The organism is Agromyces cucurbitae (assembly GCF_058349945.1).
The window spans coordinates 281,413-507,380 of record NZ_JBYRES010000002.1; the positions used below are offsets into that span (position 1 = coordinate 281,413).

The 225,968-nt window shown below is 71.6% G+C and carries 202 protein-coding genes and 2 riboswitches (2 of these 204 only partly in view); of the genes, 111 read left to right on the top strand and 91 right to left on the bottom strand.

The annotated features are described in order from the left end of the window. Together AC3RJ6_RS08170 and fdhD are read right to left on the bottom strand one after the other, a co-directional pair. On the bottom strand, positions 1-1,054 hold the 5' portion of the coding sequence (locus AC3RJ6_RS08170; protein ID WP_491426492.1) for an FdhF/YdeP family oxidoreductase. Its footprint begins 1,331 nt before the window's first position; the window shows 1,054 of its 2,385 coding nt (coding positions 1-1,054); its start codon is at positions 1,052-1,054; its stop codon lies beyond the left edge, outside the window. Positions 1,055-1,056: 2 nt separating this feature from the next. Then, entirely contained in the window at positions 1,057-2,001 is a 945-nt protein-coding gene (gene fdhD, locus AC3RJ6_RS08175) for a formate dehydrogenase accessory sulfurtransferase FdhD (protein WP_491426493.1), read from the bottom strand. A 138-nt stretch (positions 2,002-2,139) separates the two neighbouring features. Between fdhD and mobA the strand changes: the two genes are divergently transcribed. The 3 genes from mobA to AC3RJ6_RS08190 are packed head-to-tail and all read left to right on the top strand — an operon-like array spanning position 2,140 to position 4,324. Beyond that, positions 2,140-2,775 carry a molybdenum cofactor guanylyltransferase gene (gene mobA / locus AC3RJ6_RS08180; RefSeq protein ID WP_491426494.1) on the top strand — a complete coding sequence of 212 codons (636 nt, stop codon included), beginning with the start codon at positions 2,140-2,142 and terminating at the stop codon, positions 2,773-2,775. Continuing rightward, positions 2,772-3,041, top strand: coding sequence for a DUF6457 domain-containing protein (locus tag AC3RJ6_RS08185; RefSeq protein ID WP_491426496.1), 270 nt, complete (start codon positions 2,772-2,774; stop codon positions 3,039-3,041). The genes mobA and AC3RJ6_RS08185 overlap by 4 nt, the downstream gene beginning before the upstream one ends. Further along, positions 3,041-4,324 (top strand): molybdopterin molybdotransferase MoeA, encoded by a 1,284-nt coding sequence (locus tag AC3RJ6_RS08190; protein ID WP_491426497.1) that lies wholly within the window; start codon positions 3,041-3,043, stop codon positions 4,322-4,324. The genes AC3RJ6_RS08185 and AC3RJ6_RS08190 overlap by 1 nt, the downstream gene beginning before the upstream one ends. 207 nt (positions 4,325-4,531) lie before the next feature. Here the strand turns inward: AC3RJ6_RS08190 and AC3RJ6_RS08195 are convergent, their stop codons facing one another. After that, positions 4,532-6,670 carry a heavy metal translocating P-type ATPase gene (locus AC3RJ6_RS08195; protein ID WP_491427148.1) on the bottom strand — a complete coding sequence of 713 codons (2,139 nt, stop codon included), beginning with the start codon at positions 6,668-6,670 and terminating at the stop codon, positions 4,532-4,534. 334 nt (positions 6,671-7,004) lie between these two features. Here AC3RJ6_RS08195 and AC3RJ6_RS08200 point away from each other — a divergent pair, with 334 nt between their 5' ends. The 6 genes from AC3RJ6_RS08200 (at position 7,005) to AC3RJ6_RS08225 (ending at position 11,352) form a co-directional block, all read left to right on the top strand. Next, complete coding sequence (locus tag AC3RJ6_RS08200) at positions 7,005-7,997, top strand: NAD-dependent epimerase/dehydratase family protein (RefSeq protein ID WP_491426498.1); 993 nt, start codon at positions 7,005-7,007, stop codon at positions 7,995-7,997. A gap of 102 nt (positions 7,998-8,099) precedes the next feature. After that, positions 8,100-9,032: an arginase family protein gene (locus tag AC3RJ6_RS08205; RefSeq protein ID WP_491426500.1), complete on the top strand. Its 933-nt coding sequence runs from the start codon at positions 8,100-8,102 to the stop codon at positions 9,030-9,032. Positions 9,033-9,234: 202 nt separating this feature from the next. Then, on the top strand, positions 9,235-9,825 hold the full coding sequence (locus AC3RJ6_RS08210) for a molybdopterin-dependent oxidoreductase (RefSeq protein ID WP_491426501.1): 591 nt from the start codon (positions 9,235-9,237) through the stop codon (positions 9,823-9,825). Positions 9,826-9,830: 5 nt separating this feature from the next. Continuing rightward, positions 9,831-10,589, top strand: a complete 759-nt coding sequence (locus AC3RJ6_RS08215) for a ferredoxin reductase (RefSeq protein ID WP_491427149.1) — start codon at positions 9,831-9,833, stop codon at positions 10,587-10,589. Beyond that, positions 10,589-10,861: a DUF6510 family protein gene (locus AC3RJ6_RS08220; protein WP_491426503.1), complete on the top strand. Its 273-nt coding sequence runs from the start codon at positions 10,589-10,591 to the stop codon at positions 10,859-10,861. Before AC3RJ6_RS08215 ends, AC3RJ6_RS08220 begins: the two co-directional genes overlap by 1 nt. Then, the gene (locus AC3RJ6_RS08225; RefSeq protein WP_491426504.1) at positions 10,858-11,352 is read left to right on the top strand and encodes a SixA phosphatase family protein; all 495 of its coding nucleotides are present in this window, start codon (positions 10,858-10,860) and stop codon (positions 11,350-11,352) included. The genes AC3RJ6_RS08220 and AC3RJ6_RS08225 overlap by 4 nt, the downstream gene beginning before the upstream one ends. A gap of 27 nt (positions 11,353-11,379) precedes the next feature. On the opposite strand, the gene hutI is transcribed toward AC3RJ6_RS08225, so the two are convergent. The 4 genes from hutI to AC3RJ6_RS08245 form a co-directional block, all read right to left on the bottom strand. Next, entirely contained in the window at positions 11,380-12,603 is a 1,224-nt protein-coding gene (hutI, locus tag AC3RJ6_RS08230; protein WP_491426506.1) for an imidazolonepropionase, read from the bottom strand. Positions 12,604-12,735: 132 nt separating this feature from the next. After that, the gene (hutU, locus tag AC3RJ6_RS08235; protein ID WP_491426508.1) at positions 12,736-14,457 is read right to left on the bottom strand and encodes a urocanate hydratase; all 1,722 of its coding nucleotides are present in this window, start codon (positions 14,455-14,457) and stop codon (positions 12,736-12,738) included. Between the two features lie 70 nt (positions 14,458-14,527). Further along, a complete protein-coding gene (locus AC3RJ6_RS08240; RefSeq protein ID WP_491426509.1) occupies positions 14,528-15,799 on the bottom strand; it encodes a sensor histidine kinase in 1,272 nt (423 codons plus the stop codon). Continuing rightward, the gene (locus AC3RJ6_RS08245; protein WP_491426510.1) at positions 15,796-16,452 is read right to left on the bottom strand and encodes a response regulator transcription factor; all 657 of its coding nucleotides are present in this window, start codon (positions 16,450-16,452) and stop codon (positions 15,796-15,798) included. The genes AC3RJ6_RS08240 and AC3RJ6_RS08245 overlap by 4 nt, the downstream gene beginning before the upstream one ends. A gap of 125 nt (positions 16,453-16,577) precedes the next feature. On the opposite strand from AC3RJ6_RS08245, the gene AC3RJ6_RS08250 reads away from it, so the two are divergent. Genes AC3RJ6_RS08250 through AC3RJ6_RS08270 form a run of 5 tightly spaced genes read left to right on the top strand, consistent with a single transcriptional unit; the run spans position 16,578 to position 20,753 of the window. After that, the gene (locus AC3RJ6_RS08250; RefSeq protein ID WP_491426511.1) at positions 16,578-17,111 is read left to right on the top strand and encodes a hypothetical protein; all 534 of its coding nucleotides are present in this window, start codon (positions 16,578-16,580) and stop codon (positions 17,109-17,111) included. Positions 17,112-17,135: 24 nt separating this feature from the next. Continuing rightward, a complete protein-coding gene (locus AC3RJ6_RS08255; protein ID WP_491426512.1) occupies positions 17,136-17,735 on the top strand; it encodes a hypothetical protein in 600 nt (199 codons plus the stop codon). After that, positions 17,732-18,793, top strand: coding sequence for a peptidoglycan-binding protein (locus tag AC3RJ6_RS08260; RefSeq protein ID WP_491426513.1), 1,062 nt, complete (start codon positions 17,732-17,734; stop codon positions 18,791-18,793). Before AC3RJ6_RS08255 ends, AC3RJ6_RS08260 begins: the two co-directional genes overlap by 4 nt. Next, a complete protein-coding gene (locus AC3RJ6_RS08265; RefSeq protein ID WP_491426514.1) occupies positions 18,790-19,449 on the top strand; it encodes an ABC transporter ATP-binding protein in 660 nt (219 codons plus the stop codon). Before AC3RJ6_RS08260 ends, AC3RJ6_RS08265 begins: the two co-directional genes overlap by 4 nt. Further along, positions 19,446-20,753 carry an ABC transporter permease gene (locus tag AC3RJ6_RS08270; protein ID WP_491426516.1) on the top strand — a complete coding sequence of 436 codons (1,308 nt, stop codon included), beginning with the start codon at positions 19,446-19,448 and terminating at the stop codon, positions 20,751-20,753. The genes AC3RJ6_RS08265 and AC3RJ6_RS08270 overlap by 4 nt, the downstream gene beginning before the upstream one ends. 119 nt (positions 20,754-20,872) lie before the next feature. On the opposite strand, the gene AC3RJ6_RS08275 is transcribed toward AC3RJ6_RS08270, so the two are convergent. Both AC3RJ6_RS08275 and AC3RJ6_RS08280 read right to left on the bottom strand, forming a co-directional pair. Further along, positions 20,873-21,712: a CPBP family intramembrane glutamic endopeptidase gene (locus AC3RJ6_RS08275; RefSeq protein ID WP_491426517.1), complete on the bottom strand. Its 840-nt coding sequence runs from the start codon at positions 21,710-21,712 to the stop codon at positions 20,873-20,875. Next, positions 21,709-22,518: a CPBP family intramembrane glutamic endopeptidase gene (locus AC3RJ6_RS08280; RefSeq protein WP_491426518.1), complete on the bottom strand. Its 810-nt coding sequence runs from the start codon at positions 22,516-22,518 to the stop codon at positions 21,709-21,711. The genes AC3RJ6_RS08275 and AC3RJ6_RS08280 overlap by 4 nt, the downstream gene beginning before the upstream one ends. Before the next feature lie 98 nt (positions 22,519-22,616). Between AC3RJ6_RS08280 and AC3RJ6_RS08285 the strand changes: the two genes are divergently transcribed. Beyond that, positions 22,617-24,827 (top strand): winged helix-turn-helix domain-containing protein, encoded by a 2,211-nt coding sequence (locus AC3RJ6_RS08285; protein WP_491426519.1) that lies wholly within the window; start codon positions 22,617-22,619, stop codon positions 24,825-24,827. Between the two features lie 34 nt (positions 24,828-24,861). Here AC3RJ6_RS08285 and AC3RJ6_RS08290 read toward each other — a convergent pair whose 3' ends face one another. Next, on the bottom strand, positions 24,862-26,388 hold the full coding sequence (locus AC3RJ6_RS08290; RefSeq protein ID WP_491426520.1) for a M23 family metallopeptidase: 1,527 nt from the start codon (positions 26,386-26,388) through the stop codon (positions 24,862-24,864). Positions 26,389-26,748: 360 nt separating this feature from the next. After that, positions 26,749-28,311 (bottom strand): histidine ammonia-lyase, encoded by a 1,563-nt coding sequence (gene hutH / locus AC3RJ6_RS08295; protein WP_491426521.1) that lies wholly within the window; start codon positions 28,309-28,311, stop codon positions 26,749-26,751. Positions 28,312-28,395: 84 nt separating this feature from the next. On the opposite strand from hutH, the gene AC3RJ6_RS08300 reads away from it, so the two are divergent. Both AC3RJ6_RS08300 and AC3RJ6_RS08305 read left to right on the top strand, forming a co-directional pair. After that, positions 28,396-29,172, top strand: a complete 777-nt coding sequence (locus tag AC3RJ6_RS08300; protein ID WP_491426522.1) for an IclR family transcriptional regulator — start codon at positions 28,396-28,398, stop codon at positions 29,170-29,172. Between the two features lie 273 nt (positions 29,173-29,445). Beyond that, complete coding sequence (locus AC3RJ6_RS08305; RefSeq protein WP_491426523.1) at positions 29,446-29,874, top strand: cupin domain-containing protein; 429 nt, start codon at positions 29,446-29,448, stop codon at positions 29,872-29,874. 104 nt (positions 29,875-29,978) lie between these two features. On the opposite strand, the gene AC3RJ6_RS08310 is transcribed toward AC3RJ6_RS08305, so the two are convergent. Next, a complete protein-coding gene (locus tag AC3RJ6_RS08310) occupies positions 29,979-31,874 on the bottom strand; it encodes an amidohydrolase (RefSeq protein WP_491426524.1) in 1,896 nt (631 codons plus the stop codon). 149 nt (positions 31,875-32,023) lie between these two features. Between AC3RJ6_RS08310 and AC3RJ6_RS08315 the strand changes: the two genes are divergently transcribed. Together AC3RJ6_RS08315 and AC3RJ6_RS08320 are read left to right on the top strand one after the other, a co-directional pair. Further along, positions 32,024-32,626 (top strand): TetR family transcriptional regulator, encoded by a 603-nt coding sequence (locus AC3RJ6_RS08315; RefSeq protein ID WP_491426525.1) that lies wholly within the window; start codon positions 32,024-32,026, stop codon positions 32,624-32,626. After that, a complete protein-coding gene (locus AC3RJ6_RS08320; RefSeq protein WP_491426526.1) occupies positions 32,619-33,209 on the top strand; it encodes a TetR/AcrR family transcriptional regulator in 591 nt (196 codons plus the stop codon). The genes AC3RJ6_RS08315 and AC3RJ6_RS08320 overlap by 8 nt, the downstream gene beginning before the upstream one ends. A gap of 27 nt (positions 33,210-33,236) precedes the next feature. Here the strand turns inward: AC3RJ6_RS08320 and AC3RJ6_RS08325 are convergent, their stop codons facing one another. Beyond that, the gene (locus tag AC3RJ6_RS08325; RefSeq protein WP_491426527.1) at positions 33,237-33,845 is read right to left on the bottom strand and encodes an antibiotic biosynthesis monooxygenase; all 609 of its coding nucleotides are present in this window, start codon (positions 33,843-33,845) and stop codon (positions 33,237-33,239) included. 20 nt (positions 33,846-33,865) lie between these two features. Continuing rightward, a complete protein-coding gene (locus AC3RJ6_RS08330) occupies positions 33,866-36,103 on the bottom strand; it encodes a winged helix-turn-helix domain-containing protein (RefSeq protein WP_491426529.1) in 2,238 nt (745 codons plus the stop codon). Between the two features lie 170 nt (positions 36,104-36,273). Between AC3RJ6_RS08330 and AC3RJ6_RS08335 the strand changes: the two genes are divergently transcribed. After that, complete coding sequence (locus AC3RJ6_RS08335) at positions 36,274-37,092, top strand: hypothetical protein (RefSeq protein ID WP_491426530.1); 819 nt, start codon at positions 36,274-36,276, stop codon at positions 37,090-37,092. Here AC3RJ6_RS08335 and AC3RJ6_RS08340 read toward each other — a convergent pair. Then, positions 37,065-37,637 carry a helix-turn-helix domain-containing protein gene (locus tag AC3RJ6_RS08340; protein ID WP_491426531.1) on the bottom strand — a complete coding sequence of 191 codons (573 nt, stop codon included), beginning with the start codon at positions 37,635-37,637 and terminating at the stop codon, positions 37,065-37,067. The two genes, AC3RJ6_RS08335 and AC3RJ6_RS08340, sit on opposite strands and share 28 nt — an antisense overlap. A 91-nt stretch (positions 37,638-37,728) precedes the next feature. Between AC3RJ6_RS08340 and AC3RJ6_RS08345 the strand changes: the two genes are divergently transcribed. Next, complete coding sequence (locus AC3RJ6_RS08345; RefSeq protein WP_491426532.1) at positions 37,729-38,445, top strand: ABC transporter ATP-binding protein; 717 nt, start codon at positions 37,729-37,731, stop codon at positions 38,443-38,445. Further along, positions 38,442-39,239 carry an ABC transporter permease gene (locus AC3RJ6_RS08350; protein ID WP_491426533.1) on the top strand — a complete coding sequence of 266 codons (798 nt, stop codon included), beginning with the start codon at positions 38,442-38,444 and terminating at the stop codon, positions 39,237-39,239. Before AC3RJ6_RS08345 ends, AC3RJ6_RS08350 begins: the two co-directional genes overlap by 4 nt. 70 nt (positions 39,240-39,309) lie before the next feature. Here the strand turns inward: AC3RJ6_RS08350 and AC3RJ6_RS08355 are convergent, their stop codons facing one another. Further along, complete coding sequence (locus AC3RJ6_RS08355) at positions 39,310-40,251, bottom strand: LysR family transcriptional regulator (RefSeq protein WP_491426535.1); 942 nt, start codon at positions 40,249-40,251, stop codon at positions 39,310-39,312. A 71-nt stretch (positions 40,252-40,322) separates the two neighbouring features. Here AC3RJ6_RS08355 and AC3RJ6_RS08360 point away from each other — a divergent pair, with 71 nt between their 5' ends. Next, positions 40,323-41,399 (top strand): YeiH family protein, encoded by a 1,077-nt coding sequence (locus AC3RJ6_RS08360; protein ID WP_491426536.1) that lies wholly within the window; start codon positions 40,323-40,325, stop codon positions 41,397-41,399. Between the two features lie 113 nt (positions 41,400-41,512). On the opposite strand, the gene AC3RJ6_RS08365 is transcribed toward AC3RJ6_RS08360, so the two are convergent. The 8 genes from AC3RJ6_RS08365 to AC3RJ6_RS08400 form a co-directional block, all read right to left on the bottom strand. Next, positions 41,513-42,874 (bottom strand): acyltransferase family protein, encoded by a 1,362-nt coding sequence (locus AC3RJ6_RS08365; protein WP_491426537.1) that lies wholly within the window; start codon positions 42,872-42,874, stop codon positions 41,513-41,515. 246 nt (positions 42,875-43,120) lie between these two features. After that, positions 43,121-43,795 carry a response regulator gene (locus AC3RJ6_RS08370; protein WP_491426539.1) on the bottom strand — a complete coding sequence of 225 codons (675 nt, stop codon included), beginning with the start codon at positions 43,793-43,795 and terminating at the stop codon, positions 43,121-43,123. After that, positions 43,792-45,030, bottom strand: coding sequence for a sensor histidine kinase (locus tag AC3RJ6_RS08375; RefSeq protein WP_491426540.1), 1,239 nt, complete (start codon positions 45,028-45,030; stop codon positions 43,792-43,794). The genes AC3RJ6_RS08370 and AC3RJ6_RS08375 overlap by 4 nt, the downstream gene beginning before the upstream one ends. 100 nt (positions 45,031-45,130) lie before the next feature. Further along, entirely contained in the window at positions 45,131-46,111 is a 981-nt protein-coding gene (locus AC3RJ6_RS08380; protein ID WP_491426541.1) for a YihY/virulence factor BrkB family protein, read from the bottom strand. Positions 46,112-46,179: 68 nt separating this feature from the next. Then, a complete protein-coding gene (locus AC3RJ6_RS08385) occupies positions 46,180-47,214 on the bottom strand; it encodes an alpha/beta hydrolase (protein ID WP_491426542.1) in 1,035 nt (344 codons plus the stop codon). Positions 47,215-47,279: 65 nt separating this feature from the next. Next, on the bottom strand, positions 47,280-48,413 hold the full coding sequence (locus AC3RJ6_RS08390; protein WP_491426543.1) for a hypothetical protein: 1,134 nt from the start codon (positions 48,411-48,413) through the stop codon (positions 47,280-47,282). A gap of 94 nt (positions 48,414-48,507) precedes the next feature. Beyond that, positions 48,508-49,107: a GNAT family N-acetyltransferase gene (locus AC3RJ6_RS08395; RefSeq protein WP_491426544.1), complete on the bottom strand. Its 600-nt coding sequence runs from the start codon at positions 49,105-49,107 to the stop codon at positions 48,508-48,510. A gap of 104 nt (positions 49,108-49,211) precedes the next feature. Further along, positions 49,212-52,031: a M14 family zinc carboxypeptidase gene (locus AC3RJ6_RS08400; RefSeq protein ID WP_491426545.1), complete on the bottom strand. Its 2,820-nt coding sequence runs from the start codon at positions 52,029-52,031 to the stop codon at positions 49,212-49,214. Positions 52,032-52,384: 353 nt separating this feature from the next. Here AC3RJ6_RS08400 and AC3RJ6_RS08405 point away from each other — a divergent pair, with 353 nt between their 5' ends. Next, a complete protein-coding gene (locus tag AC3RJ6_RS08405; RefSeq protein WP_491426546.1) occupies positions 52,385-54,439 on the top strand; it encodes a DEAD/DEAH box helicase in 2,055 nt (684 codons plus the stop codon). A gap of 95 nt (positions 54,440-54,534) precedes the next feature. Then, on the top strand, positions 54,535-55,296 hold the full coding sequence (locus tag AC3RJ6_RS08410; protein ID WP_491426547.1) for a hypothetical protein: 762 nt from the start codon (positions 54,535-54,537) through the stop codon (positions 55,294-55,296). 9 nt (positions 55,297-55,305) lie between these two features. Here AC3RJ6_RS08410 and AC3RJ6_RS08415 read toward each other — a convergent pair whose 3' ends face one another. After that, a complete protein-coding gene (locus tag AC3RJ6_RS08415; RefSeq protein WP_491426548.1) occupies positions 55,306-57,441 on the bottom strand; it encodes a RecQ family ATP-dependent DNA helicase in 2,136 nt (711 codons plus the stop codon). 175 nt (positions 57,442-57,616) lie between these two features. Here AC3RJ6_RS08415 and AC3RJ6_RS08420 point away from each other — a divergent pair, with 175 nt between their 5' ends. The 7 genes from AC3RJ6_RS08420 to AC3RJ6_RS08450 all read left to right on the top strand — a co-directional run bounded on the left by AC3RJ6_RS08420 (position 57,617) and on the right by AC3RJ6_RS08450 (position 64,988). After that, complete coding sequence (locus tag AC3RJ6_RS08420) at positions 57,617-58,936, top strand: MFS transporter (RefSeq protein ID WP_491426549.1); 1,320 nt, start codon at positions 57,617-57,619, stop codon at positions 58,934-58,936. 198 nt (positions 58,937-59,134) lie between these two features. Next, entirely contained in the window at positions 59,135-60,328 is a 1,194-nt protein-coding gene (locus AC3RJ6_RS08425) for a thiolase family protein (RefSeq protein ID WP_491426550.1), read from the top strand. Beyond that, on the top strand, positions 60,328-61,065 hold the full coding sequence (locus AC3RJ6_RS08430; RefSeq protein WP_491426551.1) for an enoyl-CoA hydratase/isomerase family protein: 738 nt from the start codon (positions 60,328-60,330) through the stop codon (positions 61,063-61,065). The genes AC3RJ6_RS08425 and AC3RJ6_RS08430 overlap by 1 nt, the downstream gene beginning before the upstream one ends. Then, a complete protein-coding gene (locus AC3RJ6_RS08435; RefSeq protein WP_491426552.1) occupies positions 61,062-61,937 on the top strand; it encodes a 3-hydroxyacyl-CoA dehydrogenase family protein in 876 nt (291 codons plus the stop codon). The genes AC3RJ6_RS08430 and AC3RJ6_RS08435 overlap by 4 nt, the downstream gene beginning before the upstream one ends. A 17-nt stretch (positions 61,938-61,954) precedes the next feature. After that, complete coding sequence (gene paaZ / locus AC3RJ6_RS08440) at positions 61,955-64,066, top strand: phenylacetic acid degradation bifunctional protein PaaZ (RefSeq protein ID WP_491426553.1); 2,112 nt, start codon at positions 61,955-61,957, stop codon at positions 64,064-64,066. A gap of 152 nt (positions 64,067-64,218) precedes the next feature. Beyond that, on the top strand, positions 64,219-64,668 hold the full coding sequence (locus AC3RJ6_RS08445; protein WP_491426554.1) for a DUF2871 domain-containing protein: 450 nt from the start codon (positions 64,219-64,221) through the stop codon (positions 64,666-64,668). Between the two features lie 116 nt (positions 64,669-64,784). Then, positions 64,785-64,988: a hypothetical protein gene (locus AC3RJ6_RS08450; RefSeq protein WP_491426555.1), complete on the top strand. Its 204-nt coding sequence runs from the start codon at positions 64,785-64,787 to the stop codon at positions 64,986-64,988. A gap of 52 nt (positions 64,989-65,040) precedes the next feature. On the opposite strand, the gene AC3RJ6_RS08455 is transcribed toward AC3RJ6_RS08450, so the two are convergent. From AC3RJ6_RS08455 to paaI, 4 genes are all read right to left on the bottom strand, one after another. Next, positions 65,041-65,433 (bottom strand): SpoIIAA family protein, encoded by a 393-nt coding sequence (locus AC3RJ6_RS08455; RefSeq protein ID WP_491426556.1) that lies wholly within the window; start codon positions 65,431-65,433, stop codon positions 65,041-65,043. Between the two features lie 57 nt (positions 65,434-65,490). Continuing rightward, positions 65,491-66,120 (bottom strand): TetR/AcrR family transcriptional regulator, encoded by a 630-nt coding sequence (locus tag AC3RJ6_RS08460; RefSeq protein ID WP_491426557.1) that lies wholly within the window; start codon positions 66,118-66,120, stop codon positions 65,491-65,493. A gap of 134 nt (positions 66,121-66,254) precedes the next feature. Continuing rightward, the gene (gene paaK, locus AC3RJ6_RS08465; protein ID WP_491427150.1) at positions 66,255-67,556 is read right to left on the bottom strand and encodes a phenylacetate--CoA ligase PaaK; all 1,302 of its coding nucleotides are present in this window, start codon (positions 67,554-67,556) and stop codon (positions 66,255-66,257) included. Between the two features lie 101 nt (positions 67,557-67,657). Then, positions 67,658-68,089, bottom strand: a complete 432-nt coding sequence (gene paaI, locus AC3RJ6_RS08470; RefSeq protein ID WP_491426558.1) for a hydroxyphenylacetyl-CoA thioesterase PaaI — start codon at positions 68,087-68,089, stop codon at positions 67,658-67,660. A 142-nt stretch (positions 68,090-68,231) separates the two neighbouring features. Between paaI and paaA the strand changes: the two genes are divergently transcribed. The 6 genes from paaA to AC3RJ6_RS08500 all read left to right on the top strand — a co-directional run bounded on the left by paaA (position 68,232) and on the right by AC3RJ6_RS08500 (position 73,045). Beyond that, positions 68,232-69,215, top strand: a complete 984-nt coding sequence (gene paaA, locus AC3RJ6_RS08475) for a 1,2-phenylacetyl-CoA epoxidase subunit PaaA (RefSeq protein WP_491426560.1) — start codon at positions 68,232-68,234, stop codon at positions 69,213-69,215. Further along, complete coding sequence (gene paaB / locus AC3RJ6_RS08480) at positions 69,215-69,520, top strand: 1,2-phenylacetyl-CoA epoxidase subunit PaaB (RefSeq protein ID WP_231429794.1); 306 nt, start codon at positions 69,215-69,217, stop codon at positions 69,518-69,520. The genes paaA and paaB overlap by 1 nt, the downstream gene beginning before the upstream one ends. Next, positions 69,517-70,365, top strand: a complete 849-nt coding sequence (gene paaC / locus AC3RJ6_RS08485; protein ID WP_491426561.1) for a 1,2-phenylacetyl-CoA epoxidase subunit PaaC — start codon at positions 69,517-69,519, stop codon at positions 70,363-70,365. The genes paaB and paaC overlap by 4 nt, the downstream gene beginning before the upstream one ends. 5 nt (positions 70,366-70,370) lie before the next feature. Then, a complete protein-coding gene (gene paaD, locus AC3RJ6_RS08490) occupies positions 70,371-70,901 on the top strand; it encodes a 1,2-phenylacetyl-CoA epoxidase subunit PaaD (RefSeq protein ID WP_491426562.1) in 531 nt (176 codons plus the stop codon). Further along, the gene (gene paaE, locus AC3RJ6_RS08495; RefSeq protein WP_491426563.1) at positions 70,901-72,070 is read left to right on the top strand and encodes a 1,2-phenylacetyl-CoA epoxidase subunit PaaE; all 1,170 of its coding nucleotides are present in this window, start codon (positions 70,901-70,903) and stop codon (positions 72,068-72,070) included. The genes paaD and paaE overlap by 1 nt, the downstream gene beginning before the upstream one ends. A gap of 183 nt (positions 72,071-72,253) precedes the next feature. Next, entirely contained in the window at positions 72,254-73,045 is a 792-nt protein-coding gene (locus AC3RJ6_RS08500) for an enoyl-CoA hydratase/isomerase family protein (RefSeq protein ID WP_491426564.1), read from the top strand. Positions 73,046-73,055: 10 nt separating this feature from the next. On the opposite strand, the gene mnhG is transcribed toward AC3RJ6_RS08500, so the two are convergent. The 8 genes from mnhG to AC3RJ6_RS08540 all read right to left on the bottom strand — a co-directional run bounded on the left by mnhG (position 73,056) and on the right by AC3RJ6_RS08540 (position 81,502). Beyond that, positions 73,056-73,412, bottom strand: a complete 357-nt coding sequence (gene mnhG / locus AC3RJ6_RS08505; protein ID WP_491426565.1) for a monovalent cation/H(+) antiporter subunit G — start codon at positions 73,410-73,412, stop codon at positions 73,056-73,058. Between the two features lie 52 nt (positions 73,413-73,464). Then, positions 73,465-73,737, bottom strand: a complete 273-nt coding sequence (locus AC3RJ6_RS08510; protein WP_231429800.1) for an MrpF/PhaF family protein — start codon at positions 73,735-73,737, stop codon at positions 73,465-73,467. Next, positions 73,734-74,357, bottom strand: coding sequence for a Na+/H+ antiporter subunit E (locus tag AC3RJ6_RS08515; RefSeq protein ID WP_491426566.1), 624 nt, complete (start codon positions 74,355-74,357; stop codon positions 73,734-73,736). The genes AC3RJ6_RS08510 and AC3RJ6_RS08515 overlap by 4 nt, the downstream gene beginning before the upstream one ends. After that, positions 74,354-75,949, bottom strand: coding sequence for a Na+/H+ antiporter subunit D (locus AC3RJ6_RS08520; RefSeq protein WP_491426567.1), 1,596 nt, complete (start codon positions 75,947-75,949; stop codon positions 74,354-74,356). The genes AC3RJ6_RS08515 and AC3RJ6_RS08520 overlap by 4 nt, the downstream gene beginning before the upstream one ends. Continuing rightward, positions 75,946-76,476: a sodium:proton antiporter gene (locus AC3RJ6_RS08525; RefSeq protein WP_491426568.1), complete on the bottom strand. Its 531-nt coding sequence runs from the start codon at positions 76,474-76,476 to the stop codon at positions 75,946-75,948. The genes AC3RJ6_RS08520 and AC3RJ6_RS08525 overlap by 4 nt, the downstream gene beginning before the upstream one ends. Beyond that, on the bottom strand, positions 76,473-79,490 hold the full coding sequence (locus AC3RJ6_RS08530) for a Na+/H+ antiporter subunit A (protein ID WP_491426569.1): 3,018 nt from the start codon (positions 79,488-79,490) through the stop codon (positions 76,473-76,475). The genes AC3RJ6_RS08525 and AC3RJ6_RS08530 overlap by 4 nt, the downstream gene beginning before the upstream one ends. Positions 79,491-79,586: 96 nt before the next feature. Then, the gene (locus tag AC3RJ6_RS08535) at positions 79,587-80,243 is read right to left on the bottom strand and encodes a response regulator (protein ID WP_491426570.1); all 657 of its coding nucleotides are present in this window, start codon (positions 80,241-80,243) and stop codon (positions 79,587-79,589) included. Further along, positions 80,240-81,502: a sensor histidine kinase gene (locus AC3RJ6_RS08540; protein WP_491426571.1), complete on the bottom strand. Its 1,263-nt coding sequence runs from the start codon at positions 81,500-81,502 to the stop codon at positions 80,240-80,242. Before AC3RJ6_RS08540 ends, AC3RJ6_RS08535 begins: the two co-directional genes overlap by 4 nt. Positions 81,503-81,669: 167 nt before the next feature. Between AC3RJ6_RS08540 and AC3RJ6_RS08545 the strand changes: the two genes are divergently transcribed. Together AC3RJ6_RS08545 and AC3RJ6_RS08550 are read left to right on the top strand one after the other, a co-directional pair. Continuing rightward, positions 81,670-82,644 (top strand): SMP-30/gluconolactonase/LRE family protein, encoded by a 975-nt coding sequence (locus tag AC3RJ6_RS08545; RefSeq protein ID WP_491426572.1) that lies wholly within the window; start codon positions 81,670-81,672, stop codon positions 82,642-82,644. Between the two features lie 91 nt (positions 82,645-82,735). After that, positions 82,736-83,611, top strand: coding sequence for a sulfurtransferase (locus tag AC3RJ6_RS08550; protein ID WP_491426573.1), 876 nt, complete (start codon positions 82,736-82,738; stop codon positions 83,609-83,611). Between the two features lie 5 nt (positions 83,612-83,616). On the opposite strand, the gene AC3RJ6_RS08555 is transcribed toward AC3RJ6_RS08550, so the two are convergent. After that, entirely contained in the window at positions 83,617-84,432 is an 816-nt protein-coding gene (locus AC3RJ6_RS08555) for a class I SAM-dependent methyltransferase (protein ID WP_491426575.1), read from the bottom strand. Between the two features lie 115 nt (positions 84,433-84,547). Here AC3RJ6_RS08555 and AC3RJ6_RS08560 point away from each other — a divergent pair, with 115 nt between their 5' ends. Beyond that, positions 84,548-85,519: an FKBP-type peptidyl-prolyl cis-trans isomerase gene (locus tag AC3RJ6_RS08560; protein ID WP_491426576.1), complete on the top strand. Its 972-nt coding sequence runs from the start codon at positions 84,548-84,550 to the stop codon at positions 85,517-85,519. A gap of 78 nt (positions 85,520-85,597) precedes the next feature. On the opposite strand, the gene AC3RJ6_RS08565 is transcribed toward AC3RJ6_RS08560, so the two are convergent. Both AC3RJ6_RS08565 and AC3RJ6_RS08570 read right to left on the bottom strand, forming a co-directional pair. Next, entirely contained in the window at positions 85,598-86,452 is an 855-nt protein-coding gene (locus AC3RJ6_RS08565) for an energy-coupling factor transporter transmembrane component T (RefSeq protein WP_491426578.1), read from the bottom strand. Continuing rightward, positions 86,449-88,311 carry an ABC transporter ATP-binding protein gene (locus AC3RJ6_RS08570; RefSeq protein WP_491426580.1) on the bottom strand — a complete coding sequence of 621 codons (1,863 nt, stop codon included), beginning with the start codon at positions 88,309-88,311 and terminating at the stop codon, positions 86,449-86,451. The genes AC3RJ6_RS08565 and AC3RJ6_RS08570 overlap by 4 nt, the downstream gene beginning before the upstream one ends. A 132-nt stretch (positions 88,312-88,443) precedes the next feature. Between AC3RJ6_RS08570 and AC3RJ6_RS08575 the strand changes: the two genes are divergently transcribed. Further along, the gene (locus tag AC3RJ6_RS08575; protein ID WP_491426582.1) at positions 88,444-88,860 is read left to right on the top strand and encodes a transferase; all 417 of its coding nucleotides are present in this window, start codon (positions 88,444-88,446) and stop codon (positions 88,858-88,860) included. 107 nt (positions 88,861-88,967) lie between these two features. On the opposite strand, the gene AC3RJ6_RS08580 is transcribed toward AC3RJ6_RS08575, so the two are convergent. Next, positions 88,968-90,017 carry an LLM class flavin-dependent oxidoreductase gene (locus AC3RJ6_RS08580; protein ID WP_491426583.1) on the bottom strand — a complete coding sequence of 350 codons (1,050 nt, stop codon included), beginning with the start codon at positions 90,015-90,017 and terminating at the stop codon, positions 88,968-88,970. Between the two features lie 256 nt (positions 90,018-90,273). Here AC3RJ6_RS08580 and AC3RJ6_RS08585 point away from each other — a divergent pair, with 256 nt between their 5' ends. Further along, positions 90,274-91,743: an FAD-binding oxidoreductase gene (locus AC3RJ6_RS08585; RefSeq protein WP_491426585.1), complete on the top strand. Its 1,470-nt coding sequence runs from the start codon at positions 90,274-90,276 to the stop codon at positions 91,741-91,743. A gap of 174 nt (positions 91,744-91,917) precedes the next feature. Further along, positions 91,918-93,117, top strand: a complete 1,200-nt coding sequence (locus AC3RJ6_RS08590; RefSeq protein ID WP_491426586.1) for a baeRF11 domain-containing protein — start codon at positions 91,918-91,920, stop codon at positions 93,115-93,117. An 81-nt stretch (positions 93,118-93,198) separates the two neighbouring features. Here AC3RJ6_RS08590 and AC3RJ6_RS08595 read toward each other — a convergent pair whose 3' ends face one another. Next, positions 93,199-93,543: a hypothetical protein gene (locus tag AC3RJ6_RS08595; RefSeq protein WP_491426588.1), complete on the bottom strand. Its 345-nt coding sequence runs from the start codon at positions 93,541-93,543 to the stop codon at positions 93,199-93,201. 93 nt (positions 93,544-93,636) lie between these two features. On the opposite strand from AC3RJ6_RS08595, the gene AC3RJ6_RS08600 reads away from it, so the two are divergent. After that, entirely contained in the window at positions 93,637-94,641 is a 1,005-nt protein-coding gene (locus tag AC3RJ6_RS08600; protein WP_491426590.1) for an LLM class F420-dependent oxidoreductase, read from the top strand. Here the strand turns inward: AC3RJ6_RS08600 and AC3RJ6_RS08605 are convergent. The 6 genes from AC3RJ6_RS08605 to AC3RJ6_RS08630 all read right to left on the bottom strand — a co-directional run bounded on the left by AC3RJ6_RS08605 (position 94,566) and on the right by AC3RJ6_RS08630 (position 99,429). Then, positions 94,566-95,159, bottom strand: coding sequence for a hypothetical protein (locus tag AC3RJ6_RS08605; protein ID WP_491426592.1), 594 nt, complete (start codon positions 95,157-95,159; stop codon positions 94,566-94,568). The genes AC3RJ6_RS08600 and AC3RJ6_RS08605 overlap by 76 nt on opposite strands. Positions 95,160-95,257: 98 nt before the next feature. Further along, positions 95,258-95,680, bottom strand: a complete 423-nt coding sequence (locus AC3RJ6_RS08610; protein ID WP_491426593.1) for a PIN domain-containing protein — start codon at positions 95,678-95,680, stop codon at positions 95,258-95,260. Continuing rightward, positions 95,664-95,816, bottom strand: a complete 153-nt coding sequence (locus AC3RJ6_RS08615) for a hypothetical protein (protein ID WP_491426595.1) — start codon at positions 95,814-95,816, stop codon at positions 95,664-95,666. The genes AC3RJ6_RS08610 and AC3RJ6_RS08615 overlap by 17 nt, the downstream gene beginning before the upstream one ends. After that, positions 95,813-96,136, bottom strand: coding sequence for a hypothetical protein (locus tag AC3RJ6_RS08620; RefSeq protein ID WP_491426596.1), 324 nt, complete (start codon positions 96,134-96,136; stop codon positions 95,813-95,815). The genes AC3RJ6_RS08615 and AC3RJ6_RS08620 overlap by 4 nt, the downstream gene beginning before the upstream one ends. Before the next feature lie 96 nt (positions 96,137-96,232). Next, positions 96,233-99,088, bottom strand: coding sequence for a helix-turn-helix transcriptional regulator (locus tag AC3RJ6_RS08625; RefSeq protein ID WP_491426598.1), 2,856 nt, complete (start codon positions 99,086-99,088; stop codon positions 96,233-96,235). Positions 99,089-99,195: 107 nt separating this feature from the next. Beyond that, complete coding sequence (locus tag AC3RJ6_RS08630; protein ID WP_491427151.1) at positions 99,196-99,429, bottom strand: glutaredoxin family protein; 234 nt, start codon at positions 99,427-99,429, stop codon at positions 99,196-99,198. Between the two features lie 165 nt (positions 99,430-99,594). Between AC3RJ6_RS08630 and AC3RJ6_RS08635 the strand changes: the two genes are divergently transcribed. Next, positions 99,595-100,053 (top strand): PPOX class F420-dependent oxidoreductase, encoded by a 459-nt coding sequence (locus tag AC3RJ6_RS08635; protein WP_491426599.1) that lies wholly within the window; start codon positions 99,595-99,597, stop codon positions 100,051-100,053. A gap of 32 nt (positions 100,054-100,085) precedes the next feature. Here the strand turns inward: AC3RJ6_RS08635 and AC3RJ6_RS08640 are convergent, their stop codons facing one another. Continuing rightward, complete coding sequence (locus AC3RJ6_RS08640; RefSeq protein WP_491426601.1) at positions 100,086-103,751, bottom strand: TM0106 family RecB-like putative nuclease; 3,666 nt, start codon at positions 103,749-103,751, stop codon at positions 100,086-100,088. Positions 103,752-103,898: 147 nt separating this feature from the next. Between AC3RJ6_RS08640 and AC3RJ6_RS08645 the strand changes: the two genes are divergently transcribed. After that, complete coding sequence (locus AC3RJ6_RS08645; protein ID WP_491426602.1) at positions 103,899-104,288, top strand: MmcQ/YjbR family DNA-binding protein; 390 nt, start codon at positions 103,899-103,901, stop codon at positions 104,286-104,288. Between the two features lie 148 nt (positions 104,289-104,436). On the opposite strand, the gene AC3RJ6_RS08650 is transcribed toward AC3RJ6_RS08645, so the two are convergent. After that, positions 104,437-105,069 (bottom strand): TetR/AcrR family transcriptional regulator, encoded by a 633-nt coding sequence (locus AC3RJ6_RS08650; RefSeq protein ID WP_491426603.1) that lies wholly within the window; start codon positions 105,067-105,069, stop codon positions 104,437-104,439. A gap of 86 nt (positions 105,070-105,155) precedes the next feature. On the opposite strand from AC3RJ6_RS08650, the gene AC3RJ6_RS08655 reads away from it, so the two are divergent. Further along, positions 105,156-106,190, top strand: a complete 1,035-nt coding sequence (locus AC3RJ6_RS08655) for an agmatine deiminase family protein (RefSeq protein ID WP_491426604.1) — start codon at positions 105,156-105,158, stop codon at positions 106,188-106,190. Further along, a complete protein-coding gene (locus AC3RJ6_RS08660) occupies positions 106,187-107,911 on the top strand; it encodes an amidase (RefSeq protein WP_491426605.1) in 1,725 nt (574 codons plus the stop codon). The genes AC3RJ6_RS08655 and AC3RJ6_RS08660 overlap by 4 nt, the downstream gene beginning before the upstream one ends. A 77-nt stretch (positions 107,912-107,988) precedes the next feature. Here the strand turns inward: AC3RJ6_RS08660 and AC3RJ6_RS08665 are convergent, their stop codons facing one another. The 3 genes from AC3RJ6_RS08665 to AC3RJ6_RS08675 all read right to left on the bottom strand — a co-directional run bounded on the left by AC3RJ6_RS08665 (position 107,989) and on the right by AC3RJ6_RS08675 (position 111,612). Next, the gene (locus AC3RJ6_RS08665) at positions 107,989-109,587 is read right to left on the bottom strand and encodes a molybdopterin-dependent oxidoreductase (RefSeq protein ID WP_491426606.1); all 1,599 of its coding nucleotides are present in this window, start codon (positions 109,585-109,587) and stop codon (positions 107,989-107,991) included. 112 nt (positions 109,588-109,699) lie between these two features. Continuing rightward, complete coding sequence (locus AC3RJ6_RS08670) at positions 109,700-110,410, bottom strand: alpha/beta hydrolase family protein (protein WP_491426607.1); 711 nt, start codon at positions 110,408-110,410, stop codon at positions 109,700-109,702. Next, a complete protein-coding gene (locus AC3RJ6_RS08675; RefSeq protein WP_491426608.1) occupies positions 110,407-111,612 on the bottom strand; it encodes a DUF2207 domain-containing protein in 1,206 nt (401 codons plus the stop codon). Before AC3RJ6_RS08675 ends, AC3RJ6_RS08670 begins: the two co-directional genes overlap by 4 nt. A gap of 103 nt (positions 111,613-111,715) precedes the next feature. Here AC3RJ6_RS08675 and AC3RJ6_RS08680 point away from each other — a divergent pair, with 103 nt between their 5' ends. Continuing rightward, positions 111,716-111,934: a hypothetical protein gene (locus tag AC3RJ6_RS08680; protein ID WP_491426609.1), complete on the top strand. Its 219-nt coding sequence runs from the start codon at positions 111,716-111,718 to the stop codon at positions 111,932-111,934. Positions 111,935-111,941: 7 nt separating this feature from the next. Here AC3RJ6_RS08680 and AC3RJ6_RS08685 read toward each other — a convergent pair whose 3' ends face one another. The 3 genes from AC3RJ6_RS08685 to AC3RJ6_RS08695 form a co-directional block, all read right to left on the bottom strand. Continuing rightward, entirely contained in the window at positions 111,942-114,998 is a 3,057-nt protein-coding gene (locus tag AC3RJ6_RS08685; RefSeq protein WP_491426610.1) for an aminotransferase class III-fold pyridoxal phosphate-dependent enzyme, read from the bottom strand. 134 nt (positions 114,999-115,132) lie between these two features. Then, positions 115,133-115,411 (bottom strand): LuxR C-terminal-related transcriptional regulator, encoded by a 279-nt coding sequence (locus tag AC3RJ6_RS08690; RefSeq protein WP_491426611.1) that lies wholly within the window; start codon positions 115,409-115,411, stop codon positions 115,133-115,135. A 228-nt stretch (positions 115,412-115,639) separates the two neighbouring features. Continuing rightward, entirely contained in the window at positions 115,640-118,312 is a 2,673-nt protein-coding gene (locus AC3RJ6_RS08695) for a helix-turn-helix transcriptional regulator (protein ID WP_491426612.1), read from the bottom strand. 85 nt (positions 118,313-118,397) lie between these two features. On the opposite strand from AC3RJ6_RS08695, the gene AC3RJ6_RS08700 reads away from it, so the two are divergent. Continuing rightward, positions 118,398-118,733 carry a DMT family transporter gene (locus AC3RJ6_RS08700; protein ID WP_491426614.1) on the top strand — a complete coding sequence of 112 codons (336 nt, stop codon included), beginning with the start codon at positions 118,398-118,400 and terminating at the stop codon, positions 118,731-118,733. A gap of 42 nt (positions 118,734-118,775) precedes the next feature. Here AC3RJ6_RS08700 and AC3RJ6_RS08705 read toward each other — a convergent pair whose 3' ends face one another. Continuing rightward, positions 118,776-119,813, bottom strand: coding sequence for an FUSC family protein (locus AC3RJ6_RS08705; RefSeq protein ID WP_491426615.1), 1,038 nt, complete (start codon positions 119,811-119,813; stop codon positions 118,776-118,778). Between the two features lie 59 nt (positions 119,814-119,872). Between AC3RJ6_RS08705 and AC3RJ6_RS08710 the strand changes: the two genes are divergently transcribed. Next, entirely contained in the window at positions 119,873-120,808 is a 936-nt protein-coding gene (locus tag AC3RJ6_RS08710; RefSeq protein WP_491426616.1) for a 5'-3' exonuclease, read from the top strand. A 211-nt stretch (positions 120,809-121,019) separates the two neighbouring features. On the opposite strand, the gene AC3RJ6_RS08715 is transcribed toward AC3RJ6_RS08710, so the two are convergent. Beyond that, positions 121,020-121,430 carry a hypothetical protein gene (locus AC3RJ6_RS08715; protein WP_491426617.1) on the bottom strand — a complete coding sequence of 137 codons (411 nt, stop codon included), beginning with the start codon at positions 121,428-121,430 and terminating at the stop codon, positions 121,020-121,022. Positions 121,431-121,500: 70 nt separating this feature from the next. Here AC3RJ6_RS08715 and AC3RJ6_RS08720 point away from each other — a divergent pair, with 70 nt between their 5' ends. Then, positions 121,501-122,694, top strand: a complete 1,194-nt coding sequence (locus AC3RJ6_RS08720; protein ID WP_491426618.1) for a fumarylacetoacetate hydrolase family protein — start codon at positions 121,501-121,503, stop codon at positions 122,692-122,694. Positions 122,695-122,741: 47 nt separating this feature from the next. On the opposite strand, the gene AC3RJ6_RS08725 is transcribed toward AC3RJ6_RS08720, so the two are convergent. Further along, positions 122,742-123,200 carry a hypothetical protein gene (locus tag AC3RJ6_RS08725; RefSeq protein ID WP_491426619.1) on the bottom strand — a complete coding sequence of 153 codons (459 nt, stop codon included), beginning with the start codon at positions 123,198-123,200 and terminating at the stop codon, positions 122,742-122,744. Positions 123,201-123,438: 238 nt separating this feature from the next. Here AC3RJ6_RS08725 and AC3RJ6_RS08730 point away from each other — a divergent pair, with 238 nt between their 5' ends. From AC3RJ6_RS08730 to AC3RJ6_RS08740, 3 genes are all read left to right on the top strand, one after another. Beyond that, complete coding sequence (locus tag AC3RJ6_RS08730; protein ID WP_491426620.1) at positions 123,439-124,119, top strand: response regulator transcription factor; 681 nt, start codon at positions 123,439-123,441, stop codon at positions 124,117-124,119. Beyond that, on the top strand, positions 124,116-125,171 hold the full coding sequence (locus AC3RJ6_RS08735) for a sensor histidine kinase (protein WP_491426621.1): 1,056 nt from the start codon (positions 124,116-124,118) through the stop codon (positions 125,169-125,171). Before AC3RJ6_RS08730 ends, AC3RJ6_RS08735 begins: the two co-directional genes overlap by 4 nt. Positions 125,172-125,234: 63 nt before the next feature. Further along, a complete protein-coding gene (locus AC3RJ6_RS08740; RefSeq protein ID WP_491426623.1) occupies positions 125,235-126,197 on the top strand; it encodes a GlxA family transcriptional regulator in 963 nt (320 codons plus the stop codon). 31 nt (positions 126,198-126,228) lie between these two features. On the opposite strand, the gene AC3RJ6_RS08745 is transcribed toward AC3RJ6_RS08740, so the two are convergent. Continuing rightward, the gene (locus AC3RJ6_RS08745; RefSeq protein ID WP_491426624.1) at positions 126,229-126,765 is read right to left on the bottom strand and encodes a GNAT family N-acetyltransferase; all 537 of its coding nucleotides are present in this window, start codon (positions 126,763-126,765) and stop codon (positions 126,229-126,231) included. A 130-nt stretch (positions 126,766-126,895) separates the two neighbouring features. Between AC3RJ6_RS08745 and gap the strand changes: the two genes are divergently transcribed. The 3 genes from gap to AC3RJ6_RS08760 all read left to right on the top strand — a co-directional run bounded on the left by gap (position 126,896) and on the right by AC3RJ6_RS08760 (position 129,207). After that, on the top strand, positions 126,896-127,894 hold the full coding sequence (gene gap / locus AC3RJ6_RS08750) for a type I glyceraldehyde-3-phosphate dehydrogenase (protein WP_491426626.1): 999 nt from the start codon (positions 126,896-126,898) through the stop codon (positions 127,892-127,894). A gap of 222 nt (positions 127,895-128,116) precedes the next feature. Continuing rightward, positions 128,117-128,287 carry a hypothetical protein gene (locus AC3RJ6_RS08755; protein WP_491426628.1) on the top strand — a complete coding sequence of 57 codons (171 nt, stop codon included), beginning with the start codon at positions 128,117-128,119 and terminating at the stop codon, positions 128,285-128,287. Between the two features lie 89 nt (positions 128,288-128,376). Then, complete coding sequence (locus tag AC3RJ6_RS08760) at positions 128,377-129,207, top strand: alpha/beta fold hydrolase (RefSeq protein WP_491426629.1); 831 nt, start codon at positions 128,377-128,379, stop codon at positions 129,205-129,207. Between the two features lie 36 nt (positions 129,208-129,243). On the opposite strand, the gene AC3RJ6_RS08765 is transcribed toward AC3RJ6_RS08760, so the two are convergent. Then, on the bottom strand, positions 129,244-130,290 hold the full coding sequence (locus tag AC3RJ6_RS08765; RefSeq protein WP_491426630.1) for a DUF389 domain-containing protein: 1,047 nt from the start codon (positions 130,288-130,290) through the stop codon (positions 129,244-129,246). 174 nt (positions 130,291-130,464) lie between these two features. Beyond that, positions 130,465-132,765, bottom strand: coding sequence for an immune inhibitor A domain-containing protein (locus tag AC3RJ6_RS08770; RefSeq protein WP_491426631.1), 2,301 nt, complete (start codon positions 132,763-132,765; stop codon positions 130,465-130,467). 346 nt (positions 132,766-133,111) lie between these two features. On the opposite strand from AC3RJ6_RS08770, the gene AC3RJ6_RS08775 reads away from it, so the two are divergent. Both AC3RJ6_RS08775 and metH read left to right on the top strand, forming a co-directional pair. After that, a complete protein-coding gene (locus AC3RJ6_RS08775; protein WP_491426632.1) occupies positions 133,112-134,569 on the top strand; it encodes a cellulase family glycosylhydrolase in 1,458 nt (485 codons plus the stop codon). Between the two features lie 74 nt (positions 134,570-134,643). After that, positions 134,644-138,291 carry a methionine synthase gene (gene metH, locus AC3RJ6_RS08780; protein WP_491426633.1) on the top strand — a complete coding sequence of 1,216 codons (3,648 nt, stop codon included), beginning with the start codon at positions 134,644-134,646 and terminating at the stop codon, positions 138,289-138,291. Positions 138,292-138,411: 120 nt separating this feature from the next. Here metH and AC3RJ6_RS08785 read toward each other — a convergent pair whose 3' ends face one another. The 3 genes from AC3RJ6_RS08785 to AC3RJ6_RS08795 are packed head-to-tail and all read right to left on the bottom strand — an operon-like array spanning position 138,412 to position 142,060. After that, complete coding sequence (locus AC3RJ6_RS08785; RefSeq protein ID WP_491426634.1) at positions 138,412-139,206, bottom strand: ECF transporter S component; 795 nt, start codon at positions 139,204-139,206, stop codon at positions 138,412-138,414. Then, positions 139,203-141,440: an ATP-binding cassette domain-containing protein gene (locus AC3RJ6_RS08790; protein ID WP_491426636.1), complete on the bottom strand. Its 2,238-nt coding sequence runs from the start codon at positions 141,438-141,440 to the stop codon at positions 139,203-139,205. Before AC3RJ6_RS08790 ends, AC3RJ6_RS08785 begins: the two co-directional genes overlap by 4 nt. A 56-nt stretch (positions 141,441-141,496) precedes the next feature. Then, complete coding sequence (locus tag AC3RJ6_RS08795) at positions 141,497-142,060, bottom strand: hypothetical protein (RefSeq protein WP_491426638.1); 564 nt, start codon at positions 142,058-142,060, stop codon at positions 141,497-141,499. Between the two features lie 206 nt (positions 142,061-142,266). On the opposite strand from AC3RJ6_RS08795, the gene AC3RJ6_RS08800 reads away from it, so the two are divergent. After that, entirely contained in the window at positions 142,267-142,839 is a 573-nt protein-coding gene (locus AC3RJ6_RS08800; protein WP_491426639.1) for a dihydrofolate reductase family protein, read from the top strand. A gap of 51 nt (positions 142,840-142,890) precedes the next feature. On the opposite strand, the gene AC3RJ6_RS08805 is transcribed toward AC3RJ6_RS08800, so the two are convergent. Beyond that, positions 142,891-143,751 carry an SDR family oxidoreductase gene (locus AC3RJ6_RS08805; RefSeq protein WP_491426640.1) on the bottom strand — a complete coding sequence of 287 codons (861 nt, stop codon included), beginning with the start codon at positions 143,749-143,751 and terminating at the stop codon, positions 142,891-142,893. 99 nt (positions 143,752-143,850) lie between these two features. Here AC3RJ6_RS08805 and AC3RJ6_RS08810 point away from each other — a divergent pair, with 99 nt between their 5' ends. Continuing rightward, positions 143,851-144,225: a winged helix-turn-helix transcriptional regulator gene (locus tag AC3RJ6_RS08810; protein WP_491426641.1), complete on the top strand. Its 375-nt coding sequence runs from the start codon at positions 143,851-143,853 to the stop codon at positions 144,223-144,225. A gap of 4 nt (positions 144,226-144,229) precedes the next feature. Here the strand turns inward: AC3RJ6_RS08810 and AC3RJ6_RS08815 are convergent, their stop codons facing one another. The 3 genes from AC3RJ6_RS08815 to thiM all read right to left on the bottom strand — a co-directional run bounded on the left by AC3RJ6_RS08815 (position 144,230) and on the right by thiM (position 147,299). Next, a complete protein-coding gene (locus AC3RJ6_RS08815) occupies positions 144,230-145,735 on the bottom strand; it encodes a bifunctional hydroxymethylpyrimidine kinase/phosphomethylpyrimidine kinase (protein ID WP_491426643.1) in 1,506 nt (501 codons plus the stop codon). Further along, on the bottom strand, positions 145,732-146,394 hold the full coding sequence (gene thiE / locus AC3RJ6_RS08820; RefSeq protein WP_491426644.1) for a thiamine phosphate synthase: 663 nt from the start codon (positions 146,392-146,394) through the stop codon (positions 145,732-145,734). Before thiE ends, AC3RJ6_RS08815 begins: the two co-directional genes overlap by 4 nt. Beyond that, the gene (gene thiM / locus AC3RJ6_RS08825) at positions 146,391-147,299 is read right to left on the bottom strand and encodes a hydroxyethylthiazole kinase (RefSeq protein ID WP_491426646.1); all 909 of its coding nucleotides are present in this window, start codon (positions 147,297-147,299) and stop codon (positions 146,391-146,393) included. Before thiM ends, thiE begins: the two co-directional genes overlap by 4 nt. Further along, a riboswitch (TPP riboswitch) is annotated at positions 147,291-147,408 on the bottom strand. (Overlaps the previous gene by 9 nt.) A gap of 237 nt (positions 147,409-147,645) precedes the next feature. Here thiM and AC3RJ6_RS08830 point away from each other — a divergent pair. The 3 genes from AC3RJ6_RS08830 to AC3RJ6_RS08840 all read left to right on the top strand — a co-directional run bounded on the left by AC3RJ6_RS08830 (position 147,646) and on the right by AC3RJ6_RS08840 (position 148,815). Beyond that, a complete protein-coding gene (locus tag AC3RJ6_RS08830; RefSeq protein WP_491427152.1) occupies positions 147,646-148,074 on the top strand; it encodes an Hsp20/alpha crystallin family protein in 429 nt (142 codons plus the stop codon). A 160-nt stretch (positions 148,075-148,234) separates the two neighbouring features. Further along, positions 148,235-148,387 (top strand): hypothetical protein, encoded by a 153-nt coding sequence (locus AC3RJ6_RS08835; protein ID WP_491426647.1) that lies wholly within the window; start codon positions 148,235-148,237, stop codon positions 148,385-148,387. A gap of 14 nt (positions 148,388-148,401) precedes the next feature. After that, positions 148,402-148,815, top strand: a complete 414-nt coding sequence (locus AC3RJ6_RS08840) for a hypothetical protein (RefSeq protein ID WP_491426649.1) — start codon at positions 148,402-148,404, stop codon at positions 148,813-148,815. Positions 148,816-148,833: 18 nt separating this feature from the next. Here AC3RJ6_RS08840 and AC3RJ6_RS08845 read toward each other — a convergent pair whose 3' ends face one another. Next, complete coding sequence (locus tag AC3RJ6_RS08845) at positions 148,834-149,946, bottom strand: epoxide hydrolase family protein (protein WP_491426650.1); 1,113 nt, start codon at positions 149,944-149,946, stop codon at positions 148,834-148,836. A gap of 30 nt (positions 149,947-149,976) precedes the next feature. Further along, positions 149,977-151,044: a LacI family DNA-binding transcriptional regulator gene (locus tag AC3RJ6_RS08850; RefSeq protein ID WP_491426652.1), complete on the bottom strand. Its 1,068-nt coding sequence runs from the start codon at positions 151,042-151,044 to the stop codon at positions 149,977-149,979. A 216-nt stretch (positions 151,045-151,260) separates the two neighbouring features. Between AC3RJ6_RS08850 and AC3RJ6_RS08855 the strand changes: the two genes are divergently transcribed. From AC3RJ6_RS08855 to AC3RJ6_RS08875, 5 genes are all read left to right on the top strand, one after another. After that, a complete protein-coding gene (locus tag AC3RJ6_RS08855; protein ID WP_491426653.1) occupies positions 151,261-152,121 on the top strand; it encodes an ABC transporter substrate-binding protein in 861 nt (286 codons plus the stop codon). 84 nt (positions 152,122-152,205) lie between these two features. Then, a complete protein-coding gene (locus AC3RJ6_RS08860) occupies positions 152,206-152,994 on the top strand; it encodes an amino acid ABC transporter permease (protein WP_491426655.1) in 789 nt (262 codons plus the stop codon). After that, on the top strand, positions 152,991-153,761 hold the full coding sequence (locus AC3RJ6_RS08865) for an amino acid ABC transporter ATP-binding protein (protein WP_491426656.1): 771 nt from the start codon (positions 152,991-152,993) through the stop codon (positions 153,759-153,761). Before AC3RJ6_RS08860 ends, AC3RJ6_RS08865 begins: the two co-directional genes overlap by 4 nt. Continuing rightward, the gene (locus tag AC3RJ6_RS08870) at positions 153,761-154,861 is read left to right on the top strand and encodes a Gfo/Idh/MocA family protein (protein WP_491426658.1); all 1,101 of its coding nucleotides are present in this window, start codon (positions 153,761-153,763) and stop codon (positions 154,859-154,861) included. The genes AC3RJ6_RS08865 and AC3RJ6_RS08870 overlap by 1 nt, the downstream gene beginning before the upstream one ends. Then, entirely contained in the window at positions 154,858-156,033 is a 1,176-nt protein-coding gene (locus tag AC3RJ6_RS08875) for an NAD(P)/FAD-dependent oxidoreductase (protein WP_491426659.1), read from the top strand. The genes AC3RJ6_RS08870 and AC3RJ6_RS08875 overlap by 4 nt, the downstream gene beginning before the upstream one ends. A 131-nt stretch (positions 156,034-156,164) precedes the next feature. Here AC3RJ6_RS08875 and AC3RJ6_RS08880 read toward each other — a convergent pair whose 3' ends face one another. The 4 genes from AC3RJ6_RS08880 to AC3RJ6_RS08895 are packed head-to-tail and all read right to left on the bottom strand — an operon-like array spanning position 156,165 to position 160,177. Continuing rightward, the gene (locus tag AC3RJ6_RS08880; RefSeq protein WP_491426660.1) at positions 156,165-157,052 is read right to left on the bottom strand and encodes a TIM barrel protein; all 888 of its coding nucleotides are present in this window, start codon (positions 157,050-157,052) and stop codon (positions 156,165-156,167) included. Next, a complete protein-coding gene (locus AC3RJ6_RS08885) occupies positions 157,049-157,882 on the bottom strand; it encodes a carbohydrate ABC transporter permease (protein WP_491426661.1) in 834 nt (277 codons plus the stop codon). The genes AC3RJ6_RS08880 and AC3RJ6_RS08885 overlap by 4 nt, the downstream gene beginning before the upstream one ends. Then, positions 157,882-158,889, bottom strand: a complete 1,008-nt coding sequence (locus tag AC3RJ6_RS08890) for a carbohydrate ABC transporter permease (RefSeq protein ID WP_491426662.1) — start codon at positions 158,887-158,889, stop codon at positions 157,882-157,884. Before AC3RJ6_RS08890 ends, AC3RJ6_RS08885 begins: the two co-directional genes overlap by 1 nt. Then, positions 158,858-160,177, bottom strand: coding sequence for an ABC transporter substrate-binding protein (locus AC3RJ6_RS08895; RefSeq protein ID WP_491426663.1), 1,320 nt, complete (start codon positions 160,175-160,177; stop codon positions 158,858-158,860). The genes AC3RJ6_RS08890 and AC3RJ6_RS08895 overlap by 32 nt, the downstream gene beginning before the upstream one ends. A 287-nt stretch (positions 160,178-160,464) precedes the next feature. On the opposite strand from AC3RJ6_RS08895, the gene AC3RJ6_RS08900 reads away from it, so the two are divergent. From AC3RJ6_RS08900 to AC3RJ6_RS08915, 4 genes are all read left to right on the top strand, one after another. Then, the gene (locus AC3RJ6_RS08900; RefSeq protein ID WP_491426664.1) at positions 160,465-161,466 is read left to right on the top strand and encodes an SIS domain-containing protein; all 1,002 of its coding nucleotides are present in this window, start codon (positions 160,465-160,467) and stop codon (positions 161,464-161,466) included. A 21-nt stretch (positions 161,467-161,487) separates the two neighbouring features. Continuing rightward, complete coding sequence (locus AC3RJ6_RS08905; protein WP_491426665.1) at positions 161,488-162,372, top strand: PfkB family carbohydrate kinase; 885 nt, start codon at positions 161,488-161,490, stop codon at positions 162,370-162,372. A gap of 28 nt (positions 162,373-162,400) precedes the next feature. Then, positions 162,401-163,498, top strand: a complete 1,098-nt coding sequence (locus AC3RJ6_RS08910; protein ID WP_491426666.1) for a LacI family DNA-binding transcriptional regulator — start codon at positions 162,401-162,403, stop codon at positions 163,496-163,498. A 219-nt stretch (positions 163,499-163,717) separates the two neighbouring features. Beyond that, complete coding sequence (locus AC3RJ6_RS08915; RefSeq protein WP_491426667.1) at positions 163,718-165,538, top strand: LVIVD repeat-containing protein; 1,821 nt, start codon at positions 163,718-163,720, stop codon at positions 165,536-165,538. A 149-nt stretch (positions 165,539-165,687) separates the two neighbouring features. On the opposite strand, the gene AC3RJ6_RS08920 is transcribed toward AC3RJ6_RS08915, so the two are convergent. Continuing rightward, complete coding sequence (locus AC3RJ6_RS08920) at positions 165,688-166,368, bottom strand: DUF305 domain-containing protein (protein ID WP_491426668.1); 681 nt, start codon at positions 166,366-166,368, stop codon at positions 165,688-165,690. 81 nt (positions 166,369-166,449) lie between these two features. Next, positions 166,450-166,911 (bottom strand): DUF4442 domain-containing protein, encoded by a 462-nt coding sequence (locus AC3RJ6_RS08925; RefSeq protein ID WP_491426669.1) that lies wholly within the window; start codon positions 166,909-166,911, stop codon positions 166,450-166,452. A 160-nt stretch (positions 166,912-167,071) separates the two neighbouring features. On the opposite strand from AC3RJ6_RS08925, the gene AC3RJ6_RS08930 reads away from it, so the two are divergent. From AC3RJ6_RS08930 to AC3RJ6_RS08940, 3 genes are all read left to right on the top strand, one after another. Next, positions 167,072-167,491, top strand: coding sequence for a VOC family protein (locus AC3RJ6_RS08930; RefSeq protein ID WP_491426670.1), 420 nt, complete (start codon positions 167,072-167,074; stop codon positions 167,489-167,491). Positions 167,492-167,664: 173 nt separating this feature from the next. Then, a complete protein-coding gene (locus tag AC3RJ6_RS08935; RefSeq protein WP_491426671.1) occupies positions 167,665-169,509 on the top strand; it encodes a hypothetical protein in 1,845 nt (614 codons plus the stop codon). Positions 169,510-169,629: 120 nt separating this feature from the next. Next, on the top strand, positions 169,630-171,456 hold the full coding sequence (locus tag AC3RJ6_RS08940; RefSeq protein ID WP_491426672.1) for a cell wall-binding repeat-containing protein: 1,827 nt from the start codon (positions 169,630-169,632) through the stop codon (positions 171,454-171,456). Between the two features lie 8 nt (positions 171,457-171,464). Here AC3RJ6_RS08940 and AC3RJ6_RS08945 read toward each other — a convergent pair whose 3' ends face one another. Continuing rightward, positions 171,465-171,953 carry a GNAT family N-acetyltransferase gene (locus AC3RJ6_RS08945; protein WP_491426673.1) on the bottom strand — a complete coding sequence of 163 codons (489 nt, stop codon included), beginning with the start codon at positions 171,951-171,953 and terminating at the stop codon, positions 171,465-171,467. Positions 171,954-172,080: 127 nt separating this feature from the next. After that, the gene (locus tag AC3RJ6_RS08950; RefSeq protein ID WP_491426674.1) at positions 172,081-174,567 is read right to left on the bottom strand and encodes a glycoside hydrolase family 5 protein; all 2,487 of its coding nucleotides are present in this window, start codon (positions 174,565-174,567) and stop codon (positions 172,081-172,083) included. A 241-nt stretch (positions 174,568-174,808) separates the two neighbouring features. On the opposite strand from AC3RJ6_RS08950, the gene AC3RJ6_RS08955 reads away from it, so the two are divergent. From AC3RJ6_RS08955 to AC3RJ6_RS08985, 7 genes are all read left to right on the top strand, one after another. Further along, positions 174,809-175,411: a helix-turn-helix domain-containing protein gene (locus AC3RJ6_RS08955; RefSeq protein WP_491426675.1), complete on the top strand. Its 603-nt coding sequence runs from the start codon at positions 174,809-174,811 to the stop codon at positions 175,409-175,411. After that, positions 175,392-175,979: a DUF6036 family nucleotidyltransferase gene (locus AC3RJ6_RS08960; RefSeq protein ID WP_491426677.1), complete on the top strand. Its 588-nt coding sequence runs from the start codon at positions 175,392-175,394 to the stop codon at positions 175,977-175,979. Before AC3RJ6_RS08955 ends, AC3RJ6_RS08960 begins: the two co-directional genes overlap by 20 nt. Before the next feature lie 342 nt (positions 175,980-176,321). Beyond that, on the top strand, positions 176,322-177,488 hold the full coding sequence (locus AC3RJ6_RS08965; protein ID WP_491426678.1) for an RtcB family protein: 1,167 nt from the start codon (positions 176,322-176,324) through the stop codon (positions 177,486-177,488). A 393-nt stretch (positions 177,489-177,881) separates the two neighbouring features. Next, positions 177,882-179,228, top strand: coding sequence for an MFS transporter (locus AC3RJ6_RS08970; RefSeq protein ID WP_491427153.1), 1,347 nt, complete (start codon positions 177,882-177,884; stop codon positions 179,226-179,228). 107 nt (positions 179,229-179,335) lie between these two features. Beyond that, positions 179,336-179,809: a pyridoxamine 5'-phosphate oxidase family protein gene (locus AC3RJ6_RS08975; protein ID WP_491426679.1), complete on the top strand. Its 474-nt coding sequence runs from the start codon at positions 179,336-179,338 to the stop codon at positions 179,807-179,809. 98 nt (positions 179,810-179,907) lie between these two features. Next, entirely contained in the window at positions 179,908-181,260 is a 1,353-nt protein-coding gene (locus AC3RJ6_RS08980) for a hypothetical protein (protein WP_491426680.1), read from the top strand. Positions 181,261-181,327: 67 nt separating this feature from the next. Further along, positions 181,328-182,584, top strand: coding sequence for a hypothetical protein (locus AC3RJ6_RS08985; RefSeq protein WP_491426681.1), 1,257 nt, complete (start codon positions 181,328-181,330; stop codon positions 182,582-182,584). Between the two features lie 126 nt (positions 182,585-182,710). Here the strand turns inward: AC3RJ6_RS08985 and AC3RJ6_RS08990 are convergent, their stop codons facing one another. After that, a complete protein-coding gene (locus AC3RJ6_RS08990; protein ID WP_491426682.1) occupies positions 182,711-182,863 on the bottom strand; it encodes a hypothetical protein in 153 nt (50 codons plus the stop codon). 170 nt (positions 182,864-183,033) lie between these two features. Continuing rightward, complete coding sequence (locus AC3RJ6_RS08995) at positions 183,034-183,291, bottom strand: hypothetical protein (protein ID WP_491426684.1); 258 nt, start codon at positions 183,289-183,291, stop codon at positions 183,034-183,036. A 149-nt stretch (positions 183,292-183,440) separates the two neighbouring features. Here AC3RJ6_RS08995 and AC3RJ6_RS09000 point away from each other — a divergent pair, with 149 nt between their 5' ends. Beyond that, positions 183,441-184,361: a DMT family transporter gene (locus AC3RJ6_RS09000; protein WP_491426685.1), complete on the top strand. Its 921-nt coding sequence runs from the start codon at positions 183,441-183,443 to the stop codon at positions 184,359-184,361. A gap of 53 nt (positions 184,362-184,414) precedes the next feature. Here AC3RJ6_RS09000 and AC3RJ6_RS09005 read toward each other — a convergent pair whose 3' ends face one another. Then, positions 184,415-184,597, bottom strand: coding sequence for a hypothetical protein (locus tag AC3RJ6_RS09005; protein WP_491426687.1), 183 nt, complete (start codon positions 184,595-184,597; stop codon positions 184,415-184,417). Positions 184,598-184,725: 128 nt separating this feature from the next. On the opposite strand from AC3RJ6_RS09005, the gene AC3RJ6_RS09010 reads away from it, so the two are divergent. The 4 genes from AC3RJ6_RS09010 to AC3RJ6_RS09025 all read left to right on the top strand — a co-directional run bounded on the left by AC3RJ6_RS09010 (position 184,726) and on the right by AC3RJ6_RS09025 (position 187,395). Next, positions 184,726-186,033 (top strand): FAD-binding oxidoreductase, encoded by a 1,308-nt coding sequence (locus AC3RJ6_RS09010; RefSeq protein WP_491426689.1) that lies wholly within the window; start codon positions 184,726-184,728, stop codon positions 186,031-186,033. A gap of 119 nt (positions 186,034-186,152) precedes the next feature. Beyond that, positions 186,153-186,425: a DUF8462 domain-containing protein gene (locus AC3RJ6_RS09015; protein ID WP_491427154.1), complete on the top strand. Its 273-nt coding sequence runs from the start codon at positions 186,153-186,155 to the stop codon at positions 186,423-186,425. A 77-nt stretch (positions 186,426-186,502) separates the two neighbouring features. Continuing rightward, a complete protein-coding gene (locus AC3RJ6_RS09020) occupies positions 186,503-186,877 on the top strand; it encodes a PH domain-containing protein (RefSeq protein WP_491426690.1) in 375 nt (124 codons plus the stop codon). Beyond that, positions 186,856-187,395 (top strand): hypothetical protein, encoded by a 540-nt coding sequence (locus tag AC3RJ6_RS09025; protein ID WP_491426691.1) that lies wholly within the window; start codon positions 186,856-186,858, stop codon positions 187,393-187,395. The genes AC3RJ6_RS09020 and AC3RJ6_RS09025 overlap by 22 nt, the downstream gene beginning before the upstream one ends. A gap of 26 nt (positions 187,396-187,421) precedes the next feature. On the opposite strand, the gene AC3RJ6_RS09030 is transcribed toward AC3RJ6_RS09025, so the two are convergent. From AC3RJ6_RS09030 to AC3RJ6_RS09040, 3 genes are all read right to left on the bottom strand, one after another. Beyond that, positions 187,422-188,057 (bottom strand): ScoMcrA-related endonuclease, encoded by a 636-nt coding sequence (locus tag AC3RJ6_RS09030; protein ID WP_491426693.1) that lies wholly within the window; start codon positions 188,055-188,057, stop codon positions 187,422-187,424. A gap of 37 nt (positions 188,058-188,094) precedes the next feature. After that, positions 188,095-189,354: a hypothetical protein gene (locus tag AC3RJ6_RS09035; RefSeq protein WP_491426694.1), complete on the bottom strand. Its 1,260-nt coding sequence runs from the start codon at positions 189,352-189,354 to the stop codon at positions 188,095-188,097. 237 nt (positions 189,355-189,591) lie between these two features. Continuing rightward, the gene (locus tag AC3RJ6_RS09040; protein ID WP_491426695.1) at positions 189,592-190,656 is read right to left on the bottom strand and encodes an Ltp family lipoprotein; all 1,065 of its coding nucleotides are present in this window, start codon (positions 190,654-190,656) and stop codon (positions 189,592-189,594) included. A 265-nt stretch (positions 190,657-190,921) separates the two neighbouring features. Next, positions 190,922-191,037, top strand: a riboswitch (SAM riboswitch). Positions 191,038-191,068: 31 nt separating this feature from the next. Between AC3RJ6_RS09040 and AC3RJ6_RS09045 the strand changes: the two genes are divergently transcribed. Further along, the gene (locus tag AC3RJ6_RS09045) at positions 191,069-191,416 is read left to right on the top strand and encodes a hypothetical protein (RefSeq protein ID WP_491426696.1); all 348 of its coding nucleotides are present in this window, start codon (positions 191,069-191,071) and stop codon (positions 191,414-191,416) included. 327 nt (positions 191,417-191,743) lie between these two features. On the opposite strand, the gene AC3RJ6_RS09050 is transcribed toward AC3RJ6_RS09045, so the two are convergent. Next, entirely contained in the window at positions 191,744-193,258 is a 1,515-nt protein-coding gene (locus tag AC3RJ6_RS09050) for a P-loop ATPase, Sll1717 family (protein WP_491426697.1), read from the bottom strand. 199 nt (positions 193,259-193,457) lie between these two features. Between AC3RJ6_RS09050 and AC3RJ6_RS09055 the strand changes: the two genes are divergently transcribed. From AC3RJ6_RS09055 to AC3RJ6_RS09080, 6 genes are all read left to right on the top strand, one after another. Then, positions 193,458-194,597, top strand: a complete 1,140-nt coding sequence (locus tag AC3RJ6_RS09055) for a DUF3320 domain-containing protein (protein ID WP_491427155.1) — start codon at positions 193,458-193,460, stop codon at positions 194,595-194,597. Positions 194,598-194,790: 193 nt separating this feature from the next. Continuing rightward, positions 194,791-197,958: a helicase-related protein gene (locus tag AC3RJ6_RS09060; protein ID WP_491426698.1), complete on the top strand. Its 3,168-nt coding sequence runs from the start codon at positions 194,791-194,793 to the stop codon at positions 197,956-197,958. After that, entirely contained in the window at positions 197,955-198,728 is a 774-nt protein-coding gene (locus tag AC3RJ6_RS09065; RefSeq protein ID WP_491426700.1) for a DUF4391 domain-containing protein, read from the top strand. The genes AC3RJ6_RS09060 and AC3RJ6_RS09065 overlap by 4 nt, the downstream gene beginning before the upstream one ends. Then, positions 198,725-200,740 carry a site-specific DNA-methyltransferase gene (locus tag AC3RJ6_RS09070; protein WP_491426701.1) on the top strand — a complete coding sequence of 672 codons (2,016 nt, stop codon included), beginning with the start codon at positions 198,725-198,727 and terminating at the stop codon, positions 200,738-200,740. Before AC3RJ6_RS09065 ends, AC3RJ6_RS09070 begins: the two co-directional genes overlap by 4 nt. 4 nt (positions 200,741-200,744) lie before the next feature. Further along, entirely contained in the window at positions 200,745-203,843 is a 3,099-nt protein-coding gene (locus AC3RJ6_RS09075) for a restriction endonuclease (protein ID WP_491426702.1), read from the top strand. Positions 203,844-203,943: 100 nt separating this feature from the next. Continuing rightward, on the top strand, positions 203,944-204,834 hold the full coding sequence (locus AC3RJ6_RS09080; protein ID WP_491426703.1) for a restriction endonuclease: 891 nt from the start codon (positions 203,944-203,946) through the stop codon (positions 204,832-204,834). 87 nt (positions 204,835-204,921) lie between these two features. Here AC3RJ6_RS09080 and AC3RJ6_RS09085 read toward each other — a convergent pair whose 3' ends face one another. Next, the gene (locus tag AC3RJ6_RS09085; protein ID WP_491426704.1) at positions 204,922-205,443 is read right to left on the bottom strand and encodes a hypothetical protein; all 522 of its coding nucleotides are present in this window, start codon (positions 205,441-205,443) and stop codon (positions 204,922-204,924) included. A 182-nt stretch (positions 205,444-205,625) separates the two neighbouring features. Between AC3RJ6_RS09085 and AC3RJ6_RS09090 the strand changes: the two genes are divergently transcribed. Together AC3RJ6_RS09090 and AC3RJ6_RS09095 are read left to right on the top strand one after the other, a co-directional pair. Next, a complete protein-coding gene (locus AC3RJ6_RS09090) occupies positions 205,626-206,915 on the top strand; it encodes a sensor histidine kinase (protein ID WP_491426705.1) in 1,290 nt (429 codons plus the stop codon). Positions 206,916-206,950: 35 nt separating this feature from the next. Next, the gene (locus tag AC3RJ6_RS09095) at positions 206,951-207,577 is read left to right on the top strand and encodes a response regulator transcription factor (protein WP_491427156.1); all 627 of its coding nucleotides are present in this window, start codon (positions 206,951-206,953) and stop codon (positions 207,575-207,577) included. Between the two features lie 207 nt (positions 207,578-207,784). Here AC3RJ6_RS09095 and AC3RJ6_RS09100 read toward each other — a convergent pair whose 3' ends face one another. Both AC3RJ6_RS09100 and AC3RJ6_RS09105 read right to left on the bottom strand, forming a co-directional pair. Then, a complete protein-coding gene (locus AC3RJ6_RS09100) occupies positions 207,785-208,603 on the bottom strand; it encodes an alpha/beta fold hydrolase (RefSeq protein ID WP_491426706.1) in 819 nt (272 codons plus the stop codon). Positions 208,604-208,681: 78 nt separating this feature from the next. Further along, positions 208,682-208,951 carry a DUF1876 domain-containing protein gene (locus AC3RJ6_RS09105; RefSeq protein ID WP_491426707.1) on the bottom strand — a complete coding sequence of 90 codons (270 nt, stop codon included), beginning with the start codon at positions 208,949-208,951 and terminating at the stop codon, positions 208,682-208,684. A 256-nt stretch (positions 208,952-209,207) separates the two neighbouring features. Here AC3RJ6_RS09105 and AC3RJ6_RS09110 point away from each other — a divergent pair, with 256 nt between their 5' ends. Then, positions 209,208-209,393 (top strand): hypothetical protein, encoded by a 186-nt coding sequence (locus AC3RJ6_RS09110; RefSeq protein WP_491426708.1) that lies wholly within the window; start codon positions 209,208-209,210, stop codon positions 209,391-209,393. A 49-nt stretch (positions 209,394-209,442) separates the two neighbouring features. Here the strand turns inward: AC3RJ6_RS09110 and AC3RJ6_RS09115 are convergent, their stop codons facing one another. Further along, a complete protein-coding gene (locus AC3RJ6_RS09115) occupies positions 209,443-209,886 on the bottom strand; it encodes a nitroreductase/quinone reductase family protein (RefSeq protein WP_491426709.1) in 444 nt (147 codons plus the stop codon). Positions 209,887-210,074: 188 nt separating this feature from the next. On the opposite strand from AC3RJ6_RS09115, the gene AC3RJ6_RS09120 reads away from it, so the two are divergent. Continuing rightward, positions 210,075-210,515, top strand: coding sequence for a hypothetical protein (locus AC3RJ6_RS09120; RefSeq protein WP_491426710.1), 441 nt, complete (start codon positions 210,075-210,077; stop codon positions 210,513-210,515). A gap of 101 nt (positions 210,516-210,616) precedes the next feature. Here the strand turns inward: AC3RJ6_RS09120 and glsA are convergent, their stop codons facing one another. Beyond that, the gene (gene glsA, locus AC3RJ6_RS09125) at positions 210,617-211,876 is read right to left on the bottom strand and encodes a glutaminase A (RefSeq protein WP_491426711.1); all 1,260 of its coding nucleotides are present in this window, start codon (positions 211,874-211,876) and stop codon (positions 210,617-210,619) included. A gap of 130 nt (positions 211,877-212,006) precedes the next feature. Between glsA and AC3RJ6_RS09130 the strand changes: the two genes are divergently transcribed. The 10 genes from AC3RJ6_RS09130 to AC3RJ6_RS09175 form a co-directional block, all read left to right on the top strand. Then, a complete protein-coding gene (locus tag AC3RJ6_RS09130) occupies positions 212,007-212,732 on the top strand; it encodes an NADPH-dependent F420 reductase (protein ID WP_491426713.1) in 726 nt (241 codons plus the stop codon). Positions 212,733-213,023: 291 nt separating this feature from the next. Beyond that, positions 213,024-216,677 (top strand): alpha-L-fucosidase, encoded by a 3,654-nt coding sequence (locus AC3RJ6_RS09135; protein ID WP_491426714.1) that lies wholly within the window; start codon positions 213,024-213,026, stop codon positions 216,675-216,677. Between the two features lie 281 nt (positions 216,678-216,958). After that, on the top strand, positions 216,959-217,822 hold the full coding sequence (locus AC3RJ6_RS09140; protein WP_491426715.1) for a hypothetical protein: 864 nt from the start codon (positions 216,959-216,961) through the stop codon (positions 217,820-217,822). A 5-nt stretch (positions 217,823-217,827) separates the two neighbouring features. Further along, positions 217,828-218,316 carry a DUF5684 domain-containing protein gene (locus AC3RJ6_RS09145; RefSeq protein ID WP_491427157.1) on the top strand — a complete coding sequence of 163 codons (489 nt, stop codon included), beginning with the start codon at positions 217,828-217,830 and terminating at the stop codon, positions 218,314-218,316. Positions 218,317-218,319: 3 nt separating this feature from the next. Beyond that, positions 218,320-218,685: a hypothetical protein gene (locus AC3RJ6_RS09150; protein WP_491426716.1), complete on the top strand. Its 366-nt coding sequence runs from the start codon at positions 218,320-218,322 to the stop codon at positions 218,683-218,685. Between the two features lie 327 nt (positions 218,686-219,012). Continuing rightward, entirely contained in the window at positions 219,013-220,212 is a 1,200-nt protein-coding gene (locus AC3RJ6_RS09155) for an ROK family transcriptional regulator (protein WP_491427158.1), read from the top strand. A gap of 393 nt (positions 220,213-220,605) precedes the next feature. Then, a complete protein-coding gene (locus AC3RJ6_RS09160) occupies positions 220,606-221,958 on the top strand; it encodes an extracellular solute-binding protein (protein ID WP_491426718.1) in 1,353 nt (450 codons plus the stop codon). 4 nt (positions 221,959-221,962) lie between these two features. Next, entirely contained in the window at positions 221,963-222,922 is a 960-nt protein-coding gene (locus AC3RJ6_RS09165) for a carbohydrate ABC transporter permease (RefSeq protein WP_491426719.1), read from the top strand. After that, positions 222,919-223,755 carry a carbohydrate ABC transporter permease gene (locus AC3RJ6_RS09170; RefSeq protein ID WP_491426720.1) on the top strand — a complete coding sequence of 279 codons (837 nt, stop codon included), beginning with the start codon at positions 222,919-222,921 and terminating at the stop codon, positions 223,753-223,755. The genes AC3RJ6_RS09165 and AC3RJ6_RS09170 overlap by 4 nt, the downstream gene beginning before the upstream one ends. A 10-nt stretch (positions 223,756-223,765) precedes the next feature. Beyond that, positions 223,766-225,968, top strand: partial view of an alpha-mannosidase gene (locus tag AC3RJ6_RS09175; RefSeq protein WP_491426721.1) — the 5' portion only. 1,034 nt of this gene lie beyond the right edge of the window; 2,203 of the gene's 3,237 nt are visible here — the first part of the coding sequence; the start codon lies at positions 223,766-223,768; the stop codon falls past the right edge of the window.

A 225,968-nucleotide genomic window follows, 5' to 3' on the forward strand; every position in this document is an offset into this window, starting at 1 on the left:
GCGAGGTGATGCCCGTCGCGAGAAGCACCTCGGCCTCGTCGAGCTCGGCGAGGTGCGCGCGGAACGCGTCGAGCCCCTCGGTGTGCGCCGCGAGGAACTCGTGGTCGAGCACGGTGCCGGGCGCGGCGTCCTCGGCGTCGAGCACGCGCTTCGAGACCGCCTGCAGCAGTGCCATGTCGCCGCCCGACCGGATCTGGATGAACTGGTCGGCGATCTTCGTGCCGCGGCCGACGACGCCGCGCGGGCGCTGCGGGTTCTTGTAACGGATGAGCCCCGCCTCGGGCAGCACGTTGACCGCGACGATGCGCCCGCCGCGCCGCTTCTGGTCTTCGAGGGCGCCGAGCATGCGCGGGTGGTTGGTGCCCGGGTTCTGCCCCATCACGATGATGAGGTCGGCCTGCTCGAAGTCGTCGTAGACGACGGTCGCCTTGCCGACGCCGATCGAGGCGGTGAGGGCGGTGCCGGATGACTCGTGGCACATGTTCGAGCAGTCGGGCAGGTTGTTCGTGCCGAGTGCGCGCACGAACAGCTGGTAGAGGAACGCGGCCTCGTTCGACACCCGCCCGCTCGTGTAGAAGGCGGCCCGGTCGGGGCTCGGCAGGGCGCGCAGGCGCTCGCCGATGAGCGCGAACGCCGCGTCCCACGAGACCGGCTCGTAGTGGTCGGAGCCGGCGGGCTTGTAGACCGGCTCGACGAGCCGACCCTGCTGCCCGAGCCAGTACTCGCTCTTGTCGAGCAGCGACGTGAGCGAGTGCTCGGCCCAGAACTCGGTCGGCACGGTGACGGGCGTCGCCTCCCACGTGACGGCCTTCATGCCGTTCTCGCAGAACTCGAGCGTGTGCCGGTGCTTCGACGGGTCGGCCCACGCGCAGCTCATGCAGTCGAAGCCGCCGTCCTGGTTGATGGCGAGCGACAGCTTCGCGGTGCGGCCGACGCCCATGTCGCCGAGCGCGGGAACCATGGCGTGCACGATCGCGGGCACGCCGACGGCCCAGTCCTCCTTGTGCTCGATCTCGAGGTCGGGGTAGGGGTCGGTCGTCGGCTGGTCGTCCATGGTCACCTCGGGTGGGCGGTCGCGGGTCGGCGGGTGGGATGCGCGTCGGCCGCGTGGCGGGCGGGCGATGCGGGGCGGGATGCCTCGGCCGCGGCATCCCGGTCTGACGAGTCGGATGCCGCGACCAGCCGGTCGGCGCGCGAGTAGGCGACGAGCGACGGGTCGCGCACGAAGCCGAGCAGGGTGAGGCCGGCCTCGTTCGCGAGCTCGACCGCGAGCGACGACGGTGCCGACACCGCCGAGAGCACCGGGATGCCGGCCATCGACGCCTTCTGCACGAGCTCGAAGCTCGCCCGGCCCGACACCTGCAGCACCGTGCCGCGCAGCGGCAGCAGGCCCTCGCGGGCGGCCCAGCCGACGACCTTGTCGACGGCGTTGTGCCGGCCGACGTCTTCGCGCACGACGAGCAGTTCGCCCGTGCGCCCGTCGAACAGGGCGGCGGCGTGCAGGCCGCCCGTCTTGTCGAAGACGTCCTGCGCGGCGCGCAGCCGGCCGGGCAGGGCGACGAGCAGGGCGGGGTCGAGGCGCACGGGGTCGTCGTCGACCGTGAACGCCGACCGGGTGCGCACGGCGTCGATGCTCGCCTTGCCGCACACGCCGCACGCGCTCGTCATGAGCAGGTCGCGGTGCACCGAGGCCCGCGGCGGGGCGACGCCCGCGGCGAGGGTCACGTCGAGCACGTTGTAGGTGTTGGCGCCGTCGGCGCCCGCGCAGTGGATGGCGCCCGAGACGTCGTCGCCGCGAACGACGACGCCCTCGGAGACGAGGTAGCCGATCGCGAGGTCGACGTCGTGGCCGGGCGTGCGCATCGTGACGGCGAGCGGCGCGCCGCCGACGCGGATCTCGAGCGGCTCCTCGACGGCGAGCAGGTCGTCGCGGCGACTGGCCCGCGTCGGCTCGCCGACGGTGACGCGTACGATCCGCTTCCTCGTGGTGATCCTGCCCATCCCTCCTTGGTAGCAGCATCGGTCGCGTGCGCAAAGCGCCGTGCGTCCGCCGATTCAGATGCCCGGCATCGCCGATCGAGATGCCGTCGTCGTCCGGATGCCTCGTCGCGCGCCCGCCCGGCTGCCTAGCATGAACGCATGGTCGAGTTCGGCGCCGTGGTGCTCATGGGCGGCCGCGCCTCGAGGCTCGGCGGCATCGTCAAGGGCGACCTCGTGGTCGACGGGCGCACGCTGCTCGAACGGGCGGTCGACGCGGCGGTCGGGCCCCGCTCGTCTCCGCCCGCGCGCGAGGTCGTCGTCGTCGGCGAGCCCGGGCGATCGCGCCTGCCCGACATGGTGCGGGTCGTGCGCGAGGATCCGCCGTTCGGCGGTCCGGCCGCGGCTGTCGCGGCGGGCGTCGCCGCCCTGACCGCGGATGCCGCTGCGGTGCTGCTGCTCGCGGGCGACCTGCCGTTCGCGGCCGATGCGGTGGCGGGGCTCGTCGCGGCGTTCGAGGCGAGCGACGCCGACTCGCCTTCGAGCGCCGTCGACGGCGTGCGTGCGGTCGATGCGGCCGGCCGTGCCCAGCACCTGCTCTGCATCGTGCGGCGCGACGCGCTCGAACGGGCGATCGCCGAGCTCGCGGTGCGCGGGCCGCTCGACGGCGCATCGATGCGGGCGCTCCTCGCGCCGCTGCGATTCACCGATCTCCCGGTGCCGAACGCTGCCACGATGGACGTGGACACCTGGGCCGACGCGCACGCCGTCGGCGCGACCCGAGGGGAGACCCCATGACCGCGAACGACGACGACCTCGACCGTACGCTCGAGGAGTGGGCCGATCGGGTGCGCGCCGAGCTCGGCATGCCCGACGCGCCGCTCGACGTGAACGCCGTGCTCGGCGTCGCCGGGGTCGCGGCGCATGCGATCGTGCGGCCGGCCGCCCCGGTCACGACGTATCTCGCGGGCTACGCCGCGGGCCTCGCGGCCGCGAGGGGCGACGACCCCGAGGCTGCGGCGCGCGACGCGCTCGAACGCGTGCGCCGGCTCGCCTCCTCGTGATGGTGGGGGAGCGGAGCGGGCAGGCGGGCAGCCCCGCCGGGGTGGCCGGCGCGAACCACGCGCGCAGCGAGCGCGAGGTACCGGGTGCCGCGGGCTCGGCACGGTCGAGCCGGCTCGACCTTGAGACCGCGCGATCGCGCGCCGCGGATGCGGCTTCGGCCGCGGCTCCACTCGTCGACGAGGTCCCGCTGCACGCTGCGCTCGGGCGCGTGCTCGTGGGCGACCTCGTCTCGCCGATCCCGTTGCCGCACTACACGTCGTCGGCGATGGACGGCTGGGCCGTGCGCGGTGCGGAGCCGTGGCGGCTCGTCGAGCGCGATGCCCACGGTTCCTCCGGCGCGGCCCGCACGAAACTCGAGGACGGCGAGGCCGTCGTCATCGTGACCGGCGGACTCGTACCCGACGGCGCCGACGCCGTGCTGCGATCGGAGGCCGGTCGCGTCGCCGGGGGCCTGCTCGAGGCGGTCGGCGACGTCGGGCGCGAGGATGTCGCGGGCCGACGCCACCTCCGGCTCGCCGGCGCCGAAGCGGGCGAAGGCGAGATCGTGCTGGCCGACGGCGTCGTGCTGACGCCCCCGCGCATCGCGCTCGCGGCGGCGACCGGCGCCGACCGGCTGTGCGTGCGACGACGGCCGAGGGCGTCGCTCGTGCTGACGGGCGACGAGGTCGTCGAATCGGGGGTCCCCGCGCCCGGTCGCGTACGCGACAGCTTCAGCGCGACGCTGCCGGCGATCCTCGCCGCGCTCGGCGCCCAGGTGGTCGGCGTGCACCGCGTGAGCGACGACGTCGAGGCGACCGAGGCGGCGCTCAGGGCCGACTCCGCCGATCTCGTCGTCACGACCGGCGGCACGGGCGGATCGGGCGTCGACTTCGTGCGAGCCGCCGTCGACCGGCGCGGCGCCGAGTGGCTCGTGTCGTCGGTCGCGATCCGGCCCGGCGGGCCCACGTTCCTCGCGCGCTCCGTCGACCGCCTGATTCTGGGCCTGCCCGGAAATCCACTCGCGGCGATGCTCGGGCTTCTCGCCGTCGGCGGGCCTCTCCTCGCCGGAATGAGCGGACGCGCAGAGGCGCTCGCCGAGGTCGTCGCCGGCGCCTCGATCGACGGCGTCGCAGGGGCGACCCGTCTCGTGCCCGTCGTGATCCGCGACGGCCGGGCCGAGCCGGCCGTCCACCTCGGCACGGGCATGATGCGCGGGCTCGCCGACGCCGACGCGATCGCCGTCGTGCCGTCGGGCGGCGTCGCCGCCGAGGCATCCGCCCTCGCTCTTCGCCTGCCCTGGTGACGGCGGTCTGCCGCCGGAGCGGCGACTCGCGCGTGCACTCCGTCGGCAGAAGCGGCCGGCATGCCGTGGGGACGGGCCGACACGCCGGGCTCGTACGATGCGGCGCCGACGGAAGGTACGGCCGAGCACCCGCCGGGACGCGACCGACCCGCCGCCCGAGGAGTCGGACGGCGGGTCGGAGTCGGACGCGCGGCGGGGCGCGGCCGCTCAGCGCGTGCGCTCGAGCACCGCTCGCGTGGAGGCCTCGGGCCGCAGGTCGAGGCGGCGCAGCAGCTGCGCGTTCGCCGCGACGATGACCGTCGAGAGGCTCATCAGGATCGCGCCGACCGACATCGGCATGACGAACCCGATCGGGGCCAGGATGCCCGCCGCGAGCGGCACCGACACGAGGTTGTAGCCGGCGGCCCACCAGAGGTTCTGGCTCATCTTGCGGTAGCTCGCCCGCGACAGCTCGATGACCGAGAGCACCGAACGCGGGTCGCTCGACGCGAGGATCACCCCGGCCGACGCGATCGCGACGTCGGTGCCGGCGCCGATCGCGATGCCGACGTCGGCCTGGGCGAGCGCCGGCGCGTCGTTCACGCCGTCGCCGACCATCGCGACGCTGAGGCCCTCGCGCTGGAGCTCCTGCACCTTGGCGGCCTTGTCCTCGGGGCGCACCCCCGCGTAGACCCGGTCGATGCCGAGCGAGGCTGCGACCGTGCGGGCGACGGGCTCGGCGTCGCCCGTGATCATCACGACCTGCACGCCGAGCGCGTGCAGCGCCTCGACCGCCTCGCGCGACTCGGGCCGGATCTCGTCGGCCAGCGCGATGGCTCCGGCCACTCGCCCGTCGACGAGCACGTGCAGCACGGTCGCGCCCGCCTCGGCCCACGGCACGGATGCCTCGAGCACGTCGTGGCCCTCCTGCCGCAGCATCCCGGGGCCGCCGACCTGCACCGTGCGCCCGCCGACGTTCGCGCGGACGCCGATCGCGGCCGACGCCTCGAACCCGGTCGCCGTGCGGACGTGGAGGCCGCGGCGCGAGGCCTCGGCGACGATCGCCTTCGCGAGGGGGTGCTCGGAGTCGGACTCGGCGGAGGCCGCGTCGGCGAGCACGGCGTCGAGGTCGAAGCCGGGTGCCGCCGCGGCATCGGTGACGGCGGGCTCGCCCTTCGTGAGGGTGCCCGTCTTGTCGAAGAGCACCGCGCCGACCGTGCGCATCGTCTCGAGGGCGAGGCGGTCGGTCACGAGCACGCCGCCGCGGGCCGCGCGCTCGGTCGCGATCTGCACGACGAGCGGGATCGCGAGGCCGAGGGCGTGCGGGCAGGCGATCACGAGCACCGTGATGGTGCGCACGACGGCGTCGTCGGGGTCGCCGAGCAGTGTCCAGGCGATCGCGGTGATCACGGCGGCGCCGAGCGCGAACCAGAACAGCCAGCCCGCGGCCCGGTCCGCGAGTCGCTGCGCGTGCGAGGTCGAGGCCTGGGCCTGTGCGACGAGCCGCTGGATGCCCGCGAGGGCGGTGTCGTCGCCGACCGCGCCGACCCGCACGCGGATCGCGGTGTCGGTCGCGACCGTGCCCGCGACGACGTGATCGCCCGGGCCGCGGCTCACGGTGGCCGACTCGCCCGTGATCATCGACTCGTCGATCGCGGCGGTGCCGTCGACGACCTCGCCGTCGGCCGGCACGCGGCCGCCGGGGCGCACGATCACGAGGTCGCCGACCTGCAGCTCACTCGGGGCGACCCGCTCGATCTCGCCGGATGCCTCGCCGTCCTCGATCACGCGCTCGGCCTCGTCGGGCAGCAGGGCGGCCAGGGCGTCGAGCGCGCTCGAGGCCTGCATGATCGAGCGCATCTCGATCCAGTGGCCGAGCAACATGATCACGATGAGGAGCGCGAGCTCCCACCAGAAGTCGAGGTGGTGGCTCACGAGGCCGAACGTCGCCGCGAGGCTCGCGAAGTACGCGACCGTGATCGCGAGGCCGATCAGCAGCATCATGCCGGGCTTGCGGGCCTTCAGCTCGGACCAGGCGCCGGTGAGGAACGGCTTGCCGCCCCAGAAGTAGAGAACCGTGCCGAGGATCGGGGAGATCCAGGGGATGATCGGGTTGTCGGGCAGCGAGTAGCCGAGGATCGACGCGAACATCGGGCTGAACGCGATCGTCGGGATCGCGATGACGAGCATGATCCAGAACAGGCGGCGGAACTGGCCGACGTGGTCGCCGTGGCCCCCGCCGTGGCCCGCGTGGCCCGACAGGTCGTGGCCGGCGTGCAGGTCGTGACCGGCGTGGTCGGCGTGCGCGTCGTGCGTCGCCTCGGTGTTCGCGCCGTGACCGGCGTGCAGGTCGTGACCGGCGTGCATCTCGTGGTCCGCCGTGGTGGCATGACCGGCGTGCGCGGCGTGCTGCGAGTGGTCGTGGCCCGCGTGCAGGTCGTGGCCGGCGTGCGGGTCGTGACCGGCGTGCGGGTCGTGACCGGCGTGCGGGTCGTGACCGGCGTGCGGGTCGTGTTCGGTGTGCGTCTCGTTCTGGCCGGCGCCCATCGCGTCCTCCTGTGATCGTCCCCTCAGATTAATACCCCTAGGGGGTATCTGCAAGAGGGAACCGCGACTCCATCCCCACTATTCCGCATCGACGCGCATCAGCGCTCGGCGAACACGATGGACCAGGCGGCCGCACCTCTGCTCGAATGACGGCATGCAGATCCTGATCCTCGGTGGAACCCAGTGGCTCGGTCGTGAACTCGCGCGCGAGGCGCTCAGGCGCGGACACGAGGTGACCTGCCTCGCGCGCGGCGAGGCCGGTGAGGTGGCACCCGGCGCGCGGCTCGTCGTCGGCGACCGCTCGCGACCCGACGCCTACGACGGCCTCGGCGAGGCCGAGTGGGACGCCGTGATCGACGTCACCCGCCAGCCCGGCTTCGCCCGCCGAGCCGCTGCCGCCCTCGCTCCGCGAGCCCGTCACTGGACGTTCATCTCGTCGGGCAACGTCTACGCGAACCACGACGAGCCCGGTGCCGACGAGTCGGCCGAGCTCATGCCGCCGCTCGAGGCCGACGAGTCGACGCCCGAGACCTACGGCGAAGCGAAGTCCGCGATCGAGCAGGCGTACCGCGAGGCGCTCGGCGATCGCCTGCTCGTGATCCGGCCGGGGCTCATCGGCGGCCCCGGCGACGCGTCGGGGCGCACCGGCTACTGGGTGGCGCGTGCGGCTCGCGACGACGAACCGATGCTCGTGCCCGACATCGGGGATGCCGCGGCGCAGTTCATCGACGTGCGCGACCTCGTCGGCTGGACCATCGACTCGGTCGAGCGCGGACTGACCGGGGCGTTCAACGCCGTCGGCGACCGCTCGACGTTCAGCGCGTTCCTCGACGCGTCGATCGCGGTCGGCGGGTACCGCGGCGAGGTGCTGCCAGCCTCGGGCGCGTGGCTCGAGGAGCAGGGCGTGGCCGAGTGGGCGGGCGAGGAGTCGCTGCCCCTCTGGATCATCGACCCGACGTGGGCGGCGTTCCAGGACCGCTCGAACGCCGCGGCCCGTGCCGAGGGCCTGACGCCGCGCCCGATCGCGGAGACCATCGCCGACCTGCTCGCCTGGGAGCGGGAGCAGGGCCTCGACCGTCCCCGCGGTGCGGGGCTCAGCGCGGCCCGTGAGCGCGAGCTCGTCGCGGCACTCCGCGCGGCCGGCTGACGCTTCCAGCGGATGGGGCAGCGGTCGCGGAGTCTGGGATCGCAGACGACGAGCATCGGTGAGGGCTGGGCGAGCGCGCGCCCGACTCGTAGCGTGGGGGGCATGGCCGACGTCGCACTCTCGAACGATCCCCTCTGGCCCCGCGCGGGCGACTGGCCCGCGCCCGAGTCGCTCGCGCCCGAGGCATCCGCCCGCCTGGCCCTGCTCGGAGTGCCCGCCTGGCGCACGTCGCTCTCGCCGACGAACGCGCACACGACGCCCGCGGCCGTGCGGCAGGCGCTGCGGCGCTACAGCCCCGCACTCGTGCCGGCCCGCGAGGAGGGCCGCGACGCGGTCGACCTCGGCGAGCAGGTCGTCGTCGACGCCGGCGACATCGTCGAGCCCGACGGCCCCGAGGGCGAGGCGCGCACGCGCGCCCGCGTCGCCGAACTGCTCGAGCGCGCCGAGACCGTCATGGCGCTCGGCGGCGACAACTCGGTGACCGTCGCGACCGCGCTCGGCGCGTACGGCGACCGGCTCGACACCGCGGGCCTCATCACGATCGACGCGCACTACGACCTGCGCGAGGGCGTCTCGAACGGGTCGCCCGTGCGTCGCCTCATCGAGGCCGGCCTCGACCCGCGCCGCATCGTGCAGATCGGCATCGCCGACTTCGCGAACTCCGCCGTCTACGCGCGCCGCGCGGCCGAGCTCGGCATCACCGTCGTGCACCGCGACGAGCTGCACGGCCGCCGCCCCGCCGACGTCATGGCCGAGGCGCTCGAGGTCGCGGGAGCCGCGGGCGGCCCCGTGCACTTCGACATCGACGTCGACGCGTGCGACCGCGCGGTCGTTCCCGGATGCCCCGCCTCGATGCCCGGCGGCCTCGCCGCGTGGGAGATCCGCGCGCTCGTGCGCGCCGCGGGCCGCGACCCGCGCGTCGTGAGCGCCGACCTCGCCGAGGTCGACGCGACCGCCGATGCGCCCGACGGTCGCACCGTGCGACTCACGGCGCTCTGCGTGCTCGAGTTCCTCGCAGGCGTCGCCTCGCGCTGAGCCGGGCGGCGAGCGAGCGCCGCGCGATGTCCGTCGCGGGGGTGCTTTTCCGCAACCGGGGCGCGTTGCGGCATCCGATTCTTGCGGAAACGCACCCCCGAAACGAGATCGCATCCGGCCGTAGCGCGGCGCGCGGCGGCGTGACAGGCTGAGCCTGTACGCGGCCGTCGCGTCGGCGGCCGCTCCCGCGAAGGGGGTCGCCATGTCGTTCGTCACCAGGGGCTTCACCGGTCGCGGGCGCGCTCGCGACGACCGGCTGCCGCCCGGGCAGACGCTCGTGCACGACTTCCCGGTGCTGTCGGCGGGGCCGACGCCCGAGGTCGACACGGCCGACTGGGAGTTCGCGATCCGCACCGAGCACGGCGGCCGGCGCTGGAACTGGGACGAGTTCATGCAGCTCGAGATCGACGACGTCACGACCGACATCCACTGCGTCACGCACTGGTCGAAGCTCGGCACGAGCTGGCGCGGCGTCTCGCTCGACACCCTCTTCGCCGAGGTCGAGACCGAGTACGACTACGTGATGGCGCACAGCTACGGCGGCTACACGACGAACGTGCCGCTCGACGAACTGCTCGACGGCAAGGCCTGGATCGCGTTCGAGTTCGACGGCGAGCCGCTCGACCCCGAGCACGGCGGGCCCGCACGGCTGCTCGTGCCGCACCTCTACTTCTGGAAGAGCGCGAAGTGGGTGCGCGGACTCGAGATGATGCCGAGCGACGACCCCGGCTTCTGGGAGCAGAACGGCTACCACCTCCACGGCGACCCGTGGAAGGAAGAACGGTACTGGTGAGCGGGATGCCGCTGCTCGCCGCCGCGCCGCGCACCGGGTGGCACGTGGCCGAGGTCGTCGAGACGCGGCGCGAGACCCCGTCGGCGGCCCGGATCTCGCTCGACGTCGCCGGCTGGCCCGGCAACCTCGCGGGTCAGCATCTCGACGTCAGGCTCACCGCGCCCGACGGCTACACCGCGACCCGCTCGTACTCGATCGCGTCGTCGGGCGACGGCGATCGGGTCGTGCTCGCGGTCGACCGGCTGCCCGACGGCGAGGTGTCGCCGTTCCTCGTCGAGGAGCTGCGGGTGGGCGACCGGCTCGAGGTGCACGGCCCGCTCGGGGCCTTCTTCGTGTGGCGCCCGCCGGCCGACGGCGGAGCGGGGCGACCCGTGCAGCTCATCGCCGGCGGTTCGGGTGTCGTGCCCCTCGTCGCGATCGCCCGGGCGCACGCCGACGCGGGCGATGCCACGCCGTTCCGCCTGCTCTATTCGGTGCGCACGCCCGACGACGTCTTCTTCGCGGACGAGCTCGCGGCGGCGGCGCGGGGGCCCGCGCCGCTCGAGGTCGAGTTCGTCTACACCCGGAGCGCCCCCGCCGGCACGGGCGCGCCCGTCGGCCGGATCACCCGTGAGCGGCTCGCGGCGGCCGTGATCGGCGCCGACGCCGCACCGGTCGTGTACGTGTGCGGGTCGACCGGCTTCGTCGAACGCGTCGCAGGCTGGCTGATCGAGCTCGGACACCATCAGACGGCCATCCGCACCGAGCGCTACGGAGGCACCTGATGCAGCACTTCGACGGCAACCTGCTCGCGGGACCTCTCGCCGAGGTGTTCGCCTTCGACCCCACCGCGACACGGGCGCGCTGCAACGGCTGCGGTGCCGTCGCCGAGCTCGCGACGATGATCGTCTACCGCAGCGGCGCGGGCAGCGTCGCTCGCTGTCGCGACTGCGGCGCCGTGCTGCTCAGCCTCGTCGAGGGCGACGGACGGATGTTCGTGAACTTCATCGGCACAGGAGCGATCGAGATCGCGACGACAGGGAGGGACGACGCATGAAGACGCTCTACCTCGTGCGGCACGCCAAGTCGGACTGGGGCGACCCGCTGCTCGACGACCACGACCGCCCGCTCAACGAACGCGGCCTGCGCGACGCCCCGGCGATGGGGCACCGGCTCGCCGAGCGGGGTGTGCGCCCCGACCGCATCGTGACGAGCACCGCGGTGCGGGCGCGCAGCACGGCGCGACTCCTGGCGCGTACGCTCGGCATCGGCGACGATCACGTCGTCGAGGACGATCGGCTCTACGGTGCGACGGCGTCGCGCATCCTGAACGTCGCGTCGGGGCTCGACGACGGGCTCGGCTCGGCGATGCTGGTCGGGCACAATCCGGGCATGAGCGACGCCGTCGGCGAGCTCACCGGCGAGTGGGTCGAGCTGCCGACGTGCGCGGTCGTCGCGTGCCGGGTCGACATCGGCTCGTGGGCCGAGCTCATCGAGGGGTCGGGCGAGCTGGCCGAGGTCGACACGCCCAAGGGCAAGATCCGCTGACGCGGCGCCCGTCGCACGGGCCGTACGTCAGGCGACCAGCGCGCCGGCCGACCAGACGCGGCGCACGAGCGGCACACCGGGGCGGTAGGCGAGGTGCAGGTGGCTCGGCGCGTCGAGCTCGACGAGGTCGGCGCGCATGCCGGGGCGGAGCGCGCCGACGTCGGTGCGGCGCAGCGCCTTCGCGCCCGCGGCGGTCGACGCCCAGAGCGCCTCGGCCGGGGTCATGTTCATGTCGCGCACCGCGACCGCGATGCAGAACGGCAGCGAGCTCGTGAAGCACGATCCGGGGTTGCAGTCGCTCGCGAGGGCGACCGTCACGCCGGCCTCGATGAGCCGGCGGGCGTCGGGGTAGGGCTGCCGGGTCGAGAACTCGACGCCCGGAAGGAGGGTCGCGACCGTGTCGGAGCCGGCCAGCGCCGCGACATCCTCGTCGCTCAGGAACGTGCAGTGGTCGACCGAGGCGGCCCCGAGCTCGACCGCGAGGCGGACGCCGCCGCCCTCGCCGAGCTGGTTGCCGTGCACGCGGATGCCGAGTCCGGCGTCGCGCCCGGCCTCGAGCACGCGACGCGACTGCTCGGGCGAGAACGCACCGCGCTCGCAGAACGCGTCGACCCAGCGGGAGTGCGGGGCGCACGCCTCGAGCATCTCGCCGATGACGACGTCGACGTACGCGTCGCCCGCCGCGACGGGGTCGCCCTCGAACCGCGGGTCCTCGCGGAACTCGAACGGCACGACGTGCGCACCCAGGAACGTCACCTCGTCGGTGACCTCGCGTGCGAGGCGCACGAGGCGCTCCTCGTCGGCGACGCTCAGGCCGTAGCCCGACTTGATCTCGAAGGTCGTCGTGCCCTGCGCGTGCAGCTCGGCGACGAAGCCCGCGAGGCGGGCCCGCAGCTCGTCGTCGGTCGCGGCCCGGGTGGCGGCGACGGTCGAGCGGATGCCGCCCGCCTCGTAGCGGCGGCCCGCCATGCGCGCGGCGAACTCCTCGGCGCGGTCGCCGCCGAACACGAGGTGCGTGTGGCTGTCGACGAAGCCGGGGATCACCGCGCGGTGGCCGGCGTCGACGATCTCGGCGCCCGTGGCGGGCGTGTGCGCGGAGGCCTCGGCGGCGGTGCCGACCCACTTCACGACGCCGTCCTCGACGAGCACGGCCGCGTCGCGCACGATGCCGATCGGGCCGCCCTCGCGGCCGGGCTGCTCGTCGTTCGTGACGAGCTCGCCGATGTTCGTGATGAGGGTGGCGCGAGGCATCCTGTTCGCCTTTCGGTCGTCGTATTCGGTCTCATGATGCATCGAGTGGGCGGCCATCGCCCCTGAATCGCGTCAGGACGGGCGATTTCCGCCCACTCGATGTGGAGCGGGGAGGGAGGAGGACCCGCCCGCTCAGTCGTCGAGCATCGGCACGTCGACGCCGCGCTCGCGCGCGACCTCGACCGCCCGCTCGTAGCCCGCGTCGACGTGACGGATCACGCCCATGCCCGGGTCATTCGTGAGCAGCGCCGTGAGCTTCGCCGCGGCGAGCTCGGTGCCGTCGGCCACCGAGACCTGGCCCGCGTGGATCGAGCGGCCGATGCCGACGCCGCCGCCGTGATGGATCGACACCCAGGTCGCGCCCGACGACGCCGCGGTGAGGGCGTTGAGCAGGGGCCAGTCGGCGATCGCGTCGGAGCCGTCCTTCATGGCCTCGGTCTCGCGGTACGGCGAGGCGACCGAGCCCGAGTCGAGGTGGTCGCGGCCGATCACGATCGGCGCCTTCACCTTGCCCTCGGCGACGAGCCGGTTGAAGAGCAGGCCGGCCTTGTGGCGCTCGCCGTAGCCGAGCCAGCAGATGCGGGCGGGCAGGCCCTCGAACTCCACGCGCTCCTGCGCGGCGTCGAGCCACTTGTGCAGGTGGGCGTTCTCGGGGAAGAGCTCCTTGATCGCCTCGTCGGTGACGCGGATGTCTTCGGGGTCGCCCGAGAGCGCCACCCAGCGGAACGGCCCGAGACCCTCGCAGAACAGCGGGCGGATGTACGCCGGCACGAAGCCCGGGAACTCGAACGCGCGGTCGTAGCCGCCCTTGCGCGCCTCGTCGCGGATCGAGTTGCCGTAGTCGAACACCTCGGCGCCCTCGTCCTGGAACTCGACCATGGCCTGCACGTGGTGCGCCATCGACTTCTGGGCCTTCTTCGTGAAGCCCTCGGGGTCGTCGGCCGCGGCCTGCTTCCACTCGTCGACCGAGATGCCCTCGGGCAGGTAGGCGAGCGGGTCGTGCGCGCTCGTCTGGTCGGTCACGACGTCGACGGTCAGCTCGCCGGCGCGGTGGCGGCGGAGGATCTCGGGGAACACCTCGGCGGCGTTGCCCACGTAGCCGACCGACCAGCCGCGACGCTCCTCCTTGGCCGCGAGCACCTTGGCGATCGCGGTGTCGAGATCGGTCTCGACCTCGTCGAGGTAGCGCTTGCCGGCGCGGCGGCGCAGGCGGGTCTCGTCGACGTCGACGATGAGGCAGGCGCCGTCGTTGAGCGTGACGGCGAGGGGCTGGGCGCCGCCCATGCCGCCGCAGCCGCCCGTGAGGGTGAGCGTGCCGGCCAGGGGGCCCTCGCCCTCGCGCTGCGTGCCGAGCGCGCTGCCGCGGCCCTCGCGCTTGAGCTTCTCGCCCACGGCGGCGAAGGTCTCGTAGGTGCCCTGCAGGATGCCCTGCGAGCCGATGTAGATCCACGAGCCGGCGGTCATCTGGCCGTACATCGTGAGGCCCTCGGCCTCGAGGCGGCGGAACTCGGGCCAGGTCGCCCAGTCGCCGACGAGGTTCGAGTTGGCGATGAGCACGCGGGGCGCCCACACGTTGGTGCGGAAGACGCCGACGGGCTTGCCCGACTGCACGAGCAGGGTCTCGTCGGCCTCGAGGCGCTCGAGGGTCTTCGTGATGGCGTCGAACGCCTCCCAGTTGCGGGCGGCCTTGCCCGTGCCGCCGTAGACGACGAGGTCTTCGGGGTGTTCGGCGACCTCGGGGTCGAGGTTGTTCATGAGCATGCGCAGCGGCGCCTCGGTCTGCCAGCTCTTCGCGGAGAGCTCGGTGCCGCGAGGCGCGCGGACGGTGCGCGTGGTGGTCGTTGCGTCGGTCATGATTCGATGGTCGCGCACGGTCGGCACCGCGACAACGGATGCCGCGTGGCGGGCGTCTGGGATCCCAGAACTAGCCCGTCGTGGCGTAGGTCTCGCCGGGCAGCAGCACCGTCACGACGAGCCCGCCCTCGGGCCGGGCCGCGAGCGAGACCTCGCCGTCGTGCGCCTCGACGATCGCACGCACGATCGAGAGGCCGAGGCCGGCACCGGTGGCGGGCCCGCTGCCGGTGCGCTCGCCGTCGAGACGGCGGAACGGCTCGAACAGTGCGTCGAGCTCGTAGGGGGCGATCACCCGACCCGAGTTGGCGACCTCGAGCAGTGCCCGGCCCGAGGCGTCCGTTCGCGTGGCCACTCGCACCCAGCCGCCGCTCGCGAGGTTGTGCCGCACGGCGTTGTCGACGAGGTTGCGCACGAGCTGCTCGAGCAGCACGGGGTCGCCCGCGGTCGGCGCCTCGTCGGCGACGACCGCGATCGTCGGAGACGCGGGAGCGGTGCCGCCGCCGGTCGTGGCGCCGTTCCCGGTGCCGGTCGCGGTCGCCGCACGCGCCCGCGTCTCGTCGACCACGTGCTCGGCGACGTCGGCGAGGTCGACGAAGCGGCGTTCGCCGAGCTCGCGCTCGGAGCGGGCGAGCAGCAGCAGCCCGTCGATGAGCCGCTCGTGCCGGGCGTTCACCTCGAGCAGGGTCTCGCCGAGCAGCCTCAGGTCGGGCGACGCGTCGGGGCGTTCGGCGGCGACCTCGATGAGGGCGCGATTGAGCGTGAGCGGCGTGCGCAGCTCGTGCGAGGCGTTCGCGATGAACCGGCGCTGCGCGTCGAACGACGTGTCGAGGCGGGCGAGCATGCCGTCGAACGTGTCGGCGAGCTCAGTGACCTCGTCGCGCGGGCCGGTGAGGTGGATGCGCTCGTGCATGCGGCGGTCGGCGTCGGGTGCGTCGGCGATGCGCTTCGCCGTCGCGGTGATGGTCGACAGCGGGCGCAGCATGCGCCCCGCGAGGAGCCAGCCCATCCAGGCGGCGATCGCGCCGACCACGACGACGGCGATCGCGCCCTGCGTGATGAGCGCGCCGAGCGCCTCGTCGCGGGCGGCGCTCACGAGCTTCACCGTGTACTGGTAGCCGTCTTCGGCAGCGCCGGGCGGCAACGGCGCGGCGGGGTCGAACGAGGGCACGGCCTCGCCGGGCGCGGTGCAGCAGATCGACGTGCTCACGATCGACGTGTCGCCCACGATGCGCTGCTGCACGAGCGCCCACGTGAGCACGAGCATGACCATGCCGGCCACGAGGAACAGCGCCCCGTACACGACCGTCAGCCGCGCGCGCAGGGTGAGCCGGAACCGCCTCATCGGATGCGGTACCCCACGCCGGCCTCGGTCTCGATGATCGAGGGGTCGTCGAGCTTGCGGCGCAGCTTCAGGATCGTGATGCGCACGACGCCCGTGAACGGGTCGATGTTCTCGTCCCACGCCTTCTCGAGCAGCTGCTCGGCCGAGACGAACGCACCGTCGGCGCGCAGCAGCTCGACGAGCACCGCGAACTCCTTCTTCGACAGCGGCACGTATCGGCCGTGGCACACGACCTCGCGGTGGTGCGTGTCGACCCGCACGCCGGCGCGCTCGAGCACGGGCGGCGTCGCCGGGCGCGAGCGACGGCCGAGCGCCTCGACCCGGGCGCCGAGCTCCGCGAACGCGAACGGCTTCGGCAGGTAGTCGTCGGCCCCCATCGCGAGGCCCGCCACCCGGTCGTCGACGGTGCCGGCCGCCGTGAGCATGAGCACGCGCGTCGGCATCTCGGCCGCTGCGATGTGCCGGCACACCTCGTCGCCGTGCACGACCGGCAGGTCGCGGTCGAGCACGACGAGGTCGTAGTCGTTGACGTCGACGCGCTCGAGCGCGCTGCCGCCGTCGCCGACCACGTCGACGGCGTGCGCGGCGTTCCGCAGCCACTCGGCGACGGCGTCGGCGAGCAGCGGCTCGTCCTCCGCGACCAGGATGCGCATCTGCCCATTGTCGCCGTTCGGCGCGTTACCGGGGCGTTAGCGAGCACGATCACGACCACGAAACGGCGCCTGCGATGTGCTGGGACGACTCGGGCCGATCGGCCCCGTCGACGGAAGGACCCAGGATGCCCCGCCCCAGCCGCCGCACGACGTCGGGCTCCTCCGTACTCGGCGTGCTCGCCGTGACCGCCCTGCTCCTGACGGGGTGCGCGGCTGACGCGCCGCCCTCGGTCGCGTCGGTCACCGACGGGGATGCTCCGACCGCGGCATCCTCGACCGCCGAGCCGGCCGTCGACCTCGACGGCGACCCGCGCGGCCTCCGCGACTGCATGGCCGAACAGGGCGTGCCGATCGCCATGCCGACGCAGGAGGGGAACTCGTTCACGTACCAGTACCCCGAGGGCGTGCCGATGGACGAGGTCGACGAGGCGCTCGGCGCGTGCGCCCGGTTCCTGCCCGGCGGCGGTGCTCCGCCCGACACGGATCCCGAGCGGCTCGCCCGTCTCCGCGAGATCGCCGAGTGCATGCGCGCCGAGGGCATCGAGGAGTACCCCGACCCGAACCCCGAGGGCGTCATCGACATCCCGCCGGGCGGACTCGACCCGACCGCCCCCGACTTCGTCGCCGCCCAGGCGGCCTGCGTGCGCAGCGACCGCTGACGCGCCTCAACGGAAGGACACGACATGTTCCGAACGCATCGGCGGGAGGCATCCCTCTCGGCCGTCATCGCCCTGCTCACGGCCCTCGCCCTCGCGGGCTGCACGCCCGCGGCGGGCGACGGCGTCGCCTCGCTCGACGGCGACCCGCAGGCCCGGCAGTCGTCGCCGCCGGGCGGGGGCGACGGGGGTGACGGCACCGGCGAGGGCGGCGACGGCGACCCGGTCGCGTTCGCCGAGTGCATGCGCGAGCACGGCATCGATATGCCCGACCCCGACCAGGACGACGGCGGGTTCGCCATCGCGATCCCCGACGGCACCGACCCCGACGAGGTCGACGCGGCGATGGACGCCTGCAAGGAGTTCATGCCGAACGGCGGCGAGATGCCGAAGCCGAGCGCCGAGCAGCTCGCCCAGATGCGCGAGTTCTCCGAGTGCATGCGCGACGAGGGCATCGAGGGCTTCCCCGACCCCAGCGCAGACGGCGGCATCCGGATCGACTCGGACATGGGATTCGACCCCGAGAGCGACGAGTTCCGCGAGGCGCAGGAGACGTGCAGCGACCTCATGCCGAAGCCGAAGGGCGAAGACGGCGGGCCGAGCACCTCCGAGGGAGGCGACGCATGAGCGCGCGCGCACGCCTCGGCTGGATCGGACTCGGCGTGCTCGCCGTCGCCGGCATCGGGGTGACCGCCGCGGCCGCGAACGGATTCGGCTTCGCGCCGGCCGCCGGCACGCCGGCACCGTCCGCACCCGAGACCGCCGAGGTCGAGCGGGGCGACCTCGTCGCGACGACGACCGAGTCGGGCGAGCTCGCGAACGCCGACGAGACGACGCTGCGCGCCGACGGCGGCACGCTCACCTGGCTCCCCGCGGCCGGTGCGGTCATCGACCGCGGCGCGCAGCTCTACCGGATCGACGATGCGCCCGTCGTGCTGCTCGTCGGCACGATGCCCGCCTATCGCGTGCTCGCCCCCGGTACCACGGGCGCCGACGTGCGCCAGTTCGAGGAGAACCTCGCCGCGCTCGGCTACACGGGGTTCGACGTCGACGACGACTACACGTGGGCGACCGCCTCGGCCGTCGAGCACTGGCAGGAGGCGCTCGGCGTCGACGAGACGGGCACGGTCGACCCCGCACGGGTCCACTTCGCGGGCGGACCGGTGCAGGTCACGTCGGTCGCCGCCGCGGTCGGCGACCGTGCCGGCGGCGAGGTGCTCACGACCGCGAGCACCGAACGGGTCGTGCAGGTCGACCTCGATGAGACGGATGCCTCGTATGCCGTCGTCGGCGCGGCCGTCGAGGTCGCCCTCCCCGACGGCACGACCTTCCCGGCTACGGTGACGGCGGTCGAGACCGTCGTGATCCCCGGCGAGGACCCGCCGATGGGCAACGGCGACACGACGGTGCTGCGGGTGACCGCGACCCCCGACGACCCCGGCGCCGTGAGCGCCGCCGGCGGCTCGACCGCAGAGGTGTCGTTCACGGCCGAGACCCGCGAGGGCGTGCTGAGCGTGCCCGTGACGGCGTTGCTCGCGCTCGCCGAGGGCGGCTACGCGGTCGAGGTCGTGCGCGGCGACGACTCCGAGCTCGTCGGCGTCGAGACCGGGCTCTTCGCCGACGGCCGGGTCGAGGTCTCGGGCGAGGAGCTCGCCGAGGGCGACGTGGTGGTGGTCGCGTCGTGACCGCGATCGTCGAGCTCGAGGGCGTCGGCAAGTCGTACGACGGCGTGACGGCCCTGCATGACGCGAGCCTCTCGATCGACGAGGGTGAGTTCGCCGCCATCGTCGGCCCCTCGGGGTCGGGCAAGTCGACCCTGCTGCAGCTCATCGGCACGCTCGACCGCCCGTCGATCGGGGTCGTGCGGGTCGACGGACACGACACCGCGGGGCTCTCCGACCGGCAGTTGTCGGGTCTGCGGGCCAAGCGCATCGGCTTCGTGTTCCAGCAGTTCCACCTCGCGGCCGGCGTGCCGGCGATCGACAACGTCGCCGAGGGCCTGCTCTACCAGGGTGTCGCGGGCGCGCGGCGACGGCAGCTCGCCGGCGAGGCACTCGAACGGGTCGGCCTCGGGCACCGGCTGCGGCACCGCCCGCACGAGCTGTCGGGCGGCGAGCGTCAGCGCGTGGCCGTCGCCCGTGCGATCGCCGGGCGGCCCGGCCTCGTGCTCGCCGACGAGCCGACCGGCAACCTCGACTCGGTCTCCGGCGGCGAGGTGATGGGCCTGCTCGAGGGACTCCATCGCGACGGCACGACCGTCGTCGTGATCACGCACGACCACGACATCGCCGCGCGGGCGCGGCGCCGTATCGCCCTGCGCGACGGGGAGGTGCGGTCGTGAGCGGGCGGCGTGCCGGCGAGGCATCCGGGTCGGTCGAGACGCCCCCGTCGACGGCGGAACCCGACCTGCCCGAGGCATCCGCGTCACCCGAGTCGGCGGCGCGGCTCGAGACCCTGCCCGCACCCGCGCGCCTGCGGGCGACCGACGTGCTGCGCGTCGGCGGGGCCGGCCTTCGCGCCCGCCCCCTGCGCGTCGTGCTCTCGGCGCTCGGCATCGCGATGGGCATCGCCGCGATGATCGCCGTCGTCGGCATCTCGAGTTCGAGCCGGGCCGAGCTCGAACGACAGCTCGACCGGCTCGGCACGAACCTGCTCGCCGTCGCACCAGGCAACGACCTCTTCGGCGAGCAGGCGACCCTGCCCGACGAGGCGCCGGCGATGATCGAGCGCATCGGGCCGGTCACCGACGTCTCGGCGCTCGGCGCCGTCGACGCCAAGGTCTACCGCAACGAGTTCATCGACCCGAACGAGTCGGGCGGCATCGCGACCTACGCGGTCGACCTCGACATGCCCGAGACCGTCGGCGCCGCGCTCGCCGACGGCAGCTGGCTCAACGCGGCGACCGAGCGGTATCCCGTCGTCGTGCTGGGCGCGACCGCGGCCGAGCTGCTCGGCATCGACCGCGCCGGACCCGACGTGCGGGTGCGCATCGGCGGCGAGTGGTTCACGGTCGCGGGCATCCTCGCGCCGGTGCCGCTCGCCACCGAGCTCGACACCGCCGCGCTCATCGGCTGGCCGGTCGCCGAGTCGCTGCTCGGTTTCGACGGACACCCGACGGCCGTCACGGTGCGCACCGACGAGGACGCCGTCGACGCCGTGCGGGGCGTGCTCGCCGCGACCGCGAACCCGACGAGCCCGAACGAGGTGCAGGTGTCGCGCCCGTCGGACGCGCTCGCCGCACGCGCCGCGGCCGACCAGGCGTTCACGGGTCTGCTGGTCGGGCTCGGCGCGGTGGCGCTGCTCGTCGGCGGGGTCGGCGTCGCGAACACGATGGTGATCTCGGTGCTCGAGCGTCGCGGCGAGATCGGCCTGCGCCGGTCGCTCGGCGCGACCCGTGGGCACATCCGCGCCCAGTTCCTCACCGAGTCGCTGCTGCTCGCGCTCGTCGGGGGAGCCGTCGGGGTGATCGCGGGCGTGGTCGCGACGACCGTGTACTCGCTCGTGCAGGGGTGGCCGACGCTCGTGCCGATCCAGGCCACCGCGGGTGGACTGCTCGCGACGGTCGTCGTCGGCGTGGTCGCGGGGCTCTACCCGGCGATCCGCGCCTCGCGCCTCTCACCGACCGAGGCGCTCGCGACGGCGTGAAGGCCTCGCCGTCGGCGGGGGCCGGCGTGCGGGATGAGAACAGCCCCCGGGCCGCATCGGCTTCGGGGGCTGTTCGGGTGCTCTGGATGCCGCGACCGCGGTCGCGGCATCCCCGGTGCCTATCGCCCGGGGAGGGCGGTGCCCGGCTCGACGAGGCCCGTGCCGGCCGCGTTCTCGCCGACCTTGCCGCGGATGAAGATCAGCAGCACGAGGCCCGTGAGGATGACGGCGATGTTGCCCTGCGCCGCGAACACGGTGAGCGCGCCGTCGGCCGGGTACAGCGTCTGCAGGAAGATCGACGGGTCGGTCGTCGCGTGCAGCAGGATCGGCCAGATCAGGTTGCCCGTGACGCGCAGGGCGAGGTACATGCAGATGCCGAAGGCGAAGGTGTAGACCAACTGCAGCAGGGTCGGGACGAGCGCCTGGCCCGTGAGCAGGTTGCCCGAGTGCAGCAGGGCGAACAGTGCCGCGGAGACGAGCGCCACCGAGATCTCGCGGTAGCCGCCCTTGCGCATGAGGTCGACCACGAAGCCGCGCGTGAGGGTCTCCTCGGCGAATCCGACGAACAGGCCGGCGACGAGCCAGGCCATCACCATGCCGGCGCCCGCCTCCGCGTAGTCGACGGACGTGAAGCGCAGCACGTTGAAGAGCAGCACGACCACGACCGCGATCCACATCCAGCCGCGCCCGCGGATCGGCTGCGGGCCGAACAGCTCGCGCAACCAGCCGAGCGACAGCGCGAACACGACGAGGATCACGCCGCCGAGCGCGATCGGCAGCGCGGTGCCGACGAAGACCCTCATCGCGGGATCGTCGATGCCGACGAGCAGCGGGCCGAACAGCAACGAACCGCCCTGGTAGAGCGCGTAGTAGACGACGACGGCGAGCAGCGATCGCCACCAGCCTCCGCGCTCCCAGAACCGCCGCCACGGCGACCGGGTCGTGTCGGCGGCGCTCATGCGAGGCTCGCAGCGTTCGGCGCGAGCCGCGGCACGTCGGTGCGCTCGTCGGCGCCGCGGATCACGAACGCGACGACGATGAGGCCGAGCACGCCGGCGATCAGGTTGACGGTGCCGCCGAGGGCTGCGAGCGGGCCCGGGGTGCCGTGCCCGACGGCGAAGGTCGAGAAGTCCCAGAGACCGTGCAGCACCATCGCCCAGATCAGGGTGCCGGTCGTGCGGCGCAGGATGTAGAACACCGTGCCGCCGAGGAAGGCCATGCCCACCTGCGTCGTGGTGAGTCCGAGGTCCTGGCCCGAGAGCGCATTCGTGAAATGCATCAGCGCGAACGCGGCCGAGCTGATGAACCACACCCAGCCCTCGGCGAGACGACTCCGCAGGCCCACGAGCAGCAGGCCGCGGGTCGCCATCTCCTCGGTGAAGCCGACGAGCATGAGCACGATCGACGCGGCGAAGAAGCCGACGTCGTACGAGCCCCAGTCGGTGCTCGCGAGGTTGATGACGAGCGCGACCGCCATGATCGCCGGCACGAAGATCGGCCAGCGGGCGCTGTGCTTGCGGTCGAACAGCGCGGGCCGCCACCATCCGAGCAGGCTCGCCGTGATCGCGAGCAGGATCGCGCCGATGATGAGCGAGAGCCCGGCACCGAGGAAGAGCGTGCCGCCGTCGCGGCCGAAGTCGGTGTACGGAATTCCGCTCAACTGCTGCACGACGAAGACGAGGATGGCGTAGCCGAGCCAGATCGCGAGGCCGATCCAGACTCGAGGACGAACGCGGAGGGCCGGTGCCGGCTCGGTGGAAGTCATGAACAGAAGGTATTGGATCGAGAGGGCCCGGCGGCGAACGGCGTGAGGCGGTGTCCCAGAATTCACCTGGGTGAATCTGTGCGTCAGAATGTGAGGCGATGTTCCCGGCCACGAAGTTCCGCCCGCCGACCCCCGGGACGCAGGCGATCGTGAGGACCGACCTGTTCGACGGGCGCGGCGATGAGCGCCCCGCGGCAGTGGTGGTGCGCGCGCCCGCCGGGTACGGCAAGACGACCGCTGCGGCTCAGTGGATCGACGCGACCGGCCGCCGCGACGCCCGTGCGGGTGCTCAACCGGCGCGGCACATCTGGGTGAGCCTCGACGAGGACGACGATGATCCCGCCGGGCTCTGGACGGCCATCGCGGCCTCGGCCGCTGAGGCCGGGCTCCGCGATGGACCCCTCCCCGAGGCATCCGGGGCCGGCGGAGCGCGGGCGCGCGCGATCGTGCCCCTACTGGACGCCTTCGCCGCGTCGGATGACGACTGGGTTCTCGTGCTCGACGACGCCCATCTGCTCACGCGAGAGGACGCGGTCGCGAGCCTGGACTGGTTCCTCGCCCGCGCTCCCGAGAACCTCACGACGGTCGTGACGACGCGCATCCCGCTCGCACTGCCCGCCTTCGATCGATTCCGTGCTCGAGGCCGAGCGGTCGAGCTGGGTGTCGATGACCTGCGCCTCGACGAGCAGAACATCGCGGGGGTGCTGCGCGACTCGTACGGGCTCGAACTCTCCGCGGTCGAGTTGGCAGGCGTCGAGGAGGCGACTGCCGGCTGGCCCGCGGCCGTCTCGCTCGTGGGCTCGGCCCTCGCGAGAGGTGTGCCGCTCGCCGCCATCGGGGCGCAGCGCCCCGGAGCCGGGGGACTCGACGCCCTCGTGCGCGAGGGACTCTCAGGGGGCTCGCCCGACGATCACGCCCTGTTGCGCTGCCTCGCGGTCTTCGAACGCTTCGACGCCGCGACCGTGCGCGAGGTCGTCCGCGACGAACGAGCCTGGCCGCTCGCCATGGAGGTCGCCGCCCGCACCGGACTCGTCGCGACGCTCGACGACGAGGGCCGCTGGTGGCGCCTGCACCATCTCGTGCGCGAGCGCCTCGCCGCCGAGCTCGAGCGCGAGGATCCGGCCCTGCGCCGAGAGCTGCATCGCCGGGCGTTCGCCGTCTTCGAGCGCGAGCACGACCTCGCCGCGACCATCCACCATCTGCTCGGCGCCGACGACTACGACACCATCGCCGACATTCTCGCGAACGTGCGCAGCACCACGATCGTGCCACGGCAGTCGCTCGGGCTCAGCTGGCTCGACCGCATCCCCGACTCGGCGCTCGACCGCGACCCCCGTCTCGCCTTCTACGAGGCTTGGGCGACGTCGACCGCCGGCGATGCCGCTCGGCGGGACCGCGCGCTCGCGCGCGGCCGGCTCGCTGCCGTCGGCAGGCCGGTCGAGGGCTTCCGCAACTGGGACGACGTCGAGGACTTCGTGCACTCGATGGCGTGCTTCGGCGACGTCGGTGCGGCCCGGCGCGCGGGCGAGCGATTCCTCGCCGCGTACGACGCCTCGAGCCCGCTCATGCCGCTGGTCGCGATGCGGACGGCGTCGATGCGCTATCTCGACGGGCGGTGCGTCGAGGCGCTCGAGTTGCTCGACGACGTCGAACGCGTCGGGCCGCTCGCTCGCCCGCTGCGGCTGTTCGTCCCCGCCTACCGCGCGCTCTGCCTTCTCGAGCTCGGCGATCGCGCAGGGGCCGCGGCGCAGGTGGAGCGGGTCGTGCAGGCCAGGGTCGCGTTCAAGATCGGCCCCGACCCCGTCTACCTGCCGGCCGAGCAGGCGCTCGCCAGGCATCGCACCGAATCGGGCGACGCGATCGGCGGGCGGGCGATCGCCGTCGACGCACTCGAGACCGCACGCCAGCAGGGCGACTCGGTGCTCGTCGTGCCGCACCTGCTCCTCGAGCTCGCGCGCGCGGAGCTCGCGCTCGGCCGCAGCGCCGAGGCGGCGGTGTCGCTCAACCGGGCGGAAGAGCTGTGCGTCGGACTCGCCGACCCCGGCGCCCTGCCGGCACGCATCGCGCAATTGCGAGAGCGCTCGAGCGCCCGCCGCGGCGCCGCGCGCGAGCGCGAAGCCCTGAGCCGTCGGGAGCTCGAGGTGCTGACCCTGCTTCCGAGCCCACTGAGCGCGGCCGAGATCGGATCGGAGCTGTTCGTGTCGACCAACACCGTGCGCAGCCATGTGAAGTCGATCCACCGGAAGCTCGGCGTCACCACTCGGGCCGAGGCCGTGGCCGCGGCGCGTCGCGCGGGGCTCATCACCTGAGGGAGACCCGTCGACCGCGCGACGGGCACCGGGCTCAGCGCAGGTCGATGCCGCGTGCGGCCATGAACGGCACGGCGTCGACCGCGCTGCCGTCGATGCGCACCTCGTAGTGCAGGTGGCATCCGGTCGACGCGCCGGTCGAGCCGACTGCGCCGATGAGCTCGCCCGCCTCGACCTTCTCGCCGGGCTTCACGAGGATGCCGCCGTCGATCAGGTGCGCGTAGCCGGTCGAGATGCCCGAACCGTGGTCGATGAGGATCCAGTTGCCGTAGGAGCCGTTGCGGCGGGCGTCGACGACGGTGCCGCCCGTCGCCGCGTACACGGGTGTGCGGCAACCGGTGGCCAGGTCGGTGCCGCGGTGGAAGTCGTTGACCCCCGGCAGCGGCTTGTCGGGGCGCGGGCCGAAGCCGTCGGTGATGCGACCCGTGACCGGCATCGACCAGCCCTGGTCGCTCAGCTGGCCCGAGTCGGTCGGCAGCGTCTCGATGAAGGCCACGCTCGCCGAGGCGACGCGCGTCTTCAGGCCCGAGAGTGCGGCCCGCGCGGCGGTGACGGCGCCCTCGGCCTTGTCGACCTTGCGCTCCGCTGCTTCGACGTCGATCGCCTCGACGTCGGCCCACGCGTCGTCGGCCCGCTGCTGTGCGGCCTCGGCCTCGGCGTCGAGCTCGGCGGTGATCTTCAGCAGCTGGTCGGTGTCGCCGGCGATCTCGGTGACGCGGGCGACACCGCCGAGTCCGGCGAGCAGGTCACGGCCCGAGCCGAACGCGGCGACCATGGAGTTCAGGGAGGCGTCGCCGCCCTTCGCCGCGGCGACGTACGAGGCCGCAGCGGAGTCGGCCTTCGTGCGCGCCTGCTCGGCGAGCGTCTGCATGCGCTCGGCGATGCCGCGCGCCACCTCGCGGGTCGAGCGGGCGGCGTCGAGCTCGGCCTGGGCGTCGCGCAGCGCCGCGATCGCGCGGTCGAGCTTCGCGCGGGCCTGGAGCAGCGGGCCGACGTTGGAGTCGACGCTGCCGGTGCTCGCGATGCGGGCGAACGGCCCGTCGCCGATGAGCACGACGGGAGCGCGCGGCGCGGTCGCCGGCGTGGTCGGCGATGACGTGGCCGTCGGCGTCTCGGTGGGCGTCGGGTCGTCGGTCGGCGTGGGCTTCGGCGTCTCGGTGGGCGTCGGCGTCGGGTCGTCGGTCGGCGTGGGAGTCGTGGTCGGGGTCGGGGTCGGCGTCGGAGTCGGCGTGGGAGTGGGGGTCGGCGTCGGCGTCTCGGTGGGTGTCGGCGTCTCGGTGGGCGTCGGCTCTTCGGTCGGCGTCGGCGTCGGGTCGGTCGTGCCGTCGCCCTCGGTGGTCGTGCCCGTTCCGCTCGTCGCGCCGGTGTCGCCGGTCGTGCCGCCGTCGACCGGCTCTTCGCCCGCGGTCGCGTCGGTGGACGTCGCATCGGTGGACGTGGCGTCGGTCGAGGTCGCGTCGGGCGCATCGTCGGTCGTCGTCGTCTCGGACGTCGTGCTCGTCGCCTCGGCCGTCGTGGTCGCATCGAGCGGTGCGGCCTCTTCGGCGACTGCCGGTGTCATGCCCCCGACGCCGATCAGCACAGCCACTGCGGCGGCCGCGATCGCCGTACCGCTCGGGCGCGTTCGTCGCGGGCGGAGCGGGTCGTGCTGGTTCAAGGCGAAGCGGTGGGGCATAGGGTTCCGTTCGGTTTGCCGGTTCCGGGCCGACGAATCCCAGTCTCGCATCGACCCGGTGAGGGCACAACAGGCTGGTTCACAGGCTTCGTGCCCTCTTCGGGGGAGACTTGGTACCCGATTCCGGACGCCGTGGGGCTGCCCTGGCGGTGCGAGGGCGGGCCCGGAGCACGAACAAGGGCCGCCGCGATCGCATCCGGAACTGATGCGACCACGACGGCCCTTCGGCGTCGGCGGGGACTCCGGTCAGTCGAGCCGGCCGGCGACCGACGCCGCCTCGGCCGCGACGCGGCCGCTCGCAACCGCGGCGGCGACGGCCTCGATCTCGGGCGACAGGAAGCGGTCGGGGCCGGGGCCCGCGCCGAGCGACTCGGTGAGCGCGACGACGGCACCGGTGGGGGCGCCGGGCTCGAGCGGGGCGCGCAGCGCGAGGCCGCGGGCGGCGGTCAGCACCTCGATCGCGAGCACGCGCGAGAGCCCGTCGACGGCGCGACGAAGCTTGCGGGCGGCGGCCCACCCCATCGAGACGTGGTCCTCCTGCATCGCCGACGACGGGATCGAGTCGACCGACGAGGGCACCGCGAGGCGCTTCATCTCGGAGACGATGCCGGCGGCGGTGTACTGGGCGATCATGAGGCCCGAGTCGACGCCGACCTCGTGCGCGAGGAAGGGCGGCAGGCCCTGGTTGCGGGCACGGTCGAGGAAGCGGTCGGTGCGACGCTCGCTCATCGACGCGACGTCGGCCGCCGCGATCGCGAGGAAGTCGAGCACGTACGCGACGGGGGCGCCGTGGAAGTTGCCGTTGGACTCGACGCGGCCGTCCTTCGTGAGCACGGGGTTGTCGACGGCGCTCGCGAGCTCGGCCTCGGCGACCGAGATCGCGTGGGCGACCGTGTCGCGCGCGGCGCCGTGCACGATCGGGGCGCAGCGCAGCGAATAGGCGTCCTGCACGCGGCCGTCTTCTGGGCCCTTGTGCGAGTGGATGATGGGCGAGTCCGCGAGGAGCTTGCGGAAGTTGCCGGCCGAGATCGCCTGGCCGCGCTGCGGGCGGAGCGCCTGCAGGTCGGCCGCGAACACGGCGTCGGTGCCCATGAGGCCCTCGACGCTCATCGAGGCCGAGATGTCGGCCGTCGTGAGCAGCATCTGCAGGTCGGTGATGGCGAGCGCGAGCATGCCGAGCATGCCGTCGGTGCCGTTGATGAGGGCGAGGCCCTCCTTCTCGCCGAGGCGCACCGGTGTGATGCCCGCCGCCGAGAGCGCGGTCGCGGCATCCGTGAGCTCGCCCGAGGCGTCGCGCACGTCGCCCTCGCCCATGGCGACGAGCGCGCAGTGGGCGAGCGGGGCGAGGTCGCCCGAGCAGCCGAGCGAGCCGTACTCGCGCACGACGGGCGTGATGCCGGCGTTGAGGATCGCCGCGTACGTCTCGGCGGTCTCGCGACGCACGCCGGTGCGGCCGGTCATGAGCGTCGAGAGACGCAGGAGCATGAGGGCGCGCACGACCTCGCGCTCGACCTCGGCACCCGAGCCGGCGGCGTGCGAGCGCACGAGGCTCGCCTGCAGCTGGGCGCGGCGGTCTTCGGCGATGAAGGTCGTGGCGAGGGCGCCGAAGCCCGTCGAGATGCCGTAGTGCGGGTTCGGGTCGGCGGCGAGGCCGTCGATGATCTCGCGGCTCGCGGCGACCTCGGCGAGGGCGGCGGGGTCGAGCACGACGGGGGCGTCGTGGCGAGCGACCGCGACGACGTCGTCGATGCTCAGGCCGGCGATGCCCACGGTGACGGCGGTGGGGGTCGAAGTCGCGTTGCTGGTCATGCTGCTATTCCACAACGGGGATGCCGCCTGCGGGAGGCCCGTTCGATGGTGGCTGTCTGGCATCCCGGACGCTACGCTTGCCGCATGGCGACTTCGAAGGTGCCGGCCGCCGACCAGACGCTCGCGATTCTCGCGCACCTCGCCGCACAGCGCGGTCCGGTGCCCGCCGCGACGATCGCCCAGGCGCTCGAGCTGCCGCGCTCGACCGTCTACCACCTGCTCGCCGTCATGCAGGAGCGCGGCTTCGTCGTGCACCTGCCCGAGGGCCGGCGATACGGGCTCGGCATCGCCGCGTTCGAGCTGTCGAGCGGCTTCAGCCGGCAGCAGCCGCTCGCGCGGCTCGGCGGACCGCTCGTCGCGTCGCTCGTCGACCGCATCGGCGAGAGCGGCCACCTCGCCGTGCTGCACGGCCGCGACGTGCTCTACCTCGTGGAGGAGCGCGCGCCTCGCCGCCCGTCGCTCGTGACCGACGTCGGGGTGCGCCTGCCCGCGCACCTCACGGCGACCGGCCGTGCGATGCTCGCGGCCCTGCCACCGGCGCAGCTGCGCGCGCTCTACCCCGACCGCGCCGCGTTCGCCTGGCGCGGCGACCCCGAGGCATCCGGCAAATGGCGCTACTCGCTGCTCAAGCAGGTGCTGCACGGCGTGCGCGAGGCGGGCTTCGCGGGCGAGAACGGCGAGGTCACCGAGGGCCTCGCCTCGGTCGGCGTCGCGGTGCTCGATCACGTCGGCTGGCCGGCGGCCGCGATCGCGGTCACCTATAGGGCCGACTCGGATGCCGCGGAGCGCGCCGACGAGATCACCGCCGCTGTCCGTGCCGCCGCCGGCGAGCTGTCGCGGCGCATCGGCGCCTCGCGCTGATCGTCGTCGCGCCCCCACCGTCCCGGGCCCCACCGTCCCCGCCCCATCATCCCGGGCCCGCCCCGTCACTCTCCGACCCTTCCTCGGTTCCGCGAGTCGCCAGAAAACGTCCTGAACGCCGCCGCGAACAGCATTTTCCGGCGACTCGCGTTGGTGCCGCGCGGTCGTCCGCGGCCGCACGGCCGTGAGTCGCCGGAATGTGTCGGGAAATCGACGAGGAGGGACGCTTTTCGGCGAGTCGGCACATGCGACCCGGCCGGTAGCGTGGCCGGTATGACGGCATACGAGGTTCTGGAGATCGGCGCGCTCGACGATTGGCGCTCGCACTACGGCGGCTTCCGCCCCGACAGCTCGCGCGACGGGCGGCGCGTGGTCGACCACGACCTCGAGATGCAGTACATCGGACTCACCGCCAACGCGCTCGAGCCCGGCGAGGAGGCCGGCTACTGGCACACGCACGCGCGCATCGAGGAGCTCTACGTCTTCCTCTCGGGTCGCGGGCAGATGGGCCTCGACGACGAGGTCCTCGAGGTCGGACCCGGCACGGTCGTGCGCGTCGGCCAGGACGTCGCGCGCACCTGGCGCTGCGCTCCCGACGGCACCGAGCAGCTGCGCTGGCTGTGCATCCGCGCGGGCGGCGCCGAGCTGCCCCACCTGCCCGACGACTCGCAGCGCCTGCCCGAGAAGCCGATGCCGTGGTGACCCCGGTCGAGTAGCGGAGAGTGTCGAGACGGCGTCGGCCCGACACGCGAGCGGGCGGCCGCAGCGACGCTCGTCGCCACGGCCGCCCGTGATCGGTCGGTACGTCACATCACCGGGCGCTCCGCGTCGGAGTACACCGGCTCGCCGCGCAGCATCGTGAGCAGCACCTTCGTGTCGGAGATCTGCTCGGTCGGCACCTCGAAGATGTTCTGGTCGACCACGATCAGGTCGGCGAGCTTGCCCGCCTCGATCGACCCCGTGACGTCCTCTTCGTGCAACTGGTACGCGACGCCCCAGGTGGCCGCCTTGACCGACTCGATGAGCGTGATCGCCTCGGCCGGGGTGAGCGCGCCGGGGTAGATCGCCTTGGCCGGGTCGACCTCGCCCGTGCGGTCGACGGCCGTCTCGATCGCCGTCCACGGAACGAGGTCGGTCACGGGCCAGTCGGAGCCCGAGGCGACGACCGCACCGCCGTCGAGCAGGCGCCGCGCCGGGTACATGCTGTCGATCACGTCGTCGTCGATGTACCCCTCGATGCCCTGCGTCGACCAGGCGTCGCGCTGCGCCCATTGGAGCGACATGCTCGCGATCACGCCGAGCTCGCCGAAGCGGGGGATGTCGGCGTCGTTGACGAACTCGAGGTGCGTGATCGTGTGGCGGCGGTCCCAGGCCGGGTTCTCGTCGGCCGCGCGCTCGAAGTTGTCGAGCGAGACGCGGGTCGACCGGTTGCCGAGCGAGTGCACGTGGACGTTCCATTCGTCGGCGTCGAGCTTCGAGAACCCGAGCGCGCCGTCTTCGCACGACGGCTCCTCGCCGCGCTTGTCGCCCGGCTCCCAGTGCGGGTGCTCCGCGCTGCCGGTGTTGACGTTGTACGGGTCCTCCATCGCCGCGGTCTGGCCCGGGAACTCGGGCACGCCGTCGCAGAAGATCTTGACCGTGTCGATGGCGAGCTCACCGGGGCTCGCCGGGTTCGCGTAGCCGTCGAACTCGGCGCGAACCGCGTCGAGGCCGGCGATGAACTCGTCGATCTGCTCGTCGGTGGCGCCGCGCACGGCCGACGCCGAGAGCGCCTGGTTCAGGTGCACCGTCAGCTTGCCCTCGTCGGCCAGGCGCTTCGCGCGCAGCGCGTCGTTGCGGCTGCCGCCGGGCCGGAGGATCTGCGTGATGCCGAGGCTGTTCGCCTTCTGGATGTTGCGGACGAACTGCTGGTACGACTCCTCGGGGGTCTGCGGCAGCGCCGGTCCGAAGTTCGCGGAGAAGTCGGCGAACTGGCCGTTCGGCGTGCCGTCGGCCTCTCGGCCGATGAAGCCGTCGGTCGGGTCGGGGGTCTCGGCCGTGATGCCGGCGTTCTCGATGGCCTTCGTGCTGGCGTACGCCTTGTGGCCGTCCATGTGACGCACGACGATCGGTCGGGTGGTGCCCGTGCCGAACTCGTCGGTTCCGGGGGCAGCGGTCAGCCGATCGAGGACGTGCCGGTCGAGCCGGGTGCCGTCGGGCAGCATGCCCTCGCCCATGAAGTTGCTCACCTCGAGCACGTAGTCGGTCATGAGATGGGCCGACTGGTCGGCCGACGTGAGGCAGGCCTTGATCTTGCCGAGCACGGTCTCGATCGTGCCGCCCTCGTAGCCGAGGTCGCACTGCAGCTTGCGCGCACCGTGCAGGTGCCCGTCGCCGAGGCCGGGCATGAGCAGCTTCCCGTCGAGGTCGACGACCTTCGTGCCCGAGCCGATCCACTGCTTCGCCTGGCCCTGGTTGCCGACGTACCGGATGACGCCGTCGTCGACGACCACGGCATCGGCGAAGCGATAGCCCCTGCCCTGCTCCGTGTACTGGAGCACGGTGCCGTCGAGGAACACCGTGTCGGCGGCGGGCCGCTGCTTGCCGGCGCTCGCCGGCGTGGCTGCGGCGGACATCAGCCCGCCGGTGAGGGTGAGCGCCGCGACCGCTGCCGCAGCGCCGACGACGTGCGACCGACGCGGCCGCCATCTGTTGGTTCCCACGCGTTCCTCCTTGAACTCGTTGCCGCCGCGAGCCGGCGGACGACCCCGCACGACGACGTTGACGACGGGTTAAACGCACCCTAGAGGTGTTTTCAAAAAATGGTCAATACCCGGCGGACGACCGGTCACCCGTTGCCTAGAATTCAGTGGTGTCTCGACGCGGAGGAAGCCCGAAGTCGGAGGCGACGCGGGCGGCCATCCTCGCGGCCGCCGACGCCGTGCTGTGCCGCGAGGGAACCGAGGGGTTCCGGGTCGAGGCCGTCGCCGAGGCGGCCGCCGTCTCGACGTCGCTCATCTACTACCACTTCCGGGATCGCGACTCGCTGCTGCGAGCCGGCCTCGCACAGGCGCTCGGCGCGTGCGGGCCCTACGTGCCGCCCGACGCCGTCGGCGGCCCCATCGAGCGGCTCGTCGAGGCGCTCGCGTGCTACCTCGGCGTCACCGGCGAGCTCGCACCCGGCGATCGCATGTACGCCGAGGGCATGCGCGCGGCCGTCTTCCACGAGTCGCTCAGGCCGACGCTGGCCGCGACGCTCGGTCGCTGGGAGACCCTGGTCGCCTCGCTCATCGACGAGGCCGCACCCGCGACCGACCCGGCGTCGCGCGACCGGCTCGCCGCGTCGCTCACCGCGCTCGTCGACGGCCTGCAGCAGCGCGTGCGCTCGGGCGTCATGACGACGCAGGCCGCCCGCGCGCTCGTCGAGCGCGCGACCCGCGTCGCGATCGCCCCGACCGGAGCCGGCCGTGGCTGAGGCACGACCGGGCGGCCGCGAGCGCATCCTCCGCGCGGCCGCAGAACGCATCTCCGAGGTCGGCCTGCAGGCGCTGTCGCTGAAGGACGTCGCCGAGGCCGCCGACGTCACGATCCAGCTCATCTACTACCACTTCCCGAACCGCGAGGCGCTCGTGCGCGCGTGCCTGCGGTACGCCGCCGACGAGGCGCCGTCGGTCAACCTGCTGCGCGACGCCGGCGACGTCACGGGGCTCCAGGCGATCCGCCGCGCCCTGCACGCCGAGTTCGACGAGACGCCCGTCGTGCGCGACGAGAACCTCATCTGGAACGAGATCACCGCATTGCCGATCGTCGATGCCGGACTGCGCGACGAGCTCGACCGGGTGACCACGAACTGGAACGAGCAGCTGACGATCGGCGTGCTCCGCGGAATCGCCGACGGCTCGATCGACAGCCCGCTCGCGCCGGCCGAGCTCGCCGCCGTGCTCACCGCGACGGTCGAGGGGCTCAGCCAGCGCTGGCTCGCGGGGCTCGCCTCACCCGACGAGGCGCGTCGGGCGCTCGACGAACTGCTCTTCGCGCTCGCCGCGGCCGGGCGCTGAGGCCCGGTCCGAGACCATCCTGCGTCACTACTCGGCCGACGGCTTCGGCTGCTTGTGCAGCCAGCGGTGCAGCATGCGCGTGACCCAGGGCAGCACCCAGTAGGTCATGATCGGCGTGAGCACGAGCGTGGTCGCGAGCACGCGCAGCCAGATCGGCAGGTCGCCGAAGCCCGGCACCGGTGCGACGAGGTACGAGAACACGAGGTTCACGGGGAAGAACCCGAGCCAGATCGCGACGGCCTGCTTCCAGCGCGGAGGTGCGAACGGCACCGCGGCGTCGAGATCGATCGCGCCCGAGGCATCCGTCGCCGGAATCGACCCGGTGGCCGGGTCGTCGAACCAGCCCTCGATGCCGGTGCGGCGCTTCGAGCGCTCGCTGCGCACGAAGCCCTCGCCCATCGAGAGCCACCACTCGCGCTCGGCCGAGCGCTCCCACGCATCGAGCGTCTCCTCGCTCGCGAACCGGTAGAGCATGTGCCACACCTGCGACGACTCGCCCGCGCGCACCCACCCCGAGCCGAGGAAGCCGGGGTACTTGTTCGCGAGGTTCACCCCGGTCTGCACCCAGGCGGTCGCCTCGGAGATGCGCGCCGGGTCGACCTCGCGCCGGATCGAGACGGTGATGGGTTCGGACATGCTGGGTTCCTCGGGAGTCGCTACTGGTCTGCAGCCGGGGCCGACGCGCTACCGAGCAGCTCGAGCTCGAAGGCGCGCCGCACGACCTCCGAGCGGGTCGTGGCGCCGAGCTTGCGGAAGATCGCAGCCATCTGGGTGCTGATGGTGTTCGGCGACACGTAGAGCCGCTGGGCGATCTCGGCCCGGGTCAGGTGGGTCTGGAGGTAGGGCAGCAGCCGCTGCTCGGCAGCGGTGAGCGCGACCGACTTCGACCGCAGCTCGGCGGTGCGGGCCTGCTTGTCGAGCAGGTCGCGCACGGCGGCGACCCGCGCGTCCAGGGCACCGCGCTGGAGGCCGGGCGGGAGCAGTTCGGGGATCTCGTCGAGGACCATCCGGGCGGCCTCGCCGTCGCCGGCCCGGAGCTGTGCGCGCACGAGCAGGAGACGGGTCGGGATGCTGAGGAGGGGCACCGCGCTGCCGCAGCGCTGCCGCTCGGACATCGCCATCGCGAGGTACTGCGCCGCCGACGTCCTGCGCCCGGCGTTGAGCTCGACGCAGGCGGCCGCGGCGTGCGCGTAGGCGGCCATGACGTACCCGTCGATGCCGCCCGTGCGGATCGCCTGCAGCGCCCGCTCGACGTGCGCCTCCGCGGCCGCCCAGTCGCCGCGCTCGATCGCGACCAGGGCGAACTCGGACTCGCAGATGACGACGGTCGCGGGGTTGCCGCGCGCGTCGGCGAGGTGGATGGCCTCCGTCAGCACCTTCGCCGCGCGCGCCTCGTGGCCGGCATGCAGGAGCGTGCTGCCGAGGATCTGGATAGCCGGGTCGCGCCAGGGACTGTCGAGGGGCTCGACCTCGGCGGCGAACTCGGCGTCGGCGAGGGCGCGCTCGACGCCGTCGACCATCATGATGGCCCGGATCATCGCCTTCGCCGAGCCGACGTGCACGCCCGGGGCCTCGGCGTCGTCGGGCACGCTGCCGAGGAGGGTGCTCCACTTGCGGGCGTCGTCGTCGGTGCCCGCGAGCACGGCGAACCAGCTGATGACCACGACGGCCGAGGGGTTCATGAGCAGGTTGGCGTCGCCGATCTCGCGGATCCACCGGCCGAGCGTCGCGCTCTGGCCGGCCTCGTAGGTGCCGAGCGCCGCGGCCGTCACGAGCGCCGTGGCGACGGCGAAGTCGCCGGCCGAGATCGAGTGGTCGATCGCGGCCGGAAGCTGGCCCCGCTCGGCGAACCACTGCGACGCCTTGCGGTGCAGCGCCGGAACGGACGAGGCCGACTCGAGGTGGAGCTCGCCCTGCAGGTACTCGCGGAACAGCGGGTGCAGGCGGTACGCGCGCTGCTCGCGGTCGGCGGTGACGAAGAGCTGGCGGGCCTCGAGGTCGCGCAGCAGGCGCGCCGAGTCGGAGCGCTCGAGCACGGCGTCGCAGAGGTCGGGGATGTGCGCTCCGAGGATCGAGCTCTGCAGGAGGAACGCGCGGGTGTCGTCGGGCAGCTCGCGCACGCACTCCTGGTACAGGTAGTCGGCGAGGGCGGTCTCGTCGCCGAACGACGACATCGGCCCGCCCTTCGACAGCAGGGCGCACATGTGCAGCCCGGCCGCCCAGCCGTCGCAGCGGTCGACCCAGTCGCTCAGCGTGTCGGGCGTGACCTCGGCGCCGGCCTGCTCGGCGATCTTCGCCGCGCCGACGAGATCGATGCGCAGGTCTTCGGCGCCGATCTGCGCGGCCGACGTCGCCACTCGCCCGCGGGCGAGCCCCGTGAGCTGGTGGCGGCTGGCGAGCACGACCTGCGATCCCTCGGGCACCCCGGTCAGCGCCACTTCGAGCACGTCGATGCAGCCGAGGTCGCCGAGCACGTGCACGTCGTCGATGAAGAGCACGAACGGGCGTTCGCATCGGGAGAGCGCGAGCGCGAGCGCGGGCGCCATGCGGCCCAGCACGCCGTCCTGCGTGGTCGCGATCTGGCTGAACACCGAGTTCGCCTCGGAGGCGAACGGTGCGCACGCATGGGCGAGCAGGCGCACGACCGCGGCGGGGTCGTCGTCCTCCTCGCGGAGCGTGAGCCAGCCGGTGGCACGGTCCTCGACCTGCCGCCATTCGGCGAGGAACGACGACTTGCCGTAGCCCGCGGGCGCCGTCACCGTCACGAGCCGCGACGGCTCCGCGCGCAGGGCGCCCACCAGCTCGGGCCGGCTCACGAACGCCGGGTTGAACATCGGCGCGGTCGTCTTGCTCTCCAGGAGCAGCGTCCCGAGATCCTCGTCCGCAAGCAGCATCCGACCCCCACAGTCATTCGTCCACGACGAGCCCACCACGGTGATGCGCGATCGGCGGTGCATCCGCCGGATGACCGCGATCGTGGGCCGGGGTCATCGTACCCGCATCGGACCCGTGCGATCGCGTCGGATCCGAGGTGTGCGGGTCGCCGGGCGGTAGCGTTCGTCGTGTGATCCGACTGCTCTGCTTCGCCCTGCTCGGGGCCGTGATCGCGAGCGCGACCGCCTGGGCCGTCTCGGGAGACGACGCATGGGTCGGCATGTTCGTGCCGTGCGTCATCGCGCTGAGCGTGCTCACGCCGATCGTGCTCGCCGTGCGGAGCATGGCGGGTGCGGGGCTCGGCGGCGCGATCGCGCCGCCGCCGACGGCCGAGGAACTGGCCCGGGCCGAATCGGAGGGGCGGCTCGCCCTCGCCCGCGTGCGCACGATCTCGCGCACGGGCATGTCGATCAACGACCAGCCGGTGTGCGATCTCGACCTGGTCGTGGTGCCGCGCTTCGGCGGCCCGTTCGAGGTGCGCACGCGCCGGCTCGTCGACCTCGTCGAGATCCCGCGGCTGCAGCCCGAGTGCGTGGTGGTCGTGATGATGCAGGATGCCGCGCCGGCACCGGTCTCGATCGTCATGGATCCGCCCGACGAGTGGGTGCAGCTCGCGCAGGCCGACGAGCGGGTGCGGTCGACCCGCTCGGCGCCGCCGTTCACGGGGGAGGCCGTCGCCGCGGGGAAGACGGGGACGCCCGCGAAGTCTGCCGGCGGACTGCGGCGCATCCATCCCGCGCTGTACGTCGTCGCGGCGATCGCGGGCGCCGGCCTCGCGCTCATCCCCGCCTACTCGACGATCGCCGAGACCATCGCGGGGGAGGCCGCGATCGGCGACGTGCGCGTCGCGAACTCGTGGGAGGGGCGGATGGCCGCCGACGAGCAGGCGCGCGCCGGGTCGGCGAGCGCCGGGTCGGCGAGCTACGAGGTGGAGAGCGGCGACGGCTGATCGGCCGCATCCGGCATGAGCACCGTCGAGAGCAGCACGGTGCGACGGGCGCCCGCCTCGTGGGTGTCGTCGGTGGGCGGCGTCAGATAGGGCGCGAGCAGCTCGCCGAGACCCGCCTGGATGCGGGCGAGGTCGTCGGTGCCGACGTGCAGGCGCACCTGTCCGAATCCGAGGAACTCGCGGAAGCCCTCGCCGCCTGACGCGCGGTCGAAGTCCTCGCCGAGGTGGGCGAGGAAGGTGAGGAACGACTGCTGCAGCTCGCGGTCGCCCATCTCGCGCAACTCGTCGTGGTCGACGTGCGCCATGCGCTCGCCGAGGGCGAAGGTGCGCTCCACCGCACCGCGGATGCGTCGCTCGTCGACGACGGCGACGATGCCCGCGTCGACGAGCGCGGCCACGTGGCGGTACAGCGTCGCCTGGGCGATGTCGGGAAGCGCGTTGCGCAGGTCGGAGGTCGTCACCCGTCGGTCGTCGCCGAGTTGCTGGATGATCCGCAGCCGCACCGGGTGCATGACGACGTCGGCGATCGGCGAGCCCTTGCGCACGGGTGCCCCTCTCCATTATTCTCACGCTGAGAACATTCGCATGTTGTGAACATTCTCGCCTCAGAACGAAGTATCCCACCGAAGGAATCCCATGAACCCCATCGTGATCGAGGTCGCAGGGCTCTCGAAGCGCTTCGGCGACGTCGCGGCCGTGCGCGAGGCGACGTTCACGGCCGAGCCCGGTCGTGTCACCGGCTTCCTCGGCCCGAACGGCGCGGGCAAGTCGACGACGCTCGCCATGCTGCTCGGGCTCACCCGCCCCGATTCGGGCACGGCGCGCTTCGGCGGGTCCGCCTACCGCGATCTCGACGACCCGAGCGGCACGGTGGGCGCGGTCCTCGATGCGGCCGGCGCCCACCCCGCCATGACCGGTCGCGGCCACCTCCGGGCGTACGCCGCGCTGGGTGGGCACGACGTCCGCCGCGTCGACGAGGTCGCGGCGACGACGGGCATCGTCGAGTACCTCGACCGGCGCATCCGCGGGTACTCGACCGGCATGCGCCGCCGGCTCGCGCTCGCGACGGCCCTGCTCGGGGACCCGTCGGTGCTCGTGCTCGACGAGCCCTCGAACGGCCTCGACCCCGCCGGGATCGTCTGGCTCCGCGAGTTCCTCCGCGACTTCGCCGGTCGCGGTGGCACCGTGCTGCTCTCGAGCCACGTGCTCACCGAGCTGCAGCACGGCATCGACGACCTCGTGCTCATCGACCGCGGTCGAGTCGCCTGGTCGGGGCCGCTCGACGACTTCACCCGCTCCGCCCCGAGCCTCGAGGCGGCCTTCCTCGCCCACACCATGGAGGTGCACGCGTGATCGCACTCGTTCGCGGCGAACTCGCCAAGCTGCTCGCCACCCGCCTGCCCGTCGCGGCATTGCTCACCGCGCTCGGCTGCGGCTTCGGATTCACCGCGCTGCTCGCCGTGGCCGGCCCCGGCGACTCGACGCCGCCCCTGCCCGGCATCGAGACGGCCGAGGGCGTGGGGCTCGTCGTCGGCATGGGGGGCCTGCTGCTGTTCGTGCCGGCGCTCATCGGCACGATCGCGGTCACCGGCGAGTACCGGCACCGGACCATCGGCACGACGTTCCTGACGGTTCCCCGGCGTGGTCGGGTGCTCGTCGCGAAGCTCGTCGTCTTCGGCGGGCTGGGCCTCGCCTACGGCGTCATCGCCGGGCTCGGCACCGGTGCGGCGCTCGTCGTCGCGGCCGTCGCGCGCGGGGTCGACCTCGGCGTTCCCGCCGGCGCCCTCGCCGTGATGCTCGCACAGCTCGCGCTCGCCGCCGCGGTCTACGCGGTGCTCGGCGTGGCCATCGGCGCGCTGGCGCGCAACCAGCTGCTCGCCGTCGGCGTCGTGCTCGGCTACTTCTACTTCCTCGAGCACGTGCTGCTGCTCATCCCGGGCGTCAACCTCATCCACCCGTACCTGCCCGGTGGTGCGACGGCGGCGCTGACCGACTTCACCTTCTTGAGCGACGCGATCGGCGGGCAGCTCGCGGTCGCGATGCCCGCCGCAACCTCGCCCGCGATCGGTGCGCTCGTGCTGCTCGGCTACGCGGCGGTCGCCGCGGCGGTCGCGGTCGCCGTGCCGCTGCGTCGCGACGTGCGGTAGCGCCGACGGAGCGGCGCCGGGCGCACGCGCGTGCGGCGCCCCGCACCTCCGTGCGACGGGTCGGGGCGGCCTAGCCCCCCAGCTCCCCGAGCAGTGCCGCGGTGGGTGCGGAGACCGGCTCACCGCTGCGCCACACTGCCCGCAGCCGCCGGCTGAGGTCGAGCCCCTCGACGGGTACCTCGACGAGTTCGCCGCGGGCGACCCACGGCCGCACCGCGAGCTCGGAGAGCACGGCCGGTCCGGCGCCCGACGCCGCGGAGATGAGGACGGCCGCGTTGCTCGAGAGCACCATCGCCGGGGCGGCGAGCTCGGGGGCTCCACGGCGGCCGGTGTCGGCGCCGGCGTCGGCGGAGGCGGCCGGGGCCCCGGCCGCGAGCGCCTCGGCGAGCGTCGAGCGGGTGCCCGAGCCCGGCTCGCGGCTGACGAGCGGGGTCGCCGCGAGCTCGTCGGAGGTGACGTGGGTGCGCCTCGTCCACGGATGCGACGGCGCGACGACCACGACGAGCCGGTCGCGGGCGACGGTGCGGCTGTGCAGGCCGCGCGGCACCGTCGGCGACTCGACGAAGCCGAGGTCGATGGCGCGATCGGCGAGCAGGTCGAACACCTGGGTCGAGTTCTCGACCCGCACGCGCACGTCGAGGTCGGGGTGCGCATGACGGAGCCCGGCGATCCAGGCCGGCAGCAGGTACTCGGCGACCGTGAGGCTCGCCGCGATGTCGAGGCGCGCCTCGTGGCGCTCGCGCAGCGCGCGGCTCGTCGCGAGCAGTTCGCCCGCGCCGTCGACGAGGCGGGCGGCCTGCTCGGCGACGACGACGCCGTCGGCGGTCAGCCGGGATCCGCGCGGGTGGCGGTCGACGAGCGAGAGCCCGAGGTTGCGTTCGAGGGTCGCGATCGCACGGCTCGCGTTGGGCTGAGCCATGCCCACCACGCGAGCGGCGGCGCCGAGGCTGCCGTGCTCGCCGATCGCCGCGAGCAGTTCGAGCACGGCGAGGTCGGGCCAGCGGGTCGGCATATCGGAATGATATGCCTCGATGCCGCATTCGCGGCTACTGCGCCGCCGGGCCGGCTGCGACCGTTGAGGTGATGTATCGCCCCACCCCACCTGCGCGCACCGCCCCCGCTCCAGCCGGACTCCGCGGCGCAGGCCGCCGATTCGGCGCACGCGTCGCGACCCTCGCCCCCGGGCTCGCGCTCTGCGCGGTCGTCGCGGGCCTCGCGCTCGCCGTGACCCTCGTGCTGCCGACGCTCAGCGCGCTGCTCACGGCGATCGTCGTCGGCGTCGTGGTGCGCAACACGGTCCGCCTGCCCGCGGCGTTCGAGCCCGGCATCGCGTTCGCGGCGAAGCCGCTGCTGCGGCTCGGCATCGTGCTGCTCGGGCTGCAGCTCGTCGTCGGCGACATCCTCGCGCTCGGGCCCGGCGTGGTCGTCGTGGTCGTCGCGATCGTCGTCGGCGGCATCACCGCGACTCTGCTCATCGGCAAGTGGCTCGGCATCGGGGCGACGCAGCGCCTGCTCATCGCCTGCGGGTTCTCGATCTGCGGCGCCGCCGCGGTCGCCGCGGTCGACGGCGTCGTCGACGCCGAGGAGGAGGAGGTCGTGACCGCCGTCGCCCTCGTCGTCATCTTCGGCACCCTCATGATTCCGCTCGTGCCGTTCGTCGCCGGGCTCATCGGCCTGACGCCCGACGAAGCGGGCATGTGGGCGGGCGGCTCGGTGCACGAGGTCGCCCAAGTCGTCGCGATCGGCGGCGCGCTCGGCGGCACGGCCCTCGGCGTCGCGGTCGTCGTGAAGCTCGCCCGGGTGCTCATGCTCGCCCCGGTCATGGCCGTGATCGGCCTGCAGCGCCGGCGCGCGCTCGCGAAGGCCGGCGAGGATGCTGCGGGCGAGAGCGCCGGCAAGCTGCCGCCGCTCGTTCCCCTCTTCGTCGTCGGGTTCGTCGTGATGGTCGCGATCCGTTCGCTGGGCCTCGTTCCGCCCGAGGTCGTCGCCGGTGCCGGCATCGCCCAGACCGTGCTGCTCGCGGCCGCCATGTTCGCGCTCGGCACCGGAGTTCGGTTCAGCATGTTCCGGCGGGTCGGCGCGAAGCCCTTCGTGCTCGCCGCCGCCTCGACCCTCGTCGTCGCGGGCATCGCGCTCGGCGGGGTCATGCTCGTCGGCTGAGCGACTCTCGATCCGGCGACCACTTGCCCACATGACCACGCCGTGGGCGGCCACCTGACCACTTGACCATGCCCTTCGCGGAGACACGGCCGCCTCGCGCGCTGCGTCACCGCTCACGGAGTCGCCCGCATCGTCCGGCGGGCAGCGCGGTGCGCGCGCCGGGCCGGCACCCATCGGGCGAATCCGAGCAGCGCGAGCGCGAGCGCGGCCGGCAGAGGTCCGAATCCCGCGACGAGCAGCAGCGCCACGCCCGCCACGGCGCTGACCGCTGCGACTCCCGTCACCCACGCCGGCGGCACGGCCGGGACGGGCAGCGCGGTCCGGGCGGTCGTGCGCCCGCCGGCCGGCCGTTCGAACCGCGCGAGCACGAGCACCACGGGCATGACGACGGCGGCCGCGACGAGGAGCCAGACCGGCCTGGTCAGCCACCACTCGGGAGAGAGCGGCTCGGGCAGCGGCATCCCGACCGTGCCGTTCGCGATGAGGGCGACGCCCGCGAGCGCGACGAGCACCGGCATGTGCCACAGGTACACCGTCATGGCGCGCTCGCCGGCGAACGAGATCGCGCGCGAGGCATCCCGGCGCTCGACCCACGCCCGGATGCGCGGGCGCGCGAGCTGGAACAGCGCGAGCTGCGCGACTCCCAGCACCACGAGGCAGACGGTCGGCGGGTTGAGGTTCACGAGCATGTCGACCGGATACGGGCCGACGACGGTGAGCACCGCGAGCAGCGCGAGCGCCCCGACGGCGACACCCACGAGCGTGGGGCGGGCGAGCCGGTCGAGCGCGCCGTCGGCGAGGTGGAATCCGAGCTGCTGCACGAGCAGCCACACGAGCAGCAGGTTGAGGTAGCCGATCGCATCGACGCCCGTCGAGAACCGCAGCACGTCGACCGCGACGACGCCCGCGAGCAGTCCGAGCGGCGCGAGCACGGGTGCGCGCTCGTGCGCCAGCACCATCGCCGGCACGAGGGCCGAGATCGCGAGGTACACGCCGAGGAACCACAGCGGCTGCCCGATGCGGAAGCCCGCGATGCCGACGATCTCGGCGGGGACGCCCGCGAGCGAGAGGGCGACGAGCGAGCCCGCCACGACCGCGACGAGCACGAGCGCCGGACGCACGAGCCGTTCGATGCGCGCGACCACGTACTCGGGGGCCGTCGCGCCGCGGGCGCGCATCGACCGCCAGTGCGTGACGCTCGAGAAGCCGCCGACGATGAAGAAGAGCGGCATGATCTGCACCACCCAGCTGACCGGCCCGAACCACGCCTGGTGCTCGAGCGCGTTCTCGAGCACGGGGCCGTCGGGGCCGACGCCGACGCCGACCATCATCGCGTGCAGCAGGAACACCGCCCCGAGCAGCACCACCCGGATCGCGTCGACGCTCGCGTCGCGTCGAACCCCGGTTCGAGGGCGGGCGGATGCCTCGGGGCGGGCGGATCTGGCGGGCGGTCGTCGTTCGAGGGTGTCGGTCATGGGCCGCAGGCTATGAACGCGGTTCGCGCCCGGACATCACCCGCGGGAGCGGTTCGCGGCCCCTACCCGGGTACCGCGGCAGGGCCCGACCGCACCGCTGGTCGAGGAGCGCCGACGCGGAGCGGCGACGCGTCTCGAAACTTGGTGAGCCGCTCTCGAGACCGGGTCACCGGGTTTCGAGACGCGTGCTGGTTTCGAGACGGCGCTGGCGCGCCTCCTCAACCCACGGCCTTCGTCGCGCGCCCCTCAGCCCGCGGAGGGGGTCACGAGGCCGGTGTCGTAGGCGAGCACGACGGCGTGCACGCGGTCTCGGAGGCCGAGCTTCTGCAGGATCTTCGAGACGTGCGTCTTGACGGTCTGTTCGGCGATGAAGAGCGCCGTCGCGATCTCGGAGTTCGACATGCCGCGCCCGACGAGCGTGAGCACCTCGAGCTCGCGCTCGGTGAGGGCCGCGAGCCGGTTGCCCGTCGGCTTCGGCGGCGGCCCCGAGCGGGCGAAGTCCTCGATGAGCCGCCGGGTGACGCTCGGCGCGAGCAGCGCGTCGCCGCCCGCGACGACGCGCACCGCCTGGACGAGCTCCTCGGGCGTGGCGTCCTTCAGCAGGAATCCGCTCGCCCCCGCCCGCAGGGCGTCGTAGACGTACTCGTCGATGTCGAAGGTCGTCAGCATGAGCACCTTCGGCACGTAGTCGGAGCTGCGCGGCGGGGTCTGGAGGGCGCGCGTCGCCTCGATGCCGTTCTGCCGCGGCATCCGCACGTCCATGACGACGACGTCGGGACGCAGCTCGTGGGCGAGCGCGACCGCCTCGTCGCCGTCGGCGGCCTGGCCGACGACGTCGATGCCGGGCTGGGCGCCGAGCACGGCGGCGAACCCGGCGCGCACCATCGCCTGGTCGTCGGCGATGAGCACCGAGATCGTCACCACGGGCCTCCGTCCGACCCGAGCGGAAGGGTCGCGAGTACACGGTAGCCGCCGCCCGGGCGGGGACCGTGCTCGGCGCGCCCGCCGAGCAGTGCCGCGCGCTCGTCGATGCCGACGAGGCCGTGTCCGCCGCCCGCCGTGCCGGGGGCGTCGGCGGCGCCGCCCGGGCCGGCCGCCGGGCCGGGTGCCGCCTCGTTCTCGACGCCGACCACGAGCTCATCGGCGAGCACCTCGATCGACACGTGGGTCGACGCGCCCGGCGCATGGCGCACGACGTTGCTCAGCGCCTCCTGCACGATGCGGAACGCGGCGGTCGCGGCGAGCCCGCCCGAGGGCAGCCGGTCGCCGAGCTCGAGGGTGACCGGCACGCCCGCGCGCTCGACCGAGGCGACGAGCGACGGCAGCTCGTCGAGCCCCGGCTGCGGCGCGGTCTCGGCGATCGCGTCGGAGCTGCGCAGCACGCCGAGCAGCTGGCGCATCTCGGTCATCGCGGTGCGCGCCGACTCGGCGATCTCGGCGAACTCGGTGCGGGCGTCGTCGTTCAGCCCCTCGACGCGGTACGGCGCGCTCGTCGCCTGCACGTGGATGATCGAGAGCCCGTGCGCGACGACGTCGTGGAGCTCGCGGGCGATGCGGTTGCGCTCCTCGACGAGCACCCGGCGCTCCTGCTCGGTGGCGGAGACCTCGCGCTCGCGGAAGAGCTCGCGCATGATGACGCGTCGCTGCGACACGAGGAGCGCGACCGGCAGCGCGACCGCGGTGATGCTCGCTGCGACGATGGCGTTCGCGAGCGCGCCGGCGTCGACGAACGCGAACGGTGCGGTCACGACGACTCCGGCGAGCCAGACGGCGAACATGCCGCGCCAGCTCATGCCGTTCATGCCGAGCAGGAAGAGCAGCGCGGTCTGGCCCACGATCGTGGTCGCGGCCCACGGCCACGGCGCCCCGTCCGAACCGGCCGAGAGCAGCGCGAACGAGAAGATGCCCGCGACCGCGACGATCGCGGCCGCCTTCGGGAAGCGCATCGCGAGCGGCAGCGACCCCGCGAGGGCGAGGCTCGTCGCGAAGGCTCCGAGCACGTGCACGCCGTAGATCGTCGCGGCGAGCGGCACCGAGATCGCGAACAGCACGACGGCGAGCGCGGATGCCGCGACCCACGCCCACGCGCGGAGGCGTCGTTCGGCATCGGGGGTCGCGGCCGCGGTGCGCGACAGGACGGGCAGGGAGGCGTTCATGATGCCAGTCAGCCTGTCACGGCCGGTCGACGTGCACATCCCTCCGCGGAGCGGTCTCGACCCGGTACCCGGGTAGGGCCGCCGACGCGGCCGGTCGCGATCAGTCGAGTCGGAGATGGCGCGAGGCGCGGACGTCGTCGAGCCGCTGCTCGCGGTTCTTCGCGATGAGCCGGTCGTCGCGGAGCGGCAGCTGCACCTGCTCCTCGGCGATGATGCCCGCGCGCAGCTGGCGCGCCCGCTCGACCTCGGTGTCGAGCACCGCGCCGAACAGCAGCGCGAGATTCGACAGCCACACCCAGAGCAGGAACGCGATCGCACCGCCGAGCACGCCGTAGGTGCGAGAGTAGGTGCCGAAGCCGAACACGTAGAGCGCGAACAGGGCGCTCACGCCGACCCAGGCGAGCAGGGCGCCGGTCGCGCCGACGCTGAACCAGCGGAGGTGCCGGCGCCGCACGTTGGGGGCCGCCCAGCACAGCAGCGCGATCGCGACGACGCCGATCGCGGCGAGCAGCGGCACCTTGCCGAGATCCCACCAGAAGGCGACGCCCTCGTCGAGCCCGAGGGCCCGGGCGGTCGCCGCCGCGATCGGCCCGGTGATGACGAGCCCGACCACCGCGATCGCCCCGAGCAGCAGCACGACGGCCGACACGGCGAGCATCGCCGGGCGCATCGCCCAGAACGGCCGGCCCTCGTCGACCCGGTAGATGCGATTGAGCCCCCGCCCGAGCGAGCCGACGTATCCCGAGGTCGCCCACAGCGCCGCGAGCAGGCCCGTCGCGAATGCGAGACCCGCGTGCGAGGCATCCAGGAGCTGTTCGAGCGGTTCGCGCGCGGCGTCGACGGTCGCCGCGCTCGCCGACTCCTCGACGACGCGGAGCGCGAGCGCGACGACCGTCTCGGCGCTGCCGAACACCCCGATCGCGGCGAGCGCCGCGAGGAGGGCGGGCAGGCTCGCGAGCACCGCGTAGAACGTGAGCGCGGCGGCGATGTCCTGCACCTGGTTGATGCGGTACTCGTGCACGGTGCGCCTGAGGATGACGCGCCAGTCGTCACGGCTGAATCGCACGGGGGAGTCGGGCATGCGGCCTCCGATCGGCCCGAGCCTACGGCCGGACGGGCTCGCGGGGCAGGGGGTTGCGCGCGCGGGCGTCAGCCCAACTGCGCGTGCAGGAACGTCGCGACCCGCGCGCGCAGCGGCTCGTCGAGGATGCCGATCGAATGCTCGCCGCCGGGCACCACCGCGAGCTCGACGGGCACGCCGGCCGCCTCGAGCACCGCGGCGAGGCGGGTCGACTGCCCGAGCGGCACGATCTCGTGCTCGGCGTGGCCGATGAACACGGGCGGGTCGCTCGGGTCGACGTGCGTCGCGGCCGACGCCTCCATCGCCTGGGGGCAGCGCGCGTCGGGGGTGTTCGACGCGCATCCGAGGTAGTCGGCGATGATGCCGCGCAACCACACGGATGCCTCGTCGGCATCGAGCGCGGCCGAGCCGAGCCCGACCGGGCCCGACAGCTCGACGACCGCCGCGACGCGCGAGCCCGCGTCGAGCGCGCCATCGCCGCGCGTGCCGAGCAGGGCCGCGAGGTTGCCGCCCGCCGAGCCGCCGAAGGCGCCGATGCGCGCCGGGTCGATGCCGAACCGCTCGGACTGCTCGGGATCGCGCAGCCATTCGACGGCGAGTGCGACGTCGTCGATCGCCGCCGGGAAGACCGCGCCGGGCACGAGCCGGTAATTCACCGAGACGCCGACGAAGCCCTCGCTCGCGAGCCACAGGCAGACGTTGCGCCAGTCGGGGTTCGCCTTGTCGCCGCGGGTCCAGCTGCCGCCGTGGATCGAGACGACGGCGGGCAGCGGCGACTCGGCCTGATCGGCGCCGTCGGCGGGGGTCGTCGCCGCCGGTCGGCACACGTCGAGCGTGAGCAGCGTGCCGTCCTCGCGGACGCCGTACTCGAGGTCGGACTCCACCCGCAGCCCGTCGGGCGGGGTGAACGTGCGGATGCCCACGATCTCGTCGCCGACGACCTCGCTCGCCGCATCGGGGCCGGGCGGTTCGATCTCGCGCACCTGCTGGTGGAAGCCCGAGAGCGCGACGACACCGGCGATGGCGGCCGCTACGGCCGCGGCGGCCAGGGCCACCCGATTGCGGCGGGTGCCGGAGCCGCCTGTGCGTCGGGTCGAGTTCACACCGGGCTCCGGGTTCAGGGGTGGAGCGATGCTAACCCACGATCGGTCGATCTGGAAACGCTTGCTCACGACTGCGAGACGAGCGCCCCCGTCTCCGCGTCGAACGTCACCGTCGCGTCGTCGTAGGCGGAGTCGAGCAGGACCATCGCCTGCACGGGCCGGGCGCCCGAGGCGTCGGCCACGCCCGCCCGCTGGAACCGCACGATCACCGACGACGGGTCCGAGATGCCGCTCTCGTCCTCCGCAGCGGCGATGTAATCCCGCACCCGGCCGAAGTCGACGACGCTGACGTCGAACAGCTCGGCCTCGGGGTCGTCGGGCTGGATCAGCTCGGGGCCCTGGTGCTCGGTGCGGTCGTAGCGGTACTGGTAGTCGTCGATCGTGAGGGCGCCGGGCGACGACGGTGCCGTGGCGAGCGCGTAGCCGTCGTAGAAGCCGACGCTCGTGAACTGCGCACCGCCGACCTCGCGTACGAGCGCGTCGACGATCTCCTCGTGCCGGTCGCCCTCGACGACGCCGGCGGCGGCGGGGTCGCCCGACGCGATCGCCGAGATCGACCGGCTGATGGTGCCGTAGGCGGGCACGAGGGTCGCGGCGGCCGCGATGGCGAGCACGATCGCGAACACCACGGTGTGCACCGGGTTCGATCGCAGCTTCGGAATGCCGAGCAGCGTCTCGGGCTCGCTCGGCCACGCCTGCGCTGCCGCGGCGAGCGGGATGGTGCGGTCGGCGCCCGCGCGCAGGCGCTCGGCCTCGCGCATTCGCTCCCAGTCGTCGGGCGGATCCATGACGAGCAGCACGTTCGCCTTCGTCTCGACGGGGCGGCGCACGACGACGACGCAGCCGGGCTGCAGGCGCGGCAGCGCGACGAGGTCGACGATCTCGCGATGCACGGTCGTGTACGCCGCACGGTGGCGGGGCGCCACCGTGAGCACGAGCTCGCACTGCGGCTGGTCGTTCACGGTCATGCCCGTGCGGCGGATGCGCTCGATGCGCGCGAGGGCGAGCTCGCCGGTCGGATCGGCGGCGACCGCGACCGCGCGGCGGCTCGTCGTGAAGACCGAGGCGGTGCCGGCGAGCAGGCCGATCGTGAGCGCGATGCCCCACACCATCGAGTAGCGGGGGTCGCCGGTGACGATCGCGCCGATCAGGCCGCCGGCGGCGACGCCGAGGCCGACCGCGGAGAGGATGCGGAGCATGGTGCGGGTCCTTTCGGGAGGTCGGGTCCCACGATGGCCCGACCCGCTGCCCGCCCGGATGGGTAGCGATTGCTCATTCGCCGCCCGTCGATGCTCAGGCGGACGCGCGTCCGCCCGTGAGCGCCTCCGCGCCGCCGCCCGCGAGCGCCTCCGCGCCCCCGCCCGCGAGCGACTTCGCCATGCACACGCTGAACTCCTCGCCGACGTACTGGCCGAACTGCTCGATGCGCCGGTAGCCGTGCTTCTCGTAGAGCGCGAGGGCGGGCAGGTGCCGGGGCCCCGTCTCGAGCACGATCTCGTCGATGCCGCGCGCGGCCGCGTCGGCCTCGATGCGCGCGAGCAGGGACCCGGCGACGCCGAGCCCGCGCCCGGCCGGGTCGACGAACATGCGCTTCAGCTCGCCCCGCACCGCGCTCGCGGACGGGGCCGGGCCCGAGGCATCCGCCCCGCCGCCCGCCGCCTCGTCGACGAGCGCCGCGATGCCGACGGCCGCCCCGGCGGCGTCGCGCGCAACGTACAGCCGCACCTCGGGCCGCTCGAGCTGGGCGACGTCGAGCAGGAAGCACGCCTCGGGCGGGTACAGGCCGCGCGAGTACTCGGTGCTGCCCTCGAGCAGGCGCTCGACCTCGGGCTGGCGGGGCGGTTCGACCGCGATCGAGACGGATGCTGCGGAGCGGGGTCGTACGGCCGGCATGCGACGAGCGTAGGCGGCGCGCGTTTCGCGCAGGTTTCACGGCGACGGCCCCGCGGCTCCGAGTGGAGTCGCGGGGCCGTCATGCGTCGAACGGCTGCTCGGCGTCAGCCGACGATCGCCTCGGGCGTGACGCCCCGTTCGTGGATGCGCTGCACGAGCTCGCGCAGGAACGGGTGCTCGTCGGCGCTCAACCCGTCGGGGTTCGCGATCGTGAAGACCGTGCTGCCCCCGGCGGTCGCCTTCGTCGCGTCGTCGGTGTACTCCGCGACGAGCGCGGCCACCTGCTTCGCGTCCTTCGGCGCCACCGTGATCGAGATCGGCCGCCACTCGCCGCCGAGGTCGGCCGCGACGGGCGCCGCCTGCGCCGCCTCCCGGGCCGCGACGGCCCTGCTCGAGTCGGCCTGCGTCCCGCCCGCCGGCATGAGCAGCGCGTTCGCCACGAGCTGCATGCCCGAGTCGTTGTACGCGCGGAACAGCGGGTTGAACGCGTAGAGCACCGCGTGGCCCGACCCGACCGGCTCGTCGACGACCGCCGCCGAACCGCGGAGGGCGTCGGCGCCGACGGAGTAGCCGTTCGTCCAGAACGTGTCGCCCGTCGGGTAGGTCACGACGTTCTCGCCCGTCGTCGACGGCTCGAGGATCGGGTCGCCGTTGTTGAAGGCGAAGTCCTCGCCGGGGCGTCCGAGACCCACCGGGCTCGAGGCATCCGTGTCGACGCGGAAGTGCGAGCCGACGACCTGGTAGCCGGCCGGCTTCGCCCGCTCGGTCGTGCTCGTGAGCCCCGCCGAACGCGCGACGCGCGTGCCCTCGTTGCGGAAGCCGAGGTAGACGCCGCCGTCCTCGACCCAGGCCTTGAGGTTCGCCTGGCCCGTCGCCGTGAGTCCGCCCGTCGCGTTCGAGCCGTCGGGCACGACGAGCACGTCGCGGTCGGTGAACGCGGCCGTGTTGTCGTTGATGTCGGCGGTCGTGACGGGTGCGAGGTCGAGGCCCCAGCGCTCGCCGAGCACGAACCTCGTCTCGCCGTGCGAACCCGCCGTGAGCGAGATGCCGGTGCCGCCGAACAGGCCCACGTCGGGCAGGGTCAGCGCCGAGGCGTCCGTCGGCGTCTCGGCGTTGACGAGGCTGATGCCCGACGCCCGCGCCAGCCGGTCGAGGTCGACCGAGCGCATCGCCGAGGTCGGCACGACGACCGTGCCGTCGGCGGTGCGCGTCAGCTCGACGCCCTGGCCGAGCAGGGCGAACGTCAGGTCGGCCGCCTTCGACGAGTCGAGCGGGTACGTGTACGACTCGCCCTTCTTCGCCGTGTTCGCGAGGCCGCCCGCCGTGTCGGTGACGCGCTTCGCCTTGGGCTGCACGTCGTCGCCGGTCGAGAGGGCGTTCATGCCCGCCAGCAGCGGGTTGCTCCACGACGAGACGTCGTAGAAGTACGGGAACGGCACGTACGGGTCCTCGCCGAGCGTCGCCTGGATCCAGTGCTTCTGCGGCTGCGCCATCGGGATCCAGTAGGAGCCCGCGGGCACGGTCACGTCGGTCGCGTCGCGGCCGCCGAAGAGGCGCGCCGAGTCGAGCTCGAGCGGCTTCTGCACCTCGTAGACCTCGACGTCCATGCGGCGCAGGCGGTCGACGAGCTCTCGCACGTCGCCGAGCTGGCGGTCGGGCAGCAGGAAGTAGCTGCGCACCGTCAGGTCGGGCACCGGGAACTGCACGGTGTTGGTGGGCTGCACGACCTCGTTGGGCTCGAGCGTGCCGGCCTCGCCCTCGGTGAGCGCGGTCTTCCAGATGTCGTACCAGCTCGTGAGGATCTCATGCTTGTTCTCGGCGGCCCAGCCGGTCGTCGCCCACTGGGTGAGGAACTGCTGCTGCACCCGGTCCTCCGTCGCCGAGGCCGACCCCTTCTCGTAGGTCATGCCGGCCGCGCCGAACCCGGTCGCGGGCACCGTGTCGCCGTAGCCCATGTAGAACATGTCGTACGAGCGGTAGTTGAAGTAGCACTCCGTCGTGACGGTGTCGGTGCAGATGCCGTTGTAGTTCTCGGTGAACGTCGCGGCGTTCGCGTCGCCGATGCGGTTGATCCAGTCGACCGGCTGGTCGGCGATCTCGTGGTGGATCGGGTCGGCGTTCGGCGGGAAGAAGTACTGCCGGCCGCCCATCTCGTGCGCGTCGATGAACACCTGCGGCGGGAACTGGCGCAGCAGCTCGAGCTTCGCGTCGGTCTCGACCTGGGTGCGCGCGAACCAGTCGCGGTTGAGGTCGAAGCCGAAGTCGTTCTGGCGCCGGTTCGCGTTGCGGCCGTCGGGGTTCTGTGTCGGCATGATCACGGTGATCAGGTTGTCGAGCCGGTTCTCGACGTCGCACGAGAGGCCCGACGACAGCTCGTACAGCGTCTTCAGCGCTGCGTCGGCGCCCGACTTCTCGCCGCCGTGCACGTTGCCGGCGATCCACGCGATCGCGGGCAGGTCGTCGGCGTAGACGGCGGCCTTCTTGTCGTTCAGGGCGCGCGGGTCTCGCAGCTCGCGGATCTGCCGGGCGATCTTGTCGAGCGCCGGCTTCGTGACGTTCGACGACTTCGACACGATCGCGTACGGCATCTCCTCGCCGCCGTTGCTCGTCGCCACGGTGCCGGAGACGACGCGGTCGCTCGCGGCGTCGATCGCGGCGACGTACTCCTGGATCTGGTCGACGGTGACCGGATCGGCCTGGCCGAGACCGAGCGGCGTGCCCAGCGCGTCCTCGGGCGACGGCACGGACGCGATGCGCGCGTCCGGGTCGGCCGAGCAGTCGGCGGTGGTGGATGCCGCGGCGAATGCCGAGGCCTGCGGTTGCGCCGTCGCGGCGACGGCCGGAACCACGGCCGCGGCCGGGATCAGGAGCGCGCTCGCGAGGAGTGCGCTCGTGCGGGTGAGACGGAGTTCTCTGTGCTTCATCGGACGGTTTCCTCCAGAACCGGCCGCGGGGGGCGGCCTGCGGCCGAGTCTGCCAGCGCCCCCGTTCGGGGGATAGTCCTCCTTTCGGCCCACCCGCACCGCCCGGTTCCGCACCGGATTCACGCGCTGCACGGGGGTTTCCCAGACGATTTCCGGTACCATCGACAGGTCGGTTCTAGGCACCGCGTTCGCGCGGATGGGTTTGTGAGTCTGAAGGGCCGGTTCCGAGACGTCCGGTCTCGGATAGTCACCGTATGTGAACGGCCCCGGTCGACGATGTTCCGGGTTCTCGGCGTGCTGCGCTCGCAGCGACGCCGCCATGTACCTGTCGTACAACCCAGGAAGACACCACCGTGCCCAAGAACAAGAAGCCCAAGGGCGGCCGCCCGGCCGCGAACTTCGACCCGTCGTACGCGAAGGGCGGCAAGAGCCGCGGCGCGCACAAGTCCGGCGCGCAGAAGGCCGGCTCGCGCAGCCCCGGCCACCGCGGCTACCGTCCCGAGGAGGAGGCGCCCGCCAAGCAGCGCTGGTCCCGTGACGAGCGCATCGCCGCGGGGCGCACTCCGCACCGCGCCGAGCGCGAGGGTCGCGCCGAGCGCGATGGTCGCGCCGAGCGCGGGTACCGCGACGACCGCGCGCCCCGTCGCGAGTACGGCGACCGCCCCGCGCGTCCGCACTACCGCGAGGACCGTCCGGCCCGCTCCTCCGATCGCAACGGGCGCGACGACCGCGCGCCGCGCGCGTTCGACCGCGACGACCGCGGCCCCCGCCGCGACCGCGACGACCGTCCCGCACGGTCCTTCGACCGCAACGACCGCAACGACCGCAACGACCGCAACGACCGCTCGTCGGGTTCGTTCGACCGCGAGCACCGCGGCCCCCGCCGGTACGACCGCGACGATCGCGGTGCTCGCCGGTACGACCGCGACGACCGACCGGCTCGTTCGTACGACCGCGACGACCGCGCCTCGCGCCGGTACGACCGTGACGAGCGTCCCGCACGTTCGTACGACCGCGGCGACCGGGTCCGCGACGACCGCAGTCCTCGCCGCGAGTTCGACCGTCCCGGCTTCCGCGACTCCGAGCGCCGGCCGTCGAACTTCTTCCCCGCCCGCGACGAGGCGCCCCGGTCCTCGCCGAACGACGACGTCGTGCTCGAGCGACTCGCCGCCGAGGCCATCACGGCCGACGCCGTCGAGGGCGTGACCTTCACCGACCTCGGCCTCGGCGGCAACGTCGTGCGCACCCTCGACGAGCTCGGCGCCGTGTCGCCGTTCCCGATCCAGGCGGCGACGATCCCGGTCGTGCTCGAGGGTCGCGACGTGCTCGGGCGCGGTCGCACCGGTTCGGGCAAGACGATCGCCTTCGGTGCGCCCGCCGTCGAGCGGCTCATGCAGCTCTGGACCGCATCGGGCAAGGCCGGCGGTCGCCGCCAGTTCGGCCGCAAGCCCCGCGCGCTCATCCTCGCCCCGACGCGCGAGCTCGCCCTGCAGATCGACCGCACCGTGCAGCCGATCGCGCAGAGCGTCGGCCTCTTCACGACGCAGATCTACGGCGGCGTGCCGCAGGGGCGCCAGGTGGGTGCGCTGCAGCGCGGCGTCGACATCGTGATCGGCACCCCCGGCCGCATCGAAGACCTCATCGAGCAGGGCCGCCTCGACCTCTCCGAGGTCGTCATCACCGTGCTCGACGAGGCCGACCACATGTGCGACCTCGGGTTCCTCGAGCCGGTGCAGCGCATCATCCGCCGCACCGCGCCCGGTGGACAGAAGCTGCTGTTCTCGGCGACCCTCGACACGGGCGTGGCCGCCCTCGTCGACGAGTTCCTCGTCGACCCGGCCGTGCACGAGGTCGCCGGTGAGGACCAGGCGTCGTCGACGATCGACCACCGCGTCTTCGTCATCGACAACCGCGACAAGCGCGACATCGTCGCCGAGCTCGCGAACCGCGAGGGCAAGACGCTCGTCTTCAGCCGCACGCGCGCCTTCGCCGAGGACCTTACCGACCACCTCGAGGACGCGGGCATCCGCGCGGTCGCCCTCCACGGCGACCTGAACCAGTCGCGCCGCACCCGCAACCTGCAGCAGCTCACGAGCGGCCGGGTCGATGTGCTGGTCGCGACGGATGTCGCGGCGCGAGGCATCCACGTCGACGACATCGATCTCGTGATCCAGGCCGACGCGCCCGACGAGTACAAGACGTACCTGCACCGCGCCGGCCGCACGGGCCGCGCGGGCAAGGCCGGTCGCGTCGTGACCCTCATCCCGCGCAACCGCCAGCGTCGCCTGAGCGAGATGCTCGGCCGGGCCGAGATCGAGGTCGACTTCGAGGACGTGCGCCTCGGCGACGCCGTGCTCGTCGAGGTCGGCCGCGTGGCCGACACGGCGGACGACTCGTCCGCCTCCTGAGCGAGGGGGAGTCGCGCCGCTAGCATGGGCGCGACGCGACTCCCCGGCACGGCCGTCGGGGCTCGGGCGGGAGCGCGGTGGGGAGGCGCACCCGCATGACCGACGAGCAGAACCCGCAGGCCGCTCCGCCGACCGGTCCGCCGGCCGCAGCAGCGCCGGCGCCCGCCGGGGCCGCCGCAGCGCCGCCGCCCGCGGTGAGCCGCACGATGCTCATCTGGTTCGGCGTCATCATCGTCGTGCTCTCGTTCGTCGCCGCGTTCCTCGGCTCGTGGCTCGCGCGTGGCGGCACGCCCGAGGCTGCGCCGTCGCCCACCCCGTCGGCGACGGTCGACGAGGCCGCCTACGAGGACGCGCTCGAGGAGATCCTCCCCGCCGGGTCGGCCGTGCGCGCCGGCAGCGGCGTTCCCGAGGCGGGCAAGGGCTACGACGGCGACGTCTACATCGACATCACGACCTCCGACGTGTACCTCTTCGAGGACGGCGAGTGGACCCTCGTCGGCAACATCCGCGAGTCCGCCGCCGAGAACCTCACGGGCGCCACCGGGAAGACCGGCGCGACCGGAGCACAGGGCGAGCAGGGCGAACAGGGGGAGCAGGGCGAGCAGGGCGAGGCCGGAACGCCCGGCACCCAGGTGCTGCTCGGCATCGGCGCCCCCTCGGCCGACACGTGCACGACGAACGGCGACGTCTACATCGACACGTCGACGGTGCAGTTCTACGAGTGCGCGGCCGGATCGTGGCGGCTCTTCGGCCCGCCGTCGACGCCGGCGCCCGCGCCGACGGAGCCGCCCGCCGCGAGCGACGAGCCGACCGACACCGAGGCGCCCGCCGACACGGAGGCGCCGTCGGAGGGCTGAGACCGGCCGTCAGCCCCGCACCGCGAGCGCGAACGGCAGCACCGCGGTCGCGCCGGCGGCCCGCAGCTCGCGCGCGGCGACCGTGAGGGTCCAGCGGCTGTCGACCTGGTCGTCGACGAGCAGCACGGGCCCCGCGGGCAGGTCGAGCCCGGCGGCGGAGAACCGCCCCCACACGCCCGCGAGGCGGAAGGCGCTGTTGCCGCCGGGCTGCCCGGTCGGCCCGCCGTCGACGAGCTCGAGCGCACCGAGGTAGGGGAGTCGCCCGATGTCGGCGAGGCCGCGGGCGAGCGAGTCGACGAGCTGCGGCTTCGAGCGCGACGGCATCGCGACGACCGCGACGGGCCGCTCTGCCCAGCCCCATTCGGCGAGCACGCGCACGCAGCCGTCGAGCACGCGCGGCGGCACCGGTGCGTCGGCCGCGCCCGCCGCGAACAGTTCGCGCAGGGTGCCGCCCCAGCCGAGGTCGGTGAGGCGAGCGAGCGCCCGTCCCTCGGCGGCGCGCTCGTCGGGGGCGATGCGCCCCTTCACCGGCACGCCGAGCCGGTCGGCGCCCGTCGGCCATTGCGCGCGCGGCTCGATCGGCACGCCCACCCGGTCGAGGGCGCCACGAGCGGCGGCGGATGCCTCGCCGCCGACGCTCGTCGGGTACCAGGGCCCGGCGCAGTTGTCGCACCGGCCGCACGGGGTGGCCGTGTCGTCGTCGAGCGAGCGCTGCAGGAACTCCATGCGGCAGCCGTCGGTCGTCTCGTACTCGAGCATGTGCTGCTGCTCGGCCTTGCGTTCGCCCGCGATGCGGCGGTAGCGGTCGGCGTCGTAGACCCACGGTTCGCCCGTCGCCACCCAGCCGCCCTGCACTCGGCGCACCGCGCCGTCGACGTCGAGCACCTTGAGCAGCAGCTCGAGCGGGGTTCGGCGAATGTCGACCATGGCCTCGAGGGCGGGCGTCGACGTCGGCCGATCGGGCGAGAGCGCCGAGATCACCCGGCCCGCCCGCTCTTCGTCGGGCATCGACGCGGTCGCGAAGTAGTGCCAGATGTCGGGGTCTTCGGTGCCGGGCATGAGCAGCACGTCGGCCGACTCGGTCGCGCGGCCGGCGCGGCCGACCTGCTGGTAGTACGCGACGGGCGACGAGGGTGCGCCGAGGTGCAGCACGAAACCGAGGTCGGGTTTGTCGAAGCCCATGCCGAGCGCGCTCGTCGCGATGAGCGCCTTGACCTCGTTGCGCTTGAGCATCGCCTCGGACTCGGCGCGCTCGTCGGGGTCGGTCTGGCCGGTGTAGGCGCGCACGGCGTGGCCGTGCTCGCGCAGCAGGCGGGCCGTGTCGTTCGCCGCGGCGACGGTGAGCGCGTAGATGATGCCCGAGCCCGGCAGCTCGTCGAGATGGTTGAGCAGCCACGCGAGCCGGCTCGGCGAGTCGGGCAGTCGCAGCACGCCGAGGCGCAGCGACGCGCGGGCGAGCGGCCCCCTGATCGTGAGCACCTCGGCCGCGGCATCCGCCCCGTCGCCCCCGCCGCCGACGAGCGTCGTCGTCGCGGTCGCGCCCAGCTGCTCGGCCACGTCGGCGACGACCCGGCTGTTCGCGGTCGCCGTGGTCGCGAGCACGGGCACGTCGGCCGGCATCTGCGCGATGAGCTCGCGCAGGCGCCGGTAGTCGGGCCGGAAGTCGTGGCCCCAGTCGCTGATGCAGTGCGCCTCGTCGACGACGAGCAGGCCGATGCGGTCGACGAGGGCGGGGAGCTGCGTCTCGCGGAACGAGGGGTTGTTGAGCCGCTCGGGCGAGACGAGCAGCACGTCGACCTCGTCGGCCGCGAGCTGCTGCTCGACGTCGCGCCACTCGTGCGCGTTCGTCGAGTTGATCGCGACCGCGCGCACGCCCGCTCGTTCAGCGGCGGCGATCTGGTCGCGCATGAGGGCGATGAGCGGCGAGACGAGCAGCGTGGGGCCGGCGCCGGCCCGGCGCTGCAGCGACGTCGCGACGAAGTAGACGGCCGACTTGCCCCAGCCCGTGCGCTGCACGACGAGTGCGCGCCGGCGGCCGGCGACGAGCGCCTCGATCGCTGCGAACTGGCCGTCGTGGAACTCGGCGTCGTCGCGCCCGACGAGCTCGCGGAGGGCGTCGAGGGCGGGCGCGCGCAGGTCGGTCATGCACCCAAGCCTGCCCGATGCCGCTGACAGCCTTCCGCGCGGGCGGGTGGATGCGATACGCTCTGGATTCCCTACCGAACAATCGGTCAGGAAATCGACCCCGACGCGGCCCCCACCCCTCCAGCCGCGTCGACCGGCGCCCTGGCCTTCGCCCCCATTGAACAACGGAGTTCGCATGTCGACTGCTGTCACCGACCCCGCCCCGCCCCGCGCGATCACCGCCGAAGAACGCAAGGTGCTCGCCGGCACCCTCGTCGGCACCTCGATCGAGTGGTACGACTTCTTCATCTACGCACAGGCCGCGGGCCTCGTGCTCGCGCCGCTCTTCCTCGCGCCCGTCGCCGAGTCGAACCCGGGTCTCGCCCAGGTGCTCTCGTTCGCGACGATCGGCATCTCGTTCCTGTTCCGTCCGCTCGGCGCGATCGTCGCCGGCCGGCTCGGCGACAAGATCGGCCGCAAGAAGATGCTCGTCTTCACGCTCGTCATGATGGGCCTCTCGACCGCGCTCATCGGCCTCCTGCCGACCTACGCGGCGATCGGCATCGCCGCGCCGATCCTGCTCATCCTCCTCCGCATCCTGCAGGGCTTCTCGGCGGGCGGCGAGTGGGGCGGTGCCGCCCTCATGGCCGTCGAGCACGCGCCCAACGCGAAGCGCGGCTTCTTCGGCGCCTTCCCGCAGATCGGCGTACCGGTCGGCATGATCCTCGCGACCTTCACGCTGTGGGTGCTCACGAGCTCGATGTCGCCCGAGGCGTTCATGGCGTGGGGCTGGCGCATCCCGTTCCTGCTCTCGATCGTGCTGATCATCGTCGGCTACGTCATTCGCAAGGCCGTCGAGGAGAGCCCCGTCTTCGAGGAGCTGCTGCGCCGTCGCAAGGAGGCCTCGGCCCCGCTCAGCCAGCTGTTCCGCAAGAACACGAAGCAGGTCGTGCTCACCGCGGTGATCTTCATCGCGAACAACGCGGCCGGCTACCTGCTCATCGCCTACTTCGCGACCTACGCGGTGACGGCGCTCGGCATGGACCGCCCGACCGTGCTGCTCGCGACGACGCTCGCGTCGTTCGGCTGGCTCGGCTTCACCCTCTGGGGCGGCCGCATCTCCGACCGGCTGGGCCGGGTTCGCACGTTCCAGATCGGGTACGTGTTCCTCGCGCTCTGGGCCGTGCCGATGTGGTTCCTCATCGACACGGGCGAGATCCTCTGGTACTTCGTCGCCCTCTTCGTGATGACGTTCGGACTCGGACTCTCGTACGGCCCGCAGGCTGCGCTCTACGCCGAGATGTTCCCCGCGAACGTCCGCTACTCGGGCGTCTCGATCGGGTACGCGCTCGGCGCGATCCTCGGCGGCGCGTTCGCCCCGATGATCGCCGAGGCGCTCATGAACCAGTTCCACGCCTCGTGGACGATCGGCGTCTACATCGCGATCGCGGCAGTGATCTCGCTCATCGGCGTCTCGCTTGTGAAGGAGACGAAGGACGTCGACCTGCTCGACTGATCCTTCGACGCACACGGATGCCTCGGGGCGAACGCCGCCCCGAGGCATCCGCGTCGTTCGGGGCTCGCTCGAGCGGCCGGGATGTCGCGGCGAGTGCCGTGACGTGCCATAATTACTTCCCGAACGCTCGGTCAGGAATTCGGCCGGGCGATACCGTGCACACGGTGCCCCGTCGACAACGCAGTCAGGAGAGAGCGCATGGCCGAGGCCTATCTCGTCGGAGGGGCGCGCACGCCCGTCGGCCGCTACGGCGGCGCCCTCGCCACGGTCCGCCCCGACGACCTCGCGGCTCTCGTCGTCGGCGAGGCGGTGCGCCGCTCGGGCCTCGCGCCGGGTGAGGCGGGCGAGATCGACGAGGTGATCCTCGGCGCCGCCAACCAGGCCGGCGAGGACAACCGCAACGTCGCCCGCATGGCCGTGCTGCTCGCGGGCCTCCCCGACGAGGTGCCCGGCGTCACGGTCAACCGGCTCTGCGCCTCGGGCATGTCGGCGATCACGATGGCGGCCCAGGCGATCCGCGCGGGCGACGCCGACCTCATCGTCGCGGGGGGCGTCGAGTCGATGACCCGCGCACCGTGGGTGCAGCAGAAGCCGAGCTCGGCGTGGGCCAAGCCCGGCGCCGCCTACGACACCTCGATCGGCTGGCGCTTTCCGAACCCCGAGCTCGTCGCCCGCGACAAGGCGACCTTCTCGATGCCCGAGACGGCCGAAGAGGTCGCCCGCGTCGACGGCATCACCCGCGCCGAGGCCGACGCCTTCGCGCTGCGCTCGCAGCAGCGGGCCGCCGCCGCGGTCGCCGCCGGACGGTTCGAGGCCGAGATCGTCGGCGTGCCGACGCACCGCGGGGACGTCCTCGTCGACGAGGGCCCGCGCCCCGACTCCAGTCTCGAGGGGCTCGCCCGGCTGCGCCCCGTCGTGCCGGGCGGCGAGGTCGTGACTGCCGGCAACTCGAGCTCGCTCAACGACGGCGCCTCGGCGATCGTCGTCGCGAGCGGCGCGGCGGTCGAGCGCTACGGCCTCACGCCGCGGGCGCGCATCGTGGTCGGCACGAGCGCCGGCATCGCCCCCGAGATCATGGGCCTCGGCCCCGTGCCCGCGACCGAGAAGGCCCTCGAGCGCGCCGGCATCGACCTCGACGAGATCGGATCGATCGAGCTCAACGAGGCGTTCGCGACGCAGTCGATCGCGTGCATCCGCCGGCTCGGCCTCGACGACGCGATCGTCAACGCCGACGGCGGCGCCATCGCGCTCGGGCACCCGCTCGGGTCGAGCGGCTCGCGACTCGTCGTCACGCTCCTCGGTCGCATGGAGCGCGAGGGCTCGCGCTACGGCCTCGCGACCATGTGCGTCGGCGTCGGCCAGGGGTCGGCCCTCATCGTGGAGCGCGTGTGATGAGCGAGACCCTCCGCATCGAGCGGCTCGACGACCGCGTCGTCGCGACCCTCGACCGCCCCGAGAAGCGCAACGCGATCGACCAGGCGACGATCGATGCCCTGCACGCGCTGTGCGGGGAGCTCGAGGCCGACCCGCGCATCCTCATCCTCACGGGCGCCGGCGGCGTGTTCGCCTCGGGTGCCGACATCGCGCAGCTGCGCGACCGTCGCGCCCACGACGCGAAGCGCGGCATCAATGCGAACGCCTTCATCCGCATCGCCGACCTGCCGATGCCGGTCATCGCCGCGCTCGACGGGTACGCCCTCGGCGGCGGCGCCGAGCTCGCCTACGCCGCCGACATCCGCATCGCGACGCCCTCGCTCAAGATCGGCAACCCCGAGACGGGGCTCGGCATCATCGCCGCGGCCGGCGCGAGCTGGCGGCTCAAGGAGATCGTCGGCGACGCCCGCGCGGCCGAGCTGCTGCTGACGGGCCGCACGATCGACGCCGCCGAGGCGCTGTCGATCGGGCTCGTCTCGTCGGTGCATCCGGCCGCCGACCTACTCGTCGCCGCCCACGAGATCGCCGATCGCATCTCCCGCAACGACCGGGCCGCGACGATGGCGACGAAGCGCGTCTTCCGCGCGCCGCGCTCGGCGCACCCCGCCGTCGACCTCGACGAGCAGGCCGTGCTCTTCGAGAGCCCCGAGAAGATGCGCCGCATGACCGAGTTCCTGGAGAAGAGGAAGCAGTGACCGAGACTCGAACCAGCACCGGCGCGCCGGCCGAGGTCGGCGTACTCGGCGGCGGCCGCATGGGCGCCGGCATCGCGCACGCCTTCCTGCTCGCCGGCTCGCGCGTGACCGTCGTCGAGCGCGACGCCGACGCCGCGTCGGCCGCCTCCGTGCGCGTGCTCGAGTCGGTCGACGCCTCGATCGCGCGCGGCACCGCCGACGAGGATGCTGCGGCATACGCCGGCCGCTTCGCGACGAGCACCGCCGTCGACGCGTTCGCCTCGTGCGACCTCGTCGTCGAGGCGGTGCCCGAAGACCTGGGGCTCAAGATCGACGCGCTCACGCGCGTCGAGTCCGTGCTGGCGCCCGGTGCCGCGCTCGCGTCGAACACGTCGTCGATCTCGATCGACCAGCTCGCGGCCCTGCTCGCGCGGCCGGGCCGGTTCGTCGGCATGCACTTCTTCAACCCCGTGCCGGCGTCGACCCTCGTCGAGATCGTCCGCGGCGAGGCATCCGACGCCTCGCTCGTCGACGACGCGCGCGACTGGGTGCGCGCCATCGGCAAGACGCCGATCGTCGTCGCCGACGCGCCGGGATTCGCGTCGTCGCGCCTCGGCGTCGCCCTCGGGCTCGAGGCCATCCGCATGCTCGAGGCCGGAGTCGCCTCGGCGGAGGACATCGACGCCGCGATGACGCTCGGGTACAAGCACCCCGTGGGCCCGCTGCGGCTCACGGACCTCGTCGGCCTCGACGTGCGGCTCGGCATCGCCGAGTACCTCGCCGAGACGCTCGGCGACCGATTCGAACCGCCCGCCCTGCTGCGCCGCCTGGTCGCCGAGGGCAAGCTCGGCCGCAAGACGGGCGAGGGCTTCTACCGGTGGGATGCCTCGTGAGGCATGAAGGGAACACGATGACCGAGATGCTGCCGAGCGAGATGCTGCCGAGCTACGTCCGCGGCGAGTGGTGGACCCCGGCGCCCGAGGCGGCCGAGCGGGCGACCGAGGTGCGCGACGCGTCGACGGGCGAGGTGATCGCCCGTGTCTCGACCGAGGGCCTCGACCTCGGCGCGGCGCTCGACTACGCCCGCACGGTCGGGCAGGCGAGCCTCGGCGAGCTGACCTTCCACCAGCGCGCGGTGCTGCTCAAGCAGATGGCGCTCGCGCTCACCGAGCGCAAGGGCGAGTTGTACGAGATCTCGAGCCGCACCGGCGCCACGAAGCAGGACTCGTGGGTCGACATCGACGGCGGCATCGGCGTGCTCTTCACCTACTCGGGCAAGGGCCGCCGCGAGATGCCGAACGCGAAGGTCTACGTCGACGGCGCGGTCGAACCGCTCTCGAAAGACGGTTCATTCCTCGGGCGGCATATCTACACCCGCCTGCCCGGCGTCGCCGTGCAGATCAACGCCTTCAACTTTCCCGTGTGGGGCTCGCTCGAGAAGTTCGCGCCGGCGTTCCTCGCCGGCATGCCGACGGTCGTGAAGCCCGCGACGCCCACCGGCTACCTCGCCGAGCACATGGTGCGCATCCTCGTCGAGTCGGGCCTGCTGCCCGACGGTTCGCTGCAGCTCGTGTCGGGCAGCGTGCCGACGCTCTTCGACGAGCTGCGCCTCGGCGACCTCGTCGGCTTCACCGGCTCGGCGTCGACGGCCGAGCGGCTGCGCGCCCACGATGCCGTGCAGACGGGCGGGGTGCGCTTCACGAGCGAGACCGACTCGATCAACGCCTCGGTGCTCGGCACCGACGCCGTCGCGGGCACCCCCGAGTTCGACGCGTACGTGAAGCAGCTCGTCGTCGAGATGACGACGAAGGCCGGGCAGAAGTGCACCGCGATCCGCCGGGCGATCGTGCCCGAGGCATCCGTCGACGCCGTCATCGACGCGGTGCGGGCGCGCATCGCCGAGCGCGTCGTCGTCGGCGACCCGCGCGCCGAGGGCGTCACGATGGGCCCGCTCGCTTCGCTCGAGCAGCGCGACGAGGTGCTGCGCCAGGTCGGCCGCCTCGAGCAGGCCGGCGGCGAGGTCGTCGTCGGTTCGACGAGCGCCCCCACCGTCACCCTTGCCGACGGCACGCAGGGCGAGGCCGCCGACGGCGCGTTCGTCGGGCCGGTGCTGCTGCGATTCGCGGATGCCTCGTCAGAGGCGCTGCACGAGGTCGAGGCCTTCGGTCCGGTGTCGTCGATCGTCGGCTACGGCTCGCTCGACGAGGCCGCCGCGCTCGTCGCGAAGGGCGGCGGGTCGCTCGTGACGAGCGTCGCGACCCACGACCCGTCGGTCGCCGTCGCGCTCGCCTCGGGCATCGCGGCGTACAACGGCCGCGTGCTGTTCCTCGACCGCGACGACGCGCGCACCTCGACCGGGCACGGCTCGCCGCTGCCGAACCTCGTGCACGGCGGCCCCGGGCGGGCCGGCGGCGGCGAGGAGCTCGGCGGCATCCGCGCCGTGCTGCACCACATGCAGCGCACCGCCGTGCAGGGCTCGCCCGAGATGCTCACCGCGCTCACGGGCGTGTGGCACCAGGGCGCGTCGGCCCGTCCGTACGAGGAGACCGGCGAGCCGCACCCGTTCCGCAAGTCGCTCGCCGAGCTGCGCATCGGAGACCAGGTCGCCTCGGCGCCGCGCGTCGTGACCCTCGACGACATCGAGACCTTCGCGAACTTCACGGGCGACACGTTCTACGCGCACATGGATGAGGAGGCGGCGGCCGCGAACCCCTTCTTTCCGGGCCGGGTGGCGCACGGCTACCTGCTCGTGTCGTGGGCGGCGGGCCTCTTCGTCGACCCCGAGCCGGGCCCCGTGCTCGCGAACTACGGCCTCGAGAACCTGCGATTCATCACGCCCGTGTCGCCCGGCGACGAGATCCGCGTCGAGCTCACGGCCAAGCAGATCTCGCCGCGCGAGACCGACGAGTACGGCGAGGTGCGCTGGGACGCGGTGCTGAAGAACCAGAACGACGAGCTCGTCGCGACCTACGACGTGCTCACGCTCGTCGCGAAGGAGCGCGCCGAGGCGCAGCCGGCGTAGGCCGGTCGACGTCGCACCGGGCCGAGCACCTTCGAACCTTCGAACCTTCGAACGATGCGGCCTCGGCGCGCCTGCGCCAGACTGGGCGCGAACGCGCCGACCAGGGCGCCCGCGAACGCGCCGACCAGGGCGCGACCGAAGGAGCGACATCCATGAACCGACTCTTCACCGCCGCCGTCGTCTACGTCGTGCTCGGGCTCGGCTCGGGCCTGTTCTACCGAGAGTTCACGAAGGCGAACGACTGGGTCGAGGGAACGCCGACCCAGCTGTCGGTCGTGCACACGCACCTGCTCGCCCTCGGCCTGCTCATGATGCTCATCGTGCTCGCCCTCGAGAAGGTGTTCACGCTGAGTGCGAGCCCGCTGTTCGGCTGGTTCTTCTGGGTCTACAACGCCGGCGTGCTGCTGACGAGCGCCATGATGGTCTGGCACGGCTCGCTGACCGTGCTCGGCGAGGAGTCGAACGCCGCGATCGCCGGCATCGCGGGTCTCGGCCACATCATCGTCACGGCCGGGCTCATCCTCCTGCTGCTGGCGCTGCGCAAGGGCATCACCGCCTCGCAGAAGTCCGAGCCCGCCGTGACGGCACCGGTCGCGGACTGAGCGGCGGGTACGGGGCGCCACCTCAGGGCCGCCCCGTACCCGAAATAGGGCGATGTCCGGATGCCTCGGCGGCACCTCAGGGCGGAGGCTGAGTGTCGATCGAAGGAGTCGACACCATGTACATCTCGGAGACCGCATTCCCGCACCTCGCCGCCGAAGCCGACGCGCGACTCGCGCGCACGCTCGAGCGGCGTCGCGTGATCGCCGAGCGCCTGGCCGAGGCGGGCGAGCCCGCCGGCCGTCGCGCCCGCGGTGCGCGCCGCGGGTGGTTCCAGCGCTCGGCCGTGCCCGCGCACTCGCCGCTCAGCGCGACCGCGTGAGCGACCGCGAGCACGCGACCGCGTGAGGAATGGGCAGGCGGGCGCCGGGCCCTTACGCGTCGGTCGCGTCGGGTGAGCCCGACGCCGTCGCGACCCACGCGATCGCGTCGGCCTCACGTGCGAGCGGGAACACCTTGAACTCGCCCGGCACGAGCCCGCCGAACGCGGTCGCGATGCCGGCGAGCACGTCGTGGTCGGTCACGAACGCCGCGCGGCGCCAGGCCGAGAGCGGACGACCGATGAGCTTCGCGTCCTCGAGCATCGCGCCGAACGAGAACCGGTCGAACTCGGCGCCCATGACGAAGACGAGGTCGAGCTTGCGTCCGTCGGCGAGCACGGCGTCGATCGCGGGGTCGAGCACGTCGCGGTAGTCGGCCGCCTCGATCGTGCCGACGGCACGGAAGCCGAGCACTCCGGCGGGCAGGTCGGCGAGCGGTTCGAGCATCGGAGTCTCCGTTCGTTCGAGGTCGCCGCCCGGGGATCCGGGGCCGGCGGGATCGTTTCAGGGCAGCAGCTCTTCGACCCGATTCTCGGTCGGCATGCGAAGTCCGTCGAGCGCGATCGCGATGACGTCGTCGGCGAGCCGGTCGGCGTTCTCGCGGCCGCCCGGCCGGTACCACTCGACGATCGAGTTGATCATGCCGAAGGCGAGGCGCGAGACGACGCTCGCATCGATGTCGCTGCGCAGGGTGCCCTCGCGCTGGGCCTCGGCCACGATCGCCGTGACCCGCTTGTCGAAGTCGCGGCGGCGGGCGAGCGCCCGGCGCTCGACCTCGGTGTTGCCGCGCACGCGCAGCAGCAGCGTGACCGACGGCAGCTCGTCGACGAGCACGTGCACGGCGCCCCGCAGCACCCGGTCGAGCCGGTCGGCGGCGCGGCCGCCCGCGGCGTCGCTCTCGTCGACGACGCCCTCGAGCCCGCCGAGCGCGGCATCGAGCGCCTGCTCGAGGATCTCGTCCTTCGAGGCGAAGTGGTGGTAGATCGCCGACTTCGACAGGCCGAGCCGTTCGGCGAGCACGCCCATCGACGTCGCGTCGTAACCGAACTCGTTGAACGCGGCGACGGCGACGTCGAGGATGCCCTGCCGGTCGTAGCCGGGGCGGCCCCGTCGCAGGCTTCCGTTCTCGCTCATCGCCCCCATCCTCGCATTCTCAGCGCGACCCGGTCGGTGGGCGCGGCGATTTCGAGACGCGTGCTGGTTTCGAGACGGCGCTGGCGCGCCTCCTCAACCCACCGCCTTCGTCGCTCGCTCCTCAACCATCGGTGTCACCCGTTGCGCAGGTCGTAGACCCGCTTGTACTTGCCCTCGCTGCGCGGCAGCGTGCCCGGCTCCTCGAGCTGCACGACCACGGTCGAGCCGACGTGCACCTTGATGCGCTGGGCGAGCACGACGGCCGCGGCCTCGCACGTCTCGACCGAGAGGTCGGGGTGCCGCTCGATGCGCACCTTCAGGGCGTCCATTCGCCCCTCCTTCGAGAGCTCGAGCACGAAGTGCGGCGTGAGCTGCTCGATGCCGAGCACGAGCTCCTCGATCTGCGTCGGGAAGAGGTTGACCCCGCGCAGGATGATCATGTCGTCGTTGCGTCCGGTGATCTTCTCCATGCGGCGCATGCCGGGGCGCGCGGTGCCGGGCAGCAGGCGCGTGAGATCGCGGGTGCGGTACCGGATGACCGGGAAGGCCTCCTTGGTGAGCGAGGTGAACACGAGCTCGCCCATCTCGCCGTCGGCGAGGACCGCGCCCGTGTCGCCGTCGATGATCTCGGGCAGGAAGTGGTCCTCCCAGAGGTGCGGGCCGTCCTTCGTCTCGAGGCACTCGTTGCCGACGCCCGGGCCCATGACCTCACTGAGGCCGTAGATGTCGAGCGCGTCGAGCCCGAGGCGCTCCTCGAGCTCGCGGCGCATCTCGTTCGTCCACGGCTCGGCGCCGAGCACGGCGAGCTTGAGCGACGTCGAGCGCGGGTCGATGCCCTGCTCGGCCATCGCGTCGGCGATCGTGAGCAGGTAGCTCGGCGTGCAGAGGATCGCGTCGGGCTCGAAGTCCATGATGAGCTGCACCTGGCGGGCGGTCTGTCCGCCCGACATCGGGATGACGGTTGCGCCGAGTGCCTCGATGCCCGCGTGCGCGCCGAGCCCGCCGGTGAACAGGCCGTAGCCGTACGCGTTGTGCACCTTCATGCCGGGGCGGATGCCGCTCGCGCGCAGCGACCGCGCCACGAGCGAGCCCCACCGCTCGAGGTCGCCCTTCGTGTAGCCGACGACCGTCGGCCGGCCCGTCGTGCCGCTCGAGGCGTGGATGCGCGCCACCTCGGACATGGGCACGGCGAACATGCCGAAGGGGTAGGTCTCGCGCAGGTCGGCCTTGGTCGTGAACGGCAGCTTCGCGACGTCGGCGAGCGAGCGGATGTCGCGCGGGTGCACGCCCGCCTCGTCGAACTTGCGGGTGTAGAGCGGCACGTGCTCGTACGCGTGCGCGACGGTCTGCTGCAGGCGCTCGAGCTGCAGCGCCTCGATCTCGGCGCGGCCCAGGCGCTCCTCGGGGTCGAGCTCGTCGGGCGCCGGCGGCCGCAGGCCGGAGACGGAGGGGACGGTGCTGGGGGAGTTGGTCGTCGTCGACACGGTGGCTCCTGGAGTTGGTGGGTCGCGACGCGGGGGAGGGCGTCGCCCGGAGGTCAGAAGGTTCGGTTGGTGGAGATGGATCGGCCGCGGAACTCGGCGACGGCGTCGCCGTGCTCGTCGACGACCGAGACGTCGTAGAGGCCCGTACGGCCCGAACGGGTGCGGCGCACCGCCGTCGCCGTGAGCTTCTGGCCCGCGTGCGTCGACTTGAGGAAGGCGATGTCTGCCCCGGCCGCGACGGTGACGCGGTCGTCCTCGTTGCACGAGATCGCGAAGGCCGTGTCGGCGAGGGCGAACACGAATCCGCCGTGGGTGATGCCGAACCCGTTCGTCATCTCCTCGCGCACGACCATGCTGACGACGGCGTGGCCGGGGTCGTCGCGTTCGACGACGATGCCGAGCCAGGCGGAGGCGCGGTCGCGCCGCATCATCTCGCGGTTGATCCCCTCGGCGTCGGCCGGTGCGTCGGTCGCGGCATCCGTCATCTCGTCACTCCTCGTCGAGTCGGGCGTCGTTGTCGGCCGCCGAGATCGAATATATACTAACTGAACGATCGGTTGGTAATATCGGGATGCCGCGGCCCACGTCGCGGCCGGCACCGACCGCCGCTGAACCCAGGAGTCGACGATGACCGCACCAGCAGACCTCCACCCCGTCACCGGGGCGGCGACCGATGCCGACGGCCAGGCCGCGTTCGACGCGATCATCGCCGCCGACTCGCGCATCGAGCCCCGCGACTGGATGCCCGAGGCGTACCGCAAGACCCTCATCCGCCAGATCTCGCAGCACGCGCACTCCGAGATCATCGGCATGCAGCCCGAGTCGAACTGGATCACCCGCGCGCCGAGCCTCAAGCGCAAGGCCATCCTCATGGCCAAGGTGCAAGACGAGGCGGGGCACGGGCTCTACCTCTACTCGGCCGCTCAGACACTCGGCATCGGCCGCGAGGAGATGATGCAGCAGCTCATCGAGGGCCGCGCGCGCTACTCGTCGATCTTCAACTACACGACCCCGACGTGGGCCGACATGGGCGCGATCGGCTGGCTCGTCGACGGCGCCGCGATCTGCAACCAGGTGCCGCTGTGCCGCGCGTCGTACGGCCCGTACGGCCGGGCGATGGTGCGCATCTGCAAGGAGGAGTCGTTCCACCAGCGGCAGGGCTTCGAGATCCTGCTCGAGCTCATGCAGGGCAGCGAGGCGCAGCGGCAGATGGCGCAGGACGCGGTGAACCGCTGGTACTGGCCGAGCCTGCAGATGTTCGGCCCGCCCGACGACCAGTCGCCGAACTCGGCGCAGTCGATGGCCTGGAACATCAAGCGGTTCTCGAACGACGAGTTGCGCCAGCGTTTCGTCGGCATGCTCGTGCCGCAGGCCGAGGTGCTCGGGGTCACGCTGCCCGACCCGAACCTCGCCTGGAACGAGGAGAAGCAGGCCTACGACATGAGCGAGATCGACTGGACCGAGTTCAACGAGGTGCTCGCCGGACGCGGCCCCGCGAACGCCGAGCGGCTGCGCCGTCGCCGCGAAGCCCACGAGGAGGGTGCCTGGGTGCGCGAGGCCGCCGCCGAGTACGCCCGCAAGCAGGCCGAGAAGCAGAAGGCGGTGGCATGATGTCGACCCCCGGTGAGACCGGCACCGAGGCCTGGCCCCTGTGGGAGGTCTTCGTGCGCGCCAACCGCGGCCTGAGCCACGTGCACGTCGGCTCGCTGCACGCGCCCGACGCCGACATGGCCGTGCGCAACGCGCGCGACCTCTACACGCGCCGCAACGAGGGCGTGTCGATCTGGGTCGTGCCCGCCGTGGCGATCACGACGAGCGACCCCGACGCGAAGGGCGCCTTCTTCGAGAGCCCCGCGGGCAAGAACTACCGCCACGCGGTGTATTACACGAAGAGCGAGGGGGTGAAGCACCTGTGAGCGACACCGCCCACGGCGACGTCACCGTCGACCGGCTCGCGCTCGCCGACGAGCTCGCCGGCCAGACCGACGACGGCACCGCCCGCGTCGCCTCGCCCGAGGTCGCCGAGTATGCGCTGCGGCTCGGCGACGACGCCCTCGTGCTCGCCCAGCAGCTCGGCATGTGGATCACCCGCGCGCCCGAACTCGAAGAAGACGTGGCGCTCGGCAACATCGGACTCGACCTGCTCGGACACGCCCGCTCGTTGCTGCACTACGCCGGTACCGCCACGGGCCGCAGCGAAGACGACCTCGCGTACTGGCGCGACGAGCCCGAGTGGCGAAACGCGTGGCTCTTCGAGCAGCCGAACGGCGACTTCGCCTGCACGATCGCGCGACAGCTCGTGGCATCCCTCTACTGGTTCGAACTGTACGGCGCGCTCACCGAGTCGACCGACCCGACCCTCGCCGCGATCGCCGCGAAGGCCGTGAAGGAGGTCGACTACCACCGCGATCACGCCGTGCAGTGGACGCTGCGGCTGGCCGGCGGCACCGACGAGTCGCGTCGGCGCATGATCGACGGCGTCACGGTCACCTGGCCGTACGTCGACGAGCTCTTCGCCGACGACGAACTCGTCGAGCGCCTCGCCGCCGACGGGGTCGCCGTGCTGCCCTCGTCGCTGCGGCCCGCGTTCGAGGCGGCGGTCGACGCGGTCTTCGCCGAGGCCGAGCTCGAGCGTCCGACCGGGCGCACCGCGTACACCGCCTCGGGCGGGGGCCGGCGCGGCTCGCACACCGAACGGCTCGGGCCGCTGCTCGCCGAGATGCAGGTGCTCGCCCGGCAGCATCGGGGTGCGTCGTGGTGACGGCGATGACCACCGCCGGTCGAGTGGCGCCGATACGAGGCGGCGATGCGTCTCGAGACCGTGCCTGGTCGGTCGCCGCGACGGTGACCGACCCCGAGATCCCCGTGCTCACGATCGAAGACCTGGGTGTGCTGCGCTCGGTCGAGGTCGGCGACGACGGCGTCGTGCGCGTGCAGATCACCCCGACCTACAGCGGGTGCCCCGCGATGGACGCGATCCGCGACGACGTGCTGCTCGCGCTCACGCACGCCGGCTACGGCGACGTGCGCGTCGAACTCGTGCTCGCCCCGGCCTGGACGACCGACTGGATGAGCGACGCCGGCAAGGAGAAGCTGCGCCGTTACGGCATCCAGGCCCCGACCGGCACGGCGGCCGCGCGCGAAGCCGGCCCGGTGCGCGTGCAGCTCGCCGTCAAGTGCCCCCGCTGCGACTCGCTCAACACCCGCGAGCTCGCCCGCTTCGGCTCGACGTCGTGCAAGGCGCTCTACGAGTGCCGTGACTGCCTCGAGCCCTTCGACTACTTCAAGGTGCTCTGATGGCGGCGACGAACCTCGGCTCCACGGAATCGGTCGCCGAGGCGTTCCTCGCGTCGACCGTCGGCGGCGAGCACCTGCCGAAGCGACGTCGCGCCCGCTTCCACACGCTCGAGGTCGCCGAAGTGCGACCGCTCACGGGCGACTCGGTCGAGGTCACCTTCGCGGTGCCCGACGACCTCGCCGACGAGTACTCGTACCTGCCCGGCCAGTACGTCGCCCTCCGCAAGGAGCTCGAGGGCTACGAGCGCCGGCGCAGCTACTCGATCTGCCGCCCGCCCGAGCGGGGTAGCCTCTCGGTCGCGATCAAGCGCGACCTCGGCGGGGTGTTCTCGACGTGGGCGAACTCCGAGCTCAAGGCCGGCGACACGCTCGACGTCATGAGCCCGCAGGGCACGTTCACCTCGACGCTCGACGCGCTCGACGGCAAGCACGTGGTCGGCATCGCGGCCGGTTCGGGCATCACCCCGTTGATGGCACTGGCCCACGCCGTGCTGGCCCGCTCCGAGACCTCCGAGTTCGAGCTCGTCTACACGAACCGGTCGACGCTCGACGTGATGTTCCTCGAAGAGCTGGCCGAGCTCAAGGACCGCTACCCGTCGCGGCTCGCGCTGCACCATGTGCTCTCGCGCGAGCAGCGCACCGCGCCGCTGCTGTCGGGCCGCATCGACGCCGACAAGCTCGGCACGATGCTCGACGTGCTCATCCGCCCCGAGACGGTCGACGAGTGGTTCCTCTGCGGACCGTTCGAGCTCGTGCAGCTCGCGCGCGACACCCTCGCCGAGCGCGGCGTGCCGACCAAGCACGTGCGCTACGAGCTCTTCACGACCGACGCCGACCAGGTCGAGCCGCGGCACGGTCGCCCCGTCGTCGTGCAGCAGGGCGAAGAGACGGTCGCGATCGAGTTCACGCTCGACGGGCAGTCGTCGACGGTCGAGAGCCCGGTGTCGGCGAACGAGTCGATCCTCAACGCCGCGCTGCGCGTGCGGCCCGACGTGCCGTTCGCGTGCGCGGGCGGCGTCTGCGGCACGTGCCGCGCCCGCGTCGTCGAGGGCAGCGTGAACATGACCGAGAACTACGCGCTCGAGCCCGACGAGCTCGAGCGCGGCTACGTGCTCACGTGCCAGTCGCACCCGAAGTCCGAGCGCGTCGTGGTCGACTATGACGTGTAGCGGGCAGCCCGGCGTCGCCGCAGTCCGCCCTCGCGTGGCGCTGCCGCGCGCGGGTCGTGGGCGCACCCGCGCGCGGTCACGCGCACTGCGGGGGTGCATTTCCGACCCTCGAACGGCGTGTCGAGCCGATCGATGTCGGAAAATGACCCCCGGAACGATGTCCCGACGCGAAGGAGCGCAGCGATGATCGAGTTCACGGTCGACGAGCAGACCCGGGTCGGCGAGGTCGTGCTGAACGCCCCCGACAAGCTCAACGCACTCGACGAGCAGGCGATCGGCGAACTCGCCGCGGCCTACGCCGAGGCGCAGCGGCTCGCCGACGCCGGCGACCTGCGCGCGCTCGTGCTGCGCGGCGAGGGCCGCGCGTTCTGCGCCGGCCGCGACATCTCGGGCGTCGACCCGCGCGAGGACGACGTGCTCGGCTACCTCGGCGGGCGGGTCGAACCGCTCCTGCACACGATGGCGGGCCTGCCCGTGCCGACGTTCGCCGTCGCGCACGGCGCGTGCCTCGGCGTCGGGCTCGGCCTGCTCATCGCGAGCGACATCGTCTACGTCGCCGACACCGCGAAGATCGGCTCGCCGTTCGCGAACCTCGGCGCGACCCTCGACTCGGGCGGCCACGCCCTCTTCGTCGAGCGGCTCGGCGCGCACAAGACCATGGACCTCATCGTCACCGGCCGGCTCATGACGGGCGACGAGGCGGTCGCGTCGGGCCTGTTCAGTCGGGTCTTCGCGGCCGACGAGGTGCTGGATGCCACCCGCACGGCGGCCCGGGCCGCGGCGACGGGAGCGACCCAGGCGTTCGTCGCCTCGAAGATGCTCGTCGCGTCGCTGCGCGACGACCGGCTCGGGCTCTGGGCGTCGATGTCGGAGGAGAACCGCGCCCAGGCCGCCCTCTGCGACACGGCCGACTACCGCGAGGGCTTCGCCGCCTTCCAGGAGAAGCGCAAGCCCGAGTTCACCGGCCGCGGCTGACGAGCCCGGTTCACCCCGCCGGGTGCTCCTCGTGCTCGGCGATGTCGCGGCCGAGGTCGTCCTCGATGAGCAGGTCGCGGCGCACGTGGTCGGTGCGGTAGGCCGAACGGCCGAGCATGTGCGCCGTCATCGGCTGCGTGAGCAGCTGGAACGTCATGATCACGATGACGGTCGAGATGACGCCCCACGTCGGCGCGCGTAGCGCGATCGCGAGCAGCACGGTCGCGAGGCCGAGCACCTGCGGCTTCGTCGCGGCGTGCAGGCGGGTGAGCACGTCGGGAAACCGCAGGATGCCGAGTCCGGCGGCCATCGAGAGGAAGGCGCTCACCAGGATGAGCAGCCCGACCGCGACGTCTGCGCCGCTCATCGCCCACCTCCCCGGGCAGCACGCAGCGCGTCACGCGCGAGATCTGCGCCGTTCACGAGGCATCCTGCTTCGCCATGAAGCGGGCGATCGAGATCGACCCGACGACCGCGAACATCGCGAGGATGAGCAGCACCACGAGCGTGTCGGTATGCCGGTTGATCGCCATCTCGGCGCCGAGCGCGCACATCGCGATGGCGAGCAGCACGTCGGTCGCGAGCGCCCGGTCGAGGATCGACGGACCCTTGATGATGCGCACGACCGCGGCGATCGCGCCGATGCCGAACATCACGCCGGCGGCGATCGAGACGACGGTGAGGAAGGTCATGCGGTGCCTCCGTTCGAATCCTGCGAGCCGGATGCCGCGTGGCCGGCGCGCGCCCGACGGGCGCGACGCTCGGCGCGCACGATCTCGGCCTGCTCGTGGGTGCCGATCGCGAGCACGATGCGCTCCTCGGTGCCGAGCACCTGACGCCGGGTCTTATCGATGTCGGCCTGCGTTCGGGTGCCGAGCGCATGCAGGTAGAGCAGTCCCCGCTCGCGGTCGATGTCGACGACGACGGTGCCGGGCACGACCGAGATCGCCTCGGCCGTGAGAGTCGTCACGAGATCCGACCGGGTGTGCAGCTGCACGGCGATGATCGAGTTCATCGGCTTCCACCACGGCCAGATCGCGAGCACCGCGACCTGCAGCGACGCGTAGACGACGTCGACCATCATGCGGAGGCCGAGCAGCAGTCCGCGCCACGGGTTGAACCTTCCGCTGAGGAGCACGGGCGGCAGGTAGAGCACCCGCGTGACGGCGATCGCGAGGATGACGCCCGTCACGATGCTGAGCACGTCGATGTGGTCCCACAGCAGCAGCCACAGCACGAGCAGGCCGACCAGCAGCGGCAGCTGCCGCCAGACCGACCGCCAGCGCGACACCGGTTCGTTCGTGTGGCTCATCGGACGCCTCCGGGGAACACGATCGAGATGTACACCGACGGGTCGCTGAGCCCCTCTGCGGCGCGGCCCGCGTACTCGAACAACGGCCCCGCGAACACGGTCAGGCACACGGTGACCGCGACGAGCGTGGCCGTCGCGACGACCATCAGCACGGGCGTCGTCCGGGTGGCGGTGACGGTCGCGCCCTCGGGCGCCTCGAGCACCGATCCGAGCAGGGCCGACTCGTAGCCCTCGAGCTCGTCGCGGCGGCGCCAGAACGCCATGTTCCAGAACCGGGTGAGTGCGTAGAGGGTGATGAGCGAGGTCGCCGCGCCGGCCGCGATGACGACCCAGATGAGCCAGTCGGGCGCGGTCGCAGCGCCGGCGCCGCCGGCCCCCGCGCCCTGCGCGCCCGCGACGAACAGGCCGACCTTGCCGAGGAAGCCCGAGAACGGCGGGATGCCGCCGAGATTCACGGCCGGCACGAAGAACAGGATCGCGAGCAGCGGGGAGGCCTTCAGCAACCCCGCGAGCCGGTTGATCGACGTCGCGCCGCCGAAGCGCTCGATGAGCCCGGTCGTGAGGAACAGCGCCGTCTGCACCGTGATGTGGTGCACGACGTAGTAGATCGTCGCGGTCAGGCCGATGACGCTCGACAGGCCGATGCCGAAGATCATGTAGCCGATGTGGCTCACGAGCGTGAACGAGAGCAGCCGCTTGATGTCGGCCTGCGTGAGCGCGCCGAGGATGCCGATGAGCATCGTGAGCCCGCCGATGACGATGAACAGCGTCGACAGGTCGTTCTCGGGGAAGAGCACGGTCTCGGTGCGGATGATCGCGTAGACGCCGACCTTCGTGAGCAGGCCGGCGAACACCGCCGTCACGGGTGCGGGTGCGGTCGGGTAGGAGTCGGGCAGCCAGAACGACAGCGGGAAGACCGCCGCCTTGATGCCGAACGCGACGAGCAGCAGCAGGTGCAGGATGAGCTGCACGTCTTGAGGAAGCTCGGCGAGGCGCACCGAGAGCTGGGCGATGTTCGCCGTGCCCGTCGCGCCGTAGATGAGCGCGATCGCGCTGAGGAAGAAGAGCGACGAGACGAGGCTCGTGATGATGTACGTCACGCCCGAGCGGATGCGCTCGCCCGTGCCGCCGAGGGTCAGCAGCACGTAGCTCGCCGACAGCAGGATCTCGAAGCCGACATAGAGGTTGAACAGGTCGCCCGCGATGAACGCGTCGAACACGCCCGCGGCGAGGATCAGGTACGTCGGGTGGAAGATCGACACCGGCGTCTCGCGATGCTGGTCGGCGATGCCCTGTCCGACCGAGTACACGAGCACGACGAGCAGCATGATCGCCGAGATCACGAGCATGATGGCCGACAGCCGGTCGACGACGAGCGTGATGCCCCACGGGGCGTCCCACGCGCCGATGTAGACGACGGCGGGGCCGGTCTGGTCGACCTGCACGAGCAGCACCGCGGCGATCACCGTCACGGCCGCGAGCACGGTGACGCCGACGGCCATCTGCGCGCGCCGGTGCCGGCCGAGGATGAGGGCCACCGCGGCGCCGATGAGCGGCAGCAGCACGACGAGGGGCACGAGCGTCGCGGTCACGGGCGGCTCCCCTCATCGTCGTGGTCGCGGGCGGATGCCTCGCGCTCGAGCTCTTCTTCGTCGATGCCGGCGACGACCTCGTCGAACTCCTCGTCGCTCGCGTCGATGATCGACTGGATCGCCTCGTCGTCGGCGGCCGAGGAGCGGATGAGGTCGGCCGCCTCCTCCGCGTCTTCGGCCAGCTCGGCCTCGTCGTCGACGAGGTCGCCCTTCGCGCCGAGCTGCGCCAGCCACCACGACCGGTAGATGAGGGCGAGCATGAACGCCGTGATGCCGAGGTTGATCACGATCGCGGTGAGCACGAACGCCTGGGGCAGCGGGTCGGAGATCTCGCCCTCGTCGACGCCCTCGCCGAGGATCGGGGCGAGGCCGGGCGCTCCGCTCATGAGGTACATGAGGATGTTCACGGCGTTGCCCACGAGCAGGAACCCGATGAGCACGCGCGTGAGGCTGCGCTCGAGCATGACGGCGATACCGGCGCCGAAGAGGATCGCCATGAGGAGCACGAGCGTGAGCGAGGCGGTCATGCGCGCACCTCCTCGTCGGACGGTCGAGCAGGGTCCGCCGGTCGAGGAGCGCCCGGCGAAGCCGGGCGCGTCTCGAGACCGTCGGGATCGCCGGTCTCGTCGCCGGCCTCCTCGCCCTCCTCCTCCTGCCGGTCGACCTCGGCGCCGAGCGAGCGCAGGATGTCGAGCACGAGTCCGACGACGACGAGGTACACGCCGATGTCGAACAGCGTCGACGTGCCGATCGAGAGATGGCCGAGCACCGGCACGTCGGCCTCGAACCACGACGACTCGAACACCGTGAGCCCGAAGAGCAACGAGGATGCCGCGGTGCCGGCCGCGAGCAGCAGGCCCGTGCCGAGCAGCCGGCCCGCGTCGACGGGCGCCGCCTCGCCGAGCTCGTACCGTCCGCCGGCGAGGTACCGGGCGACGAGCGCGAGGCCCGCGAGCAGCCCGCCGGCGAAGCCGCCGCCGGGCGCGTTGTGGCCGACGAAGAGCAGGTACACCGAGACGATGATCGCGGGGTGGAACAGCAGCCGCACGAGCACCTCGATGAGGATCGAGCGATTGCGCGGCGACAGCGTGCGCCCGGCGAGCAGCCACGTCTGCCGGTTCGAGGCCGCCTCGGCCGCGGCATCCGTCTCGTCGTCGACGTCGGCGAGCCGCGGCTTCGCGGCCCGGATGCTCGATGCCGGCTCGAGCACGGGCTGCAGGCGGTTGCGGCGGTCGGGCTCGTCGAGGCGGGGCGCCCCGCCCGTGCGGCCCGACACGAAGATGAGGCTCGCGACGCCCGTGGCGACGGCGACGAGCACCGAGATCTCGCCGAGCGTGTCCCACGCGCGGATGTCGACGAGCATGACGTTGACGATGTTCTTGCCGTGCGCCTCGAGGCTGAGGGCGGGCAGCCCGTCGGCGATCGTCGGCTCGATGCGGGCGCCGAGCGCGACGAGTCCGATGACGGCCATCACGAGCCCGGCGAGCACGCCGATGATCGCCCGCGTGGTGCGGCCGAGCGCGGTCGGGTGCACGGCGCTCTGCTTCGGCAGCCGGCGCAGCACGAGTACGAACACCACGAGCGTGATCGTCTCGACGAGCGCCTGGGTGAGTGCGAGGTCGGGGGCGCCCGACATGCCGAACAGCAGCACCAGCCCGTACCCCGTGACGCTCACGAGCAGCACCGAGGTCATGCGCCGGCGGATGATCGCGGCCGCGACCGCCGCGACGGCCATGATGAACGCGATGAACGGCTGTGCGGGGTAGTCCCAGAGCCGCACCCCGTCGGGCCAGGTGCTGTTCAGCATCGCGGCGGTGCCGAGGCCCGCGATGAAGACGACCATGGTGATGGCCAGGTAGCCGGCGAGGCCGCGCACCTGGAACGCGGTCGTCACCCAGGCGGCCGCACGGTCGACGGCCGAGACGATGCGCAGGTAGCCGCGCGCCGAGTCGATCGCCGGCGGCAGCGCCGCCTGCATGCGGGCGACCCGCTGCCGGCCCCAGACGAGCAGGGCCGCGAGCGCGAAGACCGCCGCCGACAGCCAGAGGGCGGGTTCGAGTCCGTGCCACAGGGCGAGGTGGTAGTCGTGCGCCCCCGGCAGGGTGTCGGCGTACGCCGCGAGCAGCGGCTCGATGAACGTGATCGTGAACGCCGAGACGAGCGAGGCCGCCGCGAGCAGGGCCGGGGCGATGCCGATGGCCGGGCTCTCGCGGTGCAGGGGAGTGGGCGCGACCTCCCGCTTCGTGAAGAACGCGCCCCACACGAACCGCACGGTGTAGGCGACCGTGAGCACCGAACCGGCGAAGGCGGCGGCGAGGGCGACCCAGCCCCACGCGTCGCCCGCGAGGGCGGCGTCGAGGTCGGCGGTGAAGACCGCCTCCTTCGCGACGAAGCCGAGCAGCGGCGGCAGGCCCGCCATCGAGCCGGCGGCGACGAACGCGATGGTCGCGATCACGGGCATGCGCCGGCCGAGGCCCGACAGCTTGCGCCAGTCGCGCGTGCCCGCGGCGTGGTCGACGATGCCGACGACGAGGAACAGGGTCGCCTTGAACAGCGCGTGCGCGAGCAGCAGGGCCATACCCGCGAGGGCCGCGTCGCGCGTGCCGAACCCCGTGACCATCACGAGGAATCCGAGTTGGCTGACCGTGCCGTACGCGAGCAGCAGTTTGAGGTCGTACTGCCGTAGGGCGCGCCAGCCGCCGACGAGCATGGTGAGCGCGCCGAGCCCGATGACGATGGGATGCCACACCTCGAGGTCGGCGTAGCCGGGAGCCAGTCGCGCGACGAGGTAGACGCCCGCCTTCACCATCGCCGCCGCGTGCAGGTACGCCGAGACGGGTGTCGGCGCGGCCATCGCCGCGGGCAGCCAGAAGTGGAACGGCACGAGCGCGCTCTTCGAGATCGCCCCGACGAGGACGAGGGCGATCGCCCACTCGCCCGCGGGCCCCGTCACGGGGTGGGCGATGAGCTCGGCGAGGCTCGTCGAGCCGCCCGCGACCGAGAGGATGACGAGCCCGACGAGCATGGCGAGCCCGCCGAACGTCGTCACGGTGAGGGCCTGGAGCGCCGCACCACGACTCTCCTTGCGACCCGTGTAGTGGCCGATGAGGAGGTACGAGAGCACGCTCGTCGCCTCCCAGAACGTGAACAGGATGTACACGTCGTCGGCGGTCACGAGCCCGAACATGACGCCCGCGAACGCGAGCAGCAGGGCGGCGAAGCGGCCGAGCGCCGGCTCGTCGTCGCTGAAGTACCAGGTGCAGTAGACGAGCACGAGCGCGCCGATGCCCGTGACGATGAGCGCGAGCAGCATCGCCAGCGCATCGAGGCGGAAGGTCAGGGAGATGCCGAGCGTCGGGATCCACTCGACCGACTCGACGAGCACGTCACCCGCGACGACCGGGGGCACGAGGGTGAGCAGCCAGACGAACACGGCCGCGGGCAGCGCGGCCAGCATGAGGAAGACCCGGCGGCCGACGAGCCTCGTCAGCATCGGGGCGAGCAGCGACAGCAGGCCGAAGGCGACGAGGCTGAAGATCATCCATCCTCCTCACGCCGCGCAATCGTCCGGCTTCTACTCTTTCATGCTTTATCTCTGCTGACGAAAGCCGGATGAAGCTCGAAAAGCCGGCACTTCCTAGCGCCGGATGATGCGCCGCTCGATCGCGGCCGCGACGGCGCCCGCGCGGGTGTCGACGCCGAGCTTCGCGTAGATGTGCGAGAGGTGCGACTTCACGGTCGCCTCCGAGACGAGCAGCTCGCGGGCGAGCTCCTTGTTGCCGAGACCCTCCGCGAGCAGCTCGAGCACCTCGACCTCGCGTTCGGTGACGACGGGGCCGGGTGCGGCGGCACGGCGCACGAGGGTCGCGGCGACCGAGGGGGCGAGCACGGTCTCGCCGCGCGCGACCGCGCGGATGCCGGCGAACAGCTCGGTCGGCGGGGCGTCCTTCAGCAGGTAGCCGCCGGCCCCGGCCTCGAGCGCGCGGATGATGTCGGCCTCGGTGTCGTACGTCGTGAGCACGAGCACGGCGGGCGGCTCGTCGAGCGCGCGCAGCCGGGCCGTCGTCTCGACGCCGCCGGGGCCGTCGCCGAGGTTGAGGTCCATGAGCACGACGTCGGGCCGGTAGGCGCGGGCCTTCGCGACGGCCTCGTCGCTGTCGCCGCCCTCGGCGACGACCTCGAACCCGTCCTTGCCGCCGAGGAGGGCGGCGAGACCCGCACGCACGACCGGGTGGTCGTCGACGAGGATGATGCGCACGGCGTCGGCCTGCGGCACCCGGGATGCCTCGTTCACGAAGTCACCTGCTCTCCCGCGTCGCCCGCGGCCGAGGCATCCGCGCCCCGCGAACCGTCGGACAGGGGGAACGATACCGACACGGTCGTGCCCTCGCCGGGTGCGCTCTCGATCTCGGCGCGTCCGCCGAGCTCGGCGGCTCGCTCGCGGAGGCCCCGCAGGCCGTGGCCGCGCTCGCCCGAGCGCCGGCTCGTGCCCTCGTCGAAGCCGACCCCGTCGTCGCGCACGTCGAGGCGCACTTCGTCGGGCTGGTAGGTGAGGCTCACGACGACGCGATGCGCGTGCGCGTGCTCGAGCGCGTTGGCGAGCGCGCCCGCGGCGCTGCGCAGCAGGGCGCCGGCGACGGGTGCGGGCACCGTGCGGGCGTCGCCGTGGCAGTGGAATGCGAGCGCGGGGCCGCCGCCCGTGGCGGAGGCATCCGCGACCAGGCGCTCGATCGCGCCGGGCAGCGCGTCGGCGCTGCCGCCCTCGAGCGCGGCCGGGGCGAGGTCGCGCACGACCCGGCGCACCTCGTCGAGCCCCTCGCGCGCGGTCGCGGCCGCCGTGCGCACGTGTCCGCGGGCCGAGTCGGGGCGCAGCTCCCAGTCCTGCTCGGCGGCCTGCAGCAGCAGATTGATGCTCGACAGCTGCTGGCCGACCGAGTCGTGGATCTCGCGCGAGAGCCGGGTGCGCTCGGCCAGGGCCCCCGCCCGGCGCTCGGCGTCGGCGAGCTCGTCCTGCGCCTCGGTCAGCTCGTCGAGCAGGCGCTGCCGCTCGGCCGACTCGCGTTCGAGCGCGCGGTAGGCGATGACCGTCGCGATCGCGATGCCGGCGGGCCCGACGATGACGGTCAGGTCGATGCCGTCGTCGATGCGCGACCAGGCGACGCTCACCACGACCGTCATCACGACGACGACCGCCACCGCAGGCCCGAAGGGGATCACGCGCAGCACGGCGAACGCGAGCGGAACGGCGCACCACGCGAACGAGGGTGCGGCGAGGGTCAGCGCCATCCACAGCACGACGACGGCGACCACCCAGATCGTCGGCCAGGCGCCGCGGCGCGGCAGCACCGGTCGCAGCGAGGCGACGACGGCGAGCGCGACGGCGCCCGCGAGCACCGCGGCGGTCTCGGGCGCGAGGCCGTGCCGCTCGACGTAGCGGGCCGCGCACACGACGAGCAGCACGAGCAGCACGGCGTGCAGCCAGCGGTCGAACCGGGCCACGGGCGCGAGGATGCCGCGCATGCCGTCGGCCGGCTGCCGGTTCTCCTGCTCCATGACCGCACAGCCTACGGACAGTCGGTCGACGCGGGCATCATCCGATCGGCTATTCGATTCGAGCCGGATGCCCGACGCCCGGGCACGGATCCTGCGGTGAAGTGGAATCACCCGGTTCACGCCGGACCAGACCCGCACCGAACCGGACTTCACCAGGAGGAGATTCCATGAAGCACAAGACCACCATCGCCGGCCTGCTCGCCGCCGCGACCCTGACCACCATCGTCACGACCGGTGCGGCGCCGGCCTTCGCCCAGGACGGCGATCACGGCCGCCCCGGCACCTACACCCTGAACGGCGACGCCGAGGGCAGCCGCTTCGAGGGCATCGGCGCCGACCAGCGCAGCGGTGCCTTCTACGTGAGCGAGGTCACGGGCGGCGAGATCCACCGCGGCGACGTGCGCTCGTCGGCCACCGAGCAGTGGATCGCGGGCGACGGCACCGACGGCCGCTACACGGCCCGCGGCATCACGGTCGACCGCGACGGCAACGTCTTCGTCGCCGGCGGCCCGAACGGCATCGGAACCGGCCGCCCCGACCTGTGGGTGTACTCGCCCGAGGGCGACCTGCTCGCCTCGCTCCGCGTGCCCGGCACGGCCGACGCGTTCCTCAACGACGTCGCGATCGGCGCCGACGGGGCCGCGTACTTCACGAACTCGAACGACCCGCAGGTCTTCCGCGTCGCGCAGGGCGCCGACGGCCAGTGGGGTGCCGAGCTGTGGGCGGATGCCGCGGGCACCGTGTCGCGCGTTGCCGGCTTCAACCTCGGCGGCATCGTGCTGACAGCCGACAAGAGCGCGTTCGTCGTCGCCCAGGGCAACGTCGGCAAGCTGTTCCGCTTCGGCTTCGACGGCACCGTCACCGAGATCGCGACCCCCGGCGCCGACCTCGTCAACGCCGACGGCCTCGTCCGCCAGGGCAACACCCTCACGATCGTGCGCAACTTCTCGAAGGCGATCACGACCCTCCGCATCTCGGCCGACGGTTCGACCGCACGTTTCGTGAGCGACGTCGCGACCGACCCGAGCCGCGTGCTCACGACCGCCAAGTCGCTGCACGGCCGTACCCTCTACGTCGACAGCGAGTTCGGCGAGGGCCAGGTCGAGGCCCCCTACGAGGTCATCACGAACCCCTTCGCCTGACCTCCCCGTAGCAGCACGACGGATGCCCCCGGGGCCATGCCCCGGGGGGCATCCGTCGTCGTCGTTCGCGGAGTCTTGCGAGGATGGACGCATGCCGATCCTCATCTCCGCCGACGAGCTCGCCGACCGTCTCGACGCCGAACGCGCCGGCCGGGCCGACGGCCGCACCGTCGTGCTCGACGTGCGCTGGTCGCTCGCCGAGCCCGACGGCACCGAGGCCTTCCGGGCCGGTCACATCCCGGACGCGGTCTACGTCGACCTCGACGGCGAGCTCGCCGATCATCACGCGGTGGGCGAGGGGCGGCATCCGCTGCCGACCGAGGCCGCGTTCACCCGCGCGATGCGGCGCTGGGGCCTGCACGACGGCGACGCGGTCGTCGTCACCGACGACCTGGGCAACCAGTCGGCCGCTCGCGCCTGGTGGCTGCTGCGGCACGCCGGCGTGGCCGACGTGCGCATGCTCGACGGCGCGCTCGCCGCGTGGCGGGCCGCCGGGCTGCCGCTCGAGACCGGGGATGCCGCGCCCGAAGCCGGCGATGCGACCGCGCGGTTCGGCGCGATGCCGATGATCGACATCGACGGCGCGGCGACGTTCCCGTCGCACGGCGTGCTGCTCGACGCGCGCGCCGCCGAACGGTACCGCGGCGAGGTCGAGCCGATCGACCCGCGGGCCGGTCACATCCCGGGCGCACGCTCGGCGCCGAGCGGCGGCAGCCTCGACGCCGACGGGCGGTTCCTGCCCGCCGAGGCACTGCGCGAGCGGTTCGCCGCGCTCGGTGTGCCGCTCTCGTCCGACGGGGTGCAGGTCGCCGCGTACTGCGGCTCGGGCGTCACCGCGGCCCACGCGGTCGCGGCGCTCGCGATCGCCGGCGTCGACGCGGCGCTCTACCCGGGCTCGTGGAGCCAGTGGTCGAACGACGCGACCCGCCCGGTGGCGACGGGCGACGAGCCTCCACTCGCTGGTTGAGTGGCTCAACCGGCGGCGAGCGGCCGGTAGCCGACCGCGATGAGGGTCGTGAGGTCGAGCGTGCGGGCCTCGGGCGACGCCTCGAGCCGCGCGACCAGGCGCTTCCGCACCCCGGCGACCTCGTCGTCGTCGAGCCCCGCGATCGCGGTGCGGATCGCCGTGCCCTCGACGAGCGACCAGGCGAGCTCGGGCGTGATCTCGACATGCCGGCGGGCCGCGTCGGCACGCACCCGCTCGAGCCCGAGTCCCGTGAGCCAGTGCGCGAGGCCGCCGGGGGTGTCGATGCCCTCGAACGCGGGCGTGTGGTGCTCGTCGTCGTGCTCACCGGGCAGCGCCGCCGTCAACGCGTCGAGGAACGACCCGAGCGCACCGCGCGCCCACACCGTGACGCCGACGCGGCCACCGGGCTTCGCGCGCTCGATGAGGTGGCGGGTCCCGGCGTCCATGTCGTCGAAGAAGAACACGCCGAGCACGCACTGCACGAGGTCGTACCCGGTCGGCTCCCAGGTCGTGACGTCGGCGACGTGCAGGCGCAGCTGCGGCAGGTGCGCGCCGGCCCGCTCGCGCGCGATCTCGATGAGCTCCTCGGTGAGGTCGACCGCGTCGACGAGCCCGCCCGGCCCGACGAGCTCGGCCGTCGGCAGCGCCGAGGCGCCGGCGCCCGAGCACGCGTCGAGCACGAGCTCGTCGAACTGCGGCCGCGTGCGCGCCAGTGTCGCGGTCGAGATCGGATCCCACACCGCCGCATCAAGCTCGGCGAACTTCGCGGCCCCCGCCGCGAACGCGCCGACATGGTCAGGCTCGTCCGTCAACTCCCCCATGGGCCCATTCTCGCGGTGATCGGCCCGATTTCCGGGAATTCAGCAAAGAGAAAGGCGAACGGTGCAGACTGGATGCCACTGCATCACGTTCTCCGATCGAATCGAGTCCTCTCACATGAATCGTGCCCTGCGCCGCGGCGCGCCCTTCGCGCTCGCCACCTCGGCCGCCCTGCTCCTCGCCGGCTGCGCCGGCAGCGCCAGCCCCGAGGCATCCGAAACGCCCACCGCCGACGCCGCCGCGTGCATGGACGTGCCCGCCGGCGACCTCAGCGACGCCGTCAAGGTCGACGGCGAGTTCTCGAAGACGCCCACCGCCGAGTTCAGCACCCCGCTCGAGGCCGACGAGCTCCAGCGCACGATCGCCATCGAGGGCGACGGCGAGACGACCGAGTCGGGCCAGAAGATCAACGCCGTCGTCACGACGTTCTCGGGCAAGTCGGGCGACCAGCTCTTCTCGCAGCCCGCGACGATCACCGCGGGTGACGAGACGCTCTACGAGGCCTTCCTCGCCGGTATCGACTGCGTGCCCGTCGGCTCGCGCACCGTCACGGTCGCGCCCGCCTCCACCCTCTACGGCGACACGGGCAACGAGTCGGTGGGCATCGAGGCCGGCGAGACCGTCGTCATCGTCGTCGACGTCGTCGAGGTGCAGCAGCCGCTGAAGCCGACCGAGTGGACCGAGAACGTGCCCGAGGTGAAGTGGGGCGCCGAGGGCGAGGCGCCCACGGTGACCCTGCCGAAGACCGACCCGCCCGCCGACCTGCAGCTCAAGGTGCTCGAGGAGGGCGACGGCGCCACTGTGGGCGACGGCGACAGCGTCACCGTGCACTACCAGGGCATCAGCTGGGACACGGGTGAGATCTTCGACCAGAGCTACACGCGCGGCGAGCCCGCGACGTTCACGACCGACGGGGTGATCCAGGGCTTCAGCGCGGCGCTCGTCGGCCAGAAGGTCGGCACGAAGCTCATCGTGACGATCCCGCCGGAGTACGCGTACGGCAGCGAGAAGAGCGACCAGAACCCGCTCGGCGGCCAGACGCTCGTGTTCCTCATCGAGATCCAGGACACCGCGCCCGCCGGCCAGTAGGGGCGGAGCGCGAAGGGGCCGGGCGGCATCGCCCGGCCCCTTCGTCGTCTCCCGATCCGGTGAGGCAGGAGACGACGGTCAGCGCGCGAGCGTCGCCCAGACGATGAGCGCGCTCGCCGCGACGAACGCGATCACGAACACCGTGTCGCGCAGCCGCCACGGCATCAGGTACCGCTCGGTGCGGGTGCGGTGGGCGCCGAAGGCGCGGGCGTCCATGGCGAGGGCCACTCGCTCGGCGTGCCGGATCGCCGACGCGAGCAACGGCACCGCCGTGCCGAGGCCCCGGCGCAGGGCGGCGATCGGCCCGCGGCCGGCGACGGTGCCGCGTACGCGATGCGCCGCCCGGATGATCTCGAGCTCGTGCCCGAAGCGCGGCACGAACCGCAGCGCCGCGAGGGATGTGTAGCCGATGCGGTACGGCACCCGCAGGTTCTGCACGGCCGCGCGCACGAACTCGGTGCCGGTCGATGTGAGGCCCGCGATGAGCGACAGCATGAGCACGGCGAGCACGCGCAGCGCGGTCGCGAGGCCGACGAGGTAGGCGGCGAGCGTGAAGTCCCAGTCGCCGATGCCGAAGACGACGACGGATGCCGTGGGGCCGGCGACGCTCGACGGGTCGACCCACACGCCGAAGCTGACGCCGAGCACGAGCGCGGCGAGCGGCGTGCCGACGACGAGGGCGACCACGAGGCGGGGCGAGAGGCGGGCGCCGGCGAGCAGCACGACGAGCGCGAGCACGATGAACGCGAACGGAAGCACGAGGTCGCGGCTGAACACGACCACGATCATCGCGGGCAGCGGCGCGGCGAGCTTCGCGAGCGGGTTGAGCGCGGCGAGCGGGCCGCGGCGGGCCGGGGCGCTCGTCGCCGGGCCGGTGGCCGTGGCGGCCGCGGCGGTGCCGCCCGTCGACGGCTGCACGGGTGCCGCGCTCACGAGACGCCCGCCGCGACGGGCAGCTGGGACATGCGGGTCACGCCGTGCCACTCTGGGTGCCGCTCGAGGCCCCGGGTCGCCCGCGCGAGCGGCGGGTGCCGCAGGCCCGACTGCTCGATGAGGGGCCCCGCGAGCACCTCGGTCGTCGGGCCGACCCCGAGCAGGCGTCCGCCCGAGAGCACGGCGAGCCGGCTCGCGTAGTCGGCGACGAGTTGCAGGTCGTGCGTGACGACGAGCACCGTCGTGCCCTCGTCGTTGAGCGTGCGCAGCATGTCGAGCAGCTCGCCGGCCCGTGCGCGGTCCTGCCCGAACGTGGGCTCGTCGAGCGCGAGCACCGGGGCGCCGGCCACGAGCGCGGTGCCGACCGAGAGGCGGCGCTTCTGCCCGCCCGACAGCAGGAACGGATGCTGCTCGGCGAGGTCGTCGAGGCCGAATCGGCGCAGCATCCGGTCTCGTGAATCGGCGACGGCCTCGTCGTCGAGCCCCTGCAACCGCAGCCCCTGTTCGAGCTCCTCGCGCACGGTGGGCGCGATGAACTGGTGCTCGGGGTTCTGGAACACGAAGCCGACCCGCGCGACCCGTTCGCGCGCGTCGGCACGCGCCGGGTCGATGCCGAGCACGTCGACGGTTCCCCGCGGGGCGGGGATGACGCCCGCGAGCGCCTGCAGCAGGCTCGTCTTGCCCGCGCCGTTCGTGCCGACGATCGCGAGGAACTCGCCCTGCGCGACGTCGAGGTCGACGCCGTCGACGACGACCGGCCCGCGCCGGCCGCCCCGGCGCACCGAGAGCCCGCGCGCCCGGATCGCGGGCGCCGTGCCGGCCGGGCTCGTGCGCAATTCAGAAGCGGAGGTGCGTCGCACCCCCGCGTCGCTACTCGCCGACCGCGACACGCCCCTCCGCTCCTGAATCGCGAACGTGGGCGACGTGGTCGGGGCGAGCGACGGGGCCGATTCGAGCGCGGTCGAGCGCACGGGCGACGACTCGCTGAGCGGCGACGGCAGCTCGGGCAGCGCGTCGAGCGCGGCGCCGAGCTCGGCCGGCGTCAGCGGCAGCGGCTCGATCGGCACGCCTGCATCGCGCAGGCGCATCGCGGCGAGGGTCGAGACGGGCAGCCAGACCCCGAGCTCGGCCAGTTCGTCGGCGCGTTCGCGCAGTGTCTCGCGGGCGGGACCGTCGATGACGAGCCGGCCCTCGGCGTCGAGCACCACGACCCGGTCGACGAGGTCGACCGCGGCGTCGAGGTTGTGCTCGACGAGCACGATCGCGTGCTCGTCGTCGTCGGCGAGCTCGCGCAGCACGGCGTAGACCTCGTCGATGCCGGCCGGGTCGAGGTTCGCGGTGGGCTCGTCGAGCACGAGCACGGGCGCGGCCATCGCGAGGGCGCACGCGATCGCGAGGCGCTGGCGCCCGCCGCCCGAGAGCGCGTCGGGATTCTCGGTGCGCCGGTCCCACAGGCCGACGAGCTTGAGGGCCCGCTCGGCCCGGGCGAGCACCTCGGATGCCTCGACGAGCTGGTTCTCGGGCGCGAAGCAGACCTCGTCGAGCACGGTGCCGGTCACGATCTGGGCGTCGGGATCCTGGAAGACCATCGCGACGTGCTCGCTGAGCACGCCGACCGGGTGCTCGCGGCTGTCGAGACCGGCGATGCGCACGGTGCCGCCGAGCTCGGCGGGCACGGCGTGCGGCACGAGCCCGTCGAGCGCGAGCGCGAGCGTCGACTTGCCGCAGCCGCTCGGTCCGAGCACGAGCACGACCTCGCCGGGGGCGATCTCGAACGAGACCTCGGCGGGGGTCGGCCGCTCGGCGCCCTCGTGGCGGATGCTCACGCGGTCGAGCTCGAGAAGGGGGGATCCGGGCATGCTTAGGACAGCCTAACTTGTGCCCGTGCGACGGTTCGCGGTGCCCGGGCGAAGCACCGGGAATACCCCGGTCAGGCCTGATGTTGTACTGATGTCCGGCAGGTGGAGCCTCCACGCCGGGAGGAGGAGAACGTGGGCATCAGCTATGTCGAGTTCGAGGACGAAGCCGGGATCCTGCGTCGCTATCGCAAGCACGTGAACGGTCGGGGCCTCGTCGCCACGACCGCCAAGGTCGACCCGACCGCGTTCGTCGACCCGACGGCCTACGTCGACCCCGGTGCCGAGGTGCAGCGGGGCGCCCAGATCGGGCCGCGGGCCTGGATCGAGAGCAACGCGATCGTCGCCGAGCGCGCCGTCGTGGGCGTGAACGCCCGGGTGGGCCGCCAGGCCGTCATCGGCCGCAGCGCGGTGCTCGGGCCGTACGTCACGGTCGGCGTCGGCGCCAAGGTGCACAACGCCGCACGCGTGCCGCGCGAGACGGTCGTCGCCGACGGCGACGAGTACCGCGCCACGACGAAGGACCTGCGCCGGCTCGGCCTCGCGGCCTGAGTCGCGCACCGCCGAGCGGCGGGCGCCGAGGGCGCGAAATCGAGTGGGCAGAAATCGTCCAGAACAGACCCTGTTCTGGACGATTTCTGCCCACTCGATTTCGGCTGTCAGGCGCCGAGCGCCCCCGCGAGCAGCTCGAGGGTCTGCTCGCGGCCGGGCGTCGCGTCGAGCGGCTCGCTCGCGTACGACCCGGCGATCGGGGCGACCATGACCTCGTCGATGCCGTGGCGCTCGGCGAGCGCCCGTACCGCGGATGCCGCGCCCGACGCGTCCGCGATCACCCAGCGTCGCTCCATCGCCGCGATCAGGCCCTCCGCGTCGGAGTCGGCGGGCGCCGCCAGCGCCTCGTCGACGGTCTCGAGCGGGCGCATCGGGCGGTTGAGCCGCAGCCGCGCCATCGAGCGCAACTGGGGGAGTGCGCGCTCGCGCGCCTCCTCGGCGGTCGGCGCGATCGAGGCGTTGAGCGTGAGGAACGTCTCAGGGGCGGGATGGGCCTCGCTCGGCCGGTACTCGGTGCGGTACAGCTCGAGCGCGCGCTCGAGGCCGTCGCCCGAGAAGTGGTTCGCGAACACGTACGGCAGCCCGAGCTCGGCGGCGAGCCTCGCCGAATAGTCGCTCGAGCCGAGCAGCCACAGCGTCGGCACCGCGGTCGCCGCGGGCGTCGCCTGGATCGGGTACTCGCGTCCGCTCGTGAGGCGCAGCGTCGCGCCGTCGGGCGAGAGCAGCGAGAGGATGTCGGCGACGTGGTCGGGGAACCGGTCGACGTCGGCCGTCGGCCCCGACACGCGCAGCAGCTGGGTGATGACGGGGTCGCTGCCCGGCGCACGCCCGATGCCGAGGTCGATGCGGCCGGGTGCGAGCGCCTCGAGCGCGGCGAACTGCTCGGCGACGACGAGCGGCGCGTGGTTCGGCAGCATGACTCCGCCCGAGCCCACCCTGATGCGCTCGGTGCGCGCCGCGATCGACGCGATCAGCACGGGCGGCGTCGTCGACGCGACGGCCGGCATGTTGTGGTGCTCGGCGAACCAGTAGCGGGTGAACCCGAGACGGTCGGCGAGCTGCGCCAGGCGAACGGATGCCGCGACGGCACCTCCGCTCGACTGGTCGGTGCGCACGGGAACGAGGTCGAGAACCGAGAGGCGCGGCGAGATGTCCATCCCCTGCGGCAACCGTTCCGAGGCATCCCGTATTCCGCCATGCGGGTCGGCCGGGTCGGCGCGCAGCGCCGTATCGAGGCCATCCCGCCTGAGGGAAACCCCTGAGGAGATCGGAGGGGCACCACGGGCGACCCGGGCGGCGGATCGGAATTGGATGGGTTCTCGTCGCGAGTGCTGCATCCAACGGTGCGGCCGCCGGGCCGGTTCACGAACCGAGGCAACCGGCCCGCGAAACGCAACCCGAAAGGAACCGTCCGTGAACACCCCTGTGCCCCCGACCGGCGCCGTCCTCATCGAGGACGCCGTCGACGACCTCGCACTCTCGCTGCGCGAGGCCTTCGCCCGACTCGACTCGACCCTCGACGGCCGTCTCGTGCTGCCGGGCGAGCCCGACTGGGATGAGGCCCGCACCGCATGGAACCTCGACGTCGACCAGCGCCCGGCCGCCGTCGTCATCGCCCGCTCGGCCGCCGACGTCTCCCGCACCGTCGAGCTCGCCGGCCGCTACGGCCTCGCGGTCGCCCCGCAGGGCACCGGCCACAACGCCGGGCCGCTCGCCGCCGACCACGGCCTCGCCGACGCCATCCTGCTGCGCACCCACGAGCTGCGCGACGTGCGGGTCGACGTCGAGCGCCGCATCGCCCGCGTCGAGGCCGGCGCGCTCTGGGGCGACGTCGTCGCGGCCGTGGCGCCGCACGGGCTCGCGGCGCTCGCCGGCTCGTCGCACGACGTCGGCGTGGTGGGCTACACCCTCGGCGGCGGCGTGAGCTGGCTCGCCCGCTCGCACGGGCTCGCCGCGAACCAGGTGCTCGCCGTCGAGCTCGTGACCGCCGACGGCCGGCACCGCCGCGTCGACGACGAGCACGACGCCGACCTGTTCTGGGCCGTGCGCGGCGGCGGCGGCGACTTCGGCGTCGTGACCGCGATGGAGTTCCGCCTGTTCCCGATCGCCCAGGTCATGGCGGGCATGCTGCTCTGGCCCGCCGAGCGGGCCGAAGAGGTCGCGGCCGCGTGGGCCGAGTGGACGAAGGGCGTCCCCGACTCGGTGCAGAGCGTCGTGCGCATCCTGCACCTGCCGCCCCTGCCCGAGCTGCCGCCGTTCCTCGCCGGCCGCTCGATCGTCGTCGTCGAGGCCGTCCTGCTCGAGGACCGCGCCCGCACCGACGCCCTCCTGCAGCCGCTGCGCGCCCTCGGTCCCGAGCTCGACACGGTGCACCCGCAGGCGCCTGCCGAGCTGCTCGCGCTGCACATGGACCCGCCCGGGCCCGTGCCGGGCCGGGGCGACGGCATGACGCTGCGCGAGCTGACGCCCGCCGCTGTGCGCGCGTTCGTCGGCGCCGTCGGCGCAGGCTCGGGGACCGCCATGATGACCACCGAGATCCGCCACCTCGGCGGCATGCTCGAGCCCGACGCCGCGGTGCAGCGCTCGGCGGATCTCGGCCTCCCGACGCCCGGCGCGACCGCGGGCTTCGATGCGGGCTACCTGCTCTTCACCGGCGCGATGGCCGTGCCGGGCGCCGACGAGGCGATCGCCCGTTCGCTCGGACGGCTGCTCTCGTCGATGGAGCCGTGGCGCGCGGCGCAGGACTACCTCAACTTCGCCGAGCACCGCCGCGACCCCGAGCGAATCTTCGGCGGTGCCGACGGCCGGCTCGCCCGGCTGCGTGCGATCAAGCGCGCCGTCGACCCGACGCGGCTCATCCGCTCGAACCACCCGGTGGGCTGAGCCGCCGCACGAGCATCGCGCCGACGAGCCCCGTGGCGGGCCGTCGGCGCGGTTCGTGCGCGAAACCGAGTGCCATCCGTTCCCGACCCGCAGATGGGGGTGTCGCTCGCGGCCCGGCCTTCATAGGCTGGATGCGAGCGACACCGTCGTCGCGCGGACTCGGGGGAGGAACGAATGACCGTCCACTACGAACTGCCCACCACATCCGATTTCGCGGTACTCGCCGGGGCGCATCACCCCGCGATCACGATCTATGCGGCGACCTCGCCCGTCGTGAGCGAGCGCGAGCGCGCCGAGGTCGCCGTGAAGAGCGCCTTCGACGAGGCCATCGACCAGATCAAGCAGGGCGGCGCCTCCGCCGCCGAGCTCGCGGCGCTGCGCGAGGAGCGCGATGCGATCGTGGGCGACCAGCGACTCTGGGGCGGGCTCGCCCGTTCGATGGCGATCTTCGTCGCCCCCGGGTTCAGCGAGGTGTTCGTGCTGCCGAACCGACTCGACGACGCCTGGCACGTCGGCTCGCACTTCACGCTCGGCCAGCTGCTGCGCGCGCCCAGCCAAGATCAAGAGGCGTTCGCCATCACCCTCTCGGCCCACGAGTGGGCGCTCTGGCAGGCGACGCCGACCGACCGTGCGTCGAAGATCGAGGTCGACCAGTCCGGGGCCGCGAACCTCGACGAGGCCACGAACCGCGAGCCCAACGAAGACAAGCCGCGCGGCGCGAACCGAGGCACTTCGAGCCAGGGCGGCGCGAGCCGGCTCATGGGCGACGAGGGGCGCAAGACGCTGCTCGACCAGTACTCGAAGCGCGTCATCGAGATCGCCCGGCGCGAGCTGCTCGCGCGCGACCCCGAGGAGCGCGTGCCCGTCTTCGTGTTCGCCGCCGAGCCGCTGCTCAGCCTGTTCCTCGCGAACACCCGCAACTCGCGGCGCGTCATCGCCGTGCCCGGCTCGCCCGACCGCCTCGGCGCCGCCGAGGTCGACGAGGCGGTGCGCCAGCAGCTCGGCGCGCTCAACGTGCGCGAGGCCGAGCAGTCGCTGCGCCAGCTGTCGGAGGGCACGGCCGGTCGCATCGAACGCGACCTCGCCGCGATCGGCCGCGAGGCCGCCGACGGCGCCGTCGAGACACTCTGGTTCGACTTCACGACCTCGGTGAACGGCACGCTCGACCGCGAGTCGGGTGCGATCGAGTTCGCGAGCGGCAACGGCGCGGGCGAGGAGCTCGCCGACGGCACCCGTGCGGGCGACCTGCTGCCGCAGCTCGCCCTGCTCGTCATCGCGAAGGGCGGCCGCGTCGTCACCGTTCGCAGCGACGACCTCGACGGCACGGTCTGGTCGGGCCCGGCGGTCGCCGAGCTCCGGTTCGCGCTCGCCTGATCGCGGCACACACCCTGGATGCCTCGGGGTCGACCCCGAGGCATCCGTCGTCGTGGTTCAGCCGTGCGGCCGGCGCGCCGATCAGCGGAACGCGGGCACGCGTTCGCGCAGCGGCAGGCGGAAGCCCTCGCGCCAGCGGAACCTGATGATGATCTCCTGGGCGTGGGAGTCCTCGATGATGGCCTCGACGGGCACTTCGGTGAGCACCCGCGGGCGGGGCTCGTCGGGCGCGTGCTCGCGAAGCTCGAGCCAGAGGCTCTCGGGGTGGGCGACGACGCCGGGGTTGGCGGCGACGAGGTCGAGGTGCCAGCCGTGACTCGGGGCGAGCCCGTGGCCGGTCACGCGGATGAGGCGTGCATCGCAGGTCTCGACGACCGTGGCGTCGAAGTCCGCGAGGGAGTAATCGCAGTGGAGCTGACCGTTCATTGAGCCGACGGTACGCCCCGGCCCGGACCCCGGCCTCAGTGCTGACGCTGAATCATGGGCAGGGCCGACCCGCAGAGCTCATAGGCTGACGACATGCGATTCGGACTGTTCGTTCCCCAGGGCTGGCGCTTCGACCTCGTCGGCATCGACCCCGCCGCCCACTGGTCGGCCATGAGCGAGGTGGCCGCGTTCGCCGATGCGGCCGAGTCGCCGTTCGAGTCGATCTGGGTGTACGACCACTTCCACACGACGCCCGTGCCGTCGCCGACCGAGGCGACCCACGAGGCGTGGACCCTCATGGCCGCGTTCGCCGCCTCGACCTCGCGCGTGCGCCTCGGCCAGATGTGCACGTGCATGAGCTACCGCAACCCCGCCTACCTCGCGAAGGTCGCCGCGACGACCGACCTCATCTCGGGCGGCCGCGTCGAGATGGGGATCGGCGGCGGGTGGTACGAGCACGAGTGGCGCGCGTACGGCTACGGGTTCCCGCCCGTGCCCGAGCGACTCGGGCGCCTGCGCGAGGGCGTCGACATCATGCGGCAGGCGTGGACCACCGGGCGGGCGACCCTCGACGGCCGGTACTACCGGGTCGACGGCGCGATCGTGCAGCCGCAGCCGCTGCAGTCCGGCGGCATCCCGATCTGGGTCGCCGGCGGCGGCGAGCAGGTGACCCTCAAGATCGCGGCGACCTACGCGTCGTACACGAACTTCACCGGCTCGCTCGACGAGTTCGCCCACAAGGACGAGGTGCTGCGCGGGCACTGCGCCGCCATCGGCCGGGATGCCTCGGAGATCACCCGCTCGATGAACTTCAACACCGTCATCGGGTCGTCGAAGGCGGATGTCGCGGCCCGTCTCGCCCGCATCGAGGAGCGGTACGTGCCGCACCTCGGCGCCGAGGGGGCGGCGAAGGCCGTGCACGACTACTACGTGGCTGCGCCCGGGGCGCTCGTCGGCACGCCCGACGAGGTCGTCGCGAAGCTCGAGCAGCGCCGTGGGGTCGGGCTCGACTACGCGATCCTCTACGCGCCCGAGGCGGCGTACGACCGGTCGGGGCTCGAGTTGTTCGCCGCGGAGGTCGCCCCCGCGCTGCGCTGAGCGCGCCGCGGGGCCATCGCCGCCTCGCAGTCGGCGCGGCCGGCGACCGGGAACGCCTCGATCGGCAGGGCGATGAGGTCGCCCGGGGCGAGGTCGCCCGGCAGTTCGAACGCGGCCGGCTCGCGCCATGCGCCCGAAGCCGACCGTGCAGCGACGGTCGCGACCCGTGCGCTCGACGCCCGGCCGATGAGGCGGGCCTCGGCCCAGACCGGTCGATGCGGCCCGAACTCGGCGTCGACCTCGACGTCGAGCCGCCCCGCCGCGCGCGAGACCGCACGCACCGTGGCGATCGCGACGCCGTGATGGCGCGGCGGGCCGGCGACGACCGACGCGATGCCCGCGGGGCCCGGAACGAGGTGCGCGAGCGGCGTACCATCGCGGTCGGCGAGTCGCAGCATCGACATCCCGCCGACGATGACGTCGGTCGTCGTCGCGCGAGTGCCGGCCGGCCAGTGCTCGGGCGCGAGCGGATCGGGGATCGAACGCCGCAGCGTCGGCAGCAGGCGGGTGAGCGTCATGCGCGGCACCGCGTGGTCGAAGGCATGTCTCCGTTGTACGCGGCCCGGGGCGCTCGCGCGCGTTTGTTACGCGACCCGAACGGCCGGCGGCCCGATCCTCACACGAACTCGACGTCGGCGCCGAGTGCCGAGTAGGTGGCCAGTGCGCGCAGGTCGCAGGTCAGGAGCCGCGACCCGGCGTCGATCGCGGCGAGGGCCACGAGGCCGTCGTAGACCTCGCCGCCGGCGACGCCCGCTTCGGCGAGCCGAGCGATCGCCGTGGCCGCGACCGCGGCGTCGAGCGGATGACTCGCCGGGAAGTCGGTCGCGATGACCCGCGCCGCGTCGGCCGGTGAGAGCCGTCGCCCATCGGGCAGTCGCGTGAGCACCGAGTAGGTCTCGAGCGCGGCGTTCCCGGCGAGGCCGAGACGCGCGCGGCCGACCCGGGCGGTGACGGCGGCGTGCGCGTCGTGCCCGGTGAGCACGAGCGCGACGGCCGCGCTCGCGTCGAGCAGCAGGCGGGTGTCAGCGCGGTTCGCCACGGCGCAGCTCGCGGATCTCGTCGCTCGTGAGGGCCGGCCCCGGCGCATCGATGACGAGCCGACCGTGCCGTTCGACGAGATGATCGACGGGATCGGGCTCGGCGGTCGTCGGGGTCGGGCCGGTGCGCCGTCTCACCGGGAGACGCCTCGGTGCTGGTCCCACGCGTCGCGGTCGGGGGCGACGAAGGCGGCGACCCCTCGGTGCTGCTCCCACGCGGCGCGGTCGGGGGCGACGAAGGCGGCGACCCCGCGGTGCTCGTCCCACGCGGCGCGGTCGGGAGCCGCCTGGACGTCGTCCGCGGCGGATGCCCGCACCGCGCGCGTCTGGTGCAGCTCGCCGGCGAGATCCGCGGTGCCGGCGTTCGCGCCGGCGCCCGACCCGCTGCCGGCGCAGCCCGCGAGGGCGACGGAGGCCGCGACGACGACGATGATCGATCCATTCCTGATGAGCGACATGAGCGTGCCCCTTCCGGCGGTGCGTACGCGCTCACGGTAGGCAGGCCGTGGCGGTGCGGCATCCGGCGAGACCCCTCAGATCGAGGTTCGCACCCCTCAGATCGCGCCCGCGCCGCGCGCCATGCGGGCGAGGTCGACGCGATTCGCGGCGCCCGTCTTGCGCAGCAGGTTGGAGACGTGCGAGCTCACCGTCTTCTCGCTGATCGTCAGCAGGTCGGCGATCTCGGCGTAGGTGCGCCCGTCGACGAGGAGCGGCAGCAGTTCGCGTTCGCGCCCGGTCAGCTCGATGCCGGCGAGACGGCCAGTCCCGGCCCGGGAGCCGGTGCGGACGGAGCCGGATGCGTGCAGGTCGATGCGCGCCCACGCGGCGAGGGTGTCGAACTCGGCTGCGAGCGCGTCGGCCTCGATCCGTTGCGCGATCGCCGCCCCGCGACGCAGCAACGCGACCGCGACCCGGCGCCGGTCGCCGCCGTCGACGAGCCCCTGCTCGGCACCACGGCGGCACGCGTACGCCTCCTCCCAGGCGAGGTCGGCGGCGGCGGCACCGTCTGCAGCTTCCGCCCAGAGACCGAGGCTGTCGGGGATGCCGCGGGCCCGCGCCCGCTCGGCGGCGTAGAGCGCGTCGAGGGCGTGCAGGTCAGTGGCGTACGAGACGCCCATCGTCTGCCGGATGACGTGCGGGTGGGCCCCCTCGAGCGCGTCGAGCGCGTCGAGCGCGACCGTCCGCTCGGCGCCCGCATCGCGTGCCCTGGAGGCCTCGTCGGCGAGGGCGCGCGCCGCGAGGGGGACGAGCCATTCCGAACACCTGCCGTGCGGACCGACCTCGATCACGGGCATGAGCGCGGCGAGCGCACGGTCGGTGTCTCCCGCGGCGAGGCTCGACATCGCCTGGGCGACGGCGAGCTCGAGCGCCGCCCACGCCGGTGGTTCCGCGAACCGTTCGCGGGCCCGGTGCAGGTGCGCCTCGGCCTCCTCGACTCGGCCACGAACGGCGGCGACCCTGGCCGACACGGAACGCATGGCGAGCTCGAGGTACTCCGGCGCGTCCTCGGCGCGCACGATGCGGAGGGCATCGCGCGCGGCGGCCGTCTCGGCGATCGTCGACCATCCGGCGGCTTCGGTGCAGGCGAGCGCAGCGATGGTCAGGCGCGGTGCCCCGGCCGCGGTGAGCCGATGACGCAGCTCGCGCAGCCGCTCCGCCGCCATGCGGTAGCCGGGCATCGAGTACGCCTCCCAGAGCGCGGCGAGCATCACCGCTTCGAACTGGTGCGCGGGGATGGCGACGGCGAACGCCTGCTCGGCCAGCCGGGTCGCCGCGTCGTGGTCGCGGGTCGCCGCGGCGAGCTGTGCCGCGACGGCCGTGGCGTAGGACATCGCCTCCGGATCGCCGAGCCGGTGGGCCGACTCGAGGGCCCCGCTTGCATGCTCGACGGCGCGCGGATCGCCCTCGATGATCTCGGCGTGCGCGAGTTCGCAGAGCGCGAGTGCATGCTCCCGGCTGTCGGGTGCGTGCACCGTGAGCTCGAAGACCTCGCGGGCACCGGCCGTGGTGACGAGTTCGCCGCCGAGACGCGACTGGAGTCGCCGTCGTTGCAGCAGCAGCTCTGCTCGGCGGAGCGGGTCATCGGTGCCGGTCGCCGTGAGCAGTTCGTCGACGGCGGCGTACTCGTCGTGGTCGGCCTCCGCGGCGGCCGCTGCCGCGGCCCACTCTGCGAGCAGGGCGGGGCGGTCGCTCGCGAGGCCGGGGTGCACGTCATCGAGCTCGACGCAGCGGCGGATCAGCCGAAGGGTCGTCGCGGGGTCGTCGGAGCTCTGCACGGCGGCGATGGCACGTCGGCTCGCCTCGAAACCCGGGGCGGCCTCGCCGGCCCCGACGAGATGATCGGCCAGGTTGACGAGACGCTCGGGCGACTCGCCGTCGAGCTCGATCAGTCGGCCGACGGCCTCGGCGATCTCGCCGTGCCGTGCCCGGATCTCGGGCTCGGGTACCGAGGCGACGAGCAGTTCGGCGATCAACGGATGGTGGAACCAGACGCGGCCCTGCCCGTCTTCGTCGAGCACGTGCGTGGCGAGGGCGGGCCGGAGCCCCGGCTCGACGTCGGACGAGTCGGGGTCCAGGATCTCGAGTCCGCTCAGCCGGATCGGCTTGCCGTGGATCGCGAGCAGGATCGTCAGCTGGCGCGTGCGCTCGGGCAGGGTCGCCCAGGTCTGCAGCAGCGCGGTGCCGAGGTCGCCGGCCGTCGCCGGCGTCGTCGTCGCGGGGGCCGCGAGTGCCGCCGGGGCGACGCCCTCGACGAGCAGTCGCGCGTGATAGGGGTTACCGCCGGTGCGGGCGAGCACGTCGCGGACGAGAGCGTCGTGCGGCGGTTCCCCGATGAGTGCGGCGATCAGCTCGTGCATCCCGAGGCGATCGAGGGGACCGACCTCGATCGACCTCGACGCCGGCATCCGGAGGAGGTCGGCGCGCCACCGGTCGAGCTCGCGCCCGGAACCCGAGCGGACGGTCGTGAGGATCGCGAGCGGGCGGTCGTCCGTTCCGCCGGCGAGGAACATCAGCGCGTCGAGGGTGGTCGCGTCGGCCCACTGCAGGTCGTCGACCGTGATCACGACCGGGCGGTTCGCCGTCAGCCGGTCGATCGCCGCATCGAGGCGGATCGGAAGCGGTGGCTGTGCTCCCGTGCGCGGCGGCTGCCCGGCGTCCGCCTGCGCGAGCAACCGGCGTACCGCGAGGTTCGGCATCCGGGTCGAGAGCGGCAGGTTCCGCGCGGTGAGCACGTCGGCGCGCTCCGACACCGAGTCGGCGGCCGCCTCCATCAGCGCGGTCTTGCCGATGCCGGCTTCGCCCTGCAGCACGAGGATGCGCGTCGCACCGTCGATCGCGGCCTCGAGCTCTCGAGTGATCGCGGCCAGTTCGCGTTCTCGCCCATGCAGACGACGTGCGTCGCGAGGCATGGGGCCAGTGTTCCACGGGGCTCACCCGCAGGTCGAGCGATCCCCGCGCCGGTGATACCCCCAAGTCGAGGGATGCCTCGGGCCGGTGCGGCCTGAAACGGAGTCGGCTACGCGGCGAGCGTCTCGTCGAGCTTCGCGCCGAGTTCGGCGTCGGTCGGCTCGGTGAAGTGGGTGCCGTCGGGGAACACCACGACGGGGATGTTCGTGCGACCCGAGATCGACTTCGCGACGTCGGCGGCCTCGATGTTCACCTCGAGGTCGACGTACTCGTAGTCGACGCCGCGCGTGTCGAGCAGGCGCTTCGAGCGGCGGCAGTCGCCGCACCAGGCGGCGCCGTACATGGTGATGCGGTCGGGGTGCGTTGCGGAGGAAGTCACGTGCATACCCTACGCAGGAACCCTCTGGGATATTCCCGAGCGTGCGTGGGCGCGGCCGCGCGGTCGCGGGTTCGCGACCTCGACCGTCATCGACGGAATGCCGTGATGCGGAACCGGGTTCGCCCTGTCATGACGAAGAACGCCGGACCCGTGCCGCTCACCGAGACCGAAGCCTCCGACCTGCTCTCCGCGCAGAGCTTCGGCGTGCTCGCCACGCTCAAGCGCGACGGGCAGCCCCACCTCACGACGATGCTCTACGGGTGGGACGCGGCCGAGCGCATCGCGCGATTCTCGACCACGAGCACGCGCTTGAAGGCGACGCACCTGAAGCACGACCCGCGGGCGACGCTGCACGTCTCGGCCGACGATCACTGGTCGTTCGCCGCGGTCGAGGGGCTCGCCGAGGTGTCGGCGCCGACCGTCGAGCCGGGCGATGCCGTCGGGCTCGAACTGCTGTCGATGGTGCCCGAGGCCGCCCGCCCGGCCGACCCGAGCGCGTTCTTCGCCGAGGCGGTCGCCGAGGGGCGGGTGGTCATCCGGCTCCGTCCCGAGCGGCTCGGCGGGACCCGCCTCGACTTCGGCGACTGAGGGCGGACGCGACGGCTTCTCGCCGAGCGACCTCAGCTCGCGATACTCGGCTCGGTCGCCGTCGGTTCGCGCAGGTCGACCGAGCGCGCGTCGTCGGCCCCGACGAGGCGCATGAACGCGCTGAGCTGGGCGACGCCCTCGGCGCGGTGCGGCAGCCCCTCGAGCAGGCCGGGCGAGTAGACGACGTACGCGGCCCACTTGGCGCGCGAAATCGCGACGTTCAGCCGGTTCTTCAGCAGCAGGAACTCGAGCCCGCGCGGCGCACTCGCCGCAGAGGACGCCGCGAGCGAGACGATGGCCACGACGGCCTCTTGGCCCTGGAACTTGTCGACGGTGCCCACGGGCACCTCGGCGAATCCGGCTGCGTCGAGCGCCTCTCGCACCGTGCCGAGCTGGGCGTTGTACGGCGTCACCACGATGAGGTCGCGCTGGCCGAGCGGCCGGGGCGGGGCGACGACGGGCCCGTTCGTCGAGTCGTTCGCGTCGGTCCAGTCGCGGCCGATGAGCGAGCGCACGAGATGCACGACCGACTCGGCCTCTTCGGGGGAGAAGGTCGAGTTGCCCTCGTGCTCGACCGCGATCGGGGTGACCCCCGGCGCGACGCCGTCGAGCGAGCGACTCGCGGCGACCGGGTGCGAGCGAAGCTCGCCCTCGTACGAGAGCTGCGACACCGGGGCGGCGACGGCCGGGTGCATCCGCCGGCTCTCGGCGAGGAAATAGCCGTACTCGGGCGGGAGTACGTCGTGGCCGTCGGCGACCCAGCCGAGCGCCGAGGCGTTCACGGGCTCGGGGTGGAGCGCCTGGCTCACCTGCGGGAGCTGCTGCGGGTCGCCGAGCAGCAGCAACCGCTTCGCCGAGACCGACACCGCGATCGTCGAGGCGAGCGAGAACTGCCCGGCCTCGTCGATGACGAGCAGGTCGAGCGAACCCCTCGGGATGCGTCGCACGTTGCAGAAGTCCCACGCGGTGCCGCCGATGACGTATCCGCCGGGGCGGTCGGCCGCGAAGGCGGCGACGTCGTCTTTGCGGGCGAGCACGGTGAAGCCGTGCCGGTCGGCCTCGCCCGCCTCTTTCAGGTGCTTGGCGACGAGGCTCTGGTCGAGCCCTGCCGTGTTCACGACCGAGTCGAGCACGTTCTCGACGACCGAGTGCGACTGCGCGACGACGCCGATGCGCCAGCCGTGATCGCGCACGAGGGTCGCGATCACGTGAGCGGCGAGGTAGGTTTTGCCGGTGCCGGGCGGGCCCTGCACCGCGAGGTACGAGCGTTCGAGACGCCGAACCGACTCGACGACGGCCGCCTGGTAGTCGTGCTCGGCGCCGAGCGGTGCGAGGCCGCCGATCGCGCGCGGCGGCCGTCGGCGCAGGATGTCCATCGCCGGGTCGAGCGGCAGCTCGGGCGCGCGGCCCGGGATCGGCGCCGCCCATTCGGCGATCGCATCGCGCAGCGCGTCGGCGCGGGGCGGGGCGCCCGGGGCGATCGCGAGCGGCAGCGCCTCCCACGTGATGCCGGGATGCCCGCGCTCCTCGACGCGGACGCCGGCGTCGCTCACCTCGACGACGGTCGCGTTCGACCACGCGCGCTGGCCGGGCCTCGTCGACTGCGACGGGAACGGCGCCGGCCAGTCGTAGAGCAGGAAGACGTCGCCGCCCACGCTGAACCGCGAGCCGGGGGCGATCCGCCCGTCGAGCTGCAGTTCGCGGCGCGCGCTGTTCCATCGCGGCTCCTCGTACCACTTGCCGACGGCGCGGGAGCGGGCCGGGTCGACCACGAGCACGTCGCGGTGCTCCTCCCAGCTCTCGAGGGGCTGGTCGCAGCGCAGGTAGTGCGACCACCAGAAGCTCTTCGCCTCGCGTGCGTGGTAGTCGATCGCCGCCGAGGCGAGGGCGAGTGCTTCGGTGTCGGGGTCGCGACGGGCCGCGACGATCGGCGTCGTTCGGGTGGTGCCCGACGGTGCTGCTCGCTCGGCCCGTTCGTCGCGCTCGCGGACGAGCGACTTGAGCTGCAGCGCGAGCGGCGACGCCTCGTAGATCTTGCCCTCGGCACGGTCGGCGAGCAGCGAGGCCGCGACGGGCCGGATGCCCTCGCGGGCGCCGACGGCGAGCAGCCAGTCGCGCAGGCGCAGCGTCGAGACGCAGTCGTACCGGTTGTAGTCGGCGAGGTCGGCGAGGATGCGGGTGGCCTCGGCCGCCGCATCCTGGTCGTCGTGTGCGAGGGCGAGCGCCTGCAGCTCGCCGGCGCGCACGTACTCGGTGATCGAGTCGGCGCCCGACTTCACGTCGGCCTCGCGCAGCTCTGCACCCATGTAGAGCGGCTCGAGCTTCTTGATCGAGTACGAGCGGCTGCCGACGCGCACCGCCCGCTTCACGATCGGGTAGAGGTCGACGAGCACGCCGTCGGCGAGCAGCTGGTCGACGTCGGCCTCGCCGACACCGTGCCGGGCGGCGATCGACGTGAGGTGCGTGCGCTCGTAGCTCGCGTAATGGAAGATGTGCAGGTCGGGGTGCGCCTGCCGGCGCAGCTTCACGAACTCGAGGAAGCGCTCGAGCGCCACGCGCTCTTCGGCGAACGAGTGCGCCCAGAACGCCGTATAGGTCTCGGAGTTGTCGACCATGCCCCAGAGGTAGTCGAGGTTCCACTTGGTGCCGTCGCCCTCGGTGTAGAGCGGGTCGCCCTCGAAGTCGAAGAAGAGGTCACCGGGGCTCGGCTCGGGGATCGCCGCGATCGCGCGGGCGTCGCGCACGCCGACGGGTGGCGGCAGGGGCGGGTCGCCCTCGCGCCAGGCGCCCGCCGCGACGGCGTCGGCCGCCTCGACCTCGGCGCGCAGCTGCAGCCGGGCTTGCGCCCGCAGGTTGTCGAGGGTCGCCTCCATCACGTGGGGCACCGGCTCGTGCGAGGCGGCGAGTGCGTCGATCGTCGTGATGCCGGCCGCCGCGAGCGGCTCGCGCTGCGTGACGCGCAGCCCGCCGACCATGAGCACGTCGCGGTTCGCCTGCACCTCGAGCTCGCACGTCGGGCACCGGCCGTCTTGCCCGTAGAGCGGGTCGCCCCAGCCCACCGGGCCGATGTCGGCGACGCGGTCGGCCACGATGCGGTGCAGGCGCGCCACGCGCTCGCGGTACACGGGCAGGATGTCGTCGAGCCGGTGCGCGCTGACCGAGCCGTCGCCGAGCAGCAGCTCGACGGTGTCGTCGAGCGGCACGCCGAGTCGCGTGAGCTGCTCGGCATAGGCGGCGAGCTGCAGCAGCGCGGTGACCCGCGCGTGCCTGGCCAGCTTCGAGTCCTGCACGCGGTAGCGGCCGTCGGGCTGGCGCACGATGAAGTCGGCGAAGCCGATGAAGCCCTGCCCCGGGAGCGGCTCGTCGGAGAACGTCGCCTGGAACACGACCGGCGCCCCGGCTTCGAACGCGGAGATCGTCGCGGCGGCGGCCGCCGCCACGGCGTCGGCGTCGCGCACGTCGGGCCGCTCGATCTCGACCACGCCCGGCCCGAACTCGGCCCGGTAGCGGTCGAGCACCCGCAGCTCGTGCGCGTCGCCGAGCTCGCCCGCGCGGCGCAGCATCGGGTCGTCGAGCGGGGCGAACAGCGTGTCGCGGCCGAGCTTGACGTCGAGCTCGCGCAGGAAGGCGAACTCGCAGTCGCTCGCCTTCTTGAGGTCGCTCGCGCTCGTCACGACGATGCCGTTCAGCAGGTACATCGTGCTCCTCTCGCCGGCCGTGCTCCCACGGTATCGGCAGCCTGCGACATCGGGACCGGGTCGGCGTCGGTCGGCCCGACGGGGCGGGCAGCCGGCGAATGGGCGCGAGGGATGCCGCCACCGACGCCTCGGCGTAGGGTGACGCCCATGGCCGACTGGGAGCTGCTGCGCAGCCTCGCGCTCGCGCTGCCCGACACGACCGAGACCCCGAGCCGCGGGTGCGCGATGTGGCGCGTGCACGGCAGGGGCTTCGTGTGGGAGCGCCCGCTGCGCACGACCGATCTCGAGCACCTGGGACTCGACGGGCAGCCGGGCCCGATCCTGGGCGCGCGTGTCGAGGACGAGCACGAGAAGCTCGCACTGATCGACGAGGACGCCGACGTGTTCTTCACGATCCCGCATTTCGACGGGTGGCCGGCGATCCTCGCGCGGCTCGACCGCATCGGCGACGACCGGCTGGCCGAGCTCGTCGAGGAGGCGTGGCTCATCATGGCGCCGCCGAAGCTCGGGCGGGAGTGGATCGCCGAGCGCGAGTAGCAACCGGGTTCCCGCTGGTTGAGGAGCGCCCGACGAAGGAGGACGCGTCTCGAAACCTCGTGACCGGGTCTCGAGAGCGGCCTACCTGGTTTCGAGACGCGTCGGCGCTCCTCAACCAGCGGGAGGGGCCGCTGCGCGTCGGCGCTCCTCAACCAGCGGAAGAGCCGAGCCCGCCGCGCGGCAGCCCGAGCAGCCCTTCGACCGCGTGCAGCGTGAGCTCGCCGCGGTGCGCGGTGTCGCCCCAGCGCACGAGCGCCTGGGCGTTGAGTCCGTCGATCATGCCGAGCACCTGCCACGCGACGCCCGAGGCATCCGTCGTCTCGAAATCGCCCGACCGCACGCCGGCCTCGATGACGCCTTGCAGCACCGACTGCCAGGCGTCCATCTGCTCGCGCACGGCGCCGGCGAGGCTCTCGCTGCGCCGGCCGAGCGCCCAGGCCTCGACCCAGATCACGGTGACGTCGTCGCGGGTGCCGTCGAGCACGGTGCGGATGAGCGTGCCGAGCTGCTCGCGCGGGCCGTCGACCGAGGCGATGAGGGCCTCGACCTCGGCGATCTCGGCGCCGACGACCGACGCGAAGGTGCTCGCGATGAGCGACTCCATGCTCGGCACGTAGTGGGCGACGAGCGCGGGGGCGACCCCGGCGCGCGCGGCGACGGCGCGCAGGGTCACGGCCGCGAGCCCCTCTTCGACGGCGAGGTCGCGCGCGGCCCCGACGATGTCGCGGGTGCGCTCCTCGGGCGACTTGCGGGCGGCACGGGGTCGGGTCGGCGTTGACATGATCACCCATCATAGGTAATCTCGCAGCAGTATTGATCATTTGGTCAATAAAACTTCACCGCACCATCTCGAAGGGGAGACCACGCATGGCCTGGCGCATGCCGAGTGAGACCGCACCGCACGAGCGCACCTGGATGGCGTTCCCCCGAGAGGGCTTCACCCTCGGAGAAGAGGCCGCCGAGCGCGAGAGCGGCTACGCCGCGTGGACGGCCGTCGCCCACGCCGTCGCCGAGTTCGAGCCCGTGACGATGGTCGTCGACCCGACCGAGATCGAGCGCGCGAAGCGCATGCTGTCGGGCGACATCGAGATCGTCGAGGCGCCCCTCGACGAGTTCTGGATGCGCGACTTCGGCCCCACCTTCGTCGTCGACGACGAGCGCCCCGGCGTGCTCGGCGCGGTCGACTGGACCTTCAACGGCTGGGGCGCCCCCGAGTGGGCCGAATGGCGCAAGTCGGCCGAGATCGCCCGCTTCATTGCCCCGCTCGTCGGCGCCGAGCTCGTGTCGAGCGTGCTCGTCAACGAGGGCGGCGGCATCCACGTCGACGGCGAGGGCACCGTGCTCGTCACCGAGACGGTGCAGCTCGACCCGCGCCGCAACCCCTACGCCGACAAGGCCCGCGTCGAGGCCGAGCTCGCGCGCACGATCGGCGCGACCAAGGTCGTCTGGCTGCCGCGCGGCCTCACCCGCGACTACGACGAGTTCGGCACGAACGGGCACGTCGACATCGTCGCGACGATCACCTCGCCCGGCACCCTGCTGCTGCACGCGCAGCAGAACCCCGAGCACCCCGACTTCGAGGTCTCGCGCGAGCTGCGCGCCGTGCTCGAGCAGGCCACGGATGCCGCGGGCCGGAGCTTCGAGATCGTCGACCTCCCCGCGCCCGCGACGCTGCGCGACGAGGAGGGCTTCGTCGACTACAGCTACGTCAACCACCTGGTCGTGAACGACGGCATCATCGCGTGCGGATTCGGCGAGGAGCAGGCGGATGCCGCGGCGCGCGAGATCCTCGAGGCCGCCTACCCCGGCCGGCGCGCCGTGACCGTCGACTCGCGCGACATCTTCGCCCGCGGCGGCGGCATCCACTGCATCACGCAGCAGCAGCCGGTGGTGGCCCGATGAGCGGCTTCGACGTCGTCGAGGCGCCGATCGCGCGCCTGCGCGCCGCGCTCGAGGCGGGCGAGACCACGGCCGTCGAGCTGCTCGAGGCGTACCTCGCGCGCATCGCGGCCTACGACGCGCCCGGCACCGAGACCGCGCTCAACGCGCTGGTCGTCATGAACCCGGATGCCGCGGCCGACGCCCGCGCCTCCGACGAGCGCCGCGCGCGCGGTGAGACGCTGGGGCCGCTCGACGGCATCCCGTACACGGCGAAGGACAGCTATCTCGCGAAGGGGCTCACCGCGGCGGCCGGCTCGCCCGCGTTCGAGCACCTCGTCGCGCAGCGCGACGCGTTCACGATCGAGCGGCTGCGGGCCGGCGGCGCCGTGCTCATCGGGCTCACGAACATGCCCCCGATGGCGAACGGCGGCATGCAGCGCGGCGTCTACGGCCGCGCCGAGAGCCCCTACAACGCCGAGTGGCTGACGAGCGCGTTCGGCTCGGGCTCGTCGAACGGCTCGGGCACCGCGACCGCCGCGTCGTTCGGTGCGTTCGGCCTCGGCGAGGAGACCTGGTCGAGCGGCCGCGCGCCGGCGTCGAACAACGCGCTGTGCGCGTACACGCCCTCGCGCGGCGTGATCTCGGTGCGCGGCAACTGGCCGCTCGTGCCGACGATGGACGTCGTCGTGCCGCACACCCGAACGATGGCCGACCTGTTCGAGCTGCTCGACGTGATCGTCGCCGACGACGCCGACACGCGCGGCGACTTCTGGCGCGCGCAGCCGTGGGTGCCGATCCCGGCCTCGTCGGAGGTACGGCCAGACTCGTACCCGGCGCTGTCGCCCGCCGATCGCCGTGCTGCGGAGTCGACGCTCAAGGGCAAGCGCATCGGCATCCCGTCGATGTACATCAACGCCGATCACGCCGCGGGCGAGGGCGACCACGTCGGCATCGGCGGGCCGACCGGCCGGCGCATCGAGACGCGGGCCTCGATCATCGCGCTCTGGGAGTCGGCGCGCCTCGACCTCGAGGCCGCGGGCGCCGAGGTCGTCGACGTGGCGTTCCCGGTCGTGTCGAACTACGAGGGCGATCGCCCGGGTGCGACCAACGTGAAGACGCGCGGCTTCGTGAGCGAGGCGTTCCTGAAGTCCGAGATCGTCGACCTCTCGGCGTGGGCGTGGGAGGACTTCCTCCAGGCCAACGGCGACCCGGCGCTCTCGACGCTGACGGGCGTCGACGGGGCGACGATCTTCCCGCAGCCGCCCGGCGCGCTGCCCGACCGTTACACCGGCTTCGACGACGACATCGCCGAGTACCCCGAGCAGGTGCGCGAGCACCCGTACGGCTCGTTCACCGAGATCCCGCACCTCGAGGAGGGCGTGCTCGGCCTCGAGAAGACCCGGCGCATCGACCTCGAGCAGTGGATGGACGGGCTCGGCCTCGACGCCGTCGTGTTCCCCGCGGTCGCCGACGTCGGCCCCGCCGACATGGACGTGAACGAGGCCTCGGCCGACCTCGGCTGGCGCAACGGCGTGTGGGTCGCGAACGGCAACCTCGTGCCCCGCCACCTCGGCATCCCGACCGTGACGGTGCCGATGGGCACCATGGCCGACATCGGCATGCCCGTGGGCCTCACGTTCGCCGGCCGCGCCTACGACGACACCGCGCTGCTCGCGCTCGCCGCCGCCTTCGAGGCGACCGGCTCGCGCCGCACGGTGCCGCCGCGCACGCCCCGGCTCTGACGACCCAGCTGGTTGAGGAGCGCGCGACCCCATCCCGCTGGTTGAGGAGCGCGCTACTCAACCAGCGGGTGGGGCCGTCAGCGCACGTCGACGGTGATCTCGTGCAGGCCGGTGGCACCGTCGGGGACGGGCGGGCGCTCCTCAGCGGTCTGCACCTCGCCGTCGGCGCCGGTGGCGCGGACCCGCAGCGTGTGGCTGCCGGGCGAGGCATCCGGCCATTGGAAACGCCACTGCACCCACGTGTCGTCGGAGATCGCGGTCGCCAGCTCAGCGGGGCGCCACGCGCCGTCGTCGACCTGCACCTCGACGCCGGCGATGCCGACGTGCTGGTGCCAGGCGACGCCCGCGACGACGACGGTGCCCGGGTCGACCGGCTGGCCGCGCCGCGGCACGTCGATGCGCGACGAGAGCTTGATGGGGCCGCGGTCGCTCCAGCCGCGGTCGGTCCAGTAGGCGCGGGCGCGGTCGAACCTCGTCACCTCGAGGTCGACGACCCACTTCGTCGCCGACACGTAGCCGTAGAGGCCCGGTACGACCATGCGCACCGGGAACCCGTGCTCGACGGGCAGCGGCTCGCCGTTCATGCCGACCGCGAGGATCGCGTCGCGGTCGTCCTGCAGTACCTCGATCGGCGTCGAGGCGGTGAATCCGTCGGAGCTGCGCGAGAGCACCATGTCGGCGTCGGCGTGCGGGCGCGCCCGCGCGAGCAGTTCGCGAATCGGGTGGCCGAGCCACACGGCGTTGCCGATGAGGTTTCCGCCCACCTCGTTCGAGACGCACGTGAGCGTCGTCACGCTCTCGGCGAGGGGCAGCGCGAGGAGCTCGTCCCACGTCAGCTCGAACTCGTGGTCGACCATGCCGTGCACGCGCAGCTTCCACTCGGCGGGGTCGATCGTCGGCACGGCGAGCGCCGTGTCGATGCGGTAGAACTGCGCGTTCGGAGTGACGACGGGGGCGAGTCCGTCGATGCCGAGCTCTGCGCCGGCGGGCACCGTCGCCGTCGTCGTGGGGGCGGGGAGGCGGATCGCCTCGCGCAGCGCGCTCACGGCGCGACCGCCGGCCTGGATCGCCGCGCCGCCGAGCGCGGCGAGCACGCCGACCAGGGCGGCACCGCCCGCCCAACCGAGGAAGGCGCGTCGGCTCGAGCCGGCGTCGCGGGTCGAGGAGCGCCCGACGGCGGAGGACGCGTCTCGCAACCCGTCGCCCGCCGGTTGCGGGACGTCGCTGCGCTCCTCCTCAGACCGCTCCACCCGTCGCACGAGCACGCGCAACGCGAGCATCGCCGCGCCGCCGGCGACGAGCGACGGCACCACGGCGAGCATCGGCGCGTTGGCGCGGGTCGCCGCGGCGACGGCGCCCACGACTCCGAAGACCGCGAACACGACCATGCCCCACGGCGGTCGCCGTGCCTCGAGCACCCCCGCCCCGCACGCCGCCGCGAGCAGCACGAGCACGATGCCCGACACGAGCGCGATCTTGTCGGCGGTGCCGAAGAGGGCGATCGCCGCATCCTTCGCCCACGGCGGCGCGAAGTCGATGAGCGCCGACCCGATGACGACGACCGGCCCCGACTCGGGTGCGACCACGGCCGCGACGAGCTCGCCGAGCCCGGCGCCGAAGAGCGCGGCCGCCGCGCCCGCGAGGGCGGGCCGCCACCAGGTGCGCGAGCTCGTCATGGCCACAGCGTACGCTCAGGCCGTCGCACGGCGCCCGACGTTCGGCGCGGCGTTCACGAACCGTAAGAACCCGCCGCCGCGCCACGCGTTCGTGCGGCGTCGATCCGCTGCGCTACCCGACCGCCGGAAGGGGATGCGCCCGCACGAACGCCGCGGCCGGCACGGCGAGCGATGCCCCGATCTCGGCCGCGGGCCGCTTGGCGCCCTTGACCTCGAACGAGTGGTTGGCGTTCTCGATCCAGTCGACGACGGCGTTCTCGCCGACCCGTTCGGCCACCGCGTCGAGCTGCTCGTTCGGAATGGCGAACGGGTCGTTGCGCCCCTGCAGGAACAGCATCGGCACGGTGATGCCGGGCAGGTGCTCGTCGCGCGGCTTGTCGGCCTTGCCCGGCGCGTGCAGCGGGTATCCGAGGAACACGAGCCCCGCGGCATCCATGCCCTCGGCGACGGCCATCGAGGCCATGCGCCCGCCGAACGACTTGCCCGCCGCCCAGAGCGGCTCGTCGGCGTGGCCGGCCTCGGCGGCGCGCTCGGCGGCGACGCCCATGACGGTGCGCCACGCCGCGATCGCGGCGGGCGGCCGGTCGGGAAAGCGGCGCCCCGCCTCGCGGTAGGCGAAGTTGAAGCGCAGGGTCGCGAATCCGTCGGCGTTGAGCGCCCGGGTGAAGCCCGACATGAACGGATGCTCCATGCCGGCGCCCGCACCGTGGGCGACGACGACCGTGGCCTCCGCGGCACCGCCGGCCGGGCGGGCGTAGACCGCCGACACCGGGGTGCCGTCGAGGTCGATCGTGATGCCCTGCTCGAGGTCGGTGAACGTCATGATCCGAGCCCTTCGAAGATGCCGCCGATGCCGTCGATCACGGCGCCTGCGCCATCGACGAGGTCGCCGACCGCGGAGGTGAGCTCGAGCACGCCGCCGGCCGCGTCGATCGCCGACGCGATGTCGAGCGTCGCGCCGGCGAGATCGCCGATCGTGTCCAGGTTCGTGTGCGCGAGTGCGTCGGCCTCGAGGCGCAGCTTCGCGAGCCACTCGCGCTCGAGCCCGAACAGTACGGCGTAAGGGAGCAGCCGCTCGTGCAGGTGGAAGCGTTCGACCTGGGCGGCGGTCGCGGTGTCGGAGACGGGCGCCGCAGCGAGGCCGGCCGTGCCGGCTGCGGTCGTACCGGCCCCTGCCGTACCGGCCGCACCCGTGCCGGCCGCACCCGTGCCGGCCGCGGCCGCCGACGCTCCGGGCACTGCAGCCCCGGTGCGCAGCTCGGCGCCGCTCGGCGACTGCAGCACGCGCAGCCGGTCGGCCTCGGCGACCTCGAGGTACCGGCGCAGGCCGGCGAGGTGCTCGCGGTGCGGTCGCGACGCCGGCAGGAACCGACGCCACGACGCTGGCGTCACGAAGATCGTCGCGATCGTCACCGTGAGTGCGACGAGCGTGCCGAAGAACGCCGGCCAGTCGCCGGCGATGAGGGTGAACACGAGCAGCAGCGCCTCGACGAGCATGCCGAGGTAGGCGAGCACCGTGAGGGTCGTGCCGGGCCAGCTCACGCGGCGGTCGGCGACGAGCCCCTCGCGGGCGAGCTGCATCTCGGTGAAGAGCAGCAGCGTCTTCAGTCGCCCCGCGAGCGCACGGCGGTCGGCCGAGAAACGGCGCAGGCGCGCGCCCGTGTGCTCTGGGCCGAACAGCGCCTCGAGCAGCGCGGTCTCGGCTGTGGTGAGTCGCGCGCTGTCGACGAGCTCGACCCCGATCGGCTCGCGAGAGCGGCGGGCGGAGGAGCCGGGGGCGCGGTCGTCGCCGCCGGCGACGAGCCGGACCTTGCGCTTGACCGCGAGGTCGATGAGTGCGGCCGCGCCGGCGCGCCGGTCGGCGTCGACGAGCACGGCGTCGCGGAGCACCGTCGACCCGCGCTCGGGCGCGTACTGCACGACCGGGGCCGTCACCGGTTGCGCGGCGAACGCGCGCGCGACGAGCCCGAGCATCAGGATGAGGCAGGCGGGCACGATCGCGAGGAGGACGACGGCGGTCAGCACGCGCCCAGTCTAGGGATCGGCGACGGTCGCCGTCGGGTGCGTCTCCCCGCGACGCGCGGGACCGCTGCGGCGGATGTCGGAGGCCCGGCGTACCTTGGCTGCCATGACGAAGCAGCTGCAGACCGAAGCCCCGCGCGAGGTGCTCGACGAGCCGTGCCCCCGGTGCGGTTCGGGTGCCGTGCGCGCGATCGTCTACGGCCCGCTCGACCTCGCGGTCGAGGCCGAGTCGGTCGACCCGTTCCTCTCCGACGACGCACCGATCTTCGACTGCCGCGACTGCGGCTTCGAGTGGGGCCTCGCCGTGCGCGACCTGCTCGCCTGAGCTTCGCCTACCACCCCTCGCCGAGCACCCGGTCGAGCATCTCGACGAAGAACTCCGCCGACTCGGGCTCGACGACGAGCGGCGGCTTCGTCTTGAGCACGTTCTGGTGGTCGCCCGTCGGCTGCATGACCACGCCGAGCTCGAGCAGTCGGTCGCAGATCGCGCGGGTCTCGGCGGTCGCCGGTTCGAGCGTCTCGCGGTCGCGCACGAACTCGACCCCGAGGTAGAGCCCGAGGCCGTGCACGGCGCCGATGAGCGGATGCCGCTCGGCGAGCTCCTCGAGCATGCCCTTGAGGTATGCACCGGTCGACGCGGCGTTCTGCTGCAGCCCCATCTGCTCGTAGGCGTCGAGCACCGTGAGCCCCGCGATCGACGACGCCGGACTGCCGCCCGTCGACGAGAAGAAGTACCCCTGCGTGCGGAACCGCGCCGCGATCTCGCGCGTCGTGATGACCGCGCCGAGCGGGTAGCCGTTGCCCATGGCCTTCGCGACGGCGACGACGTCGGGCACGACGCCCTGCTGCTCGAAGCCCCAGAACCACTCGCCGAGACGGCCGTAGCCGGCCTGCACCTCGTCGGCGATCGCGAGCCCGCCGGTCTCGCGCACGGCGGCGTACACCTCGGCGAGGTAGCCGTCGGGCAGGGGGATGCCTCCGGCGTTGCCGTAGAAGGTCTCCGCGATGAACGCGGCCGGAGGTCGGCCCGACGCGGCGAGCTCGCGGATGCGGGCGGCGGCCTCGGGCGCGTAGCGCGAGGCATCCGCACCCTGGTATCTGCCGCGGAAGGAGTTCGGCGCCTCGACGGCGTGCACCCAGTCGGGGCGCGTCTCGAGCGCATTGGGGTTGTCGGCCGTCGAGGTCGAGACGGCGTCGGAGCCGTAGGTCCAGCCGTGGTAGGCCTCGAGCACGCTCACGACGTCGCGCCGGCCCGTGGCCGCGAGGGCGACGCGGATGGCGAGGTCGGTCGCCTCGGAGCCCGAGTTCACGAGGAAGACGGTGTCGAGCGGGTCGGGCAGGAGCCCCGCGAGGCGCTCGGAGAACTCGACGACCGCCTCGTAGTTGAAGCGCGAGTTCGTGTTGAGCCGGCGCAGCTGCCGGTGCACCGCGTCGGCGAGGCCGAGGTGCCCGTGCCCGAGCGGCGTGACGTTGTTGACCATGTCGAGGTAGACGCGCGCGTCGGTGTCGGCGAGGTGCTCGCGCCAGCCCCGCTCGATCTCGGGCGGCTCGTCGTAGTAGTGCTCCTGCACCTCGGCGAACGCGGCGTTGCGCCGCTCGATCAAGGAGCTCCCGTCGGTCGAGTAGGCGCGCAGCGCCGTATCGAGACCACGGGCGCCGACACCCTCGCCCAGCCCCAGCATCGGCGCCGGGTCGAGCGTCACCGCGAGCCATCCGGCCGCGTACTCGGGCCGCACGAGGTGCGGGGCGTCGGACCGACCGAGCCGCACTCGGATGCGCGTGCGCGCCGGTACGACCCAGTCGCCGTCGGCGTCCTGCGTCGCGCCGTCGACGACGAGGTGCTCGGAGGCCTCGAGCCGTTGCGGCTCGGCGTACCAGACGTCGACCCCGAGCGGCACGGTCGCGGGCGACACGGGCGAGAGCGTGCGGCTCGCCGTCAGCCGGGGCGTGCCGCGCTCGAGCCAGGCCGCGGGGGCCCCGGCGTCGAGCGCCTCGACCGCGAGCCGCGCCTCGAGCGCCTCGCCGTCGAGCCACGCGCCGCCGTCGACCGCCTCGGCGGCCACCGACACGTCGAGGCGCACGGGCCCGCCCGCGGGTTGCGCCCCGCCCGCCGTCTGCGCCATTTCTGACGGTTCCGCGCCACGAGAAGTGGCGCGCTCGGCGTCGACGTGGCGCAGCGGTGAGGCGAGTGCGCCGGGAGGCGAGGCGAGTGCGGCCCCGCCGGCGCCGGCGTGCCCGGTCGGCGCCACGCCGAGCGCGTCGGCGATCAGGGCCGTCATCACGTCGGCCGGCACCGAGGTCGCCTGCTCGAAGATGCGCCACTCGCGGTCGAGCGCCGAGCGCGCGTACTCGTTCGCGTCGCCGTCGAGCTGCACCTGGTGCTCGCCGCTCACGACGAGCACGGCGCCGCGCAGCACGACGAGCGGCCAGAGCGCGGCGATCTCGGCCGCGACGAGCGGACGCAGTGCGTGGAACGCGCGCACGGCCGGCAGCACCGAGACGGGTTCGGCGCCGGCATGGTGGAGCACCGACGAGATCGTGATCGCGAGCTCGGAGACGGCCCAGCTGCGGGTGACGTCGCCGAAGTCGATCATGCCGTCGGGCAGGCGCCGCCCGCCGTCGGTACGGCACACGACGTTGTCGTCGGTGAGATCGAGGTGCACCGCCTGCTGCGGCAGCTCGTCGGCGAGTGCGGCGACGGTGCGCCACGCGTCGCGGGCGGCGTCGGTCACGAGCGCGCGCCGGTGCGGGTCGGGGTGGTGCGGGGCGAGCAGCTCGACCACGCGGTCGGCGAAGCGCGGGTCCCACTGCAGCACCCGGTCGAGCCCGGCGTGCTCGAGGTCGGCGAGCGCGAGGCTCGCCGTCGCCGCGAGCTCGCCCATGCGGGCGACCACCGCGGGCGCGAGGTAGCCGTCGCCCGTCAGCGTGCCGCCGTCGAGGAACTCGAGCAGCCGGATCGCGAGCGGCCCCTCGCTCGTGTCGGCGACGACGGAACGCTGACGCCCGTCGGCGCCCGTCGTCGTGGTCGCGACGCGCACGCGGCCGGCGGCGGCGATGCGCTCGGCCGCGGCATCCTGCGCGGCGAGCTCGGCCGCGGTGAAGGCGGGGTTCGTGATCTTCACGACGCCGACGGGGGCGGTGCCCGCGCCGCGCGCGACGGCGGCGCTGAGCGCGACGCCCGCGCCGAGGACGGGGACGGCGTCGGGGACGACGTCGGCCGCGGCATCCCACGCGAGGAAGTTCTGGTCCTGCTGGCTGCCGAGCGGTTCGAGGTCGACCTCGAGCCCCCACTCGGCGGCGAGGATCGCGCGCACCTCGTCGACCGGCAGCGCCGGCGCCGGCAGCTCGCCGACCGAGAAGAAGTCGAATCCGGTCGGTGCTGCGGTCATCGTCGGCCCTCTCGTGCGGCTGGTTCGCGCCGCCCGCACTCGCAGGATGAGCCGGCCGGCACGCTCGTATCCGAGGGTACCGGCCGGATCATCCTGTCAGCGCGGCCGGCCGGGGCCGTGGCGGCCGCCGCGTGCTACGCCGCCGCGCGAGCCCACACCACCGCCGCGATGACGCGTCGGTTCTCGTCGGCGCAGCGCAGCAGGCCGAGCTTCGAGAAGATCGAGCGCACGTGCGATTCGACGGTGCGCTCCGACAGGTAGAGGGCCGCCGCGATCGCGGCGTTCGAGGCGCCGCACGCGAGGGATCGCAGCACGGCGAGCTCACCGGCGGTGAGCGAGGCGAGGTCGGGTACGCGGGCGTCGATCCAGTCGAAGCCCGCACCGGTGGTGTCGGGGGCGAGTAGCTGCCGCATGGCGCACTCCTTCGGGGTGCGGCAACCCTCGGCGAGGCGCGACCGTCGGGCAACGGTCGTACGGGGAGCCGGCTCGTCGAGGTGCTCGCCGACAAGGGTACGGATGCCTCTCGCCGGCGCAGTACGTAGTCGGGTACGTAAATCTCGGGGACGGGTCGGCACTTGCCCGGGTCGACGGCGTCGGGCCCGACTCGGCCGGGCCGACGGTGCCGGCGACGGGCGCAGCGGTCAGCCCCGGTCGGCGAGTCCGCGCAGCTGCGCGCGTCCCTCGACGCCGAGCTTCGCGTAGATGCGGTGCGCGTGGGCCTCGACCGTGCGTGTCGAGAGGCCGAGGCGCACGGCGATCTCGCGATCCGAGTCCCCGCGGGCGATGAGTGCGGCGATCTCGACCTCGCGCTCGCTGAGGTCGGGGCCGAGGCTCGCGCGCGCGACGGCGATGGTGTGCAGGCGCCCGGTCGTCGCCTCGATGCCGCGCACCCGCAGCTTCGAGGCCGCCGCGCGACCGCCGCGGCCGGCGGCGGCCCAGTGCACGGCGGCCTGGGCGGCGGCGTCGGTCGCGGCGATCAGGTCGCCGTCGGCCTCGAACTCCCGCGAGAGTGCGTCGAGTGCGGCGGCGTCGCCGCGGTCCCACGCATCGGCGTGCCGCGGGGCGAGCCGGGCCCTCGGCCCGTCGACGCGGTCGACGAACTCCCTGATGCGGTCGCCGACCCCGTGGGCCCCGTGCCGGATCGCGTCGTGCAGCGCGCGCAGCGCCAGCCCCGCGGCATCCTGTGCGAGTGCGAGGTCCGCCGCGGCGATCGCACCGGCGGCGGCCTCGGCGACCCGCCCGGCGGATGCGTCGACGAGCGCCGCGACCCGCTCGAACTGCGGTCGGCGGTACCGGAACGCCGGCAGCCACTCGTCACGTGCCCGGTCGAGCGAGCGCCGGGCGCGCCCGAGGTCGCCGGCGAGGGCGGCCGCCTCGGCGAGGTCGGTGAGGTTGAGGGGCGACCAGCCGGTGTGGTCGTCCCCGCCGATCGAGGCCTCTGCCGACAGGAGGGTCGTCATGGCGTCGGTGATTCGGCCGCTCCGTACCAGCACTCGGCCGGTCAGGTTGAGCAGCCGGCCGTTGAACGGGGGCGGGGCCTCGCGGTCGGCGGCGAGCACCCGCTCGGCGAGCTCGGCGGCCTCCCGCATCCGGCCCGCCAGGTGCAGGGCGAGCAGGTGGGCGTCGAGCAGCACCATGCGCAGCACGGCGGCGTCGTATCCGCCGCGCGCGGCCGCGTATCCGGGCTCGGCGACCGCCTCGATGCCGTCGCTCCGGCCCGCGCAACCGAGGGCGGTCACCCGGGCGATGGTCGCGAAGCCCGTCGCCCGGTCGGAGCGCCCGGGGTGGGCGAGCGCAGCGTCGGCCAGCTCCTGCGCGCGAGCCGGATGCGCCTGGAAGGCGTGCAGCCACGCGAGCATCGCCGCGAGCTCGGCCCGGTCGCCGTCGTCGGTCGCGGCGGTGTGTGCGGCTTCGGTGCGGGCGACCGCGCCTTCGGGATCACCCACCACGAAGTACCGGTTGCCGGCGTCGACGATGAGTGCGTCGACGGGCGGATGCGGCTCGGCCAGCATGGGCTCGAGCAGGGCGGATGCCTCGTCGCTGCGGCTCCGCAGCGACAGCGCATACGCGGCGAGCGCGCTCGCGGCTTCGGGGCCCCCGTGCTCGGCGGATGCGGTGGCGAGCCGGGCGGTGAGGTCGAGGTCGAGGCGGGCGAACGCCGTCGCCGCCGCTTGGAGGAGGACGCCGGCATCGGCGGGGTCGTCGGCACGGGACGCGGCCGGCCCGTCGGCCTGCAGGCTGAGCAGCGCCCGCGACACGATGTCGACGTCGACCCCCGTGCGCGCGACCGCATCGAGGATGCGCCCGCGGAGTCGCCGGGCGCGCAGCGGCCCCATCGCCGCGCGGCGGGCCTCGGCGAAGAGCGGGTGGGCCGAGCGCAGCGTGATCAGGTCGCCGGGCGCGTCGATCGCCGCCGCGATGACGCCCCGCGCCTCGAGGTCGTCGAGCAGGCGGACGTCGGCCTCGGGGACGGCCTCGATGATCGCCGCGAGCGGGAACGGCTCGAGCAGCGATACCGCGTCGAGCACCTCGAGGGACGTGTCGTCGAGGCCGATGAGGGTCTGTTCGATGAGCGCCTCGAGCTCCGACGGCAGCGGGCTCGCGGGGTCGGGCACGAACGGCGGCCGCGAGTCGGGGTCGTCGTCGGGCCCCGAGGTCGCGTCGTCGTCGTCGGCGTCGAGCCCGTCGCGCCAGTCCTTCGCGATGTGGGTGATGTACAGCGGGTTGCCCCGGCTGCGTTCCCACAGCCGGTGGGCCGCGACCGCCTCGAGCGGCCGCTCGAGGATCGCCGAGGCGAGCCGGCCGGTACCGGCCTCGTCGAGCGGCGTCACTTCGAGCCGTTCGACCACGTCCTCCTTCCACAGGTCGACGACGACGTCGGGCAGGGGCGCCGGCGAGCGCGCGGTGAGCACGAGTGCCGTGTTCGGTCGTCGGGCGAGGGTCTGCACGAGCAGGGCCGACATCGGGTCGAGCGCATGCGCATCGTCGACGAAGACGGCCGTCGGCCGGTCGCCCGGACTGATCTCGGCGGCGATGCGTGCGAGCAGGTCGAGGGTCTCGCCGCCGTCGCGGGCGAACGCGGCGAATGCGCCGAACGGCTGGTGCTGCGCCGTGCGACTCGCCGTCGCCCACACCGCGCCGAGCCGGTGCCGTCGCACGACGCGGTAGAGCTCGCGGGCGAGCCGGGTCTTGCCGACCCCCGGCGCGCCGACGAACAGCGCCCCGCGGCGCCCTCCCGCCGCGGGTGGTTCGACGAGCCGCCGCGCCACCCGCGCCAACTCGTGATCGCGCCCGACGATGGGCCAACCGTCCACGGGTTCATCATGCTCCTCGGCCGGGTGCGCGCGGTAGTGCGACGGGCGGTCGGGCGCGCCTCGTCGCGCATGCGAGCATGGCTGCATGGCGTGGGTCTACCTGGCGCTCGCGATCGGCTTCGAGGTCGCGGCGACGAGCTTCATCGGCAAGACCGAGGGGTTCACGAAGCTCTGGTGGACGGTCGGCGTGCTCGCCGGCTATGGCATCTCGTTCGCGATGCTGGCCCAGGCGGTGCGCGAACTCGAGATCGGCGTCGTCTACGCGATCTGGTCGGGCGTCGGCACCGCGGCGATCGTCGCGATCGGCGTGATCTTCCTCGGCGAGAGCCTCACCGTGCCGAAGCTGCTCGGCATCGGCCTCATCATCGCCGGCGTCATCGTGCTCAACGTGTTCGCGGGGCAGTCGGCCGCGCACGGGTAGCCCGCGTGACCTGGGCCGTGGTCTCGATACGGCGCTGCGCGCCTACTCGACCGACGGTGCGAGCAGCTCGCCGCGGATGCGGCGCAGGTCCTCCATGAGCGAGCCGATGAGGATCCAGTGCCCCGATCGGGGCGGCGCGACGACGAGCGGTGCGGTGAGCGCCGGGATCGCCGAGGTCATCGGCTCGGGGTCGACGTCGGCGAGGTGCACCGCGAGGCGCACGTCGTGCGCGGCGCGGCGCAGCTGCTCGGCGATCGCCTGCACGGTCGGCTCCTCGGCGAGCGACGGGTCGTAGTGGTCGAACGTCGCCCGGGTCATGCCGATCACCTGGGTGACGATCGGGCTCAGCCGTTCGATGAGCGCGCGCATCTCGGTGAGGTCGGTGCGGTGCGCCGAGCGCCGGGGGTTCAGGGTGAGCGACTCCTCGCCGGCGGTGATCGCCGCGTCCGCGGCATCCCGCATCGGTCGCATGAGGCGGGCCTCGAGCATCAGCTGCTGCATCTGCGGGGCCGATTGCGGCGTCTCGAGGGCGTGGGCGAGGCGGTCGAGGGATGCCGCGAGCTCGCCGCCGAGCAACGCGAGGTCGCGGCGGGCGGGGGCCACGGCGACGGGCGGCACGACGGCCACGTTGACGACGATGCCGATCGCCGCGCCGATGAGCGTCTCGATCACCCGGTCGAACGCGTACTCGGGCGACGACGACCCGAGCGCGAGCACGAGCATCGCGCTGATCGCGACCTGGTTCGAGGTGCCGGGGGTCATCTTGAGCGCCCACGCGACGAGCATGGCGACGACGATCGCGACGAGGATGATCCAGCTGTTCTGCCCGACCGTGAGCGAGATCGCGGTCGCGATGAGCACGCCGAGGATGACGCCGACCGAGCGCTCGACGGCCTTGCCGAACGACTGGTTGACGCTCGGCTGCACGACGAGCAGGGCCGCGATCGCCGCGAACACCGGCAGCTGGCCGGGGATCAACCAGCCGGCGACCAGCCACGCCGCGATCGTCGCGACCGACGCCTTCGCGACCTGCAGCAGCGGCGGGCGCTTCGCGGCGCGGAGCGTGGAGCTGATCCCCATGGGTTCCATTCTGGCTGTGCCGGCGACGAGCCGGGGGAGGTCCGTGCCATGATCGCGGTGTGGCCGACCGACTGATGCTCCTCGACACCGCTTCGCTCTACTTCCGTGCGTTCTACGGTGTGCCCGACTCGATCAGGCGGGCCGACGGCACTCCGGTGAATGCCGTGCGCGGGCTGCTCGACATGATCGCGCGGCTCTCCGTCGACTTCGAGGCGACCGAGCTCATCGCCTGCTGGGACGACGACTGGCGGCCCGCCTGGCGCGTCGAGCTCATTCCGACCTACAAGGCGCACCGCGTCGAGCGCGCTGTGCCCGGCGGGGTCGACGTCGAGGAGACGCCGCCGGGGCTCGTCGCGCAGATCCCGCTCATCCGCGAGGTGCTCGGCCTCATCGGGGTGCCGATCGTGGGCGCCGCCGAGCACGAGGCCGACGACGTCATCGGCACGCTCGCCACGGGTGCCGGCCGGCCCGTCGACATCGTCACGGGCGATCGCGACCTCTTCCAGCTCGTCGACGACGCGGCATCCGTTCGCGTCATCAACACGGCGCGCGGCATGTCGAAGCTCGAGATCGTGACCGACGCGGTCGTGGTCGGCAAGTACGGGGTGCTGCCCGAGCAGTACGCCGACTTCGCGACGCTGCGCGGCGACAACTCCGACGGGCTGCCGGGCGTCGCGGGCGTGGGGGAGAAGACCGCGGCGGGGCTCATCCAGCAGTACGTCGACCTCGACGGCATCGTCGCGGCCGCGGCCGACCCGTCGGTGAAGATGGCGGCCGGCGTGCGCACGAAGCTCGTGGCCGCCGCCGACTACCTCGCCGTCGCACCGACGGTCGTCGAGGTCGTGCGCGACCTCGACCTGCCCGAGGTCGATGCGCGCCTGCGCCCGGTCACGGGCGAGCGGCGCGCCGAGCTCGGGCGCCTCGCCGACGAGTGGAACCTCGGCGGCTCGGTTCCGCGCGTGCTCGCGGCGCTCGACGCGACCTCCGCTCGTTGAGGAGCGTCACCCCTCCGGTGGTCGAGTAGCGAGCGACGCAGGAGCACGCGTATCGAGAACCGGTGAGCCGCACCCGGGCCACCGGGTCTCGGGGCGTGGGGAATCTCCCCGCAGAAATGCTCTGCAACTCTGCTCCACCACCGATTCTCCGGAGAGATACTCCCGCCCGACGAGGAACGATGGGAGGGGGAGGCATCTGCGAACGGCGTCGCTACTCGGCCGCCGGGGAGGCGTTCACGCCGACCGGGGGTGCCTCGGGCGCGAGCCAGTAGCCGGGCGCCGGCAGGTCGATGCCCGCGGACGCGAGCCAGATCACGACGAACGCGTAGCCGGCGACGAGCACCGCGAGCCCGCCGAGCACGAACGCCGTGCGCACCGTCCACGAGACGCGCACGCCCGCCCGCCGATACCGCGGCATCGACATCCCGGCGACCCAGATCGCCGCACAGCCGAAGCCGACGGTCCACACGCAGCGCAGCGCCTGCCCCTCGAGGGGCGCGAACAGGGCGATGACGAGGGCACCCGCGCCCAGCAGCAGTCCGGTCCATGCGAAGAAGCGGGCGAAGCCGATGCCGCCGACGCTGTCCTCGCCGGTCCACCACGGTCGGTCGGGGTCGCTCATGCTCCGATCGTACGGGCGCGCGGCGGCTGACGCGGGTGCGGCGAGCCCCCGATGCTGGGATGCTCGAACCGTGACCGACGGAGCGAACCAGCACCCCACCGCCGATGCCGCCGCGATGCTGCCGGCCGACGGCACGGCCGGCACGCTCGCCGGCCGCGTCTTCGATCCCGCCGCGGGCGGCCCGAGCGTCGTCGCGATCCGCGAGGCCGGCGTCGTCGACGTGAGCCGGCGATTCGCCACGATGCGTGCGCTCACCGAGCTGCCCGACCCGGCCGCCGCCCTCGCCGCGGCCGAGGGCCCCGTGCTCGGCACGCTCGCCGAGATCGTCGCGAACACGCCCGACGACGTGCGCGACCCGGGCCGGCCGTGGCTGCTCTCGCCGATCGACCTGCACGTCGTGAAGGCGGCCGGGGTGACGTTCCCGGTGTCGATGATCGAGCGCATCATCGAGGAGCGGGCCCTCGGGGCCGTCGACTCCGCGGCCGACGTGCGCGACGAGGTGCTCGCGACCATCGGCGGGTCGCTCGACGACCTCGTGCCCGGTTCGGCCGAGGCATCCGCCCTCAAGCGGCTGCTCATCGAGCAGGGCCTCTGGAGCCAGTACCTCGAGGTCGGAATCGGCCCCGACGCCGAGGTCTTCACGAAGGCTCCGGTGCTCTCGACGGTCGGCTCGGGCGCCGACGTCGGCGTGCTCTCGACGTCGGTCTGGAACAACCCCGAGCCCGAGCTCGTGCTCGTCGTCGCCTCCGACGGCCGGATCGTCGGCGCGACGCTCGGCAACGACGTGAACCTGCGCGACATCGAGGGCCGCTCGGCGCTGCTGCTCGGCAAGGCGAAGGACAACAATGCGTCGGCGGCGGTCGGCCCGTTCATCCGCCTCTTCGATGCCGGGTACGGCCTCGACGACGTGCGGCGCGCGGTCGTCACGCTGACGGTCGCCGGCGCCGACGGGTTCCGCCTCGAGGCGTCGAGCCCGCTCGAGCGCATCAGCCGCGACCCGGCCGACCTCGTCGCCCAGACGGTGGGTGCGCACCACAGCTATCCCGACGGGTTCGTGCTCTACCTCGGCACGCTCTTCGCGCCGATCCAGGATCGTGACGAGGCCGGCCACGGCTTCACGCACAAGCTCGACGACGTCGTCACGATCCGCGAGCCGAGGCTCGGCGCGCTCGTCAACCGGGTGCGCCACGCCGAGACGGTGGCGCCGTGGACCCTCGGCATCGACGAGCTCTACCGCGGCCTCGCCCGGCGCGGGCTGCTCTGAGCCCACGCCGGCGCGAGGCGAGGCGTGGCGGGCGAGGCGGTGCCACGTCAGCCGTGCAGCGGGATCACCGGGCAGGTGAACGACTTGACGACGCCGAGGTCGACGGCGGCGCCCGCGTCGAGCGCGGTCATGAGCTCGGCGTCGGAGTCGAGCACGCCGTCGCCGTCGGCATCGCCGACCTCGAGGGCCGCGGCGTAGCCGCCGGGGAATCCGAGCGCGTGCACCATCCAGCGCCCGCCGTTGAAGTCGCGGTCGCCGGGAGCGGCCGTCGCGACGTTCGGCTGGGCGCCGCCGAAGTCGTAGATGACGTCGAACGAGTGCGCCGGCGCGCCCGTGCCCGACAGGTCGTTCGGGGTCGCCACGGTGCGGTACTGCGCGCCGTCGACGTAGAAGGCGGCGCCGGTGACGCCGCCGGAGCCCGCCGCGTTCGCGGCCGTCGGCACGAGGGCGAGGGCGAGCGCGGCGGCGCCGGCGCTCGCGAACAGGATGCGGGTTCGTCGGGACATGGTGGTTCCTCTCCGCCGGAGCGGGTCCGGCCGGTCGACCGGCCCGTCGTGAGCCGCCGGGCCGCGCGGTCGCTTCCGCGGCCGCACCGCCAGTCCAGCCCGTGCGGTGCGCGAACACCATGACGTGGCCCTTACCTTCCCCTTACGAGGTCGTGACGCGCCTTACGAGGTGCTGACGGATGCGTCGAGCCCGGGCCCCATGGGTCCGATGCGCGTCGCCCGGCTCTACGCTGGCCTCGTGGCACGCGTGCTGGTGGTCGACGACGACGCCACCGTCGCTGACGTGGTGGTGGCCTATCTCGAGCGCGCCGGCTTCGCCGTCGACCGGGCGTCCGACGGGCCGAGCGGGCTCGCCGTCGCCGACCGGTCGGGGCCCGACGCGGTCGTGCTCGACCTCATGCTGCCCGGTGTCGACGGGCTCGAGGTGTGCCGCCGGCTGCGCGTCTCGCATCCGGGTGTGCCGGTGCTCATGCTCACGGCGCGCGGCGAGGAGGACGACCGGGTGCTGGGCCTCGAGGCCGGGGCCGACGACTACATCGTGAAGCCGTTCAGCCCGCGCGAGCTCGTGCTGCGGGTGCAGGCGGTGCTGCGCCGGACCGGCACGGGCGATCGGGTGCCGACCGTGCTCGAGAGCGACGGCATCGGGCTCGACCCCGTCGCCCACCGGGCCTGGCGCGACGGCCGCGAGCTGTCGCTCACCGTGCGCGAGTTCGGGCTGCTGCAGTGGTTCCTCGGGCATCCCGGGGCGGTCGTCGACCGGGAGTCGCTGCTCCGCGAGGTGTGGGGGTGGGAGGTCGGCGACCTGTCGACCGTCACGGTGCACGTGCGACGGCTGCGGGAGAAGATCGAGGACGACCCGGCCCGCCCGCGACGCCTCGTGACGGTCTTCGGCGTCGGCTACCGATGGGACGGCGCATGACGGCCGCCGCGCTCCCCGCCGACCCGCTGCCGTCGCTCGCCGTCGCCGCGCTCGTCGCGACCGCGATCGGCCTCATCGGCGCCCTCGTCGTACTCGCGGTGGCGCGGCGCCGCCCGGCGCTCGCCGCCGTGCTCGGTCCGCTCGCGGTGGTCGCCGCGCTCGCCGGCGGGGTCGCGACGAGCGTGCAGACCATGCTGCTGCCCGACGCGGCCGTGTCGGCCGTGTTGTGGCTCATCGTCGCGGCGGTGCCCGCTGCGCTGGCCGTCGGCCTGGTCTCCGCGGTGCGCACGCACCGCCTCGGCGAGGAGCGGGCGGCCGCCGTCGCCGCCCGCGAACGGGATGCCGCGGCCGAGGCCCGGCGGCGCGAGGGCATCGCGTGGATCTCGCACGACCTGCGCACCCCGCTCGCGGCCGTGCGCGCGCTCGCCGAGGCCGGGGAGGACGGCGTGACCCCGCCGGACGACGCGCTGCGCGGCATCCTCGCCGAGAACGCCCGCATGAGCGCCATGGTCGACGACCTGCTCGCGTACTCGCGGCTGCACGCGCCGGGCATCGGCATCGAGCGTTCGCCGACCGATGTCGGCGACGTCGCCTCCGACGTGCTCGCGTCGACCGCGCCGCTCGCCGAGGCCGCATCGGTGGGGTTGAGCGGCGATGCCCGGGGCGACGTGGTCGTCGCCGCCGACGCCGGCGGGCTCGCACGGGCGGTCGAGAACCTCGTCGTCAACGCGATCAGGCACACCCCGGCGGGCGGAGCGGTCGAGGTGCACGTCGAGCGCGTCGGGTCCGCGATCGAGATCTCGGTGCGCGACGGCTGCGGCGGCATCCCCGATGCCGACCTCGCGCGGGTGTTCGAGCCCGGCTGGCGCGGCACCGCCGCCCGCACGCCCGGCCAGTCCGAGGCCGACGCCGCACCGGGCGGCGGCGCCGGCATGGGCCTCTCGATCGTGCGGCGCATCGCCGAGCTGCACGACGGGTCGGTCGCCGTCGCCAACGACGGCGGCGGCTGCCGCTTCACGATGCGCATCCCCGCCGCGGCATCACCGCGCTGAGCCGTCGGCGTCGCAGCCGGCACCGGATGGCACGCTGCTTGCGATCCGTGGCATCCTTGCCAGATGAGTTCTCCGTCCCGTCGCAACCACCGTGTCGCCGTGCTCGTGCTCGAGGGGGCGAAGCCGCTGGACGTCGGCATTCCCGCCCAGGTGTTCTCCACGCGCGCGAGCATGCCGTACGAGGTGCGCGTCTGCGGTGCGGCGCCCGGGCTCGTGACGGGCGGCGACGGTCTCTCGTACCACGTGGCCGACGGGCTCGAGGCGCTCGAGTGGGCCGAGACGGTCTTCATCCCCGGCTACCGGCACCCCGATCGCGACGACCCTCCGGCAGCGGTCGTCGACGCGCTGCGGGCCGCGCATGCGCGCGGCGCCCGGCTCGCCGCGATCTCGACGGGGGCGTTCGCGCTCGCCGCGACCGGGCTGCTCGACGGGCGCCGCGCCACGACGCACTGGCACTACACGCAGGTGCTCGCGGCGAGGCATCCGCTCATCGATGTCGACTCGAACGTGCTCTTCGTCGACGAGGGCCAGGTGCTCACGAGCGCCGGCGCCGCGAGCGGGCTCGACCTCTGCCTGCACCTCGTGCGCCGCGACCACGGCGTCGGCGTCTCGAACCACGCCGCGCGGCGACTCGTGGCGGCGCCCTACCGATCGGGCGGCCAGGCGCAGTACGTGCCGCGCAGCCTGCCGCCCGAGCTCGGGCCGGTGTTCGCCGCGACCCGCGAGTGGGCGCTGCGGCGCCTCGACGAACCGCTGACCCTCGGCGACCTCGCCCGCCACGCCAACGTGTCGCCGCGTACCTTCTCACGTCGATTCGTCGAGGACACCGGCTACACGCCCATGCAGTGGGTGCTGCGCGCGAGGGTCGACATGGCCCGCGAGCTGCTCGAGCGCAGCGACCTCGGCGTCGAGCAGATCGCGTCGCGCGCCGGGCTCGGCACGGGCGCGAACCTGCGGCTGCACTTCAAGCGCATCCTCGGCACGTCGCCGAGCGACTACCGCGAGACCTTCGCGCGGGGCGAGTAGACCGGCGAGCACGCGGGGCCGACGGACGCACCTACAGGTCGAGCACGCTCCAGACGATCTCGCCGAGCTCGTCGCCCGTCGAGTGGTCGCGTCGGAACCCGAGCTTGTCGAGCACCCGGAACGACGGGGCGTTCCACGCGCGCACGGTCGACCAGAGCCGTTCGCGGCCGGTCTCGCGGGCCGCGTCGACCACGGCGGCCGCCGCCTCGGTCGCATAGCCGTGCCCGTGCGCGCTGCGCAGCAGCTCGTACGCGAGCTCGGGTTCGTCGATCGTCGACCGGCCGACGACGAGTCCGCAGTAGCCGAGGAACTCGTCGCTGCCGTGCCGCCGCAGGGTGAGGCAGTGGATGCCTCGCCCGGGCGCGTTCTCACGGGCGCCGGTGACCTCGGCCCGCGCTTCGTCGAGGCTCAGCAGTGCGTCGCGCCGCACCGGATCGCCCTCGCGCTCGGCCCGGGCCTCCTCGCGTTCCTGCACGAGCGACCGGTAGCCCGAGGCATCCCACTCGTCCCACAGCCGCAGGCTGAGGCGTTCGGTTTCGCGGGCGTCGGCGAGCGGGGCGTAGGGCATGCGTTCAGGCTATCGGGCAGCCCGGCGGGGTTGGCGAGATTCTTATGAGCACTGTCCGGCTTGCCACTCGTGCTCACGGCCTCCGAGGCGCAGAGTGGAACCATCGCGGACTGAAAGGACCCACCCCGCAATGACCACCCGCATCGCCATCAACGGTTTCGGACGTATCGGCCGCAACGTCGTGCGCGCCCTCGTCGAGCGCGGCGCCGACCTCGAGCTCGTCGCCGTCAACGACCTCACCGACCCGGCCGCCCTCGCCCGACTGCTCAAGTACGACAGCACCGCGGGCCGCTTCGGCTACCCCGTCGAGGTCGACGGCGATGTGCTCGTGATCGACGGCCGCCGCGTGAAGGTGCTCGCCGAGCGCGACCCCGCGAAGCTGCCGTGGGGCGAGCTGAACGTCGACGTCGTGCTCGAGTCGACCGGCCGCTTCACCGACGCCGAGGCCGCCAAGGCGCACCTCGCCGCCGGCGCGAAGAAGGTGCTCGTCTCGGCCCCGTCGAAGGGCGCCGACGTCACCCTCGCCTACGGCGTCAACACCGAGGCCTACGACGCCGAGCTGCACACGATCGTCTCGAACGCGTCGTGCACCACGAACGCCCTCGCGCCGCTCGCGAAGGTGCTCGACGACCTGGCCGGCATCGAGCACGGCTTCATGACGACCATCCACGCGTACACGCAGGACCAGAACCTGCAGGACGCCCCGCACTCCGACGCCCGCCGCGCCCGCGCCGCCGCCGTCAACATCGTGCCGTCGTCGACCGGCGCCGCGAAGGCGATCGGCCTCGTGCTGCCGAAGCTCGACGGCAAGCTCAACGGCGACTCGATGCGCGTGCCCGTGCCGGTCGGCTCGATCGTCGAGCTCAACACGACCGTCTCGAAGGACGTCACCCGCGACGAGGTGCTCGCCGCCTACAAGGCCGCGGCCGAGGGCCCCCTCAAGGGCGTGCTCGAGTTCTCCGACGAGGCGCTCGTCTCGAGCGACATCGTCGGCAACCCGCACTCGTCGATCTTCGACGCCGAGCTCACCCGCGTCGACGGCCGCCACATCAAGGTCGTCGCCTGGTACGACAACGAGTGGGGCTTCTCGAACCGCGTGATCGACTCGCTCACCCTGCTCGCGGGCTAGTACCGCGCAGACCCCGCCGCCGCTCGATGCGCGGACTGCGGCGCACCCCTGCCCCGCGCCGCAGGAACGGGCCCGCCTCCTCGGAGGCGGGCCCGTTCGCGTGTCCGCTCGTCCGCGATCGATTGCGGGCGGCGGCCGACGGGCGTAGCTTCGGCGGCGACCCGACCGCTCGAGCGGAGGTCCGCCATGGACGTAGTGTTCTGGGTCGTCATCGGGTTCGCCGTGCTCCTCGTCGTGGTGATGATCGTGCGTTCGATCGGGCTCCGAAGGCAGTCGCCCTCCGAAGATCCCGTGGCAGAGCGTGTCGAGCTCGAACGACGCAATCGCGAACACCGACTCGCGCGCGAGCGCGAGGGTTCCGGACCGGACGTCGGCGGCGCGGGCATGGGCTGACGCCGCAGGCGCCGGAGCAGGCGCCGGCGCGCCGACCGGCGTCGTCGCCGTCGAGCGTCGTGCCGCGCTCGTCGGCTATCGTCGGGCGGGTGCAGACCTTCACCGCGCGCGACGGACGCGAGATCGCCTTCCACCTGATCGGGCCGTCGAACGAGGATGCCGCAGCCGTCGTCGTCCCCGGCGGACCGTGCCGCGGCGCCGAGTACCTCGAAGACCTCGCGGGCGCCGCCGACGCCGCCGGGCGCACGCTCGCCGTGCTGCATCCGCGCGGCACGCCGAGCACGGGAGGGCTCTCTCGTGGCTGGTGGACCGACGCCGACGACCTCGTCGACCTCGCCGACCACCTCGGCCTCGCCGCGGCCGACGTCGTCGCCCACTCGGCCGGCACACGGCTCGCGCTCGCCGCGTGGGCGCGAACCCCCGAGCGCGTGCGCCGGCTCGCACTCGTCACGCCGGCCGCGGCCTGGTTCACCGAGGTGCCGCGCGACGGCGTCGAGATCGGCCGCCGCCGGAACGACCCGCTCATCGATCGCGCGCTCGAGTCGCTCACCGGCCCCGAGCCGCGCGACCAGGCCGAGTTCGAGCTGGCCCGCGAGCTCGAGGGGCCGGCCGGCTACGCCCGCTGGACCGAGCGTGAGCAGCAGCATGCCGCGGTCGGCGGGTGGTCGCTCGCCGCGCTCGAGGCGTACTTCACCGACATCCCCGACGACGCCGTCGAGCGCATTCGCCGCGCGCCCGCGCGGCCGGCCCTCGTGATCGCCGGCGACGACGACATCCTCGTCGGGGTGCGCACGGTCGAGGCGTACGCCGAGGCCATCGGCGCCGACCTCGCGTGGCTCGAGGCGTGCGGGCATTACCCGTGGGTCGAGCAGCCCGACGCGTTCCGCGCGGTGCTCGGCGGGTGGCTCGCCTCGCGCTGAGCTCGTCGTTCGCGGCGGGAATGCTGCGGTGACGCCTCAGCCGCCGACGACGACGCGCGTCGTCGGCACCCATTCGACCGCGACGGTCGAGGGGTCGATGCCGTCGGCCTCGAGCGACGTGCGCAGCGACGAGACCTCGGGCATCGCGTCGCCCCCGGTCACCCGCACGACGTAGCCCGGCGACTCCGTCGCGATGTCGATGACCTCGAGATCCTCGGCGTCGGCCCACGACCTCGCGACGGTGTCGACGTCGGACGACTCGGTCGTCGTCGTGACCGTGCGGTAGGTCGTGATGCCGAGCGGAATCGCGATGAGCACGAGCAGCACGGCGATCGTGATGTGCGAGCGGCGACGGTTCACGGTCGCGAGCGGCCGCAGCGTGCCGGTCGCCGTCGTGATCGGAGTCGCCTCGCCGACCGCGAACGACCCCCACCGCTGCACGTGGTAGAACGCCATCACGACCACGCCGGTGGCGAGGATCGCCGCGACGTTCGCGACGAAGAGCAGCAGCGAGCCGATCGACGCGGCGTAGTCGGCCGATTCGGCGGCGACGCCGACCACGACGAGCGGCGGCACGAGCGAGATCGCGATCGCGACGCCCGGCAGCGTGTCGGAGATGTCCTTGCGCACGAGCGCGATCGAGGCGACCGCGCCGGTCGCGAGCGCACCGAACAGGCTCATGAGGTCGGGCGTCGCGCGCTCGGCGATCTGCGGGTTCGTCGCCGCCGTCTGGGGAACGATGACGAGCAGCCCCACGAGGTAGCCGATCGCGATCGCCGCGACGGCGCCGGCGATCATGGTGAAGAGCGACCGGCCGAAGTTGACGCGTTCGCCGAGCACGGTCGCGAGCATCGTGCCCTGGATGGGCAGCATCATGGGCGCGACGATCATGGCGCCGATGACGGTCGCGGTCGAGTCGCCGACGACGCCGCTCGCCGCGATGGCCGACGAGAGCACGAGCAGGATCCAGAAGCGGCGCACGCGCTGCACGCGACCCGGCTCGTCGAAGAACACCGCGTCGCGCATGTCCTCGATCGTGTTGAGCGCGTCGGAGGGCGGCGGCGGGTACACGGGCTCGGCCATCGGATTCCCCCTTCGCAACGGCTCAGGGAGAGCGTACGACCGGGCCGCGGCGAATCGCGGGACCGACGCGACCGGCCGCGCGGCGTGGGTCGGAGCATCCTGCCGCGGTCGCCCGGGAACGGGAACGGGCCCGCCTCCTCGAGGAGGCGGGCCCGTTCGTGCGAGCAGCCGAGGCTAGTTCGCGGGGTAGTTCACGTCGACGCCCATCGTGCCGCCCGTCACCTGCGAGGTGACGGTGACCGTGACGCCCTCGCCGGCGACCTTGACGCCGCCGAGCGGGTTCGACGGATCGTTGAACGCGTTGACGTCGGAGTCGTCGAACGTGGCGTCCTGCGCCTCGCCCGGGGCCGGGGCACCGACCGACTCGACCGTCTGGTTCTTGCCCTTGCCGACCACGACCTGCTTGTGCAGCACCACGTCGGTGAAGTCCTTCAGGCCGAAGGTCGCGTCGAACGGCTGGCGCCGGTTGCTCGGCGCGGTGCCGTCGGGGTAGGTGAACTTCGCCGACCGCGCGTCGACGGGCAGCGCGAGGCCGTCGCCGGGGTGGTCGATCGTGTTGTTGTCGGTGTAGGCCTCGTTGACCGCCCAGACGAGCAGACCCTCCTGGAAGGCGAAGTGCTCGACCCAGTCGGGACGCGTGATGCCCTCGGAGAACTGGTACGGACCCGTACGCAGGGTGTCGTCGTAGCCGACGTACGTGCGGTTCTCGGCGAGGTAGTAGCGATCGCCCGTCGAGGTGGCCGTGCCGTCGCTGATCGTGAAGCCGCCGTCGGCGACCCAGCCGTTCTCACCCGTCTCGACGTCGTCGCTCAGCAGGGTCGTGCCGCCCGACTTCACGACGATGTCGTCGAGGAACGCGCCGGCGAGGTGCACGCCGCCGTCGGACTGGTAGCGGAACCGGAACTGGGTGTCGGCGTTGCCGCCGGGCACCGAGTAGCGCAGCGTCGTCCACTTGCCGTTCGAGGTGTCGCTCAGCGACTTGCCGGCCGGCAGCCAGGTCGCGCCGCCGTCGGTCGAGTACTCCGCGTAGAAGTAGTCGTAGCCGGCCTCGATGTCGTACCAGGCCTTGGCCGTGACGGTCGCCGACTTCACCGAGCTCAGGTCGAGCGTGCGGGTCAGCGTCGTGTTGAGGTCGTCGGCGCTCGAGGTCCACCAGGCGTTCGAGCCCGAGTACGGCGTCGTGTACGTCTGCTCGATCTCCTCATCGGGCAGGTCGATGACGAGCGCCTGCTCCTGGCCGTCGGTCTGCAGGGCGGCCGGGCTCAGGGTGTACGAGCCCGAGTCGCCCTCGTTCACGACCGCGTAGTCGAGCCAGCCGAGCTGCATCTTCTCCCACGGGCCCATGTAGTTGGGCGTGGTGCCGATGTCGACTGTGCCGTGATTCAGCCACGAGCCGCTCGACATGAGGGTCCAGAACGCGGTCGAGTTCTCGCCGCCGTTCGTGTCGTAGAAGTCGGGCAGGCCGAGGTCGTGCGCGTACTCGTGCGCGAACACGCCGAGGCCGCCGTTCTCGGCCTCGACCGTGTAGTCGCCGATCCAGTAGCCGGTGTCGCCGATCTGCGTGCCGCCGAACTTCACCTGGGTGCCGTCGACGGTGGGGCCGGTCGTGCCGTAGTCGGTCGAGTTCACGTACCAGCGGTGCGACCAGATGGCGTCTTCGCCCTGGGCGCCGCCGCCCGCGTCCTCGCCCTCGCCGGCGTGCACGGCCTGGAAGTGGTCGAGGTAGCCGTCGGGCTCGTCGAAGTCGCCGTCGCCGTCGTAGTCGTAGCGGTCCCACACGTCGAACGTGGCGAGCTCGGCCTTGATGTCGGCGTCGGTTCGGCCGGCCGCCTTCTGCTCGTTGTACCAGGCGTTGCCGGTGTCGGCGATGAACTTCCAGGCGCCGCCGTAGTCCTCGACCGAGTTGTCGCCGTAGGTCGAGGCGTTGCCGGGCACCTGCACCCAGTCGGCCACTTCGCCGTCGACGGTGTAGTTGCCGGCCGACTGCTTCGAGTAGAAGTCGGCGAACGACTCGCCCTCGCCGAAGAACAGGTCCTCGTAGCTCGCCTGGTTGAAGTCCTCCATCCAGTGCGTGCTGTTGTTCTGGGTGCGGTCGGGCTCGGGGATCTCGTTGTGGAGCGGCCCGGGCACGGTGCCGAGCTTGCCGCTGCCCTGGGCGCCGAACTCCGACAGGATCGTGAAGACCCGGCCGACGCCCGAGACGGCGGTCTCGGCGAACTTGTCGGCGCCGAGTGCGACGACGCCGTCGTCGTTCGGCGAGGCCTTGCCCTGCCGCACGAGCTGCTGCGCGAGTTCGCGCCGCTCGTTCTGCGACTTCGTGAGGGGCCCGGGCCGGTTGTCGAGCCGCTGCGCTGCGGCCGGGGCGGCGCCCGGGTCGTGAGCCGGTGGTGCGGCCACTGCGGCGGGGCCGAATGCGAGCCCCGTCATCATCGTCGCGCTCGCCGCGGTGACGGCGAGCATGGTGCGTCGTTTCACTTGCACTCCTTCGTGGGAATGCCCGGGGTCGCCGGGCACGGTGTCGCGAGGCTAACACCGCACCCCGGACGGGGGGAACGGCCGTTTCGATGTTGTTACCGCATGGCGCCGGTCGTGTCCCCCGATGACGCCGAACGTCCGCCCGTTCGTACCCCGCACGCCGTTCCGGTCCCTTCCCGCGCTGCGAGTCGCCAAGAAGTGCGCTTCCCGGCGCGATGAACGACATCTTTCGGCGACTCGGTGGGGTCGGGTGAGCGGCCGCTGAGCCGTACTTGGACATTTGACCCACTTGGTCGTAGGCTCCTCGCATCCCGACCCGCAACGACGCGCAAGGAGTACCCCAGACGTGCCTTCCACCCTGCATCGAGCCGGCGCCGCACTCGCGCTGGCGCTGACCGCGAGCCTCGCCGTTCCCACGGCCGCCTCGGCCGCACCGGCCACGAGCGCCGCCCAGCCGGCGGCCGCCGCCGGCCACGCGGCATCCGCCAGCCCTGGCGACACCGCCACGGCGGCCGACGGCCGCATCTTCATCACCGACGACCGGGGCCGTGCGCTGCAGTTGCGCGGCTTCAACGCCGGCAAGTGGAAGACCGATCGCGTCACCGCCGAGGATGTCGCGGCGATGGCCGACCAGGGCTTCAACTTCCTGCGCCTGATCGTGCAGTGGGAGTACTTCGAGCCCGAGCAGGGCGCCTATGACGAGGCGTACTTCGATTACGTGGAGTCGGTGCTCGACGCCGCCGACCGCGAGGGCGTGCACGTCATGCTCGACATGCACCAGGACGTGTACGGTCCGGCCTTCGACCACGGCGGCATCCCGGCGTGGGCGACCCGCACCGACGGCCTGCCCTACGAGATGGACCCGTCGAACTGGTTCAACGACTACTTCCAGCCGGCGGTCATGCGGGCATTCACCCACCTCTACGAGGACGCCGACCTGCGTGCCGCGCAGGAGCAGCTGTGGGTGAAGCTCGCCGACCGACTGGAGGGTCACGAGAGCCTGCTCGGCTACGACCTCTTCAACGAGCCCTTCGGCGAGTTCCTCGAGGGCGAAGACCTGGCGACGGCGTCGGGTCGCATCGAGGCGACGCAGCTCAGCGACATGTACGACCGGCTGATCGGCGCGATCCGCACGGTCGACGACGACGCATGGCTGTTCGTCGAGCCGACCGTGCTCGTCGGCTACGGCGTGCCCACCCAGCTTCGCTCGTTCGACGACCCGCGGGCGGGCGAACCGCGCATCGGCTATGCCCCGCACTTCTACAACACCGGCGTCGAAGAGGGCGGCGACTGGCCCGGCGACGACGGCTTCGTCGAGAACTACGAGGCCGCCATCTCGGCCTACCCGAGCGCCAACGGCATGCCGACGATCGTCGGCGAGTGGGGCGTGCCGAACTCGCGCACGCCCGGCAACGCCGCCCTCGTCACGGCGCAGGTCGACTCGATGGAGCGCTTCGCGAGCGGCTGGGCGATGTTCTACTGGTGCCGCAGCGCCTCGGGCGGCTACTGCGCGCTCGACGCCGACGGCACCGCGGCGCCCGGCAACGAGCCCGCCTTCGGACCGTACGCCCGTGCGATCGCGGGCGTGCCCGGCACCGAGCACTTCGACGCTGCGACCGGCGAGTACGCCCTGAGCTACACGGCGGGCGCCGGCCCGAGCGAGATCTGGGTGCCGCGCTCGGCGTACGCCCAGGCGCCCGACGTCGAGGTCAGCGGCGGCAAGGCGCACTACGACGCGAAGCGGCAGGCGCTGCGCATCACCGCGAAGCCCGGCTCGACCGTCGAGCTGACGCTGTCGCGCTGAGCACATCCCGGCGCCGCCCGACCCCGTGCGTAACGGGGCGGGCGGCGCCCGGGCCGCGTGACTACACTCGCGATGTGAGCCCCACTGCAAGTCCCGCCACGGGCGCGCCCAGATTCGAACTCGACATCGACCCGGTGCCGCGCACGGCCCGCGCCGAGGCACTGCTCGAGGCGCTCGCGACCCGGGTCGTCATCGCCGACGGTGCGATGGGCACGATGCTGCAGCAGCACGACCTCTCGCTCGAGGTCGACTTCGAGGGGCACGAGGGCTGCAACGAGGTGCTCAACGTCACCCGGCCCGACGTGATCGGCGGCATCCACGACGCGTACCTCGCGGTCGGCATCGACGCGGTCGAGACGAACACGTTCGGTGCGAACTGGTCGAACCTGTCGGACTACGGCATCGACGAGCGCATCTTCGAGCTCGCCGAGGCGGGCGCCCGCATCGCACGCGCGCGGGTCGAGGCATCCGAGGCCGACGACGGCCGGATGCGCTGGGTGCTCGGGTCGATGGGGCCGGGCACGAAGCTGCCGAGCCTCGGCCACACGACGTACGACCACCTCAAGCAGACGTTCGCGCTGCAGGCCGAGGGCCTCATCGCGGGCGGGGCCGACGCGTTCCTCATCGAGACGAGCCAGGACCTGCTGCAGACGAAGGCCGCGGTCAACGCGTGCAAGCTCGCGATCGTGCGTCGCGGCGTGCGGCTGCCGATCTTCGTCGAGGTCACCGTCGAGACGACGGGCACCATGCTCATGGGCTCCGAGATCGGGGCGGCGCTCACCGCGCTCGAGCCGCTCGGCGTCGACGCGATCGGCCTCAATTGCGCGACCGGGCCCGACGAGATGAGCGAGCACCTGCGGCACCTGTCGAAGCAGTCGCGCGTGCCGATCGCATGCATGCCGAACGCCGGCCTGCCCGTGCTCGGCGCGAACGGTGCCCACTACCCGCTGACCCCCGCCGAGCTCGCGACCGCGCACGCGCAGTTCGTCGACGAGTTCGGGCTCGCGCTCGTGGGCGGCTGCTGCGGCACGACGCCCGAGCACCTCGCGGCGGTCGTCGAGAAGCTGCGGCCGCTCGAAGCCGAGTCGGCGACGCGGCATCCGGTCGCCGAGGCGGGCGTCGCGTCGCTCTACCAGCACGTGCCGTTCCAGCAGGACGCGTCGTACCTCGCGATCGGCGAGCGCACGAACGCGAACGGGTCGAAGGCGTTCCGCGAGGCGATGCTCGAGGGTCGCTGGGACGACTGCGTCGAGATCGCGAAGTCGCAGACCCGCGTGGGCGCCCACCTGCTCGACGTGTGCGTCGACTACGTCGGTCGCGACGGCGTCGCCGACATCCGTGAGGTCGTGTCGCGCTTCGCGAGCGCGTCGACCCTGCCGCTCGTCGTCGACTCGACCGAGCCCGAAGTGATCCGCGCGGGGCTCGAGCTCATCGGCGGGCGCCCGGTCGTCAACTCGGTCAACTACGAAGACGGGGATGCCGCGACCAGCCGGTTCGGTCGCATCATGCCGCTCGTGAAGGAGCACGGCACGGCCGTGGTCGCCCTCACGATCGACGAGGAGGGCCAGGCCCGCACGGCCGACGGCAAGGTCGCGATCGCGTCGCGCCTCGTCGACGAGCTCACCGGTGCGTGGGGCATGCGCGTCGAGGACATCATCGTCGACGCCCTGACCTTCCCGATCGCGACCGGTCAGGAGGAGACCCGGCGCGACGCGATCGAGACGATCGAGGCGATCCGCCGCATCACCGCGAAGTACCCGGGCATCAACACGACCCTCGGCGTCTCGAACGTGTCGTTCGGGCTCAACCCGGCCGCGCGCAGCGTACTCAACTCGGTGTTCCTGCACGAGGCCGTCGAGGCGGGTCTCAGCTCGGGCATCATCGACGCCGCGAAGATCGTGCCGCTCGCCTCGCTGTCGCCCGAGCAACGCGAGGTCGCGCTCGACCTCGTGTGGGACCGCCGCGAGTTCGACGCCGACGGCAACGTGACGTACGACCCGCTCGCCCGCATGCTCGACCTGTTCGCGGGCGTCGACACCTCGGCGCTGCGCGACCAGCGCGCCGCCGAGCTCGCGGCGCTGCCCGTCGGCGAGCGGCTCGAGCGCCGCATCATCGACGGCGAGGGCAAGGGACTCGACGCCGACCTCGACCTGGCGCTCGAGAACGGCATGACCGCGCTCGGCATCATCAACGACCACCTGCTCGAGGGCATGAAGGTCGTCGGCGAGCGGTTCGGCGCGGGCGAGATGCAGCTGCCGTTCGTGCTGCAGTCGGCCGAGGTCATGAAGAACGCGGTCGCGCTGCTCGAACCGCACATGGAGAAGTCCGACGCCTCGGGCAAGGGCCGCATCGTGCTCGCGACCGTGCGCGGCGACGTGCACGACATCGGCAAGAACCTCGTCGACATCATCCTCACGAACAACGGCTACGACGTCATCAACCTCGGCATCAAGCAGCCGATCGCCGACATCATCAAGGCGGCTGAAGAGCACGACGCCGACGTCATCGGCATGTCGGGCCTGCTCGTGAAGTCGACCGTCGTCATGAAAGAGAATCTGCTCGAGCTGAACCAGCGGGGGCTCGCGAAACGCTGGCCCGTCATCCTCGGCGGGGCCGCGCTCACCCGCACCTACGTCGAAGACGACCTGGCCGGGCTGTTCGAGGGCCAGGTGCGCTACGCGCGCGACGCGTTCGAGGGGCTCGCGCTCATGGAGCCGCTCGTGAAGATCGCCCGCGGCGCCGATCCCGACGAGGTCGGGCTGCCCCCGCTCAAGAAGCGCATCCACGCCTCGGGTTCGAAGCTCACCCTGACCGAGCCCGATGCCATGCCCGCACGGTCGGACGTCGCGACCGACAACCCCGTGCCGACCCCGCCGTTCTGGGGCACCCGCATCGTGCGCGGCATCGCGCTCGCCGACTACGCCGCGTTCCTTGACGAGCGGGCGACGTTCATGGGCCAGTGGGGCCTCAAGCCGGGTCGCGGCGAGGACGGCGCCACCTACGAGGAGCTCGTCGAGCGCGAGGGTCGGCCCCGCCTGCGCTACTGGCTCGACCGCATCCTCTCCGAGGGGCTCTTGGATGCCTCGGTGGCGTACGGCTTCTTCCCGGTGGTGTCGGAGGGCGACGACGTCGTCGTGCTGCACCACGGCGACGACCCGACGGGCGTGCTCGGTACGCCCGGGCTGCTCGCGCCCGACGGCGGCTCGGGTGGCGCGCTCGGCACCGACCGCCTGCGCTTCCACTTCCCGCGCCAGCGCCGCGACCGGCACCTGTGCCTCGCCGACTTCGTGCGCTCGCGCGAGTCGGGGCAGGTCGACGTGCTGCCCGTGCAGCTCGTCACGGCGGGCGCGAAGATCGACGACTTCACCGCGAAGCTCTTCGCCGAGAACAAGTACCGCGACTACTACGAGGTCAACGGCCTCGTGATGCAGCTCACCGAGGCGCTCGCCGAGTTCTGGCACGCGCGCATCCGCTCCGAGCTCGGCTTCGCGGGCGAGGACCCGACCGACACGGCGGGCCTCTTCAAGCTCGAGTACCGCGGCGCGCGGTTCTCGCTCGGCTACCCGGCGTGCCCCGACATGGAGGACCGCCGCAAGGTCGTGGAGCTGCTGCGCCCCGAGCGCATGGGCGTCGTGCTCAGCGAGGAGCTGCAGCTGCACCCCGAGCAGTCGACCGACGCGTTCGTCTTCCACCACCCCGAGGCCAAGTACTTCTCCGTCTGAGCCTCCCCGCTGGTTGAGGAGCGCCGACGCGGAGCGGCGACGCGTCTCGAAACCCGGGTGAGCCGCTCTCGAGACCGGCTCACCCGGATTCGAGACGCGTGCTCCTTCGTCGCGCGCGCCTCAACCGACGGAGCTCCCCAGCCGCACCCGCCGCAGCGCCGCGAGCGCCGCCGGGCCGAACACCGCGAGCCCGACGACCGTCGTGACGGCGCGCAGCGTGTCCCACGTGAGCGTCGACGTCGTGAGCGAGTACAGCCAGAACGACGCGAGGTTCTGCGCGAGCGGCGCCCCCGACTCGTATGAGATGCCCGTGCCGCCGCCGACCGCGAACGGCCAGAACCACAGGTTCATGATGAGCCCGAACGCGTACGACGCGAGCACGCCGTACACCGCGAGCAGCACGATCTCGGCGAGGCGCCCGCGCATCCGCGGCAGCAGCCCGGCACCGGCGCCGACCCACGCGCAGGCGAACATCTGGAACGGCGTCCACGGTCCGAACCCGCCCGTCATCGTCGACGACAGCGCGATCGCGAGCACGCCGAGCAGGAATCCGAATCGCGCGCCGAACGCCCGCCCGGCGAGGATCAGCAGCACGAACACCGCCTCGACGCCGCCGACGCCGGTGCCCACGACGCGCACGGCCGCGGCCACCGCGGTGAGCGTGCCGAGCAGGGCGAGGGTCTTGGCCGAGCGGAATCCGCCGTCGACCGCGAGCACCGCGACGATCGCGACGAGCGGGGCGAGCGCGAGCGCCGCCCACGGCGCCGCGGCCTGCGCATCGCTCGGCAGGGCCGGCGCGATGAGCGGCCAGGCGAAGGCGGCCGCCGCGACGAGGCTGCCGCCGACGAGCAGCACCGTCGACCACGAGGGCAGGCGTCGGCGCCGTGCGGCCGGGGGAGCAGCGAGCGTACTCATGCCGCACCTCCCGCCGGTGCCGAGGCGAGAGCGGGGGCGGGGGCGGGCGCGGACGGTGCGAACCGCCCGTCGATCATCGTGAGCTCGCGGTCGGCGATGCGCGCGGCGAAGCCGCGGTCGTGCGTCGCGACGACGACGGTGCGCCCCCGATCGGCGATGAAGCGCAGGGCTCGCGCGAGCGCGGCCTGGGCGTGCGGGTCGAGTCCGCGGGTCGGTTCGTCGACGAGCAGCACGGATGCCTCGCCCGCAGCCTGCACGGCGATCACGAGCAGCCGCCGCTGGCCCGCTGAGAGATCGCGCGGATGCCGCTCCGCGAGCTCATCGATCGTCGGTTGAGGAGCGCCCGACGGAGTCGGACGCGTATCGGGACTCGCGGTCTCGTCTCGCTCGGCGACGGGAGGAGTTCGGTCGATCAGGAGGAGGCTTTCGCGGATTCCGTCCTCCCGATCGGCCGAAGTCCTCCCGAGCAGCTCGGCGAAGAGCGCCCACGTCGTGCCGCGCGGGCGGTGCCCCGTGCGGTCGGCGCGCCGGCACTCGGCCGCGACCGTGTCGGTGAAGAGCAGGTCGTCGGAGCGATCGGGCACGAGCACGACCCCGGGCGGCGTCGCCCGGCGTCGGCGGCGAGCCGAGGCATCCACGTCACCGGTGCGCACCGTGCCCGGCTGGGAGCCGAGCGCGATCGCCGTGAGCAGGCTCGACTTGCCGGCGCCGTTCGGTCCGCCGATCGCGACGATCTCGCCGGGCTCCGCGCTGAAGGCGACGTCGTCGACCGCGACGCGCTCCCCGTGCCGCACCGCCACGCCGTCGACGCGCAGCCCGCCGCCCGACCGCAGGTCGAGGAGCTCCGACGGAGTCGACGCGTCTCGAGACCCCGCGAGCTGCCCCCGAGAGCCCGCTGCCGGGTCTCGAGACGCTCCTTCGTCGCTCCTCGACCACCGATGTGGCTCGTCGGGCCGCTCGACCAGCACCCCGCCAGAGATCTCGAGCCACCCATCGGCCACGGCCGCGAACTCCTCGGCCCGGTGCTCGGCGACGAGCACGCAGACTCCCGCCTCGTGCGCGATGCGCCCGAGGAGCGCGGTGATGCGCGCCCGGGCGTCGGGGTCGAGGTCGGCGAGCGGCTCGTCGACGAGTAGCAGCACGGGCTGCTCGACGATCGCCGCGCCGATCGCGACGAGTGCGGCCTCGCCCGCCGACAGCGTGCGCAGCTCGCGTCGGGCGAGGTGCTCGGCGCCGATGCGCGTCAGCACCTCGGCAACCCGGGCCGCGACGATGACCGGCGCGACGCCGCGCACGGTCAGGGCGAACCCGATCTCGTCGTCGACGGTCTCGCTCGTGAACCCGAGCCTCGGGTCCTGTGCGACGACCCCCACGAAGCCGGCGGTGTCGCGGGCCGGAACGGTGAGCCGGTCGACGCCGCCGACCGTGATCGAGCCGGTGGCCGACCCGCCGTCGACGTGGGTGTGCACGCCGCTCAGTGTGTCGAGCAGCGTCGACTTGCCCGAGCCGGTCGGTCCGGCGAGCACGGTGAGCGTGCCGGGTTCGAGACGCAGTCCGGGCACGGCGAGCGACCAGCTCGCATCCGGGTCGCGCCGCGCCGCGGCATCCCGCCCGGCGTCGTCGCCGTGGGCCAGCACGGCATCGCGCACCTCGACCGGCCTGGCGCAGTCGCCCTCGACGCGGTGCGCGGCGGCGAAGCCGCGCACCTCCATCGCGGCGGCGATCGCGATCGAGCGTTCGATCGTGTGCTCGAGGATCGGCACGATGAGCGCACCGGCACCCCGCTCGCCGCGGAGGCGCCGGGCGAGCCGCACCCGTCGCACGGCGTCGGCGAGTGCCGGGAACGTCGACCACGCGATCACGAGCGCGCGGGCCGATCCGGCGAGGGGCCCGCCGCGGGCGGCGCGCGCGAACACCCGGGACATGTCGATGCACGCGTTCACGATCCCGAACGCGAGGATCACGAGCGCGATCGGCAGCGCGCTCTCGACCGCGGCCCACAGCCCGCCCGTCGTGATCGGCCCGAACATCGCGACGTGCTCGAACGGAGGAGCGAGCCGCACGACCGGCAGGTCGACGAGCACGACGCCCGAACCGCCCGCGCCCGCGAACAGCACGCGGTACACGACCCGGGTCGCGACGAACACCGCCGCGAGCACGATCGCGAGGCGGAGCGGAGCTGGTCGGAACCGGAACATCGGGGTCAGGACATCAGGTCGGGGGAGTGCGGTCAAGCATCGGTGGTCTCGATACGCGCCCTCCTTCGTCGGGCGCTACTCGACCGACGGGCCTACTCGGCGGGCGAGGCCGGGGCGTCGTTGAGCGTGAAGAGCAGTTCGACGGCGTCGCCCGGCTGCAGCTCGAGGGTCGGCAGTCCCTCCTGCGCGTACGCCCATTCGCCGCCCGCGGCGCGCTGCCACAGCGACCAGTACGCGAACGCGGCGGGCATCGACGCGCAGGTCTCGTGGTACTCGGTGCCGTCGGCGGCCGTGATGAGCGTCTCCTCGGCGGGTTCGCCGTTCACCCGGCAGACGACCTGGTCGCCCCATTCGTCGGTGCCCTCGGTCGTGACGCCGGCCTCGTCGAGCGCGTCGGCCGCGAGGATCGGCTCGTCGGTGTCGACGCACGCCGCCACGTCGACAGGCTCGGCCGCCTCGAGGTCGCCCGAGTCGACGATGACGGCGACGCCCGTGCACTCGGCGAGCACGGTCGCGGCGTCGGCGCTCGCCGGTGCGGTCGCGGCGGCGGTGGGTTCGGCCGACTCGCCCTCAGAGCCGGACGGCGATGCCGAACACGCGGCGAGGACGAGCACGAGCAGGGGCAGGGCCGCGAGCACGGGCCGAAGTCGAGTCATCCTTCGAGGGTATTCGGCGCGCACCCGCTGTGACGCCCTGTGACCGCGGCAGCCCGCCCGGCCTGCGCGCGCTCGTGCGAGCGCCGGGCCCGTCCCGTTCGCGCGCGAGCGGCATTTCGCCGCCGTTGTCGATATCGGTGCGGCCCGTTCGACGTCCAGAATGAAGGCGGATGCTCCGCCGCTCACCCACTCGGAAGGAACGACCCATGCGCCCCATCATCGTGACCGCGTTCATCAGCCTCGACGGCGTCGTCGACTCGCCCGGAGGCGGCGACCACCCGCGCGCCGGCTGGACCTTCAAGGAGGTGCCCTTCGTCGAGGAGGCCTACGAGCTCAAGGGCGCCGAGCAGCTCGAGGCGGGGGCATTGCTGCTCGGGCGGGTCAGCTACCAGGAGTTCGCGCCCGTCTGGCCGTCGATGGAGGAGGAGTTCGCCGAGTACAACGCCATGCCGAAGTACGTCGTGTCGACGACCCTCGACGAGGCCGACCTCGTGCCCGAGTGGCACGATACGAGCCTGCTGCGCTCGCTCGACGACGTCGCCCGCCTCAAGGAGGGCGAGGGCGCCCCGATCATCGTGCACGGCAGCGCGACGCTTGCGCGGGGGCTCGCGGCCGCCGGGCTCGTCGACCGCTACCACCTGCTCGTGTTCCCGGTGCTGCTCGGCAGCGGCAAGCGCCTGTTCGGCGACGACCCGGGCCGCACGACGAAGCTCGAGCTCACCGACCACGCCGCCTACTCGAACGGCATCGTCAAGGCCGTCTACGACGTCGCCCGGTGACCCCGCCGGTCGAGGAGCGCCCGGGTCCGTCGGGCGCTCCCCAGGCGACGGTCAGGCGGCCAGCGCCGCGCGCAGCCCGTCGGCGAGCGACGTCGTCGGGCGGCCGATGAGGCCCGCGAGCGTGTCGTTCGGCACGTCGAGCACGCCACGGCGGATTCCGTCGTCGATGCCGGCGACGAACGCGGCGGTGCCCGCGTCGAGTCCGGCCGACTCGAGCGCGGCGACGTGCTGCTCGGTCGTGAGCGGCTCGTACCGCACCTCGCGGCCGAGCACCTCGGAGGCTGCGGCGGCGAGCTCGTCGTAGCTCCACGACGTGGAGCCGGCGAGCTCGAGCACCCGGCCGACGTGGTCGTCGTCGATGAGCAGCACCGCGAGGCCCTCGGCGAGGTCGGCCCGGGTCGCGCTCGCGACGCGTCCGTCAGCGACGGATGCGGCGATGACGCCCGAGTCGGCCGCGCGCGAGACATCCGCTGCGTAGTTCTCGGTGTACCAGTTGTCGCGGGCGATGATCGCGGGAATGCCCGATGCGGCGATCGCGGCCTCGGTGGCGCGGTGCTCGGGCGCGAGCACGAAGTCGGCGGTCGCGGCCTGCGGGGCGCTCGTGTAGACGAGCTTCGCGACACCGGCGGCCTTCGCGGCGTCGATGACGTTCTGGTGCTGGGCGGCGCGCTCGCCGAACTCCGAGCCCGAGACGAGCAGCACGGTGTCGACGCCGTCGAGTGCTGCGGCGATCGAGGCGGGCTCGGCGTAGTCGAGGCGCGCGGTGCGCACGCCGCGGTCGGCGAGGTCGGCGAGCTTCGCGGTGTCGCGGGCGGTCGCGACGACGTCGGCGGGGGCGACGCCGCGCGCGAGCAGCGCGTCGACGACGAGGCGGCCGAGCTGGCCCGAGGCGGCGGTGACGAGGATGGTCATGGGATTCGGTTCCTTCCGGTGAAGCGTCACCGACTGCAACCGGATGCCTCGCGCCTGCCTTCCCTCGAATCGGTACCCACTTTTCGGTAAGGTACCTACATGACGGTAAGTCTTGCAGAAATCCGGGAGAGCTCCGGAGAGGTTTTCACCGAAGGCTGCCCGACTCGCGTCGTGCTCGATCACATCATGAGCAAGTGGGGCGTGCTCGTGCTGCTCGCCCTCACCGACGGCACCCACCGCTGGGGCGAGCTGCGTCGCGAGGTCGAGGGCATCAGCGAGAAGATGCTCGCGTCCACGCTGCGCACGCTCGAGTCCGATGGCCTCGTGGCCCGCACCTCCTATCCCGAGGTGCCGCCGCGCGTCGAGTACGCGCTCACGCCGCTCGGCTCCGAGCTCATGGAGCGCATGCTGCCGCTCGTCGAGTGGGTCGCCCGCGAGGCGAACGGCATCGTCGGGGTGCCCGCCGCGGGGTGACCCCTCAGCCCGCCCGGGCGCCGACCTCCGCCCCGAGCGGTGCCGCGAAGAAGGCGAGTTCGTGCTCGGCCGACACCCGGAACGCCCGCAGCATGCGCTCGCGCACCTCGGGCGTCGCGCGCGACGCCGCGTCGGTGACGATCGCGACCGCCTCACGGGTCGCCTCAGCGAACGCCGGGTCGCCGTACGTCGCGAGCCATGAGGCGTAGGGATGCCGCGGCGAGCGCGCCGCTTCACCGAACTCTCCCGCAGCGAGCCGGGCCCCGAGATCGGTGTAGAGCCAGAAGCACGGCAGCAGGGCGCCGATGAGCACCGCGTAGTCTCCGCGCGCGGCGGTCGCGAGCAGGTGGTCGAGGTACGCCGTCGTCGCCGCGCACGGCCGCGTCGTCTCGGTCGCGGCGCCCTCGCCGAGCCAGTGCTCGTGCAGCTCGAGCTCGCCGACGATCGAACCGTGCGACGAGGTCGCCCAGAAGGCCTGGGCCGCGGCATCCGGGGCCAGCGACGCCGCGATCGCGAGCGTCCGCGCGTAGTCGTGCAGGTAGAGCGCGTCCTGCGCGAGGTAGGTGCGGAAGGGCTCGGGCGGCAGCGTGCCGTCGGCGAGGCCGCGGACGAAGGGCAGGTCGTCGATCGCTCGGCGCACGTCGGCGATGCTCGCCCACCACTCGGCCTCGACCTCGGCAGACGTCGGCGCGGTGCGGGTGCCGCCGCGCGACCAGAGGCCCGCGAAGTGGCTGATCGGTCCGTGTCCGCCGCCGACCGCGAGCGCCTCGCCGTGCCGCAGCGACTCGCGCAGCCAGCGTCGGGCCTCCGCGATCGCCGACGGCCAGTCACCGAGCTCGGCGACGAGCGTCGCGATCGCCGACGACAGCGAGCAGCCGGTGCCGTGGGTCGAGCTCGTCGAGATGCGCTCGCCGCCGAACTCGACGATCGTCGCCGTCGCGGCATCGACGAGCGCGTCGGGGGCGAGGTCGCCGTCGAGGTGCCCGCCCTTCGCGAGCACGCGCACGCCGTACTCGGCCGAGACGTCCTCGGCCTGGGCGATCGCCTCGGGCCAGCTGACCGCGACGTCGCGCCGGGCGAGCACCGCGAGCTCGTCGAGGTTCGGGGTCACGAGGTCGGCGAGCGGCAGCAGTTCGCGCATCGCCTGCTCGGCATCGGCGTCGAGCAGCCGGTCGCCGCTCGTGGCGACCATCACCGGGTCGAGCACGACGACGGGCGGGCGGGTGCGCTCGAGCCAGGCGATGACCGTGCGGATGACGTCGGCGTTCGCGAGCATGCCGAGCTTGACCGCGTCGACCGCGATGTCGTCGGTGATCGCGTCGAGCTGGTCGGCGAGGAAGGCGGCGGGCGGCACGTGCACGCCGCGCACGCCCCGGGTGTTCTGCGCGGTGAGGGCACTGATCGCCGCCATGCCGTAGCCGCCGACGGCGGCGATCGACTTGAGGTCGGCCTGGATGCCGGCGCCGCCCGACGGGTCGCTGCCGGCGATGCTGAGCACGCGCGCGGTCATCGCTCCGACTCCCAACCGCGCACGAACTCGCGCGCCGCGGTGCGCGGGTCGTCGGCGGCGCACAGCGCCGAGACGACGGCGACGCCCGCGGCACCGGCCGCGCGCAGCGGGCCGACGTCGGCGAGGCCGATGCCGCCGATCGCGACGCACGGCAGCTCGGTCGCCGCGGCGACGCGTGCGAAGCCGTCGATGCCGAGGGCCGGCGGATGGTCGGGCTTCGTCGAGGTCGGCCTGATGACGCCGACCCCGAGGTAGTCGACGGTGCCGCGCGGCAGCCGGTCGACGGCGTCGAGGTGTGCGGCGCTGTTCGCGGTGAGCCCGACGATCGCGTCGGCACCGAGCCGCTCACGGGCGACGACGACGGTCGCATCGCCCTGCCCGAGGTGCACGCCGTCGACCGGCAGGCCGCTCGCCCGCGCGGCGAGCACGACGTCGAGCCGGTCGTTGACGAGCAGCGCGGCGCGACCGTCGATCGCGTCGGCGAGCGCCTCGAGCTGGTCGAGCAGCGCGGATGCCTCGGCCTGCTTGTCGCGCAGTTGCACGACCCGCACGCCGCCGGCGACGGCCTCGGCCACGACGTCGACCACACCGCGCGCACCGCAGAGCGCCGGGTCGGTGACGAGGTAGAGCGAGAGGTCGAGCGCCGTGCGGGCGCTCACGCGCCGACCCCGGCGAGCGAATCCGCGTCGCGCACGCCGTCGGCCGTGGTGAACCCGCCCTCGACCACGACCCGCGCGCGGGCCCGCAGGTCGGAGGCATCGACCACGGCGAGCGCGTCGAGGAACCGCGGTCCGAACGACCCCGGCCCCGCGGCCCCCTCGGCCGCGAGCTCGGCCGCGACCGTGTAGACGAGGTTCGCCGCGACGACGGCGTCGAACGCGTCGTCACCGACGGCGAGGAACGCCGCGATCACCGCGCCGAGCGCGCAGCCGCCGCCCGTGATGCGCGTCAGCAGTGCGTCGCCGTTCGCGAGTCGTGCGGTGCGCCGGCCGTCGGTGATGAGGTCGACCGGGCCCGAGACCGCGACGACCGAGCCGCACCGCTCGGCGAGCCGCCCGGCCGCGTCGGCCGCGGCATCCGTGGTGTCGGCGGCGTCGACGCCTCGACCACCCGCGCCGTCGCCCGCGAGGGCGAGGATCTCGCTCGCGTTGCCGTGGATCGCGGTCGGCCCGACGTCGACGAGCTCGTGCGCGAGTGCGGTGCGCACCGGCAGGCCGCCGATCGCGACCGGGTCGAGCACCCACGGCGTGCCCGCGTCGCGGGCGCCGGCGACCGCCTCGCGGGCGGCGTCGCGCTGCTCGGGCGTGGGCGTGCCGAGGTTCACGAGCAGGCCGCCCGCGATTCCGGCGAACATGCCGGCCTCACCGGTGATGTCGACCATCGCGGGCGAAGCGCCGAGTGCGAGCAGGGCGTTCGCGGTGAAGTTCGTCACCACGCTGTTCGTGATGCAGTGCGTGAGCGGGGCGGTCTCGCGAAGCCGGTCGAGCAGCGCCGCCGCGGCGATCGCCACCTCCTCCGAGACGTCCGCGTCGTGGTGGGCAGGGTCGTTCAGGCGTGCGCTCATCGGCGACATCCCTTCGCTAGTCCGAACTAGATCAGGTTCGACGGGTGTGATCTCAGCCGCTCGTGCTCGCGCCCTCGGCGCGGGCGGGGCGGCACCCCGTGTCACTGCGAGCGAGCCTAGCGCAGGAGACGGCAGGAGACGGCAGGCGCCGCGGGCCTCTCCCGACCGACGCCACGAACCCACGCACCCGCGTTCGCGCCGCCATCGAATCGGGCACCTCGGCGACGGTGAACAGACGGTGCCGGAGAGTTAGCACTCGCCTATGCAGAGTGCTAATCTAGATGTCGCGATGGGCGAGCATCGCTCATCCTCATGGGTCAATGGTGAACCGGAAGGAGACGAGACCATGGCCATGTTCTGGGATCCGTTCCGCGAGATCGACCGACTCGCGGAGTCCATGCTCGATGCGAGCCAGGGGCCGCGCGTCATGCCGATCGATCTGTACCGCGATGGCGACCACTACGTCCTCGCGGCGGATCTTCCCGGCATCGATCCCGGCTCGGTGGATGTCGATGTCGACGGGCAACTGCTGACGCTCCGCGCCGAACGCACCCTTCGCTCGGAGGGAGACGCGAAGTGGCTCGTCCGCGAGCGACCCAGCGGCTCGTTCCTGCGTCGGATCACGCTCGGTGACGGCCTCGACACGGCCGGCATCAGCGCGCACTACGACAACGGGGTGCTGAGCGTCATCATCCCGGTCAGCGAGCAGGCGAAGCCCCGCAAGATCGAGATCACCTCGGCGGGCAGCGCCGAGAAGCAGGTCACGGCGAAGTAGCGGCAGCGGCAGCGGCGGCGAGGGCACGCCCTCGCCGCCGCCGCGCCCACCGCGCAGTCACTGGAGGAGAGAAATGACTCAGGCAGTCACCACGAGGCCGGTGCGTTCTCGGAGGCGGCCGAGCGGCGGGTTCGCTCGACCGCGACCCTGGAGGGTGACGATGATCGCTTCGGATCCGCTCACCGGCGGCGCCGCGGTGATCGAAGGCGAAGGCCGCGACGTCGAGGAGGCCACGGCCGCGGCGAAGCAGAAGATCCCGCAGGGCTGGCGCGCCCTGAGCGTCCGCACGCATCGGGCGAACGGGCTCGGCTGACCGGGAGGAGAGCCATGGCACCGACAGGCACGGCGTGGCGCCGCTACGACTACGCCGTCTTTCCGATCTTCCACGAGCGATTCGAAGAGCGCTGGGGCGAGGGAACCGCCCCGTTCCTCGATCCCAGCGTGTACGACGAGAATCAGCCCCGTCCACGCGCACAGTGGGTCAACGTCGACACCGGCGCCGCCGTCGCCGTGGTGCCCGTCTGGGAGGACGACCCGGCAGCTCGATCGTTCGCCGTCTTCTATCTCCCGCCGAACGGCGGCATCTGGGTGCTTCGGCCGCAGGGCCTCGCCGGGTACATGGAGGCGCTGCCGTCGGGCCCGCCGCCCGACGATCGCGCTGTGGCGCTGCGCAACGACTCGTTCAGGAAGGCCGTCGAGCACGCCGAGGAGTTCATCTACGGGTCCGGTGCTCGCGGGTGACGGGTGCCGCGAGGGCGGTCAGCCGAGCGACCCCACGAACTCGCGTACCCGCGCCGCCATCGCCTCGGGCACCTCGGCGACCGTGAAGTGCCCGCCCTCGGGCAGCCGGTCGAAGACCCGCAGGTCGAGGTAGTGCCGTCGCGCGAGCGACTCGGGGTAGTCGGCCTCGTGCCGCTGGATGAAGACGGCGGCCGGCACTGCGGTCGGCGGGATCGGGTCGGGCTGGTCGGCGCCCTCGTAGTACGGACGGAACGACGAGCCGATCGTCTGCGTGACCCAGTAGATCATCGCCTCGGTGAGGATGCGGTCGCGCGAGATGCGGCGCTCGACGGCGCTCGGGTCGCCGGGCGGGGTGTCGCTCCATTCGACGAGCTTCTCGGCGATCCAGGCGACGAGTCCGGCGGGGGAGTCGTCGAGGGCGACCGCGAGCGTGTCGGGGCGGGTCGCCTGCACGTGCCCGTAGGCGCCGTCGGTCTCGTGGCGCTCGGCGAGGGCCTCGAAGAACGCGCGCTCGGCCGGATCGGTCAGCGCGGCGCGCTCGTCGCCGGTCGGGAAGTGCGCATGCGTCGCGACGATCGCGGCGACCTGCTCGGGGTGGCTCGCGGCGATGAGGTCGCTCACATTCGCCGTGACGTCTTCGCCGTAGGTGACGTAGCGCTCGTAACCGAGCACCTCGGTCATGAGCGAGTGCATCGTCGCGGCGAGGCGCTTCTCGCTCATCGGGCCGTCGGCGTACGGCGACGAGAAGGCGAAGCCCGGCAGGCTCGGCACGACGACGTCGAAGTCGGGCAGCAGGTCGGCGAAGTCGAGCTGCAGGGCGAAGGTGTGCGGCCAGCCGTGCATCACGAGCAGCACCGGGGCATCGGGCTGCTGCGATCGCAGGTGCACGAAGTGCACGTCGGCATCGCCGACGCGCGCGATGAACTGCGGATGCCGGTTGAGCCAGGCCTCGCGCGACCGCCAGTCCCACGCCGCCCAGCCGTCGACGAGCTGCCGCAGGTAGTCATGGTTCATGCCGGCCGGCGGGCGCCGCGGCGAGTCGCCCACCAGGCGCGTGCGCGCGAGACGGTCTCGCAGGTCGTCGAGCACTTCGTCGTCGACGTGGATCTCGAACGGTCGCACCTGGCCCATGGGTCGACGCTACGGCGACCCACCGACGCGCTACCGCCGTGGTGGCGCCGAGACCGACCCGCGTTCGACGAGGTGCTGATCGAGCACCTTCACCACCGACGGGGATCCGTCGCCGCCGATACGGCGGATGAGCAGTCGCGCCGCCTCGGCGCCGATCTCGTGGATCGGTTGTGCCATCACCGTCACTCCGGGGGTGGTGAGCTCGGTCCAGTCGGCGTCGTCGAAGGCGACGAGTGAGAGCTCGTCGGGGATCGAGACGCCGAGCCTGCGTGCCGCCCGGAAGACGGCGAGCGCGACGAGGCTGTCGGAGGCGATGATCGCCGTCGCGGGCTCGGTCGAGCCGAGGATGCGCTGGGACAGTACTTCGACGCCGTCGCGACGTGCGTTGAGATGCACGAACTGCGCGGGGTCCGGGACTCCGGCGCGTGAAAGAGTCGTCGTGAAACCTTCGACACGCTCGGCGACCGACGTCGAAGCCAGCAGGTCGCCCGAGCGGTAGTCGCCGGGGTGAGCGATCGTCGAGATGAAGGCGATGCGGCGATGGCCGGCATCGAGCAGCAGCCGGGTCAGCCGCTCGGCGCCGGTGCGGTTCGCGGCGATCACCGTGTCGACCTCGAGGCCGGGCACGGCGCGGTCGAAGAGCACGAGGGGGCGCCCGGCGTCGACGACCGAGCGCAGGTTCGCGGCGTCGATGGATGATGCCGGCGCGACGAGCAGCCCGTCGACCCGCTTGGCGAGCTGCACTGAGATCGCCTTCGCCTCGGCGGTCGCCTCCTCGTCGGAGTTCGAGAGGATGAGGTCGAAGCCCGCTGCGACGGCGACATCGGCGGCACCGCGAGTCGCCTGCGCGAAGAAGGGGTTCTCGATGTCGCCGACCACCATGCCGAGGGTGTTCGAGCGGCCGGTGCTCATCGTTCGGGCGAGCGCATTCGGTCGATACCCGAGCTCTTCGGCAGCGCGCTGCACACGATCGCGGACGGCATCGCTCACTGCGCCGTAGTCCCCGAGGGCGCGGGCGGCAGTGGCCTTCGAGACCCTCGCAGCGGCGGCGACGTCGCTGACCGTCACCTCGCGGCGTCCATTGCCGTTCTCGCTCACGTCACCTCCGTTGAATCGGCGTCCCTCGAACGTACTGGTTGACGCGCGGCGATTGCGCGAGTACTCTCCCAGAAAACGAATTGAGACCGGTCTCACTCTATGAGACTGAGACCGGTCTCAACAAGTTCTCGGTCGGAACGTCGACCCTGCGCAACGCCCACGCACCACCGCCTGCACGACCCCACGCACACCGCAGTTCAGAGAGGAACCACCCCCATGAGCATCCGCTCCACGATCCGCCGCACGGCACTCGCCGCCGTGGCCCTCACCGCAGCCGTCGCCCTCGCGGCCTGCTCCTCGGGCGGCGGCAGCACCGCCGAGTCGGCGGCCGAGAACCCTTACGGCCTCATCACCCCCGGCCAGATCCGAGTCGCCAGCCTCGGAGACGCGAAGCCGTACACCTTCACCGACGAATCGGGCGAGTTCACCGGCTTCGACGTCGAGCTCTTCACCGACGTCGCGAACCGCATGGGCTACGACGACGTCGTCTTCACCGGCCAGGACTTCTCGGGCCTGCTCGCCGCCGTCGCGAACGGCCAGTTCGACGTCGGCGTGGCCGCGATCGGCATCACCGACGAGCGCAAGGAGACCGTCGACTTCTCCGACGGGTACCTCGCGGGCTACCTGACCGTGATGGCCGCGGCCGACTCGGGCATCACCGACGAGGCGACCCTCGCCGGCAAGCGCCTCGGCGTCGTGCAGGGCACCCTCCAGGAGGCCTACGCGGTCAAGCACTTCACCGACACCGAGCTCGTGCGCTTCCCCGACAACAACGCCGCGATCTCGGCCGTCAACAGCGGTTCGATCGACGCCCACTTCCTCGACTACGAGGCCGCGAAGGAGTACGCCGAGCAGTACGGCCTCGTGAACGCCATCGACATCCCCTCGTTCGACGCTCCGGCCGGCTTCGCGATCGCGAAGGGCAAGCCCGAGTTCCAGGCCGCGCTGAACGAGGCGCTGCACGCGGCCATGGAGGACGGCACCTGGAAGGAGCTCTACGAGAAGTGGTTCCCGGGCTCGCCGATGCCCGACCAGTATCTGCCGTCGGACGAGCAGACCGAGGCACCCGCCGAGTAGTCGGCCACGAAGCGGGTCGGATGCCTCGACGGCATCGACCACGCGGCATCCGACCCGCACCGCCACCCCACAACGGAGCACATCATGGACTGGCTCGACAACCTCATCAAGACCTTCTTCGACTTCGAAGCGATGGCGCAGGTCATGCCCCAGCTGCTGGGCATCGGTCTCGTCAACACCCTCGTGATCTCGATCTGGGCCACCGTCATCGGCGTCGTGCTCGGCATGGTCATCGCGATCATGGGCATCTCCAAGACCGCATGGCTGCGAGTGCCCGCCCGCATCTACACCGACATCTTCCGCGGCCTGCCCGCGATCCTCACGATCCTGCTCATCGGCCAGGGCTTCGCCCGCTTCAGCCAGCAGATCTTCGGCCCCTCGCCGTACCCGCTCGGCATCCTCGCACTGAGCCTCATCGCATCGGCCTACATCGGCGAGATCTTCCGCGCCGGCATCCAGTCGGTCGACCGGGGCCAGCTCGAGGCGTGCCGGGCGCTCGGCATGAGCTACGGCAAGGCCATGCGCCTCGTCGTCGTGCCGCAGGGCGTGCGTCGGGTACTGCCCGCGCTCGTGAACCAGTTCATCGCGATCGTGAAGGACTCGTCGCTCGTCTACTTCCTCGGTCTCCTGGTCTCCGAGCGCGAGCTGTTCCGCGTCGGCCAGGACGCCGCGGTGCTCACGGGCAACCTCTCGCCGCTTGTGATGGCCGGGCTCTTCTACCTGATCATCACCGTGCCGCTCACGCACCTCGTGAACTACTTCGACAACCGGTTCCGCACGGGCCGCCGCAAGGCGACGCCGCCGAAGTCGGGACTCGACGAGGTCGAGGAGCAGAACCCCACGCCGACCCTCACCTACGGGGAGAACTCATGACCTACACGTCACCCGTGCCCGTCGCCGACGGCCACTTCTACGCGGGCTCGAGCCTCGAGCTCAAGAACGTCACCATGGCGTACGGCGACATCGACGTGCTGAAGGACGTCTCCATCGACGTCGCCCCCGGCACCACGACGTGCATCATCGGGCCGTCCGGCTCGGGCAAGTCGACGCTGCTGCGCGGCGTGAACCGCCTGCACGAGCCGAAGTCGGGAGATGTGCTCCTCGCCGGCGAGAGCGTGCTCACCCAGAAGCCCGACGTCGTGCGCCGGCGCATCGGCCTCGTGTTCCAGCACTTCAACCTCTTCCCCGACCACACGGCGCTCGAGAACGTCGCACTCGCCCTGCGCAACGTGAAGGGCCTCTCCAAGGCCGAGTCGCGCCGCATCGCCCGCGAGCGTCTCACCGAGGTCGGCCTCGCCGAACGCGCCGACCATCGGCCGCGCGACCTCTCGGGCGGCCAGCAGCAGCGCGTTGCGATCGCCCGCGCTCTCGCCATGGAGCCCGAGGTCATGCTCTTCGATGAGGCGACGAGCGCGCTCGACCCCGAGCTCGTCAAGGGAGTCCTCAACCTCATGGCGAACCTCGCCCAGCGCGGCATGACGATGCTCGTCGTCACCCACGAGATGGGGTTCGCCCGCAAGGTCGCCGACCAGGTGGTCTTCATGGACGAGGGCCGCGTCGTCGAGTCGGGCAAGCCCGCCGACCTCTTCGACCGGCCGCAGAGCCCACGGCTCCAGCGCTTCCTCTCGGAGGTGCTCTGATGGCGAACATCTCCGCGCCGGTCGTCGACGGGAGCGGCGGGGATGCCGCTGCGCCGACGCCCATCCGCACGGCCGTCGTCGGCTTCGGGGTGTCGGGCAGGGTGTTCCACGCGCCGTTCCTCGCGGCCGACCCGGCGTACTCGCTCGAGGCCATCGTCACCGCCGACCCCGGCCGGGCTGCCGAGGCGAAACGGCTTCACCCCGAGGCATCCGTCGTCGCGAACGTCGACGAGCTGTTCGCGCGTACCGGCGAGCTCGACCTCGTCGTGCTCGGCTCGCCGCCCGGCACGCACGCCGAACTCGCTGCGCGAGCGCTCGATGCGGGCCTCGACGTCGTCGTCGACAAGCCGTTCACGGTCACGGCGACCGAGGGTCGCGCGCTCATCGAGCACGCCGCGCGGGTGGGGCGCCGGCTGGCGGTGTTCCAGAACCGGCGGTGGGACGGCGACTTCCTGACCGTGCGCCGCCTCATCGAGGCCGGGGCCCTGGGGGAGGTGCGTCGATTCGAGTCGCGCTTCGAATGGTGGAAGCCCGAACCGCGCCCGTCGTGGAAGACCGAGGCGACCGTCGCCGACGGCGGCGGCATCCTCTACGACCTCGGCACGCACCTCATCGACCAGGCGATCACGCTCTTCGGCCCCGTCGCCGACGTGCACGCCGAGCTCGACGTGCGCCGGCCCGGCGGGCTCGCCGAGGATGACGCGTTCGTCGCCCTGCGGCACGAGTCGGGCGTGATCTCGCACCTCTGGATGAGCTCGTTCGCCCCGCAGTTCGGGCCGCGGTTCCACGTGCTCGGCTCGGAGGCGGGCTATACGAGCTTCGGGCTCGACGGCCAGGAGCCCGCACTCGCCGACGGCAGGTCGCCCGCCGACCCCTCCTTCGGCGCGACACCCGAGGAGCGCTGGGGCGTGTTCGGCATCGAGGGCGCGCTCGAGGCGCTCCCGACCGAGCGCGGCGACTACGGCGCGTTCTACCGGGTCCTCGCCGACGCGATCCGCTCGGGTGGGCCCGTGCCCGTCGACCCCGTCGACGCCGTCGCCGTGCTCGAACTCATCGAAGCCATCCACGCCGAACGCAGCAACACGAAGGAACAGCAATGACCCAGCATCATCCCGCCCACGTCGTCGTCATCGGCGGCGGCATCCTCGGCACCTCGACGGCCGCGCACCTCGCGCGCGGCGGCGCGCAGGTGACGCTCGTCACGGCGGGCGCCCTCGCCGACGGTGCGTCGGGCCGGTCGATCGCGTGGCTGAACTCGTCGGGCGACCGGTCGGCGCCGTACCACTACCTGCGCCTGCTCGGCCTCGACCGCTACCGCACGTGGAACGCGCGCCACCCCGAGAGCCGCGACTACCTGCGGTTCGACGGAGCACTCAAGTGGGGCGCGCCCGGCGAGAGCTTCCGGCAGACGTTCGCCTACGAGCGAGCCGGTGGCTACGACGCGGTCTGGCTCGACCGCGAGGGCGTCGCCCGCGTCGCGCCCGACGTGAACGCCGACGCCGTCGCCGACGAAGGCGCGATCTTCAACCCCGGCGAGGGCTGGGTCAACCTACCCGACCTGGTCGCGGCGCTCGTCGCGGAGGCCGTGGATGCCGGTGCCCGCATCGTGCAGCACGCCGGCCTCGCCCGGGTCGAGGTGACCGACGGCATCGCGACCGGTGTCGCGCTCGCCGACGGCACGGTCATCGCGGCCGACCACGTGGTGCTCGCGACCGGCGGCGACGTGCCCGCCCAGCTCGGCGCGCTCGGCGTCGAGGTGCCGGATGCGACACCCGCCGCGTTCGTCCTCTTCACCGATCCGGTCGACGTCGAAGTGAGGACCGTGCTCAACACGCCGCGCGTCGCGGTGCGCCCGACCCCCGACGGGCGCCTCGTGCTCGACGCCGACTGGGCCGAGAAGTCGATCGTCGTCGGCGACGACGGATCGCTCACCGTGCCCGAGGAATCCGTACAAGGCCTCCTCGACGAGGCGTCGAAGGTGCTCGCCGGCAACCCGAAGCTGACCGCGCAGCACGTCGGTGCCGGGCTCAAGCCGATCCCGGGCGACGGCGACCCGGTCGTCGGCGCGGTGCCCGCGATCGAACGGCTGCACGTGATCTTCACCCACTCGGGCGCGACGCTCGGCCTCATCCTCGGCGAGCTCGTCGCCGAGGAGGTGCTCACCGGCGAGCGTTCGCCCGTGCTCGCGGCCTTCGGCCTCGACCGCTTCGACGACGGCGCCGAGCTCGGCGAGGTCGGCATCGGCGCCTGGACGCCGGTGCCTCAGCGCTGACCTCATGCCGTTGGTTGAGGAGCGGCGACGCGTCTCGAAACCATGGTGACCGAGTCTCGAGACCGGCTCACGAGGTTTCGAGACTCGTGCTCCTCCGTCGCGCGCTCCTCAACCAACGGGCGGGCGTCGCGCTACTCGACAGCTGATACGGAAGCGGCGGAGGCGATCGCCGCGAGCGACCTGGTGAGGGCCGGCTTCGGGTCGAGCGCGTACGTGCCGTCGCCGAAGAGCTCGACGGTGGCGAGGCCCGGGTACCCGTTGCGGTCGAGTGCGGCGATGATCTCGCCGAGCGGCAGGGTTCCGTCGCCCCACGCGAGATGGCCGGTCGGCGTTCCGTCGATGAGGTGCACGTGCTGCACCCGGTCGCCGAGCACGGCGAAGTAGTCGTCGACCGAGTCGCCCGCGACCGCGGCTGCGACGGTGTCGAGCGCGACGCCGAGGTTCGGTGCTGCGACCTCGTCGAGCATGCGGGCGGCGTCGGCGGCCGAGTTCACGAGGTTCGACTCGACTCGCTGCAGCGGCTCGAGCACGCAGTCGAGCCCGAGCGTTGCGGCGTACGCGGCGATCTCGCCGATCGCGTCGACCGCGCGGGTCCAGCCTGCCGACCGGGGCTCGACTTCGCTTCCCCGGCCAGCGGTCAGGAACAGCAGTCCCGCGCCCAGCTCGACCGCGAGTTCGGCCGCGCGCCGGAACATCGCGATGCTCTCGGCCCGCAACCGGGCAGCGGGCGATGCGACGTTGACCGGATACATCACCTGCTCGGGCGTGAAGCACGCGATCTCGAGGCCGCGCGCGGCGGCAGCCGCGCGGATTCGTCGGGCGTCGGCGTCGCTCGTCCAGGGCACGTGCGCGTGCGGCGCGATGCCCCAGAGCTCGACGCGGGTGCGCCCGAGCTCGGCGAGGTCGTCGAGGCAGCGCTCGAGCGGCAGGTGCTGGTACGAGAAGTTCGACCCGGTCACCCGGTCGATGAGCGGCGCGGCCGGTCGTACGGCCCGGGCCGCGGCATCCGTGCCGATCATTTGCCGATGCCCTCCGAGAGGCCCTTGATGAAGTACCGCTGCGTGGCGAAGAACAGCACGATCACCGGCAGCGCGGCGATGACCATGCCGGCGAACACGACCGGGTAGTCGGTGCCGTGCTTGCTCATGAGGCTCGTGAGCCCGACCGGCAGTGTCTGCAGCGACGTGCCGTTCGTGAACACCATCGCGAAGAGGTACTCGTTCCAGGCGAACAGGATGTGCAAGAGCACCGTCGAGATGAGGATCGGCTTGCACATCGGCAGCGTGATGCGCCAGAACGTCGTCCACCGGCTCGCGCCGTCGACCTCGGCCGCCTCGTCGACCTCGCGCGGCAGGTCGATCATGTACGCCCTGATGAGGAACGTGGTGAACGGGATGCGGAACGCCGTGTAGAGGATGAGCAGCGCCCAGAACGTGTTGTAGAGCCCCATCGACTGGAACATGCGCACGAGCGGGACCAACGCCACCGCCGGTGCGAGCATGAGCCCGCCGAGGATGAGCCCCGAGACGACCTTGCCGAACGGCATGCGCACCCGGGTGAGCCCGTAGGCGGCCCACGCGCTGATGAGCACGGTCGTGACGGTCGACGTGACGGTGACGAGCACGCTCGCCGTGAGGTAGTCGCTGACCCCCCGGTTCCAGGCGTCGACGTAGTTCTGCCAGTCGAACTGCAGCGGCAGTGCGAACGGGTCGCCGAAGAGCTCGGCGTTCGTCTTGAAGCCGTTCATCGTCATCCACAGGAGCGGATAGACGACGACCACGACGAGTCCGATGAGGAACGACCAGACGAACAGGCGTCCGATCGCCCCGAGGAAACCGAGACGACTCATCAGAACTCCACCCTCCTGCGGCGCGTGTACCAGAGCTGTGCCAGCGCGATCAGCAGGGTGACCACGAAGATGACGGTCGCGATCGCCGCGGCGTAGCCGAAGTCGTTGCGCACGAACCCACTGCGGTACAGCCAGGTGGCGAGCACCTGGGTCGAATTGTTGGGGCCGCCGCTCGTCATGACCATGACCTCGTTGAACACCTGGAACGCGCCCGAGATCGTGACGATGATCATGAGTCCGCTCATCTCGCGCACGAGCGGCATGGTGATGTGGAAGAAGCGGCGCACCTGGCCGATGCCGTCGAGCGCGGCCGCCTCGTAGAGCTCCGACGGGATGCGCTGGATCGCGACGGCGAAGAGCAGCGTCGAATAGCCGAAGCCCTGCCACTGGCTCATGGCGATGATGGCCATCATCGCCGTCGACTCCTGCCCGAGCCACGGCTGGGCGAGCTGACCGAGGCCGATCGCCTCGAGCAGGTGGTTGAGCAGCCCGAGGTTCGGCTCGTAGATGAAATAGAAGAGGAGACCGGCGACGGTCAGCGAGATCGCCGCGGGCACGAAGTAGATCGCGCGCAGCGCCTTGCGCCAGCGCAGGCTGCGGAGGCTCTCGATGAGGGCCGCGAGCACGAGCGCCGCGAAGACCTGGAACACGATCGAGACGACTGCGTAGAGCACGTTGTTGCCGAACGCGGTCCAGAAGACGGGGTCGCCGACGAGCTTCTCGTAGTTCTCGAGCCCGACGAACTCGGTCGCGCCCGAGTAGATGTCCCACTCCTGCGTCGAGAAGCCGAGGTTCTGCACGAGCGGCAGGTAGACGAAGACGGCCAGCACGACGAGCGCGGGCAGCACCCAGAGGAGCCCCGCGACCTTCGGGTACCAGCCGCGGGCGTTGCGATCGACCGGCCCGCCGGGCGGGGTCTGCGACAGCGCCTTCGTGACGGTCGGAGGCCGGTCGAAACCGGCCCCCGACCGCAGCTCACTGCGCGTCGGCGTTTGCTGCCTGGACACTCTCGAGCACCTCTTCGGGAGTCGCGCTGCCGGAGATGATCGCCTCGCCGCCCGCGAGCCAGGCGTCGGCGACCTCGGGCACGGTGACCGTGTCGAGCCAGCCCACGAGCTGCGACGCTTCGTTGACCTTCGTGATGCCCTCGTACACGGCGGTGCTCGAGGTCTCCTCGGTCACGGCGCCGACGACCGCGCTCGGCTGGCCGTACGGCGGGGCCGACAGGGTCTTCGCGTTCTCGAGCTCGGTGACGAACTTCATGAAGTCGACCGCGAGCGGCGCCTGCTGCGACTTGGCGTTGATGAGGTACCCCTCGGGCGCGCCCTCGATCGCGGCCGGGTCGCCCGCGGCGCCCTCGGGCACGGGCAGCTGGAAGATGCCGAAGTCGTCGGCCGACAGCGACGAACCCTCGGCCGTGATCGAGTCGAACTCGAGGACCTCCTGGTAGTACATGGCGGCCTTGCCGCCCGCGAGCGCCTCCTGCGCGGTCGTGTAGAGCACGCCGTTCGTGCCGCTGCCGGTGTCGGTGCACTCGTCGACGAGGGTCTTGAACTGCTCGAGCGAGCTGAGGTAGCCCTCGTCGTCCCACTTCGCGGTCTCTGGGTCGAAGTCGGCGTGCAGCACGTCGCTCGGCACGTTGTAGGCGAACAGCTGCTGCAGGTAGTGCAGGGCGGGCCAGCCGTCCTTGTTGCCGAAGGCGATCGGCTCGTAGCCGGCGTCGCGCAGCGGGCCGCACGCGTCGATGAGCTCCTCGAACGTCTGCGGCACCTCGATGCCGGCGTCGGCGAACGCCTGCTCGTTGTAGCCCATGAACTTGCCGTTGTTGTAGAGCGGGATGCCGTAGTACTTGCCGTCGTACTCGAAGGCAGAGAGGGATGCCTCGCCGAAGGTGTCGCCCCACTCGGTGCCGGGCGCGATGACCTCGCTGAGGTCGGCCGCGAGGCCGCCCGACACGAAGTTCTCGGCCCAGTCGCCCGTCCACGTGAAGTAGATGTCGGGCAGCGCCTGCGACGCAGTGAGGGTCTTCGTCTTGTCCTTGATCGACTGGTCGGTCTCCTGGATAAGCTCGACGTCGACGTCGGGGTGCTCGGCCTCGTACGCCGCGGCGAGGTCTTCGAAGTACGGTTCGAGCGGCTCGCCCGCGAACTTGGTGAGGATGCTGAGCTTGCCCTCGTAGACCGGCTCGGCCGTGACGTCGGCCGCCGGCCCGGTGGGGGCGCCGCCGGCGCAGCCGGAGAGTGCGAGGGCGCCGGCCGCTGCCGCGGCGAGCACGAGGGTACGGGAACTGCGCATGGTCTGCCTCTCTCGGGGGCGACGGGGCGACCGCCGCGTTCGTCGCGGCCACCGGCCCGTCGTTGGATTCGGTGAATGCCTTGGGGAGCGAGTGTAACTCGAATCTGATACCGGTACCAGATCTGAGCGAAAGATTATCCTGATTCCGATGAGAGGCGCGATTTCAAGCGGATGTTTGACGAGTCAGCCACGGTGTGTCAGCATGATGGCGACCTGACACCGGTACCACAATCGCCGCCACACCCCGTGGGGATGCCGCGGCCGGACCCTCCTCGAAAGGACCAACGATGCTCGGCTTCGACGAAACCGCGTTCCGCAGCCAGACGGCCAGCGCCGTCGCCCTCCGCCCCCGCATCGAGCAGCTCGTCGACGAGCTCCTCGCGAACGGCGTCGACAACGTGCTGCTCGTCGGCTCGGGTGGCACGTACGCCCAGATGTGGCCGTACGAGCTGCTCGCGAGAGAACGCTCGAGCCTGTCGGTGCGCGCCGCGATCGCGGCCGAACTCGTGCTCACCGGCGACGCGCTGCTCGGAGCGAACTCCGCGGTCGTGTTCACCTCGGTCTCGGGCACCACGGAGGACGTCGTCGCGGCGATCGACGTCGTGCGGGCGACCGGCGCGACGACGATCGCGTTCACCGGCTACCCCGAGTCGCCGATCGCGAAGGGCGTCGACCACGCACTCATCTCCGAGCCCAAGACCTGGCCGTTCGACATGCAGCTGCTGCTCTTCGTCGGGCGCCTGCTCGAGCGGCGTGGCGAGTTCGAGGGCTACGCGTCGCTCGCCGACGAACTCGTCAACCTGCCGGACGCGCTTGTGGCCGTCGCCGAGCAGGCTGAGCCGGTCGCGGCGGCGTTCGCCGAGGCCCACCGCGACACGGACTACTACTTCCTCATCGGCGGCGGCCCGATCTGGGCGTTCACCTACCTGTACTCGATGTGCATCCTCGAGGAGATGCAGTGGCTGCGCACGACCCGCGTGCACAGTGCCGAGTTCTTCCACGGCTCCCTCGAGCTGCTCGAGGAGGACACCGCCGTCATCCTCTTCCAGGGCGAGGATGCGACGCGCCCGCTCACCGACCGTGCCGAGGCGTTCGCCAAGCGCATTTCGAACGACGTATCGGTGTTCGACACCCGCGACTACGCGCTCGACGGCTTCAGCCCCGAGAACCGTGCGCTCATCGCTCCGATCGTGCTCGACACGATCATGGGCCGGGTGTCGAAGCACCTCGAGCGCGTGCGCGACCACTCGCTCGACCTGCGCCGCTACTACCGGGTCATGGACTACTGATCGATCGCAGGTGACGTACTGATGCGTGTGCTCGGCTTCGGCGACAACATCGTCGATCGCTTCCTCGACCGCGGGCTCGACTACCCGGGCGGCAACGCTGTCAACGTGGCGGTCTACGCCGGACGTCTCGGCGCGCACGCCGAGTACCTCGGCGTGTTCGGCGACGATGAACTGGGCGCGTACCTGCGGGCGTCGATCGAGGACGCCGGGGTCGGCACCGCACGCAGTATCGTCCGCAGGGGGGAGTCGGGAGTCTCCACCCTGCAGGTCGTCGATGGCGACCGCGTCTTCCTCGGCTGGAACGGCGGCGGCATCACGGTGCGCGAGCCGATCGATCTCGACGACGGTCGCGAGGCCTACGTCGCGGGTTTCGACGTCGTGCACTCGAGCGTCTACTCGGGCACCGAATCGCAGTTGCCGCGGCTGCGCGACCACGACGTGCTCGTCAGCTTCGACCTGTCGAGCGAGCCCGAGTTCCGCACGCCGCAGTACCTCGATCGGGTCGCCCCGTTCGCCGACCTCGTGCTGCTCTCGTGCTCGGAGCTCGACGAGGATGCGTCGTTCGCGGTGCTCGACCATGCGGTGCGACGTGGTGCCCGGCTCGCGCTCGGCACGCGCGGCACCGAAGGCGCCCTGGTGACCGACGGCCGGGCGCGGTGCACGGCACCCGCCCGACTGATCGCCGACGACGCCGGCATGGTCGACACGATGGGATGCGGCGACGCCTTCGTCGCGGGCTTCCTGGTCGCCCTGCACGGCGCCGGCTGGCGGCGCGGCGTCGCGCCCGAGGCATCCGCCCTGCAGACGGCACTCGCCGCGGGCGCCGACGCGGCGCACGACCAGTGCTTCGTCGAGGGGGCGTTCGGGCGCAGCCGTCCGACGAATGCCGCCGCTAGCATGTGGTGAACCCGTGACGCGGAGAGGGGCGAGGGCGATGACTGCTGAGCGCGCCGCGCCGCCGACGATCTCCGAGGTCGCCGCCGAGGCAGGTGTCGGCCGGTCGACGGCCGCGCGCACGCTGGGCGGCTACGGGTATGTGAGCCCCGAGGTGCGCGAGCGGGTGCTCGCGGCGGCCGAACGCATCGGCTACCGCGCGAATGCGCTCGCCCGCAGCATGTCGACGGGCGTGAGCCACACGATCGGCGTGATCGTGGCCGACATCGCCAACCCCTTCTTCGGCGGGGTCGTGCGGGGTATCTCCGACGCGGCGCGTTCCCGCGGATTCGACACCCTCGTCGTGAGTACCTACGAGGCGCTCGCCGAAGAGGTCGCGGCCACCGACCTGCTGATCGACAAGCGCGTCGACGGGCTCGTCGTCGCGTCAGCCGCGCTCGACCCGGCGTCGGCGGCCCACCTCGAACGTGCGCGCAGCCACGGCATCCCCGTCGTGCTCGTCGACCGCGCCGTTCCGGGCCTCGACCTCGACGCCGTCGTCAGCGACAACCGGGCCGCCACACGCGAGGCGGTGAGCCGGTTGATCGAGGCGGGGCACCGTCGCATCGGGTTCGTGTGGGGGCCCCCGGTCGACGAACGCCCGCGTCGTCGGCGCGACCTGGTGGATGCCGCGGCCCGCGATCTCTGGACCGACGGCGAACGCCTCCAGGGCTACCTCGACGCACTCGATGATGAGGGGGTCGCGTTCGACGCGGATCTCGTGATGGTCGGTCCGAAGGTCGAGGAGCGGGCCGAGACCGAGGTGGCGCGCATGCTCGCACTGCCCGATCCGCCGACGGCGCTGTTCTGTACCGAGACCGATGCCATGACGGGGTCGTTGCGCGCACTGCGCACCGCGGGCCTGCAGGTCGCGCGCGACGTGTCGCTCATCGGGTTCGACGACAGCTCGTGGGCGGCCGTGATCGAGCCGCCGCTCACGATGATCGAGCAGCCGATGCTCGCCCTCGGCACTCGAGCGGCCGAACTGCTGTTCGCGACGATCGACGGCGAACGCGATCGCACCGAGCTGCACACGCTCGAGACGCGGTACATCGAGCGGGCGTCTGTCGCCGCCCCGCCGGAGACCTCCGCCGGCTGAGCAGCGCCGACACGACGTGTCGGGCGCTTCCCGACTCGACGGCTCCTGTCCCCCGAAATACCGGCTGCGCCGACCCCGCGCATGTCGCTAGTTTGGGGGGCATGGTCGGCCTTCCGGGGCCGCGGGCGCCCACGGGGTTGTGGCCGCCCGTCCATCGGAGGGCTCGATCGTTGTGTCGAAACGCAATGTTCTGCCGTAACGAGAGATGAGGACCACACGATGAGATCCGAACAACGACCTCCGAACGCGCGACGACGCGTGCTCGCTGCGGCCGGCGCCCTGCTGCTGGGGGCGTCGCTGATGACCGCCACTGCGGCCGCCGCCGAAGACGACCCCCGGGTCGACCTGCCCGCCGGCTACCTCGATGCCGAGGTCGCGTCGAGCAACCTCGAGCTGCTGTCGAGCACACCGCGCACCGGCCCCTTCGACGGCGCGCCCGGCAACTTCGGGTTCGTCAACTCCGACCTCGCCTTCAGCGGCGACTACGCGATCGTCGGCAGCTTCAACGGATTCCAGGTCTACGACGTCTCCGACCCCACCGAGCCGACGCTGCGTTCATCGTTCGTGTGCCCGGGCGGGCAGGGCGACGTCTCGGTCTACGGCGACCTGCTGTTCATGTCGGTCGAGGAGACGCGCGGCCGCATCGACTGCGGCACGCAGGGCGCCCCGGGGCAGGTGAACGCCGAGCGGTTCCGCGGCGTGCGCATCTTCGACATCAGCGACCTCGACAATCCCGTGCAGCTGCCCGGTGTGCAGACGTGTCGCGGTTCGCACACGCACACGCTCGTGACCGATCCCGATGACGCCGACAACCTGTACATCTACAACTCGGGCACCGCGGGCGTGCGCTCGGGCCTCGAGCTCGCGGGGTGCGAGAACGCGGCGCTGACGACCGATCCCGTCACCTCGGGCAACCCGACGCAGTGGCGCATCGACGTCATCAAGGTGCCGCTCGCGGCGCCCGACACGGCGGCGGTCGTGAGCCAGCCGAGGATCTTCGCCGATGCCGAGACCGGCGCGTACAACGGACTGCAGAACACGCTGCCCGGCACGGCGCTGCACCCCAGCTCCTCCGTCTACGGGCCGACCCCCTACAGTCCGACGCCGAACACGAACACGTGCCACGACATCACCGCGTACCCCGAGATCGGGCTCGCGGCCGGCGCCTGCCAGGGCAACGGCATCCTGCTCGACATCTCCGACCCGGTGAACCCGGTGCGCGTCGACGCGGTCGCCGACCCGAACTTCTCGTACTGGCACTCGGCGACGTTCAACAACGACGGCACGAAGGTCATCTTCACCGACGAGTGGGGCGGCGGCACGGCCGCGCGTTGCCGCTCGACCGACCAGCCCGAGTGGGGCGCCGACGCGATCTTCGACATCGTCGACGGCAAACTGCAGTTCGCGAGCTACTACAAGCTGCCGGTGCCGCAGAAGGCCGTGGAGAACTGCGTGGCCCACAACGGCTCGCTCATCCCCGTGCCCGGTCGCGACATCATGGTGCAGGCCTGGTACCAGGGCGGCCTGTCGGTGATCGACTTCACCGACTCGGCGAACCCGACCGAGATCGCCTACCTCGACCGCGGTCCGATCAACACCCCGAGCACCGATCGCATCAACCTCGGCGGCTACTGGTCGACGTACTGGTACAACGGCAACGTGCTCGGCAGCGAGATCGCGCGCGGGTTCGACACGATGGCGCTCACCCCGAGCGACCAGCTGTCGGCGAACGAGATCGAGGCGGCCGGCGAGGTGCGGTTCGACGAGTTCAACGCGCAACTGCAGCCGGGCGTCGTGCACGCACCGAGCTTCGCGGTGGCCGGTTCGTACGTCGACCAGGCCGAGCGCGACGGCAGCCTGACCGGTGAGGCGCTCGCCGAGGTGCGCGAGTACCTCGCCACGGGCGAGCAGCTGGCCGACGGTTCGGCGGCCGACCGTGCGGTCGTGGCGCAGCTCACCAACGCGGCGCGCGAGTCCGGCCTCCCCGCCGACTCCGAGGTCGTGCAGGCGCTGCGGGCGCTGGCGGCGACGTTCCGGTGAGTCGTCGGTGGTGAGGCCGCGTCGGCCTCGCCACCGACGAAGGAGGCCCGGCGGTCGACGACCGCCGGGCCTCCTGGCCGTGCGTCGCGTGCGCGGGCCGGTCGCACGGCACTCGACGGTGGATGCCGCGAGCCCCGCCCCGCCCGGCGTCAGCCCGTGCGCTCGGCGAGCATCTGCTGCATCCGCGCGATCTCGATGCCCTGGTCTGACTCGACGTGACGTGCGAACTGGTCGGTCGCCGACTCCTGTCCGCCGCCGGCCGCGTAGAGCTCGTCGACCATCTGCACGGCGCCCTCGTGGTGCATGATCATGTACGTCAGGAACAGCCGGTCGAACTCGTCGCCCTCGGCCGCCTCGAGCTCGTCGAACTGCTCGTCGGTGAGCATGCCCGGCATCGACTCCGCGTCGTGGTCGCCGTGGCCGCTGCCGTCGCCGTTGACGGGCACCGACCGCTCCTGCAGCCAGGTCGTGATCTGGGTCTGCTCATCGGCCTGGCTCACCGACATGCGTTCGGCGAGCAGCCGGATGTCGCGATCGTCGGTGCGGTCGTCGACGAGCGCGGTCATCTCGATGGCCTGCTCGTGGTGGCGGATCATGGCGAGCATGAACGCCGAGTCGGCCTCGTTGTGCTCGGGTGCGTCGAGGCCCGCGGCCTCGTCGGGCGAGAGCGTGCGGTTCGGCTCGCCCGGTGCGCCGAGCTGCACCACCGGGCTCGTGGGTTCGGGGGAGTCGGGCTGCGACGGCGTGCAGGCGGTGAGCGAGACGGCGAGCAGCAATGGGGATGCCGCCAGGACTGCCGTTCGTGCGCTGTAGGGGCGCCGTGTCGTCATCCGCAAACCTCGTCTTCGTCGATGGGCATTGCGTCGCGGGTCGCTTCGGGGTGACCGTACGACGTCTCCATCTAACCCGACTCAGCGCGCTTCGGTCACCCGTCGCTTCTCGCGCACGTAGACCTCGCGGCGCACGCGCGCGACGACGTCGCCCGACCGGTCGGTGATGTCGGTCTCGAACCACTCGAGCACCTTCGCGCCGCCGTGGGCGCGCTGGCGCAGCTCGTCGGCCTTCTCGCGCGGCACCTCGAAGTGGGCGGTGAGCACGCCGCGGCCGGGCTTCACGAACTCGATCTCGCCGCGCGTGTCCCACACGACGTAGTCGCGGCCGAGCTGGTGCATGACGAGCATGAAGTAGTAGGGGTCGGTCATCGCCGACATCGACCCGCCGAACGCGGTCTTCACGTAGTTGCGCGTGAAGAGGTTGACGTGCAGCTCGACGGTCGCGCTCGTCCAGTCGTCGGAGATGCGCCTCACGCGGATGCCGCTGAACAGGTTCGGAATCCACAGGCTCATGCCGATGGCGAGGCGACGGGGAGTCATGCGCATGCCTCCGATTGTGCGCTGCCCGGATGCCCCGGGCGAATGCGTTGTCGAAACCCCACAGCCGCCCGTGCTGGTTGAGGAGCGCCGACGCGGCAGGGCGACGCGTCTCGAAACCCCCACCGCTGGTCGAGCTGCGCGATACCCGTAGGGTTCCGATATGACGACCGACGAACAGTCCCCGCGCCGCGTGCGCCAGCTCCGCCTCGTGGTCGAGGCCGACGACTGGGAGGCGGCGGTGGCCTTCTACCGCGACGTGCTCGGCCTCCCCGAGGAGGAGGCGTACGAGGCCGACGGCGGCGCTCGCGTGATGATCCTCGACGCCGGCCGGGCGACGCTCGAGCTCTCGAACCCGGCGCAGGTCGAGTACATCGACCGCGTCGAGACCGACGGCGTGCGCAGCCCGCACCTGCGGGTCGCGTTCGAGGTCGCCGACACGGCGGCCGTGACCGACGAGCTCGTCGACGGGGGAGCCGAGCTGCTCGCGACCCCACGCGAGACGCCGTGGCGCTCGATCAACTCCCGCCTCGCCGCCCCGGCGGGCCTGCAGATCACGGTCTTCCAGGAACCCGAGGACTGACCGGTACGCCGGTAACCGGCAGAGCCAGAACTCGTCGCGGATGGCCGCGACGAAGAAGCCGACCCGCTCGCGTGGTTCTCGTATCCCGCGCGTGAACCGCCTACCATCGGAGGGGCGTGCCGCACCCCTCGGCCGCACCCCTACCCGCCCGGCGCCCACCCCCAGGAGCCACCATGACGATCCACGCCGACGAGCCGTCTGCACCCGGTGATGGTGCGTCGGCGAACGATCTGACGTCGCGTGCCGCGCGACGGAGTGCCGAGCTGGGTGGAACACTGCGCCCCCGGAGACTGCCCGCTCCGGCTGCGACCGGCTGGGCGCAGCCGACCGCGCAGCGCGCCGGTTCGACGACCGCGCCGTCCGCGCCGGCGACCTCGCCGGGCCAGGGCGGGCCGGCTCGTGCCGTGCCGATCGTCACGACCGGCGCCGCCACCGCCGCATCGCCCGAGCAGCAGCGCTACTACCTCTGCTGCGAGGTGCCGAGCGGCGACTTCGTCGAGGTCATCGTCGCGGTCACCGACGGCGCCCGACGTCGCTACTTCACGACGAGCGACGGCGCGCGGCTCGCCGAGGTCGACGAGGACTACTTCGTGCACCGCAGCCTCGGCGACGCTCGCTCGCTGCTCGAGCTCGACGCCCGCGAGATGGCCGAGCTCGAGGCGGAGCTCGGCTTCGTGCGCACCGTCCGCGGGCGCGACCCGCTCGCCGAGGTCGAGGCCGAGGCGGCGGCCGCCGAGGAGGCGGCCCCCGATGCCGCGGACTCGATGCATCCCGCGGCCGCGGAGTTCGCCGCCCTCGTCGAGGAGACCGGGATGACGGCCCCCGTGCCGGAGCTCGAGTCGCCCCTGTCGCCCGCGTCGGTCGACCCCGAGCCCGCACCGCTCTCCGCCATCGCCGCGTCGGAGCCCGAGCCCGCGGCCGAGGCCGAGTTGGAGCCCGAGTTCGAGTTCGGCTTCGAGTCGCTCTTCGATCCCGCGCCGTCGGTCGACGCGCGGCCGGCCCCGAGGGCCGTCGAGCCGGCACCCGAGCCCGTCGAAGTGGTGGCCGAGCCCGAGCCGGCGATCGAGCCCGAGCCGGCGATCGAGCCCGAGTCGGCCTCCGAGCCCGAACCGCTGCTCGCGAGCCTCCTGCCCGTCGCCCAGATCGACGCCGACGTCGACGAGGCCGACGCGCCCGAGGCATCCGCGCCGATCGAACCCGAACCCCGGCCGATCATGCCGACGGTCGAGTGGAGCCCGCAACCGCAGCCGCAGCCGCAGCCGCAACCCGTGGCGCCGGCCGAGTTCGAGGCCGAGTGGCCGTTCGACCCCGATCCCGAACCCGCGGCCGCTCCGATCGCCGGCACGCCGTGGTGGCGCGCACCGGCGCCCGCGGCGCCCGAGCCGACGCCGCTCGCGACCGTCGCCGCGCCCGAACCGGCCGGCGACCGGCCCCCGACCGACCCGACCGAACGAACCGACGTGAACGAGGAGACCGAACGCATGGTGACGGGAACGAACGCATTCGAGCAGCCCGGTGGCGGAGCATCCGTGACGCCGATCTGGGCCGTCGCGCCCCAGCCCGACGCCGACGCCGTCGTCGCGGCGGCCGCGCAGGTCGCGCTCGCGAAGGGGATCGCGTTCGTCGCGCACCGCGGCATGGTCGACAAGGTCGGCGCGGCGTACATCGACCACCCGGGCCGCGTCGCCGAGCGCTTCGACCCGATCGCCGAGCCGGTCGCGACCGCGGCCGCGTGGCTGCACGACGTGCTCGAGCACACCGACGTCACCGCGCAGGAGCTGCTCGAGGCCGGCGTGCTGCCCGAGGTCGTCGACGTGGTCGTGCTGCTCTCGCGCACGCCCGAGCTGCCCGAGGCCGAGTACTACGGCCGCATCCGTCGCCACGCGATCGCCCGCAGCGTGAAGATCGCCGACGTCGACGACAACTCCGCCGCCTGGCGCGTGCGCAAGCTCGACTTCGAAACCCAGCAGCGCCTCGCCGACAAGTACCGCCACGCCCGCGAGATGCTCGGGGCGTAAGCGCCCCAGTCCGGGGTACAAACGGCGGGATGACGGCCCCCAATCCGGGGGACTTCCGGCGTTTCGTCGAACGCGCGTGAATACCGTGAGGAGTTCAGCTTCTCCTCGTCTGGATTCGAAATGCACCGTCTCATCTCCGCGCTCGTCGTCGTGCCCGCCGTCGCCCTCATCGGGGCGCTCACTCCGATGGCGGCGACCGCCGCGACCCCGGGGTCGACCGTCGCCCCGTCCGCCCTGCTCGGCGAACTGCAGGTGCTCGCGCCGGCGACCGTGGCCTACAACCGTGACCTCTTCGCGGAAGGGCTCGACGCCGACGGCGACGGCTGCCGCACGCGCCAGGAGGTGCTGCTCGCCGAGTCGCTCGCGCCGGTCGTCACGAGCGGGACGTGCACCATCGTCAGCGGCGAGTGGCACTCGCTCTACGACGGCGCGACGGTGACCGACCCGGCCGCCCTCGAGATGGATCACGTCGTCGCGCTGAAGGAGGCCTGGGTCTCGGGTGCGCACGCGTGGACGAACGCGCAGCGCGCCGACTACGCGAACGACCTCGGCATCGACCAGACGCTGCGCCTCGTCACGTCGGCGGCGAACCAGGCCAAGGCCGACAGTGATCCGGCCAAGTGGGTGCCGACGAGCACGGCGGCGCGCTGCGAGTACGCGATCGACTGGATCACGGTGAAGTACCGATGGAAGCTCGCGGTCGACGCCGCCGAGAAGACTGCGGTGCAGGGGCTGCTGAGCTCGTACTGCGGTGCGACGACGATGGTCGTGCCCGCGGTGCGAACCGACGTGCCGACCCCGACGGCGACGCCAACCCCCAGCCCGACGCCGACCCCGACCCCGACGCCGACGCCGACGGGCGGGGTGAACCCGCTGCCCGAAGGCGTGCACCGCCTCGCGGGCGCCGACCGGTACGCCACGTCGGCCGCGATCGCGAGCCGGTTCAAGCCCGGGGTGCCGGTCGTCTACGTCGCCTCGGGCGCCAACTACCCTGATGCGCTGTCGGCATCGGGCCTCGCGGGCTTCCAAGACAGTCCGCTGCTGCTCGTGAGCCGGTACGACATCCCGTCGTCGGTGTGGAACCAGCTGACCCGGTTGAAGCCGAAGCGCATCATCATCGCGGGCGGCACGGGAGTCGTGAGCGGCTCGGTGCACAAGAAGCTCGCCACGATCGCACCGGTGCAGCGGATCGCCGGCGCCGACCGATACTCGACCAGCCGAGCCCTCGCGAAGGCGTCGCCGGCGAAGAGCGGCACCTCGTTCGTCGCGACCGGGCGCGACTTCCCCGACGCGCTGTCGGCGTCGGCCGCGGCCGCGAAGCAGGGCGGGCCGGTGATCCTGCTCGACGGCAAGCGCAGCAGCGTCGACTCCGCGACGCGCGACGCGCTGAAGGCCGTCAACACGAACCGGGTGCGCATCGCCGGCGGCACGGGCGTCGTCAGCTCCGGCATCCAGTCGTCCCTGCAGAGCTCGTTCACGGTGAACCGCCACGCGGGGGCCGACCGCTACGCGACGGCGGTCGCGATCAACAAGACGGTCTTCCCGTCGGCGAACACGGTCTACCTCGCGGTCGGCACCGGCTACGCCGACGCGCTGGCGGGCGGTGCGCTCGCCGGTGCGACGGACTCGCCGCTGTTCCTGGTGCAGCGCTCGTGCGTGCCGAAGGTCGTTCGCGACCAGATCCTCGCCCTCGACCCGTCGACGATCGTGCTGCTCGGCGGAACCGGCGTCATCTCGAACGCCGTCGGTTCGCTGACGGCGTGCTCGACCGCGCCGAAGCCGCCGTCGAAGCCCTCGGTGCCGGCCGACGTCGACTGCAGCGACTTCTCGACCTGGCCCGAGGCACAGGCCTGGTTCGACAAGTACTACCCGTACTACGGCGACATCGCCCGGCTCGACGCCGACGGCGACCACATCGCCTGCGAGACACTGCCCGGTCGGCCGTAGCCGAGACGTCAGCGACCGTCCGAGAGGTCCTTCGCAAACCAGTGCTCGGCGTAGGTCGCGGCGTTGAACGGTGCGACCTCGGCGTAGCCGAGCCGGGCGTAGAGCGCGCGGGCCTCGACGAGGTCGGAGCGGGTGTCGAGCCGCACGACCGATCGGCCCGCGCGACGCACTTCGGCCTCGACGGCGCCGACGAGCGCGGCGCCGAGCCCGAGCCCCCGCGCCGACGGGTCGACGAACACCCGGGTCAGCTCGGCGATGTCGTCGTCGACGTAGCGTGCGCCGGCGCAGCCGAGCACGGCGTCGTCATCGCCCATCGCCACGAAGAACGCACCGGTGCCGCCCGCCAGGTCGTCGCTCGGATCCTCGAGGAGCTGGGCGTCGACGTCGGCCTCGGTCGCCCGGCGCCCGTTGTACCGCGTGATGATGTCGTCGAAGTAGTGACGCAGCACGTCGACGGCCGCGGGGCTCGTCGGGTCGACGCGGATGATCTCGGGCACCGCACCACCCTAGTCAATGGACCCGTCGCGACCGGGAGCAGCGTCGAGACTCGTGTGGTCATGTGGTCGCCGTCTCGGGAGGGGACCTCCCGCGGCGACCGCCACGGTACTCGATCGATGGATGCGCCTACTCGACCGACGTCGACAGCGAGTACTCGCCCTCGGCGCAGCCCGTGAGCAGCCAGCCGCCGGGCACCTCGTCGACCTCGACGTCGCTGACGCCGCTCGACTCGACCGTCGGCTCCGCAGAGCCCGGCACCCACACCTGCAGCCCGCACGTCGCCGAGGCGACCTCGCCCGTGAGCGACATCGTCGCCGCGGCATCCGCCTCGCCGGAGACCCCGGCGTGCAGGCTCGTGAGCCGTCCGGGTGCCTCCTGCGGGTACGCCCGCGACAGGATGCTCAGCAGGTGCTCCTTGCGCGGCGCCTCCTCACCCGTCTCGCAGTACTCAGAGAGCAGGCCGTTGCCGAGCTCCTGGATACCGTTCTGCGGGTCGCCGCACGCTTGCTTCCACACCCAGTAGGCGCTGCCGAGCATGCGGGCGTCCTCTTCGGCCGCGTACCGCTCGAGGTGCGCCTTCGTCGACGCGTCGTCGCCCCAGTAGCCGTATTCGCCCGACCACATCGGCATGCCGAGCTCGTCGGCCACGCGCTGGCCGAGCTCGAACTGCCGCTCGGTGCTCACGATCGTGGGCAGCCCGAGCGAGGCGTCCATGGTGATCGACTCGGCGTAGAGGTGCGGCGAGAACGCGACGTTGAGGTCGCCGGTGAAGCCGCGCGCCGGTCCCGAGTCGAAGCCCAGTCCCGACCACAGGATGCTGGGCTCGACGAAGACGATCTGCGGCGCGCCCGCCTCCCGGATCGCCGCGATCGCCTTCGCCGAGTACTCCCCGTTCTTCTTCGACGTCGTGACGGGTGCCGTCTCGCCGAAGCCGGGCTCGTTGAGCAGGTCGAAGCCCGCGACCCACTCGTCGTCGGCGAACTCGCCCGCGAGCTCGCCCCACGTGCGGGCGAGCGCCGTCTGGATGTCGTCGGTGTCGAACCAGAAGTGCTCGAACGCGCGGTCGCCGGCGGGCGAGATGTCACGGCCCGTGAACGAGCAGCGCGGTGCGTCGTCCCAGTGGGTCGCCCATTCGGGTGCGCCGTCGTAGCCCCACATCGGGTCGGTGCCGGGGCGGCACACGGTGCCGTCGGCGGTCGGCAGGTTCGACCAGCCGTCCTGGTGCATGTCGAGCACCGTGCGGATGCCGTACTGCTCGCCCCACGCGACCGCCTGCTTCACCGTGGCGAGGTACTCGGGGTCGAGCTCGCCCTGCGTCGGCTCGAGCGCCGACCACGAGAGGCCGAGCCGCACGACGTTGAAGCCGTACGAGGCCATGTCGGCATAGTCCTGCTCGGTGAGCTCGCGGGTCGCGGGCACCTCGGGGCGCGCTTGGTAGAAGTCGACGAGCTGGTTGACGTTCACGCCGCGCAGCAGCACCTGGTGCCCCTCGCCGTCGGTGAAGCGCCCGTCTTCGACGCGCAAGAATCCGGCGGGCACGGATGCCTCGTTCTGGGCGGTCGCGACCGCCGGCGCCGCCGGGGCGAGGAGCGAGGCGGTGATCGCCGTCACCGCGACGACGGCCACGCCGATGCCGACGCCCGCCGCGATGCGTGCCGACGTCGCCGGTTGAGGAGCGCCCGACGGACTCTTCTCCGCTGGTTGAGGAGCGTCCGACGAAGGAGGACGCGTCTCGAAACCACCACGCGCCGCCCGCCGCGCGACCACCCGATCGGCGACGAGGGCCACGACGCCCGCGATCCACCCGGTGCAGGCGCCGAACGCGAGTCCGTCGGCGACGTGGATGTAGGTCGCCATGAGCGGCCAGAGGTCGCCGCGGAACCCGTCGTCGACGACGAGCCCGACGATGCCCTGCACGAGTCCGAACAGTCCGCCCGCGACGAGGGCGCCGAGCCAGGTGCCGAGGAAGCCCGGCACGCGCCGGCGCATCCACCGCATCGCGAGCCACGCGGCGCCGATGAGCAGCGCCATCGAGACGAGCATCGAGATCGGGCCGTCTTCAGGCCGCGGCGTCGGGATGCCGGGAGCGTACGTCGCGCCCGTCCACCACGACCCCGCGAGCAGCGGCGCCACCGCGCCCACCGCGATCGCCCCCGGCCACACGGTGACTCCGTCGGTCGAGTAGGCGCGAAGCGCCGTATCGAGACCACGCCGCCGAGCAACGACAGCCTCCACCACCCGCACAACCCCAGCCACGATCAACGCCGTCGGCACCGCCTTCGCCGTGACGTAGCCGCCCGCCCAGGCCGCGAGCGCGGCATCCCCGGTCATCGCGAAGGCGGCGGCAGCCTGCGCGAGCAGTGCGGCGAGCACGACGCCCGCAGTGAGGGTCCAGAACCGGTCGCCCGCGCGCACGGCCGCCCACCACACGACGGCGAGCATGACCGGCACGAACACGACGTACCGTGCGACCGGCCACCAGAGGTCGACACGCGGGGTGCCGCCGGGCCAGCCGACGAGTGCGAGCAGGCCGGTCGGGTCGATCGCGGCCTGGATGATCAGCAGCAGGGTCGTCGCAGCAACGGCGACGATCGGGCGGCGCAACGCGCGCATGGCACTCCATCGTGACGTGGGTCGGGTTCAGTCATCCTCGATGCTCGTTACCACCGGGTCAATACCCGAGTGGGACAAGTGACCCAGTTGTGACCTTTCGCCGCCAACCCGTCGGTCGAGTAGGCGCGCAGCGCCGTATCGAGACCACCGCCTCGCCGGTCGAGTCGGCGCGAAGCGCCGTATCGAGACCACCCCGGAAGTGCATCGGTGTATAGTTATAGCTATACAGGAGGGTCTTGAGATGTCGACCATGATCAGGGATATGCGCACGAGGCGCGGCCTGACGATCTACGACCTCGCCAAGCTCCTTCACGTCACTCCCGGCGCAATCTCGCAGATGGAGAGGTCCGAGCGTGATGACACGATCCGGCTCTCCACGTTGAAGCGTGCTCTGCGTGCGATGGGCGCTGAGCTCGCCGCCGAAGCCCAAGATGCGCCGATGGCCTCGAAGCACCTCATGACCGCGCGATCGGCGGCGGAGCGAATCGCGCGTTGGATCGACGCGGGTGACGAGGACACGGCGCTCAGGCTTGCGGTTCAAGCACTGACGCATTTCGACGAAGCCAGCACGCGTGAAGAGGTCGCCGATTTCCTCCGTGCTCCGGCGACGACCGGCGACGAGAGGTGGGACACACTGCTCGCGACGGCGATCGCTGAGCGTGCGAAGAAGCGCGGGATCAGGCCGCCGGCATGGACGCGGAAGCCTGCGCTCACGAGCGAATGGCTTCCCGCGATGCCTGGCGAGCCTACTGAACAGTTCCTGAATTTGATCAGGCGCCAAGCAGATCCGGAGCTTGCGTCCAAGGGCATCTTGATGCGGGAGCGTGATCTTGCCGCAGTCTGACGACGGAGGATTCCTCCTCAGTGCGGACCAGATACGCGAGCTGCTGCAGGATCTGGGCGATCGGCTCGAAGCCATGCACGAGCACGTTGACGCGTACGTCGTCGGAGGTGGCGCGATTGCGATCGGACTCGGCTTTCGCGCAGCGACGGAGGATGTCGATGCTCTGCTCTCCAACCGTGCCCTCGCGCTCGAACTCGCGAACGAGATTGCGGAGGAGCGTGGACTCCCCTCCGGCTGGCTGAGTTCACGCGTACATTCGTACGTTCCGTCTTGGGCGCAGACCGACGACACTGAAGCTCGGGTCATTGAGATGGGCGGATTGACGGTGAGGCTGGCGTCACCGCGCTGGCTCCTGGCGATGAAGGTCGCGGCCGGCCGAGCGAAAGACAGGAAGGACATCGTCAGCCTGATCCGTCATCTCGACCTCCGCTCGGCAGAGGAGATCGTGGACTGGACCGTCGAGGTGCACGGCGAAGAGTCCGTGATCCTCACCGACAGCCGTGAGGACCTGCTCATCTACGCCGAAGAGATGTTGCTGATGGCTTGGCCGACAGAAACTCGCCCTTGACCCTCGCCCCGACGGCCCGCTAGTGTCGCAAAGCTGCGCCAACCGCGCAGCATCCCCGGAATCTGGAATGGAGGCGGCCATGAGCGTGTATCTGCAGCGCACGAACAAGCCGGCCTTCGTCGAGCCCATGAACGAGCCCGCCCAGCGCGGATTCACCCGTGAACTCGACCAGCTTCTCGACCAGGCACCCTGACGCCGCGACCATTCGCGAATCCGTCACCCCGTGCCGCTCGAGGCCCGGGGTGTTTCTCTGTCTGCGCGCGACGAGACCCTCGGGCCCGAGGAACTCGCAACCGCGACGCCCGCATCCGCGGAGCGCGCGCAACCAGACAGGAAAGGAACATGGAGAAGATCTCCGATCGGCTCGTCTCGTGGGCGAGCCTGCTCGACGAGCAGACCGTCGAGCAGGCCCGCGTCTCGTCGACGATGCCGTTCATCTACCCGCACCTCGCGCTCATGCCCGACGCGCACCTCGGCCTCGGGGCCACGGTGGGTTCGGTCATCCCGACGCTCGGCGCGATCATCCCGGCGGCGGTCGGCGTCGACATCGGCTGCGGCATGATCGCGGTGCAGACGCAGTTCGAGGCGTCCGACCTGCCCGCCGACCGGCGGGAGGTCAGGGAGCAGATCGAGCGCGCCATCCCGCTGTCGGCCGGCAAGCACAACCGCAAGATCGTTGCCACGGCTGCGCCGCGCGTCGCCGAGCTCGAGACCCTCGCCGAGGCGAAGGGCTTCGACCCGGCGCGGTACGCGGGCAACTGGCGCGAGCAGCTCGGTTCGCTCGGCAGCGGCAACCACTTCATCGAGGTGTCGCTCGACGAGGCCGACCGGGTCTGGCTGTTCCTGCACTCGGGCAGCCGGGGCGTGGGCAACAAGATCGCGCAGCACCACATCACGGTCGCGCAGCGGCTCGCGAAGCAGTGGTGGATCGAGCTGCCGCACCCCGACCTGGCGTACCTCGTCGAGGGTTCGCCCGAGTTCACGAGGTACATCGCCGAGCTGTGCTGGGCGCAGCGCTTCGCGCGGCTCAACCGCGAGGAGATGATGGACCGCGTCATCCGGCAGGTCGCCGAGTGGGTGGGCACCCCGGTGGAGGAGCGGCAGCGCATCAACTGCCACCACAACTTCACCGAGAGCGAGGTGCATTTCGGCAAGCGGGTGTGGGTGTCGCGCAAGGGCGCGATCCAGGCCGACGTCGGTCGGCTCGGGCTCATCCCGGGTTCGATGGGCACCGCGTCGTACGTGGTCGAGGGGCTCGGCGACACGATGTCGCTGAACTCGTCGCCGCACGGCGCGGGGCGCACCTATTCGCGCTCGAAGGCCCGGCGGGAGTTCACGCACGAGCAGCTGCGTGAGGCGATGGCCGGCATCGAGTTCCGCGACACCGACGCGTTCATCGACGAGATCCCGCAGGCCTACAAGCCGATCGACCGGGTGATGGCCGACGCGGCCTCGCTCGTGAAGGTGCGGCATACGCTGCGCCAGATCGTGAACGTCAAGGGCGACTAGGGATGCCTCGGGCTGCGGCCCGCGCACAGGGGGAACTTGCGCGGGCCGTGGCCCGTCGGTCGAGTGCCGACGCGCGCCTCGGTCGCTCGATGAGCGACGCAGGAGCGTCTCGAGACCCGCTGCACGGCGGGGGTGTCGCTCCGCAGAATCGGCAGAGGAGCAGAGTTGCAGAGCGATTCTGCGAATGGACACCCCCGCCGGGCGCACGACCCACCTCCGTCGGTCGAGGGGCGACGCAGGTGCGACTCGAGACCTCGCGACCAGCGCGGACGGCCTCATCTCGGTACGCGCCTTCCGCTGTGAGCCACTCACAAAGAGCGGGAGATGTCGATCTGACGTGTCCCCGTTCGACGCATGAGTAGAAGCACCTGATGCACCACCGCTTCACGACGCATCCGAAACGGAAATCGAACGGCAAGGAGCACGATCATGACCGCACCTCGGGCACTCCGGCCCCTGCGCAACCCCGCCTACCGGTGGCTCGCCGCCGCACTCGTCGCGTCGATGGTCGGCGCGGGCATCTGGATGGTCGCCCTCGTCTGGCAGATCGTCGCGATCGGCGGGGGAGCGGCCGAACTGTCGCTCGTCGCCGGTGCGTCGGCGATCGGGATGCTGCTGACCACGCTCCTCGGCGGCGCGCTCGCCGACCGCATCCCGCAGCGGCGCATCCTCATCACGGTCGAGGTCGTGCGGGCCGCGAGCGTCGGGGCGGTCGCCCTGCTCGCGCTCGCCGGAGCGCTCGACGTTTGGCACCTCGCCGTCGTCGCCTTCGTCGGCGGCGTGATGGCGGGCCTCTACTACCCGGCGTACTCGGCGCTGCTGCCGAGCGTCGTCGCCGAGGACGAGCTGCTCGCCGCCAACGGCTTCGAGGGCATGGCCCGCCCGGTGCTCATGCAGGCCGGCGGGCCGGCGCTCGCGAGCGCCCTCATCGCGGTGTCGTCGCCCGGCGCGGCGCTCGCGGTCGCCGCGCTCACCGGGGTGGTCGCGGCGGTGTGCCTGCGACGCGTGCCCGATCAGCCCCTGCGCCGCGAACCGACGGGCGGAACGCGGCATCCGGCCGTCGCCCTGCTCGTCGACGTGCGCGACGGATTCGCGTACATGATGCGCACGCCGTGGCTGCTGGGCACCCTGTCGTTCGCGTCGCTGCTGATCCTGCTCATCATGGGGCCGTTCGAGGTGCTGGTGCCGTTCGTCATCAAGGATGTCGCGGGCGCCGGCCCCGAGGGCCACGCCCTCGTGCTCGCCGCGTTCGGCGTCGGCGGTGCGGTCGGGTCGATGGTCGTGGCATCCCTGAAGCTGCCGCGCCGGTACCTGACCGCGATCGTGCTGCTGTGGGGGCTCGGGTGCATCCCGCTCGCCGTGTTCGGCCTGACCGACCAGCTGTGGGTGATGGCGCTCGCCGCGTTCGCCGTCGGCGCCGCGTTCAACGGCGGCGTCGTGATCTGGGGAACCCTGCTGCAGCGCCGGGTTCCGCAGGAGATGCTCGGACGCGTCTCGAGCCTCGACTTCTTCGTCTCGCTCGCGTTCATGCCCGTGTCGATGGCGATCGCCGGCCCCGCGGGCGAGCTCGTCGGACTGCCCGTCGTCTTCCTCATCGCCGGCATCGCGCCGCTCGTGATCGGCGTCGTCGCGATCGTCGCGGCCCGCATGAGCCGCGACGAGATCGCGAACCCCCTGGATGCCGCGGAGCCGACTGATCTCGAGAGCGCGGATGCCGCGCCGGAGCCGGTCTTCGCGTAACCCCGTCGGTCGAGTGGCGACTCCGTCGGTCGAGTAGGCGCGCAGCGCCGTATCGAGACCACGCCCGAGCAACATCCCCTTACGGCCAACCCCAGAAGCTGCTACCCATGAACATGCCCTCCACCGCCGACGTGAACTCCGCCCCGCTCGCCGCCGCCCGCCGCGTCATCGACGCCGCCTCGTACCTGACGATCGCCACCGCCGACGCCGCGGGCACGCCGTGGGCGACGCCGGTCTGGTTCGCCGAGCACGACCTGCGCGAGTTCTTCTGGGTCTCCCGCCCCGAGACCCGCCACTCGCAGAACATCGCGGCCCGCCCCGAGGTCGCGCTCGCGGTCTTCGACTCGACGGTCGCCGTCGGCGAGGCGATCGCGGTGTACGTCGAGGGAGTGGCCGGCGAGGTGCCCGCCGACGAGCTCGACACGGCGATCGCCGTCTACGACGCGAAGTCGCAGGCGCGCGGACTCCGCGGGTGGACGGCGGACGATGTGACCGGTTCGGCGCCGTTCCGGCTGCTCCGCGCGCGGGCGACGCAGGCCTACGTGCTCGACGAGCTCGAGCGGCGGGTGCCGCTGCTGTAGCCGCCTCCATCACCGCCGCCGAGAGATCGGCCCGAGGCATCCGCCCGCCCCCACGAACCCCTCAGCCGCCTTCAAGCGGCGCCCGTAAGATCAACCGCATGGCCGGATTCTGGGGCAAGCGAAAGCGCGACGAGCAGGAGCTGCAGGCGCAAGACGCCGTCTTGGCGAAGCGGGCGGGCAGCGCGCTCGTCGCCGCCGACGAGCGCATTCGCGTGACCGCCGACGAGCTCGCCTTCGCCGACGCCGAGCTCGGCCACGAGGCGACCGCCGACCTGAGCGCCGCGCTCGCCGCGGTGCGTGAGCACCTGGGCGAGGCGTTCCGGCTGAACCAGCTGAACTACGACGAGGTGCCCGACACCGCCGAAGAGCTGCGCATGCGCAACGCGCGCATCGTGCAGCTGTGCGAGTGGGCCGAAGACCTGCTCGACGAGCGCACCGCCGCGCTCGCCGACAAGATCGCGCGGGCGCGGCGGGCTCCCGAGATCATCGCCGGTGTTCGGGCGGATGCCGCGCAGCTGCGTGCCCGCATTCCCCAGACGCGCGACACCATCGAGCGGCTCGCCGCACGGTATTCGTCCGAGGCGCTCGCGCAGATCGAGGTGAACCCCGCCGAGGCCGAGCAGCTGCTCGCCTTCGCCGAGCACGGCGCCGCGGTGGCCGAACGACGACGCGAGGCCGGTCAGCGCGAGCAGGCGAACCTCGCGGTCGAGGCCGCGACCGAGTCGGCACGCCGCGCCGGGGCGCTGCTCGACGCGGTCGAGACCTTCGAGATCGAGGCGCTGCGCGCCGAGTCGACCCTCGCCGCGATCGTCGAAGACTCGCGCGGCGACCTCGCGGTCGCGGTCAAGGAGCCCGCGTCGCCCGGCGTCTCCGCCGCGATCGCGAACCTGCAGGCTGCGCTCGCCGCCCTTCCCGGGGCCGGTGTCAACACCGATCCGTTCGCACAGCTGACCCGCCTGCGCGACGCGAACGCCGGCCTCGACGCGGCAATAGCAGCGGCCCGCGAGCGTGCGGCGCGCCCGATTCCGTCGCTCGAGCACGTGCACCACTCGATCGACGACGCCGACCGGCAGCTCGCGGTCGCGCGCGACGTGATCGCCGGCCACCGCGGCTGGATCGGCGCCGACGCCCGCACCCGACTCGCCGAGGCCGAGCGCATCCGGCTCGAGCTCGACCACTTCCTCGGCATGCCGGCCGCGACCGTCACCGTCATCGCCGATGACCACCGCGAGCACGTGATGACGATGGCCCGCCGCGTCGCCCACCTCGCGGCCGAGGCGCTGCACCTCGCGCAGCGCGACATCGACTCGTCCCGCCCGCAGGGCGGCCCCGGCCAGTGGGGCGACCAGGGCTGGGGTGGCGGCCGCCGCGGCAGCAGTGGCTCCGACGTGATGGGCGGAATCCTCGGAGGCCTCGTGATCGGCAGCATCCTCGACGGGATATTCGACTGACCACGTGCTGCCCGTACCCGGCTGACAGGCCGTAGCGGGCTCCACGCGCCGATCGTAGGATCGGAGCATGGCCGGGTTCCGGTTCAGGCGCCGACTCGGCGCGCACCAACTCGAGGCACACGACGCCGACTCGGCGAAGCGGGCCGGGGCCGCGCTGTTCCACGCGGACGAGCGCATCCGTGTCGCCGCCGAGGAGCTCGGCTTCGCCGAGGCCGTGCTGGGCGCCGGTGCGATCCGGCCGCTGAGCGAAGCACTCGCCGACGCGCGCCGCCAGCTCAGCACCGCGTTCGTTCTGAACCGGCTCAATCACGATGCGACGCCCGGCACAGTCGACGAGGTGCGCGCTCGACACGAGCGCATCGTGCAGCTGTGCGAATCGGCCGAGCGCCTGATCGACGAGCAGCTCGCCGTGATCACCGAGCGGATCGCCCGGGCGCGGCGCGAACCCGAGTTCATCGCCGGCCTGCGCGCCGAGATCGAGCGTCTTCACTCGCGGGTGCCGGTCGTCCGCGAGACCATCGACTCCCTCGCTGCCCGCTACGCGAGGGAGGCACTCGTCACGGTCGAGGCCGATGCCGCCGAAGCCGAGCGACTGCTCGCCTTCACGGAGCACAGCCTGCGCGTGGCCGAGCGACGTCGCGACGCGGGAGCGCGCGATCACGCGCAGGTCGCGCTCGAGGCATCCGCCGAATCAGTGCGACGCGTCGCCGCGATGCTCGACGAGGTCGAGACCTTCGAGGTCGAGGCGCTGCGGGCCGAGTCGGCCTTGGCCGCGATCGTCGAGGAGTCTCGTCGACACGTCGCCGTGGCGCTCGAAGCGCCCCGTTCCCGCGCCGTCGCGACCGCGATCGACGGGCTGCAGGCCGCCCTCGCGGGCCTCCCGCCGGGCGTCAACACCGACCCGTTCGCCCACCTGAGCCGAATGCGTGCGGCCCATGCGGCGCTCGAAGCGGCGATGGCGGCGGCTCGTGAGCGCGCGATGATTCCGGTTGCGCCCGTCGATCACGTGAGTCCGGCGATCCACGCCGCCGACCGAGAGCTCGAGGTCGCTCGCGATGCCATCGCCCGCAACCCGGGTCGCATCGGCGCCGAGGCGATGAGGGCGCTGGCCGAGTCCGAGCGCATTCGCATGGACCTCGGGCAGTACCTCGGCAGCCCCGCGGTGACGGTCTCGGTGACCGACCACGATCACCAGGCGCAAGTGGTGACCATGGCCCGTCGCGCCGCGCTCCTCGCGAGCGAGGCCCTCTTCTTGGCACGGCGCGACATCGATGCATCGCGGCACCACGGCTCCGGGCGCGGGGCGATGTCGGCGGTCTCGTGACCCCGTCGGTCGTGTAGCGACGACGGAGCGTGTCGAGACCGCACATCCCGCCACCGCCTCGTACGTGCGCGCCGTCGAGCGCGCGCGTCATCGCGATCGCGACGGCTGACGGACGACTCGGGATGGTCAGTGCATCAGTGTCGACATCGCCGACGTCCAGGCAGCGAGCGCTCCGAGCGGGAGGGCGGCGAGCACCGCGAGCAGGCCGACGATCGCCCACCCGCGGCGGCGGGGGCGAGGCCGCACCGAGAGGGCGAACCGGTGGTGCGTCGAACTCACGGTGTTGCCCTCCATTCGCCTCGATGGTCGCGTCGCCGGATCGAGCGATGCTTGGATTCCGACGGTATTGGGTCACCGCGTGGCGCCGTGACCCCCGTTCACGTGTGAAATGCGACCGGTGCGAGACACCGTCGATCACGCGATTCTCAGCGAAGAGTGGACCCGGGGGTTCAGTCGCCTGCTGTCGGCTGCTCGTCGGGCTCGGCGAGCGCCGATTCTGCCCTCGCGAGCTCTGCTTCCATCGCCTCCCACTCCTCCGCGTACGCGCCGAGCATCCCGGCGAGCACGGCCCCCGGCGCCCCCGACTCCTGCGCTGCGAGGAGGGCCTCGTATGCGGCGGTCTGCGCCGATACTTGCAGCGGCTGGTCTGGAGCGCAGAGGGCGATCCTTCGCCGTACCTCTACGCGGTCGATCGAAGCAGGTTCCATGGGCCCAGTCTCGAGTGAGCGACTGACACGCGGCCGTCTGACTGCATCAACGCCGTCGTCGTTTGCGACCTCAGAAGTTGGCGCGATCTCGCGCCAGTTCGGCCGTCGAGCGCGGCCGCGATGTCGGTGGTCGGCGGCAGAATGTTCAAGTGACTCGTCGTGGGCTGTTTCTCTTCATCGCGCTCGGAATCGCGTGGGGCATCCCATATCTGTTCATCAAGGTCGCCGTGTCAGAACTCGACCCGGCCATGGTGGTGCTCGCCCGCTCGGGGCTCGCGGCCATTCTGCTGCTGCCGCTCGCGCTCTTCCGCCACGAGGTCGGGCCGGTGCTGCGTCGGTGGAAGCCGATGCTCGCGTACACCCTCGTCGAGATCGTGCTGCCGTGGTACTTCCTGAGCTCGGCCGAGCAGACGCTGCCGAGCTCGACCGCCGGGCTGCTGCTCGCCGCGGTGCCGCTCGCGGGCGTCGCCATCGCCTTTCTCATGGGGCGGCCGGCGCGCCTCTCGGGCACGAACTGGATCGGCATCGCACTCGGCATGCTCGGCGTCGCCGCGCTGGTCGGCTTGGATGTCGCCGGGTCGGACCTGTTCGCGGTCGCCCAAATGGCCGTGGTCGTCGTCGGCTACGCGCTCGGCCCGGCAATTCTCGCGCGCTGGATGCCCGACCTGCCCGGCATCGGCATCGTCGCCGTCTCGCTCGCGGCGACCGCCGTCATGTACGTGCCGTTCGTGCTCGCGACCGGCGGCGTGCCGACAGCTTGGCCGTCGCCGCCCGTCATCGTCTCGGTGATCGTGCTCGCCGTCGTCTGCAGCGCGCTCGCCTTCTTGCTCATGGTCGGCCTCATCGCCGAGATCGGCCCGGTCAAGGCGACCACGATCACCTACGTGAACCCGGCCGTCGCGATCATCGCCGGTGTCGTCGTGCTGGGCGAGCGCGTCACCGTGTGGACGATCGTCGGCTTCGTGCTCGTGCTGCTCGGGTCGTATCTCGTGACGAAGAAGCACCTTCCGGAGGTCGGTCGAGTAGGCGCGCAGCGCCGTATCGAGACCACCGCCCCGCCGGTCGAGTGAGCGGGTTGAGGAGCGACGAAGGAGCGTCTCGAAACCCACCCGAGCCCGTCGGCTCAGTCCCCGTCGCCCCCATCACCGACATCGCCGGCTTCGACCGACGACGGCTCCCAATCCTCGACCACCGTGGCGGTCGTGCCGCCGAGCGAATCCCCGGCGCGCAGGCTCGCCGCTTCGAGCGCCCGCTGAATCGCGAGGTCGACCTCAGACGCCGGGTCGACGTGCTCATCGAATGACATGGTGCCCTCCCTGCGGCCCACCGTAGCCCGCGATCGGCCGTCCGACCAGCCCTTCGGCGCAGACCTCGCTCTTGACGCCGGCGCCCGTCCGAGGCATCCTCGGCCCCGAGACAGGCGGGGGAGATCGCATGCAGACGCTCGAACCAGGTGACGACGGCTACGACGACGCGCGGCGCGTGTGGAACGCGATGGTCGACCGCAGACCCCGGTACATCGTCGCCTGTTCGAGCGTCGAGGAGGTCGCCGAGGCGATCCGCTTCGCGCGGGCGAACGACCTCGAGATCGGCGTGCGCTGCGGCGGGCACAGCATCGTCGGCCACGCCGTGCCCGACGGCGGGCTCATGATCGACCTGCGGCCGATGGGGTCGGTCGAGGTGGATGCCTCGGCGCGACGAGCTCGCGTACAAGGTGGTGCGCTGCTCGGCGCACTCGACCGTGCCGTCCAGGTGCACGGCCTCGCGACGACCGCGGGCAACGTGTCGCACACCGGCATCGGCGGACTCGCGCTCGGCGGCGGCATGGGCTGGCTCGCCCGGCAGCACGGACTCACGTGCGACAACATCGTCTCGTTCGAGCTCGTGACCGCTGACAGCGAGATTCTGCGGGTCGATCGCGACCATCACCCCGACCTGTTCTGGGCGCTGCGCGGGGGCGGCGGCAACTTCGGCGTCGTGACCGAGTTCGAGCTGGTGCTGCACCCCGAGCCCGGAGACGTGCTCTCGGTCGAGTACCTCTACCCCGTGGCATCCGGCGCCGCGGCGATGCGTCGCTGGCGCGACGAGAGCACCCGAGCCGACCGGCGCGCGACCTACAACGCGACCATCTCCGACGGAACGCTGTCGCTCGGCTTCGTCTGGGTCGGCGACCCGGTCGACGCCGAGGCCGCGGCCGCCGCGCTCGCGACGAGTCTCGCCGAGGTCGACGCCGGCTTCGAGCGGGTGATCGTGCCGATGACGTACCTCGAGCTGCAGACCCGCGAAGACGACGTCGAGGCGCACGAGTGGCGCCGCTACTGGAAGGGCCACTACTTCGACGAGTTGAGCGACGACGTCATCGATGCGGTGCTCGCGCGTAATGGTGCTGATCTGCCGAATGTGAGTTTGCAGGCGTATGGTGGGGCGATTGCCGACATCGCCCCTGGCGAGACGGCGTTCTCGCGGCGTGACACCGCTTTCGAGTTCGTGTGCGCGTCGAAGTGGGTCGACTCGGCTGACGATGAGGCGCGGGTCGCGGGCGCGCGTCGGTATGCCACTGCGATGGAGCCGTTCGCGAGTGGGGCGTATGTCAACGCGCTCAGCGACGAGGGGTCGGCGGGAGTGCGGCGAGCGTACGCGCCTGAACACCTCGCGCGGTTGACCACTGTCAAGGACGCGTACGACCCGGAGAACGCGTTCCACCTGAATCAAAACATCGTGCCGTCGGGTACAGCGGGTTGAGGAGGAGCGAAGCGACGTCTCGAAACCCAGTCGACCTGCACGGAGGCCCATGAATCGGAGCGATCTACAAGAGTCTGGCCAAGTCTAGGAATTCACTAGACAGGGTTAGACATCGGTAGATTCTCCGAGATCACTGGAGGTGCGCCTTCCGTGCCCGTTGGGACCGAGCCACCCCGGCCGAGCAGCAGTACCTGCGTGCGATGGCGCACGACGGGGATCAGGGCAGCTCGTCGGGTGCAGTCGCGACCAGGCTCGGCAGGAAGCAGAAGAGTCTCGGTCCCACCCGAGCAGCCCTCATCGCGAAGGGCCTGGTCTACGCACCCGAGTACGGCGTCGTCTCGTTCACCGTCCCCGGCATGGCTGCATTCATCGACCGCCAGATCGACAGCTGAAAGCGGGCCGAGCGCCGCTAGGCTCCGAACCAGGTGCGCCCCGGTGGCGCGATGACCCGACGACAGAGAGGCCGCTCATGGCAGAGACCGCACCCATGCTCGCGTGGACGCTGCAGAACGAGATCCCGATTCCCGCCGACGTGAACTCGCTGCTCGTCGAGGGCGAGCAGGCGGTCGCCTCGTTCAAGACGTTCCGCGATTCGGCGACGTTCACCACGAAACGACTCATCGTGCGCGACGCGCAGGGCATCACGGGCAAGAAGGTCGAGATCTACTCGCTGCCGTACAGCTCGATCAACATGTGGTCGACCGAGAACGCCGGCGGCCTGCTCGACCGCGACGCCGAGGTCGAACTCTGGACCCGCGCCGGCCGCATCAAGGTCAAGCTCACGAAGGGCGCCGACATCCGCCGTATCGACAGCCTGCTCGCGTGGGCCGTGCTGCAGCACTGAGTCCTGCCGTGACGGAAGCCCCACAGCCTGACCTCGCTGCGCTCAGCCTGCGTACCCTGCTCGGCACCTACTCGGCGATCCTCCGCGAGCTCCTGCGTCGCGGGGTGATCCGTACGCTCAACGCGCCCGCCGGCGATCTCGCTGAGAGCCTATCGGCCACGGTCTACGCCGGAACTCTCGCTCCGAACAGCGAGAAGAGTTGGGATCTCAGAGATCGCGACGGTCGACTCATCCAGGTGAAGTCGCGGGTGGTCGCTGCCGCAGCTCGGACGAAGCCAGTCCAGTTCTCAGTGTTCCGCTCATGGGGATTCGACGTAGCGACTTTCGTCGTCTTCGAAGCCGAGACCTACGACGTGATCGCCGCGATCGAGGTCCCCGTCGATTCGGTCCGCGTGAAGGCCGGTGAAGTCGCCTGGGTTCGAGCGTCTCGACTCACCGTCTCGCTGGCCGTGCTGGCGTCGTTGCCCGGGGCCGTCGATCGGACAGCGGAGTATCAGGTCGTGTTCGAGCAACTGTAGGCGCAACTTCGAATTCAGTAGTCGGATCAGCAGAAGTCGCAGATCTTGCTCGCCGGGAGGACGAGTCCACACGTGGGGCACGTCTCTGCTGGGCGAACCGTCACGGTCGATCTCGTCGAGCGCACGCGTGTCGTTTCGAGCGGGCGGCGATCATCGCCTTCGACCGTGTAGCCGAGCTCGACCAGCCGGCCGCCCGCGCCGTGGCGCCCGCCGCTGAAGTGCGCCGGCGTGAGGCTCGACCCGTGCTCACGCAACCACGCCGCCGCGAAGATCGCCTTCGAGTCGTATCGGCCCTGGTCGGTCACGACGAAGTACTCGCGCGCCTCGCCGAAGCCGTACTTCTCGAGGAACGCCTCCCGCCCGATCTGGTCGAACTCGTGAAGCGAATCGTCGACGGCCCGACGATCGGTCAGATCGCGAACTCGGATTCGAGGACCCTCGAGTCTGGCGTACATCGCCCGATCCGGTCGGTACAGCGTGCCGTCTTGAGTGAGCCCTGTTAGGATCCAGCTGATCTGATCCTGATAGGCGAACATCCCGTTCGACGTCCGCTCAGTGAGCTCCGACCCTGAGAGCGAGAGCCGCTCGGCCACTTCGAGGTACAGATCCTGCAGCGCGATCGAACCCGCGTCGTCGATGACGTCGAGAATCGCTTCGGTCACATCGTCCTTCGGCCGCGTCACGTCTTCTCCCGGACGATCAGGCGTCTGTCGCGGCAGACGCGGGGTCCGCGACGACAGCGGGAAGGTCCGACTTCGTGCCGCGCTTATCCTTCACCTTCTCGGCCTTCGCCAGGAGGGCATCTTCCCGCCGCTCCTGGATCTGGTCGCCCAGCGCCTTGGCCCGATTCGCGACATCCGCACTCGTCGAGCCGACGCGTGAGGCCGCATCGCCCAGCAGCGCCTTCGCCGCGTGGCCCCATCGCGTTTGATCGAGCTGATCGATACCCACGAGCTGCAGGTCGGCGTGCTCCGCGAATTCCTTGACGCTCTGGTTCACCTGATTGGCGTGGCTGGTCACGGCCTGCGAGCTGAACGGGTTGGCCACTCGGGCGAAGTTCGTCAGCTCGGAGCTCTTCCGCACCGAGGCGCCGATCGCTTCGAGACTCTGAATGATGCGCGCAGTCCGATCGGCGCGCGCCACCTTGATGCCCTGACGGTGCGTCTCGAGCTGGCTCGGCTCGTCATCGGCGACGCGAGCGAGTTCGAGCACGTACTGGCGGTCCTGGAGCGCCAGCGTGCGAGCGAGAACGCCGAGCCAGAACGGCGCGTCCTTCTGAGCGACCTCGAGCGCCTTCGCCGAGTTGTCAGTGTCGCCGACACGCTCCCGAACATCCTCGGCGAGCGCACTCAGCTGCGCGATGGCTTCCGCCTGCATGGTCTGCAGCGCCAAGGAGTTGCCCTGGACCTTCGACCACGTGACGGAGGAGACGACGCCGGTCTCCCGGTAGATGCTGTCCGCCTCGTCGATGGCCAACGTGACCCCGCCGAGCTGACCGAGGGTCTCGATCTTGCGCTGCTTCAGCAGCCGATCGAGCTTGGCGTCGATGACTGCAAGGTACTCCTTGATGTCATCGAGCGCGGCCTCCAACGCAGCCTGAGTGGCCATCGCAGTGAGGGCGGCCGGAGCGGCTGGCGTGAAGAGAGCGGCGCGCTCGAACTTGAGGTGCTTGAGGATCTGGCCGTTCTTGGCGCGAACGACTCCGGAGGCCACGTCGGATATCCCGGCCTTGTTGAGGTATGCCGCCGACTCCGAGGTGAGCTTCACCCAGCGTCCGCTCGCCGCCTGGATCTGATCGACGGCACCAAGTGCCTTTCCCGCGCTCGCCAGCGTCGCGCTCGTCATCCTCCGGGCACCCAACTGCGCCTGGCTGTCGAAGACGGACAGGGCTTTCTCAGACCCGAGAAAGAGGACACCGTCGTCGGTCTTGATGACCGCCATGGTTGCTTCGTCGCTCATGCGACAATCCTGCCCGACAGCCCCTGGGTCAGCCGACGGATGAGGGCGACCGTCGTCCCGAGATCGGCGAGATCTCGCGGATTTCGCAGCGCGATCGGCGAACCCCCAAAACGGGGGTAGGGGTCCGGTTCACGGGCCCGCCAGATGTCGACGATCCGGGTGCGGATGCCACGTCATGAGGTATCCGCACCCGAACGAACCGTGCAGTCGGCTCAGTCCGACGAACGCTGATCGACCTCAGTATCCGTTCGCGCTCGCGCCGTGCTCGGCCTGCTCCTGCGTGAAACCTTCGTAGACGAGCTGCTCGATCAGCCCTTCGCGCGAGAACGACATGGTGTCGAGGTAGCTCTTGGCTTTCGCCGCGGCCTGCGCGTTCCAGTCGGGGGCGATGTGGTCGACGGCGAACGTCGCGTCGGCGTTCGAGAAGCCTTCGTACTCGAGCTGCTCGATGAGGCCAGTGCGCGAGAACGCCATGAATTCGAGGTACGACTCGGCCTTGCCGACCGCCTGCTGCTGCCCCATGGTCATGGCAGGCGGCTGCTCGACGGTGAGCGTGATCGTGCTGCCGGCCTCGACCTCGCTCGCGGTCGGGCTGACCGAGAGCACCTTCGCGGTGGCCTCTCCGTCGTAGACCACGACGAGGCCGAGGGCCTTGAGCGCGCTCTCGGCATCGGCGGCGGGCATGCCGACGAGTCCGCCGGGCACCGCGACCATGACGGGTTCGGGTTCCGGCGCAGGCTCGGCTTCCTGAGGTTCGGCGTCGGCCGCGACATCCTCGGATGCCTCGGCGACCGCCGCGGGATTGTCGGCGTCTCGCGAGGCGACGTTGGCCGCGCTGACCCCACCGGTGATGACGTTGATGATCAGGCCGAGAGCGATGACGGCGCACGTGACGATCCAGGCGATCTTCTTGTGCTGCTGGTAGCCCTGCAGGCGGAAGCCCCGGCTGTCGCGCTGGGCGCCCGTGAGCACGAGGATCAGGTCGACGAGCCACCAGACACCGAGGCCGCCGAGGGTGAACAGCTTGGCGAGGCCGGTGCCGACCTTGCCGAGGTAGAAGCGGTCGATGCCCCAGAGCCCGACGAGCCACGAGAGCAGCCAGGTCGCGATGAACGACTTCTCGCCCTCGGGGGCGTCGGCGGGAGCGGCCGGAGCGGGTGCCCCGCCGTAGGGCTGCGGAGGCGCCGGCGGGGCGGGTGCCGCGGGCGGCGCGCTCAGCGGAGGCGCGGGCGGCGCGCTCGGCGGCTGCGCAGCCTGGCCCTGCGGCGGGTTCGGAAGGGGAGGGATGGTGGGATCAGACATGAGCCGGCCTCTCAGTGAAACGAATGCTGTGTCCACCCGGCGGGTGGCGGATCTGAAGCTAGAAGCGGCCTGCGACAAACGAGGCCTGGAATCCGTTCGAAACGGATGTCTCGAGCTTGGCGTTGCCCGCGACATCCGCGCCGTTGCTCGGGAGTGGAGATCTTCCGCCCCACTACGGGGGTCAGAGCCCGAAACGCGGGTTGAGGAGGAGCGAAGCGACGTCTCGAAACCCGGCTGTCGGCGGCACCCCCTACCCTGATCCCAGGTTCACGAGTGGCAGCTGTCGGTACCTGGCCGGCTGCCCGACAACCCTCCTCCGTCGAGCGGGGTGCCCCAGGGGTAGAACCGGCCCGCGGCACTCGCCTCGGGCAAGTCGACGGAGGCGCGCGCCTCCGACCGAGAGGAGCGAACCATGCCCGCTGACGAGTACTTCGAGGCCCAGCGCAAGTCGAACGAGAGCCGCCCGAACCCCGGCGCGAGCCGGTCGAGCGATGCCGAAGCGAAGACGCGATACCTGGCGCGCCAGGCCGAGTGGGACGCGATGCCCGAACCCCTCCGCGCCGAGTGGTGCCGCGCGATGCTCGACTTCCCGCCCCGTTTCCCCGGTCCGTCGGTGATGGTCTTCGCCGCTCAGCGTATCGGCGCGGGCGGGTTCGCGACCCTGATCGGCTGGGTTGAGCAGGCGGTCGAGTTCACCCAGCTCGGATTCACCCCTGGCAGACTGGTACCTGCTGCGCCTCTGCGTCGCGCGCCGCCGTGACGACCTCGCGGCCCGAGCCGACGGTCGCTTCGCGATCGTCGCTCCGCCCGTGCACTACCCGACGCTTACTCTCGTGCCCGACGACTGGGTCGAGTGGCTGACGACGCGAACTGGACTACCTCGACGAGTTCGGTGGGCCGTCGAGTGTGCGCACACGCAGCGCCGGCTCACCTTCGTTGGGTCGGCGTCACAGCTGACTGCATCTCGGTTGTGCAGTTAGTCGTCGGTTCCGTCCTTGATCAGCAGACGGAATTGTTCCCGGGCCGAATCAAACCTGACCGAGGCGACTCACTTTCTCTAGACACGGGGCGGACGGTGAGTGCGCCCCTAGTCGTCATCTTCATCGTCATCTGTCTCGGGAGTGGCGTCCTGAACCGCAGCCTGGAAGGCCTTGCCTTGCGTGATTTTAAGCCCCTGGCGATAGAGCGGTGGAACCTTGTATGTCTTGCCAAAGGGTTCGAGGAATCCCAACGTGATGAGGCGCTTAGTCAACTCTGCGGAGTCGCTGCCCAATAGGACGGCGAGACTTTCTGCGTTCTGTTCTGCCTTGCCGTTCGCGAACCGTTTGATGTACTCCGCGATCTCGCCTGCCTCTGCCAGCAGCGTGTCTTCGACCCTCGCTTCACTCAACTCGGCGAGAGCCCGCTTGAGTGCATCGCCGGTGATCAGCGGCTCGCCTGCGCTGATGATTCGCGGCTTCTGTGCCTCTCGACGCTTCTGAGCCTCTACAGCTTTGATGATGAGGTCCACGAGGTTTCGTGGTGATTTGACATCGTTGCCGTCGCGAATCCGTGTGAGGATCCAGTTCCAGGTCGTCGGGCGCTTTGAAGTCGGGTCGACCTTCGCCGGGAAGACGAGTGAGAAGACCTCGTCAGGCGTACTGTCGCGAGTAAGACCGGCGGCTTCCAGGAACGGTTCCGACTCGATGAGCCTCCGGTAGAGCAGAACGTAGAGATCGTCGTCCTCCCACGTTATCGAGATTCGCCGGGAATTAATGTGGGTGAGATTAACGAACCCGCCGTCGATGATTCGCGCGAAGAGATCTCGTCTCACAAACAGCTTCATTCGAACGTGCCTGAGATCCTGCATGTCCAGGTAGGCGCGAAAGAGCGCCCGAAGCGCCGGTCGCTCGACCTCGGGGTGAGCTTGGAACGCTTCGTCGAGTCGATCGAAGACGAGCCAGAGAGAGAAGCCCGTCTCTTCCAGGCACTTTTCAAGGAGCGCGAGTGCTTCATCATGTCGAACGAAGCCCTCAGGGGCCTCGGCCGGAGGGTCAGCCGACTCGAACGTGAACTTGCTGGTGAAGATCGGAATCCCGTCGGGGGTTACTGAGGCGGTCGTTTCCACGGTCTTCGGGCGAAAGAAGGCAAGCAGACGCTCGAAGAGAGACTTGGGCGAACCCTCGTGGACACGAAGCCCTGTTCGTTGCAAGACATCTTCGAGATCGCCCAGGCTCCCCGGACGAGCGGTTTCATATAGGTCGAGCAGCCAGTTGCCCGCGAGTGTGAAGACGTAGGTCTTCCACACACCGATGTACTCGCTCTCGTCGAGTACTCCTGTTTCCAGCAGTCTTTGAAAGTTCGGTGTGCCTGCAGGGTTGAAGGCCGCGATCACCTCGACATCGCCGAGGGCATCGTATTCTGCGAATCGGTCCTTCAGGATCCGAAACAGCGCGGTCTTCCCGCTGCCTTTGTCGCCTGCAACAGTGTCGCCGCCGTCATTCACGAGCTGACTGAACGTATCGGTTTCGACGAAGTAGTTGGCGAGTGCGCTGTCGAACTCAGCCACTGGCGATCCAAGCTTCACGAGGTTCAGCAACTTGCTCGCAGCGATGGCATCCATGGCTACATCTTGGCCCATTCTGATTTCGAGCAGCCGCCCCAGACTCTCTATGCAGGAACCGCACGGACGCCTGATGTCCCCAGTACGGGGGTATCGGCGAGTCGGAACTTGCAGGGCATCAGTGACCCGTGGAACATGGCGGAGAGTCGCTACTCAGCTGCGAGTTCGGCTCGGCGCTGAGTTGCAAGGAGATCGAGTGATGGTGTTCGAGTCGAAGCTGTCGGTCACGAAGGGCCTCGACCATCTGGCGCTTCGGCTTGATCCGATCATTCGTGATCGGCTTCCCGTCGATCTCGGAAACCTCGATTGGACCGCGGTGCTGAGCCAGCTCGATGACCTCGAGGGCAAGCACCCCAAGAAATACGCCACGACCGACCTGCAGTGCCAGCTGAAGATGTTCACTCGCCGGCTCGGGAAGCTCGGCTACCCATTCGACGACAACCGACAGACCGTGGGGACGCTCGGGCGAGAACTCACGATCGTGCGGAACGCGTGGGCACACGGCGATGCATTCTCGACGCTCGATGCGTGGCGTGCGCATGACTACGTCGTGCGACTGCTCGAGTATTTCAAGGATGGCGAGGGCTTGCTGACCGCAAATGAGCTTCGCCACGAGGCACTCGCAGCATATGTGGCGGATGAGGGCCTGGCGCCGATTCCAGTGCAAGGTCTTCAGGTTTTGTCTGAGGCGATGACAGATGCCGATGCGCAGGATGTCGCTGCTACCAAATCCGACGGGAACACGGTCAACGAATCCGACGCCGAGCCCGTTCTACCTGACCCCGAGGTCTTCACCCGTGAGCCGTCGCCCGGGCTCACGCTCGTCGGTAACGCGCGGCCGTCGTTCGACCCGTGGACGGTGGTCCCGGTCGGTGATGTCACCGTACTCGATGACCTGCCCAAGCTAGCGGCGAAGCAGAAGGTGCGCGCGGTCGCGGTCGAAATCGCAGAGGCAGAAGGACCGATCCACCTTGACCGGCTCACGCAACTCGTGGCCGCTTCATTCGGCCTGCAGAAACTGCACTCGAACCGTGCCGCGCGAATCGCGACGCAGGTCAAGGCGGCCGGCCTCACGGTCGACTCGGCGAAGTTCGTGTGGCCAGATGCGATCGACGCCGCGACGTGGACCGAGTTCCGCCCGAACTCGAGCGACGTCCCCCGGCAGTTCCTGCACATCAGTCCCCGCGAGATTGCGAACGGATACCACTTCCTGCAGAAGCGTCTACCGAATGCCTCGGAGGCTGAACTTGATGCGGCGACCCTGCAGACGTTTGGTCGCAAGCGTCGAACTAAGGCGTTCGCCGCGCACCTCGCGAAGGCAAAATCATTGCTGGGCTGATGCAGATGGCTGTTGGATGCTTCGTGGCCGACGTCTCTGCGAAAAGCGCGGCGCGTGGGATAACGGTGTACCCAGAAGGGGGGTTAGCGTTCTCGTTGTCCGCGGATGGAACGTCGGAACCGGATAGCATCGCCGAGATACCCCGCGCATCATCAGTGGGCGTTTGCGCGCGCAGCAGGACGAAGGGCAACACGTGACGATCGATGACGACCGCCCGCTCGGTAACCTGCGAAAACACCTTACGAGTGCAACTGCCCTCGACTCACTCTCGGAGTCGTTCTCGATCTTTGTCCACGAGGCACTCAAGGTTGAACTCGCCTCTATCGACCTCCGCCTGCTGCTCTGGGAGGGAAGCCTCAGCGAGCACCCGCTGAACGGTCTCAACGAGGAGAACCTCCTCCGTTCGCGCCTAGACCAGCACCGTATCGCCAAAGAGTTCGTCCAATGGGCGGAAGCACGGATGCAAGTCCGCGCGCTCACCCGCCGCACTCGTGATACTTCGGTGGCCGTACAGGGCGTCTTCCCGTATGCCGTACAGGGCGCGGGCCTCGAAGCCGAGAGCCTCGGCCTCGTCGCGTCGCCGAATCTCCACCTGCCGCTCGAGTTCACGGACGCAGCCCAGGTCAGGAACGTCGCCGAGCACTTCGAACGTGCGTGGCACCACCCGTCAGCGACCGCGCCGGCCAAGGAGGAGTTGCTCGACGCAGCTCGGGCTCTCTATGAGGACCGTTCGCCGGAAAGCGTGTATCTCCGCATCCTCACCTCACTCTTCAAAGACTTCGTCGAAGAATCCGGCGATGAGACTGAGGCGCGCGGCCGAACCGGCTTCTACGACACGACCGTCTGGAAGAAGCTCTACAAATTCCAGAAAGACGGCGTTCTCGGTGCGATCGAGAAACTCGAGCGCCACAACGGCTGCATCATCGCCGACAGCGTCGGCCTCGGAAAGACCTTCGAAGCACTCGCCGTCATCAAGTACTACGAACTCCGCAATGATCGGGTGCTCGTCTTGGCGCCGAAGCGACTCCGCGAAAACTGGGCGCTCTACCGCGCGAATGACTCCCGCAACCCGCTGCTCGCAGACCGGCTTAACTTCGATGTACTGAACCACACCGACCTCTCGCGCACGCATGGCAAGAGCGGCGATATCGACCTGTCACACATCGAGTGGGGCAACTACGACCTCGTCGTAATCGACGAGTCGCATAACTTCCGGAACAATCCGCAAGTCGCCAGCCGCACCACCCGCTACGAGCAACTCATGAACGCCGTCATTAAGGCCGGTGTCCGTACAAAGGTGCTGATGCTCTCGGCGACTCCGGTGAACACCCGCCTCGCGGACCTCCGTAATCAGGTGCTGTTCGCGACCGAGGGTGACGATAGGGCGCTCGCACAGGAGGGCATTAAGGACATCGCCCAGACCCTCCGGCAGGCGCAGACTCGCTTCAACGCCTGGCAGAAGGCACCGGAGCCGCAGCGCACCGCGAAGTCGCTGGTTGGGACACTCGGAATGGACTACATCCGACTGCTCGATCTCGTGACAATCGCGCGATCGCGCAAGCACATCGAGAAGTACTACGGCGTTGAAGACACCGGTAAGTTCCCCGAGCGGCTGCAGCCGATCAACCTCACCCCCGGTATTGACCTCAAGGGTGAGATGCTTCCGCTCGAGCAAATCAACCGGGCGATCCTGCGGCTGACCCTCGCGGCCTACAAGCCGACAAGCTATGTGCACAAGATCCACGAGGAGAAGTACGCGGCGCTCTACGACAAGTCGCTACGCACCGGCGGTAGGCGCAAGTGGGTGCAGACCGATCGTGAGAATAATGTGGTTCACCTGCTCCGCGTCGGACTCCTCAAGCGCCTCGAGTCGTCGGTCCGATCGCTCGGGCTGACGCTTTCGAAACTGCTCGCGACGATCGACGACTCGATCGCCCGGCTCGACGCGTTCGAGCTCGACGGCGCGGTGGGCGCGTCAATCACGGACGACGAGTCAGCCTTGAATCTTGGGATCGACGACGCCGAGCTCGAAGATGCCGTTGGCGGCAACGTCAAGGTGTACTTGCAGGACATGAACCGCAGCGGATGGCGGCAGGATCTGGAGTCCGATCGCGCCACGATCGCCGGCCTGTTGGCCGAAGTCACGGCAGTGGATGCAGCTCGCGACGCGAAACTTGAAGAGCTCAAGCGGTTCCTCCAGGCGAAGACCGAGAACCCCACCAACGCTGGGAACAAGAAGGCACTGGTCTTCACGGCGTTCAGTGATACCGCCGAGTACCTCTATGAACACCTCGCCGAGTGGGCCCGGAACCAGCTCGGTTTGAGTGTCGCCCTGATCACCGGCCAGACGACGCGGACCACTGCAGACCTGAAGCACCGGGACATGCACAGCGTGCTGACCGCATTCTCGCCCCGATCCAAGGGTGGCGATGTCGCCGGGACGACGATCGACATCGTAATTGCAACCGACACCATCTCCGAGGGCCAGAACCTTCAGGATTGCGACACGGTCGTGAACTACGACATCCACTGGAACCCCGTTCGTATCGTGCAGCGATTCGGCCGTGTTGATCGTCTCGGCACGACGAACGCGAGTGTGCAGCTCGTCAACTTCTGGCCGACGAACGACCTGGAGGCCTACATCAACCTCGAGGGTCGTGTTTCGAGCCGCATGAAGCTTTTGGATGTCTCTGCCACCGGTGAAGAGAATGTCCTCGACTCATCCGAGATGAACGACCTCGACTACCGTCGCCGTCAGCTCGAGCAGCTGCAGAAGGCTGCGCCGACGATGGAGGATCTCGCCGGCGGCCTCTCGATCACCGACCTGACGCTCTCCGACTTCCGTATGGATGCGGCTTCTCGTCCCCGCGGCGAGTTGCGTCGTATCAACCGCTGGCCGCTCGCATTGTTCGGGGTCACGCGTTTTGACACCGGACTTGCTGCTGAGGGACTGGCCCCGGGTGCTGTCTTCCTCCTGCACGTTCGAGATGACGCGTTCGCACTTTCGGATGCGTACCCGCTAGGGCCATTTGTGCTTGCCTACGTCTCCGATGACGGCACGCTTGTCCACCCGATCGAAGAACCCAAGCTGGCGCTGGACGTTTTGCGTCGGCACAGTCTCGACCGCGTAGAGCCTGACGGGTCTGCACTGGCCGATTTTGAAAAGTTCACGAGGAACGGCCGGAACATGAAGCACTATCAGCGATTGCTCGAGGCAGCCGTTCGCGCGGCATCCGGCCATGCGGAGCAGAAGCTCGCTGCGTCGGTCTTCTCGTCGGCACCCTCGCTGCTCGGTACCGATGCGTCGGTGCCGGCGCTCGAAGCAATCGACGTCGTTGCCTGGGTGGCGATCATCTCGTGACCGCGGGCCGCATCGAGTTAGCCGACGTGCTCGGCCTGCCGGAACGAGCGCGCGAGTCGCATCGGCTCACGAAGAAGGACATCGCAGCGCAATGGGACGGCTCATCCCCCGCTGATGCGCGGTTACTCACCCGTGCGATCTCGTCGGCCTCGATCGTCGGCATTCTTAGCCCGGCGACCGTCGGGGCAGCCGCATTCAGCGATTCAGATCACCGCGTCGACATGATCCCGATCCTGGATGTCGCGCTCATCGACGGCGTGAAGCCAGCAGAGCGATCGAGAGTCGCGGAGCTCCTCCACCGCTCGATGCCACGGCCTTCGGTGGTTGGCCTTCGCTCACCCAACGGTGAAGCGTCACTCTCGTTGGCGCTCACTCGCCTCAGTCGAACGGATGAAGAGATGTCGGTGATCGAGGCGCACATCATTGCTCCCGTTTCTTCGATGAAGCCCGGATCGCTCCACCTGGCGAACCTCGAACGTTCGGACCTCGATGCGTTGCATCGTGACCTCGTGCGCACGGCTGCCGCCGATGGCAACCCAGCCTCGGCCGCCCTCACCGTTGTTGAGGCGATCGAGCTTCGCCATCGTCTGACAGCACTTGAGAGCGAGCTGTCAGCCACAACTCGCGAAGCCGCGCGTGAGAAGTCGATGCAGCGGCGGATCGAAATCAACGACCGCGCACGCGCGCTCCGAACCAACATCAGCCAGGTCCGTGCGTCGCTTTTTGCCGAGCCTCGAACCACCACTAACGACCCTAAGGTTGCACCGTGACGAATCCCGAAACCACCGACAACATCGAGTACCTGCCGGTCGATGGCCTGACCGGGCCCGGCGAGGCGTCGAGCAACGCCGCTCTGCTCGCGGAACTCTTTCCTGATGCGGTGACGGATGGCCGAATCGATCGAGACGCGCTGCTCGCGCTCCTTGGTGATGAGGTCGCGCCCGCCGGGACGGAGACCTCTGGGCTGCGTTGGGTGGGCATGGCTGAGGCTCGCCAGCTTTCGACCCTTCCGGCAACCGGAACACTGCTCCCGCGCCCGGATGAGTCTGTCGAGTGGGACACGACGCAGAATATCGTCATCGAAGGCGACAACCTTGAGGTGCTCCGCCTCCTGCGCCGTGGGTACACGAATAAGGTCGACGTCATCTACATCGATCCGCCGTACAACACCGGAAATGACTTCGTCTACGACGACAAGCGGATGTCGAGTGTAGCGGAACACGAGGCGGCGGCTGGTCTCCGCGATGACGACGGTGTCACCCAGACCGGAGAAGGATCTGACCGTGCCGACGAACGCCGACTGGCGTCTTCGAAGCACGCAAAGTGGCTGTCCATGATGTATCCGCGTCTCCTTGTCGCTCACCCTCTCCTCAAAGAGACCGGGGTGATCATTGTGGCAATCGATGACACTGAACATGCACGGCTGAAGCTGCTCCTCGACCGCGTATTCGGCGCTGAGAACTTTGCAGCGAACGTCGTATGGCAGGGGTCGGGGCGTAATGACGCAAGATTCACGTCCGCGGGCATCGACTACATGCTCATCTACACGAAGAACAAGGCCAGGCTCGTCCAAGATAACGTGCGCTGGACGGAAAAGAAGAACGGAGGCGACGAAGTCGCTGCAGCCGTTCGCATGGCTTGGGAACGAAGTGGTCACAACTCGGAGCGCGCGACTGCCGCCCTCAAGGAATGGTGGAAGAGCGCGCCAACGGATATTGCCAAGGGCCTGGGCGGTTCTCGTGGGTATCGAGAAATCGACGAGACCGGGCGTGCATTCGCGCGAGGCGACCTGCGATCGCCCAACCCGCGAGAGAATTTGAGGTACGAGCTTCCACATCCAGTGACCGGTAGGCCCGTAAGAATGCACGAGAACGGATGGGTCTACTCGCGCGAGACAATGAGTCAGAAGATTTCTGAGGGTCGAATTCTGTTCGGCCCTGACGAGACAGTTAGTCCGCGATACAAGCGATTCCTTGACGAACTGGACGCACAACCGATTCGCCCTGTCTTTGAGCAAGACCGAGCTGCTGCGGGCCTTCGTCTTCGCCGACTCATGAATAGCGACGCGTTCGATTATCCGAAGGACGAAACCGTCCTAGCGAAATGGATCGATGCGGTGTCCGGTTCCAATTCCGAACTCCTGATCCTCGATTTCTTCGCGGGTTCGGGGTCAACCGGGCATGCGATCATGGAGCTCAACGCGGCAGACGGAGGAAACCGTCGCTACATGCTTGTGCAGCTTGACGAAAGCATTGAGCAAGACGGCTTCGACACAATCGCGGACATTACACGGGAACGTCTGCGTCGAGCGGCAGCGAAAGTTGTCGAGAAGCCTACGCTTGAGTCCGCTGGGATCGACCTCGGCTTCCGGTCGTACCGCCTCGCACCATCTAACATCCGGCCCTGGGACGGGACAGGTGAACTGAGCCTTCTCGATTCAGTCGATAACCTCATCGACGGCCGTACCACCGACGATCTCCTTGTCGAGATGATGCTCCGCCTAGGAATCGAGCTCACCACCGCAGTCGAGACTCGTCAGGTAGCGGGCAGCACGCTGTACAGCCTTGGTGGCGGAACCCTCTATGCCTTCTTCGGCGAGGGCGTCACCACGGAGCAGTCAATCGAGCTTGCCCGGGCCCTCGTCGCATGGCGCGATGAGAACCCGGTCGACTCAGACGTCACGATCGTCGTCCGCGATACCGGCTTCGTCGACTCCTCGGCCAAGCTGAACCTCGACGCTGCGGTCAAGCAGGCCGGTTTCACGACATTCCGGAGCATCTGACGCGATGAAGTTCACGTTCGAGGCTGACCTCGACTATCAGCGTGCCGCGATCGACTCCGTGACTGGACTGTTCGTGGGTCAAGACGTTATGACGGGTGCTTTTGACGTTTACGCGCATCCCTCTTTGCACGCCGGCCTCCAGGGACTCGCGGACACCGGCGTCGCGAATCGGCTCATTCTCGACGAGGACTCGATCCTCGAAAATCTGCACGCCGTGCAGGAGGCTTCTGGGTTCGCGCCTGAAAAGTCGCTCTCATCGATGAACTTCACGATTGAGATGGAGACAGGTACCGGCAAGACGTATGTCTACCTGCGCACCATCTACGAACTGAACAACCTCTACGGCTTCACGAAGTTCATCGTGGTCGTGCCCTCTGTCGCGATCATGGAGGGCGTGCTGACGTCCCTCGGAATGCTCCGGGACCACTTCGGCACGCTGTACGGCAACAAGACACCGATGCAGTACTTCCGGTACGACGGCACAAAGCCATCGCGGGTTCGATCGTTCGCGACGTCCTCTGGCATCGAGATCATGATTGTGACGGTCGCGGCGATCAACAAGGCCTCGAACACGATCCACAAGCCCTCGCCTGACCTCGATGACGAGCTGCCGATCGACCTCATCTCCGCGACGCGACCGGTACTTATTGTCGACGAGCCGCAGAGCGTCTACGGCGACGACGGCAACCCGAGAAAGAAGGCGGGGGCGGGCCGTATCGCGATCGACAAGTTCAACCCGCTTGCGGTTCTGCGCTACTCGGCGACGCATCCGAAGTATGACAAGGGGAACCTCGTCTACCGCCTCGATGCAATCGCCGCCTACGAAAAGCAACTCGTTAAGCAAATCGAGGTCGACTCTCTCGTAACCGAATCGAGCGGCACGACCCCTTATGTGCAACTCAGGAGCGTGAAGCGGTCGGCAGGCAAGTTCAGCGCTCGTGTCGTGGTCGATGTTGAGCAGAGCGGCAAAATCGTGCGCAAGCCGGTGTCTGTTCGAGACGGGGACAATCTCCAGTTCGTCACAGGCCGCGACCTCTATAAGAACCTGACGGTGACTGAGCTCAGTGTTGCTCCAGAACGGATCCGATTCGACACCGTCGCGGAACCGCTTCACCCAGGCGAGTCGATCGGGGCGGAGGTCAGCGTCGGCGAGCGCGCTCGCCAAATGATCGCCCAGACGATCCGTCAGCATCTCCGCAAGGAGAACGAGTTCGCCATGCGGGGGCTCCCGATCAAGGTGCTCAGCCTCTTCTTCGTCGACTCAGTCGCGAAATACCGCGAGTATGACGCAGACGGTATCGCGCAGCCAGGCGAGTATGCGCGCACCTTTGAGCAGGAGTACCTCCGCGTCGCCCGCGAACCGGAGTTTGTGACGCTCTTCGCGGACCAGCCGGCGGAAGCGGACGCGCAGAGCGCCCACCAGGGCTACTTCTCCGTCGACCGGAACAAGAAGAGCGGTTCGGAACGCCTCGTCGACACGGCCGAGAACACTGCCGCCGGTCGCCAGCAAGCTGAGCTGGCGTACGAGCAGATCATGAAAGACAAGGTCGGGCTCACCACACCCGGCACTCCGATCCGCTTCATCTTCAGTCACTCCGCGCTCCAGGAAGGCTGGGACAACCCGAACGTCTTCCAGATTTGCGTACTACGCAACATGGGCTCGGAGCGCTGGCGACGCCAGAGCATTGGGCGTGGGCTCAGGCTCTCCGTAGACGGGCACGGCAACCGTGTGCGCGGATTTGACGTCAACCGACTCACGGTGATCGCTAACGAGACCTTCGAGGAATTCGCTGAACAGCTTCAGCACGAACTTGCCGAGGACCTCGGCATCGATTTCGGGAAGGTGACTGTCGATGGTTTCGCCCGCCTGACCTTCAAGGATCCGGAGGCTGGCGGCAAGGTCGTGCCGATCGGCAACGCGGCTGGCCTGGCGCTGTTCACTGGCCTGATGACAGCTGGGTACATTGACAAGGCTGGTGGCGTTCAAGAATCTCTGCGCGAGGCGGTTCAGGAAGATAGTGACGCACTCAAAGCTCTCGTTGGCGGCGTCGCGCCAAACGAGCCAGCACAGATTGCACTCCTCAGCCTCATCAAGCGGCTCGCAAAGCCGATCGACATCAAGAAGGCTTCCGAGCGCATCGTGGTGCCCGTTGTAACGGAACGACTCGAGAGCCCCGAGTTCCAGGCTCTGTGGGAACGGATCAGGCATCGAACTGAGTACCGGCTCGAGGTCGATGAGGCGGAGTTACGGACCGAGCTCGTCAACAAGCTGCGGACCATGGATCCGGTGAAGAAGCGCAAGGGCGAGTGGCAGACCGCGCGCGTGGAGAACATCGACCAAAGTGGTCTCGCGGCCTCGGTCGAGAAGATTCGTCGAGCGGACGTGATCTATGCCGACAGTGAGGACCTGCCTGACATCCTGTCGGTCCTCGCGGACCGCACCCAGCTCACCCGAGCGACCATCGCCCACGTCCTAACGGAGTCCGGAACTCTCACGCAGTTCCGCGACAACCCGCAGGCGTACGTCGAACGTGTCACTCGTCTGTTGAACGAGACAAAGAGCTTGTTCTTGGTCAACGGACTCCAGTACGACCTCGTCGCCGAAGACCGCCCCGAGAGCGAGCGGTGGTACCCACTGACGCTCCTCGAACAGGAGGATCTGCACGGCTACACCGGCGCAGCGGGCAACATCATTACCGACACCGATGGCTACCCGGTCGACTTCGGGTCGAAGTCACCGTACGCGCACATTGTCGCCGACTCGACCCAGGTCGAAAAGGCATTCGCGCTTGAGCTTCTCAAGCGCGAGGATGTGAAGACGTTCGTCAAACTGCCGTCGCATTTCACTGTGCCGACCCCGTTTGGGAAGTACAACCCGGACTGGGCTGTCATGGTCGAAACGACTGACGCCGGACGCTACATCATCTTCGAAACAAAAGGCACGACCAACACAGCACTCCTGGGTGGATTCCAGGAGCCGAAGACGATTGCCGGAGCGCTCCACTTCAAGACCGTGGCAGAACGTCGTCATTATGTTGACCTCACTTATGCGGTTGTCAGCGACATGAGCGATGCGGATGGTGTGATCTACGGGGAAGGCTGACACCCGTCGAAAGCTGGCCTTCTCGGCCCCGCTGCGCCAACACCTTGAATCGATAGAGAGAGACGAAGTGACCGATCAGATACCCAATTGGGAGGGGTTCATGATCCCGACGCTCAAAGTGCTGAGCGACGGGGCCGTGCGCCACTGGCGCGAGTTCCAGCCGCTGGTCGCGGAGGAGGTCAAACTCTCGGAAGCACAGAAGCGGGAAATGCTCCCGTCCGGGAGCCAGGTCAAGTATGAGAATCGCATCGGCTGGGGCGTCTCATTCCTGACCAACGTTGGCGCGCTTTCTCGACCGCGGCGCGGCCATTACACGATTACTGAGGCCGGCCGGCAGCTCATTCAGATGTTCCCGAACGGTGTCCGTGAACGCGACATTCGGGCGCTTGGCGAGGACCCGAACTCGCCGATCCGCGTGTATCAGAAGGCCGAGCGTGCGAAGGTCGGCGGGTCGGATGTCGAGATCGACGGCGATTCGATGACGCCGATCGAGCAGCTTCAAAGCGGTATCGAACGCATCCACGAGGAAGTGGCAGCGGAGCTACTCGGGCGGCTCCAAGGAAAAGAGCCTGGGTTCTTCGAGCAAGCGGTCGTACAATTGCTCCTTTCCATGGGGTACGGCGGAACGACCGGGAGTGGAAGCGTCACTCGATTGAGCAACGATGGCGGCATCGATGGCGTGATCGACCAGGATGTGCTCGGTCTCAGTCGCGTCTACATCCAAGCGAAGCGCTATGCCGACAACAACGTTGTTCAGCGACCTGACGTGCAGGGATTCGTCGGGGCGCTCAGCGGCAAGGCGGACAGCGGTGTCTTCATCACGACGAGCCGCTTCTCGGAGGGGGCGCGCGCGTATGCCCAGGCCATCCCGACACGCGTCATCCTTATTGATGGCAAGCGGCTCACAAGCCTCATGATTCGCTACGGCGTGGGCGTTCAGGTTCGAGAGACGTACAAAGTCGTCGAGATCGACGAGGACTTCTTCGCCTGAGGGTTCTGGCGATCTCGTAGTCTTCGACGCGTGCAGGTGTCGCTCTGATCAGCACTGGGCTGAGAGAGCCATCTGTGGGACAGGTGCTCACCGTGCCAACGCCACCCCGAGCGAGACCGCTACCCCGGCCACCACGCCCCAGATCACGATCGAGACGATCTGCCACGCGATCACGGCGTTGCGGTTGGCGCCGAACGAGACCATCGCCGCCGAGGTGAACTGGCTGGGCAGCACGAACGGGCCGAGCAGGCTCACGCCGGCGACGCCGTACTTGTCGAATGCGCGGCGCACCTTCTCGCGGCGGGGCGACGAAACGCCGTCAGCCCCCGACACATCAGCAGTCGAGGTCGAGCCAGCACCAGCCGCAGCTGCCCTCCCCGCCGCCACCTTCGATCGCACCCCGCTCGCGGCGAACACGAAGCCGAGCATCGACAACACGTTGCCGATCACGGCGACGCCGATCGCGAGCGCGGGCGGCAGCCCGATGAGCACGCCGACGACCGAGCCGAAGTACGAGTCGATGAACGGAACGGCCGAGATGAGCATCACCCCGAGCCACTGGAGAAAGTCGGGGAGCGAGGAGGCGAAGTCTTGGAGGGCGTTGAGCATGATGGGGCCTTTCGATAGCGGAAGTGAAGATGCGGCGGGCTCCCTTCGACAGGCTCAGGGAGCGGAACTGCATCAAGCCTCCGAGAACGGCCCGATCGGCGGCAGTGCCGCCGCGTCACTCGTTCCCGTGCGAAAGCGCACGCGCCCGGCGTGACAAATGTCACTGGCATAGGCTCGGGCGCATGCCTGCCGAACCTGCTGCTCGCAGCGTGCACACGACGTGGTTGTACACGCTCGCGTCGATCGTGTTCTTCTTCGGGTTCTTCGATTTGATCGTGGGGCTGAGCATGCTCGAGGCGGTCATGAATGCCACTCGTGGGGGTTTCGATACGGGTGCTGGCGCGCCCTACTCAACCAGCGAGATGCTCACGATCGCGGTGCTCGTCCTCCACATCATCGCCACGGCCACCCAACTCCGGTACTGCTGGTTCTTGCCGGTCGGACGTGGGGGCGGGCTGCCCCACCCGGGGTGGACGGTGGCGCTCGTCGCGCCCGCCGCACTCGTCTGGATCGTCGGCCTCGCCGCCCCGGGCGACGCACTCGTCGCCGCCGTGCCGCTGTGGGCCGCGGCATCCCTGATCGCCGCCCTGTTGCCGAAGCCGCAGCGGCGACTCACCCTCCTCATTGGCGCCATCCTCACGGCCGCGCACGTCGCGATCTTCACCGCACTGCACGGTTCGCCGGCAGCAGAGGGCCCGCAGGGCTCGAACACCTTCATGATCGGCCTCTTCGCCGTCATCCTCCCGATCATGCTGCTTACGAGCCTCTGGTGGTGGGAGGTCGTCGTGCAGCTCGACCGCAACCGGCGCACGGCCGCCGAGCTGGCCGTCACGCAGGAGCGGCTGCGCTTCGCCAGCGACCTGCACGACATCCAGGGGCATCACCTGCAGGTCATCTCGTTGAAGTCGGAGCTCGCCGAGCGCCTGCTCGAGCGCGACCCGGCGGCCGCGCGCGAGCTCGTGCACGAGACCCGCATGATCGCGAAGGAGGCCCTCGAAGAGACCCGCTCGCTCGTCGCCGGCTACCGCCAGGTCGCCTTCGACGACGAGCTTGAGAACGCCCGCGAGGTGCTCACCGCGTCGGGCGCCGCGTGCGAGCTGCGGCTCGGCCCACTGCCCGCGGATGCCGCCGCGCAGAGCGCGCTCGCCTCGGTCGTGCGCGAGGCGACGACGAACATCCTGCGTCACAGCGAGGCCGTGACGGTCACGATCGCGCTCACAACCGAGGGCGGGCGCTGCGAGCTGCGCATCGTCAACGACGGCATTTCGAACGTGGATGCCTCGGCGCCGGCCCCCTTCGACTGGCTCAGGGAGCGAGAGGGCACCGGGTCGCGCGCGCCCGGGTCGGGGCTCGCGGGTCTGCGCAAGCGGCTCGCCGCCGTCGGCGGCAGCCTCGAACACCACGAGGATGCCTCGGCCGGCACGTTCGAGCTCATCGCCACGGTTCCCGTGCGAGCGGGGGTGGCGGTGTGAGCGGCGCGGTTCCCGGGCCCGGTCGTGCGGCGAGCATGGTCGAGGATGCCTCGGCCCGAGGCATCCGCCTCATGATCGCCGACGATGAGCACCTCATTCGCGGTGCGCTCGTCGCCCTGCTGAACCTCGAGCCCGACATCGAGGTCGTCGCGACCGCCGACAACGGTGCAGCCGCCGTCGAGCAGGCGATCGCGGAGCGGCCCGACGTGTGCCTGCTCGATCTCGAGATGCCTGAGGCCGACGGCATCGAGGCGGCCGCGCGCATCCTCGCGACGGTGTCGACGCGGGTCGTCATCGTCACCCGGCATGCCCGCCCGGGAGTGCTGCGGCGGGCGCTCGCGACGAAGGTGTCGGGCTTCGTGCCGAAGTCGACCCCGGCCGAGGAGCTCGCGCACGTCATCCGCGACGTCGCCGCCGGCCGGCGCTACATCGACCCCGAGATCGCCGCCGCCGCCCTCACCGCCGAACGCTGCCCGCTCACCGACCGCGAGCTCGACGCGCTGCGCTTCAGCCGGTCGACGATGAGCGTGCAGCAGATCGCCGACCGCCTGCACCTCGCGCAGGGCACCGTGCGCAACTACCTCTCGTCGGCGATGACGAAGCTCGACGCCGGCTCGCGCCACGAGGCCGCCGAGAAGGCGTGGCAGCAGGGGTGGATCTGAGGGTCGCGCCGCGTGCCGCCCCTGCCCGAGCGTCTCGCTGAGGTCGTCGCGCCCGGCGACTGACATCGGTGACCCGCGAGTCGCGCGTGGGGCGCTCCGGGTATGGGTTGCTCCGCGAAGGCAGTGGTGAAGCAGAGTTGTAGAGCGCTTCCGCGGAGAGAACCCCCGCGAGGCGCGCCCGCCGCCGAGGCGGGAACCGGAAGGGCGCTACCGCGCGAACACCTTGGCGAGCCAGCGTGCCGCGATCGCGTCGAAGCTCTTCGCGCCCTCGGTGCGTTCGGCCGCGGCATCCTCGGGCCAGGCGGCGAGGGCGTGGGCGACGCCGTCGACGTAGCGCACCTCGCCGATGCCGAGGCGTTCGAACTCGCGCGTGGTGTCGATGAAGGGCGGCTCGTCGTCGGCGCCCTCGATGATGAGCAGCGAACCGCCGGCGGCGGCGAGCTCGCTCGCTCGCGCGACGAAGTCCATGCGGGCGGCGACGGCATCCGAGTCAGGCGTCCACGCGTACGGCGTCGGCAAGAACTCGGCCATCGCGTCGATCATCGGGCGCAGGCGCAGCAGCGGGTTCATGAGCACGCACGCCGTGACTCCCTCGGCCGCGCCAGGCAACGCGGCGGCGTGGGTCGCGAACACCTCGGCCGCCACCGACGCACCCGCCGACCCGCCGAGCACGGCGACGGGCGAGGCATCCGACGCCCCGAGCACGCTGCGCAGTTCGGCGAGGGCGTCGGGAAACTCGGCCAGCGCCTGCTCGTGCATCGGCCCGAAGTACTCGGTGACCATGTCGATGCCGCTCGTGAGGAACTCCTCGAAGTCGGCGTACGGCGCGCGCTCGCCGCTGAGCGGCAGGCCGAGGTAGGCGACGTGCGCGTCGAGGCCGTCGAGCGGCAGCGCCGCGGCCATCGCGGCGGGCGTCGATGGCGGGTCGAGCAGGTGCCAGCCGACGACGATCGGCGCCTCGGGGCGGCTTGCGGGGCGCGCCGAATAGGGCACGCCGGCGGAGGTGATGCCGTGCATCCAGGTCATGGCCGCGAGGCTAGCGCGTGCGGGGGAGCGCGGCCAGTGGTTGCTGCCGACGGCAGCGCCGACGATGAGCCGTATGCCCTAGCGATGCACGTGCGCCGGCTGTCCGGTCACGCCCGAGATGTCCTTCTCCGTCGTGTGCAGCAGCCGCTCGGCGAGATCGCGCAGCGCGCGGGCGACCGCGAGCTCGTCGCCGATCGCGGGCACGTTCGGGTCGAGCGGATTTCGGTCGGCCTTGCCGACGCCGGTCACCTCGCGCCCCGAGGGCGAGCGAGCCGTGACCTCGGCCATCGTGGTGTTCTCTTCTTCGTCGATGTCGACGGTGACGCTCCACTGCTTCGTCGCATCCATGGAACTCACCACCTTCCGGTCCGGTTCCACCTCTCAGGCTACCCACCTGCCGACCCTGCGGCGAGGGGATGTCGCGCCCCTTCTCGGCCCGATCTGAGGTACCTCACGCAGACCTGAGGTACCTCAGACGCACAGCTGCGCCGGGGCCCCGGCGAAGATACGGCACCCGACCGATACGGGCCCGGTACCTCAGCGACGAATCTGATCTCAGGCGGCCGGAACGTCGGCCGCGAAGCATCCGAAAGGGATCGGAACCATGGACCTCGCAGCCGGCTTCATCGCCACCACCATCAACCGCAACGACGCCGACGTCGCGGCCGCCGCGAACGAGCGCCGCCGCACCGCGGGCGAGCGCCGCGTCGTCGAGCGCGCCGACCGTGCAGCGCACGCCGGGCGCCTGCACCGCCTCGCCCACCGCCTGCACCTGCACCCCGCGCACTGACCCCGGCATCCGGTTCACGACCACGAACCGGATGCCGCGGGGCGGCGACTCAGGGCGACGCGGATGCCTCGCCGCCACCGATCTTCGAACCAGGCTCGGACCTCGACTCGCGCAGCAGCCTGAACTCCTTGCGCCGCAGCAACTTCAGCAACCACGACGCCGGCGGGCCGAACGCGCGCCGGCCCACCGTCGTCTCGATCGGCTCGATGCCGACGACCTCGAACTCGCGTGCCTTCCAGACCACGGTCGCCCGACTCGCGGCGACGAGGTTGCGATACCAGTTCACCTCGGGCCCGTAGGTGAGCTCGGCGACGAACCCCTCGGGCGCGCGGGCCAGGATGAGCGGCGTCTCGAACGTTCGACCGCTCTTTCGCCCCGTGGTCCGGATGAGTGAGAACGGACCGACGCCGCGCCGCGCCATCCAGAGCGTGAGCCGGTTGAGCGTGTGCTGGATGAACGTCAGCCACCCCCGCTTGAACCACCCCATCGCCATGCTTCGATTCTCGCGCCACCCTCGCCGGTTGAGTAGCGCCGACGCCCGTCCGCTGGTTGAGGAGCGCCGACGCGAAGCGGCGACGCGTCTCGAAACCCGGTGAGACGATCTCGAAACCCTCGAATGTCAGAGGCCCCGTCTAACGTCGTGATCTTCGGCTGAGCCCGGAGTCACTTCGGGAGACGACCATGGGGTTCGACTCTTCGCGCACGGTGCCGACGTCGGCACCGGCCCGCCCGACCACCACTGCTGCGGAGCTCGCCGCCACCGACGCCCGCCAGGCCGCCACCGCCCGTCGACGTGCCGACCTCACCCGGTTCTCGGCCGAGGTCAAGGAGCTCGAGCTGCGCCTCGCACTCATCGATGACCGCTTCGAGCGGCTCGCCTCCCGCCCCGACGAGCAGTACCAGGTCTGGCGCCGCGACCTCGTCGGCCGCATCCGTTCGCTCGCCCAGAGGGCCGCCGACCTCGAGGCCGCCGATGCGCTCGAGCCGCACCATCGCGACCGCGTCGCCGCGCTGCTGCTCACCCTCCGCCACCGGCTCGGCGCCCTCGACACCCGTCATGCTGCCCATCCGCTGGTTGAGGAGCGCCGACGCGGAGCGGCGACGCGTCTCGAAACCCCGTGAGCCGCTTTCAGAGACCGGGTCACCAGGGTTTCGAGACGCGTGCTCCTTCGTCGCTCGCTCCTCAACCAGCGGGGTGGTGCGGGTTTCGAGACGCGTGCTCCTCAACCAGCGGGGTGGGCCACCGGCTCGGCGAGCACGCCGTCGGGGTCGCGCACCTCGACGCGGGGGCGACCGTCGTCGAGCCGACCCATCGTCTCGGGCAGGGCGGCGAAGATCTTGCGCGAGCCCGCCGCGACCCTCGTCACCGCGGTGAAGTCGAGCACGAGGCATCCATGATCGCCGACGAGGGGAGCGAGGCGGGTCAGGATCTCCTCGGCCTCCGAGAACAGGATCTCCCCGCGCAGCATCGCGACGGTGTCGCCGGCGGAACCGGCGCCGCCGTCACCGTCGCGCGACAGCGACGCGATCGGCGACAGCGGCGTGCCGTGGTGCTGCAGCATGTGCAGCCCGTGCCGCTGCGACAGCAGCTCGAGCGTCGCGACGCCGCGCACGCTGTTGCCGCGCGCGTCGAGGCGGGGGCTGAACGTGCCGATGCCGAACTGTCCTGGCTGCACCGCCGCGATGCCGCCGCCGACGCCGCTCTTGGCGGGCAGGCCGACGCGCACCATCCAGTCGCCCGACTCGTCGTACATGCCGCAGCTCGTCATGACCGCCGTGGTCCAGCGCGCGGCATCCTCGCTGATGACGCGTTCGCCCGTCACGGGATTCACCCCGCCGGTGGCGAAGGTCGCGGCCATGATCGCGAGGTCGCGCGCGTTGACGCTGATCGAGCACTGGCGGAAGTACGCGAGCGTCGCCACGTCGACCGCAGAGCCGAGCGTGCCGGCCGAGCGCGTGAGGTACGCGAGCGCGCGGTTGCGGTCGCCGGTCGTGGCCTCCGACGAGTACACGTCTTCGTTCACCTGCAGGTCGCGGCCGGCGAAGCGCTCGATGCCCGCACGCACGACGGCGAACTTCTCGTCGGCGGTGTCGCCCTGCATGAGCGAGGTCATCACGATCGCGCCCGCGTTGATCATCGGGTTGCGGGGGCGGCCGGATGCCTCGTCGAGGCTGATCGCGTTGAACGGTTCGCCGCTCGGTTCGAGGTCGACGTGCGTGCGCACCTGCTCGAGCCCGAGCGCGTCGACCGCGAGCGCGAAGACGAAGGGCTTCGACACCGACTGGATCGTGAATTCCGCCTCGACGTCGCCCGCCTCGTGCACGACGCCGTGCGTGCTCGCGAGCGCGGCGCCGAGCTGCTCGGGCTCGACCTTCGCGAGCTCGGGTATGTAGTCGGCCACCGCGCCATCGGTGCGATCTCGAACGGCGTCGAGCACCGACTCGAGCGCGTGACGAACCGGATCCCCCAGAGCCGCAGCCATGCGGTCAGCCTACGACCGCCGCCATCGGTTGAGTAGGGCTCGCTGGTTGAGGAGCGCCGACGCGAAGCGGCGACGCGTCTCGAAACCCGGTGACCGAGTCTCGAGACCGTCTCACCAGGTTTCGAGACGCGTGCTCCTTCGTCGCTCGCTCCTCAACCAGCGGAAGAGGGAACAACTCGCCACACGTCGCGTTGCACTCCTCATGACCACTCTCGGAATCATCGGTGCAGGACACATCGGCAGCCAGGTCGCCCGCGCGGCCGTCAAGAGCGGATACGAGGTGGTGATCGCGAACTCGCGCGGCCCAGAGACGCTCGAGGGCCTCATCGCCGAGCTCGGCCCGTCGGCCCGCGCCGCGACCGCCGACGAGGCAGCCGCCGCCGCCGACATCGCCGTCGTCACGGTGCCGTTCAAGGCGTACGCCTCGGTTCCGGTCCAGCCGCTCGCGGGCAAGATCGTCATCGACACCGACAACTACTACTGGGAGCGCGACGGCCACGTGCCCGCCCTCGACGAGGGCCGCGACACCGTCACCGGCATGCTGCAGAAGCACCTGTCGACGAGCCACGTCGCCAAGGGCTTCAACCACATCACGGCCGCCGACATCACGACCGACGGGCGCCCGGCCGGCGACCCGGCCCGCCGCGCGCTCGCCACGGCGAGCGACCACGAGGATGCCGCAGCCTTCGTCACCTCGCTCTACGATGAGTTCGGATTCGACACCGTGAACGTCGGCCCCCTCGACGACAGCTGGCGCGTCGAGCGCGACCAGCCGGCCTACGAGTCCGGCGCCCAGACCCGCGACGAGCTCGTCGCCAACCTCGCGAAGGCGCAGCGCCGCACGAACGCCGGCTGAGGTCACCGCTGGCTGAGGAGCGCCGACGCGAAGCGCCGACGCGTCTCGAAACCTCGCAACCCGTTCTCGAGACCGGGTCACCGGGTTTCGAGACGCGTGCTCCTTCGTCGCTCGCTCCTCAACCTGCGGGCGGGGTAAAGATCTGATCGAATTGCTGATTCGGAGTCAGTAGTCCGCGCATTTCGGCGCGCGGGTCGTCACATCGTTGCTTAAACATCGGATGACTACTACGCTCGCGAGCGGGCGGCAGTGGCGCCGCCCCGAGTGACGACCCGCTGGAGTGACGTGACGATGACCGCGCCGACCGCCCTGACCGACCGACGAACACCGAAACCGAGGCGCACCCGCCGCCGCTCCCTCGCCCTCATCGCCGCACTCGGCGTGACGCTCGCCGGCCTCGCGCCCGCGGGCCTCGCGTCGGCGGCCGAGGGCGACGACCTCGACATCCGCTTCGGCGGCTCGCTCGTCGGCACGACGGCGTACACGACGACCGAGGGCGAGTCGATGCGCGGCGTCGTGCGTCGCCTGGCCGGCGGCGAGGAGCAGCTCGCCGCGGGCGGCGTGCGCCTGCACGGCGCGACCGAGGGCATCCGCTTCGAGGCGGCCGACTTCACGTTCGGGGGCGCGACGCCGACGTCGGGCTTCCTCGCCGAGGTCGAGTTCACGCCGACGGGCGCGCAGGGGGACATGTCGACGATCCTCTCGGCGGCCGGCAACCTCTACGTGCGCAATCAGGGCGGCAAGCTCGTCTACGGCTTCGACTCGTACGACGGGTCGAGCTGGTCGACCCACCGCGCCGAGGCGCCGGCCCCCGCCGCGGGCGTCGCGCACCAGCTCTCGGTGCAATACGTCACGACCGACGCGGGCGCCGAGCTGCACACCTGGCTCGACGGCGTCGAGCTGCAGACCCTCGCGTCCGACGCGGGCGTCGGCGTGAACAGCGCCGCGGCGAACGCGTTCGGCTTCGGCAACGAGGTGCACCCCGCCGGCGCGGGCCGCGGCATCGTCGGCGATCTCGGCCACGTGCGCGTCGTCGGCGACGTCGCCGCCTACGACCCCGAGCTGTTCGAGTTCCAGCCCGCGCCGATCACGACGACCCTGCTCGACGTCGGCTTCGACGGCACGGCGGATGCCGCGGCGTACGCACCCGCGGCCGGCGAACGCGTCGACGGTGCCGTCGCCCTCCGCGGCACCGCTGCCGTGTCCGGCGGCGACCTGCAGCTCGGCGGCGGCAACCAGGCGGCCGACTTCACCGCGACCGAGAACCTCTTCACCGCGGCATCCCTCGACCGCGCCTTCGTGATCGAGACCGAGTTCACCGCCTCGGGTGCGCAGTCCGACCTCGCGACGGTGGCCGCCGTCGGCGGCAACCTGAGCGCCCGTTACCGCAGTGATGGACTGCAGTACGGCTTCAGCGCGAACGTGGGCGGCACTTGGCACGACTACATGGGCAAGGTCGCACTGCCCGCCGCCGGCCAGGCGCACGTGCTCTCGCTCGCCTACATTCCGGGCGCGACCGAGACGAAGGTCATCGCCTGGCTCGACGGCAAGGAGCTGCCCGAGGTCACCGCGCCCGCGCCGTCGACCCGCAACGCGAAGGTCACCCAGACCCTCGCGATCGGCAACGAGGTGCCGGCGATCGGCAACCGCGGCTTCAAGGGCACCGTCGAGCGCACGCGCTTCGCCCTGCTCAACGGCGAGTTCGAGAACGCCGCGTTCCGCTACCAGGAGCTCGACGTGCCGATGCCCTGCCTGCCGCTCGGCGACGTGTCGCCCGCGAACTACGTCCAGGTGACGAGCGCCGACTGCCCGGCGAACGTACTCGCGAAGGCGTCGCTCGTGCGCCCGACCGAGCAGCAGCTCGACTGGCAGGAGCTCGGCCTCACCGCCTTCGTGCACTTCGGCATCAACACCTTCTACAACCAGGAGTGGGGCCACGGCACCGAAGACCTCTCGAAGTTCCAGCCCACCGGCGAGCTCGACGTCGACGCATGGGTGAAGTCGCTGCGCGACAGCGGCCACCGCATGGCGATCCTGACGCTCAAGCACCACGACGGGTTCTTGCTCTACCCCTCGCGCTACTCGACCTTCGACGTCGCCGCGACGCCGTGGAAGGACGGCAAGGGCGACATCGTGCGCGACTTCACGACCGCCGCGCACAAGTACGGCCTGAAGGTCGGCCTCTACATGTCGCCCGCCGACTCGCACGAGGAGCAGTTCGGGGTGTTCGGCAACGGCAGCGCCAAGACGCCGCGCACGATCCCGACGCTCGTCGAGGGCGACGACCGCGCGGGCGAGGACCTGCCGACGTTCGAGTACTCGGCGACCGACTACGGCGCCTTCTTCCTCAACACGCTCTACGAGGTGCTCACCCAGTACGGCCCGGTCGACGAGGTCTGGTTCGACGGCGCCGCCGGCAACACGGGCAAGCAGGAGTTCTACGACTACCCGGCGTTCTACGACCTCATCGAGAAGCTGCAGCCGAACGCGGTCGTCGCGGTCGGCGGTCGCGACGTGCGCTGGGTCGGCAACGAGAGCGGCTCGGCCCGTCAGGACGAGTGGGCGCCCGTGCCGATCAGCGACGCGGGCGACGGCGGCAAGATCGGCGTCGTCGGCGGCGGCACCTTCGAGCAGGTCGGCTCGGCCGCGATGCTGCAGTCGGCCGTCGCGAGCGGTGCGAATGCGCTGCACTGGTGGCCGACCGAGTCCGACATGAAGCTCACGCAGGGCTGGTTCGCGCACCCGACCGACACCCCGAAGACCCCGTCGGCGCTGCTCGGCCACTACCTCGGCACGACCGGACGCAACTCCGTCATGCTGCTCAACACCCCGCCGACCACGACGGGCACGTTCGCACCCTCGTCGGTCGCGGCGCTCGACGGATTCGCCGCCGAGCGGCGCAAGGCGTTCACGCTCGACCATGCGCTCGGCCTGCCGGTCGCGGTCGGCGCCGACGCCGAGGCATCCGCCGCCCTCACCGACGGCGATCGCCGCTCGTCGTGGGTGAGCGCGAGCGCCGAGCCGGGCGATGTCGTCATCGACCTCGGTTCGCCGAAGTCGGTGCGCCGCATCGAGCTCGGCGAGGGCGTGCTCGACCACGGCCAGGTCGTCGAGAAGTTCTCGGTCGACGCCGAGGTCGACGGCACGTGGGTCGAGGTCGCGAAGGCCGGCACGATCGGCGTGAGCCGCATCGTCACCCTGCCGCAGGCGGTCACGGCGCAGAAGTTCCGGGTATCGGTCGACCAGGCCCGTGCGCCGTGGTCGCTCGCGACCGTCGCGCTCTACGAGCAGCTCGCCGACGACCCCGGCAAGCGCACCGAGGTCTACCTCGACTGCGCGGCGCCGGCCGCCGGCGACGGCAGCGTCGACCGCCCGTTCACCTCGCTCGAGCAGTTCCGCACGACGGAGCTCGCGACGGGCGCCCAGGTGAACATCATGTCGGGCAGCGAGTGCGCCGACTCGTCGACGCCGTTCTGGGGCTACGGCACCTCCGACAAGCCCATCGTGGTGTCGGTCTACGGCGGCGACGTCGAGCCGACCTTCGGTGAGCGTTCGATGGAGGACGTCTTCGGCGGCCTCGCCGACCAGGGCTGGCGCGTCGACGTGCCGAACCCGATCGAGCCCGGCTCGGAGGCCGTCACGCTGACGGTGTGCCGCGCGGCGATGGGGGAGCGCGTCGAGCTCTCGGTCGCGGGATTCGCCCGCGGCGCGGAGGTCGAGCTCGCGCTCGCACCGAAGACGCCCAAGGGGTCGTCGACCGCGCTCGGCTCGGTCGTCGCCGGCGCCGACGGCACGGCGACCACCTCGCTCGAGCTGCCCGAGACGCATCCGGGCCTGCGCATCGTCACGGCCACGGTCGGGGATGCCTCGGCCGAGGCCCGGCTCGTCGTGACCCCGGATGCCGCGTCGAAGGCGGCCGGCGATGGGTGCGACTCGGTCGACTGACGGGGAGCGTGGTCTCTCCGCTGGTTGAGGAGCGCCGACGCGGAGCGGCGACGCGTCTCGAAACCTGGTGGGCCGGTCTCGAGAGCCGGTCACCAGGTTTCGAGACGCGTGCTCCTGCGTCGCTCGCTCCTCAACCAGCGGTTGATGCGGTTTCGAGACGCGCGCTCCTCAACCAGCGGGGTGGTGTCCGCAGGGGAGGGGTCCCCATCGTGCGAGTGGTCGGCGGCCACTAGCATCGGGTGGCAGTGCCGACTCCGGCACGGAATCCGCTTGGAGGACTCGTGACGTTCGATCCGTCCGCGCCGGTGCCGCCGGTGCCCCAGCCGCCGGCGCAACCGCCGGCCGCGCAGTGGCCGCCGACCCAGCCGCCCGCACCGGCCGGCGGGTCCGTGCCGGGTCAGCCCGGCGGCCCCGTGCCGGGGCAGCCCGCGCCCGCGCCCGAACCCGAGCACCCGAAGGGGCTCGGCGGTGCGCTCACGGCGGCGATCATCGTGTCGGCGCTGCCGATCATCGTGATCCCCGTGTTCGCGATCTGGATGGCGGTCGCGCTCGTTCCGCTCGCGTCGACGGCCGCCGACACCTACGGCGACGCCTACACCGACGAGTGGACCGACGGCACCGGCGACCCGCTCGCGGGCGGCGCGAGCGATCTTCCGATCGACCTGCCGTGGGACCTCGACGTCGACGGCGACGCCTACCTCGCCGTCGCCTCGGCCTTCCCGGGTGACGACGCGTGGACCGCGGGCGAGACCGACGGCAACTCGATGACCTACGACAACGCGGCCTCCGGGTGCTCTGTCTGGTACACGAACGGCAGCGACGGCTCCGACCTCACGGGCGACGACGACCGCACCGCGAGCCTCTCGCTCATCGAGTCGACCTTCGGCACGACGGTCGACGCGGCGAACGCGTACGACGTCGCGCTCGTCTCGGGCGACGGCGTCGACACCGGCATCGCCGACGCCGTCGCGATCGACCTCGAGGGCGACCGGTACTACACGGTGATCGCGCGAAGCATCACCGACCTCGGTGAGGCGGTCATCATCTCGGCCGAGTGCGACGCGCCCGAGCAGCTGCCCGAGACGGTCGCCGCGGCGACCGAGCTCCTGACCGTCGGCCTCGTGCCGGCCGAGACCGTGGAGTGACCGACATGTTCCTCTCCGAGACGCAGACGAACCCCGGTGACGTGTTCGCCGTGCTCGCGCCGCTCATGTTCTTCTACGGATTCCTCTTCGTGTACGCCGCCGCGTACTACGTGCTCATGTCGATCTTCCTCTCGAAGGTCTTCGTGAAGACGGGCAACGAGGGCTGGCCGGCGTGGGTGCCCCTCTACAACTCGTGGCGCACCCTCGAGATCGCCGGGTACCAGGGCTGGATCGCGCTGCTCGGACTCGTGCCCTTCGGCAACATCGTGACGCTCGTGTTCGTGATCATGGCGGTCAACCGCATCAACAAGGGCTTCGGCCGCTCGGCCGGGTGGACCGTGCTCTACGTCTTCCTGCCGCTCGTCTGGGGTGCCCTCATCGGCTACGGGCGCACCGAACCCTGGCGGGGCCCGAGCGCGTGGATGCCGCAGCCGGCGTACTACGCCTACGAGCCCGTGCCACCGCAGACCACGTACCCGAACCAAGGAGCCTGACCCATGACCCAGCTCATCCTCTCCGGCAACGACCAGCAGACCGTGCCCGTCGTCATCGAGATCTCGCGCGGCCTCGGCTACGAGGCGACGCAGCCCAACCCCGGCAGCATCAAGCTCGCGCGCGGCGACTTCTCGAAGACGATGCTGCTCGGCGCGATGGCGGGCAAGAACTTCCACATCTCGTTCACGTTCGACATCGGCGTGGACCAGTACGGCAACACGTGGCTGCGCTTCGACGAGGCGACCGGACTCGGCGCCGTCAAGGGCGGCGCGATCGGCTATTCGAAGACGAAGAAGGCGTACGCCGAGTACCTCGCCGCACTGCGGCAGCAGACGACCGAGCGCGGCATCCTGCTCGGCGAGCAGTAGTCGCGAACCGGTCGGTCGAGTAGCGCGAAGCGCGTAACGAGACCACCGTCGACGGGGTGGCGGGACCACCATCGACCGGGTGGTCTCGATACGGCGCTCCGCGCCTACTCGACCGACTGAGTTTCACCGAGATTCGGTGAGAGCGCTCCCTGCCCTTTTCTCCATCGATGTGACAAACTCGAAGGAGACGATTCGCAACGATGCGATGCGGCGAGGAGGGAGCGCGAGATGGCACAGGCTCCGACGCCCACGCTATCCGACCGGGCATCGTCGGCGCAGCCGCAGGCATCCGGCCCGCAGGCCCGTCGCGGCACGAACCTGCCGCGCATGGGCGACTTCAACCGCTCGGTCATCTTCGACGCGATCCGCCGTGCGCCCGAGGGCCGCAGCCGCGTCGAGCTCGTCGAGATCACGGGGCTCTCGACCCAGACGGTGAGCAACATCGCGCGGCGCCTGCTCGACGACGAGCTCATCGTCGAAGCCGGCAAGACGAGTGCCGCGGGGCTCGGCAAGCCGCGCACCATCCTGCGGCTGAACCCCGAGGGCCACTATGCGGCGGGCGTGCACATCGACCCCGCCGTCATGACGTTCGTGCTGCTCGACCTCACGGGGCAGGTCGTCGCGCACACCCGGTTGAAGACCCCCGAGGCGGCCGACCCCGAGCACGTGATGAGCCGCATCCACGACCGGTTCGAGCAACTCGTCGCCGAGTCGGGCATCGCCCGCGAGAAGATCGTCGGCCTCGGCCTCGCCGCCCCGGGCCCGATCGACCAGGAGCGCGGCACGATCGTCGACCCGCCCAACCTGCACGGCTGGCATCGGGTGCCGCTGCGCGACGCCCTCGAGGCGTCGACCGGGCTGCCCGTGCTCGTCGACAAAGACGTGACCGCCGCGGCGGTCGCCGAGACCTGGGTCGGCGGCGAACGCGGCACCGGGTCGTTCGTGTTCTTCTACATCGGCACGGGCATCGGCGCCGGCCTCGTGCTCGGCGACGAGCTCATGCGCGGCGTCTCGGGCAACGCGGGCGAGATCGGGCACATCGTGACCGACCCCGACGGCCCGATGTGCTTCTGCGGCCAGCGCGGCTGCATCGCCGTCACCATCACGCCGCTCTCGATGGTCGAAGACGGCGAGGCCGCGGGCGTGCTCGTGCCCGCCCCGCACGAGACGCCGCGCGAGATCGACGCGCAGTTCGACCTGCTGTGCGCGGCCGCCGCGAACGGGGATGCCGCGGCCGGCGCCATCCTCGACCGCGCCGCCGACCGCACCGCGCGCGCGGTCGCCGTGCTCACGAACCTGCTCGACGTCGACCGGGTCGTCTTCGGCGGACCGTTCTGGGCCCGCCTCGAGGCGCGCTACCTCGAACGCATTCCGCCGCTGCTCGCCGAGTACAGCGCGACCGCGGCGCTGCGCGAGCTCGGCATCGCGAGCACGGGCGTCGGCGACGACGTCGCAGCCGTCGGCGCGGCGAGCCTCGTGCTCGAGCGCAGTTTCACCCCGTCGGCGACGCGGCTGCTGCTCGACTGAGGCGCTCCTCCTCGCTGATCGAGGAGCGCGCGACGCACCGCCCGCTGGTTGAGGAGCGCGCGACGAAGGAGCACGCGTCTCGAAACCTGGTGAGCCGGTCCCGAGAGCGGCTCACCCGGTTTCGAGACGCGTCGCCGCTGCGCGTCGGCGCTCCTCAACCGGCGGGCATGCGAATTGCCACTTGCCGACTAACTCCATTCGATTTACTATGTCGGATGTGGGGAACGCGAACGCCCCGCGGAGCGCGGTTCGGGGGAGCCGACGATCTCCACGGGGCGTGTCGCATTCCCCTGCCCAGACGAGTCCCGACGCCCCAGCGGGTCTGCACCACGCGCACCACCCGACCTGTTCGCCCGATCGCATTCGCAGCACTCGAGCAAAGGAGCACGAGACATGCACCGCACCCGCGCCACGCTCGCCTTCGCGGTGGTCGCCGCCGCGACCGTCGCCCTCGTCGGCTGCAGCGCCGACTCGGGCGGCGGCGACGATGACACCATTCGCATCGTCTACCAGAAGACCGACGCGTTCGTCGCGCTCGACGACCTCTTCAAGAAGGTGAAGCCCGAGTTCGAGAAGGCGAACCCCGGCATCACGGTCTCGCTCGAGCCCATCGTCGCCGACGAGGCCGACTACGGCACGAAGCTCGCGCTCATGCAGCAGAGCCCCGACACCGCGCCCGACGTCTTCTACGAAGACACGTTCAAGGTGCGCAGCGACGTCGACGCCGGCTACCTGCTGAACCTCGACGAGTACCTCGCCGACTGGAGCGACTGGTCGCAGTTCAACGAGGGCGCGAAAGAGGCCGGCCGCGCCGACGACGGCAGCATCTACGCGGTGCCGCTCGGCACCGACACCCGCGGCATCTGGTACTCGAAGTCGGTGCTCGAAGACGCCGGCGTGACCGTGCCGTGGGAGCCGAAGAGCTGGGACGAGATCCTCGACACCGCCCGCAAGGTGCACGAGGCGTCGCCCGACAAGGTCGCGTTCAACGTCTACTCGGGCAAGCCCGCGGGCGAGGGCTCGGTCATGCAGGGCTTCGGCATGCTGCTCTACGGCACCGGCGACGAGCTCTACGACGCCGACGAGCAGAAGTGGGTCACGGGCTCGCAGGGCTTCGTCGACTCGCTGCAGTTCATCGAGACGCTCTACTCCGAGGGCCTCGCGCCCGCGCCCGACGTCGCGCTCGACGGCTCGATGTGGCAGAAGCTGTTCGGCGAGTGGTTCCCGAACGGCGAGATCGGCGGCACGATCGAGGGTTCGTGGTCGCCGTCGTTCTGGATGGAGGGCGGTCAGTACGCGTGGCCCGAGTACGTCGACGACATCGGCGTCGCGGCCTTCCCGACGCAGGAGGGCCAGGGCCCTGGTGCGGTGAGCCTCTCGGGCGGCTGGACCCTCGCGGTCGGCGCGAACAGCGGCAACCCCGACGCGGCGTTCGACTTCCTCGCGATGGCGCTCGATAAAGAGAACGCGCTCGAGTACAACATCGCGAACTCCCAGATCGCGGTGCGCACCGACGTCGCCGAAGACCCGGCGTACCTCGACGCGAACCCGTTCATCGGGTTCTTCACCGATCTGGTGACCTACACCCGCTTCCGGCCGGCAACTGCCGACTACCCCCAGATCTCGGCTGAGATCCAGGCGGCCACCGAGGCCGTCATGACGGGGCAGATGACGCCGGAAGAGGCAGCCGCCGCCTATGACGAGGCGGTGGTCGGGATCGTCGGCGAAGACAACGTGACCGGCTAGGAGCATGGTCGCGGTTTCGTCGCCGCCGATCGAAGGCGGCCGGCCGACGCGGGATGACCCGAACTTCCGCGTCGGCCGGCGATCGCCCCACCGGCGCCGCCGGGCCCTCATCCGCCTGCTGCCCGTCGCGCCCTCGATCGCGCTGCTCGCACTCTTCATGGTGGGCCCGGTCATCTGGGCCTTCTACGTCTCGTTCACGAACACCGCCCTCACGGGGCGCGCCGCGCGCGAGCCCCAGTGGGTCGGGCTCGACAACTACGTCGACCTGTTCACCGACCGCGCCTTCCCGCTGTCGCTGCTGCTCACGTTCGTGTTCGTGCTCGGCTCGGCGGTGATCGGCCAGAACCTCATCGGCCTCGCCCTCGCACTGCTCATGCTGCGGGCGAACCGCGCCGTGCGCGCAATCGTCGGCACGACCGTCGTCGCCGCGTGGGTGCTGCCCGAGATCGTCGCGGCGTTCGCCGCGTACGCGTACTTCGCCGACGACGGCACCCTCAACCAACTGCTCGGCGCGATCGGCATCGCGGGCCCGAACTGGCTCTTCGACTTCCCGATGCTCGCCGTCATCCTCGCGAACGTGTGGCGCGGCACCGCGTTCTCGATGCTCGTCTACGAGGCGGCCCTCAACGACGTGCCGCCCGAGATCACCGAGGCCGCGATCGTCGACGGCGCGGGCGGCGCGAAGCGCCTGTGGTGGGTGACCCTTCCGATGATCCGCCCGTCGATCGCGACGAACCTCATGCTCATCACGCTGCAGACGCTCGCCGTGTTCACGCTCATCTGGGTGATGACGAAGGGCGGCCCCGGCATGGCGAGCTCGACCCTGCCGGTCTTCGCCTACCAGGAGGCGTTCAAGTTCCAGCAGATCGGCTACGGCTCGGCGATCGCGGTCGTCATGATCGTGGTGGGCGCGATCTTCTCGGTGGGCTACATCAGGATGCTCCGTCCGGAGCGTGACACGTGAACCTCGCGTCGCCGCGCCGGGCCGCGGCATCCCTCGCCCGAAATCTCGCACTCGCCCTCATCGGCCTCTGCTTCGTCGTGCCGCTCGCCTGGCTCGTGCTCGCCTCGATCGACACGTCGCCGAGCCAGCGCACGGAGGTGCCCGAGGGGTTCACGCTCGAGCACTACCAGGCGGTGCTGACGCCCGAGGGCACGCTGCTGCCGCTCTGGAACTCCACGCTGCTCTCGACGGGCACGGCGATCGTGACGGTGCTCGTCGCCGTGCTCGCGGCGTACCCGCTCTCGCGGTACCAGTCGCGGTTCAACAAGCCGTACCTCTACGCGATCCTGTTCGGCACGTGCCTGCCGATCACGGCCATCATGGTGCCCGTGTACAGCCTCTTCGTGCGGCTCGGCTACCTCGACAACCTCGCCGCGGTGACGCTCTTCATGGCGGCGACGAGCCTGCCGATGGCGATCTGGATGATGAAGAACTTCATGGACTCGGTGCCCGTCTCGCTCGAGGAGGCGGCGTGGGTCGACGGGGCGTCGGCGATGGGCACGCTCGGCCGCATCGTCGTGCCGCTCATGCGGCCGGGCATCGCGGTCGTGTTCATCTTCGTGTTCATCCAGGCGTGGGGAAACTTCTTCGTGCCGTTCATCCTGCTGCTCAGCCCGGCGAAGCAGCCCGCCGCCGTGAGCATCTACAGTTTCTTCGGCCAGTACGGCACGGTCGCCTACGGCGAGCTGGCCGCCTTCTCGCTGCTGTACTCGTTGCCGGTCATCGCGCTGTACGTGCTCGTGTCGCGCGGCATCGGCGGTTCGTTCGCGCTGCAGGGCGCGGTCAAGGGATAGGGGAGCCCGCATGCACGACGATTCGGCCCTGGTCGAGACCCGCATCGCACGCTTCGTGCGCGAGCGGCTCGAACCGGCGATCCACCGGTCGCGCATTCCGGCGCGGCTCGAGCGCTGGGAGGCGCCGGGTGAGCCGGTGCCGTTCGCCGAGGCCGTCGCGCAGCAGTTCACGCCCGTCGCCCCCGGCGACGCGTGGGGGCGCGCGTGGGGCACCACGTGGTTCCGGGTCACGCTGCCCGAGGTGCCCGGTGGTCTCGATTCGGCGCTGCGCGCCTCCTCGACCGACCGGAGCGGTGAATCGCGCTGGGAGCTCGTGGTCGACCTCGGGTTCATCGGGGTGGCGCCGGGCTTCCAGGCCGAGGCGCTCGCGTGGCGGCCCGACGGCACGATCGTGAAGGCGGTCGAGCCGCTGAACCGGGCGGTGCCGCTCGAGCTCATCGAGGGCCCCGTCGGTCGAGTAGGCGCGCAGCGCCGTATCGAGACCACGCGCGGCGGTGGTTTCGATACGCGTCCTCCTTCGTCGGGCGCTACTCAACCGACTTTGGTGTACCTCGAGGCGGCGTCGAACCCCGACATCAGCCAGAACTGGTCGTTCGCGCCGACGCCGCGCGGCGAGTGGGAGACCGCGGGCGACGACCCGATCTACGTGCTCGGGCAGGTCGACCTCGCCCTGCGCGACGTCACCGTGTGGGAGCTCGTGCAAGACGTGCGCGTGCTGCGCGAGCTCGAGGCGCAGCTGCCCGACGCCTCGCCGCGCCGCGCCCAGATCGTGCGCGCCCTCGAGCGCATGATCGACGAGATGGATCCCGACGACGTCGCCGGCAGTGCGGCGCTCGGGCGCAGCATCCTCGCACCGGCCCTCGCGGCGCCCGCCTGGGCGAGCTCGCACCGGGTGCACGCGGTGGGCCACGCGCACATCGACAGCGCGTGGTTCTGGCCCACCCGCGAGACCGTGCGCAAGGTGGCGCGCACGTTCTCGAACGTCGACGCGCTCATCGAGGAGCATCCCGGTCTCGTGTTCGCCGCGTCGTCGGCCCAGCAGTACGCGTGGCTGAAGCAGCAGTACCCCGAGGTGTTCGAGCGCGTGCGCCGGCGCGTGCGCGAGGGCTCGTTCGTGCCGGTCGGCGGCATGTGGGTCGAGTCCGACACGAACCTGCCAGGCGGCGAGGCGCTCGCGCGCCAGTTCGTCGCGGGCAAGCGCTTCTTCATCGAGGAGCTCGGCGTCGAGCCGCTCGAGGTGTGGCTGCCCGACTCGTTCGGCTACTCGGCGGCGCTGCCGCAGCTCGTGCGGGCGGCGGGGTCGCGCTGGTTCCTCACGCAGAAGATCTCGTGGAACGAGACGAACCGGTTCCCGCACCACACGTTCCGCTGGCAGGGCATCGACGGCACCGAGGTGTTCACGCACTTCCCGCCGGTCGACACGTACAACTCGGAGCTGTCGGGCGAGGAGCTCGCTCGTGCCGAGCGCCAGTACGCCGAGAAGGGGGCGGCGAACACGTCGCTCATCCCGTTCGGGTGGGGCGACGGGGGCGGCGGACCGACCCGCGAGATGCTCGCCGCCGCGTACCGCACGGCCGACCTCGAGGGGTCGCCGCGCGTGACCCTGTCGTCGCCGCGCCGCTTCTTCGAGACCGCCGAGGCCGAGTACCCGCACCCGCCGGTGTGGGCGGGCGAGCTCTACCTCGAGTTCCACCGCGGCACGTACACGTCGCAGGCGCGCACGAAGCACGGCAACCGCCGCAGCGAGCACCTGCTGCGCGAGGCCGAGCTTTGGGCGGCGACCGCCGCCGTGCGCGCGGGCGTGCCGTACCCGTCCGACGAGCTCGAGGACGCGTGGCACACGGTGCTGCTGCAGCAGTTCCACGACATCCTGCCGGGGTCGTCGATCGCGTGGGTGCACCGCGAGGCCGAGCGCCGGTACGCCGAGGTCGCCGAGGTGCTCGAGGCGATCATCGAGCGCTCGGTGCGCGCGCTCGCCGGGTCGGGCGACGGGATGCTGCGGGTGAACGCCGGGCCGTACGAGGTGTCGGACGTGCCGGCGCTCGGGGGCGCCGGGACTCGTCGGTCGAGTAGCGACGAAGGAGCGTATCGAGACCACGCCACCGCAAGCAAGGGTCTCGATAAGGCGCTGCGCGCCTACTCGACCGGCGATAGGGGGTACACCCTCGCGAACGCCCACCTCGAGGCGGTGCTCGACGCCGACGGGCTGCTCG

Coding starts and splice junctions, on each gene's coding strand:
- fdhD (WP_491426493.1), bottom strand. CDS start 2,001: ATGGGCAGGATCACCACGAGGAAGCGGATCGTACGCGTCACCGTCGGC.
- mobA (WP_491426494.1), top strand. CDS start 2,140: ATGGTCGAGTTCGGCGCCGTGGTGCTCATGGGCGGCCGCGCCTCGAGG.
- AC3RJ6_RS08185 (WP_491426496.1), top strand. CDS start 2,772: ATGACCGCGAACGACGACGACCTCGACCGTACGCTCGAGGAGTGGGCC.
- AC3RJ6_RS08190 (WP_491426497.1), top strand. CDS start 3,041: ATGGTGGGGGAGCGGAGCGGGCAGGCGGGCAGCCCCGCCGGGGTGGCC.
- AC3RJ6_RS08195 (WP_491427148.1), bottom strand. CDS start 6,670: ATGCACGCCGGTCACGACCTGCACGCCGGTCACGGCGCGAACACCGAG.
- AC3RJ6_RS08200 (WP_491426498.1), top strand. CDS start 7,005: ATGCAGATCCTGATCCTCGGTGGAACCCAGTGGCTCGGTCGTGAACTC.
- AC3RJ6_RS08205 (WP_491426500.1), top strand. CDS start 8,100: ATGGCCGACGTCGCACTCTCGAACGATCCCCTCTGGCCCCGCGCGGGC.
- AC3RJ6_RS08210 (WP_491426501.1), top strand. CDS start 9,235: ATGTCGTTCGTCACCAGGGGCTTCACCGGTCGCGGGCGCGCTCGCGAC.
- AC3RJ6_RS08215 (WP_491427149.1), top strand. CDS start 9,831: ATGCCGCTGCTCGCCGCCGCGCCGCGCACCGGGTGGCACGTGGCCGAG.
- AC3RJ6_RS08220 (WP_491426503.1), top strand. CDS start 10,589: ATGCAGCACTTCGACGGCAACCTGCTCGCGGGACCTCTCGCCGAGGTG.
- AC3RJ6_RS08225 (WP_491426504.1), top strand. CDS start 10,858: ATGAAGACGCTCTACCTCGTGCGGCACGCCAAGTCGGACTGGGGCGAC.
- hutI (WP_491426506.1), bottom strand. CDS start 12,603: ATGCCTCGCGCCACCCTCATCACGAACATCGGCGAGCTCGTCACGAAC.
- hutU (WP_491426508.1), bottom strand. CDS start 14,457: ATGACCGACGCAACGACCACCACGCGCACCGTCCGCGCGCCTCGCGGC.
- AC3RJ6_RS08240 (WP_491426509.1), bottom strand. CDS start 15,799: ATGAGGCGGTTCCGGCTCACCCTGCGCGCGCGGCTGACGGTCGTGTAC.
- AC3RJ6_RS08245 (WP_491426510.1), bottom strand. CDS start 16,452: ATGCGCATCCTGGTCGCGGAGGACGAGCCGCTGCTCGCCGACGCCGTC.
- AC3RJ6_RS08250 (WP_491426511.1), top strand. CDS start 16,578: ATGCCCCGCCCCAGCCGCCGCACGACGTCGGGCTCCTCCGTACTCGGC.
- AC3RJ6_RS08255 (WP_491426512.1), top strand. CDS start 17,136: ATGTTCCGAACGCATCGGCGGGAGGCATCCCTCTCGGCCGTCATCGCC.
- AC3RJ6_RS08260 (WP_491426513.1), top strand. CDS start 17,732: ATGAGCGCGCGCGCACGCCTCGGCTGGATCGGACTCGGCGTGCTCGCC.
- AC3RJ6_RS08275 (WP_491426517.1), bottom strand. CDS start 21,712: ATGAGCGCCGCCGACACGACCCGGTCGCCGTGGCGGCGGTTCTGGGAG.
- AC3RJ6_RS08280 (WP_491426518.1), bottom strand. CDS start 22,518: ATGACTTCCACCGAGCCGGCACCGGCCCTCCGCGTTCGTCCTCGAGTC.
- AC3RJ6_RS08285 (WP_491426519.1), top strand. CDS start 22,617: ATGTTCCCGGCCACGAAGTTCCGCCCGCCGACCCCCGGGACGCAGGCG.
- AC3RJ6_RS08290 (WP_491426520.1), bottom strand. CDS start 26,388: ATGACACCGGCAGTCGCCGAAGAGGCCGCACCGCTCGATGCGACCACG.
- hutH (WP_491426521.1), bottom strand. CDS start 28,311: ATGACCAGCAACGCGACTTCGACCCCCACCGCCGTCACCGTGGGCATC.
- AC3RJ6_RS08300 (WP_491426522.1), top strand. CDS start 28,396: ATGGCGACTTCGAAGGTGCCGGCCGCCGACCAGACGCTCGCGATTCTC.
- AC3RJ6_RS08305 (WP_491426523.1), top strand. CDS start 29,446: ATGACGGCATACGAGGTTCTGGAGATCGGCGCGCTCGACGATTGGCGC.
- AC3RJ6_RS08325 (WP_491426527.1), bottom strand. CDS start 33,845: ATGTCCGAACCCATCACCGTCTCGATCCGGCGCGAGGTCGACCCGGCG.
- AC3RJ6_RS08330 (WP_491426529.1), bottom strand. CDS start 36,103: ATGCTGCTTGCGGACGAGGATCTCGGGACGCTGCTCCTGGAGAGCAAG.
- AC3RJ6_RS08345 (WP_491426532.1), top strand. CDS start 37,729: ATGAACCCCATCGTGATCGAGGTCGCAGGGCTCTCGAAGCGCTTCGGC.
- AC3RJ6_RS08355 (WP_491426535.1), bottom strand. CDS start 40,251: ATGCCGACCCGCTGGCCCGACCTCGCCGTGCTCGAACTGCTCGCGGCG.
- AC3RJ6_RS08360 (WP_491426536.1), top strand. CDS start 40,323: ATGTATCGCCCCACCCCACCTGCGCGCACCGCCCCCGCTCCAGCCGGA.
- AC3RJ6_RS08365 (WP_491426537.1), bottom strand. CDS start 42,874: ATGACCGACACCCTCGAACGACGACCGCCCGCCAGATCCGCCCGCCCC.
- AC3RJ6_RS08375 (WP_491426540.1), bottom strand. CDS start 45,030: ATGAACGCCTCCCTGCCCGTCCTGTCGCGCACCGCGGCCGCGACCCCC.
- AC3RJ6_RS08380 (WP_491426541.1), bottom strand. CDS start 46,111: ATGCCCGACTCCCCCGTGCGATTCAGCCGTGACGACTGGCGCGTCATC.
- AC3RJ6_RS08390 (WP_491426543.1), bottom strand. CDS start 48,413: ATGCTCCGCATCCTCTCCGCGGTCGGCCTCGGCGTCGCCGCCGGCGGC.
- AC3RJ6_RS08395 (WP_491426544.1), bottom strand. CDS start 49,107: ATGCCGGCCGTACGACCCCGCTCCGCAGCATCCGTCTCGATCGCGGTC.
- AC3RJ6_RS08400 (WP_491426545.1), bottom strand. CDS start 52,031: ATGAAGCACAGAGAACTCCGTCTCACCCGCACGAGCGCACTCCTCGCG.
- AC3RJ6_RS08410 (WP_491426547.1), top strand. CDS start 54,535: ATGACCGACGAGCAGAACCCGCAGGCCGCTCCGCCGACCGGTCCGCCG.
- AC3RJ6_RS08415 (WP_491426548.1), bottom strand. CDS start 57,441: ATGACCGACCTGCGCGCGCCCGCCCTCGACGCCCTCCGCGAGCTCGTC.
- AC3RJ6_RS08420 (WP_491426549.1), top strand. CDS start 57,617: ATGTCGACTGCTGTCACCGACCCCGCCCCGCCCCGCGCGATCACCGCC.
- AC3RJ6_RS08425 (WP_491426550.1), top strand. CDS start 59,135: ATGGCCGAGGCCTATCTCGTCGGAGGGGCGCGCACGCCCGTCGGCCGC.
- AC3RJ6_RS08430 (WP_491426551.1), top strand. CDS start 60,328: ATGAGCGAGACCCTCCGCATCGAGCGGCTCGACGACCGCGTCGTCGCG.
- paaZ (WP_491426553.1), top strand. CDS start 61,955: ATGACCGAGATGCTGCCGAGCGAGATGCTGCCGAGCTACGTCCGCGGC.
- AC3RJ6_RS08445 (WP_491426554.1), top strand. CDS start 64,219: ATGAACCGACTCTTCACCGCCGCCGTCGTCTACGTCGTGCTCGGGCTC.
- AC3RJ6_RS08450 (WP_491426555.1), top strand. CDS start 64,785: ATGTACATCTCGGAGACCGCATTCCCGCACCTCGCCGCCGAAGCCGAC.
- AC3RJ6_RS08455 (WP_491426556.1), bottom strand. CDS start 65,433: ATGCTCGAACCGCTCGCCGACCTGCCCGCCGGAGTGCTCGGCTTCCGT.
- AC3RJ6_RS08460 (WP_491426557.1), bottom strand. CDS start 66,120: ATGAGCGAGAACGGAAGCCTGCGACGGGGCCGCCCCGGCTACGACCGG.
- paaI (WP_491426558.1), bottom strand. CDS start 68,089: ATGACGGATGCCGCGACCGACGCACCGGCCGACGCCGAGGGGATCAAC.
- paaA (WP_491426560.1), top strand. CDS start 68,232: ATGACCGCACCAGCAGACCTCCACCCCGTCACCGGGGCGGCGACCGAT.
- paaB (WP_231429794.1), top strand. CDS start 69,215: ATGTCGACCCCCGGTGAGACCGGCACCGAGGCCTGGCCCCTGTGGGAG.
- paaD (WP_491426562.1), top strand. CDS start 70,371: ATGACCACCGCCGGTCGAGTGGCGCCGATACGAGGCGGCGATGCGTCT.
- paaE (WP_491426563.1), top strand. CDS start 70,901: ATGGCGGCGACGAACCTCGGCTCCACGGAATCGGTCGCCGAGGCGTTC.
- AC3RJ6_RS08500 (WP_491426564.1), top strand. CDS start 72,254: ATGATCGAGTTCACGGTCGACGAGCAGACCCGGGTCGGCGAGGTCGTG.
- mnhG (WP_491426565.1), bottom strand. CDS start 73,412: ATGAGCGGCGCAGACGTCGCGGTCGGGCTGCTCATCCTGGTGAGCGCC.
- AC3RJ6_RS08510 (WP_231429800.1), bottom strand. CDS start 73,737: ATGACCTTCCTCACCGTCGTCTCGATCGCCGCCGGCGTGATGTTCGGC.
- AC3RJ6_RS08515 (WP_491426566.1), bottom strand. CDS start 74,357: ATGAGCCACACGAACGAACCGGTGTCGCGCTGGCGGTCGGTCTGGCGG.
- AC3RJ6_RS08525 (WP_491426568.1), bottom strand. CDS start 76,476: ATGACCGCCTCGCTCACGCTCGTGCTCCTCATGGCGATCCTCTTCGGC.
- AC3RJ6_RS08530 (WP_491426569.1), bottom strand. CDS start 79,490: ATGATCTTCAGCCTCGTCGCCTTCGGCCTGCTGTCGCTGCTCGCCCCG.
- AC3RJ6_RS08540 (WP_491426571.1), bottom strand. CDS start 81,502: ATGGAGCAGGAGAACCGGCAGCCGGCCGACGGCATGCGCGGCATCCTC.
- AC3RJ6_RS08545 (WP_491426572.1), top strand. CDS start 81,670: ATGAAGCACAAGACCACCATCGCCGGCCTGCTCGCCGCCGCGACCCTG.
- AC3RJ6_RS08550 (WP_491426573.1), top strand. CDS start 82,736: ATGCCGATCCTCATCTCCGCCGACGAGCTCGCCGACCGTCTCGACGCC.
- AC3RJ6_RS08555 (WP_491426575.1), bottom strand. CDS start 84,432: ATGGGGGAGTTGACGGACGAGCCTGACCATGTCGGCGCGTTCGCGGCG.
- AC3RJ6_RS08560 (WP_491426576.1), top strand. CDS start 84,548: ATGAATCGTGCCCTGCGCCGCGGCGCGCCCTTCGCGCTCGCCACCTCG.
- AC3RJ6_RS08570 (WP_491426580.1), bottom strand. CDS start 88,311: ATGCCCGGATCCCCCCTTCTCGAGCTCGACCGCGTGAGCATCCGCCAC.
- AC3RJ6_RS08580 (WP_491426583.1), bottom strand. CDS start 90,017: ATGGACATCTCGCCGCGCCTCTCGGTTCTCGACCTCGTTCCCGTGCGC.
- AC3RJ6_RS08590 (WP_491426586.1), top strand. CDS start 91,918: ATGACCGTCCACTACGAACTGCCCACCACATCCGATTTCGCGGTACTC.
- AC3RJ6_RS08595 (WP_491426588.1), bottom strand. CDS start 93,543: ATGAACGGTCAGCTCCACTGCGATTACTCCCTCGCGGACTTCGACGCC.
- AC3RJ6_RS08600 (WP_491426590.1), top strand. CDS start 93,637: ATGCGATTCGGACTGTTCGTTCCCCAGGGCTGGCGCTTCGACCTCGTC.
- AC3RJ6_RS08605 (WP_491426592.1), bottom strand. CDS start 95,159: ATGACGCTCACCCGCCTGCTGCCGACGCTGCGGCGTTCGATCCCCGAT.
- AC3RJ6_RS08620 (WP_491426596.1), bottom strand. CDS start 96,136: ATGTCGCTCATCAGGAATGGATCGATCATCGTCGTCGTCGCGGCCTCC.
- AC3RJ6_RS08625 (WP_491426598.1), bottom strand. CDS start 99,088: ATGCCTCGCGACGCACGTCGTCTGCATGGGCGAGAACGCGAACTGGCC.
- AC3RJ6_RS08630 (WP_491427151.1), bottom strand. CDS start 99,429: ATGTACGGCGCCGCCTGGTGCGGCGACTGCCGCCGCTCGAAGCGCCTG.
- AC3RJ6_RS08635 (WP_491426599.1), top strand. CDS start 99,595: ATGACGAAGAACGCCGGACCCGTGCCGCTCACCGAGACCGAAGCCTCC.
- AC3RJ6_RS08640 (WP_491426601.1), bottom strand. CDS start 103,751: ATGTACCTGCTGAACGGCATCGTCGTGACGAGCGCGAGCGACCTCAAG.
- AC3RJ6_RS08645 (WP_491426602.1), top strand. CDS start 103,899: ATGGCCGACTGGGAGCTGCTGCGCAGCCTCGCGCTCGCGCTGCCCGAC.
- AC3RJ6_RS08650 (WP_491426603.1), bottom strand. CDS start 105,069: ATGTCAACGCCGACCCGACCCCGTGCCGCCCGCAAGTCGCCCGAGGAG.
- AC3RJ6_RS08655 (WP_491426604.1), top strand. CDS start 105,156: ATGGCCTGGCGCATGCCGAGTGAGACCGCACCGCACGAGCGCACCTGG.
- AC3RJ6_RS08660 (WP_491426605.1), top strand. CDS start 106,187: ATGAGCGGCTTCGACGTCGTCGAGGCGCCGATCGCGCGCCTGCGCGCC.
- AC3RJ6_RS08665 (WP_491426606.1), bottom strand. CDS start 109,587: ATGACGAGCTCGCGCACCTGGTGGCGGCCCGCCCTCGCGGGCGCGGCG.
- AC3RJ6_RS08670 (WP_491426607.1), bottom strand. CDS start 110,410: ATGACGTTCACCGACCTCGAGCAGGGCATCACGATCGACCTCGACGGC.
- AC3RJ6_RS08680 (WP_491426609.1), top strand. CDS start 111,716: ATGACGAAGCAGCTGCAGACCGAAGCCCCGCGCGAGGTGCTCGACGAG.
- AC3RJ6_RS08685 (WP_491426610.1), bottom strand. CDS start 114,998: ATGACCGCAGCACCGACCGGATTCGACTTCTTCTCGGTCGGCGAGCTG.
- AC3RJ6_RS08690 (WP_491426611.1), bottom strand. CDS start 115,411: ATGCGGCAGCTACTCGCCCCCGACACCACCGGTGCGGGCTTCGACTGG.
- AC3RJ6_RS08700 (WP_491426614.1), top strand. CDS start 118,398: ATGGCGTGGGTCTACCTGGCGCTCGCGATCGGCTTCGAGGTCGCGGCG.
- AC3RJ6_RS08705 (WP_491426615.1), bottom strand. CDS start 119,813: ATGGGGATCAGCTCCACGCTCCGCGCCGCGAAGCGCCCGCCGCTGCTG.
- AC3RJ6_RS08715 (WP_491426617.1), bottom strand. CDS start 121,430: ATGAGCGACCCCGACCGACCGTGGTGGACCGGCGAGGACAGCGTCGGC.
- AC3RJ6_RS08725 (WP_491426619.1), bottom strand. CDS start 123,200: ATGTCCCGACGAACCCGCATCCTGTTCGCGAGCGCCGGCGCCGCCGCG.
- AC3RJ6_RS08735 (WP_491426621.1), top strand. CDS start 124,116: ATGACGGCCGCCGCGCTCCCCGCCGACCCGCTGCCGTCGCTCGCCGTC.
- AC3RJ6_RS08740 (WP_491426623.1), top strand. CDS start 125,235: ATGAGTTCTCCGTCCCGTCGCAACCACCGTGTCGCCGTGCTCGTGCTC.
- AC3RJ6_RS08745 (WP_491426624.1), bottom strand. CDS start 126,765: ATGCCCTACGCCCCGCTCGCCGACGCCCGCGAAACCGAACGCCTCAGC.
- gap (WP_491426626.1), top strand. CDS start 126,896: ATGACCACCCGCATCGCCATCAACGGTTTCGGACGTATCGGCCGCAAC.
- AC3RJ6_RS08765 (WP_491426630.1), bottom strand. CDS start 130,290: ATGGCCGAGCCCGTGTACCCGCCGCCGCCCTCCGACGCGCTCAACACG.
- AC3RJ6_RS08785 (WP_491426634.1), bottom strand. CDS start 139,206: ATGAGTACGCTCGCTGCTCCCCCGGCCGCACGGCGCCGACGCCTGCCC.
- AC3RJ6_RS08795 (WP_491426638.1), bottom strand. CDS start 142,060: ATGACTCGACTTCGGCCCGTGCTCGCGGCCCTGCCCCTGCTCGTGCTC.
- AC3RJ6_RS08800 (WP_491426639.1), top strand. CDS start 142,267: ATGCGCCCCATCATCGTGACCGCGTTCATCAGCCTCGACGGCGTCGTC.
- AC3RJ6_RS08805 (WP_491426640.1), bottom strand. CDS start 143,751: ATGACCATCCTCGTCACCGCCGCCTCGGGCCAGCTCGGCCGCCTCGTC.
- AC3RJ6_RS08810 (WP_491426641.1), top strand. CDS start 143,851: ATGACGGTAAGTCTTGCAGAAATCCGGGAGAGCTCCGGAGAGGTTTTC.
- AC3RJ6_RS08815 (WP_491426643.1), bottom strand. CDS start 145,735: ATGACCGCGCGCGTGCTCAGCATCGCCGGCAGCGACCCGTCGGGCGGC.
- thiM (WP_491426646.1), bottom strand. CDS start 147,299: ATGAGCGCACGCCTGAACGACCCTGCCCACCACGACGCGGACGTCTCG.
- AC3RJ6_RS08830 (WP_491427152.1), top strand. CDS start 147,646: ATGGCCATGTTCTGGGATCCGTTCCGCGAGATCGACCGACTCGCGGAG.
- AC3RJ6_RS08835 (WP_491426647.1), top strand. CDS start 148,235: ATGATCGCTTCGGATCCGCTCACCGGCGGCGCCGCGGTGATCGAAGGC.
- AC3RJ6_RS08840 (WP_491426649.1), top strand. CDS start 148,402: ATGGCACCGACAGGCACGGCGTGGCGCCGCTACGACTACGCCGTCTTT.
- AC3RJ6_RS08845 (WP_491426650.1), bottom strand. CDS start 149,946: ATGGGCCAGGTGCGACCGTTCGAGATCCACGTCGACGACGAAGTGCTC.
- AC3RJ6_RS08855 (WP_491426653.1), top strand. CDS start 151,261: ATGAGCATCCGCTCCACGATCCGCCGCACGGCACTCGCCGCCGTGGCC.
- AC3RJ6_RS08860 (WP_491426655.1), top strand. CDS start 152,206: ATGGACTGGCTCGACAACCTCATCAAGACCTTCTTCGACTTCGAAGCG.
- AC3RJ6_RS08865 (WP_491426656.1), top strand. CDS start 152,991: ATGACCTACACGTCACCCGTGCCCGTCGCCGACGGCCACTTCTACGCG.
- AC3RJ6_RS08870 (WP_491426658.1), top strand. CDS start 153,761: ATGGCGAACATCTCCGCGCCGGTCGTCGACGGGAGCGGCGGGGATGCC.
- AC3RJ6_RS08875 (WP_491426659.1), top strand. CDS start 154,858: ATGACCCAGCATCATCCCGCCCACGTCGTCGTCATCGGCGGCGGCATC.
- AC3RJ6_RS08880 (WP_491426660.1), bottom strand. CDS start 157,052: ATGATCGGCACGGATGCCGCGGCCCGGGCCGTACGACCGGCCGCGCCG.
- AC3RJ6_RS08885 (WP_491426661.1), bottom strand. CDS start 157,882: ATGAGTCGTCTCGGTTTCCTCGGGGCGATCGGACGCCTGTTCGTCTGG.
- AC3RJ6_RS08895 (WP_491426663.1), bottom strand. CDS start 160,177: ATGCGCAGTTCCCGTACCCTCGTGCTCGCCGCGGCAGCGGCCGGCGCC.
- AC3RJ6_RS08900 (WP_491426664.1), top strand. CDS start 160,465: ATGCTCGGCTTCGACGAAACCGCGTTCCGCAGCCAGACGGCCAGCGCC.
- AC3RJ6_RS08905 (WP_491426665.1), top strand. CDS start 161,488: ATGCGTGTGCTCGGCTTCGGCGACAACATCGTCGATCGCTTCCTCGAC.
- AC3RJ6_RS08910 (WP_491426666.1), top strand. CDS start 162,401: ATGACTGCTGAGCGCGCCGCGCCGCCGACGATCTCCGAGGTCGCCGCC.
- AC3RJ6_RS08915 (WP_491426667.1), top strand. CDS start 163,718: ATGAGATCCGAACAACGACCTCCGAACGCGCGACGACGCGTGCTCGCT.
- AC3RJ6_RS08920 (WP_491426668.1), bottom strand. CDS start 166,368: ATGACGACACGGCGCCCCTACAGCGCACGAACGGCAGTCCTGGCGGCA.
- AC3RJ6_RS08925 (WP_491426669.1), bottom strand. CDS start 166,911: ATGACTCCCCGTCGCCTCGCCATCGGCATGAGCCTGTGGATTCCGAAC.
- AC3RJ6_RS08930 (WP_491426670.1), top strand. CDS start 167,072: ATGACGACCGACGAACAGTCCCCGCGCCGCGTGCGCCAGCTCCGCCTC.
- AC3RJ6_RS08935 (WP_491426671.1), top strand. CDS start 167,665: ATGACGATCCACGCCGACGAGCCGTCTGCACCCGGTGATGGTGCGTCG.
- AC3RJ6_RS08940 (WP_491426672.1), top strand. CDS start 169,630: ATGCACCGTCTCATCTCCGCGCTCGTCGTCGTGCCCGCCGTCGCCCTC.
- AC3RJ6_RS08950 (WP_491426674.1), bottom strand. CDS start 174,567: ATGCGCGCGTTGCGCCGCCCGATCGTCGCCGTTGCTGCGACGACCCTG.
- AC3RJ6_RS08955 (WP_491426675.1), top strand. CDS start 174,809: ATGTCGACCATGATCAGGGATATGCGCACGAGGCGCGGCCTGACGATC.
- AC3RJ6_RS08965 (WP_491426678.1), top strand. CDS start 176,322: ATGGAGAAGATCTCCGATCGGCTCGTCTCGTGGGCGAGCCTGCTCGAC.
- AC3RJ6_RS08975 (WP_491426679.1), top strand. CDS start 179,336: ATGAACATGCCCTCCACCGCCGACGTGAACTCCGCCCCGCTCGCCGCC.
- AC3RJ6_RS08980 (WP_491426680.1), top strand. CDS start 179,908: ATGGCCGGATTCTGGGGCAAGCGAAAGCGCGACGAGCAGGAGCTGCAG.
- AC3RJ6_RS08985 (WP_491426681.1), top strand. CDS start 181,328: ATGGCCGGGTTCCGGTTCAGGCGCCGACTCGGCGCGCACCAACTCGAG.
- AC3RJ6_RS08995 (WP_491426684.1), bottom strand. CDS start 183,291: ATGGAACCTGCTTCGATCGACCGCGTAGAGGTACGGCGAAGGATCGCC.
- AC3RJ6_RS09005 (WP_491426687.1), bottom strand. CDS start 184,597: ATGTCATTCGATGAGCACGTCGACCCGGCGTCTGAGGTCGACCTCGCG.
- AC3RJ6_RS09010 (WP_491426689.1), top strand. CDS start 184,726: ATGCAGACGCTCGAACCAGGTGACGACGGCTACGACGACGCGCGGCGC.
- AC3RJ6_RS09020 (WP_491426690.1), top strand. CDS start 186,503: ATGGCAGAGACCGCACCCATGCTCGCGTGGACGCTGCAGAACGAGATC.
- AC3RJ6_RS09035 (WP_491426694.1), bottom strand. CDS start 189,354: ATGAGCGACGAAGCAACCATGGCGGTCATCAAGACCGACGACGGTGTC.
- AC3RJ6_RS09040 (WP_491426695.1), bottom strand. CDS start 190,656: ATGTCTGATCCCACCATCCCTCCCCTTCCGAACCCGCCGCAGGGCCAG.
- AC3RJ6_RS09045 (WP_491426696.1), top strand. CDS start 191,069: ATGCCCGCTGACGAGTACTTCGAGGCCCAGCGCAAGTCGAACGAGAGC.
- AC3RJ6_RS09050 (WP_491426697.1), bottom strand. CDS start 193,258: ATGGATGCCATCGCTGCGAGCAAGTTGCTGAACCTCGTGAAGCTTGGA.
- AC3RJ6_RS09055 (WP_491427155.1), top strand. CDS start 193,458: ATGGTGTTCGAGTCGAAGCTGTCGGTCACGAAGGGCCTCGACCATCTG.
- AC3RJ6_RS09075 (WP_491426702.1), top strand. CDS start 200,745: ATGAAGTTCACGTTCGAGGCTGACCTCGACTATCAGCGTGCCGCGATC.
- AC3RJ6_RS09080 (WP_491426703.1), top strand. CDS start 203,944: ATGATCCCGACGCTCAAAGTGCTGAGCGACGGGGCCGTGCGCCACTGG.
- AC3RJ6_RS09085 (WP_491426704.1), bottom strand. CDS start 205,443: ATGCTCAACGCCCTCCAAGACTTCGCCTCCTCGCTCCCCGACTTTCTC.
- AC3RJ6_RS09090 (WP_491426705.1), top strand. CDS start 205,626: ATGCCTGCCGAACCTGCTGCTCGCAGCGTGCACACGACGTGGTTGTAC.
- AC3RJ6_RS09095 (WP_491427156.1), top strand. CDS start 206,951: ATGGTCGAGGATGCCTCGGCCCGAGGCATCCGCCTCATGATCGCCGAC.
- AC3RJ6_RS09100 (WP_491426706.1), bottom strand. CDS start 208,603: ATGACCTGGATGCACGGCATCACCTCCGCCGGCGTGCCCTATTCGGCG.
- AC3RJ6_RS09105 (WP_491426707.1), bottom strand. CDS start 208,951: ATGGATGCGACGAAGCAGTGGAGCGTCACCGTCGACATCGACGAAGAA.
- AC3RJ6_RS09110 (WP_491426708.1), top strand. CDS start 209,208: ATGGACCTCGCAGCCGGCTTCATCGCCACCACCATCAACCGCAACGAC.
- AC3RJ6_RS09115 (WP_491426709.1), bottom strand. CDS start 209,886: ATGGCGATGGGGTGGTTCAAGCGGGGGTGGCTGACGTTCATCCAGCAC.
- AC3RJ6_RS09120 (WP_491426710.1), top strand. CDS start 210,075: ATGGGGTTCGACTCTTCGCGCACGGTGCCGACGTCGGCACCGGCCCGC.
- glsA (WP_491426711.1), bottom strand. CDS start 211,876: ATGGCTGCGGCTCTGGGGGATCCGGTTCGTCACGCGCTCGAGTCGGTG.
- AC3RJ6_RS09135 (WP_491426714.1), top strand. CDS start 213,024: ATGACCGCGCCGACCGCCCTGACCGACCGACGAACACCGAAACCGAGG.
- AC3RJ6_RS09145 (WP_491427157.1), top strand. CDS start 217,828: ATGTTCCTCTCCGAGACGCAGACGAACCCCGGTGACGTGTTCGCCGTG.
- AC3RJ6_RS09150 (WP_491426716.1), top strand. CDS start 218,320: ATGACCCAGCTCATCCTCTCCGGCAACGACCAGCAGACCGTGCCCGTC.
- AC3RJ6_RS09155 (WP_491427158.1), top strand. CDS start 219,013: ATGGGCGACTTCAACCGCTCGGTCATCTTCGACGCGATCCGCCGTGCG.
- AC3RJ6_RS09160 (WP_491426718.1), top strand. CDS start 220,606: ATGCACCGCACCCGCGCCACGCTCGCCTTCGCGGTGGTCGCCGCCGCG.
- AC3RJ6_RS09165 (WP_491426719.1), top strand. CDS start 221,963: ATGGTCGCGGTTTCGTCGCCGCCGATCGAAGGCGGCCGGCCGACGCGG.